Here is a 230,686-nt window from a genome sequence, read left to right as displayed (position 1 = left end):
ACCGCTATCACCTTCAGGGCGGGCTAGCGAGGGAGTGCCTTCGAAGGTGAAGATAATTCCGGCGTGCTCAAACGCTTGGCGCATGGCCGCGATGTTGGGGGGACGCGGCTTCCTAAAGCCGTTCTTAAAATCGCTGATCGTCATTTCGCTAAGATTGGCCTTTGCGGCAAGGCGCACTCGCGACCAGTTCAGTAGGGCGCGTGCTGCTCTTGATTGATCTGCTGAAAGTAGGTTTCGGCTGTCCATAAAATTTGAACATTCGATATGGCTAAAATGTTCCCTCGGCCTATCTGCGACGTGATCGACATGTCTGTTGACGCAAAACGGGCAACGGAAACCCGAGGCGTTCCAGGCCGAGACGTCGATGAGGAAATCGGCGGAATGTTTGAAGTCATCATGCAAGGGGTGCACTAACAGCCTTGCCATGCTTACTGGCGCGTCAAGACGCGAATTAAAGGCAATTCCCGATCCGACGCATGTCAGCACGTCCCATGTCGGACACCCCAGCTCTTGCCTTGGTGTCGTGATCGCGGCGACTTCAGAAATTGCTACCATTTAAAATCGAACGAATTGAATCGCGGTGAAAAAGGTCAATAGCCTTGCCCGGAGCTATCATCGATGGCGAGCGACACAGATCGCGTCACGCGGATCGACGCTATCTGCCAATCATCCCCGATGGAACATTAGGAGGTTCTAAGTGTTCATTACAGCGCGAGGGTTACCGGAAATTGCTCGGGCGACTCCTCGAAGCAGAAATGTGTTTGACCCGCAAATTCTGAGGAGATGGACCCATGAACAGCATTATATACATCGTCGGACTCGTCGTCGTCGTCCTTGCGGTCTTGAGCTTTTTCGGCCTCAGAAGATAGGCGATACGGCGCGCGGCGATAAACCAACCGACGGACCGTCCGGCATCGTGGAACCTTTCATCGGTCGGATTATTGGTGTCCATGTCGCTCACCGTCGAACCACCAATATTGCCAGCGGGTAATCCGGATCGAGAGGTCAATTGTGAGGTCGCCCTGGAAGCGGCTTTCGCGTCGCTGGTTACCACCTCGGTATCGCAGGGGTGGACCCCGCGGGAAACCGCAGCGACCCTCCTCAAATTAGCTACGGACCACGCCCTGCAGCTTGGAACCGAAGAGGGTAAGTTGCCTGAAGGCTAGTCAGCTGGCACGCGCCATTCAATAAGATCGTGGCCTCGCGGGCTCAAATGGTTCGCCCGACCAATCGTCGTGCAACATAGCTTTGATCTCGACGACCCTAGGGGCCGTTTCCAACCCTAACGAGGAGCACATTGAAGCACGACTTGACTTCAGTCTGGACGTTCAGTGGAGAAAGCTTCTGACGAAGAGGATGGTCTGTTTAATCGCGAGGGCGCTTTAGAGTGGCTCGCCGGAACCGGACAATAGCGGTAGGCGTCCATGGTCGACTAGTCACAAAGAGTCCTTTATCACCCGCTCCTTTCCTTTGCGCCGGCTTGTCGAGCCGATCCCCAATATGGATGTCGCCCTGGCATGGTCGCGTGACAGACCGATCGGCCCGGCGGCCGCCGCCTTCCGGGCCTTTATGTCCGTGGCCATGGGCGGCGGCTAACCGCCAGCCCACCATTGTCTGTGCTCGCAAATGCCCGTTCTTCCGCCTCCCGCCTGGTTTAGTTTGGGAGGCATGTTTTGTGTGAGTACAAAGCCCACTCGAGATCCTTAGATTCGTAAAGCGCCGTCAAGACTGACTATCCCGCCTTCGTGGCCAAAGGAGCCATCGCCGCGCGGATATGGTTGGCTGCCCCTTCAGGCCGCACGGCCGAAGCGATCGATCCTGAAATCGTCGAGCGGTGTTTCGCAGTGGTCGGTCGTGATGAGCTCGGCCATGGCGTCGCCGACACCCGGACCAAGCTGGTAGCCGTGTCCGCTGAAGCCGAAGGCGTGGAACAGGCCTGGCGTCGTTGCCGAGCGCCCCATGACCGGCAGCATGTCCCTGATATAGCCCTCGCAGCCGGACCATGTGCGGATCACCGCGACCCGCGCGATTGCCGGCAACAGCCGCGCGACGGCGCGCAGTTGCAACGGAAGGCGCATGGGATCGGCGGCCGCATGGCCGGGATCGAGGTCTACAGACACCCTTTCGGCCGCACCGCCGAAGACGATGTTGCCGCGTTCGACCTGACGCAGATAGGCGCCATGGTCCTTGTCACGCGTCCAGATGCCGACCACCGGCAGGATTCGATGCGGCAGCGGCTCGGTCACGCCCATCTGCGGGCCGCGGGCGTCGAGTGGTACCTCTTCGCCGAATTGCGCGGCGACGTGCGCGCCCCAAGCTCCTGCGGTGTTGAGCAGACTCTCGGCGGCGAATGGGCCTTTCGAAGTGGTGACAAGGAAACTGGAACCCGAGTGCCTGATCGTGTCGATTTCAGCGTCCTCGACGATTTCCGCGCCGAGCTTGCGGGCCGCTTCGGCAAAGGCGGGTGCGATCAGCCGCGGATTGCCGCTGCCGTCATGCGGAGAGAACGACGCGGCGACCGCGTCGGGGCCGAGGCCGGGAAAACGGGAACGGATCTCGCGCGGGCCGAGTTCTTCCAGCACTAGCCCCAACGGCCGCGCGGCTTGGGCATAGGCCCGCATGTCGGCAAGGCTTCCTTCATCGAAGATCAGCCGGATATGACCAGTAGCGCGGAATTCCACATCGCGGCCAAGCATCTTTTCAGCTTCGCCCCACAGCCGCAGCGAGCGGTCGGCCAGTGGAAGCTGGGACAGATGGCGCCCCGTGCGCCGTATGTTGCCGAAGGAGGCGACTGTCGCTCCGGTGCCGACCCGGTTGCGCTCGATCAGCGTCACGCGTGCGCCGCGACTGGCGAGGAAATAGGCCGAAGCCGTTCCCATCAGTCCGCCGCCCAGCACGATCACATCCATAGTCGTTCCCTAGCGCAGAGCGGCTGATCCTTGGATGCGCCCATCTTGTCGGCACCGCTTCATTGCGTCAAAGATGGGTTTGGACAACAGCCATAAGCTGAACCTATGGAGTGGCAATGCGGGCCCGTCAGCTCGAAGTGTTCATCGCCGTCATGCGCGCGGGCACCGTGACTGCCGCGGCGCGGATGCTGAACATTTCCCAGCCCGCACTCAGCCAGATCCTGCTCCACACTGAGGACGAACTCGGCTTCACGCTGTTCGAGCGCGTCAAGGGCCGGCTGCGGCCGACCCCGGAGGCGCTCGAGATTTTCGCCGATGCCGAGCGGCTGTCGGCGGGGCTGGAAGGCTTGCGCCGCAAGACCACCGACCTGCGTTTGGGCCGAACGGGGCTGGTGCGGGTCGCGGCCTCGCCGCCGCCGGCCATGGCCATCTTGCCGCGCGCCTTCACCAGCTTCCGGGCGCAGCATCCCGACATTTTGCTGCGCTCCCACATGGCGCCGATCGCCGCGATCGTCGACATGCTGCGCGCGGGCGATGCCAGCCTCGGCGTGGCCTTGGACGACCGCCTGCCACCCGACATCGAGGCAGAAGTGATCGGCAGCGTCGGTTTCTCATGCCTGCTGCCCGCCGGGCATGCGTTGGCCGGGAAGACCGAGTTGACGCTCGCCGATCTCGCCGGCGAAGAGTTGATATCCTATCGCGCAAACACCCGCCCCGCCGACGAACTGGCCCACGCTGCCCGCGCGCAGCGTGTGGCGCTTTCGCCGTCGCTCGAGATCGATGTCTCCATCTCGGCCGTCGGCTTCGTCCAGGCCGGTCTGGGTATCGCGCTCGTCGACGCGTTGCTGCCATGGCACCAGTTTGCCGGGCTCGCCGTCAGGCCGCTCGCAGCGGGGCCGGAATTTCCAATCGCGCTGTTGACCTCGCGCACACGGGCCCTCTCGCGGGCCGATGAGATGATGCGCGACCAGATCCGTACGGCCTGCTCCGCTGTGCTCGGCGGTGACAGAGCAAGGGCATAAGCAAGACTTATATTGTTCCTCGTCATCCGTCTTGGACCCTGGCCATCCTGTCGTGTCAGCTTTGGTTGGCAGACAGGAAGGGACGCATCATGGATGGTGCCATCGCGATGGACGAGGCGTGCAACGAAGCCGACTGGAAGGTCGGCGTCGATATCGGCGGCACATTCATCGATTTCTGTGCGCTGGAAGCAAATTCTGGTCGTGTCGCCTCGCTGAAAGTGCTGACGACGCCCGAAGATCCGGGCGCCGAGCTGATGACGGGTCTCGCCCTTTTGGCCGAACGCGAAGGCTTTGATCCCAAACGCATGACGCGCTTCGTGCACGGCACGACCATCGGCATCAACACCATCATCCAGCGCAAGGGCGCGCCGCTGGCGCTGTTCACCAATGCCGGCTTCGAGGACGTCATCGAACTGGCGCGGCTGCGCATGCCGGACATGTATTCGCTGTTCTGCTCGCGGCCGGACCCGCTGATCTCGCGCGACATGGTTTTCGGCATTCCGGCCCGCATGCGTGCCGATGGCAGCGAATCCCGGGCGCCGGATATGGCGGCGGTGGAAAGGGCGGTGGCAGTGGCGAAAGCCAACGGGGCGCAAGGCATCATCGTGTCCTTCCTGCATTCCTGGCGCAATGCCGCTCAGGAAGCTTCGGTGAAGGCGACGATCGGGCGTCTTGCGCCCGACCTGTTCGTCTTCTCCTCCGCCGAGGTCTGGCCGGTCATCCGCGAATATGAGCGCAGCTCGACCGCTATCCTCAACGGCTATGTCCATCCGCGTGTCTGCGGCTATCTGACGGCGTTGGAACAGCGGCTGAAGGACCACGGCGTGCCGGCCCGCCCCATGCTGACGAAGTCGAACGGTGGGCTGATGAACGCCGCCGAAGGCAAGCGCGCCTGCGTGAGCATGCTTTTGTCGGGAACGGCTTCCGGCGTCATCGGCGCCTCGTGGCTGGCGCGTCAGGCAGGCGAAGACAGGATCCTGACCCTCGACATTGGCGGGACCTCGGCCGATTTCGCGCTCATTATCGATGGCGAGGCGCAGTTCGGCACCGGCGAACTGATCGGCGAATTTCCGCTCCATATCCCCTCCGTGTCGGTAAGCTCGATCGGTGTCGGCGGCGGCTCGATCGCCAGCGTCGATGCGCAAGGTGTGCTGCGGGTCGGACCGGAGTCGGCCGGTTCTACGCCAGGGCCGGCATGCTACGGCCGTGGCGGCGAGAGGCCGACGGTGACGGACGCCATGGTGGTGTGCGGATGGCTCGGCCACAGCGAGATGGCCTATGGCCAGTTGCGGATCGATACCGGCCTGGCGCATCGCGCCGTCGGCGAGCTCGCCACCCGGCTCAACCGCCCGGTCGAGCAGACCGCCCAGGCGATCCTCGACATCGCGGTGTCGGAAATGTTCGTCGAGGTCGAGAAGCTGGCCTCGCGCGCCGGCGTCGACTTGCGCGATTTCACGCTGATGCCTTTCGGCGGCGGCGGGCCGATGCTCGGTGCCTTCCTTGCCCGCGAACTCGGCATCAAGCGTGTCATGGCGCCGCGCCGGCCCGGCGTGGTTTCGGCGCTGGGCGGGCTGGTGGCGGATCTGCGCGGCGACTTCATTCGTACCATCTTCAGCCCGCTGTCGGGCGTGTCGCTTGCCGGAATTCGCGAGGCCTTCGAGGCGCTGGCGCGTGAGGGCCGCGACTGGCTTACGGCGCAGGGGCACGATGCGGCGGCGGAGCTCAGTCTTACCTGCGACATGCGCTATGTCGGGCAGAGCTATGAAATCGAGGTCGTCCTTCTGCCGGAATGGCTGGTGGACGGCAATGTTGCGGCCATCGCGCAGGCCTTCCATCTCACCCATGAGCGGCTCTACGATTTCCACGATCCGGAAGGCGAGATCGAACTTGTGAATGTCCGGCTATCGGCCATCGGCGCAGGGCCGAAACTCTTCTTCCCGGAGATCGACGAGATCGATGCTCCGGCCATTCCGGCGCGCCGGCTCCCGGTCTACACCGGCGCGAGCGTCGAGACCGTCGACCTCCACGACCGGCAAGCCCTCGTGCCGGGCAGCACCTTCCACGGGCCTGCCGTGGTCGTTCAGGAAGACACCACCTTCGCCATTCCCGCCGGAGCGCAGGCACGGGTCGACCGCCATCTCAACCTTTTGCTGACCTTCGCGGAGTGACGCCATGTTTGACCGGACAAACCTTCAGGTTCTGGCAAACCATGCCCGCGCGGCCGCCGAGAACATGGCCCACACGCTGCACCGCACCGCGCATTCCGCCTTCGTCAAGGAGACGCAGGACTTTACCGTGATGCTGATGGACCGTTCAGGCGCCACCTTCGCCGTGCCGATGGAACTCGGCGCCACCTGGTATCCCGGGCTTTCGTATCGCCGCGCGATTGCAATGGTGGACGACTATCGGCCGGGGGATGTTGCCTTCACCAACGATCCCTATTCCGGCTATGTCGCCACCCACGCGCCGGACACGCATCTGTGGAAGCCGGTCTTCGTCGACGGCGAGATCGTCGCCTGGACCGGAGGGCACATCCACAACACCGACATGGGTGGCGCCGTGCCGGCTTCGCTCAGCCGGGCGCTGACCGAAATCCACCAGGAAGGCATCCGCTTTCCTCCAATGAAGCTGGTGAGAGAGGGCGTCTTCGACGAGATGATCCTGCGGATCATGAGCACGAATGTGCGCAAGCCCGACCTCAATATCGGTGACATCAAGGCATTGGTCGGCGCGCTCAACACCGGCGAGCGCAAGATCCAGGCAATGGTGAGGAAGTTCGGCAAGGCCGGCTTCATCGAAGGCGTTGCCGCGCTTCTCGACCAGGCGGAAGCGCAGGCACGCGACGTGCTGCACTCCATGCCCGACGGCACATGGGAATTCTGCGACTATGCCGACGAGGATTCAGTCGAGGCCAATCCGTGCCGGCTGAAGCTGACGCTGACGATCAAGGGCGACGAGGCGGTGCTCGACTTCACCGGCTCCGATCCGCAGCTCGGCTCCTCGCTCAACGTGCCTTCCGGCGGCGACCCGCGACACACCATGCTGCTGGTTGGCGTCTACTACGTGCTCTACACCCTCAACCCGAAAATCCTGCTCAACACCGGTCTGACCCGGCCGTTTACCTGCATCGCACCCACGGGGTCCGTGCTGAACCCGGTACACCCCGCCGCCGTGGGCATGCGCTCGCTCACCTGCGCCCGGCTACGGTCGGTCATCTTTGGCGCCTTCTCGCAAGCGGTGCCGGAGCGCCTGCCATCAGCTCCGGCCGGCAACAACTGCATCGTCAATGTCATGACCACGGACGAGCGGACCTACCGGACCGTCATCACGGCGGTGAATCCCGTGGTCGGCGGCGGCGGCGCGATGCCGCATCGCGACGGGACCAACGGGTCTGGCGCGGATGCCGCCTACCTCAAGAACACGCCGATCGAGATCACCGAGACCGAGACCCCAGTCGAATTCCTGAAATACGGGCTCGCCAGGGACAGCGGCGGGGCGGGCCGTTGGCGCGGCGGCTTGGCGACCGAAATGGCCTTCCGCGTCTTTGCCCCCGACTCCAGGATCACGGCCCGCAACCGCGACCGCAGCTTCTTCCGTCCCTGGGGCGTGCTGGGCGGCAAGGCGGCAGGCCTGTCGGACATGATCGTCAATCCGGCGACCGAGCACGAGCGGCGGCTGGGCAACATCGACACCACTGTGCTGCAGCCCGGCGACGTGCTCGAGATCCGGTCCGCCGGAGGCGGCGGGCGCGGCGATCCGCATCAACGCGAACCCTGGCGGGTCGCGCAGGATGTGCGGCGCGGCTATGTCTCGCCGGCTGCGGCCGAACGCGACTATGGCGTCGTCATCCGCGGCGGCGAGATCGACGAGCAGGCAACGGGGCAACTGCGTGCGCGACAGGAGGCGGCCGCCGGCCATTTCCATTTCGGTCCGGAGCGCGACGGCTACGAAGCGCAGTGGACGCCGGCCGCCTATGACCGGCTCACTGCCATACTGGGGGACTTGCCGATCCACTGGCGGTTCTTCACCAAGACGGAGATCTTCCGCCGCATGAAGGGGCGCTCGGGGCCGGAGGGCGTTCAGGCGGCCTTCGATGCGGTCTGCGAACGCTTTCCCGAACTGCCTCGCCCTGGCCTGGTGCGAGAGGCGGCGGAATGATCACAGCCGGCCGCATCGTCCGGCTGGCCGAGTTCGACCGGGCGCAGCTGCATTTCTCTCTCGACGGGCAGATGTGCAGTGCATTGGCGGGCGATACCGTGCTGACCGCCATGCTGGCTTCAGGGCACGCGCTGCGAAAATCCGAGTTCGGAGCGGAGTCGCGCGCCGGGTTCTGCCTGATGGGAGCCTGCCAGGATTGCTGGATATGGCAGGACGAGGGACCGCGCATCCGTGCGTGCTCGGTCCCGATCACCGATGGCATGCGGTTGCGCACAATGGAGCCGGAGAGCTGGCCGTGAGCGAGACCTTGCCGCGGATCGTGATCGTCGGCGCTGGCCCAGCCGGCATAAAGGCTGCGGCCATGCTGGTCGAGGCCGGGCTTCACCCGGTGGTGATCGACGAAGGCCATCAAGCAGGCGGGCAGATCTATCGCCGCCCGCCTGCAGGGTTCACCCGCACCGCGAAGCAGCTCTACGGCTCGGAGGCGGCGAAAGCGGGCGCACTGCATGCGCTCTTCGATCGGCTGGCCAAAGAGGCGCGGCTCACCCATTGCGCCGGAAGCTCGGTCATTGCCGTGCATGAAGGTCGGCTGCATGTGCTGGGGGAGGGTGGCGTGCAGTCAGTCGGCTATGACCGCCTGATCCTCGCCACAGGCGCATCCGACCGTGTCGCTCCGGTCCCGGGCTGGCAGAACGCCGGCGTCTACAGCCTTGGCGCGGCGCAGATCGCGCTGAAGGCGCAGGGCGTGGCGCTGGGGCAGCGGATCGTCCTGATCGGATCGGGGCCTTTGCTGACGCTGGTCGGCGCCCAACTCGTCAAGGCTGGAGCGGATGTGGCGGCGGTGCTGGATACCTCTTCCTGGCGCCGGCAAATGCGGGGGCTCTGGGACCTTGCCGCCCGGCCGTTGGTCGCGCTGCGCGGCCTGGTCCTGCGGGCGAGGCTCGGCGGCCGCTACCATGCGGGCGTGACGCTTGAGCGGATCGAGGCCGACGGGAAGGGTGTCACGGCGATGTGTTGGCGCGACGCCGGCGGAAGGCAGCGCCTCACCCCATGCGACACGATCGGCATGGGCTGGCACCTGCGGGCGGAGACACATCTGGCCGACCTGGCGGGATGCGCCTTCACCTACGATGAGCAGTGGCGGCAATGGCTGCCAAGGACCGACCGGATGGGTCGCGCCGGCAACGGGGTCTATCTTGCGGGCGATGGAGTTCGCCTTCTGGGAGCGGATGGCGCGGAGATCGCGGGGCGTCTTGCCGCGGCGGCGTGCCTTGCCGATCTCGGATTGCCGACGTCTTCCCTGAGTGCCGATCTGCGCAAGCTCGCTCGGCTCGAACGCTTTGCCCGCGGTCTGGCTTGCACCTTTCCCTGGCCGGCCGCGATGGTGCGGGCACTCCCAGACGATGCGGTCGTCTGCCGCTGCGAGAACGTGACCGCCGGAGCCGTACGGCAGGGTGTGGATGTCGGCGGCGGCGAAGCCAACAGGGTGAAAGCGCTGTCGCGCACCGGAATGGGCCGCTGCCAAGGGCGTTATTGCCTATTGGCTGCCGTCGAACTTGTGGCGGCACAGACCGGCTGCACCTCCGGCGCTGTCGGCCGGTTCCGTGGGCAGGCCCCTGTCCGCCCGGCGCCTATCAGTGCTTTTCTCCGGCAAGGTTGATGGCGTTCCGGAGACCATATCTAGATGTCGAAATGTATCGCGCCTTAGAAATCGGCGACCTTCCCCCAGGCTGAAGCGTCGAAGCGCCTGGGATCATAGGATTGCGGATCGACGATTGGTTGCGACCCGGTCATCAGATCGGCGATGAGATGCCCGGCGCCGGGTCCGATGCCGAAGCCATGCCCCGAAAACCCGGCAGCCAGGAAGAAACCAGGAACGGTATTGATCTCGCCGATGGCAGGCACGCCGTCCGGCGTGCTGTCGATGTAGCCGGCCCAGGCCGCGCTGATCCTGGTCTGGCCCAGTGCCGGCAGCAGCTCGAGCGCCCGGGCGTGGGTCAGCCGGATGGTTGCCTGGTCCGGAACCGGATCGAGGATGCGCATCCGCTCCATCGGTGTCGGCTGGTCGAGCCGCCAGTGTCGCAGCGTTTCGTGGCCCGAGCGCATGCCCTGCAGGCCGCCCGGCGCGAGGCTGCGCCACCGCTTCAGGAACATCGGCAGGAACTGCGAGGAGAAGCGCAACTGCTGCGGCGTCACGTCCACGCGCCCGCGTCCACTTATGGCGAGCGTGTAGCCGCCGTCGCCGCGACGCGTGACCGAGATCCCTTTCGTGTGCAGCGCATCCGGCAGACCTTCCGCGCCTGGCGAGACGGACAGAATGGAGGAGCGGATCGACGCCTGCGGAAAACGGAAACCGAACTGCCGGCAAAAGGAGGAGGCCCAGGCGCCGCCGGCCAGCACCGCCACCTTGGTCCGGATCGTTCCGCTTTCGGTGACCACACCGCTCAGGCGCCCGCCTTCGGTCTCGATACCGCGCGCGGCGCAATGCTGGTGCACGGAGCCGCCGAGCTTGAGGATGGCGCGGGCGACCGCGGGTGCTGCCCGCGAAGGATCGGCGGTGCCGTCGGTCGGCGAGAAGACGCCGCCCTTCCAGGTCCGCCCCGTGGCGCGGCCCCGCTCGCTGGCCTCGGCGCCGTCGAGCATATGCGTGGTGACGCCGGCCGTTTTGGCGAAGTCACGCCAGCGCACCCAGCCGGCCAGTTCCGCCTCGTCATTGCTGAGATAGAGCAGGCCGCAGCGGCGAAAGCCGGTGTCTTCGCCAGTCTCTGCTGCAAAGCTGCCCCACAGGTCGATGCTCTTCGTTGCCATCGGCAACTCGCGCGCGTCGCGGTTCTGCTGGCGGCACCACCCCCAGTTCCTCGAGGACTGCTCGGCGCCGACACGTCCTTTTTCGACAAGCGCGACCTTCAGGCCGCGTCGTGCCAGGTAGTAGGCCGCGAAGATCCCGACGATGCCGCCGCCAATCACCACTGCGTCCGCGGTCTGTGGCAGTTCGCCGGATGTCTCGATTTTCTGTAGGGGTGCGCGCATGGTCTCTCTGCCTTGAAGCGCCAATTTAACGCGTTGCGCAGGCAGCCGCTGCCGCAGTTGCGGCCGAAGCAGAATTTTATTCCGGCAGCCCGTTCAAAATCGGGAGCCACTGCGTTTCAAAGCGCTGTCCGCTTGGATGGACAGGCCAACAGGCTGTGGTAGTGTCAATGTCTATGAGCAAGGCAGCATTTTGTGCTGCAGCGTGTTCTGCGGAGACGACCGTGAAACTGGATCGGATCGATATCAAGATTCTGTACGAGTTGCAGAAGAACGGCCGCATCACCAATGTGGAACTGGCTGATCTGGTGCACCTGTCGCCAAGCCCGTGCCTGATGCGGGTCAAGAGACTGCAATCGGAGGGCTACATCGAGGGCTATTCCGCGCAGATCAATATCGGCAAGCTCGGACAGACGCTGACCGTGTTCACCGAAATCACCTTGAAGAACCATCGCCAAGTCGACTTCGCCCGCTTTCTCGCCGTCGTCGAGAAGATCGACCAGGTCATCGAATGCCACCTGGTCTCGGGTGGCTACGACTATTTGATGAAATTCGTGACCGCCGGCATAGCCGAGTACCAGACGATCATGGAACGGCTGACCGACATGGATATCGGCATCGACAAGTATTTCAGCTTCGTCGTGCTGAAGTCGCCCATCGTCAAGGCGCACATGCCGCTGCCCAGCCTGTTTCCGAGGTAGCCAGCGGTGTAATCAGCGGTGGCCGTACTTGCTGACGAGCTCGGGGTCGCGGACGAGGCCATCGAGCCATGTCGGATCGAGCTTCGGCACGGAAGAGAACAGAAGCTTCGAATAGGGGTGGGTCGGCGCCTGCAGCCTGTCGGGCGTGATCTGCTCCACCCGCTGCCCATTATACATGACCATGATTTCGTCGCAGATCGCTTCGACGACGGAGAGGTCGTGGCTGATGAAAATGTAGGAAAGGCCCAGCTCGCGCTGCAGCTCCTTGAGCAGTTCGATCACGGCGGCCGCCACCACCGTGTCGAGCGCCGAGGTGATTTCGTCGCAGATGATCAGTTTGGGATCGGCCGCCAGCGCGCGCGCGAAGTTCACGCGTTGCTTCTGTCCGCCCGAAAGCTCGGACGGGCGACGGTAGCGCAGCGTCCTGGGCAGGCGAACCATGTCGAGCAGTTCGTCGACGCGCTTCGAGCGCGCCTGCCTGTCGAGCCCGTGATAGAAGGCCAGCGGCCGGGCAATGATGTCCTCCACCGGCTTGGCCGGATTGAGCGCGGTATCGGCATATTGGAACACGATCTGCATCTCGCGCAGCTGGTCCTGGCTGCGTTTCCCTGCGCTGCGCTCCAACTCCCTGCCGTCGAAGACGATGTCGCCGGCCGCCGCCGGATGGATGCCGGCGATGACGCGCGCCAGCGTCGATTTTCCGCAGCCAGATTCGCCGATGACGCCGAGATTGCGTCCCTTCTCGACGACCAGGCTGACGGAATCGACGGCGCGGATAAGCGGCAGTCCGTCGGCCCGCACCGAGCCATAGCCGGCCGTCACATTGTCGATGCGCAGCAACGGCTTCGTGCCGGCCTCCGCGTCCTCATGCGCTTGCCGCGGTTTCGGCTCGAAGGCGGCCAGCAGTTCGCGCGTATAGGGGTGCTGGGCAGCCGAAAGAATCTGAGCCGTGGTGCCGGTCTCCTGCACTTCGCCGCCTTTCAGCACCACGATGCGATCGGCGATCTGGGCAACGACCGCGAGATCGTGGGAAACGTAGACACCCGCTATCCCGCCGGCCCGCATGACCGACTTGAATGCCTTCAGCACGTCGATCTGCGTCGTCACGTCGAGTGCCGTGGTCGGCTCGTCGAAGATCATCAGCTTGGGATCGCCGATCAGCGCCATCGCCGCCGACAGCCGCTGCAATTGCCCGCCTGACACCTGGTGCGGATAACGCGCGCCGATCTCTTCCGGGTCCGGTAGCGACAAGGCCCTGAACAGCTCGACCGCGCGCTTTCGCGCCTGCTCGGTTGGCATCAGACCGTGGATGCGGGTGACCTCGATCACCTGCTCCATGATGGTGGACGACGGGTTGAACGAGGCGGCGGCACTTTGCGGGACATAGGCAATGTCGGTGCCGCGCAATTTGGCGCGTTGCTTTTCGGACAATGCGGCCATGTTCTTGCCGTTGACATTAATCTCGCCGCCGGTGATCCGGCAGCCAGGCCGCGCATAGCCCATCAGGGAGAGCGCGATCGTCGTCTTGCCGGAGCCGCTCTCGCCGATCAGGGCTACGATCTCGCCGTCGGCGATGTCGAGGCTGACGCCCTTGATGATTTCGACGACACGACCGGCGTCGGTCGTCGCCTCGATCCTCAGGTTCCTGACCTCGACGAGATTGGTCATGCGTCCCTGTCCCTGATCTTCTGCGGCAGGTTGTCGATCAGCAGGTTGACGCTGATGGTGAGGCTGGCGATCGCCAGCGACGGAATGATGACGGCGGGCGCCGCGAAGGGCAGGCCGCCAATGTTCTCGCGCACCAGCGCGCCCCAGTCGGCGAGTGGCGGCTGCAGGCCGAGCCCAAGGAAGGACAGGCCGGAGAGCAAGAGCACGATGAAGACGAAGCGCAGGCCGAAGTCGGCCAGTACCGGGCGCATGATGTTGGGCAGGATCTCTGACCCGATGAGATAGGCAGTGCTTTCGCCGCGGACGCGAGCGACGGTCATGAAGTCCATGCTGTTGATGTTGACGGCGAGCGCCCGCGCGAAACGGTAGGCGCCCGGTATGTAGATGACGGCGAGCGTCAGGATCAGCGCCGGGATCGACGAGCCGACCGCGGCGACGACCACAAGGCCGAACAGCTTGCTGGGGATGGAGTTCATGGCGTCGAGGAAGCGGCTGAGGCAGCTGTCGAGCCAGCCGCCGGTGACGGCCGCGATCATCCCCAGCACAACGCCCGAGAAGCAGGCGATGACGACGGCAGCGAGCGATATGCCGACGGTGTAGCGCGCCCCCATCAGCACCCGCGAGAGCATGTCGCGCCCCAGATAGTCCGAGCCGAGCCACAGTCCCTGACGCATCGGGCCGAAATAATCGTCGTCGACGATATCGCCGATCGAATGGGGAATGATGTAAGGCGCGAAGATGGCGATCAGCGTCCACGCCAGGATGACCAGCGCGGCCACGACGCCCACGAGATTGTAGCTGTGACCCAGCAAGGACCGTCGGGAAGCTGCCACGCGCGCCATCGTCACCTGAGCCTCGGGTTGGACATGATGGCGATGATGTCGGCGACGGTGATGAGCAAGAGATAGCCGAGGCAGAAGATCATCGCGCAGCTCTGGATCAGCGGCAGGTCGCGGGTCGCGACCGCATCGACCATCAACTTGGCGATGCCGGGATAGTTGAAGATCGTCTCCACGATGATGACGCCGCCGACCAGATAGGACAGCGACAGCGCAACCGCGTTGACGATTGGCCCGAGCGCGTTGGGAAGTGCGTGCTTGAGCACCATGCGGCCGCGTGAGGCGCCTTTGAGAAGCGCCATCTCGACATAGGGCGTGGAGAGCGTTTCGATCACCGCAGCGCGGGTCATGCGGATCATCTGGGCGGAGATGACGAAGGTGAGCGTGATCACCGGCATTGCATAGATGCGCACGAGGTCGGTCAGCGTATGCGCCTCGTTGACCGAGGACAGCGCCGGCAGCCATTTGAGATAGACGGCGAAAAGCAGGACCGCCAGCGTCGCGACCATGAATTCCGGCACCGAGATGACGCCGATCGCAAGAATGGTGACGGTGCGGTCGTAGAGGGAACCGCGCAACATGGCGGCGGTGATGCCGAGCGTCAGCGCCAGGGGGACCGAGAGCAGCGTGGTTATGCCGGCGAGCTCCATGGTGTTCACGAAGCGCCCGCCGATCAGCGCCGCGACCGGCATCTGATTGGCATAGGAAGTGCCGAGATCGCCGTGGAGCAGGCCGAGAAGCCAGCGCAGGAAGCGCAGGATTGCCGGATCGTTGAGATGCATGGCCTCGCGCAGGCCGGCGACGGCTTCGGGTGTAGCCGCCTGGCCGAGCAGGATCGACGCGGTGTCGCCGGGCAGCATGCTGGTGGCGAAAAACACGGCGAACAGGACGATCAGAAGCGTGACGACCGCGATCGCCAGCCGCTTCAGCACGAGGTTTAGAACCCCAGACGTCATGGAAGCGCTCCTGCGGGTTGCGGTCGGCCAAGCCATGTTGCGCAATAGGTGCCAGGGACCGGCTGTCCGGTCCCTGGCAGGCGCCTCTCAAGCTTCGAGCCAGAGATATTCCGCCATTGCGTAGCCCATCATGCCACCGAGCGGGTTCGCCTCCAAACCCTTCACCTTGCTGGAGAGGGCATCCACGTTGGAAATGTAGGCCGGGATGATGGTGCCGGCCTCCTCGGAGACCATGGTCTGCATCTGGCCGTAGATCTCCTTGCGCTTGGCCTGGTCGAGCGAGCCGCGCGCCTCGATCATCAGCTTGTCGAACTTCTCCGACTTGTACTGGCTTTCGTTCCAGGGCGCGTTGGAGGCGTAGAGGAGCGAGAACAGGATGTCCGGCGTCGGGCGTGGATTGATGTTGCCGAAATGGATCGGGGCCTTGAGCCAGTAATTGTCCCAATAGCCGTCGGACGGTACGCGCTGGACATCGAGCTTCATGCCGATATCGGCACCGGCGGCCTGGATGATCACCGCCATGTCGATCGACGAGGTCGCGGCGTCGGAGGCGATCACCGGGATGGACTGGCCGAGCAGGCCCGACTTCTGGAAGTGGAACTTCGCCTTGTCCGGGTCGAAGGCCTTCGGCTTTAGGTCGGCATTGTGGAAGATGTTCGCCGGCGAGACGGGCTGGTCGTTGCCGACTTCGCCAAGGCCGCGCAATGCCGATTTGACGATCTGCTCGCGGTTGACGAGATATTTCATGCCGGTCACGAAGTCGGCCTTGTTGCCCGGATCCATGTCGAGCCGAATGTTGAGGTCGGTGTAGTTGCCCGAGGTCGTCTTCGACAATTCGAAGCCCTGCTGGCCGCCAATGAGCTTCATCGCGCGCGGATTGATCGAGGCGGCGAAGTTGATGTCACCGGAAAGCAGGGCGTTGACGCGGGCGCTGTCGTCGCTGATGGCGATGAATTCGAAGGAGTCGAGGTAGGGCTTGCCTGATTTCCAGTAGTTCTTGTTCTTGGTGACGACCGACCGCACGCCCGGTTCGAACGTCTGCAGCACGAAGGCGCCGGTGCCGTTGCCCTTGGAGAAGTCGGTGGTGCCGTCGGCCACGATCATGAAGTGGTGCAGCGCAAGGATGGTCGGCAGGTCCGCATTCGGATCGGCAAGCGTGATTTCGACGGTCGATTTGTCGACCGCCTTGAAGCCGGTCATCTGCGCGGCGATCTTGGCGACCTTGGAACCGACCGCCGGATCGAGATGGCGCTTCATCGAGAAGACGACGTCGTCGGCGGTGAAGGCCTTGCCGTCGTGGAAGGTGACGCCCTTGCGCAGCTTCACCGTCCAGGTCTTGGCGTCCTTGCTGTCGAAGCTTTCAGCCAGCTCCATCTGCGTGACGCCGTCCTTGTCGAGGAACGTCAGGCGGTTGTAGAGCGAGCAGCAGCGGACATAGTCGGTCGACAGCGACGCCTTTGCCGGATCGAGCGTGTCGGCGGTCGAGGACGACCAGCCTGCCGCCTTGAAGGTTCCGCCGGAAACCGGCGTGGCGGCGACGGCATTGGTGGCGCGGCCAAGCACCATGCTGCCCGCGGCAACCGCGGCGCCGCCGGCCAGCAGCATCTTGAGGAGTTCGCGGCGGCTCGCGCCCCGCCGAATGGCATTTTCGACCATGGCATTGTCTGCGCTGGTCCAGTTCGTGATCTTGTCGGTCATATCATTCCCCTTTCTGTTGGTTTTCCGGGTTGCTCGTCTTGACGCGGCTTTCCGGGCTTGGGCTCAGGTTCGTTCCTTCAGGCTTTCCCGCACGGCCGACGCCAACGCGGCCATTGAGGTGAAGTGGTAGTCCGGCACGGTGAAGCGCTCCGGCTCGATCGTGCCGCCATAGCCCTGCTGGGCATGCCGGCGCTCGATCCAGCAGTTGGTCAGGCCAAGCGCCCGGGATATGCCGATATCGTGATACTGGCTTTGCGCGACGTGCAGGATGTCATCCTTGCTGTCGCCCCTTGAGGCCACGAAATCGAAGACCTTCTGGAAAAAGGCCGGGTCCGGTTTTTCCGTTCCGGTATCGTCGGCCGTGAAGGTGGCGAAGAAGGGCGATCCGAGTTGCTTCTCGAAATGATCAAGCGCCCAGCTCCGGGCATTGGTCATGGCGATCAGCCTGTGCGATTTCGCAAGCTCGGCCAATGCCGCGGCGCTGTCAGGAAAGCCTTTCCAGAGGCTGGCCGAATGCCGCAGGCGCACGCCGTATTTCTCTTCGACCGGCAGGCCGAGCCGCGGCGCGATGACTGTGTAGACACGTACGAGATCGTCGGGGAACAGGCCTGCATCGGGCATGTATCGAGCTTGCCGGTAAAGGGCCAGCGCCTCCTCGCCATCGAGCGAAACGCCGGCCTCGGCGGCGATTCCCGCCAGGCAAGCCGTGATGCCGCCTTCGAAGTCGATCAGCGTGCCGACGACATCAAAGGTCATGTATTTGAATTCGCTAAAGCCCCTGGCCAAAATTTAGCTCTCCTCTGCGCAGGGCCGAATTACACCGTACTGAACAGAACAAAATTTCGTGCTGTCCGGGGCGCTGGCCTTTTTCAAAAACCCGGAAACTTGGGCTTTCTGGCCTTGTCTTATATGCAGTCTGGCACTTCCCCCGCGCTGGATTCGCCGAAAAGGCACGAGGGCGCGGCACAAAATTGCGAAATCGTCTGCCCCGGCGCTATTTCGAAACACAGGGTATTCGTCTGGTGTCATGCCAGAGCCTGGCGGACATCGGGATCGTCCAGTGTCTGGTCGAGCGTCCGCCGCGTGCGCTCGATGATCGCGTCGATGTCGCTGTCGGTGCAACAGAGCGGCGGTGCATAGCCGATAACCCCATGCGCAAAGGCACGGATGATCAGACCGTTGTCCCACGCCCTGTCGAAGACACGCCGCGCCGGCATGGCTGACGCTGGAAGCGGTGTTTTCTTCCGTTTGTCGACCACCAGTTCGATCGCGGCAAGCATGCCGCGGCCGCGCACGTCGCCGACCAGCGGGTGGTCCCTCAGGCCCTCCAAGCCCGCCATCAGGCGGGCGCCGGCCTTGATGCCGTTCTCCAGCAGACCGTCTTCGTAGAGCCTCAACACTTCGAGCGCGACGGCGGCGCTGACGGGATGGGCGGAATAGGTGTAGCCATGGCCGACCGCCGAAGCGCCCGCGCCATCGGCGATGACGTCGTAGACATGATCGGCCATGAACACGGCGCCCATGGGAACATAGCCCGAGGTCAGCCCCTTCGCGGTCGTCATGAAATCGGGAACGATGTCCTCGTCCGTGCAGGCGAACAAGGGTCCCGTGCGGCCGAAGCCGGTAATCACTTCGTCGGCGATGAACAGGATGCCGTACTCCCGGCAGAGCTCGCGCATCGCCTTGATCCAGCCCTTCGGCGGAACAATGACGCCGCCGGAGCCCTGGATCGGCTCGGCATAGAAGGCAGCGACCCGCTCCGGCCCGATCGCCTCGATCTTGGCCTTCAGCGCGGCGAGCGATGCGGCGATGATTGCGTTGCCGTCCTCGCCGACCGGGTTGCGATAGGGATAGGGCGAGGGGATCTTGTGCTGCCATTCGAAGGGAATGCCAAAACCGGCGTGAAAGGCGGGCAGGGCGGTCAGGCCCGCGCCGACCACCGACGACCCGTGATAGCCCTGCTCGATGGAAATGAATTGGTCGCGTTGCGGCTCGCCCCTGGCATTCCAGTAGTAGCGGACGAAACGGATTGTGCTGTCGACCGCGTCCGACCCGCCGAGCGTAAAATAGACGTGATTGAGATCCCCGGGCGCCCGCTCGGCCAGTTCCGAGGCGAGCCGGATGGCCGGCTCCGAGCCGAGGTCGAAATAGGCAGTGGCATAGGGAAGTTCGCGCATCTGCCTGGCCGCCGCCTCGACGATGCTGTCATGGCCGTAGCCGGCGTTGACGCACCATAGCCCGGCGAAACCATCGACGAGTTGCCGGCCGGACGCATCGGTCACGGTCGCGCCCTTCGCCGATTTCAAGACGCGCACGCCGAGCGCCTCGTGGCCGCGGTATGAAGAGACCGGGTGGATGAGATGGGCGCGATCGAGTTCTATCAGGGAATTGGCAAGCATTGTTGTCCTCCGGACTAGCCCAGCGCCTGGTTGGCGAGGGCGTAAACTTTCGGTCTGGCCTGTTCCATGCTCGTCTTGGGTGGACGGTCCATGGCCACGCCGCCGCCGACATGGGCGAGGCCGATGTCCTCGAGCCAGCCGGCGATGCCGCTCCCGCTGCCGGTATCGACGCGCAGGAAGGCGCCGGGACGCGGCGCGGCAAAGAAGCCGATCAGAGCCTTCGCCTCGTTGGCGCTTCCCGCGATGACCGGACCGATCACCTCGCCGCGCCCGAACGGGCGGATCGCGGCATAGGCCTCGATGGCGCCGTTGCGGCGGATGACCGCGAACTGGCCGCGCTCCGCCAGCGCATCGATCAGGGCTTCGCGGTCGGCGCCATAGGCGTCGCGGTCCAGCGCCTTGATTTCCAGGAGATCGGCGGTGCCCGCGGCGTCCACCCCGTCGGGCGCACCAAGCTTGGCGACGTTGCCCTGATGTTGCCGGATCGTTCCGGACGGCACGAAGCCGAGCTTTTCATAGAGAGGCATGCCGTCCGCCGTCGCGACGAGCCGCAGCGGACGGTTTCCGGCCAAGGCGAACGCCTGATCCATCAGCCGGCGCCCAAGCCCTTTGCCCCGCACGTTCCTGTCGACGATCACCATGTTGATCATGGCGCAATCCGCGCCGTAGGGCGTGACCAGGATGGTCCCGGTGACGCGGCCCTGGTCGTCGAGCGCGACCGCACCGTTCGAGAGCTGCAGCGCCATCTGCCAGTCCTGCGGGCGATGTGGCCAATTCTCCTGGCGAGACAGCGCCACCGCGCCCTCGATATGGTCCGGCCCGAAGGCCTGGAATTCGATCTCGCCCTGCTGCATGAGGCATCCTTCCGTCTAGTGCCCAAGTCTCGGCCATCGGCGCGCCGCAGATCATCTGAAGGCATTGGCTTCGGCGGTATCTTTCGCCGTAGCGCAAGCGGTGCGCCGCATCTTGTGCTGGCATCGTCCGCGGCGGATGCGTTTCACGCCGATAGCGGCGCCGCGATCGGCACATCGAATGCTACAGCGTGCCAAACCGGATGGCGGATACGGAACTTTCTGCTTTCAGGAAGGCGATTTCGGTCAGGTGGGTCGCTGCCTGCCGTCCTATGATGAAAAACATCCCACGCGGATGTGCTTTCCACCGGAGATCGACGGACATGGCTTCTTTCAGGCCCAAATACATCACCTTCGACTGCTACGGCACGTTGACCTTTTTTCAGATGGCGGAAGCTGCGCGCGATCTCTATGGCAGCCAGCTCGACGAGCCGCGCATGCAGGAGTTCATCAAGAACTTCGCGGCCTATCGACTTGACGAGATCATGGGCGACTGGAAGCCCTATGCCGACGTCGTCCACAATGCGCTCGAGCGCACCTGCAAGCGCAATGGTGTCGCCTTCAGCGCCGACGACGCCAGGATGGTCTACGAGCGTGTCCCGACCTGGGGTCCCCACGCCGACGTTCCGGCCGGCCTGGCGAAGGTCGCTAAGGAAATTCCGCTGGTCATCCTGTCCAACGCCATGAACGCGCAGATCATCTCCAATGTCGAGAAGCTCGGCGCGCCATTCCATGCCGTCTACACGGCTGAGCAGGCGCAGGCCTACAAGCCCCGTTTCAAGGCCTTCGAATACATGTTCGACAGGCTGGGCTGCGGCCCGGAGGACGTTCTTCACTGCTCGTCTTCTTTCCGCTACGACCTGATGTCGGCACATGATCTCGGCATCAAGAACAAGGTCTGGGTCAATCGCGGCCACGAACCGGCCAACCCGTACTACGGCTATGTCGAAATATCGGACATTTCGGGCCTTCCAGGCGTGGTCGGTCTTTAGAAATAGGCGGATTGCCAATGAAGTTCGTCTCCTACTGGCACGACACGGCCCCGGTCTTTTCCGGCGCGGCGCAAGGCCCGGTCGAGGGGCACTACGATGCCGCCGTCATCGGCGGCGGCTTCACGGGTCTCGCCGCCGCGCGCCAGCTGGCGAAGGCAGGTGCGAAAGTGGTCGTGCTGGAGGCGGAACGTGTGGGCTGGGGCGCATCCGGCCGCAATGGCGGGCACCTCAACAACGGCCTCGCCCACGGCTATCTCGCCGCCAAGGCGGAGCTCGGCAAGGACCGCGCCATCGCCCTCTACCGGGCGCTGGACGATTCCGTCGACACCATCGAGGCGCTGGTCGCGGAGGAAGGCATCGACTGCAACTTCCGCCGCGCCGGCAAGCTGAAGCTCGCCTCCAAGCCGCAGCATTTTGATGCGATCGCCCGCAACTTCGAAGCCCTCCATGCCGAGGTGGATCCGGACACGGCGCTGTTGTCGGCTTCCGATCTCAAATCCGAGATCGGCTCGCCCTTCCACGGCGCGATGCTGTCGAAGAAGAGCGCCATGATGCATATGGGCCGCTATGTGGCGGGTCTCGCCGCTGCAGCCGCCCGCCACGGCGCCGTCGTCCACGAGAACGCGGCGGTCACCGACCGCAAGCAGACCGGCGGCAGGCACGCGCTGACCACCTCGCGTGGCAGGATTAGCGCCGACAATGTGTTGGTGGCGACCGGCGCCTACACCACGCCCGACTTCGGCTACTTCCGCCGCCGGATCATCTCGGTCGGCAGCTTCATCATCGCCACGCGGCCTTTGAGCGACGCCGAAATCGCGGCGACCATGCCGGGCAACCGGACATGCGTGACCTCAATGAACATCGGCAACTACTTCCGGCTGTCGCCTGACAGGCGGCTGATCTTCGGCGGCCGCGCACGCTTTTCGGCGACATCGGACCAGCGCTCCGACGCCAGGAGCGGAGAGATATTGCGGGCAGGCCTTGCCGCGATCTTTCCGCAACTCGCCAAGGTCGAGATCGACTATTGCTGGGGCGGGCTGGTCGACATGACCAAGGACCGCTTCCCACGCGCCGGTTACCATGACGGTGTCTGGTTCGCGATGGGCTATTCCGGCCACGGCGCGCAGCTTTCCACCCATCTCGGCATGATCCTGGCCGATGCCATGCTCGGCCGCGAGGACCGCAATCCGCTGAAGGGGCTCGAGTGGCCGTCCATTCCCGGTTACTCCGGCAAGCCCTGGTTCCTGCCGATGGTCGGCCTCTACTACAAGGCGCTCGATCGGGTGAGGTAGGCAGTAGGGCGGTGTCTCCCAATTCCCTACTGCCTATTACCTACTGCCTATTCCCATGTGGAACGTTTTCATCTCGAGATATTCCTCTATGCCGGCCTGCGCGCCCTCTCGCCCGAGGCCGGACAGCTTGACGCCGCCGAAGGGGGCGACCTCGATCGAGACCGAGCCGGTGTTCAAGCCCACCATGCCGAACTCCAGCGCCTCGCCGACGCGCCAGGCGCGTCTCAGGTTTTCGGTGTAGAAGTAGGAAGCAAGCCCGTAAGGCGTGCCATTGGCCAGCGCGATCGCTTCCTCTTCCGTCTCGAAACGGAAAAGCGGCGCGACCGGGCCGAACGTTTCCTCATCGGCAAGCTGCATCTCTTTTGTAGCGCCGGTCAGCACCAGCGGCGCGACATACTGAGGACCGTCGGGCAAACCCGGCTTCTCGGTGATGATCGCGGCACCCTTGGCAAGCGCGTCCTCGACATGGCGGTTTATCTTTTCGACCGCCGCCATGTTGATCATCGGGCCGATGGCGACGCCGGGCTGTGTGCCGGGTCCCACCGTCATGGCGTTGACGCGGGCGGAAAGCTTCGCAGCGAAGGTTTCGTAGACACCGGCCTGGACGAGGATGCGATTGGCGCAGACGCAGGTCTGGCCGCCATTGCGGAACTTGGAGACCAGCGCACCCTCGATGGCGAGATCGAGATCGGCGTCGTCGAAGACGATGAAGGGGGCATTGCCGCCGAGTTCGAGGCTCAGCCGCTTCACGCTGTCGGCCGCGCCGCGCATTAGCAGCGAGCCGACCCGCGTCGAGCCGGTGAAGGAGATCTTGCGAACGGCCTCGTTCGCCATGATCTCGTTGCCGATCTCCGTGGGCATGCCGGTGACGATGTTGATGACGCCGGCGGGGATGCCGGCGCGTTCGGCAAGCACGCCCAGCGCCAGCGCCGAATAGGGCGTGAACTCGGATGGCTTGATCACAACCGTGCAGCCGGCGGCCAATGCCGGCGCGACCTTGCGGGTGATCATCGCGTTGGGGAAGTTCCACGGCGTGATGATGCCGCATACCCCGACCGGCTCCTTCAAAACGACAATACGGCGGTCAGGCGTGGGCGAGGGGATGGTGTGGCCGTTGATGCGGCGTGCCTCCTCGGCAAACCATTTGACGAAGGAAGCGCCGTAGCGAATTTCGCCCCTGGCCTCGTCCAGCGGCTTGCCCTGTTCGGTCGTCAGGATCAGCGCGAGATCGTCCAGATGCGCCAGCATCAGGCCATGCCATGCCTCTAGGAGGCCGGCGCGCTCGGCGTTGGTTTTCTTCTTCCAGTCGCCATAGGCGGACGCGGCGGCGTCTATGGCCGCACGGGTCTCCGAACCAGCCATGTCGGGCACCGAGCCGATGGCAGCCTGCGTCGCCGGATCGACGACGTCGACTGTCCTACCGGAGCCGGCGGCGACCCATTCACCGCCGATCAGGCCGGCTTCGCGGAAGAGTTTTTTGTCTTTCAGGTTTTTCATCGAAAACGACCTTGCAATCAGGTGAGCGCCGCAACGATTGCGGCGGTGATGGCCTCCGTCCGGTCCTTGCCGGCAATGGTGCCTATGCCGCTGGCGGTGGTGGCTTCGACCGCCTGCATAACGCGGTCGGCCGCAGCCTTTTCGCCGAGATGTTCGAGCATCATGGCGCCGGACCAGATGGCGGCGATTGGATTGGCGATGCCCAGATGCGCGATGTCGGGCGCCGAGCCGTGCACCGGCTCGAACATGGATGGCGCCGAGCGGCCGGGATTGATGTTGGCTGAGGCGGCGTAACCGAGACCACCCTGGATCGCCGCGCCGATGTCAGTGAGGATATCGCCGAACAGGTTGGAGGCGACGACCACGTCGAGGCTCTCGGGCGCCATGATCATGCGCGCCGCGAGTGCATCGACATGATAGCTGGTCACTTCAACGTCCGGATAATCCGCCGCCAGCTTTCGCGCGATCTCGTCCCAGAACACCATCGAGTATTTCTGCGCGTTGGACTTGGTGACGGAGGCGAGCTTACCGCGCCGCAACCGCGCCTGCTCGAAGCCGAAGCGCAGGATGCGCTCGACGCCGGCGCGGGTGAAGATCGAGGTCTCGACAGCGACCTCGTCCAGCGTGCCTTGATGCACGCGCCCGCCGGCGCCGGAATATTCGCCTTCGGTGTTCTCGCGGATGCACAATATGTCGAAACCTTCCGCCCGCAGCGGGCCTGTCACGCCCGGCAGCAGGCGGTGCGGCCGGATGTTGGCATATTGCACAAACGCCTTGCGGATCGGCAGCAGCAGCCCGTGCAGCGAAACGGAATCCGGCACCTCGGCCGGCCAGCCGACCGCGCCGAGAAGGATGGCATCGAAGTCGCGCAAGGTCTCGATGCCGTCCTCGGGCATCATACGACCGGTATCCTTGTAGAATTTGCAGGACCAGGGGAACTGGGTTCCGGTCAAGGCAAAGCCGGCATGTTTGGCTGCGGTCTCCAGCACCGTCCAGGCGGCGGCGGTCACATCGCTGCCGATGCCGTCACCTGGGATCAGGGCGATCGAATAGGATTTCATCGGCATCTCTCTAGAGGCTGATCAGGACGCTCTTGGTCCTGCGGTTGGCGAGATAGGCCTCGCGGCCGAGATCCTTGCCGATGCCGGAGCGCTTGTAGCCGCCGGTCGGCAGGATATGGTCGCGCGAGCGGCTGTAGCGGTTGACCCAGACAGTGCCCGCTTCGAGCTTGCGCGCGAAGCGTATGGTGCGGGACAGGTCGGTGGTGAACAGGCCGGACGCCAGCCCGTAGGTTGGATGGGTGGACAGCGCCAGCGCCTCTTCCTCTGTCTCGAAGGTCTGGACGGTCAGGACCGGGCCGAAGATTTCCTCGACGATCGCCGGATTGGCCTGGTCGACATCGGCGATCAGCGTCGGCTCGTAGAAATAGCCGGGGCTGTCCATGACGCCGCCGCCAGTCAGGCATTTGCCGCCGGCGTCGATCGCGGCCCGCACGATGCTGTCGACACGCGCCCGCTGCCGCTCTGAGATGATTGGCGAATATTGCGTCGCCTCGTCCCAGGTCGGGCCCGGCCGCACCATCTTCATTCGTTGCAGGATAGCGGCCGTCAGCCTGTCGGCCACGCTCTTTTCGACGATCAGGCGCGTGCCTGCGACGCAAGCCTGGCCGGCATTGAAGGTGACGCTGCCAGCGATTGCGGTCGCCGCCTTGTCCAGATCGGCATCAGCAAAGACGATCTGCGGGCTCTTGCCGCCAAGTTCCAGCGTCATCGGCTTGACGCCGGTGCGGGCGATATTCTCCATGATGGCCGAACCGGCGCGGGTTGAGCCGGTGAAGCTGACCTTGGCGATCTCGGGGTGGCCGGTCAGTGCCGGGCCAGTCGTCGGACCGTCTCCCAGCACCACGTTTATGAGCCCTGCCGGCAGGCCCGCTTTGACGGCGAGTTGCGCCATATAGACTGCCGAAAAGGGCGTCATTTCCGACGGCTTCAGCACCACCGCATTGCCAGCGGCCAATGCCGGGCCGAGCTTCCATCCGGCCATCGAGATCGGAAAATTCCAGGGCGTGATCGCGCCGGCCACACCGTAGGGCTCGCTCATGATCATGCCGAGAGTGGCGTCGTCGGTCGGCACGAGCTCGCTGCCTTCCTTGTCGGCGAATTCGGCAAAGAAGCGGATCTGCTCGGCGGTGACGGCGATGTCGCCGGCAACGAGCTGGCCGACTGGCCGGGTGGAGGACAGCGCCTCGATCCTGGCCAGCGTTTCGGCCCCCGCTTCGATCAGGTCGGCCCAGGCCTGGAGTGCCCTTGTGCGCTCGCGCGGCCGAACACCGCCCCAGTTGCTGGCCTTCAGCGCCGCCTTGGCGCTTTCCACGGCACGGTCGACCATATCGACACCAGCCACGGGGCAGGCGGCATATGCCTTGCCGTCCGACGGTCGGCGCATCTCGATCGCACCCTCGGCCGCGATCAGCTCCCCGCCGATGAAGTGGCCGACGGGAACGGAGACGGTATCGGGGTCGAAGCTCAGGCCCATGGCACCCACTCTTGAATATTCTGCAGGAGCCTAGCGCGGGCTTTGGCGCAGCATGCACCGTTCGACGATCGGTCGCGGATGATTGTTGTGTGCCGGCGATGACAGACGGCAAAATCTGTTGCAGAGGCCGGCGCCTCCGCGCTCCCGTCACCCTACGGTTACGTAGATCTTGCGGACCGTTTCGATGGTTTTCCAAATCCCGGTGAAGCCAGGTTTCATCACGAAGCTGTCGCCGGCGCGGTAGGTCACCGGCTCGCCGCCGTCGGGCGTGATTTCGATCACGCCCGAGAGGATGTGGCAGAACTCGAACGTCTCGCCCTTGATCGAGCGCGTTTCCCCAGGTGTCGCCTCCCAGACGCCGGTATGGACGAGGTCGTCCTTAGCGACATCCTGCGCCCAGGTCTTGAAGGCGGGGTTGCCGGAAATCAGCCGTTCGGGCAGCGCCCCGGATTCGCGCGGCTGGAAGGCGGGGCTGGTATCGACGGTTTTGAGCAGGGACAAGGGATGGCCTTTCATGTTGGACTTCAATAGCCGCGCGACCGGTCGACGAGCCCGATGGGATCAAGACCGGCGCGGTGGCGTCGGATGTTTTCGACAACGGCCTGCGCGGCGCTGGCGGGCTGGGTGACGCTGGCGACATGCGGGGTCAGAATGATCTTTTGATGCGACCAGAACGGATGGTCCGCTGGCAGTGGTTCGGGATCGGTGACGTCGATCATCGCCGCAGAAAGATGGCCGCTGTCGAGCGCGGCGACAAGCGCTTCGTGGTCAAGCTGCGGCCCCCGGCCAGTGTGGACGAGCGCCGCGCCCTTGGGCAGCTTCGCAAAAAGATCGGCATCGAGGAACCCGCGCGTCTCCTCGGTTAGCGGCAGCAGGCAGATCAGTATGTCGCTGGCCGCGAGCATCTCGTTCAGCCCGGGCTCGCCATGATGACAGGTCACGCCCTCGATCTGCCGCGGCGAGCGGCTCCATCCTGCAAGCGGGAAGCCGAAAGGCTTCAGGCGGTCGAGGACGGCTTGGCCAAGCTGTCCGAGGCCAAGCACGCCGAGCCGGCGCGACCCGGCCTGCGGCTGCTCGATATCGGCCCATTCGCCGGCGCGCTGCTGCGCCAGATATCCAGGCAGGTTGCGGTGGAGAGCGAGCACGGCAAGCGTCACATATTCCTGCATCATGCGCACGATACCGCCCTCGATCATGCGCACGATCTTCACGTTCGCAGGCACCGCATCGAGGCGAAACTGGTCAACGCCGGCGCCGATGGAAAACAGGATTTCCAGGTTCCTGTAGCGGCCGAGGTTATCCGGCACGGTCCAGCTGATCAGGTAACGCACAGCGTCGGGATCGACCGTTGCGGTATCCATCGTAAAGGGGACGTCCGGCAGTTCTCTCGCGAAGGCATCGGCGAAGACCGCCCCGCGCCGCGCATCGGAATTGAACAGGAATGTCATCCCGGTTTCCTTCAAGCCGCGCAGCGCGCGCCCAGCGCCTCGATCATTCGCTGGCAGGCGGCGAGTTCGCTGGTGAGAATGTACTCATCCGGCTTGTGGGCCCGATCGATGTCGCCAGGGCCGCAGATGATCGCATCGAACCCGGCGGCCTGGTAAAGCCCGGCCTCCGTACCGTAGCTGACGGCGGCAAGCGGCGCTTCGCCAGTCAAGGCGTGCAGCAGTCCCGCAAGCGGCGCGTCCGGCGGCAGCGACATCGCCGGATAGGCGCTCATCGGCCTCCACTCGATGCGAAATCCATCGGCCGCAAGGGCCTCTGCCCGCGCCCTTACAGGCGCCAGCAGGCTCGCCGGGTCGACGCCAGGTATGGCGCGCGCCTCCAGGTCCAGCGTGCAGGTGTCGGGGATGATGTTGACCTGATGTCCGCCCGCCACCACGCCCGCCTGCAGCGAGGAGTAGGGCGGCTCGAAGGCAGGGTCGAACGGACCGTGCGTCAGCCGTTCGGCCTCGTCGACGGCCGCGCTCAGCGCAGCGGCCATGGCGTGGATGGCGTTGAGGCCGAGATCGGGCCGCGAGGAATGGCCGGAGCGCCCGTTGACAATCACGCGGGCGGCCGCCTTGCCCTTGTGGCCGCGCACGGCGCGCATGCCGCTCGGCTCGCCGACGATGACGCCGAGCGGCTTGGCGCAAAGTTCGGGAAGGCGGGCGATCAAATGCGGCACGCCGCGGCATCCCACCTCCTCGTCATAGGAGAAGGCGAAGTGGATTGGCCTGGCGAGGTGCAGTCCCGCCAGTGTGGGCACGGCCGCGAGCGCCGCCGCCAGAAACCCCTTCATGTCCGTGGTGCCACGTCCGTAGAGCCGTTCGCCCTCCTTGCGCAGCGCAAAAGGGCTCGAACGCCATTGCGGCTCGCTGGCGGGAACAACGTCCATATGGCCGGACAGGATGTAGCCCGGGACATTGGCGGGGCCGATCGTGGCGAACAGATTGGAACGATCGCCTTCCGGCCCTGGAAGAACGGTGACCCGGGTTCCGTGTTCCGCGAGATAGGCCTCGATCCAGCCGGCGATATCGCCGTTCGGCTTGCCTGCGACCGACGGAAAGGCGACGAGACGGTCGAGGATGTCGAAGACGTCCATTCCAGCCCTCAAAGCGTTTCGGGTTCGCCGGAATCGGTGCCGGACCATATGCTCCCAGATTTCCAAAGAGGATGTGCGCGTTCTTTCGCGATTGCATGCCGAAAGCTGAAATGTTTCAGTTGAATCTTGCGTTGCTGCGCGGCTTTCGAGCAAATCGTATCGGTCTGCTCGTTTAGCGTTGGCGGGCAGCGGGTGGCCATCAGTGGTGGCGCTCTGATGCGAAAATCTTGCAGGGGCATGGAATTGAAGCCGTCCGGAAGCTTGAAAATCGATACCTTCTCGATGCGCATTGGCGACATCGAAGACGTCGAACTCGACCGTTTGCACGCGCTTTCGCTCTCGGTGGGATGGCCGCATCGCGCCGAGGATTGGCAATTCGTGCGCCAATCGGGACAGGGGTTGGTGGCGCTCGATGAGATCGGCCGGGTTCTCGGTTCGGCCATGTGGTTCGCGCATGGTACTGATTTCGCAACCGTGGGCATGGTCATCACCTCGCCAAGGTTGCAGACGCTGGGGGCGGGGCAATGGTTGATGAAGCGGGTTTTCGACAAGGTCGTCGGCCGCGATCTGCGCCTCAACGCAACGCGCGCGGCAAGGCGGCTCTACCTCTCGCTCGACTTCCAGCCGGAGAAGACGGTTTATCAATGCCAGGGCATCGCCCGTGCGCAGACGATCGCTGGGCCGGCAAATAACAGGGGCGATGTCCGGCGTTTGGTCGAAAATGATATTCCCGCCGTGATCGCGCTCGACGCGGCAGGATTTGGCGTGAGGCGGGCGGCGCTCATCGAGAAGCTGTTCGCACACTCGGCCGGCTATGGGCTTTTCAAGGGCGATACGCTGAGCGCGTTCGCGCTCTGCCGGCCGTTCGGGCGGGGCCATGTCGTTGGGCCGGTCGTGGCGGAAAGCGACGCGGACGCGGTGGCGGTGGTCCAACCACACGTGATGCACCATTCCGGGTCTTTTCTGCGGATCGACACCCACATGGACAATGGTGAGTTCGCCACCTTTCTGTCGCACAGCGGAATGCCGGTTTTCGACACGGTGCTCACCATGTCGATGGGCAAACGCCTCTCCGATTTTGCAGTCGGCGCCGCAGTTGCACCGGTGACCTATGCACTCGCCAGTCAAACTCTCGGATAGTGCATTCCAGGACGCGGGCGTTGCGGCTGTCCACGCAACGAAAAAATGCGCTAATTGGAGCGGTGACGGTCCTTTTCGAGATGGCTTGGGCGCGCCGTCGAACGCCGCATCCTCCGAACCCACCAATTTCACATGTGTTAAAGCGCTTTCAGCCGAGCGCATGGAGTGGCTAGCAGGACGCCGGCCCGCATGGACGATTACAGTCCGGAAAAACAGGTCTGGATTAGTGGGGCTATCGCGCGGGTCGAGGCAGCGCCTTCGTTGTCTGGGGGACGTTGTTGGCCAGCGATCGATCGAGGAAATTGATGCCACGCGTGCTCATTGAGCCTAAAGCTCGATCCAGAACTTAGGTTCCGGCAGGTCGCTTCCATCCCATCGTTGACGGATTTGCTGGTTCCAGGAATGGGCATGCCTTCGAATCCTTGCAGCCAAACTTCGGCATGCTCCAGCCAATACTGGGGCATCGCGCGCTCCTTTACGTCCTCGGTAAAATGCGCTCCTGGGATAACCTGGCGGACGCTCTCGCTGCCACTGGTCGCCTTCCAGGTCAAATCATCCTGACCTTACAGCGTGCTATCCTTCGGTGGCGATTCACGATCAGATCACGCTGACGCAGCAATTGTGTCCGCACGGCAAGGGATTGTCGGAGAGCGCCTCGCGCCGGATCACATTCGTAAGATGTAGCGGATTCGCTTTCGGATCGTTGACTTGCCGCAACCCAATATGGAGCGGAAAAATGTCGGTATGTGAAACAGAACACTGGGTTCTCGACTGCGGCGCGGGTGGTTGCGCATTGTGGGAGGACGGCGATGGCCAAGTCTTATTCTGGAAATGCTATCCTCAGGTCGTGTCTGCGGACCGGGGTATTTCGGCGCGGAGGAAATCTCCTGGCCACGAGCGGCTATCAATGGACGCCTCTGAAAAGACAACCCTGTGCTACCAGCACCTCGACAGGACCCAGATCGCCGAGGTCGTTCGTGAAGTCACCGGCCGATCTGTCGCCCTGACCCGGGTCGCGGATGAGGGCAAGAAAACGCTTTGCCAGACCGGTACCTTCGATGAATTGCTTCAGGCATGCGGCCTCCGGCTCCAGGACTGAGCATGCTATTTTAGGCGCGTCGCATCTTCATTTCGCGAAAATCCTGCAGCGAAGCATGATGTAGATACTCCTCACCTCGGAGGTGCTTCACGCGGCCGATGATGCCTGGCTTCACCCACTGCGTCGCCGGCCGCTTCATGCCCCTTTGGCGGCGCGCCCGGCGTGCTCCTGTCCGGCGTGCTCCTGGACACGCTTCCAAAGCCGTTCGCGGATCGACATCAAGAAACTCGGCCGCTTCAGCCAATTCGGCCATCGCATCACCGGCGATCCGCAAAAAGGCAAGTCGCGTGGCGCCGGCTGGGAGTTCGTCCATGTCTGCATCGACGACGCCTCCCGCATCGCCTTCTCGCAGATCCTGCCTGACGAGAAGAAAGAAAGCGCCGTCGCCTTCCTCAAGGCGGCGGTTGCCTATTACGCCAGCCTCGGCGTCGCGATAGCCCGCGTCATGACCGACAACGTCCTGCTACAGATCGAATGCCTTCGCCTGCCGCGATCTCGGCCTCAAGCACGTCACGACAAGGCCCTATACGCCCAAGACCAATGGCAAGGCCGAGCGCTTCATTCAGACAGCACTGCGCGAATGGGCCTATGCCATCGCCTATCCGCCTTCAGACCACCGTGCCGCCGAACTGCCTGTCTGGCTGCACAGATACAATTGGCATCGCCCTCACGGCAGCCTAAAGTCCAAAACACCTATCAGTCGCCTCGATCTAACCGACGACAACCTGTTGAGGCTCCACACCTAGTACGGTCATGCCCTCGGCGCCGCGCCGCGCCGCTCGAGCGCGGTCTTGCGGATGACTTCCGCGATCTCCGGGCTGCTGCTGCACAGCATCTGGAAATCCGCCGCGTGCAGCGACAGGAGTGAGACCTCGGTTACGGCGCTGACGGTCGCCGAACGCCGTTCCCCGGTGATCAGCGCCATCTCGCCGAAGAAGGCGCCAGGGCCAAGCTCCACGGGGCTCGGCGTCGCGACGCTGACGCGCCCCTCGACGACGAAGAACATCCGATCCCCGGGCTCGCCACTGCGGCAGATCACGGCGCCCGCAGGCAGCGTGCGAGCTCTCAAGGCGCGCACGATCTCTACCAGCACGGCCGGGCCGAGCTTCTGAAACAACGGTACGGTGGCGACCAATTGCCAATTGCGGACGAAATCCTCGCGACGGACTTCTTGATAGAAGCCCGTGGCAAGAATGCCGGCCCAGAGCCCGAAGATGCCGATGCCGCTCATCATGACCGCCCCGGCAAGGACGCGGCCGGCGAAGCTTTGCGGGATAGTGTCGCCATAACCGGTCGTGGAAAGCGTGACCACCGCCCACCACATTGCCTGGGGGATGCTGCCGAACTTTTCCGGTTGGATGTCGCGCTCGATGACATAGGCCGCGAGCGCGACAGCGAACAGAACGACGCCGAAAAGCGTGGTGACGCCGATCAGATTGCGCGCTTCGTTGGCCAGGACCCTGCCCAGCACCGGGAAGAAAGTCGAGTCGCGCAGCGGTTTCAGCAGCCAGACAGCACAGTAGAGGCCCCGGTCGGGCGTGCCGACGAGCAGAAATGCGGCGAGTGGAACCAGGACCGCGAGCACATCGATGGCGATTTTGGGCGTCCTGTCCCGAAGGTCGCCCGCCCGGCGCTTGAGCAGCGTTGCGGCCAGTTGCAGGAGATAGGCGCCCCAGATGACAGCGATCAGGGCAGCCAGAGCCAGTCTGCTTCGTCCGGACAGGTCCGGTATCGTGAGCGCAGCCACCGCCAGCAACCCAGGCGCAGCCAGCACCGCGTTGAGCGGCGCGTAAATTCTTAAGAAAGGCAGTACCGACATTCTATGCCCACGCTACGCCCACCAGCGGCTATACCCTCCAAAATAGGATGCCTTCAAGGCAACCGTAAAGGTGCTTACTGTCGCTGCGATGTGCATCACCAACGGTGAACTCGGATGTCGGGGATTGCTTCGTCGTCGGACGTGAACGGACAGGCCACAAACCGACGAGAATCAGCCGATCCGGACGGGAGTCAGTCATATGCTCAAACTGAACGGGCCGACCTGTCTTTTGCTGCACAACCAACCATTGCACGCGTGCGGATCTCGGGACCGACGACCAAAGGCCGCGTACGATTTCGAGCAGCTCTTGCTCTGACCCCTGATAACGGACAGAAAACGCATACCGACGACAGTTTGTCGGTCCCTGGCGTTCGTGTTTCGCAGGGGGCACCAAGATGTTCGCAGTAGTCCATCGCCCGATCAGGGAACGCACCATCATTGGGCGTTTCCCCACGATCTCACTCCTGAGGCGCGGACAGAGGCAAAGCGCATCTTGGCCGAAGCGACACTCGGCAAGCACCGACCAAAGACCGTCAACTTCCGGGATGAGGTCGACAACACCGGGCCAATTCTACCAATTCTAATAGATTCTAATAGGTTGTGTTGCCAGCAATGCGCCAGCGAGAGCGGGTTTTGCCGCACGGGCGTCAGCCGTGCAGTCGCCGGTCTCAGGTCGAAAAGCGCACGCCGGCGTGGCGTTTGCCCGCCGGCGCGCTACGCCTAGGCGGGCCATCTTGGTCGACAGTCCGGTCTCGTCGATGGAGACTAGGGCCGCTGGTAGGACCGGGTTCTAAAAGGAATGTTTGTAGCCGATCGCGAAGTTGAATTTGTCCGCGGCCAACTCATCATAGGGAGCCTTGGTCGTCTCGGCCTTCTTCCAGGAATATCCGAAGCTGGCATAGACCGCATTGTATGTGTCTATATTGTAGGTAATGCCCGTTGCCACCTTCGGTGTTTCCCAGGTGGCATTGAACGCATTGCGATAACGCAAATTGAAAGCGTTCCACGTCCACTGCTTGTTCAACTTCAGATCGCCGGCTAGGTACAGAGCGTAGTACGGAAGCTGGGCGTTTGTGTCCGACCCTTTAACGATGCCCGTGTCGTGCCAAGTGTAGCCGAGGCCCAAACTCGGAGTCAGGGTGAATGTATCGGTCAGCTTGATTTTGTATCCAAGCGTCGCTTCACCGTAGAACTGCGTCTTTCCGCCGGTCTTGAAGGTTGGCTGGAATGACACTCCGCCAACAAAGTTGTTTTCAAAGGTGTGCGAAACGCTGAATTTAAAGTAGGTGTCGGCCAGTGACCGGGCAGTATTGCTGCCGTTGTCGATCGCATAAAACTCTGGACTGCCTTCAATTCCTAATGTCCACGTGGGAGCCGCTGGCGGTGGCGCTTCGACCATATCCGCCGCGAGGGCCGGCATTGTCAGAAACAGGCATATGCCGAATGGCACGGCAGATTTGACGCTAAGCATGGTGTCCCCTTGAAAGGCTTGCATTTACGGCAGCTAGCTACCGTCGCCGTGCTACGGTTGTGTGACAGGCCGGACAGACAAATCGCCCAAAACGTCCGCCAAGCTCCAGGACAATTTGCGCCGGCGTTTGCCGATGCATGCATCCGGCTTCAACCGGCAAGTATGTGCTGTGTAGGGCGAGCCACTTACGGGTTTGATGAAGGGCTGGTCGTTATGTTTTTGACAACCAGCCCGCGGCAACTGGAGCGGATGCTTGACGTCACGATGAAAACGTCGAGTGGAACGCCTACACGCTCTTCAAGTGTTTGCCCCCGCAGGGACGGACTCCTCAAAATCCTGTATGTGGACTCTTTGCCGAACCGTGGATGCGTGCGGGCAAGAACAGCCTCGAACTGCACGCGTTATGATAGGACCGGAGGAAGGACTAAGAGCGCGAACGTGATGCTGCTCGCCAACCGCGGTTCTCTGGCCGTGCAGCACGGCGATATTATCCACGACAACGCGTGTCCCCCTTGACTGCACCAAATCTGCGTCGCTTTATTCCATTCGGGGTTTTTCGGGCGGTGAAAGGGCTGGTCGGTGCTGTCAGCACGTCGCGGTGTGGTTTTACATCAGGGCTCTGAAAGTCACTCAGTGCACGTTGAAGTGGATGGCGTATATGAACCTCCTCTTCCAGTTCCAGAACCGCGTTCTTTGCGCAGTCCGTCTAGAACACCCGGGAGTTTGCCGGGAGTGCACCTTCTTCTTGAGATGAACAACGCTCGTTTCCTGACGGACTCAAGGCGGATCATCAAGGCGCTCCGTCAGGCAAGCAAGGATGCCCACGCAAACTTGCTTGCAGTGCACCATCACATATTCACGCCTGACGGCGGTGTGACAGCTTTTGCCTTGCTCGCCGAAAGTCATATCTCCATCCACACCTGGCCTGAGAGCAGCTACGCGGCGTTGGACATCTTCATGTGTGGGGCTTGCGATCCGCTCGCCTGTCTCCCTGCCTTAACAAGCGCACTGCTTCCTTCACGTCTGGTCATTACGCGAGTAATGCGTGGTATTGCTTCCTGCGAGGCCCTTGCGCTCGCATCTGACTGATGACCGTTTCCCGCAATATGACCGAGGGCCAGGATGCAACAAGCCGACGACAAAAATTCGGCACTTCCTCCGAAGGAGCCACCGCTCCGGTCCTATCCGCTACCGCCTCTACCTCCCGGGCATTTCTATGTTGAGCCCGATGATCCGCGCCAAGTCGGCCCTGGAGGGGCCTTCGTTGTTGAAGACGCGGACCCGTTCGACAACTATCACTATCGTGTCAAAGCGATCTTGCATGCTAGCCGCAGTCCGTTCCAGGACATTGTGATCGCTGATACCTACAACTTCGGCCGCGCTCTTTTTCTCGACGGTGCCATTCAAAGTTCCGCGGAGGACGAGGCGCTGTATCATGAGATGCTGACGCAACCGGCACTCTTGATGCACCAGTCGCCCCGAGATGTGCTCATAGTCGGAGGCGGAGAAGGTGCAACCTTGCGTGAAGTTCTTGCACACCGGTCAGTCCACAGAGCGGTTATGATTGATCTTGACAGGGATGTGGTCGAGATTTGCCGCGAGATGCTGCCAACATGGCATTGCGGTGCTTTCGCCGATCCCCGCGCCGAATTGCTCTACATGGACGGGCGCGCTTTCCTAGAATCATCCGAGGATTTCTTCGACGTCATCATCGTTGACGTTGTCGACATGCTCGAAGATGGTCCAGCACAACGCCTTTACACTCGGCAGTTTTATGAGCTGGCTCGTGCTCGCCTTCGGCCGGGCGGGATCATCGTCGTTCAAGGCTTGGAGTTTTCGTTCGTCGACTACAAGGCCCACACGGCCCTGGCACGCACGCTGCGCACGGTCTTTGCGGAGGTCCACAGCTATCAAGTCTGCGTCCCCTCTTTTTTGGGAAATTGGGGGTTTCTCATCGCCTCCGATACCACTGCGCCCAGCGACATCAGCGCCGAATCACTCGACCGAGAAATAATGAAGCGACTTGGGCCAAATTGGCTCGAGCACGCCACGGGCTCGTTCATCCAGGCGTGTTTCTGTCATTGCAAAGAAACGCAGTTTTATCTCGACCTGCCCGGCCCGATACTTCAAGATGGGGAACCCTTCATAGAGCCGCCCGACATTGAGGAGGAAGAGCCGTTCGGTGAACAACTGCCGGCCTTGCGCGACTAATGTCGGACGCGCCCGATCAGCCTGCGGCAGTATGGATGATACGCCGCGGATCTCCGGAGGCAACCGATACTTGGTTCAGTTTTCAGCACCCGACAGTAACGGGCGTAGGCCGCCAGCAATTGCCTGGGCTTCCCGCTAATCCGACTATCTTAGACGACCGGGAAGCGCTGCTTGCGGTGCACGTGTTGCCCGGCGCTGCCACGCCCTATGATCTGCAAAAGCAGATAGAGAGCTGGGTGAGAGAGGCCGGTGGTGCCGACGACCTCTATCTGGAAGTGGTCAGTCGTAGCACTCGCGTTCTCTGGCGAGATGGCCGCTGTGTGGTTGTCGCACCCGCCGACCAAGCGGACGAAGGGTTCGCGGCTGCCGCGCTGTTCACCTTTGTGATCAGAGAATTTCATCACCAAGAAGCTGCGTTGGAAGCGTCGTGGTCCATCCTCGCCGGCGACGTCGACCTCACCCATGAGGTCCGTTCTGTCGATTTGGCAAGGCAAGCGCACGTCAACAAAATGACGGCGATGTTTCAGACTGCCCGGATATGGATCGCGCGCAGTGAAATCGCGCTTCAGCGCCCGGCCTCATTCCTCGGCCCCAACGGCCGCCGCCTGTTTTTGGAACTCGTCCTGCTGGCCGATCTTGAGGGCCGCCTCCGTCTCATCGACGATGCGACTGAGGTTGGTGAGGATCTTTACGAGCGGGCCAATGATCGCATGATCGAGAAGCGGAGCTTTATTGTGGAACTCCGCGTTGAAGTAGCAATCCTTGTAGCCATCCTTGCGGAGCTTGTCGTCCTTCTCTTGGAATATCTTCACTTCTGAAACGAAAAATTGTGGAATAATACGTGGAGATTTGGCGCTCTTTTATTTGATAATACCAAATTAAACGGCAATGGAGGTTAGAAAATGACCAGAGTTGTTTCTGTAACCATAGCGCTCTGTATCGTGTTTTGTTGCAACATAGCAATGGCGCAAGATTCGTCTGCAGTCAAAGAGAGGATAAAGGGCGCGACGATACGCGGATCGGAAGACGGAGTAGACTACGTGGAATTGCTTAAGGCGAATGGTAGCATTTTGGGGAAAGATGAAGACGGCAAATATACCGGAGAGTGGACGATAGACAGTAAAGGAGAGGTTTGTCTGTCATATGATGACGACGAAGAGGACGACGATTGCGGCTCTTTGTCTGCAGATGGAAAACAGCTGGTCTTTTTGAGTGACGGAAGTGCGGCGCGCGTGACACTTGCGAATCGTAAACCGTAGTGTTCGGCGCCTAGGGCGCTGGAGGCAAGCGGCCGATGTTTGGTCTTGCTTGAGTCAGATTGAGTCAGAAAGCCGTGCCTCCAGGAGATCCGCAGCAGCGTCGCGTTGCTACGGCACCGCTTCGAGCGAAGCGCATGGACGGTTCGACGGCGGCGAGTGAGGCCGCGGTTGCGCATGTCGAGGCTCCGGCGGAGGTGATCGGCGACGCCGACCGCCCGAGCCGCAGCAGGATCAAGCGTCGGGGGCGTAAAACGTCATTCTAGCCGAAGTCAGTAGGCAAGAGGCTCGAGGTCTGGCATCTCCCCTTGCATCGATGAGGTCGATGGCATACGTGCGATCAAAGTTTGATAGCGCGACGGTAGGTTCCCATAAACAGGGCATTGAGGAGAGGAGCCGCGAAGGACGGTGCAAGCGGCGGCCAGCCACCGCGTGGCGGTCTGGACGACGCGGTGCGTCAAGGCTTGACGTTGCACGAGGCCGGCCGGCGACAAGAAGCCGAGACAATCTATCGTCAGGTTCTGGCGCAGCGCGGTGACCATGCTCCGGCGCAACATTTTCTTGGGCTGCTGATGCACCAGACCGGACGCAGCGCCGAAGGGCTGACGCTCATGGAACGGTCGCTGAAAAGCGAGCCGAACAACGCGGATTTCCTGAACAATCTAGGCACGGTGCAGCGCGACCTGGGCGCCACACAGGCGGCGGCCGCCAGCTTCCGCAAGGCAGTCGCGGCTCGGCCGGACAGTCTCGCGATGCGCGACAATCTCGGCGCTACCGAGAAGCTGCTCGGCCGTTTCGAGGCGGCGGAGCATGCGTTCCGCGGCACTATCAGCCGCAGCCCGTTCCACATGCGCGCGCGCCTCGGCCTGGCTGACACGTTGCAGGAGGCCGGGCGCACGGATGAGGCGATCACGGCGCTGAGCGAGGCGCTGGCGATCCGGCCGAAGGACGCTGATCTGTTGCATTTGCTGGGCGTGGCTCTAATGGAAAAGGGTCGGATCGACGAGGCGGCGGAAAAATTCCGTGCGGCGCTTGTCGTCAATCCCGACCGCGCTGTCTCGTGGCAATTGCTGTCGCTGGTGAAGCTACAGAGACAGCCTGACGTCGAGTTGAAGGCGATGGAGGCGTTGCACGGTCGCGTGCCGGCGGGGAGCCTTGAGCGGATGCAACTCTCCTTCGGGCTCGGCAAGGCGCACGATGACCTGAAAGACTACAACCGCGCTTTCGACTTCTTCGCTGAGGGCAACCGCATTCGCCGTGCGGGCATCGCCTATGACGGGGAAAAGACTCGCGCCGACTTCGCCGCGATAAAGTCGGCCTTCTCGAAGGAGTTCGTCGAGAAGCATCGACTGAGCGGCATCGAGGACGACTCACCGGTCTTCATTGTTGGCATGCCGCGCTCGGGCACCACGCTGGTCGAGCAGATCCTTGCCAGCCACCCGCAGGTGTTTGGCGCCGGGGAGCTGACCATCCTGCGCACTGTCGTGGCAAAAGCCTTTCCGCTCAACGCAAAGGGCGGCTTTCCGCTCGGACTCGCGGGTGTGAAGGACAAGGCCTTCGCCGACGCCGGCCAAGACTATCTCGATATGCTGCGTGCCCGTTACCCGGGCCACAGGCACATCACCGATAAGATGCCGGGAAATTTCCTGTTGATTGGCTTCCTGCATTTGATGCTGCCCAAGGCGAAAATCGTGCATTGCGCGCGCGGCGCGGCTGCGACCTGCCTGTCTATCTACAAGACCCATTTCCGCGCCGACGGTCATCTTTACGGGTACGATCTGGAGGAACTGGCCGATTTTCACAACCTCTACTCGGACATGATGGCGCACTGGCGCGTGGTGTTACCAGGCGTGGTGCACGATGTGCGATACGAAGATTTCGTCGCCGACCAGGAAGGCCAGAGCCGCGCGCTCATCGATTGGCTCGGGCTGCCGTGGAACGACCAAGTGCTTGCCTTCCAGCACGCCGACCGGGGGGTGCGAACCGCTTCCGCCGCGCAGGTGCGCCAGCCGATGTATAAGGGCTCGGTCAATCTTTGGAGAGGCTATGGCGACCGGCTGAAGCCGCTGCTGGAGCGGCTCAAATAGCAACGCCGCTTGTTGGCGACCGGGCAGCCGGATAAATGAACCCTACCGGCGATTGAAGCGAATAAGCGAGGCCGAACTGGTTGTGAGCTTTCGGGAGGTTGTCCATTCGGACCGGACCGGAGAGACTGGCGTTACCAGGCTTCAGCACTCACCGGAGGGTCCGAATGAACATCCACAAGAATGCCCGCCTCACGCCTCGTTCTGGCACTTCTGACAAAGAACCAACTTTAAGGCGCGCCCGGTTGGCTGAGTCGCGCAAGACGGCAGTGCTCGGACACGGCCCGCTGCGCAAATCGCTAATGCTTTCTTAACCGCCCCATTCAATTCGTGTCTTTTCTGCAACATAGCTGCGACATCGCACCCTGACTGCCCCTTTTCCGTCACGATCCTTGTTGAACGCCGCGGCGGCATCGGTAATGTTGCTGATGAGGAAGGGGCGCGATGCGCATCTTTTTCACGAGTGGGGATGGGGCAGGGAACGCTCCTTCAGCAAAGAAACCCAGACCCTTTTTTTAAGTCTCTCTGACTGGAGGTCACAAGAAATGAACATCAAGAGCCTTCTCCTCGGCTCCGCTGCGGCTCTGATCGCAGTTTCCGGTGCGCGCGCCGCCGACGCCGTCGTCGTCGCCGAACCGGAACCCGCTGAATACGTCAAGATTTGCGACGTCTACGGCGCTGGCTACTTCTACATTCCCGGCACGGAGACGTGCTTGAAGATCGGCGGGTACGTCCGTTACACTGCAAGCGTCGGTAGCCAGTACAACGGCTATGACGGCAAGTGGAACATCGACAAGATGACCGGCAAGTGGCAGGGAACCTGGAATAAGCAGACCAAGGTCGAGCTGAATGTCGACACTGCCGCGGAAACCGAGCTTGGCACCCTGAAAAGCCACATCGGCATTGATGCGCAATCCGGCGTCACAACCGTTCCAGGCTCCGCGCTCAACGACGATTCGGGGCTTGTAACAGCCAAGACCAACAGCGCATCGCTGGGTTCGGGGTATATCACGCTTGGCGGCTTCATGATCGGCTACAACGATTCGATCTTTGCGAGCTGGACCAATTTTGCCGGCGCGGCGATCAACGATTCGTTCATTCAATACGGCGATGACGACAACACGAACCAGGTCAACTACACGTTTGATGCTGGAAACGGCTTCTCGGCGATCATCGGCGCTGAAGAAGGTCAACATGACAGCAACATGCTCGACAGCTATATGCCGCACGTCGTGGGTGGTGTGAAGTACACCCAGGGCTGGGGTACGCTCAGCGGCGTCGCTGCCTATAACGCCGTCTATGAAGAGTGGTCCGGCAAGCTTCGCGCCGACATCAAGTTCAACGATGCCTTCTCGGTCTTCATTATGGGCGGCTACGGCTCCGACAAGAACGTCCTCAGGAATGACTATAAGCCTTGGGGCGGTCACTGGGCTGTCTGGGGCGGCGGCACGTACAAGTTCAACGAGAAGACGGCGCTTTATGCCGAGGCCTCGTATGACCAGGATAAGGAAGCGGCTGCTTCTGTCGGCATCCAGTACACGATCGTTCCCGGCTTCTGGGTCAAGCCGGAGCTGAACTATACCCGCGCCGTGAATGCGGTGAATGTCGAAGACGGCACCTTCGTTGGTAAGAAGTCCGGTTGGGGCGGCGTTATCCGCTTCCAGCGCGACTTCTAATAGCTTAGAAGTTTAGAGCGAGAACGGCCGGCGAAAGTCGGCCGTTTTTTTTCGAACTGAAGGTGACTGATAGGGAGCTGACGGTTACACGTTCAAGCTCTTGCGAGTGCACTAGCCTCGTCGCCCTAAGCAGTGCGGGAGCGAAGGCAACCGTAGAAAAAAATCTTTAAAAGAAGCTGGATGGATTGTCCTTGCGTCGAAAGCAGCTTGATTGCCTTTCTGACAGAGGAGATGAACGTCTCCAACCGCGAAATCATCGCCGGGTTCGAGCACCGACCGCGGCTCTGTCGCAATTCCGGCATGTGGGCGGGAAGAGCATCGCCTCGGAGAATTGATCAGGCGGTGAGCATTTGGAATTGCTCGGCAATTGACGGACTAGAGCAATTCCAGGAAAAGTGTGAGCGGGTTTTCCGTCCGGAATTGCGGAAAAACAAAGAGTTAGAGCAGTACGCCGTTTTCGTGAAACGGTGAACTGCTCTAGGGTGGTAGGCGAACCTCACCTGTCGCTTCCGCATCATGTGGACCGCTCGATGCCCGATAGGGTGATCTGGGTATTCGCCATGGACTTGAAGCCGAGCGTGGATCGAACGCGGCGTTTGATGCGCCGGTGATCCTGTTCGATCCGATTGTTGAGGTAGTGGCTTTTGCGGACAAGGATCGATGGTCTGTGCGATCGCTCCCGCGGACGGCTCTCAGCATCGCAGGACATGACTGCCTCACGATTGGCCGACTGCCTTCGGCGACGATGCGACTAGGCCGTCCAGGGTGGGCAAGCGTCTTGCGCAGGAAGTGTCTGGCAGCCGGAACTCGATCCCTCCTGGATGTGTCGCCGGAAATACCGTCAGATCTTCCCGCTGCTGTTTTGCCGCCGGCAGCCAATCAGAACCTATCTCATGAAAATCAACAGCTTACCGACAACCGAGGTCCAATTGATGATGTGGCGTCGATAGTCAACAAGCCGCAGATAATCCTATGCCTTTCCACACTAAAATAGCCCTTTCGCCGAATTTCGCAGGTCTTTACCTTACTCCAGGCGCACCTTCGGAAACGAGGCGCTGTCACGCGGCGGCTCGAATAGCCCGACCCTTGAGGTGATTAATGAGCTTGGACGGCATTATAGAACGTCGTATAGCGGACGATCAGCTCGAAGGCACGATCAAGAGAGCGTCATCCTTGGACCCTCCTGGGTAATACAAATTGAAAATTGCGGTCTCATGCTTCAAAACAGGTCGCTAGGCCTGCGCGGGTTTCGAAACCTGGGAGGTCGCCCACGGTCCTCAAGGCGAGAATTCTAAAAGACGTTCAATAATGACCCAGCACGCACAAAATGCTCGAATTCTCATGTACAGCCACGACACGTTCGGGCTCGGCCACTTACAGCGCTGCCGGACGATCGCGCATTCGCTGGTCGAGGATTTCCGCGGACTTCAGGTGCTTATCATTTCGGGCGCGACCATCGCTGGCGCCTTCGACTACCGCGCCCGTGTCGACTTCGTGAAGATTCCCAGCGTCATCAAGTTGCGCAACGGCGAATACACCTCGCTGGAAAAGGATATCGATCTGCATGAGACGCTAAGGATGCGCCAGTCGATCATCCGCCACACAGCCGAGACCTTCCGGCCGGATATCTTCATCGTCGACAAGGAACCGCTCGGCCTGCGCGGGGAGATCGAGGACACGCTGTCCTACCTCAAGACGCGAGGAACGACGCTCGTGCTTGGCCTGCGCGAGGTTATGGACGCGCCGCATCTGCTCGAAGCTGAGTGGGCACGCAGGGATGTGATGCGCAAGATAGGCCTGTTCTATGACAAGGTCTGGGTCTATGGCCCACCGGATTTCTACGATCCGTTGACTGGCATGGATGTGCCGCCGGCTGTCAGGGCAAAGATGAGGTTCCTCGGCTTCCTGCAACGGAGCCTGCAGCGAAACGAGTTGCCCGGCCACCGGCCCGAGGGCGACTATATCCTCGTTACCACCGGTGGTGGCGGTGACGGCGCCGAACTTATCCACGACGTGATCGATGCCTATCAGCAGGATCCGCAATTGCAGCATAGGGCGCTGATCGTGCTTGGGCCTTATATGCCGGCGCGAAAGCGCAACAAGCTGCTCAAGAAGGGGGCCAAGATCCCCTACGTCAAGATCATTGAGTTCGACAACCGCATGGAAGACCTGATTGCCGGCGCCAAGGCGGTGGTGGCGATGGGCGGCTACAACACCTATTGTGAGATACTCTCTTTCGACAAGCCGGCGCTGATCGTGCCGCGCGTTACGCCCCGCGAGGAACAACTAATCCGGGCTCGGCGCGCGGCCGAACTCGGCCTTGTCGAGATGCTTTTGCCGGAAGAAGCCAAGGATTCCCAGCGGCTTTCCGATGCACTGAAGGTGCTGTCTGGCCGGCCCCGCCCATCGCAGAGCAATCCGCATCTGACGCTGGAAGGGCTGCCTCATATTTCCGAAATCGTCGCGGAACTGCTCGACCGGCGGGCCGGACACCACCTTTCGGTCATCGAAGGAATAAGCTGAGTTGCAGCGTCGCAAGATCGTCGTGGTGCTGAAGGGCTATCCGCGGCTGTCGGAAACCTTCATCGCGCAGGAACTGCTCGGTCTGGAGCGTGAGGGGTTCGACCTGATACTTGTTGCGCTCAGGCGGCCGACCGACGCAAAACGCCACCCCGTGCATGACGAGATCAAAGCGCCCGTCCATTATCTCCCCGAATATCTGCATCAAGAGCCGCTGCGCGTGGTTCGCTCGCTATTTGCTTGTCTGCCACGGCCGGGTTTCTGGCACGCGCTCGGATCGCTGGCCGTCGATATCCCCCGCGACTTTACGCGCAATCGGGTGCGCCGCTTCGGGCAAGCGCTGGTGCTGGCGGCCGAATGGCCGCAAGACGCGGGATGGCTGCATGCACATTTCGCGCACACACCGGCATCGGTGACACGCTATGCCAGCCAGCTTCGTGACCTGCCCTGGAGCTGCTCGGCCCATGCCAAGGACATCTGGACTTCGGCGGATTGGGATCTGGCTGACAAGCTTGCCTCGGCGCGCTGGACGGTCACTTGCACGAAAACCGGCTTTGACCGTCTGAAGGAACTCGCCAACGGCAACTCGTCTGTGCATCTGAGCTATCATGGGCTCGACCTTGATCGCTTCGGCAGTTTTAGCGAGGCGCGAAAACAGCATGACGGCTCGGTGCCGGGCGAACCGGTTGTCGTTCTGAGTGTCGGTCGCGCCGTTGCAAAGAAAGGCTACGATACCTTGCTGGAGGCCCTTGCCCTCTTGCCTGGTGATTTGGCGTGGCGTTTCGAGCATATCGGCGGCGGCGAGGAACTGGAACGGCTCAAGGCGCTGGCGCAAAAGCTCGGACTGGATGGTCGCGTCTCCTGGAAAGGCGCGCTGGCGCAAAAGGAGGTGCTTGAGCACTACCGAGGCGCCGACATTTTCGCCCTGGCCTGCAGGATCACCGCCAATGGCGACCGGGACGGCCTGCCGAATGTTCTGGTGGAGGCGGCCAGCCAGCGGCTTGCCTGCGTGTCGACCGACATCTCCGGCGTGCCGGAGCTTTTATCGCCGGAGGAAACCGGGCTGCTGGTTCCGACGGAAAACCCAATTGCCCTGGCACAGGCGCTGGAGCGCCTGATCCGCGATCCCATGCTGCGCGCCCTCCTGGGCGACGCCGCGGAGCGGCGCGTGCGAAGCAATTTCGATCACGTGGCAAGCATTGGACAGCTCAAGCAACTGTTCCAGCAGGAGTGGCGGGCCGCCCAATGAAGCGGCTGCGGGCTTTCTTCTATGTCCAGCACCTGCTCGGCGTCGGCCACCTCGCGCGCGCCAGCCGCATTGCGGCGGCTCTGGTCGATGACGGGTTTGACGTCACCGTCGTGACCGGCGGAGCGCCGATCGCGGGGTTTCCGGGACCGGGGGTAAAAACTGTAACCCTGCCGCCTGTCACCTCCGGCGACGAAGGATTTTCCGGACTTGTCGACCTGCAGGGCAAACCCATCGACGATGATTTCAAGACATTGCGTTCAGGGATGCTGCTTCAGGCATTCCGGGATTGCAGGCCGGATATCGTCATTGTCGAGGCGTTTCCATTCGGACGCCGGCAGATGCGTTTCGAACTCTTGCCGCTGATCGAGGCCATCGATGCGACGTCGCCCCGACCGCTGCTGGCGACGTCCGTCCGCGATATCCTTCAGCAGCGCGTCAAGCCGGGCCGAAACGAGGAAACGGTCGATCTCATCAACAGGCATTTCGACCTTGTCATGGTCCACGGCGATCCGGCTTTCGCGACCATCGACAAGACATTTCCACTGGCTGCGGCGATCAGGGCCGAGGTCGCGTACTCAGGGCTCGTTGCCGCACCGCCGTCGCCCGCGGCCTCCGAGCGCTTCGACGTCCTGGTGTCGGTTGGCGGCGGGGCTGCCGGAAAGAGCCTTGTCAGCGCCACCATCGCAGCGGCGCGGAATGCCAACAACGGTTGGAAATGGTGTCTGATCACCGGCCCAAACCTGCCGAAAGACGAGTTTAACGCGATCGCGCGGGATGCTACGCCGGGCCTGTCTATCTTCCGGTTCCGCGAGGATTTCGCCAGCCTGCTGGCAGGCGCCCGCCTGTCAGTCTCGCAGGCGGGTTACAACACGGTCTGCGATGTCCTGCGCGCGGGTTGTCGCTCCCTGCTCGTTCCATTTGCAGCCGGCGGGGAAACCGAACAGACGGCTCGCGCCCTGATGCTCGAAGAACTCGATCTTGCAACGGTGCTGACCGAAAACGACCTGACGCCTGAAGGCTTGGCGCAAGCGATCGAACAGGCGCTTGTGGGGCCGCCGCCGTCCTCGCATCGTCTCGATCTGGAAGGCGCACGTCGCTCGGCGCAAATCCTGCGCGAGCGGTATCGAACATGGTCCCTAAGACTGGGGGCCGGTTTCGGAAAGGCACATGATCAAACAGACGATGGATCCTAAGCGGTTCATCGGCTTAACGCGCATTGTGTCTGCCGAGTGCGGCGCGCTTCAATCCCTTGCTTATGTCGTTGTCCCAAAACCGCTGCGCACTTTTGGGCGAAATGCATCAAACAGTCCCGATCAGCATGAAGCGTGTATAGTTTTTTGTCGGCAGTTCGCCGGAGAACCTGATCTCCCGCAGCGCCGCCATGGCCTCGAAGGCTGCAAGTGAAGCCACGCAGTTGATGTGCGTCGGCTCGCTGAAATAATCGTTCGATTGCAGCAGCACATTCGTGCCTCGCGGAAGCAGGGCAAGCCAGGCGCTGAGATCGGCTATGTGTTCGCAGCTCGTATTGACCACCAGGTCGGGCCGCCCGGCCGCATAGTCTAGTGCGTACATATCTTCCGTCAGCGCCCGGAAGCGGTCGCCGGCTTCCCGGTTGAGGGTCCGTGCGATCGGCCCGACTTCGGGATCGATGTCGATGCTGTCGATCGCCGCGATGTCGAAACGGGCGTCGTTGAAAAGCATTGCCGGCAATACGCCGTACCAGCCACCCAGAACCCATATGCGCCCGAACCGGCCGCCGCGGCTTTCGAACAGCCTGTCCAGCGCCCACATCTTGCAGGCGACCTGCTTGTGGTTGAAGGCATTGGCGACATCGGCCTTTGGATGCTTGGCGATGACGCGCGCCAGCGCTGCCACGAGGGGGTGGTTGACATAGGCAGCAATTCCCCGTGTGAGGTCCAGGGCTTGCTCGTGCCCGTCCATGCCGGCATTGCGTGGTTGCGTGACATCCATCATATTCGTCTTGTATGGTGGGATTTCGGGCGACACAACGCAATCTTGCCCCCCGCAAGGCTGTTTGATCCGCGGACATGATTATGCTGTTAGTCGCTTTGCCATTGCCCGGCGCCGGAGAGAGCCGGTTGCTTCTGTCCGGATCGTCGGCGCCCTGCGTGCACTGCAGATTCGGGCTTGTGGTTGGCGACGAAGACATTGCCGACACGCCACGCGCCGGCAGGTGCTTTTTCATCCTGAATCCGTCTACCTGAAAGACCACAGTCGCATATGGAACCCAGCCTAGCCCGCTATATCTGGACGCACACCAGGAAGCAGCAGCTCTGGATATTGATGATCGTCGTGCTTTCGATGATCCCGTATTTCATGTCCTTCGACCTGCCGAAGCTGATCGTCAACGGCCCGATCCAAGGCAAGGGCTTCGAGCAACCGGGCGCGACCCAGCCATTCATGAGGCTACACTATGACTTGCCGTTCATTGGCGACGTCCTGTTCTTCTCCGGTTTTCAGCTCGGCCGCAAAGCGACGCTGCTCGCCCTGAGCCTTGTGTTCCTGTTGCTCGTCGTCATCAACGGCCTGTTCAAACTCTATATCAACACCTACAAGGGCCGCCTCGGCGAACGCATGCTACGGCGCATCCGCTTCGAACTGGTCGATCGTGTGCTGCGGTTTCCGCCGGTTTACTTCAAGCGTGTGAAATCCGCCGAAGTGGCGACCATGGTGAAGGACGAGGTGGAGCCGCTAGGCGGCTTCATCGGCGATGCCTTCCTACAGCCAGTGCTGCTCGGCGGCCAGGCGCTGACGGCCATGCTGTTCATCTTGGTCCAGAATCTCTGGCTCGGAATGATAGCGTTCGTGATCGTGGTTATCCAGATCGTGCTCATCCCGCGAATGCGGCGGCGGCTGATCGTGCTCGGGCGCCAACGGCAATTGACGGCGCGCGCGCTTTCGGGCCGGGTTGGCGAAATCGTCGACGGCATTGGCGCGGTTCACGTCCACGATACATCAAACTACGAGCGTGCCGACATAGCAGCCCGGCTCGGACTGATCTTCAAGATCCGCTTCGATCTTTACCAATGGAAATTCATGGTAAAGTTCCTGAATAATTTTCTCGCGCAGATCACGCCCTTCCTGTTCTACATGATCGGCGGGTACCTGGCCATCGCCGGGCGGCTGAACGTCGGCCAGCTCGTGGCCGTGATCGGCGCCTACAAGGACCTGCCAGGACCAATGAAGGAACTGATCGACTGGGATCAGGATCGGCAGGATGTCCAGGTCAAATATCAGCAGGTCGTTGAACAGTTCACCGTCGAGGATCTCATCGCGCCGAGAATCGGGGCATTGACGGTCGATGATCCCGGTCCGATGACCAACCCCTTGTCGGCGGTCAGTTTGTCCATAGCAGACGATGGCGGCGCAATGCTCCTCGACCGCATCTCCCTGCAGGTCAAGCCGGGTGAGACGGTGGCGCTGGTCAGTACCGCTACCGGTGGCGCGGAGGCGCTTGCGGAAGCCTTCGCGCGGCTGAACTGGCCGGACAGCGGAAGGGTCGTTTCGGGCGCCGATAACCTGCTTGAACTTCCCGAAGCCGTGACAGGCCGGCGCATGTCCTATGCCTCGTCGGATGTTTTCCTGTTCCACGCAAGCCTCCGCGACAACCTGCTCTACGGCTTGAAGCATGCGCCGCTGACATCGGTGCCTTATGAGGGCGCCGCGGCAGACCAGCAGCGCTGGAACACCGCCGAGGCGCATCGGTCGGGCAATCCGGATCTCGATGTCCACAGCGACTGGATCGACTATGCTTCTGCTGGCGCCACCGGCCCGCACGACCTCTTTGAGGCCGTGCGCCGGGTGCTCGACGCGGTTGTTCTGTCACGCGACATTCTGGATCTTGGCTTGCGCTCTTTGGCCGACCTCAAGCGCCACACGGAGCTTGCCAAGCGGATTGTCGAACTGCGTGCGGCGCTGCGAAGCCGGCTGGAACAAGAGGGGCTGAGTGGATTGGTGGTTCCTTTCGAACCGGGCGCCTACAACAAGGAAGCAACGATCGGCCAAAACCTGCTCTTCGGCGCTGCCTCCGGCGTTGCACTGGCCGACAAGGCTCTGGCGGCCAATCCCTATTTTGCCTCCGTGCTGAAGCAAGCCGGCCTCGACGGCATACTCTACGGCATGGGCATGGAGATCGCCGAACAGACGATCGAGCTGTTTGCCGACCTGCCGCCCGACCACCAGTTCTTCCAGCAGCTCGCCTTCATGAGCGCCGAGGAGATACCCGCCTACGAGACCTTGCTGCAGCGGCTCAAGAACCGTCCCTACGAGGCGGTTTCGGAGGCCGATCGCGCCATGATCATCACCTTGAGCTTTGCCTATATCGAGCCCCTGCACCGCTTCGGCCTGCTCAGCGACGAGCTGATGAACAAGATCGTCGCCGCACGCAACCAGTTCTATGAAAACCTGCCGCCCGAGCTACAAGATGCGGTCGAACGGTATGACCCTGCCAAATACATCTCCGCGGCCACCGTCATCGACAATGTCCTGTTTGGGCGTGTGGGCAACAACCATCCCGACGCGCCGGACCGCATACGCGCCATTGTCTATGACATTCTTGACGAACTCGGGCTTTATGCCGAACTTCTGGATGTCGGCCTGGACTTCGACGTCGGCGCCGGCGGCAGGCGGCTCACCGGTGGACAGCGACAGAAGCTCGATGTTGCCCGGGCCCTGCTCAAGCGTCCCGATTTTCTCATTCTCAACCGGCCGCTGTCGGCGCTCGACCAGCGCATGCAGGACAAGGTGCTGCGAAACGTGCTCGAGGAAGCCAGACGCGACGACCATTCGCCGGCAATTATGTGGGTCGTGACCAATCCGGCAATGGCGATGATGTTTGATCGGGTTATCGTCTTCGACTCGGGTCAGTTGGTGGAAGACGGAACACACGAGACACTTTTGGCAGAGAACGGTATCTTCAAGGAACTTCTGTCATAGTCTGGCAAACGCGAATTGTGGGAAGGTTTGCGACAATGCTGCTCAAGGATGAAGTTGGAATGCTGCAACGCGTTCCCCTGTTCTCCGGCGTCGAGCCGGCAAAGCTCAAGCTGCTCGCGTTCACATCCGATCGTGTGAACTACAGCGCCGGTCAGATCCTCTTCCGGCAAGGCGACGAGGGCGACGCCGCCTATGTCATCCTTTCAGGCAAGGCGGATATTCTGGTGGATTCCGACAGCGGGCCGATAAAAGTTGCCGAACTGCTCCCGAATTCGATTGTTGGCGAAATCGCCATATTGTGCAACAGCTCCCGCACGGCCACCGTCAGAGCAACAACTCAGCTGGAAGCCCTGAGAATCCGCAAGGATCATTTTCTGAGGCTAATGAAGGAGTTTCCGGAAATGACCATCGAGATGGTGCGGGTTCTTGCCGATCGCCTAAGCCATACGACCGCGGATCTGATCGACGCGCGGAGCGCCAAGTAACGAGTGATGTGCGCTTAAGCCTCGCCGTCGTGATGGCACTGCCTATCATGGCGACGGGACTGCGAAGGGGTTGCAGCATGGACGACAACGTTTTCCTGGTCAGATTTTGGGGCGTGCGCGGCAGCATTTCGGTATCGGGGCCAGAATTCTCTCGCTATGGCGGCAACACAAGCTGCATTGAGATGCGATGTGGCAAGCATACGCTTCTGTTTGACGCGGGATCCGGCCTGCGGCCTGCCGGCGGGGCGCTTCGGGCGTCAGGCGTGACCGATTTCGACCTGTTTTTCACTCATTGCCATTACGATCACATCATCGGGCTGCCGTTTTTCAAGCCGATCTATGACCGGAGCGTCAAGGTTACGCTTTGGTCGGGGCATCTTGCAGGACGCATGACGACCCGGCAGATGATCGATGAGTTCATACGGCCGCCGTGGTTTCCGGTGAAACTGGACGTCTGCAAGGCAAGCCTCGACTGTCGCGATTTCGTGTCCGGAGACGTGCTTCGGCCGCGCGAGGGGGTGGTGGTGCGAACCGGCAGTCTTGTCCATCCGGGCGGCTGCATAGGCTACCGGGTGGAATGGGCCGGCCGCGTCGTGGCGGTGATCACAGACACCGAGCACGAGCCGGACAAGCTCGATCAGGCGGTGCTCGGCCTGATCGAAAATGCCGACCTCGTCATTTACGACTGTACCTACACTGAAGAGGAAATGGGACGCCGCCACGGTAACGGGCACTCAACATGGCAACAGGGCGTCAAGCTCTGTGAGGCGGCCGGTGCGCGGGGGCTAGCGCTGTTTCACCACGATCCGTTACGCACCGACGAGGAACTGGAGGAGATCGAAAAGCTAGCCAAAGACAGGTTTGCCGGCGCTTTTGCCGCGCGGGACGGCCAGACGCTCGAATTTCCAGTCGCATTGCACAAAGGGCGCTGAGTTATTTTGCTTCATATCTCTATTGACGCGATTCCCAAGGGAAAGGCCTATGCGCTTTTCCCGGCAAAACCGCTCACACTTTTCTTGGAATTGCTCTGGCGGCGCTGCGCCCGATCAATGTCCGGATCGGAAGCCATGCGCAGGCTTCAGACTGTGCGGTGACTGCGAACAGCCGTTCGAGGAAAAGCCAGGCCGATTCATCATGTACGAGATGGTGGGTGAGAACGCCGACCGGTTCGCCACCGTCGTCTGCATGCTGTAATTGCGCGATGATAGCCTGAACCAACAGGCCATGATCGCGGCAACCGCGCGTGCCATGCCAATCCATGATGTCGACATTGCTGTTGATGACCGCCAGCGAAGCCGGCTTCGGCGGCCCATAGACCGACAATGCTGCAAATCCTATCGATCCAAGGTCGGGGACCAGGCCGGCGTCGATCCTGTTCCAGGGTGGCACCAGCATCGGAACCGCACATGCGCCGTGCAGGCCGGTCACGTGCGACAGCCCGCGAGCCAGATCATCGAGCACCGCCTCGCGTGGCCGATGCGCGCCGAGCTCCTGCTTTTTCTGGTTCTCGGGCGCATGATTTCGGTGCGCCCAGCCATGGATGGCGACTGTCGCATGCGGCGCCTCGTCAAGCCGCACGACAAGCTTCCCGTCGGTCTGCGCCGGAATGACGGCCAGAGTGACCGGAACTGCGAATTCACCAGTGAGGTCGAGCAGCCGATCAAGCGCAGGCGTCGGATCCACGGCGTCGTCGTCGCGCAGCCAGAACTCCGCCTTACGGCCCGCCAATTGCCGGCGCGCCAGTTCTTCCACCAAGGGCTGCCAGATCTGATCGGATGTCATGAAACGGGGATCTTCGCCAGAAGTTCGGCCAGACGCGCCGCTGCAACACCGAGGGAACGTTCTTCGAGGATGAAACGTCTGGCTTCTGCGGCGATGATGGTTCTTTCGTCGTTACGGGCCAGAAGCCTTTCAATGGCAGAAGCGAACGCCGCCACATCGCCCGGCGGGGTGAGAAACCCGGTCTGGCCATCCCGCACGACCTCCGGCACGCCGGCGATGTCCTGAGCCACCACCGGAAGGCCGGCGGCCTGTGCTTCAAGATAGGCAACGCCATAGGCCTCGCCGTAACCCGGCCAAACGTAAATTCCCCCACTGTAGAGGACATCCGGCACGGCGGCGGGCTCAATCGCGCCAAGCCATTCGATACGGTCGGCGGGCAAGCCGGCGAATTGCGCTTTGACCTCGTCACGGGCAGGCCCGTCCCCGACGATAGACATGGTCCAGGGCAGGTGGCCGATCGAACCGAGCGCTTGCGCCAGCATGCGGTAGCTTTCGACTTTGTCGCCTGGGCGCATCATGGCGACGGTAACGAGGCGCCTCGGACAACCCCGTGCCGGCGTTTCCCGGAATGCCGATGTGTCGATGAAGGGCGAAAGCATGCCGAGAGCGGCGTCGGGTACCGCATCCGCCAGTCCCCGACGATCCCTTTGCGTGAAGCAGATGTTCAGCGCCGCCTGTTCGACGGCTCGCGCCACCAACGCTTGCGAATCCGCCCACAAGCCGGCGTTGCGCCGCCTCGAATAGGAGGCTTCCGCCGTGACATAGGGGACGGCAAAGGCCGACGCCAGCTCGGGCCCGATCAGGTCGGGCGCCTTGTAATAGGGATGATAGGCGAACCAAAGATCGGGCTTGCCGTCACGATCCCAAAGCCTGGTCAGTCGCGCGGCCTCTTCTAGGGCCTCGATCTTGAGCGCTTCGAAACTTTTCAATTCCGGTTCGCGTAGATAGAAGCGTAATTCGGATGCCAGTTCGACGCTGTGCCCTCCGTTCTCCAGCGCCTTGATCAGCATCCGCGCCATCTGGCGGTCGCCGGAGGCAACGGGATGGTTGGGCGACTTCAGCGCCGCGTAGAAGGCAATTCGCATCGCCGGACCTATCCCCGGAAGCCTGCGCAAGTCAATTTCAAAGCATGATCGACTTCACCTTCAAGCAGTGGAATGTGCTATCTGATACTCATGGAAACAGCTGACGCGTCCGACCCGTTTGTCGCTTCTTTGCCGGTCTTCGCAAAGTTCGAAAGCGTTGCCAATATCGATAACTATCGGCCTCTCCCCGATGGATGGGCGCTGGCCACCGCCGACATCGTCGGCTCGACCAAGGCGATCGAGGCTGGGCGCTATAAAACCGTCAATATGGCCGGTGCCAGCGTCATCTCGGCGCTGCTCAATGCGCTGGGCCGGCAAGATCTTCCCTTCGTCTTCGGCGGCGACGGCGCGCTCGTGGCGGTTCCCGGCTCGGCGCTGGATGTCACCCGCAACGCGCTGGCGGCTGTCCAGAGATGGGTAGCGGACGAACTGGACCTGACCTTGCGTGCCGCAATCGTGCCTATAAAGGATATAAGAGCACAAGGCCTCGACGTTCGCGTGGCGAGGTTCCAGGCCTCCGAAGCGGTCTTCTATGCCATGTTCGCCGGCGGTGGCGGTAGTTGGGCGGAAGCCGAGATGAAAGCGGGGCGCTACCGCGTCGATCCCGCGCCGGCAGGCGCGCGGCCGGATCTGACCGGCCTCTCCTGCCGCTGGAACCCTATAGAAGCCCGGCATGGCGAAATCGTCTCGATCATAGCCATACCGGGGGCGTCGCGCGACTTGCGCGGTTTTCAGTTTCTGGCTTCCGACATTATCGCCCTTGCCGGCAGGCAGGAGCGCGATGGCCACCCGGTGCCGGTGAACGGGCCAGGCTATAGTCTGATGCCCGCTGGCCTCGATGTCGAGGCGCGGGCCACGGCGCCGCCGGGGCGTCGGTGGCTGGCGAAGCTGTGGGTGATGTTCCTGATGACGCTTACGGCGGTCGCCGATAGATTTGGCTGGACCATCGGTCGTTTCGATCCGAAGGTCTACAAACGCGAGGTGGCCAGCAATTCGGATTTCCGGAAGTTCGACGACGGCTTGAAGATGACCATCGACGTTGACGCGGATGTGTTGCAACGGATCGAGAGCCGGCTGAAACAGGCGGAAGAGGCGGGCATCTGCAGCTACGGCCTGCACCGCCAGAAATCGGCCTTGATGACATGCCTCGTCGCCTCGCCGCTGCAGCGCGATCACGTTCATTTCGTCGATGGTGCCGCCGGCGGCTATGCGATGGCTGCCGCAAGCCTGAAGGCGAAGGCGCCGGTTTGATGACGGCTTGCGGAAACCGATCTTCCGCAATATGCCTCGGCCATGGTTCTGGACCAGGTGAGCCTCGCCATGGCAACGGACAGCCTGTCCGAATTGACGGGAAAGCAGATTTTTGGACACCTCACGATCGATATATGACCGTCTTCTGAACCGGATTTCGACGCGCGCCGCGCAGGTCGGCGTGATCGGACTGGGCTATGTCGGGTTGCCGCTGGCGGTTGCGATCGCACGCGCCGGGTTCCCGGTTTCCGGCTTCGACATCGAAGCCCGGAAGGTAGAGAGCCTGAACAACGGGCAATCCTACATCGAGGCGGTGACGTCGACAGCCCTTGCCGGCCAGGTGGCAAGCGGACGGTTCCGCGCCACTGCGGATTTTGCCGAACTGGCCGTCTGCGACGTCATCATCATCTGTGTTCCGACACCGCTGACGAAACACCGTGAGCCGGATCTCTCTTTTGTCACGAACACGGCTGGCACCATCGCAAAACATCTACGTCTCGGCCAGCTCATCGTGCTGGAATCGACCACCTATCCCGGCACCACCGACGACGTGATCAAGCCCATACTGGAAGCAACCGGCTTGCAGTCGAAGATCGACTTCTTCCTCGGCTTCTCGCCCGAACGCGAGGATCCCGGCAACCGTAGCTTTGAAGTCGCGACGATCCCCAAGGTCGTGGCAGGCGACGGCACTGAAGCGGCGACGCTCGTGCAGGCTTTCTACCAGGGCGTGGTCAAGACCGTCGTTCCGGTTTCAACCACGGCGACCGCCGAGGCGGTCAAGCTGACGGAAAACATCTTCCGCTCGGTCAACATAGCCCTCGTCAACGAGTTGAAGGTCGTGTTCGGCGCGATGGGAATCGACATCTGGGAGGTGATCGAGGCGGCAAAGAGCAAGCCCTTCGGCTACATGCCTTTCTATCCTGGCCCCGGACTTGGCGGGCACTGCGTTCCGATCGATCCCTTCTATCTGACGTGGAAGGCGCGTGAGTACGAACTGCCGACCCGCTTCATCGAGCTGGCGGCGGAGATCAACACGGCCATGCCGCGTCGTGTGGTCGATGAACTGGCGAAGGCGCTGGACCGGCGCTGCGGCAAGGCGCTCAGCCGCTCGCGCATTCTCATAATCGGGCTCGCCTATAAGAAGAATGTGCCCGACATCCGCGAAAGTCCCTCATTGCGGCTTATCGAACTCATCGAGGAAGGGGGCGGCAAGGCGGAATTCCACGATCCGCATGTCACCGAGATCCCCACCACACGCGAGCATATGTCGATCAAAGGGCGTCGCTCTGTCGAATTGACCGAGGCGGCCTTGAAGGATTTCGATGCTGTCGTCGTTGCAACCGACCACGACGCGATCGACTATCAGACGATCGCTGATCACGCCCTTCTGATCGTCGACACGCGCAATGTTTTTGGCCGCCTCGGGCTGGCCCGAGAGACGGTGGTGAAGGCCTGACGGCGTCTGAGCCGGGAATCTTTTGCCCGATGTCAGGATCGGGATTGCACTCCGCCGGCAGCCTCGCCACATACCGGCTCTAAGAGATAGATGCAGTTGCGCCTGCTCCCTTGCCTGCAAGGTCAGTCATTCGGAAATTCTTCGCCGGCCTTGCCGCCGAAGCCGGTTTCATTGACCTCGAGGGTGTGGCGGATCAAAGGAGATGGCTCGTCTTCGACGGGTCCGAGATAGCATGAGCACAGCGAAAGCAGAAATTTCCAGCATTCTCATGGATAAGGTTGCCGATTGGCTGAACCAATCCGCGCTGGCGGGCAGCGACCTGGAAACATTGGTAAAGGGCTTCTGCGAACGGCTGGCTGCTGCCGGCCTGCCGCTGAAGCGAGTGCATTTGAGCTTTTCGATGCTGCATCCGCTTTACGACGCGCTTGGCTTCACCTGGTTTCGTGGCCAGGGCATAGAAGTGGAAGGCTTCCGCGCCGAGCCTGGCGGACCGTCCGACAGATTCCTGACCAGCCCATACTACCATCTGCTCAGCAACAAGCTCGACCATCTGCGGCGCCGGCTTGACCCGTCGGTGCGGTCAGAGTTTCCTGTTTTCGATGACCTCAGTCGTATGGGCGTGACCGATTACATGGCTTTCGTCCATCCCTTCAACGGCGATACCAGTCAGGGCATGATGGGGTCCTGGTCCACCGACAGTGCTACAGGCTTCAGCGACAGCATGATTTCGGCGCTGCTGCGCATCCAGAGCCATCTCGCTATCGCAACCAAGATGGCGGTGCTCACCAAGCTCGCCGACAACATGATGACCACTTATCTCGGCGGCGACGCCGGCAGGCGCGTGCTGGACGGCCAGATCAAGCGCGGCGAGGGCGATACAATCCGGGCCGCGCTGGTCATGGGCGATATGCGCGGATCGTCAAGGCTAGCCGAAACCTCCGGCCGCGAAATCTATATCGATACGCTGAACCAGTTTTTCGACGCCGTTGCCGCACCTTTCAATCGCAAAGGCGGGCAGATCATGAGTTTCATAGGGGACGGCTTCATTGCCGTCTATCCTTGCGAAAGGCACCGCTCGCAGTCCGAAATCGCCTGCCAGGCTGCTCTTGCGGCCGCGAACAAGGCCACCTCGCGCATGATGGATCTCAATCTGCGCAGAAAGGAGCAGGGGCTGGGCGACATACAATTTGGTATCGGCCTGCACGTCGGTAATGTGATGTTCGGCAATGTCGGGCTTACCGACCGGCTCACATTCTCTGTCTTCGGCTCGGCTGTAAACGAGGTCCAGCGCCTCCAGACCCTGACCAAGAAATATCCGCACAGCGTTCTCGCCAGCGAAGACTTCGCCAGTTACTGCGGCGCCAACAACTGGCTGACGCTCGGCAAGGAGGAACTGCGGGGCATCAAGCAGAAGCTGACGGTGCTTGCACCCGATCTGTCGGGTGCTCTCGCACTTGATGAAGACGGCGCGCTGGAGCCGGCTCACGACCGAAGATCGGACGCCGAGCAGGTCATGCTGCTTCATCGCGACGCCGCGCGGATATCGGCGGGCGGCCCGAGGAAGCTCCAGTAACCGCCACGATCCGGTTCGAACGCCTTGGTACTCAGTCCGATCGCCGGCTCCGCCGGCGAACTCGTTTCGAATCCAAGTTGCTCTAGGCGGGCAATGCGCTAGTCTCGCTTTCTGGGCCTGCCGACTGGCAGGCCTCCAGAGTGGGGCTGCTGTGAGAATGAATGCAGGCGTTGATTTGCTGCGGATCGAGGATGTTGGCATCTCTTTTGCCATTATCGGGGGGCCGTTGCACGCCGTCAGGCGTGCAAATCTTCGCGTGCTGCCCGGCAAGGTTACCGCGCTTGTGGGCGAGTCCGGTTCCGGCAAATCGGTTCTCAGCCAAGCCGTGATGGGCATTTTGCCGAAGACAGCTCATGTTCGCGGCCGTATCCTGTTTTCCGATCCTGAAAAGCCCGGCACGACCCAGGATATCCTGCAGATGCCACGTGACGGACCTGAAATCCGGGCGTTGAGAGGCAGCCGCATCGGCAAGATCTTTCAGGAGCCGATGACATCGCTGTCGCCGCTGCACACGATCGGCAACCAGGTCAGCGAATCCCTGCAGATTCATACGCCCATGGCTCGGGCAGAGCGCAAGGCACACACCGAGGAAATGCTCAGCCTTGTCGGCTTTCCCAATCCCAAGCGCGCCTACGACATGTATCCGTTTGAACTTTCGGGAGGATTGCGTCAGCGCGCCATGATCGCCATGGCGCTTATCTGCCGGCCCGCTTTGTTGATCGCCGACGAGCCGACGACGGCGTTGGACGTCACCATCCAGGCGCAAATCCTGCAATTGCTGCGCGGGCTTCAGACCAAGCTGAACATGGCTATGCTACTGATCACGCACGACCTCGGCGTTGTCGCCAATGTCGCCGACGAGGTGGTGGTCATGTACCATGGCGAGATCATGGAAGCGGGACCTGTGGAGGCGATATTCCGCCGGCCAGGCCACCCTTACCTGAAGGGCCTGATGGCAGCCGTTCCGCATTTCGACCTGAAGCCTGGTGAAAGGCTGAAGGCGCTCCGCGAGGTGCCCGTGAATGTCGAGAACCTGCTCGGCAAGCAAACGGCGCCGGCATCGAAGGGGCCGGACGACATACTGCTGTCGGTCAGGGACCTGACAAAGACCTTCACCATCCGCAAGTCCGGGTGGTTCGGCGGAGATCATCAAACCCCTGTTCGCGCCGTGGACGGCGTGAGCTTCGATATCCGGCGGGGTGAGTGCCTGGGTCTGGTCGGCGAAAGCGGCTCCGGCAAAACCACCGTCAGCAAGATCCTGATGCGGGCTGTCACCCCTAGCGGCGGTTCTGTGACCTTCAACGGCCGCGATGGACCGATCAACGTCTTGGAGGCCGAGGGAAGCGCCTTGCGCATGCTGCGCACGAAAATCCAGATGGTCTTCCAGGATCCGGTTTCGTCGCTTTCACCTCGCATGACGGTGGAAAACATCTTGAGCGAGCCGTTGGAAATCCATGGACGTGGCAATGCCGCGTCCCGACTCGCCACGGTCAAGAGCCTGATGCAGGCAATCGGGCTCGATCCGCGCTTCATCAAGCGTTATCCGCACAGTTTCTCCGGCGGGCAGCGTCAGCGCATCGGCATCGCGCGCGCGCTGGCATTAGGGCCTGAACTGCTGATCTGCGACGAGCCGGTTTCGGCGCTCGATGTCTCCGTCCAGGCGCAGATCCTGAACCTTCTGAAAGACCTGCAGAAGGAACTGGGCCTGACCTACCTGTTCATATCCCACAATTTGGCGGTGGTGGACTACATGGCGGATCGCATCGCGGTGATGTGCGGCGGGCGTATCGTCGAGCTCGCGCCGCGCGAAATTCTGCTTAGGAGACCGGTCCACCCCTACACGCGCTCACTGGTCGCCGCAGTACCTTTCCCAGATCTCGACAGGCCGATGGATTTCAAGACGCTGAAGCTCAGCGGCACTTCCGACACTAGCGCATGGGGACCGCAATTCCGCGACGAGGGCAACGAGGATATGCTGTCGCCGCTCGACCTTGGCGGCGGCCACCTCGTGCTGGCCCGACGTTCGGCCGATGTTGGAGACCTACGCCATTGATCAGCCGCCGCACCGTCCTTGGGCTCATGGCTGCGACATTTCTGCCGGGTACGGTGCGCGCTGGCGATCTGGAGCCGGAATTTCTTCAGCCTCGGTTGAAGGCCAGGGCGCTGCCGGTACTCACTGAGCGCCTGCCCAAGAGCCCGCGCGCGTTGAATCTCGCTGCGATGGGCCGGCAGCCCGGCCAGTATGGCGGCACGCTGCGCACGATCATCGGCAGCCAGAAAGATATCCGGATGATGACCATCTACGGGTATGCTCGGCTGGTCGGCTATGACGAAAAGCTCAACTTGCAACCCGACATTCTCGAAAGTTTCGATGTAGCGAATGATCGCGTCTTCACTTTCAAGATACGGGAAGGGCATAAATGGTCCGACGGTAGCCTGCTGACGCCGGAGGATTTTCGCTATTGTTGGGAAGATGTCTGGCTCAACGATGAGCTTTCGCAAGGCGGGGTCGCCCCGGCCCTGCTGGCGGACGGCAAGCCGCCTCGCTTCGAGATCGTCGATCCGCTGACGGTCCGCTATAGTTGGGATGCGCCCAATCCCGACTTCCTGCCAAAGCTCGCCGCTGCTTCGCCGCTACCGCTTGTTCTGCCGGCCGCCTATCTCAAGCAGTTCCACAAGAAATACCAGGATCCATTCCGGCTCGCCGGCCTGATGAAGGAGTACCGGGCCAAGAAATGGACGCTCTTGCATATCCGCATGTCGCGGCAGTATCGCCCGGAGAACCCGGAGCTGCCGACGCTGGATCCCTGGCAGAACCGGACCAAGCCGCCAGCTGAGCAGTTCGTCTTCGAGCGCAACCCATTCTTTCATCGAGTAGACGAAAATGGCCGGCAACTGCCCTATGTTGACCGGATTGTCATGAATGTCAGCTCGTCGGCGATCATTTCCGCCAAGACCGGTGCGGGCGAGAGCGACCTGCAATGCATGGGAATTGACTTCGACGATTACTCCTTCCTGAAGGACGCGGAAAAGCGCTACCCAGTGAAGATGCATCTGTGGAAACGCACACAGGGCTCGCGGCTGGCGCTGCTGCCCAATCTGAATTGCGCCGACCAGGTGTGGCGTGCGCTTTTTCGTGACGTGCGCGTGCGCCGGGCACTTTCGCTCGCTGTGGACAGGCGCGAGATCAACATGGCCGTGTTCTACGGATTGGCGCAGGAAAGTGCCGATACGGTCCTGCCTGAGAGCCCGCTCTACCGGCCGGAATTCGCGAAAGCCTGGGTCGCCCATGATCCCGACAAGGCCAATGCGCTGCTCGACGAAGTCGGGCTTCAGACGCGTGACGGTGACGGCTTGCGGATACTTTCGGACGGACGCCCGGCGCAGGTCATCGTGGAAACGGCCGGCGAAAGCACCCTGGAAACCGACGCGCTCGAACTCATCACCGATCACTGGCGCAAGATCGGCATTGCCCTGTTCATCCGGACGTCGCAGCGAGACATCTTCCGCAGCCGCGCGCTTGGCGGCGAGATCATGATGTCGATGTGGTCTGGCATCGACAACGGCGTGCCGACCGCCGACATGAACCCCTACCAGTTGGCCCCCACTATCGACGACCAGCTGCAATGGCCGCTCTGGGGGGCTCACTATTTGTCTCATGGCACGATGGGGGAGGCTCCCGATCTCCCTGAAGTGGTCGAGTTGATGGCTTTGCTCAAGCGCTGGAACGCGTCGACCGAAGCCGCGGAGCGCGCCGAAATCTGGAATTCAATGCTATCGATCTACACCGATCAGGTGTTTTCGATTGGCACGGTGAACGCAACGTATCAGCCGGTTCTGGTGTCCTCGCGGCTGCGCAACCTGCCTGACAAGGCGCTCTTCGGCTACGACCCGACTGCCTATTTCGGTGTCTACATGCCGGATACATTTTGGCTTGGAGAGACCTGAGCGTGCTTCGATACATTGTCTGGCGCATCGCCGTGATGGTTCCAACGCTGCTGGTGATATCGGCGCTGGTGTTCACGATCATTGAACTTCCACCTGGCGACTATTTCGACAGCTATGTTGCCGAGCTTCGAGCCCAGGGCGAAGCGGTGGATTCCGACCGCATCCAGATGATGCGCAAGGAATATGGTTTCGACCAGCCGCCGGTCATTCGCTACTTCTACTGGGTCGGCGGGATGCTGCACGGCGATTTCGGCTATTCCTTCGAGTATGAGCTGCCGGTTCGCGACGTCGTCGGCGACCGAATGTGGCTGACCGTGCTGGTTTCCTTCGTTACGATCATCTTCACCTGGCTCATCGCCTTTCCGATCGGCATGTACTCCGCCACGCACCAATACAGCTGGGGCGACTACGGCTTGACGTTCTTGGGCCTTCTCGGCCTTGCCATTCCGAACTTCATGCTGGCCCTGATCCTGATGTATTTCGCCAACATCTGGTTCGGCACGTCCATCGGCCATCTCATGGACCAGCAATATCTCGGCGAGCCTATGAGCTGGGACAAGGCGAAGTCGATCCTCGCCCATCTCTGGATCCCGGTCTTGATCATCGGCACCGGGGGCACGGCAAGCATGATCCGGCGGCTGCGCGCCAATCTGCTCGACGAGTTGCACAAGCAGTACGTCGTGACCGCGCGCGCCAAAGGCCTTCATCCCTTCAAGGCGCTGGTCAAATATCCGCTGCGCATGGCGCTCAATTTCTTCATCTCCGACATCGGCTCTATCCTGCCGGCCATCATCTCCGGCGCCGAAATCACCGCAATCGTGCTGTCTTTGGAAACGACCGGGCCGATGCTGATCAGGGCGCTGCAAAGCCAGGACATGTATCTGGCGGGGTCGTTCCTGATGTTCCTTGCCTTCCTGACGGTCATCGGTGTGCTGATTTCCGACCTGGCGCTGGCGCTGCTTGATCCACGAATTCGTTTGCAGGGCGGCAGCACCAAATGAGCACGCCTTCGCCGCTGCCCGCTCCGGGTGCTCCACTGCAACACTACATTTCCACCGCGCCCTTTGACCTTCAGTCAGTCGAGGCGATGACGCCGGAGCAATCGAAGGTCTATCAGGCGTCGCAACTGCGGCTGATGTGGTGGAAATTCCGAAAGCACCGGCTTGCCGTCGTATCCGGCATATTCCTGGCAGCGCTTTATTTCGGGATACTGATCTGCGAGTTCCTGGCGCCCTACAACCTGCACACGCGCAACATGGACTACATCTATTCGCCGCCGCAGCGTGTGCACCTGTTCCACAACGGCCAGCTTGTCGGGCCGTTCGTCTATGGCCGCCAGATGACGCTGGATATGGACACACTCAAGCGGAACTACGTCGAGAAACAGGATGATGTTCAGCGAATCCGTTTCTTCTGCAAGGGCGACAGTTACCGGTTCTGGGGACTGATCGAAGGTGACAGGCATCTTGTCTGCCCTGCCGAAAACGGGCAGCTTTTTCTGGCCGGCACTGACAGGCTGGGGCGCGATGTGCTCTCGCGCATCATCTATGGAGCACGCATCTCACTGACAATCGGCCTCGTCGGCATCAGTTTCAGCTTCCTGCTCGGCATCGTCATCGGCGGACTGGCGGGCTATCACGGCGGTATCTTCGACCTGATCGTTCAACGGATAATCGAAATTCTGCAATCGATCCCCAGCATTCCGCTGTGGCTGGCTCTGGCGGCGATCATGCCGATAACCTGGAGCCCGATCCTGATCTATTTCGGCATCACCGTCATTCTCGGGCTGATCCACTGGACCGGACTGGCGCGGGCCGTGCGTTCAAAGCTTCTGGCCTTGCGCGAGGAGGATTACGTTTTGGCCGCGCAATTGATGGGCGCCAGCAGCAGCCGCATCATCGGGCGTCACCTCATTCCCGGCTTCATGTCGCATCTGATCGCTACCGCGACGATCTCCATCCCCGGCATGATCCTGGGCGAGACGGCGCTGAGCTTCCTCGGGCTCGGCCTGAGGGCGCCGACAACCAGCTGGGGCATCCTGCTCACCGAGGCACGCAGCGTCAGCGTGATCGCGTTCTATCCATGGCTGCTTTTGCCGATGCTCCCGGTCATTCTCGTCATCATGGCGTTCAACTTCCTCGGAGACGGCTTGCGGGACGCCGCTGACCCCTACAAGTGATATCGCTATTCCACCGCGCGGCGTGCCGCCGACTCCACCCCGGTATGATCCTTGTCGGCAGCCTGTTCGGTTATTGCAGTGTTCATCGTTCGCCTCTATATGCGGCGAGACTCAATCAGAGTTTAACACGTCGCCCTCGGGCTTCATCAGCGACCCGCTTGGTCGCGGCGTTGCCGATCTATTGAGCTGGTTCAGGACGCGCAGACGCATATGAGTCGGCTTGAGAGTTTCATCCGCAGGATGACCGCACAGCGCGACATTCTCGATCAGGTCTGCGCGGAGGTGGCGAAGATTGAGGGGCCGGTGCTCGAGTTCGGCCTCGGCAATGGCCGGACGTTCCATCATTTGCGAGAGCGCCTGCCCGGACGCCGGATCGTGGCGTTCGACCGCATACTTGCCGCACACTCCGGCTCAATTCCCGAAGCTGAAAACCTCGTGCTCGGCGAAATACGGGAGACGGCGAGCAGGTTCATTGGCATCGACGCCGCTCTTGTTCATGCCGACATCGGCACCGGCTATGAAGATCGCGATGCAGTGACCTCTACCTGGCTTCCCGATCTGACCGCGCGCCTGCTTCGCGTCGGCGGCATCGCGGTCAGCGGCACGCCGCTCGACCACCCGCAGTTGCAACGCCTCCCGCCGCCGCCTTGGGTATCAGCCGATCGTTATTTTATCTGCCGGCGCGTGTAAGGCCTAAAGCCTCGGTACTCAGGGGATCGTATAGACAGCTATCTCCCGCTCAATGCCGCGCAGCGAGACCTCGTGGGGCACGGGCGTCAGTTCTTTCCTGCGCAACAGATCGGCGGTGAGATTGTCGTCGACGACCGCACGAGTGGCGAAGATCGCCTGTGCGTTGGCTAGGTTCTGGACTCGCGAAGCAATGTTGACCGTCTGGCCGAAATAGTCCTGTCGCTCGTTCATGGACACAGCAATGCAGGGGCCGGCATGGACTCCGATCTTGAGCAGCAAATCCTCGCGCCCGCTCTTGTCGTTTAGCGCGCGCATGGCATCGCGCATCCTGAGGGCCGCGGCAATCGCGCGATCAGGCGTCGCGAAGGTCGCCATCACCGCATCACCGATCGTCTTCACCACCGCGCCTGCCTCCGCCGCGACGATCTCGTGCAGAACCTGGAAATGCGCGCGTACGAGATCGAAGGCCGAAAGGTCGCCCACCCGCTCGTAAAGCGCGGTCGATCCGCGCAGGTCGGTGAACAGGAAGGTCAGGCTGGTGATCTTCAGGCGCTGGTTGATGTCGAGCGTATCCGTGCGATAGAGATCGCGGAACGTCTGGTTGGTGAGCAAGCGCTTGGCAGTGAGGAAGGGCCGGCGTTTGCCGAGGAGATCATGCAAGTCCTGGCCGGCGATGAAGACCGTCGGCAGCACGCGCGTGTCGGTCCTGTTTTCGAGCGAAATGCGCAACGGGCCGGGTTGCATCTCCAGCGTCTGGTTCTGGACATGGTCGCGGTCGAAGACCAAAGAGAGGCTTCTCCGCTCCTTTGTTGGTTCGCCCTTCACGTCGATGAACTGCGCTGAATGGGTGACCGGCTCGAACACGATGATAAACTCGGACGGAAGCTGTATGAGCAGAACCGCCTTTTCACCAGGCGCAAGCTCGATGTCCTCCAGCGAGAACGCTTCAATCTTTTTCGCGAGATCCTCATCCGGCAGATCGACGCCGGACGCCCAATAGATCTGGCGGAAATATTCCACCAACGGCAGTTCGTGTGGATTGTGGGCAGCAATCCTGCGCACGCGGGGACTGACCGTGAATGTCACCTCGACCATCTCGTCTAGGGTCGGCGAATAGCCCTCGGCGCACAGCGCGCAGGTGTATTCGTCCTTCTGCATGGTTTTCAGCGTGGCGTTGGTGTCGAGCACGCCACCACAGCCGGGACACAGAACATTCCAGGAAATGTCGAAGATGCCCACCCGCGCCGCATGGAGAAACGCGCCTATGGTGCGTTCCTCGTCGAGGCCATGCTTGCTGGCGAAGGCTGGCACATTGATGCGGCAAAGTTCGCGGTCCATGCCCTCCGCGATGGTTCGCCTGATCGCGTCGATTGCCCGTGGATCGACATCGGTCGATTGCCGCAGAAGCGAGAACAGATCCTGAGCTTCGTTCATCGTGCAGGCTCCGGAAAATGCGCCTCCCGAGGCGTGTTGATCGGACCGCTCCTTGGTCCGAGTGATTCATTTTACGTCGAAACGGATCGTACGGCCATTCGAATAGACAAGCCTGCTGACAGCTCGATTTCCATACGGCCGCAAGCGGCACTATGATGCTCCACGGGTAATCACCTTTTGGGGCCCTTTCCATGCAGACGTCCGACAACCCGCCATTTCCAGCAGCCCTGCGCATTTTCTCCGCCGGGGTCATCATCGTCCTGATCGTAGGCGCCGGCCTGTTTTTCGCGCCGGCGCTGGTCAAGCCGCGCTGGCCCTGGCCCGTCACGCCATTCAGTGCCCGTTTCCTCGGCGGCTTCTACACCGCCGAAATGGCGGTGATGGCAGCCCTCTTGTTCTGGAACCGCTGGTCGCCCGGCAGGCTGGTGCTTGTCATGGCCTTCATCTTCACCGTTATCGTGTCGGCGGTCTCGTTGATCAATCTCGGCTACTTCAACTTCGAACGAAAAGCGACCTGGCTCTGGTTCCTGGTCTATCTAGCCTCGGCCGCGGTATCCGGGCTGTTCCTGTGGTGGGGCAGGGCCCGTCCTTCGGTAAAAGGCGTGCCCCTAAACCCCGCATGGCGCGGCTACATGTTGGCGGAAACAGCGATCCTTGGGCTCTACGGCGTCGGCATGTTGCTGTTTCCCCTGGTGGTTACCAGCAGCTGGCCATGGCCGGTCGATCCCTTCCACGGCCAGGTCTACAGCGCCATCTTCCTCGCCGGCGCCGGCGGCACGTACCTCGTCTGGAGAAGCGCGCCCCGCGAGGAGCTGCTGGTGCTCGGCCTGGCGCAATTTCTGGTCGGCCTGCTTGCCATCCTTGGCCTGGTCATCACCGACGCCGCAGTGCACCGGATCGACTGGACTGCGACTAAGACATTGTGCTGGCTCGCCCTTTTCGGCTGGATCGCCGTCAGCGGCATCTTCAAACTCTACGCCGCTTCCCATCATTTCAGCTCGAAAACGGCATAATAAGGTGCAGAGACGGCTGGATTTTCAGGTGACGTCCGGTGCATCGTGCCGGGCCGATTGCCTTCGCCGGGAACGCCATGACCAGCACGACCTCCTCCGAGAAAATCCAGCCGCGGCTCCGCGCCGTACGGCCGAGCGATGCGGAGGCGCTTTGCACTATCTTCAACATGCCGGGCTTCCGCTGGGGCACGCTCAGGATGCCCTTCGAGATGGTGGAGCAGGTGGAGCGGCGCATCGCCAAGTCCGGCCAGGAAACCACCTGGATCGTCGCCGAGTTGGACGGCAAGGTAGTTGGCCATGGCAACCTTGTCGTGCAGGGTTCGCCGCGCCGTTCACATATCGGCGAGATCAATATCGGCCTTGACGATGCCTTTGTCGGCAAGGGCATCGGCTCTGCCATACTTGGCGCGCTGCTTGACGTGGCCGACAACTGGCGCGCCCTGAAGCGGGTCGAATTGACCGTCTATGCCGACAACGAACCGGCAGTCCGTCTCTACTCAAGCTACGGCTTCGAGGTCGAGGGCCGGCACGTGAAGGCCGGTTTCACCGACGGGCAGTACCACGATCTCCTGAGCATGGCCCGGCTGCGGTTCTGAGATCCACTGTCTCCCTTGGCGTTTGCACCGCAAGCGGCTAGACGGGACCAATGACCGCCGTCTTTGACCCAACCCCTACGCCTCCGGCAGAAATTCTGGCTGTGCTGTCGCGGCTCTGCCCGGAAGTCGTGCGTGACATCGAGCAGAACTGGAATGCACCGGTTTCCGATTACGCCCGCCATCTGTGGCGGCCGGTGGCAACGCCTGCATCGGGCCCGGCAATCGCTGCCCGCTCGATCCTGCGCGAAGTCCTGCAGCAGCGCCTCGGTATGATCATGCTGGCTGAGGAGATCGGCAAGGCGCTCGACGAGTTCGAGCACAGACCGGTGATTCAGTCCGGCCTGCACTGCCTGCTTCTTATGGACCGGATCACCTTCGATGCCCTCCTGCTTGCCTGGCTCGGCGCGGTCGAAAACGGGCTGTCGGCCTTCTTTTGCTTCATGGGAACGACGATGACCATGGAGACCATCGGCCGGGAGGGGCCGGGATGGCTCGATGTCGGCGACGACAAGGTCAATCTGTTTGGCATGGGCCGCCACAAACTGTGCCGCAAAAGCGCCTGTGCGGCCGGTCCCGTCTCCCTTAACAAGCGCGCACTCGAAGCGGTGGGCGATGAAACGGATGCCAGCCGCTGGCTGGACACGTTGCTCGCCAGCCAGGACAAAGTGTTTGGAACCGCCGCCGATGCGCTGACAGCCCTCAACGGGGATCTGGTCGCCAGCTGGGATCTTTCCGGCATGGCCCTGCCGGTTTTCATCGACGATCGGCTCGCCGCTTCTGCCATGGCGCGGCATCTAGAAGATGACGGCAGCCTTCTTTCCAGGCTGCTCTTTGAGCCTGCAAGGCGCCAGCGTCTCGAACGTGCCTTGGAAGAGGTCGCATCGGGCCCTTTCGGCAGATTCCTGCCCAATGCCACGGACTATTTCTGGGGCATCCGCGAGCAGCGCGTGCGCAAGCTCGTCCTCGAGAACGGACACCTGATCGAGCCTGACAGGCCGGATGGCCTTTCCATCCCGTTCGAACGGCAGCATCTCAAGCAGGCGCTGCTGGACGGCCTGCTGCTGCCGAACCTGTTCTTGACGTTCCTCGTCCTAGCCATATTGCCGCGGGTGCGGGTTGTGGGCGGCCTGAGACAGATTGGCTATGTCGTGCTTTTCCATCAGACCCTGCTGGCCGCGCTAGACGAAAACGTGCCGGAAGAGCGCGATTTGGCCGCGGAGCTGCAGGTTCGGGAAAGCGCCTGGGGCATGCGGGTCATCGATGAAAAGATCTCCGTCCGCGAGCAGCTTGCCGGCCTGCCGGAAGGGGCGCTCTTCCCCGACCTGCTGCGGCAATACCGTTTGCGGACTTTTGCAGAGACGACCGACGACCTGAAACTGGTTCGCGAAAACGCCCGATGGCGCAAGATCGGCCAGGCAGGGATCAAGGCGACCTGAACCACGCGTCAGGCCCCGTTTCAGGTTGATTTTCTGGTGCGCAGCCGCGTGGCCTCATTTGTCATTGCACCACACCGGCCTTGCGGAGCCCTTCGACCATGAGTTCGAAATCGGCCGGGTTCTTGTGAGGCAGGAGTTTGCGACGATATTCCAGCGAATAATCGGGATTGACGCGAAGCACCTCCTGCCATGCCGCGCGCGCCTCCGCGAAACGGCTGAGATGGCCGTAGCTGGCGGCCAGAAGCGCGCGCGAGACGTCGGTGACAGCGTTGCGAGCCAGCCGTTGCAGCAAGAGGTCAACGGCCTCGTCGAACCTTCCCAGTTGAAACAACGCCAAAGCCTGGAAGTGCAGAAGCACATCTGGAAAATATGGGTTCAACGTCTTTGCCCGGGCGAAACTCTCGAGGGCCTCCTCAGGTCTGCCTGAATAGTACAGCGTTTCGCCGCGGCAGACATGCGCTTCGGCGAAGTTCGGATTGAGGACCAGTGCGCGCTCGACCTCGTCGATGGCCTCATCGTGCCGTCGTGTGTAGAGCTTGGCTATCGCCAACGCCCAGTGCGCCCAGGGATCGTTGTCATCGAGCGTTACCGCTCGCGTTGCGGCCTCTTCGGCTTGCGCCATCGATTCCGGCGGTGACGCACCCCACCTGTTCAGGTAATCGATGCCGTGCGTGAGGGCAAGAAAAGCGTAGGCAGAGGCAAAGTTCGGGTCCAACTCGGTGGCACGTTGCAAGAGCTCGCGGGCCGCGACGTTCGTGTCCTTCGTCAGCCGGTGCCACAGCTCCCGGCCCCGCAGGAAACAGTCATACGCCTCCGTGTTGCGCGGGTGCTCCGGCGCCAGCCGCAGACGGGCGCCATCAGTCAGATTGAGCGCCAGCGCACCGACGATCTGCTGCGTCACGTCGTCCTGCACCGCGAATATGTCGGTCAGGTCGCGATCGAACCGCTCCGCCCAAAGATGGCCGCCCGTGGTTGCATCGATGAGCTGCGCGGTGATGCGCACCCTGTTCCCCGACTTGCGTACACTGCCCTCGAGCACATGCCGCACGCCGAGCTTCGTGCCCACGTCCTGCACATGGACGTTCTGGCCTTTGAAGGTGAACGACGAATTGCGTGCGATGACGAAGAGCTGCGACAGTTTGGACAGCGCCGTGATGATGTCTTCGGAGATGCCGTCGGCGAAGTAGTCCTGCTCGGCGTCACCGCTCATGTTGGCGAACGGCAGGACGGCGATCGACAGCTTCGGCGGCGCTGCCGCAGCCGGTCGGCCGCCTGCGGTTTCCGAGGTCGCGGCCGCCTTGGTCCCGGCACCGACTTGCAGCGAATAGACCCGGATCGGCTCGGCGATGTTCTTGAGCTGTGTGCTGCCGAGATCGCTGACCAAGAGGTCGAGCCTCGCCTTGACCTGGCGATAGGCGTCCTCGGACAGGCAGATGGTACCGGGCGCCGCGACGCCCTCCAGACGCGAGGCGATGTTGACGCCGTCGCCCATCAGGTCGCCGTCGCTTTCTTCGACCACATCCCCCAGATGGATGCCGATCCTGAACTCGATACGCCGGTCCCGCGGCACGCCGGCGTTGCGCTCAACCATGCCATTCTGAATCTCAACGGCACAGCGCACTGCATCCACCACACTGCGGAACTCAACCAGCGCCCCATCGCCGGTGCGCTTGATCACACGCCCGTTGTGCACTGCAATGATTGGATCGATCAGGTCGCTGCGCAGTGCCCGCAACCTCGCCAAAGTACGGTCTTCGTCCTCGCTGGCGAGCCGGCTGTATCCGACCACATCTGCAGCCAGGATCGCGGCTAGCTTACGATTCTCGCTCATGGGTCCGTCTCCTCATCTCCAAGATAGCAGCAAGACGCAGGGTAAGAGGGAACTTTCGCAAACGACGGCTATGCAGCCGCCCGAATCGGCAGCGCCTTGCCATAGGACCCGCACTGATCGCTCGACGCCCATTTGCGCTGCCGCTTGCCGGTCGACGGCTATCGGTTCATCCTGTGGATACCCTGGCCGTGAAGTGCGTAAAAGGATCACGCCGTCACGGCCCCTAGAGCCGGATGATTTCAGGTCGAATCGATCTGAGGTCTGAATCCGTCTCTAAGTCAAAGAGATAGAGCATGATGTCGTCCGAAAACCGGTTCACACTTTTCGACATCATGCTCTGGTGAGGTCTGTCCGATGGACTGCTCGGGCTGCGGTTTCGAGGTTGAGGGCGGTTACGCTTTCTGTCCGAAGTGTGGCAGGCGCCAGCCGATGCCATGCGCCAGTTGCGGCTACCTCTGCGCACCGGATTTCGAGTTCTGCCCGAAATGTGGGGCAAGCGTCGGTGCGCTCGCAAAGGCCGTCGAACGGCCTGCTCCGACACCAAGCCGGACCATTGTGCCGCCTTCTCGAACGCCGTCGCTGCTTGCGAACAGCGAAAGCGAAGATGGGCTGCATCCCGTCTCTGACGCCGATCGCCGGACGATAACGGTCCTGTTTGCCGACCTCTGCGGCTTCACGACACTCAGCGAGCAACTCGACCCCGAGGTCATGCAAGCGCTGCAGAACCAACTGTTCAAGGAATTGACGGCGGCCGTGCGAAACTTTGGTGGTTTCGTCGACAAATTCATCGGCGATGCACTGCTCGCTTTGTTCGGCGCGCCGGTCGCGCATGAGGACGATCCGGAACGTGCGCTTCGCGCTGCCCTCGACATGATCGCCCGGACGGCGCGGCTCGGCGAAAGCGCACCCCACTCCGGCACGCCTCTGTTACTCCACATCGGCATAAACACTGGTCCGGTCGTCACTGGCGGATTGGGCATCGGCACCGCCAAATCCTACTCAGTGACCGGCGACACCGTGAATACGGCGCAACGTCTGCAATCGCTGGCCGCGCCGGGTGAGGTGCTGGTAGGCGAGCTCACGCATAGGTTGACCCGGCATGCCTTCTCTTACGAGCCGCTGGGTGATGTCGTGCTTCGCGGCAAGGCTGGCAGTGTGCTCGTCCATCGGCTGGATGCACCGCTTGCGGCGCCGCGTGCAGCGCGTGGGCTCGAGGCGCTCGGCCTCAGTGCGCCAATAATAGGCCGTGGTGCGGAGCTTCACAGAATGCTGGCGAGCCTTGACCAGGCGTGCGGCGGCTCGGCCCAGCTTGTCCGCCTCGTCGGAGAAGCTGGTATCGGGAAATCGCGGCTGGTGAAGGAGTTCGTCGCCCGCATCGGCGACGAGGATCGTTTTCGCAACGTCGCGGTGCGGCAGGCCACGTGCTCACCGCTGGGCGAACAATCATTCGGCGCCTTGGGGGCAGTGGTGCGCAGCGCCGCCGGGATGATGCAAAACGACAACGGGGATGAAATGCGGGGGAAGCTCGCAGGCTTGCTTACCGATCTCGGCCTGCAGAGCGAGGAGGCGAAGCGGCTGATGCCTTTGCTCTACCATGTGCTTGGCCTTGGCGACCCCGATGCCGCCTTGCAGCATGTCGAGCCCGAGCAGTTGCGGCGGCAAATTCTCTACGCAGTCCGCACGATCATCGAACGGCGGCTTGCGCTGTCGCCGCTGTTGATTGTCGTCGAAGACCTGCATTGGGCCGACGCCGTGTCGCTCGAGGCACTCCGTTTCGTGATGGACAGATTGGAGCGCACGCGGCTGATGTTGCTGGTCACGCATCGTCCGGGGCCGGACAACGGCCAGCTCGACTCAAGTCGGGTCAGTCACACGGCGCTCAGGCTTTCGCCGCTCAACAGCGATGACGGACACAACCTGCTGGCGGCGCTTCTCGGCGCCAGCTGGGTAAACTCCGCAGGAGGGCTTCTCGATCAGATCCTCGAGCGCGCGGGCGGCAACCCGCTTTTTGTAGAGGAGATCGTTCGTGGCCTTATCGATCGCGGTATACTGCTGCGCGAGGGGGAGCGATGGCGGACCGTGGCGGGCGAAGTCGCGACCGGCATTCCCGCCACCATCCAGGCAATGTTGCTTGCTCGTGCCGACCGGCTGCCCCAAGAGGTGCGCCGATTGGCCCAGGAAGCCGCGGTCATCGGTCCGCGCTTCGATGCCACACTTCTGAAAGCCGTGACGGCCGACCCCGGCCGGCTGGAAGCCGGCTGCGAACTGCTTTGCGATGCGGAGATCATCGAGGAAGTTGCCGGATCAGGCTCCGTCTCGTCGCAAAGCTACCGCTTTACGCAAACATTGCTGCAGGACGTGATCTACCAGAATCTGCTCCTGCAACGCCGGACCGAGATCCACGGGCGGGTCGGTGCTGCCTTGGAGCAACTGCTTGGCGACAAGCCGGAACGGCTCGAGGATTTGACCGTGCTCGGTCATCATTTCGCACAGAGCGCCGAGCGGGAGCGGGGCGCGCATTACCTGCAGGCGGCAGGCGATCGCGCTCGCATGATATACGCCAACGACGACGCCCTTCGTTTCTACGAGCGAGCACTGACCGCGTTGGACGCGACCAGGCAAACACCGCTCAAACTGGCAATTGCAGAGCTCATTGCCGATTTGAGCGGCCCGGCAGGCCGCCGCGAGATCGCGCACCAGCACTACGAGACGGTGCTGCAGGCATATCGCGAGTCAGACAATCGCGTCGCGTCGGCGCGCGTTTTGCGCAAGATCGGTCGACTGCTCTGGGACGTCGGCAAGCGGGACAGCGCAGAATCCCTCTATGCCGAAGCGGCAGCGCTCCTCGATGGAGCGGATGCCCCGGTCGAGCAGGCGCATCTCTGGCAAGAACGTGGCCGACAGGCGTTCCGTAGCGGAGATCACGCTCTCGCAGCAAAATGGGCAGACGCGGCGCTGGATTGCGTAGCCACTCTGACAAGGGAACATGTCTCGGAGGTAGGGCGTGATGCCACTCTTGTGACCGCCGAGGCACTCAATACCAAGGCTGTCGCGCTGGCTCGCCTGGGGCGGAATCGTGAAGCCGTGCGTCAGGTTGAGCGTAGTATTGAATTGGCCGAAGCCGCCGGTCTACTGGGCGCGGCCTGCCGCGGCTACACCAATCTCGGTGTGCTTTACACGACCATCGATCCGGCACAGGCGATGGAGGTCTGTCGGCGCGGTCTTGAAGTGGCGCGCCGTATTGGTGATTTGGGTTTCCAGGCGCGCCTCCTCGCCAATCTGGCGGTCGCTTGTTGTACTTTCACGGATCGCTGTCCGACGGAGGGCGTGCCTGCTGCCGAGAAGGCCATCGAGATCGACCGGGCGCTCGACCAGCGCGAGCACCTGCCGGTTCCGTTGATCGTGCTTGGGCAGATCCACCAGTGCAATGGCCGCCCGGAACTGGCGGTTGACTTGTTCCACGAAGCACTGGACGTAGCCCGCGAAACGGGCGAGCCCCAATTGCTGTTTCCGTGCTATGATGGTCTCGCAACGCTTAACCTCGACCTCGACAATCTGGCCGAGGCCGAGCGCTACTTTTCCTTGGCGCAGGATATATGCGCCCAGCACGGGCTCGACCCGGAAGCGCTTGTGGTGCTGCCTTTTCTCGACTAGCCGGGCAGGAGGCTGGACATGTCTGCGCCTAGTGACTTGGTACCGCTTCAACCGGGCGACCGTGCGCCGAACGTGATACTCGACGCCATTACCCAAGAAGGCAAGATCGCGCTTGACGACTTTCGCGGACAAAAACCGGTTCTGGTCGGCCTATTTCGAGGCCTTCATTGTGCATTTTGCCGGCGCCATATCGCCGCGCAGGCGCGGCTTGATCCGGAGCTGCGCGAAAAGGGCGTGGGGAGCCTGACGGTGGTCAACACGCCAATCGAACGGGCGCGTCTCTATTTCCGCTACCACCCGATGCCGAATCTGCTTGCGGCCTCCGACCCTGAACGTGCCTCACATCGCGCTTTTGGACTGCCCAATCTCGAATTCACCGAAAGCGAGACGAACTGGCCCTACAAGGTCGCGATGGCAGCGGCGAAGGATATGCGGGTCGACATGCCAGGCGAGCTGCCCGGTCCAATGGATCCGATGGCGGCCGGCGAGATCCTCGACAGGAAGGACCATTACGAACTGACAGAAGCCGACAAGCAGATGATGGCAACGGGATACGGGCAATTGGTCGGTCAGTTCCTGCTGGACCGGCAGGGGATCGTGCGCTGGAGCTTCACGGAGGTTCCGGAGGGTGGGCGATACATGTTTGGGGCGCCAAACCCACGGGAGTTGATGTCGGCCGTGTCGCAAGTCGCCCAATAGACAAGTTCACCGCTCCTTGAGCACGGCCTCGACAATGGCCACAAAGTGATCGAGCGAGCGATCCCCGCGAATCTCAATGCGTGGAAGGTCGATGGGATCGCAATCGAGGTCCGCCGGCCCATGTCTGCCGCCGAAGCCGATCCGATAGCCGCACTCCCTGGCCAGCCGGCCAAGCCGTCGGTCGGTGACGGAGAAGGGTGCCGTGAACGACATGGTCGGCCGACCGGTCCACCGTTCGATGAACATGCGAGAGCGCAGGAGTTCGGCGGCCAGGTCGGAACTCGACAGACCGTCGATCGCGCGATGCGTCGCCATGTGGCTTCCGAAGAACGCACCTTCGGCAGCGAGGCGTCGCACCGTTCCCGCGCCCAAAAGCTGCGTCGGCGGACCGCTGTGGGCGTCCCACCGTGCACTTTCACCCACCAGGTCCGTCACCAGGAACACTTCTGCGGTCAGGTCGTTCGCACGCAAGGTCGGCCACGCATGGTCGGCAAAGTTCTGGAAGCCGTCATCGAAGGTGATGAGCACTGGGCGGCCGACGAAAGGTTGACGGTTGGCGATGCACCCTTCCAGCTGCTCTGAATTAATCGCATGAAAGCCATTGGCGCGCAGCCATGCCATCTGGCTGGCGAATGCGGCTGGCGTAAGCCGAAAACGGTCGAGCGCGGCCGGACCATGATCGGAGACGCTGTGATACATGAGGACGGGGATACGCTGCCGCCGCTCGTTACGCGCGACGTCGCGGCGCAAGGCCCGCGCCCCGCCCCAGATGATATTTCGCGCGACCCCGATTTCGATAGGCGCGCGAATTGGCACATGATCGATCACCGGTTCCGCCGCCAAATCGTCCGGCGACAGGCGGCGGAAGCGGTCTATGCGGTAGAGCTCGGTCTGGATCGATTGCTCGAGCACGAGGCCTGCGGTCGCCGCAAGCGTCTCCGAGATCGCTTGTGCACCGAATGTGTTCCAGTCGAAGCCCGTCCTTTCAACATTGTCACGCAGCACGAATGCGTGTGCGCTGATGAAACTGCCGCCAGGCGCCAACGCCTCGGCGAGTTTTTTGGTGATGCGCCGCAACTCGGCGAGATCATCCAGATAGTAGAGCACTTCCGAACAAAAGATCAGATCCATCTCACCCGGCAGCGTGTCCGCAGCGAAATCCAGCACGCCGAACTCAATGTTAGGCTGATCGCTGCATCGCGCACGGGCCCGCTCGATGGCTATGGCGGAGATGTCGGTTGCGGTCAAATGGCTCACACGCGACGCCAGCTGCCGCGTGAAATGGCCCTCCGCGCAGGCGAGCTCAAGCGCCCGTCCGATGGGACCGGCAGGCAGGATTTCGAGCTGCCGCTCATATTTTTCCTGCTCATAGAACGAACCGTAGTTCCACGGATCCTCGGTCGCGAAATAGCTATTCCAGAACGCCGTGCGATCATTCCTGTCCGTGGCCCGTGCTCGGCGCGGCGCGGCAGGAGGCTGTGCTGGTTCGGCGTTCGACCGGACCAGTTCCCGCGCTTCAGCGGCCAATTGGGCGAGCTTGCCGAAGTGACTGTCCGGATCGGACCGGCGTTCGGCTGTGGACGACAATGCCTCGGCTGCAAGCGTGTTTGACGTGTCGGCACCGGCGCCCTGCGGCACAGCTGATCGTCCAGCAAGCCTTGCCGTACTGTCTGCAAGCCGCTCAGCGGGCACTGTATCCCGGATCAACTCAATCCAATGATCCCTTGTCACTGCCCCAAGCACGCCAAACTGCAAGACAGCCTCGATCTGGCCGTCCATCATCAGATAGGCATGAACTCGATCGATGCCTTCCGGCAGTTCAATCGCGGTCGGATTGCGAGCGTCGACACGGATTCCAAGTGTCCGCGCCAGCCTGCGCGGCGCGGCAAGATCGTCGGCATCGAGAAGCATTTGCTCAAGCTGATACTGGACGCGGCGACCCGCTGCGGGATTGTCCCAGACCTTGCCGAGTTCCATGATCAACTCGGTGAGGGAGCTGCCGAACCTGCCCCACCTGGCAGCCAATTGCGCCGGCACCGACAGGCTTCCGGCCATAAGGCCGTCGAAGATCACCTTGGCGATCTCATGTGTCCACTTACGTCCTGCCGGGAGCGCGCGCAGGGACTGCGCATCGATCGAGAGCGAGGCGCGGCCGCAATCCGACGCGGCGTTCCGCAACGCGGTCCACGCAAGGGCTTCGGAAGCGGTACCGCCGTTCGCATTATCCTTGGCCATCGAGCTTTCGTTTTCTTCGGCAAGAGTCGGCGAATGTCAAAGACGGATGACGGCATCGGATGGCAGCACTGCTCTGTCAAGGTCGGGGCGAATTAGAGGCAGGCAAAAAGGCTTGGTGACAGGCTGAATGGCAAGCGCTCACGGTCTCGTAGTATGGGCCTGGTCCTGGTGCCGGCGTTCTGCCCGAAACACCGATGCCCAGCTCACGGAACGCCCGGAGGCCGGGGGCTAGGTCGAAATACCCTACCCCAGCGGCTAGTAGACATCGCCAAGCACCCGGCGCAACGGTGTAGCCCGGACCGATGACGCCTTGCACCACAACATCGGCTTGTACAAGGTAGGAGCAACGACGGGCATAGATGTCGTTGCTTGCGGATTTGGCCGGAAGGTTACAGCACGATGTCACTCATGATTCGACGATTGAGAGCCAGGAACCTGGCACGCCGGGCACGACGTCTCGGATATCTGACGGCGATGTTTGTCCTGATTGCCGGGCCGCTCAGCTGTGGGATCGCCCTCATGCTGGCTGGTCCGGCACAGGCGCAAGCGGCGGCGAGCGTCCCGCCTGAAAGGGTCAAACAGCTGTTCGAGCTTCTCGACGATCCGTCAGTGAAGGCCTGGGTGGCCGAACAACGAAAACAGGACGCCGGGTCAACGGGAACGCCTGCCGAGGCAGGCGCTTCGCCGGCCGACGCATCGTCCGGCGCCGTGGCCGCACCGGCCCAGATGAATACGATGGCATCCTCGACGCTCGATCGGATCAAGCATCATATCGAACGGATCGCGCGAACCTTGCCCTCGCTGCCAGGCCAGTTCGCGCGCGTTCGGGAAGCGACCATGGAGGATATGTCCAGCAGGGGGCCCGCCGGCATATTTTTGCTGATTGCGATTTTCATCGCCGCCGGCCTGGCGCTGACCTGGGCCACGTACAAACGCACCCGTCCATTTCGTCTTTGGATTATCGCGCAATCGAAGAATACGCCCACTGGGCGGGCCAAGAAGATTGGTGGTCGGCTGCTTTATTCCAGCCTGCTGATTGTCTCGTTCGCGGTGGGCAGCGCCGGCGCGTTCATGTTGTTCGACTGGCCAGTGCTCATCCGTGAGATTGTGCTGACATTTCTGATGGCGGCAGTCGTTACATGGGGTGTGCGCACGTATGTCATAGCCCTGCTCGTCCCTTCCTTCATGCATGTCGAGAACGCCGTCGAGGTTCGTGCCTTGCCGATCACCAATGAGACGGCCGACCATTGGTCCTATTGGCTATCGCGGATCGTTGGCGTCTTCGCCTTCTTCGCAGCCGCTTTTATCCTCCTGCCCGGTCTCGGCATCGATCGGGACGGAATGATGGTCCTGTCTCTGGGCGCCGATTTCGTGCTGCTGTTTCTGTGGCTGCTTGCCGTTTGGCGACGACCAAGAAGGGCGGCAGACGGCGCGCACGGTAGCGGTCATGCGAGCGTGACCTGGTTATTGACTGCTTACTTCGTCGTTCTGTTCCTGGAACGCATCGCCGGCCTATATACATGGTTCTGGTTTACCTTGGCCGCATTCGTCCTGCCTTTGGCAATCGTGCTGACGCAGCGCGGGGTCAATTTCGTCCTGCGGCCGGGTTCGGAAGATGTCGGCCGGCCTACGATCCCGGCGGTCACGATCGCTGTCATCGATCGCGGTATCCGGATGATTTTGATCCTTGCGGCCGCTTACTTTCTCGCGCGTGTCTGGGGTCTGGACATGCAATCCATGCGCGATAGCGATACGACGACCATGCTCATATTGAGCGGCTTGATCAATGTCGTGGTCATTGCGCTTGCAGCCGATTTCGGCTGGTCGATCATCAAGGCTTTGATCGAAAGAAAGCTGGGCATCCACACACCGCATGCGGTGATCGGCGATGAGGACATCCTGACCCTCGATCCGCATCAGGCGCGGCTACACACGCTGTTGCCGATCATCCAGAATATTCTGCTCGCAGTGATCATCGTGATGGCGGTGCTGATGATGCTCGCCTCAATTGGAATCCAGATCGGCCCGCTGATCGCCGGCGCTGGCGTCGTCGGCGTCGCTGTGGGTTTTGGCGCACAAACCATCGTCAAGGACGTGATCTCAGGCGTTTTCTATCTGCTCGACGATGCTTTTCGTGTCGGCGAATACATTTCATCGGGCAGCTACAGGGGTACGGTGGAGAGCTTTTCGCTGCGCTCGGTGAAGCTGCGCCACCATCGTGGCCCGCTGTTCACAATACCTTTCGGGGAACTCGGGGCCGTTCAGAACCAGAGCCGCGACTGGGTCACCGACAAATTCAACATCACCGTTGGCTATGACACCGATATCGACTTCGCTCGCAAGCTGATCAAGCGAATTGGCCTCGAACTGGCGGAAGATCCCGAATTCAAACACTGGGTGATCGAACCGATCAAGATGCAGGGCGTACAGGAATTCGGCGAGTACGGCATCGTCTTGAGGCTCAAGGTCACAACCAGACCGGGAGGTGCCTTCAGTATGAAAGGCAAATTCTTTTTACGCCTCCGCCAAGCCTTCAAGGAGCAAGGCATCGAACTCCCATTTCCGACCGTCCACGTCCAGGGACTACAGAGCCCACATGGGGCAGAGGACGCGTCGCTGGAGATCACCCCCGAGTTAAAAATGGCCGTCGCGCAGGCGCACACCAATCGGCGCAGAAAGAAAGCCAGCACAACCGAGTAGGAAAGCTGTGACGCCTGCCGGTAGCAGCGCCGCCTTCGGCGCATCGGCCGTGGCAAGGATACTCTTTGTCTTCAACGGTTTAAGACGGAAAAGTACTGGTACGAGGCCCTGTCGAGGGCAAAGGGTAAGCCATAATGTTCTCTGATTGTTCCGCAACTTGGCCAAAATCATAGCTCGGGCCGATTAAGCCAATATGGTCAAACGCCTACTCTTCGCAATGCGTCACGGAGAAACCCAGTGGAATGCCGAAGGGCGCTTTCAGGGCCGCAGCGACCATTCCTTGGCGGTTGCCGGGCGGCGGCAGGCCACGGAAAACGGCGGCAGGCTGAAGGCTCATTTCGAACGTCTCGGCGTGAAACCTGCCCGGATCGCGGCCTATACGTCGCCGCTCAAGCGCGCGCGCGAGACGATTGCCATGGCGGCTTTGGAAGTGGGGATTGCCGAAAGCCAGGTCAACATCGACGTCCGTCTCGCGGAAGCATCTTTCGGCCGCTGGGAGGGGATGACCACGCTGGAGGTAAAGGCGCGTTTTCCCACCGAGCGCCGCCAACGCAAGGCGGACCGCTGGAATTTCGACTCCCATGATGGTAACAGCTACGCCGATCTGGCGCGTTTAATGGAAAGCTTCCTGGCCGATCTCGATCCGGAGCAGCCGGTGCTCGTCGTGTCGCACACCGGGAACATAAGGGTAATGGCCTTCATGCTCGCCGGCCTGACACGGGACGAGGCGATGGCGCTTGCCGTCCCCCATGACGCGGTGCTTCACTGGGACGGGCGCCAATTCACATGGATTTGAATTTGCGAATTCGTTTGCCCTGAAGCTCAATCGTCAGGATCGTTGAGGCCACAAAACCCGCCACCTGTATCATGCGCGTCAAAAACCTATTCACAAATCTTGGCCGTTGGTCGGTGCGTGCCCCAGACGCCGGGGGCGCGCATCTGCGCGGCCTACTTCTTGGGAAGCGCGACCGCAACGGAATGCGGAAGCTCAATCCTGCGCGGTAGGTCGGATGACTATGCTGCCCACGTCTACGTCATCAGGCTGATCGATGGCGAAGGCGATGCCTCGGGCAATGGCTGCAGGCGGGATGGCTATCTCCCCAATCCGAACCGCCATTGCATCCCTGACGGCTGTGTCGGTAAACGAGTCGGTGAGATTGGTTGAAATCATGCCCGGTGACACCTCAGTGACCCGCAGATGCGGGCCTGCTTCCTGCCGCAGGGTCTCGCTGATCGTCCGTACGGCATTCTTGGTCGCGGCATAGACGCCCATCGTCGGCACAATCTTAATGCCGGCCGTTGATACCACATTGACGACATGCCCACGGCGCTGGCGTGCGAAGACAGGCAACGCGGCGGCGATACCGTACAGCGTGCCGCGTAGATTCACGTCGATCATCGCGTCCCAGTCTTCGACCTGCAAGGCATCGAAGCGCGAAATTGGGCTTATGCCGGCATTGTTGACAATGACATCCAGTCTGCCCCAGCGCTCCACCGCCAGTGCCACGAGGCCCTCAAGATCGCCACGGACGCGCACATCAGTCATCTTGTAAGCGACTGTGCCGCCCATACCAGTGATGTCCCGGGCGACCTCCGCCAGAACATCTTCTCGCCGCGCACCGAGCACCACCGTTGCCCCTGCTTCCGCCAAAAGAATTGCGGTCGCGCGGCCAATGCCGCTGCTGGCGCCGGTGATCACCACTATTTTGCCTGCTATAGCCATTCTCAAGTCTCCTTCAAAACGAATATAGAAAACATGTGCGAGACGCGCTATGCCTGAAAAGCCATGATTCTATCGCAATCGTCTCAAGCCTCTGATCCTCTCTCAGATGTCCTTACCGTGCTAAATGCCCGGGCAACCCGGCCAACTCGCTTGGAGGGCTCGGGTGATTGGGCGTTGGCATTCCCCGCGCTTGATCGTCTGAAATTCGTCGCGGTGCTGCGTGGGGCAGGCTGGCTCCTGCTGCCCGATACCGCTCCGCAGCGCATCGAAACAGGCGACTGTTGTTTGATCGGCCGCACGGCCTATGTGATTGCGAGCGATCCCACGCTCGTCCCAATTGACGGCATGCCCCTCTACGCCGATGGGAATGACCTTGTGCGCCTGCGGGGTGATGACACGGTGACGCTCGGTGGCGGCATCTCGTTTACACCCGGGACTGCAGCCTTCCTCCTCGATATGCTACCGGCGTTCATGCATGTCTCCGGCAGGTCACCGGCAGCAGCAGCGATTGCGGCGGTTCTGGGTCTGTTGGATGGGGAGTCAGAGCAGTCCGCTATCGGGCACATGGTTGTAACAGCCAGGTTGGCGGAGGTTCTCATGATCCATGCTATCCGCACCTTCGCGTCGGCTTCCGATACGACCAGCGGATGGCTTGGCGCTCTGGCGGATTCACGCATTGGACGTGCAATCCAACGCTTCCACAGCGATATCGCACGCCCGTGGACCGTTGCCGATCTGGCCGCTGAGGCGGGCATGTCGCGGGCGTCCTTCTCATCCGCTTTTACCCGCGGAGTAGGACAGGCTCCATATACGTATATGCGCAACTGGCGGATGACGCGTGCCCGTGCTGCACTGTCCGAGCGTAATTCTAGCGTCGGCAACGTGGCGGCGAGTGTCGGCTACACATCTCAAAGTGCGTTTGGCCATGCTTATCGTCGAACCTTTGGTGAGCCACCACGACAGCACACCGTTTGAGCCCCAGCGGGACAGGGATCTTGTTCAGGGTTCAGGGACAAAAACTTTGGTCGGAAACGCCCTCTCCATCACATCCAGGAAAGCGCGAACCTTTGCACCGACAAGACGTCGCGAGCTTTGCAGCGCCCAGATTTCCACAGACGGACCGGCATGAGTTCCCCAGCAAACGAGCCGACCCGCCTCGATATCGCCTGCGACAAGAAGCTTCGGAAGCAACGCCGCGCCCGCACCTGCCAGAACGGCATCGCGCACCATCAGCAGAGAAGAGAAGCGCAGGATCGGCTCGGGCTTGAAAAGGACTTCGTCCTCAAGTTCGGATTTCATGTGCCAGACAACGTCCAGCGAAGTTGCGCTCAGCAAGACCGCCTTTACGGCACTCGCTCCGCCGCCCGGTGCCGGCTGAGGGCGCGGCATGGCCGGTGAGGCAACGATCAGGCGCTCGTCACTGAGAAAACGGCGACCGATGAGCCGTTCATCCGGTGAAGGATCGATACGGACAACAAGGTCGTAGCCATCCTCGACCGGATCGATCTTGCGATCTTCGGCAACAATCTCAAGCTTGACCTCCGGATAGGCGAGCGCGAACCGGGCGCCGATCCTGGGAAGCGCCACATGCGCGAAAACCATGGGAGCGCTCACCCGCAGCCTGCCTTTCGGGGTCGACGCACCCAAGACAATCGCTTCTCCCGCCTCCGCGATTTCCGACAGCAATCCATCGGTGCGCTCGTGAAGCGCTCGCCCTTCGTCCGTCAGTCGCAGACTCTGGGACCCACGCTCGATCAGCCTCACACCAAGGCTATGTTCGAGTTCGCTCACATGGCGAGACAACGTCGCCTTGGATCGCCCGGAAACGCGACCGGCACGGCCGAAACCGCCATGGGCGGCAACGAGGTTGAAGTCTGCCAAAGCCTCGAGATTCATCGTGATGTTCCAATATTGAGACGACCTATCTCGATCATGCCATCTCCCGCTCACTGTTGAAACGCCTATCTTCCTCAGGGACAGAACCGAAATCACAAGGAGTTTTCGCAATGGCAATTTTGGTAACCGGCAGCACCGGGACCATCGGGTCCCAAGTCCTGGCTCACCTGCAGGGACGGAACGTAGAGGTCCGCGCCCTGACGCGCTCACCTGAGACGGCGCAGCTTCCCGCTGGCGTAAAGGCCGTCCGCGGCGATCTAGCCGACCCGGGTTCGCTACGATCCGCACTGGAAGGCGTCAGCACACTTTTCCTGCTCGCCCCGAACGTAGCGGACGAATTGACACAGGCCATGCTTGCGCTGACGGTGGCTCGCGAGGCTGGCGTCAAGGGCATCGTCTATCTCTCGGTATTCGGTGGCGATGCCTACGCCGACGTGCCGCATTTTGCGGGCAAGTACACGGTCGAGCGCATGATCGAGGCGCTCGACCTGCCCGCGACGATCCTGCGCCCCGCCTACTTCATCCAGAACGATCTTCGTCAAAAGGACGTCCTGCTGAATGCAGGCGTCTATGGCGCGCCGATAGGCACTAAGGGTATTTCAATGGTCGATATCCGCGACATCGGCGAGGCCGCCGCGATCGAGCTCGTTCGCCGTGAGCAGGCCGCGACGCCGCTCGGCCGCGAGACCTACGCCTTGGTTGGTCCAGACAGCCTGACCGGCGAAGGGATAGCCACCATCTGGAGCGAGGCGCTCGGCCGCGCGATCCGCCATGGCGGCGACGATCTCGTCGTCATGGAGCAGCGCACGACGACCATGCTGCCGGCCTGGCATGCACTCGACCTGCGCCTGATGTTCAGCCGCTATCAGACGGAAGGAGCGGTAGCGACCGCTGACGACATCGAGCGCTTGACCAAACTGCTCGGCCACGCGCCGCGCTCCTATGCCGCTTTTGCCAGGGATGCCGCCGCCCAGTGGGCGAACGGCTGAGCCCGCACTTACCTCCAACCAAGGAGACCTACCATGATGACGATCCATCCTCTCTCGCCTGAAGATGCTCCCGCGGTAGCGGCGATGCGGCAGGCCGCCTCGGCCCATAAGGGTGAGAAACTCGGGCCCGAGGCGCGGCCGATGTTCGACGCCATGTTTGCCGCAACAGCCGCCGCGGCGGATGTCCGGGTCGAGGCCGCGACGGTCGGCGGCATTGCGGGCTTCTGGCTTCGAGTGCCGACCGCACGGCCGGGGGCGCGCATTCTCTATATTCACGGTGGCGGGTATGTGCTCGGATCAGCCGAGGCGCTTACCCACTTTGCGGGCCAGATCGCCGCACGCGTCGGCGCCGATACCTTTGTCCCCGATTACCGGCTTGCGCCAGAGCAACCTTTCCCCGCTGCGATCGACGATGTCGTCGCCGCCTATCGCGGTGTCGTTGCGGAGGGTCCCGATCGGATCGTGGTCGTTGGCGATTCGGCGGGCGGCGGTCTGACCCTGGCGCTGCTGTCGATCGTCGCTGCCGACAAGGCGAACGGCTTGATGCAACCGGTCGGGGCGGCGGCTATGTCGCCTTGGACCGACCTGGCGCTCACCGGCGACAGCTTCGAGACAAGGGCAGAGGCGGATCCGATCTTCACGCGCGGTGTACTCCAGGGCTTCGCGGACATGTATCTTCAAGGCCAGGATGCCACGAACCCCAAAGCCTCGCCGCTCTACGCGCAACTCCGCGAACTGCCGCCGATCCGGGTCGATGTCGGAGATGACGAATTGCTGCTCGCGGACTCTATCCGCTTCGCCGACCGGGCGAAGGCGGCGGGCGTGGAGGTTACGCTGTCGGTGTGGGAGGGTATGCCACATGTCTTCCAGTCATCTCTCGGCCGCTTTCTCGCGGCAGAGCGGTCGGTGGACGCCATCGGTGATTTCCTCCGGCAGCGGCTCACCGATACCCGCATCGGCCGCCTACCGCTGGATAGGGACTTCAGTCTTAGTTGAGCAATAGCTAATATGCCTTTAGCTTGGGCAGTGCGGGGGACGATCCCAACCAAACGCCCAATCCCGCGATGGCCGGTGTTGCCCGCTTCCAACCCAAGCATCCCGGCACCGGCCATTTCTCTTGCGGCCCGATCCGCTTGAAATCGTTGCCGCACTACGCGATTGTCACTGCTTGGGGAAGATAGGTGGAATTCACACTACAAGGCTCTGCCTTTTTGAATTTGCGTTTCGGGAAAAGCGGCGATCTCGGCCAAGCGGCAATTGCGGCGGCGTTCGGCAACACGGGCGGCCATATCGTTTTCGGGCTAAACACCGGCTTGCTCGACAGTACTTTTGAGCTAGATTGCTTTGTGTTGTTGGGCGGGCGCGACACGAAAAAATCGCCCGATTGATCCCGATAGCCGGCTTTGGGGGCGGCAAGAAAAATACCAGCTAGATCAATAATCTATCTGGTATAAAGAACAATCGAGTAGGAATAGCGTAGTCTGTAGTGCTCCGGCGCAGTTTTTCGCAGACCGACATTTGACGGTTCTTTCAGAAACGCACTCTACATGGCCGGGCTGTCCGAAAGTCGATAAAACAAAAATCTTGCTGCCTTCGCAACATTGCTGGGCAAAGCAGGCAAACCCAAAAAGTCATCCTCTTCCTGTCATGCGATAGCTCGTCATCACGGCATCGCTCACGATCGCGCCGCTCCTTCGATATATTTGGTTTCGAAACCCGCGAATTTCGTCATGCTCGGTAGATCGAGCACCCGAACACGGCCTTGCCGGAATTCGAGAAGCTTACGCTCCCGAAGTTCGCGCAACATCCGATTGACATGAATCGGAGTAAGACCGAGGGCATCCGCGAGATCGTACTGGGTCAAGGGACACTCAAAGCTATTGCGGGTGACAGAGCCTATTAGTTCCAGACGCGCCCTCAATTCGAGGAACAGATGCGCCGTTCGCGCCAAGGCGCTCCTTCGGCCTACGTTGGTGAGATGTTGAGCCATGACCGCTCCATTGCGCCCAAGAGCCTCCACTATCAGCGAGAAAATATGGGGTGATTTCGTGGCAGCGAGGGTAAATGTTTTGGTTGAGGCTACCAACGCGCACAGTTCGGTTTGAGCAACAAACGTTTCAAGAGCGCAACCCGCGTAGGACCGAGACAGGACGATATCGCCTCTCAGCGTAAAATCCACAATCTGTCGCTGCCCCCCCTCAAGTTGATGGGAAATGCAACCCCAGCCCGACTCGACTATGAAAGCGCGATCGTTGTCTTCACCCTGACTGAAGATGACCGTCTCAGGTGGGTAGCGCTTCGGTGTGAACCCGAGCGTCTTTATGAGCGCCGCATCGTCGTCGTTGAGCCCGATGTACGATGGCCGATTTTCGTTTCCACGCAAAGAATGTGAAACAAACGACATTTACAACCCCGCCCAAGGTCTTCATTCCTAGTCCCCTCAGATCGAATGTACATTAAATTTGGTGTGATGAGTATCTGTTCTGCAGTTGCCGTCAGGATGGCGTAGCGATGCAAATTTTCAGCGAAAATGCAGACGCCTGCAGACCCAGCAAAGAGTTGAAATCGCGGCAGAAAACGTCGGTCAGGTTTTATTCCTTGTAAAATTTTCCCGCATCGACTCGACTATTTCGCTGGCGATGAAGCAGCTGCGGTTGTCCACTTGGCCGGCGGCATTCCGCAAGGTCGTTGATGCATCCTTGAGCAGGCCTCTTATTTGTCCCGCGGACAATAACTCCGATGCCTCGAGTTCAAGCAGCACGGATTCACTCACGTGCAGCGCAGCAAGCGCAACCGCTCGAGGCCTGGTGGCAAGCAGTTTCAGGAGATCGCTGCTAGGCCTGGTCCGGGACTTTTTTTTTGCCATGGGTACTTCTCAACTGTCCGTACAAGAAGGGCGTGTCGGCTCAAAATTACGTCGCTTCGAGGCCTTAATCGCAGCCCGAGATCGGAACAAGATTGGAGGGGGTCAATGACGCTTCTCTTTAGACGTGTCTTATGAACATGCTATCCCGGTTTGTGGCGACGACACAGAGGCGCAAGATACCGAATTAGCCGTAGCCGGCACTTCCACCTTGGGACATCACAATAACGTAGATCGTTCGGCTTAGCCGTAAGCTTTCTCCACGGCGGTTTTGCTCACATCCAAAGCTGGCAGGGGGAAAGGTTCGATTTGGCCTTCGGTCTTGTCCAAATACTGCATCAACGCCGTCACCAAGTGGTAGAAGATGCTCGCGGGAACCTCCGTCGCAACTGACCTTCCGCGCTCATCGATTCTGTCGATCCACAAGCCGAGCGGTGCAGGATCGATATGCCATCTGAAGAGGCGGGCGACACGCGCTTCGATCTCGGGTTTCAGGTCGGGCCCACCAATGCTGTCAAGCGCGACGGCTGCCTTGACGGCCTCGCATTGCGGCCAACTGCGGGAGAGCCGGTCGAGGGGCAATCCCTGCCGCGACACTGCCGCATAAGCCAGGCCCGTCGCCCGGTTCAATCCGCTGGCGACCGCGGACGAATAGAGTTTCCTTGCGTAGGGTGCCAAGTCCTTCTGCCCGCTCGCTCGCGCGAAATCGACAAGTAGCGAGGCCCATTCGAAATGGTGCCCCGGTTCGGTCCACTGTCCCTGGTCACCCGGCAACGGCAGCCAATCAACGTCGAAACGTTCCCCAAGAGTCCAGCTTTCCTGGTCGAAGAAGTGGCACCGGAAGAGATCGATGACGCGTGCCGCTCGACGCAGGTATGCACGGTCGCCGGTGACGCTATGCCAGGCAAGAAAGGATTCCAGCATGTGCATGTGCGGGTTCGAGAACCGCACCCCTTTCCAACCTGGGGTCTCGAGGAAGCCGTTCAGGCTGTCGTCCTCGAGATGGGCGTCGATGAAGTGGAATGTCTCTTGTGCAAGTCGCAGGGCATCCTGATGGCCGCATCGGTGAGCATGGGCAAGCGCCAGGAGCACGCAGGAATGGTCGTAAGCGTCCTCCGCCGGGTCCGCCACGCTGCCGTTTGCATTTAGGGTGCGCACCCAGCCGCCGCGGTCGGTCCGGCCATGTTCCGCGATGAAGTCGATGCCGTGTTCGATGAGCCTGTCGGCCGGTCCAGTCCAGCCGCGTTCCTTGGCCACCGCGAAGGCATAAATCTGGCGAGCCATTGTCCGTATGCGCTTGGGCTTGCCCAACGGCCTTGCATCGAAGCCAAGGGCTTCGTGAAAGCCACCGTATACATCGTCGACACCTGCAGTGGACCACAGCGGCAGGGTTTCCTCGAAAAGCCAGTGCTCGACGCGCTTGCGCCACGATCCGCTGACGATGACCCGGTCTTCCGATGCCGTGAACTTCGTCTCGAGGCGTCCGCTCTTCTCCAACTGTTCGACGACTTTCTTCACGTTCTGGCTGTGGCTGACGGGGGCTACGAATACCGCGTCAGGTGTCGCCACCACCGCCACATCCTTCATTCCAATGACGGTCAGCAGCCTGCCCTGACTTCTGAGGTAGGAGCTGCCGCAATCCATGGCGACGACGTCGCCCATTACGACATTGCCGTCGCGGTCTGTCGGGCTAGCTTCGAGCAGCGATTGCCAGGATCCTAGGTCGTTCCAGCGAAAGGAAGCCGTAACCATCGCAATATCGCGCGTATGCTCCATGACCGCATAGTCGATCGACGTGGAGGGGACGGCCGAGTAGAAGCCTTGGGGAAGATAGATACCCGAAACGTCGGCCCGTGCTGTCTTGTGGGCCCGTTCCGCAGTTTCCCAGATTTCCGGCTGGAAATCGAGAAATGCCCGTCGCATCGTGTCGGCACGAAACAGGAAAATACCCGCATTCCAGTAGAACCTTCCCGACGACACGTATTTGCTCGCCGTCTCGGCATTTGGCTTTTCGACGAAGCGCGAAACTGCGGCCACTCCATCATCATTTGCTGCAACCTCGATGTAGCCGTATCCAGTTTCGGGATGCGTTGGTTTGATGCCGAAGACGATAATGCTTCCTGAATCGGCGGCAGGAATGCCCGACTCGACGGTCTCCCAGAATTGCGCTTCGGTCGATATCTCATGGTCGGAGGGGACCACGAGCACAAAAGCATCGCTGCCATGTTCCGAGATCGTCTGCAGGGTGGCTATGGCGACCGCCGCGGCGGTATTGCGGCCGACGGGCTCGAAGATTGGTCTGCCGCCGTTCAGGCCGAGCGAAGCAATGTCTGAGATAACGCGATCAGCATGTCGTTCGGAAGCTACCAGATAGATCGGCGTCTGATTGTCCGGCCGAGCCTTGAGGCGTCGGACAGTCTTCGCAAGCATCGAGCCGTCGCCCGAAAGGTCGTGGAATTGCTTGGGATTGTCTTCGCGCGAGAGCGGCCACAGCCGTGAGCCCACGCCCCCACTCATGACAAAACTTACTAACTTGTATGCCATGCTCCAGCCCCTTCTCGCAATACCTGGTTATAAGCTCCGACCACTGGATTTCGGCGCAGCAGCTGGGTGAGCGCGGTCATCAGGCCATGTTTCTCTCTTCTGAGAGTGGACCCCGCAACCACCAGCAAGCGTACTCCAGCGAGCCGGTGGCCTTTATGAGAGCACTGGTTTCGAAGGCGAATGTATTCGGCCTGACTTTGGCCGACTTTGTTCAGGGGCACGTCACGCTCTCCGAATTTGCGCTCCGAAACCAAGCAAGTCTTAGCACGCTGTCCGGCACTGGCCTCGTCATGAATTCGGGTAGCCCCGACGCTGAGGTACGCACCCCTCATCCAATAGGTGATGCCAGTCGACGGCCGAAAGGATGTCTCGTCCAGGCGAGGACGTTTTGTATTCTGGAACGCGCGTCCTATTCGGGCGCTGATGTCCAAGAATGGGCTGCAAGATGCCGTTCATTGCATTCAGGTTTTCATCCCGCGAAGCTGTCGATGAAAGGCGTTTCCGACGCCTGGCTCGGCTCCTTCAAGGCATTCAAGTGGAAATCGAGAGGGAATCGACGCAACTTCATCCATTCGGGACAGCGATGACGGACTGCGCGGCGTTCTCTCTCCAGGCGATGGAGAACGGCGAGAACCCCGAAAGCATGTCAGCGAAGATCGACATCCTCGCACGCAGCTTGATGTTCAACCGCAGACGGCAGGTCTCGCTGGAAGAGCAGCTGTCATTTCTCAATAGGACGCGAGCGGAACTGCAGCGCATTCTTCCTTCCCATAGGGCGTAGCCCCATACGCCGATTGGCGGCGTTTACCTTCCGTGCCGCCGAGGTAGTCTCAACAATCTGGGATCGCGGGGCCTCAGCTTTCAATGCAGAGATCGGTCGGACACCATGCACCGCCTGCGTCAGGATGGCGCGTGCGTTGGAATTTCCCGCGCGCCTGCAGGAGACGTTGAATGGACCGTATGTTACCCCACCAATGGCCTTCGACGACGAACCAGCAGGTTTCCGTCAGCCAGGAGTTTATCGGCCTCTCCGACATAACCGGATTTTTTAGGCGTTACATCGGAACGATCATCGCCTGCCTTGGCGCCGCACTTTTAGTAGCATGGTTCTACAATTCGACCACCGACCCGGCTTTCACTGCCAGCGCGCAGATCCTGATCGAGCCGAAATTGCCGCAACATCTGCAGGAGGGCGGAGAAGTAAATCTGTCGTTGGACACCGCTCAGGTGGAAAGCCAGATCGCAGTGATGCAATCGGAAAAGATCGCTGCGATGGTCCTCGACCAGTTGAAGCTCGTTGAAGACCCCAACTTCAACCGCCCACAGGCTCCGATCTTGCCGGAGCGATTCAGAAAGATGAAAACACTCCTGATTGACGCTTTCGGTGCCAAGCAAATGGCCCGGTTCACCTCGCTCTGGGAGTATTTCGGCTTAGGCTTGCCCGAACCCACTGCGCCGCTGACCGATTACCAAAAGTTCCGGCGCACAATGTTGACTTTCCGCAATGGCCTCGACGTCCGCAGGGTCGGCGTTTCATACGCTATAGATATATCCTTCACGTCGGTTGACCCCGAGGGCGCAGCTAATATTGCGAACGCCACAGCCAATGCTTTCGTGCGTGAGCAGATCGAAACCAAGGCCGACGCGGCAAAGGAAGGCGGCGCATGGCTCGAGAAGCGTCTTCAGCAGCTTCGTGCCGAGATGAACGCGGCCATGGCTAAGGCTCAGGAATTCCGTTCTCGGCACGACTACAGCGTCGGCAACGAGGTCAAAAAGGAAGACGGGGATTCCATGGACGGGGTCAACGCTGTGCCGACACTTGAAGAACTTGAGGTGACCGCCGAAACCTATCAGAAGATGTATGAAAGCTTCCTCCAGGCCTACACCAATTCGGTAAGCCAGCAATCCTATCCGGTGGCTGACGCCAGGGTGATCACGGCCGCGACAGCGCCGCTCTATCCGAGCGCTCCAAAGCCGAAACTCATGCTCGCCTTCGCCGCGATTGCCGGGATCATTCTCGGCATTGGGGTTGCGCTTGTAAGGCAGACGCTCGACTGGACCATCAGGTCGCCACGGCACATCAGGGACAACCTGGGTATCGAATGTGTCGGAGAGTTGCCATTGACGAACAAGCGAAGGGATTCGGGCTACGTCGACGAAGTAAAAAGACACCCCTACTCACGATACAGCCAGAGCCTCAGGAGAGCACGGACCGAAATCAGCCTTGCGGAAACTAACCATCAGGTCAAATTCCTTGGGTTGACCGCCATATCCGACAACAGCTCCAAGAGTTCCGTCGCCAGCAATCTCGCCACGCTTTACTCGATGTCCGGTCTGAAGACGTTGGTGATCGACGCCGATATTCGCCGATCGGCAACGACAATGCGACTGCTCGGCCGTGCGGTTGCCTACGACAAACAGTGCCAGGACCCAGCCCGACTCAACATCATCCGCGCTCCGGGCCGGCCGTTCGACATGCTTCCAAGTTCAGTGGTGGACGGCAGAAACCTGTTGGCGCCACGCAATATGGAGGCGTTCCTCGAGGAGGTCACCGCTTTTGATCTCGCCGACTTCGAACTTGCCGCCTACGACGTTGTCATCATCGATCTGCCGACACTGGCCTCGGGAGCCGACGAACTGATTGTCGGGTCCGTTCTGGATGGTGTCGTCATCGTTGCCGAATGGGGCAAGACACACGCAGAAACTCTGCGGGAACTTGTCAGGACGTTGCAGGCCAGCAGGACGCATGTGCTTGGTGTGCTTCTGGCGAATGCTCGGGCAATGACATCCAAACACCGCAAGGCATGAAAAAGGGGGTGACATGCGTCTCCTTGGAAAGTCGGCAATGCGTGGAGGATCATTCCTTGGGATTAGGGGTAGTGTCAGGGGTGTAGCGCTACGTCCTTTGCCTTTCTTGCCGACAGCCCCCGACATCGGAAAAGTGTCACTGTCGAACAGTTCGAAACAATAATCATCATGACAAACGCCTTCGAGAAGCAGTCACATCATACGCCCCCGATTTGGCGCCAGCCACCTGTACCGGTGGCGGTCGACAGCCGAACGGTCCTGCATGTTGTTTCTGCTTCCGACCATGACAGTGGCGGGGCGGTGTTGGCAGACCTGTCGCCCGCCATCAGGGCAGGCTCGACGAATCCTCCCGTAGGAGGTCTTCTGAAGCGAATCCTGGATTTGATCATAGCGACCACGGCGCTCGTGATGGCCGCGCCAGTAATGATCATCGTTGCGCTGCTAATCAAGATGACAGCAGGAGGCCCTGCGGTGTTCTCGCACAGCCGGGTCGGCTTCGGCGGAAAGCCGTTCAATTGCTATAAGTTCCGCTCGATGGTCGCCAATTCGGAGGACGTTCTGAAAGCCTATCTCGAGGTCAATCCGCATATCAGAACGGAGTGGGAGGAGACCCACAAGATCAGGAACGACCCCCGCGTCACATTCCTCGGGCGCATGCTCCGAAAATCGAGCCTCGATGAGCTACCCCAACTCTACAACATCATTCGCGGCGACATGAGTTGTGTAGGGCCAAGGCCCATCGTCAAGGAAGAACTTTTGCGTTACGGCGACCACGTAGGGGAATACCTTCGCACGAGGCCAGGACTGACCGGTCTCTGGCAGGTGAGCGGAAGAAGCAGCATGGACTATGCCAACCGCGTCGCGCTGGACAGCCAGTATGTTCGGAACTGGTCGGTCTGGTTCGACATCGCGATCCTGTTCAGGACTGTCTTCGCGGTGATGCGCTTCGACAGAGCCTCCTGAAGACCTGATGTGTCACCCTGCGTTTCGCTTCCAGCGGACGGACAAGGACAGGCCGACGATATACGCACAAGCCAATATGAACGCCAGGATCAGGAATTTGACGACGGTCACATGGCCCGGCAATCCAATGCCATTCCAGGCAAAGCTTCCAACCACAAGCAGGGCGGTCGCCGCGATAAGGGCGGGAGCCTTGAACCGCAGCCCGATCAGAACGCCTGCAGCCGACACGGCGATTATAGTCATGAGCACCGACATCTCCAGTGGCACCCGCAGGATGGATCCTCACTGCGGCAGGAAGGCTCTGTCCGAGTCTGAGGACCCAGGGTGCTCACTGATATGCGGCCTCAAAGGGCAAGGCAAGTGCCCGAGGCGCTGCGTGGATGGTCCGCTTAACCCGTCGCGCTTTGCCTCGACGTTCCTGGTGTTCTTCGCCCTTCCTGGGGCCTTCGGTGGCGACGATTTTCAGCGCCCAAAGCCAATGCCGATCATGCGTCCGCGGTCGAGAGCCGGCGAGTACTTTGATTTTCGATGCGCGATCGATCGGCGAACTGGCTGAGCGTCCCGGAGCAATCCCGAAGTATACACCTGCTAATTGGTACCCTGAATTGGGATCGTTTCGGCCTGAAGGCTACCGCTTGCCGGCAGGGTAACCAAACCTACCTCCGGTGGCGGGATCTCGACCTTCACTGTATCGCCGGGTTCGACAGGCGTCGTCTCCTCGGCCGTGAGTTCCGTCGAACCACTATCTGTCGTCCTAACGATCTTAAAGATTGGCTTGGCGCTTTCGGCGCGTTGCCTGAGAGCGAGCAGGGCAGGGGCTGTTACCTCGGTTTCGTGGAGTAGCTGCACCGCGGTATCGGTTTTGCTGGTAACTTCATTGAGCTGCAGCTGGGTTTCCCGCAAACTTTCTGCGATTTCACTGGCGCGACGGTTGCTGAGGTCGAGAATCTCGATGTCGGTCTTGCTGATCTCCTGCCTCACCCGCAAGAGTGAGGTCTCGGCAGCCAACCTCTCTCCCTGCATCTGGGCGACTGTCCCCTCCAGAGAAAGTTCACGCGGCGCAACTGCCAGTCCCTTCTGGACAAGGGTCGAAACACCCTCCAACTCCTTCTGTATGAGTTCGATCTGTTTGTCGTGGAACGTCAGCTGCTGCCCGAGCGAGTCCAGTTCCTTTTCCAGGAATTCCTTGAGTTCGTGGAGCGAGCGGAGTTGTGTCGCCAGCGCGTCCTTGCGGATGGCAAAGATCTTGCGCTCCTGGTCCATCGCCAACGCGATTGTTTGGTTCGAAGCCCTATCCTTTAATTCCGCAGGGTAAGAGATATCATCGCTGCCGGCCAGTTCGGCTTCCAGGCGCGCCTTGCGGGCAAGAAGGCCGACATTGCTCAGCGCCAGTAGTCCCACGTCGCCCTGGCCCGAGATGACTTCCCGCCCGAGCCTCGATATGTCGTCCTGGCGAATCGGCAAGCCACCCGCGATCCCCACCGCCTGCAGCACGGTCAGTGCGGGCCGATAAGGAAACTCGCCGGGCTGCTTGACGTTGCCGACGATGTAAAACGGTCTGTACTGTACGATCTCGACAGCGACATCCGGCTGGCGGCCGAGACCCATGTTCTGCATCAAGCGGTCGCCAATCGCGCGGGCGAGATCGCCGGGAGCGGTGCCCTGCGCGCGTATCTGACCGACAAACGGAAGGAAGAGCGTGCCGTCGGCACCAACAACGAAAGCGTCGTTGAGAGCCGTCCATTCGAAAATCACATCACGTGATGCGCGCCATTCATAGACCTTGAGCCTGACCTTATCCTGAGGTCCGAGGAGGTACTCTCCGGCCACTGAAGACAAAGGGCATGCGACCGCAGCCGCGAGTGAGGCAGACGCCATCGTCAAAAGCCATTTGCGCATTGTCTTCCCCGTCGTCAGATTTTCAAGATGTACTCGGGTTCGATTCGTCCCATGGCGACGTGCAGGATCGCGCGCAGGTTGCCCCTGAGCCTGCCTCGTCGGTCGACATACGGCTCGGGCCACAAGCTCTTCGCCAGGTTAGCCGCGATATTCCTGAGCATGAGGGGAAGCGCGAAAGAGGCCGGCACGGAACCCTTCCTGACCAGATAAATGGCATTCGCGACCTGGGAGTAGCCGAACCGTTCTCCGCTGACGCGCCCCGTCTTGATGCCGAGATGGACTCCCGTGATCGATGTCACGCAGACCACGCGACCTTTGGATCTCATTTGGCTGGTGAAATCGATGTCTTCCTGCCAGCCATACAGGACAAGGCGCTCGTCGAAGCGCAAATCGCCCACAAGCGAGGAACGGAGGGACATATTGCATCCGTATGCACCGACATGGTCGACCACTGATGGTCCATCACTCCTTTTGTCCTCGGCTTCCCGCAGGGCGGCTTCGGCATCTTCCCAAGTGAGACCAGCATTGGTGGCCCCGTCCCTGACGACCCTGCCCATCACCACCGCCCATTTGTCATTTGCGATGAATGCTTCTTCGACCTGCTTGAGGTATTCGGACGATGGGACGAAATCGTCATCGAAGAACGTGATGATGTCGAAGCGCCCCAGGGAAGGGATTAGAGCCGTGTTCCGCTGGGCAGCCAGTCCCTTCGGGCCGAAAACGAGTGACACGGGGAAAGGACAGCTCTCCGGCAGTTCGACATGTGTGACGTCGGGCGCCGACAATATGACCTCGTTCGGAAGTCTCGTCTGGCCACCCAAGTACCGAAGCAGGCGCGCGACCTGTTCGCTGCGGCCAAGGGTCGGGATGATCACTGCGAGTTTCATGCCAGGTCCATGCTTTACTACCAGCCGACCCTAGAACGGCGGGCAGAGCAGGACAGCCTGTATAAAAGGGTAGTGAGAGGCCTGGTCTACCTCGGAACACAGGCTTTTGGAGTATTCGGGGAAAAGTCCCACAACCATAAGTATTAGGCCGGCCCGCGCCTGGAGCGATCTGTAACCGATCGGACAACTTGCAGGAGCCGTGACATGGAAAGAAGACTGCCGGAAATGGGGATTGCTGGCCTGCGGGCAAGGGGGGAACCATGCTCCACGAACGCTCTTCCGACCTGGCAATCGCAGCCAAGGTCAACGTGCCAATCGAGACGTTGCCGGTCGCGTCGGGGGTTGGTGTCGACAAATACGCAAGAATAGCGGTCGTTCACGACTGGTGCCCGAATTTCCGGGGAGGTGAGCGCGTTCTGGCGCAGATCTGCAAGCAATTTCCGAATTCCGAAGTCTTCACGCTTTTCGATTTCCTGCCGGCGGAGATCAAGGGGCAATATTTCCGCGACGTGGAATTCCACACGTCGGCGGCCAACCGGATCCCTATGGTGCGGAAATTCTACCGGTCTCTCTTCTTCTTTTGTCCCTTCCTGATCGAGCAGTTCGATGTGACGGGTTACGACGCGGTGATCTCGTCTTCGGCCGCGTTTTCGCGGGGTGTGATCACCAGGCCGGATCAACCGCATTTATGTTATGTGCACAGCCCCGTCCGCTATGCCTGGGATGAGCAGTTCTCCTATCTTCAGCAGGGAAAGCTGGGCTTTGGTCCGAAGGGAATGCTTTATCGGTATATGCTGCACCGGCTGAGGACGTGGGATACCAGGACCGCGCATGGTCCGGATCTGATGCTGGCGAATTCGAACTATGTCCGCTCACGTATCCAGCACATTTACGGGCGCGAGGCGCGCGTCGTCTTCCCGCCGGTTGCTCTCGCAGAACTGCCCTGTGTGGAGGACAAGGATGACTACTACGTCTCTGCATCCTTCCTGGCGCCGTATAAGCGCACCGACCTCGTCATCCGCGCCTTCAACGAGATGCCATCCCGGCGACTGGTCATCGTTGGCGAAGGGCAGCAATCAGCCAGCCTGCGGGCGCTTGCCGGCCCGAATGTCACCTTCTCGGGCTATCTGCCTCGGCAAGACTACGTGGACACCCTGGCACGGGCAAAGGCGATGGTCTTTGCGGGCTGCGAGGATTTTGGCATAGCGCTGGCGGAGGCGCAGGCCTGCGGAACGCCGCTGATCGCTTTCGGCCGCGGTGGGGCGGTCGACATTGTGCGCCGCCTTGGGTCATCACCCGAGCCGACAGGGGTGTTGTTCAAGGCTCAAACCGTCGATCACCTCAAGAATGCAGTCGATCAGTTCGAAGAAAACAGCCATGCCATCGCGCCGCGCGCCTGCGCCAGGAATGCGGGGCGCTTTTCCGAAGAAAACTTCGACCGCGCTATCCTCGAATCGCTCGGGGCGGTCCAGGCTCTTCACGAGATCATGTGAGTTCGCGAGCCCTGACGACCTTGGTTTCGGTATCGACGCCGTCTGCCTCGGCCATCGCCTCGAGGTAGCGCAAGGCTGTCGCCTTCCAACTATATGCCGAGGCTCTCGCCCGTCCCTTGGCTATCAACTGCAGCCGCAGCGCCTCAGAATTGCGAAGTTTCATGAAACGGTCGAACCACGCCTCCGGGTCGTCTGGAGGCGCAAACAGCGCAGCGTTTCCGCAGACTTCAGGAAGGCTGGCGCGGTCGGAAACCACGACCGGGCAGCCGACCGCCATCGCCTCGAGGGCGGGGAGGCCGAAGCCCTCTGTGAGGGAGGGGAAAGCCAGGCATAGCGAGTCCCCGAGGAGAGCAGCCAACTCGCTATCGGAAATACGGCCGAGCCAGTGGATGTTCTGAGCTTCGGCCCTGGTTGCCCCCGACCTGTAAATGTGCGCGTCCGACATGCCCACAATCGCGATCCTGAGCCCGGCTTCGGCAAGGCGTTCAGCCATGTTGAGGACGAGTCCCACATTCTTGTGGGGTGCGGCACTGCCGATCATGACGATGGTTGCCCGCGAGGCCGACAATCGCGTCTTGGCCGAGTGTTCAGGCGCCCATCGCAAGGCATGCTCATGACCGTTAGGAGCTATGAAAGCCCGCAGCTGGGGGATGACGCCGCGGCCGACCAGTTCGCCCAGCGAGAAATCGGAAACGGTCGAAATACGCCATGCTGTCTTGCCCAGGCATGGCAACAACGTTCTGTAGAAGCCCTTGAAAGCACGGGAATAGCTCTGCGGCGCATTCCAGACGTTCGCATCGTGGATGCAAACGATGTGCTTTCGGGAAAGCAGCGGTCCTGTGTTGCAGAGGCTGAGCAGTCCGCTTCCATCGAGCGACAGCGGGAGCTGCGTCTGTTCCCAGACATGGCCGCTCGTGCCACTCATCTCGCACTGTTCGACGAAAGCGAGTGGCATCTGATCGGATCCGGCTGGGCAGTGGAGTTTGACTTCGAGGCCGCGAACGAGAGGCCCCTGTTCAGCGATCAAGGCATCTAGCGATCGAACGACCTCGCGCGCATAGCGCTGGACGCCTGTTGTCGGCTGGGAAAGAAAACGCCCGTTGATTGTCCAACGCCGTGCCATGTCGGCCCCCTTTGAGGTGTTCAGTGTGGAGCCGCCAAGACGCGGGGTCACCATGGCCATCGGGTCGTCCGGCAAGCGGCAGTCATCCGGATAGGCGAGGCATGCCTACCTCAAACGTTTGAGGACCTGAGTGCTCCCGGCAATGCTACTCTCGCTAAGGGTGCCGAAAGCGCCGGGGAAGATGGACATGGGCAAGCTAGAGTTCAATGCGACGGAGTCGCCACCACCAGGACTGGCCAGACAGTTGAATGGTCACCGAGCCGAAACATCACGCGCGGGATCGTCTGCCCATGGCGCCGAAATCCCAATTGGATATTTCGCTCTCCCATGGGCGGACCATGAAACGCCGAGACGACGCTGGACGATAAACGGGGATTTCACGACGCTTCGGCCGACCGGAGTAGCCCGTTATGCCAGCGAGGTGACCCTGGCCCTCGACGCGCTCATTTCGGAAGGGCATCCGCTTGGCCGCGACCTCGAGATCGATCTCGTGGTGCCGCGTCCGCTCTCCGAAGCTTTCCGCCTCAATGCTATCCCTGTCCGTGTCGTTCCTGAATTCAACAGGCCGCGACTTCCCCAATTCTGGGTGCAAGCGCAGTTGCCCTGGCATGTGCCCGGAGGATTGCTGAGCTTCTGTAACCTCGCTCCTGTCGTCCTGAAGCACCAGATCGCGTGCATCCACGACATGCACACCAGGCTCATGCCGTCGAGCTACGCACGCGGGTTCCGGTGGGCGCACCGCCTGATCCTGCCGGCACTAGGCAGGCGGGCCGCCCGCATCACCACGGTCTCGCAACTGTCGCGCAGCCATCTGGTCGAGTTCGGGATCGCGCCGGAAGAGAACATCGTCGTCACCTACAACGGCAGCGACCATGCGAAGAGATGGGACGCAGCGAGGTCGTCGCTGGCCGTCGACCGCGGCAGGCCGTATGTCCTGTGCCTCGGAAGGCGGGATCAGGAATACAAGAACATGGGCCTGCTCGCCAGGTTGGCGCCACTCCTCGACGAGATGGGCCTCGACCTGTGGATGCCGGGCGATGTCGACGAGACCACGGTTCGGCGCTACGTCCCGGAAATGCCGGGCAACATCGTCCTCCTTGGCCGTATAGGGGATGACGACTTCAAGAAGGCGCTCGAAGGCGCCTTGTGCTTCCTGTTTCCGTCACGCATCGAGGGCTTCGGGCTGCCTGCCGTCGAGGCGATGGCTTCGGGCTGCCCGGTCGTGGCCTCAACATCGCCGTGTCTTCCTGAAGTCTGCGGGGATTCGGCTCTCTATGCCGATCCCGACGACGTCCAGTCGTGGGTCGAAGCTATCCGCCTGCTGATGCTCACCCCAGACCTGAGGCAGCGGTTGGTCACCAAGGGGCACGCGAGGGCGAGCAGTTATTCCTGGCGCTGGATCGCGTGGAAATACCTAGAACTCATGATTCAGGTCGACGCCGATTTCGGGGAGTTCGGCAGTTGATCGGCTGCCTTTCTGCGACAGGAAGCCCTATGAAGGGACCTTGCAGAATGCTCCACCCGCGGCTCCGAAGCCGGGGGCTTGCGTCTTCGCCGGTTGCTCAATCGAGCCCGACGGCGCAACAGAAACGGTCGAGCTGATCAAAGCTCATATGCCTCAAATTGAGTAGCAATCCGCCATTTGGGTCAGTTCTCCGGTCGACTCCCCTCGGGTAAACTCAAATCCTGGGGGAGACAGGCAATTGTATCGGCTACCTTGGGTGGGGCGATGGTCTTCTCAACGATCGGCACGGTCAGCTTTGCATCCAGGGTGAACGCGGAATACGATCCGGCCGCAGCCCGGACTGCTCAGGCAAAGAGGTTCTGGTACAACCCTCAGCTTTTGAGGCTGATATCTGCCTACGCCATCGCCTACATCCATATGGCCGGGGTGGTGAGCGCCGCCCACGTTGATCCGGCCGTCCTGTCCATTTTCCGTTTCGGAACGGATCTGTTCGTGGTTATGGCGGGTTTTCTTACCGCGCACGTGCTCGGCAACAATGGCAAGTCGGCTGGCACTTATTTGCGAACGAGGCTCATTCGAATCGTGCCCTTGTATTGGGGCTTCACGGTTCTCGCATTCCTTGTCGAAAACTACGCGATGAAAAGCCATCCGAAGCCATTGTCCGAGCTTTTCATGTCGCTCGCCTTCGTTCCCTACGGACCCTATCCAATCTTGTATCCCACTTGGACCTTGCTGGTAATTGTCGAATTCAGCCTGATAATAGCGGCTTTCCAACTCGTCAGCGTGAAATACGGCATCTTCTATTCCGCCACCTTCGCGGTCTTTCTTGCGGCCGCCGGTCATACATCGGGGATTGAGAATCCCATTTTTGTATTTTACACCAATCCCATCCTGATCGATTTCGCCCTCGGCATCATCATCTTCAAGCTTGCCAACTCCGGGCCGTTCCCTTTTAAACTGCCGTGGCATGGGGCCGTTGCCGTCGCAGCGGCAGCAGTCGCCTTCGGAGCCGTAGCCGCGGTCTTGCGTCCGTTCTTTTGGCCGGCTCTGCCCCGTGTCCTCGCGCTGGGCTTGCCGATGTCGCTCCTGTTGCTTGGGACTGTCGCTCTGGAACAGCTCGGCGTCTACAGCGACTCCAAGCTCGTGAACTTTCTCGCCAAATGCACCTATTCGATCTACTTAACCCACTGGTTCGTTGATGTCGTGTCCGAGAAGCTCGTTGCCGAAAGTGGAGGTTCGGCAAGGCTCGCCACGGTGCTGTTGTTCGTGGCGCCCGTTGCCGTCACCTGCGTTTCAGTATTGGTCTATCTTTATGGGGAGGTTCCGCTGACCCGATATCTCTCCGATCGCTTCCCCGGGCCAGAGCGGAAGCCTGCCTGAAGCTCGCTGCCCGCCTGCCGCGTCTGGCACGGAGCCCCCCGTTGATCGTGCGGCGGCTAGCCACATGCCCCCGCTCACCCCGGAAAGCAATCCGAGGTTCTCGCGGTCGCCATGGGTTTGGAACAGCCTACCCGGATGATGAAAGGCGTAGCGTCTACCTCCAACGTGCGAAGCGCGCAGCGAGGCCTTGCGTGCTACCTTTGAGGGAGCGAGGTGGGAGTGAAAATGATACAAAATAAATATAGTGGACAGGCTGTGCAAGAGATTGCGGTATGAAATACCGCGCTGCCTCGGCTCGGCCCCTCGTTGCTGTGGTGACTCCTGTATACAATGGAGGCGCCTATCTGGAAGCTGCAATGCATTCCGTTCAACAGCAAACCTACGACAGACTTATACATGTTGTTGTTGACAACTGTAGCGACGACAATACGTCGGGAGTCATTGATCGGTTTCGCTCCCAACGCGTCGAGTTGATCACCTCTCGCAACAACAACGTACTTCCAGTGCGGGAAAATTGGACCGAAGCTCTGTGCGCTGTTCCAGCCGAGACATCTTATGTGAAATTTCTCTGCGCTGATGACCTGATGCGTAGTGATTGTATCTCCCGCTTCGTAGAGGTCGCTGAATCCGACGAAAAGATTGGGGTCGTTCTTTGCGATGATATCTTCATAGACAAGGTGCACCGCGCGAATTTGCCCCCTGATCAGACCGTTTTTGATGGGATTGAGATTGTGGGCAAGATGCTAGACGAAAGCATCAATTGGTTACCCTATCACCATCTGTTTGTTCGCTTCCATGGGGGCACTCAAAGCGCGAAATTTTTTGACGATGCCCCACTTCATTTTGACTTTGCCGCGGTCGTGCGTAGCTCATTAGGTAGCAAGATCGCATATCTACATACCCCCTTTGTCTACACGCGCTGGCACTCGAATTCGCTTACCAGCCAGCAACTCGGTGCGAACCAATTAAGAACCTTGCTCGAGCGTTTTGACATTCTATGTAATTTCGGTGACCGATGCTGGGACGAGTCTACCTTTCGAAATAAGAAAGAATATATGCGCGCCAGAATGATACGATTGGCTATAAAATGGACAGTGATGGGCAGGTGGGACGCGGCGCAAGAGCTCTTGAGGGGTCTGAAAGAGCGGCAAGTCGCTCCGAATGCTGCGGATTGGGGTCGATCGATAGTTGACTGGATACCCCATGCGAAGTGGAAACGAGGGTGGCATCTTCCGACCGGCCCTAAAATTGATGAAGCCATGTTCAGATCGGAGGAGTTCTAGTCCAAATAGCCGAAAGTTAAAGGATATTGTACATTAATTCCTGTTCGTGTCGTTTTATACGGAAATATATGGCATCAAGATTCTGCCGAATTATCGCCTGATAATGATCTTTTCTTTTTAGTAATTCGGTGAGGTGTGTCTCTAACAGTTCGAGGTCAAGCTTTTCTACGGATTGACAGAATTCGCCAAGGCCAAAGTCGGTCATCACCGCATCGTTCTTTGACTCGTACCCAATGGAGATCGTCGGTCGAGCGAGTTTTAATGCGCATACGACGTTGTGAAAGCGTGTGGCGACTACGATGTCGGTGTCGTCGATTTGCCGCATGACGTCATGCAGAGAGTTGATTGGCTCCGTAATAAGCTGTTGGGCTTTTCGAGAGGGTGCGATGCCGTCAATTAGCTCATATCCGCTCGCCTTTGCAATTCGACCGATATCTTTCACTGCCCGCGCATCAACGGTTTCACCAGTAATAAGGCGAACTCTGCAGCCGCGAATAAGTAAAGAGGTGATAAAATGTCCCATTTTTTCAATGTACGCTTGATAGATAGTCGTATCCGAACCTGGATGTGCGCCTAATCGCCATCCGTTATAATTCATAAGCCCAACGCCAATAGTTATCAATTTTTCTTGAGTGGGGCGCTGTCTCGGCAACGGTGTTGGCAATTTGAATACGAGATCAGGGTAGATGTGGTCACTACTGGTATTGATGCCAAGAGATGTCAAGAAATCCTTGGAAACCTGGTCACGGAACGAACGGAAGTATGCCCAGGCCGCTGCAGATCTTAACATCCAGCGACTAACAGGATGAAGGATTGGACCTGCACCAGTTCCGACAAAGCAGAACTTCACCCCGCATAGCCTCGCGGCTGCAGCCCAACGGAACAGGCCGTAGGATGTTCCAAATGGACCAGAGCCGTAGTCGTTTAAGGTGGATGTTCCCGGCACGATCACGATGTCGAATTGCCGGACATGTTTGATTGCGCGGCGCCAGTTCGCCAGCCTTCCGATCATTCTCAAGCTGACTTTATTGCAGGACCTCAGGAAGGCATTAGAAAACTCAGGGGCGCTGATTGGTGTTGTTGCAATTTGATGCGCCTGTCCTATTGCAACTGGATCAACACAAACGCAGGAGATATCCGCATCGGGCCTCGCTTCCCGCAAAAAAAGTAAAAACGATTCTAGCGACGCGTCATTGCCGAAATTACCTCCGCCAAACATCCCGAAAAGGCATATTTTCTGCGGCCTTACGCGGCCGCTTGGCCAGTTGTCACCGAGGGTTCTTGGAGTTGATGAGGTGTGAGGCCTCGTGGCCAAGCTCTGCATTGCAAAGCCTCTTGGTTCCGAAGAAGTTTTTGACAAATGGATATTCCTTCGCGCTTTGCCTCATTCGCCCGGATGGAGCTTGGCCCACCGGGATACCGGGATGATCTTCATGATCTCGTCAAAAAGGGGATGTCGCGTGAGAATCAAGGCTGTGCCCCATCCCCCCAAAGCCAACAATCCAGCTACGAATGCCTGCCCGAACGAAAGGGCGAAGTCGAACCCTGACAAGGCGATCACGAGCAACGGAGCAGCCGCGCTCACCATGGCGACGACAGCGCTTCTCCATAGCGCTGCGGCGAGGTCCCTGTGTGTCAGTCCCAACCTGCGGCGAACGAAGCCCAGGGCAACGTATGCCTGGAAAGGAATAGTCACGAGCATACACCAGGCTGCCGCGTACATTCCGCCGAAGACGACGGCGGCGGAGAGGAGAATGCCGGAGAACGGAAAGACGATTAGGGCGCGGATGAACAGGTCGCGGATTCCCCCCATCGCAACCATTACGGGGTAATTGAGTTCGAAACTGAAGGAGAAAAGGAGAGCGACTGCAACGATTTGCACGAGCGGCGCAGCTTCGGTCCACTGGTGACCGAGCGCGATGTTCACGATGGGGTATGCCAGAACCGACAGCACGAGGAGGGCGGGCCAGTGGAGCGCGGTAACGAGGGAAAGGGCGGCCAGATAGGGCCGTTTCAAATCCCGGCCTTGTCTGACCTCGGCCGAGAAGGCGGGTAGTACGACCGCTATGGCACCGCCGATGACCAGTTTGTCGGGTATCTGGCCGATCCACAGCGTCCTGCTGAACAAGGCAGCTGCATTGGGCGAAGCGACGCGACCCAACAGGAGAAGCGGCAGGGCGTCAAAGATGCGGAAAAGTATGGCGATGGCGCCGTTGTATCCACCGAACGAGATCATTCCGCGCCAGTTTGCCAGGGACGGCTTGAACATCCAGAAATGGGGGCACAGGGCGAGGGCGAGCCCCGCGGCGATACCGCTGCCGATCAACCAGCCCCAGGCGAAGCTCATGTAGCTGAAGCCCGCCAATGCCAGCACCATCGTTGCCGCGGAATTTGTCACCGCTCCCATTATGTCGATGGCTGCTACTTTGCCGAAGGACATGTCTCTCCGCAGGAGAGCACTTATCAGGGTGGACGAGGCGTCGAGGAAGAGGCAGACCGAGACGACCCTGAAATAGCGAACGAGGTTCGGCTCGCCGTAGAACAAGGCCAGGAAAGGGGAAGCTATGACGAGAGCGGCAGCGACAGCCCCTGTGAGGATGAACGTCACCGTAAAGGCGCCGCTGATATCCTCGCGGCTGAGCTCCTTGCGCTGGATTAGGAAGCTCGAACTGGAGAATTCCCTTAGGGACAGGGCTATCGCCATGATGGCCATGCCGATCACCGACACCCCGATCTCCTCGGGTGTCAATATACGGGAGACCAAGGCTGCAGTGGCAAAATTCGTGATCATCAGGATGTAGCGTTCGCCCACGCTCATCAGCAGTGCGCGTTTTACCGAAAGCATGGGTGCCCTTTCCCGGCAGCGCGGCCGCCTGCGCTTGGATAGATAGTCCGACAAACCGGGGTGAAGGTCAGGACGTCTAATAGGTTAGGGAATGACCACCGACTAAAGCGGTAGCGGGGGCGGCGCCGAAATGGTCGGACCTGCTTCCTGATCAGCTGTGGATTGATCGGACTCGAATAAAATAAGGCCCAAAGAGCCTTAGCCCAATCCACCAGAGGTGGCATAGCATTGCTGAAAATGGCATTTAGGATGGCGCCCTCCTTCTCTACCGAGAAGCGAGATGAATCGGCAAAATCGCGACCTGTATGGACTTCAATACTTCGCGGGATCGCCGCTTTGGTGTCAAAGTTTACCACCTTCGACATGTCGAATGGATAGGAAGCTGGGCGGTTCAGTCCTGACTGGATGGCAATATCTGGCGCCGCAGGGTGGGTAGATCCGGGGAGCGGCCGAAAGGATCGGTCCGGCGTCGTCCCCCTCGACAACGCAATGATGCGTGCTTCCGGGGTTGGCAGGGCAGACGCCAACTAAAAATGACGTGATTTCCGATGGTAGGTAGCGACCTCCGAAAGGGGTAGCGCGAGCACTCCGCTCACCCCTATGGGCAGATTGCATCTAGCGACTGCTGTCCCGACTATCCAGCTTGAATTGAGGCCCGACAGGGAGGCGCGTCCATGTCCTTTCGTTTCACAGCCATCGCGGTATGCTTACTGGCAACAGTTGTGCCTGCTTCCGCCGCCGATCTGCTCTGGGGCGTCAACGGCCATCCGATAACTGCCTATCCGGGCATACCGTTTGAAAGGCAACTGGATTTCATCAAGGACCTGGGCCTGAAATCATACAGGGTCAACGTTACGGGCGAGGACAATACAGATGTGCTTGCCAACCTTGTCGATGCCGGAAAGGCGAGGGGGATCGAGATTCTGCCGGTCCTCACGCCGGTCGTGGACCTGGACAAGGAAAGCCCGGACGAGATCTTTGCTAAGACCCGAAAACTGGCGGTCACCCTTGGCACCAGGTTCAAGAACGATATCCGCGTTTGGGAACTCGGCAACGAGATGGAGACCTATGCCATCATCAAGCCGTGCGAGAAACGCGACGACGGCTCGCAATATCCGTGTGGATGGGGACCGGCAGGAGGAACGGGAACACTCGATTACTACGGTCCGCGCTGGGTGAAGGTGAGTGCCGTCCTCAAGGGCCTGTCCGAAGGCATCACAGAGGTCGATCCCGGCATTAGGAAGGCGATCGGCACCGCCGGATGGGGCCATACCGGCGCGTTCGCACGGATGAAGCAGGACGGGATCGCCTGGGACATCTCGGTCTGGCACATGTACGGCGAAGATCCGGAATGGGCTTTCCGTGAAATCGCGGGCTACGGCAAGCCGATCTGGGTCACCGAATTCAACAATCCCTACGGCAGCCAGCGCAGCGAACGGCAGCAGGCCGACGGCATGAAGCAGACAATGACACGGCTTCGCGAACTCAACGAGAAGTACAACGTCCAGGCCGCGCACATCTATGAACTGCTCGATGAGACCTATTGGGCCCCCGGCTTCGAAGCCAATATGGGATTGGTGCGGCTCACCGCCACCTCCGATGGCAAATGGAGGGTCGGCGAGCCGAAGCCCGCCTACAAGACGGTGCGTGACTTCACTCGCGGCCCGCAGCCGTTACCCAAGCCAAATCGGAAGTGCGATCCCGAGACCACAGCAGCGAACAAGCCGAAATATTTCAGGCAGGCAAGCTTCGCCTACTGCCTCGTGCTTGGTCACGAGGGTGACACCGCCACCTTGGATCGCTGGTCGGCAGCACTTGAAGGCGGCGACAGCAAATTCGCCGGCACGATCATGGAAATGATGCGCACTGATGATTTCGAAACCAGCTATGCCACGATCGGGTTGACGGACCGCGCCTATATCAATCTTATCTATCTGCTGCTTCTAGACCGTCCCGCGGACGGTTACGGGGTGGAAACCTATTCCCGGCTGCTGCGCGCGGGGACCATGACACGCGAGGATGTGGCCTTCGGCATCATCAGTTCAAGCGAATTCAATTCCAAATACGCTGCCATCCTTGACGTATCTGCGGTACCGGACCCCGGGTGAACCAGAGGAATGTCATGGCAGTGCGCATCGCCTCTGTTTTCATGGCCGGCGCCCTTCTCGCAGTGGTGACGACGGGGAGCCTGGCCTGCGAAAGTAACGGCGGAACGAAGTTTCCGCTGCGGATCGAAGCCGGAAAGAATTTTCCGACCGACAAGGAAGGCCGTCCTTTCTTCATGCAAGGCGACTCACCATGGTCGCTGATCGGCGACCTGACCGATGAAGACGCATACCTCTACCTTGAGGACCGCAAGGCTCGCGGCTTCAACACCGTGCTCATCAACCTTCTCGAACACCGGTTCTCCCAAAACGCGCCCGCAAACGCATACGGCGACAAGCCATTCGCCGACAACGGCAATTTCGTTGTTGCGAACGAGGCGTATTTTGCCCATGCCGACCGCGTTCTGCAGAAGGCATGCGACCTTGGTTTCCTGGTGCTGCTCGCTCCGGCATATCTTGGATATGGCGGTGGCCCTGACGGTTGGTATCAGGAAATGTCCGCGGCAGGGGTAACCAAGCTCAACGCCTACGGCCACTTCGTCGGACATCGCTACCGGCGCTTCGACAACATCATCTGGGTCAACGGCGGCGATTACAGTCCTGTGGACAAGGATCTGGTCAGGGCCGTCGCCAAGGGTATTATGGAAGAGGATCCCGACGCTCTCAGCACTGTCCACGGCTCTCCCGAAACGCCACCGCTGGAATTCTGGGATCACGACCCCTGGCTCAAGGTGAATAATGTCTACACATACGGCCCTGTCTATGCGGCAGCGCTCAGGCAGCACGATGTCGGCGGCGGCATGCCCTTCTTCCTTATGGAGAGCGCCTATGAGTTCGAAAATGGTGCCGACGAGTACCGGATCCGAATTCAGGCCTACCAGGCGATCTTCTCGGGTGCGTTCGGGCACCTTTACGGCAACAACCCGATATGGCATTTCGACGGGCCTGGCCTGTTTCGGCCGACTATGGGGTGGAAGGAGGCTCTCGACAGTCCCGGCGCGAAGAGCATGCAGGTGCTTTTCGCTTTCATCTCGTCAATAAAGTGGTGGCTGCTCGAACCCGATAGCAAGAACAGATTGCTGGTCGACGGCATGGGCAACGACATGGGTAGGGCGGTCGCCGCGATGGCCAGGGACGGCTCCTATGCCGTCGTCTATATGCCCAACAATGACCGCGTCACCATCGACCTTGCGCAGTTGTCGACGAATTCTATCCGTGCCCTCTGGCGCGATCCAACGAGCGGGGAAGTGACCGATGTCGTAGGTTCGCCCTTCAAGGCGGAGCGAACAGGGTTCAAGCCGCAAGAACTCAACAGTCGCGGATACAGGGACTGGATTCTGGAACTCATACCTCAAGACCCCGTGGCGCAAAGCCAATGAACGCGGCACTGCTTGCGGCAACGGAAGGCTAGGCGTGCGCGCCAACTGGTCCGAAAGGATTAGACAGCACCGCTCCAAAAGAAGTAGCCGGCGACTACGCTTCGTCCAACAGGGCATCCTGGTCGCCCATTGGCGTTCTCCTCCATTCCTTTGGGTCCAAGTAGCCTCTGCGTGATCAATATCCACTTGAGAAGAGGTGTACGATGAAAGTCATGGTAACCGGCCATCAAGGCTATATCGGCTCGGTGATGGTGCCGATGCTGCTCCGTGCAGGGCATTCGGTGACGGGCTATGACAGCGATCTGTACCGGCGCTGCACGTTTGCTTCGGGAGGAGAGCGGGCTTCCGTTCCCTCCATCCAAAAGGACGTCCGGGACGTGCGTGCGCACGACCTCGAAGGATTTGATGCCGTCATTCATCTGGCAGCCCTTTCCAACGATCCGCTTTCCAATCTCGATCCGGACATCACCTACGAGATCAACCATAAGGGAAGCGTCCGTTTCGCGACGGCGGCCAAGGAGGCCGGCGTGTCGCGCTTCCTTTTCGCGTCGTCGTGCAGCAACTACGGACAGGCTGGCGACGGGATGGTCGACGAAACAGGCAACCTGAACCCGGTTACGCCCTATGGCTGGTCCAAGGTGCTTTCGGAACGGGATATATCCGAACTGGCCGACAGAAGCTTCTCTCCCGTCTATTTTAGGCCCGCCACGGCCTATGGGCTGTCGCCCCGGCTCCGATTCGATATCGTGCTGAACAATCTCGTTGCCTGGGCCGTTACCAAGGGCGTCATCCTCCTGAAGTCCGATGGAACGCCGTGGCGGCCGATCGTCCACATCGAGGATATTTCCAGGGCGTTCATTGCCGGGCTGGAAGCGCCGCGCGAGACCGTCCACAACGAAGCCTTCAATGTGGGACGGACGGACCACAACTATAGGATTCGAGACATAGCCGAAATCGTTGCCGAGGTCGTGCCGGACTGCCGGCTTGAATTCGCGTCCGATGCCGGACCCGACAAACGCTCCTACCGCGTCAACTTCGACAAGATCGCGCTTGCCCTTCCTGCCTTCAAACCGCAATGGGATGCGCGCAAGGGTGCCGAGCAACTTTACCAAGCCTATCGGAAGTCGAATGTCACTCTTGAGGAATTCGAGGGCCCGCGCTTCCAGCGCATAGGTCACATCAGGCACCTTCTCGCGAGCGGACTTCTGGACGAGCGGATGCGGGTCGCCGAAGCCTCAAGAACACTGGAGGCTGTGGCGGGATAGCCGGGATGGAACACGTGAACCCCGACGGGCTCGGCTCGCCACCTGCTTCTATGAGTGTCGGCCAGGACATCTACGCCCTGGCCAAACAGCTCTTTCCGATCTGCAGGAGCATTACCGGACACGGCGTGCGACAAACTCTGGATATCCTGTCGGCGCACGTCAATCTGGAGCGGCATGAGGTGCCCACCGGGACGCAGGTGTTCGACTGGACCGTTCCGAAGGAATGGAACATCCACTCGGCCAGCATCAGAGGCCCAGACGGGCAGACGGTCGTGGATTTTGTCGATTCCAACTTGCACGTCGTCAACTACAGCCCTCCCTTCAAGGGAACACTGACGCTCGAAGAATTGAAACCGCACATCCATACGCTGCCTGATCAGCCCCAACGCATCCCCTACCGTACGTGCTACTACGCCCCGACCTGGGGTTTCTGCATGGCTCACGACCATTTGACGAAGCTGCCTGACGGTCTTTATCGGGTGGATATCGATACTGAATTGAGGGACGGCAGTCTGACTTATGGCGAATATCTGCACCGCGGGCAGACGGACCGGGAATTCCTTCTTTCCGCGCATATCTGCCATCCCTCCTTGGCCAACGACAATTGTTCAGGACTGGCCTTGCTGGCGCTCCTTGCAAGAAGTTTGAAGGCAAGGCACACGCGATACAGCTACCGCTTCCTGTTCGCTCCTGGCACGATCGGCTCGATCGCGTGGCTGTCTCGCAATGAAGACCGGACACATCTCATCGACCACGGCCTGGTCCTTTCGTGTGTTGGGGACGCCGCAAGCCCGACCTACAAGCGCAGCCGCCGTGGCGACGCCTTCATCGACCGCGCGATGGCGCACGTCCTCGGGCGTGAAGCCGGAGCGAAGCTGATGGATTTCTCCCCCTACGGCTATGATGAGAGGCAATACTGTTCGCCGGGCTTCAATCTTCCGGTCGGTATGTTCCAGCGGAGCGTTCACGGGACCTTCCCCGAATACCACACGTCGGCCGACAACCTCGACTTCATCAGCCCGGAACATCTCGAGGATTCTTTTCGCATCTTGACGGACGTGATCGACATTGTTGAAGAGGACTGGACGCCGTTGAACCTCTTGCCCAAGTGCGAACCACAACTCGGCAAGCGCGGCCTCTATGCAGCCTTGGGAGGGCAGAAATCGTCAGGCGTAACGTCGATGGCCCTGCTTTGGGTGCTCAACCTCGCCGACGGCCAGCATTCGCTTCTGTCCATGGCGGAGCGTTCGAACCTGCCGTTCAAGGAACTGGCCGCCGCGGCGATGCTTCTGTCGGAATACAGTCTCCTGACAGCAGCTTTATGAGATCGCTGCGGCGACGGTCCGCTGTCTAATAAGGGGCCACATTTTGTCCCGTTCCGACATTGCTGTCGGCATCAGTGGCCAGCCAATCGAAAAGGCAGGGTCGTTGTAGAGGACGCCTGTCGATGCGTTGGGCGTATAGAACTGCGATATGAGATACGAGACCTCGGTGTCGTCCGTAAGGGTCTGGAGCCCGTGAGCGAACCCGGCAGGGATATAGACCTGCTTCATGTTTTGCGGCGTCAGCTCGAAACCAAGCCAGTTGTAGCGTGTCGGCGAATTCGGGCGCAGGTCCACGACGACATCAAAAATCGCGCCGCGGACACAGGAGACCAGCTTGATCTCCGCATAAGGTTCCTCTTGGTAGTGCAGTCCCCTGAGAGTTCCCTTTTTGATCGAATGTGCCCGGCTGTGCTGGACAAAGCGCGTCGCCAGACCGCAGTCCGCCATCTCCCTTTCACAGAAGAAACGAGTGAAAGAACCACGGTCGTCAACCATGGAAGTAGGCTCGATCAGCCAAACGCCTTGAAGCTCCGTTTCGGTAAACTGCATGTCGCCCTGGATTCCCCGGTGCCGAGCGAGACCGGCCCGTCAAGTGTCAGCGCCGTCAGCCCAAGCTGGAAGGGCTACCTAAGCCTTAGGTGGCCACTCCTATAGCGGTAGATCCGGAGGATGGCTTTAGCCGTTCGGCGGGCTTGGCGGCGGCATTGCCGCGGCCGGTTCCCTATAAGGATTAAGACACCAGACGGATTGGCAAATCGAACCAAGGGGGGGCGGGTCCTAACCTGCCGCCATCTGCCTACGGAGGCGCCGGCGGCAAGCATAGGTACTTCGTAGCCCACAGCGTCTCCGTTTTTCAAAACCAGCCGTGCAGGAGTAGGGAATGAACATTCAGGCTGTCGAAATCGTTCGCGATCATGGTGCGGCACGGCGGAATGTTGGTTGCAGGCTTTGCGGGTCGCTCCTGCGCAATACCCTGGTCGATCTTGGCATGTCGCCGCCTTGCGAGAGTTTCCTGCAGGCCGACCAGCTTGACCAGATGGAACCCTACTATCCGCTTAACGTGCTTGTCTGCGACACTTGCTATCTGGTGCAGCTCAAGGAGTACATGAGCCCTGAGACCATCTTCAGCGAATACGCCTACTTCTCCTCGTTCTCGACAAGCTGGGTGGCTCATTCGAAAGTCTATTGCGAGGCGATCACAAAACGCCTTGGGCTTGGCTCCGACAGCCTTGCAGTGGAGCTCGCAAGCAACGATGGTTACCTGCTGCAGCACTTTCTACCGCTCGGCGTTCCTGTGCTCGGCGTCGAGCCCGCCGCCAATGTTGCGCGCGCCGCCGTCGAGAAGGGCGTGCCCACCCGGGTCGACTTCTTCGGGGTTCGGCTGGCAAATCAAATGGTGGCCGAAGGACTTCGCGCGAACCTCATCATCGGCAACAACGTCTTGGCGCAGGTGCCAGACCTCAATGACTTCGTCGCTGGGATGAAAATCCTGCTCAAACCAGAGGGCGTGGTCACTCTTGAGTTTCCACATATCGAGCGACTGATGGCGGAGAACCAGTTCGACACGATTTACCACGAGCATTTTTCATATTTCTCGCTGCTGACGATCGACCTGATGGCTGCTCGCCACGGATTGCGGCTGGTCGACGTCGAGGAGTTGCCCACCCATGGCGGCTCACTACGCGTCTATCTCGCCAATGAGGGCAGTAGCTGGGGCGTGAATGATCGGGTTGCCAAACTTCTCCAGCGCGAAGAGCGGCACGGGCTGAAGGAGATGCTTACCTATACCTCGTTCGGCCACAAGGCACAGCGTGCGAAGCGCGACCTCCTGGCTTTTCTTATCTCGGCCAAAAGCGAGGGTAAGAAGATTTGTGGCTACGGTGCGCCCGGAAAGGGCAACACGCTGCTCAATTACTGCGCGATCGGCACCGACTTCCTTGACTTCACCGTCGACCGCAATCCTTACAAACATGGCCGCTTCACACCGGGAATGCACATCCCAATCAAATCCGTCGAGGCGATCGACGAGGCCCGGCCAGATTACATCCTGATCCTTCCATGGAACCTGAAGGACGAGATCATGGAGCAGATGCGCCATGTCGCTGCTTGGGGTGCAAGGTTTGTGGTGCCAATTCCTTTCGTGACAGTGATTGATCCATCGGAGTTACGGAGATGAAAGTTGTCCTTTTTTGCGGCGGTCGCGGAACCCGGATCCGCGACTATTCCGACAGTATACCGAAGCCGATGATTCCGCTCGGCCACCAGCCCATTCTGCGCCACGTAATGCAGTGGTACAGCGATTATGGACATGACGAATTCGTCTTGTGCCTGGGCTACAAAGCCAACGTTATCAAGGATTTCTTCCTCAACACACGGCCGCAGACTTTTTCCGATTGCGTGGTGACGCAGGGAGGCCAGGATGTGAAACTGCTCGGTGACAAGGTCAAGGACTGGAGCATTACCCTGCTTGATACGGGAGTCTGGCGCAATATTGGCGAACGCCTCTGGGCGGCAAGGGACCAAGTCAAGAACGAGAAGATGTTCATGGCCAACTATTCCGATGGTCTGACCAATGTCGATCTCGACGATGTGATTGCGAAATTCGAGGCCAGCGGCAAAATCGGCTGCTTTCTCGCGGTGCGCGCGCCGCTCACATACCATTTGGCCGACATCGCGGAAGACGGTCGTGTGCGCGAGTTCCGCACCACGGATACGTCGGAGATCTGGATCAATGGCGGCTATTTCGTGTTTCGCCCCGAAATCTTCGACTATATGCGCGACGGCGAAGAACTCGTTCTCGAACCCTTCAGACGGTTGATCGATGACAACATGCTTATGGCGTACAAGCACCACGGCTTCTGGCGTTCGATGGATACGCTGCGCGATTGGCAATCGCTCGAAGACATGGTCGAAAGAGGCGACATGCCTTGGAACAGGAAGGTCACCGCCGAAAAAATCAAGCGCAGCGCGGTGATGGCCGTATCATGAGGGGACTTGGCCTCGCACGTCGCGGGGAGGAACTTTCAATCCTCTGCCTTGGTGCCCATTCCGACGACATCGAGATCGGAGCCGGCGGCACTATTCTCGGGCTGATCGAATCTGGGGTCAAACTAGACGTACACTGGTGTGTACTGAGCGCCGGCGGCCAGCGGTCGGCCGAGGCCAGCGCTTCGGCCGAAGCGTTCCTTGAAGGATCGAAGTCGTCGATAATCGATATCGCGGATTTCGAAGACAGCTACTTCCCGGCCCACAGCCGAGCGATAAAGCAGTGGCTGATAGATTTAAGATCCCGCGTACATGCCGACGTCGTGTTGACCCACGCAAGGTTCGATGCGCATCAGGACCACCGGGAGGTCAACCAACTGACCTGGAATGTCTTCCGCGATCATCTCGTGATCGAATACGAGATTCCCAAATGGGATGGCGATCTTTGCCAACCAAATGCCTATGTGCCGCTCACGGCCGCCGTGCTGGAACGCAAGATCGAACTTCTACACCAACATTTCGGGACGCAGCGCTCCAAGGACTGGTTCGACCGTGAGACATTCGCCGGGCTGGCAAGATTGCGCGGGATGGAGTGCCGGGCGCCGGAACATTTTGCCGAGGCATTTACGCTCAGAAAGGCTAGGCTTCTTTAGCAGGTGGCCACATTATCTCGCGAAGAAACTATGGTGATGCGCGAACTCTGACAAGGCGGCCCATCAACCCTACGAACATTTCCCTGCCCCGCCGCTATCCCTCAGCCGAAATGCGATGCCAGCGCTGACGCCTTGTCTACAGAACCTCCTGGAGGATATCGTCGCTTGATCCAAGAGCATGAGAAAAGCAACGCCCTCCCAATGTCATGACGTTGCAACGAGCCGGTGAGCTTCTGACTGCCGGCCGGTCGCGCTGCTTGCTACGTGAGGGTTCTCGGAAACCACGGGTACCCTTGCCTGTTCATCGCCATTGTTAAAGCGGCGGAATACGGGTTGCGAGGGGCGGCCGACCAAAAAGTGGCTTGCTCCCGATTCCAAGGCCTGCGCGTACACTGCCAGTGCCCCGTCAACGGCTTCGATCGTCTTCATGACGGCGGCGTCGTCGTGAGTGTAGCTGACTACGAGAGATGGCATGAGCACACCACGCTTGATCGTCTCCTGCAGGAACAGGGAACGGTATGTCTGCGAGGGCTTGCCGCTTGGATCGAGCGTGGCGTACGCCAGACAGCTGGGACGGCCGACAACCTTGAAATGCCTATCAACTCCATGGCGTCTGGCAACCTCTGCGATCCCGTCCCTTAATTTCGTTCCCTGACGGTGCAGGTGTTCGATGACGGGCTCGTCCCGATAAGTGCGCATGGTCGCGATCGCCGCGGCAAGCGCGTGGGTTTCCGCCCCGTGCGTGGTCGACAGCAGAAACACCCTGGGGCGATCCGTATGCTCGAGCCCACCGAGCCGCATGTATTCGCGTTTGCCTGCCAGGGCTGAGACCGAAAATCCATTGCCAAGGGCCTTGCCGAACGTCGACAAGTCCGGTTCGATGCCGTAGAGCCTCTGTGCGCCAGCTGCATGCCACCTGAACCCGGTGATCATCTCGTCGAGAATAAGCAGTGCGCCCTTTTCCCTGCAGAGACGCTGGACTTCATGCAGGAACCCGTCCGCCGGATCGTCGCCACGGGAGGGCTCGAGGATCAGGGCGGCCACCTTCCCTGGGTGCCTGTCGAACAAATCCTTTACACTGGCGATATCGTTGTACCGGAAAGAGACGGTCAGGTTCCGGACCGCTTCCGGAATTCCCGCATTCATCGGTGTGGTCCCAATGAACCAATCGTCTGTTGAAAAGAAGGGGTGGTCGGCGCAGCATGCGACGAGATCGCGACCCGTGTATGCGCGGGCAAGGCGGACAGCCCCTGAAGTCGCGTCCGATCCGTCCTTGCAGAACTTTACCATCTGGGCGCCAATGAGTTCCAGGAATGTTTCGGCGCAGTCGACCTCGATCCTGGCGGGCCGTGTGAAGTTTGAGCCACCGCTGAGCGCCGTCTCCACCGCTCTGAGCACGGTTGGGTAGGCATGCCCCAGCCCGACGGAACGATTGCCCATGCCGAATTCGACGTATTTGTTCCCATCGACATCCCAGACGTGGCACCCCAGACCACGTTCGATGAAGCCAGGCGCGAGAATGGGATACTGATCCTCGCCTTTCGCGTAGGTGTGGCTACCGCCCGGGATCAGTTCGCGTCCACGTTCTTGAAGGCGTCCGGATTTGCGAAAACAGAGATTTTGCTCAGACATGCGGACCACTCCATTTTGATAGAAAGTCTACATGTTCGGCCCTGGATTTTCGCGTTCTCCATAAGGTCACCGGTTAGCACTTATGGTGGATGGAAGGTGCCGATCCGCCCTTGGCTCCGCATGATGAGACGATCTTTTGGAATTCTAGAACAGCCGAATCCGGGCGCTTTTGGAACGCCCATGAAAAATCGCCTACGGCATCGTTTTGCGCTCTGGGCAGCGAGCCGCGCCTAAGCGCGCCCATTGTCCCGGATCAAAATCCTCAGCTTACGCGAGCGACCCGATTTTGAAGCAGAGCAGTATAAGCACGGCCCTCCGATTCAAGGAGGGCCGCCTGTTACTGCGATCAGTCTTCAGCCGGGGTTCCTTCCGCGAAGAGATCATTGACCTTGTAGGCGACTTCCGTGCGGTTGGTCGCCTTAAGCTTCTTCATGATGTTGCGGATGTGTACCTTCACGGTGCTTTCTCGCAGATTCAGCTCATAGGCGATGATCTTGTTCGCCTTGCCGCGTCGGAGCGCCTGCGCGACCTCAGCCTGCCTAAGCGTGAACATGCCGGTTAAAGGCCTCGTGTCACGGCTGCCTGAATCTATCAGGTGCCGCATGGATAGGACGCTGCTTGCCGGAACAAATATGCCGCCCGCCGCCGCGAGATTGATTGCCTCGACACAGACGTCGATCCCTACAGAGGTTGGAATATAGCCACGTGCGCCGCATTCGAGGGCCGTCAATATCTGTGCAAGGTCGTCTGTGTCGGCCAAAATCACCACAGGGACCGACTCGAATTCGCTCGAAATGCGCCTGATCTGATCCACGATGCCAGGATCGGTGACCTTCCGGCCTCCAAGGTTGAAGAGAATGGCTGCAAGGGGAGGGGGCGTTCCCTTTTTTGCGCGCCATTCGTCTATTGAACCCATGGCCTGGACCGCCATGCCGAGTTCGTGGTCTTCAAGGGCCGATGCGAGACATTCGCGGTCTAGGGCCCTTCCGTCTAAGATGAGGAGGCATTCCCTGCCTACTTCTTCGTTGACTATTCCCGTTCCGTCCGGCGGAATTTCTTTGTGATTTGCCAAAGTGTACTTATGCAGTCCTGCTGCGGAACTCATATTCCTACCCACCCTTTTTTCCACAAAATCCGCCCTGCGGCGGCCGATTAGCCCCTCATTCTTCAGATACTTCAGAATTTCGAAAGTTTGATACCCAGCCCGTTTTGAGAGCTTTAGCCGGGATTTCCCAACTTGGCGCCCTCCGCTGTTCCTTTTTGCCCAATCAGAACAACCTGAACAGCTTATGGGCTATTCGCAAGCAGTCGCTAACATAGGTTAATTTTTAGTAAATAATTAAGTCGGCGACAGCAGCCGAGGTCGAGCCACGCCATAGGCGCTGCAATCTGGCTTAAGGCGGAAGAGGTAACTGGTCCCCACAACAGCCAGTCGATTGTCCGCCCGCGGAGGGTATGAATATCGCGACCTCTTCCTTAATCCATCGGGTAACGCGCATCTCTGCCGGCCCTCATCCGATGGGCGGAAGTGGCGGCTTCTTGCATCCCCTGACAAAGTTTCAAAGGCCTCGTTGACGAATTTATGCTGCTGGCAATGAGCATCTAAGCGCCAACGTCTGGGTAACGCTTAGGCGGCCTGTCCGCGGCGAAAGGCAAAGACAGGTAGGGGGGGCGCCGCCCGCTCGGCGGCTCCCCCTGCCACTCCATGGCGAATACGCTGTTGGGCAAATTGCCAGGACAATTTATTTGGAAGGGCAAGTCAAATTCGCCTGCCGGCCCGGCAGGACGCCAAGCCGTACAGATGAGCCGCATTTACCCCCAGACAGAGGTACGAGTCATGAAGGCCCGGCCTCAGGCGGTTCCCTGAGGATCAGCCTCGGTCAGCCAATTCACATCCAGAACGGTTCCGTCATTCTGGATCACAGCTTCGAAAGCGTCGATCAGCCTTTTGGCGGCTTTGCTCGCAATATGGCTCTCGGGGTACTTGGCCTTTACCGCCCGTGCACACTCGTAAACCTCCTTGAGTTGCCTGACCTGCTTGGGCCCGAATGCGCGATATACAACCTGGGTGGTCATATCGCCTGTCCTCCTTGTGCTGGAACTTAGACAACCCGCCCATTGCCCAGCCTCCCATTCCGTCATCATTGACGCAGGTTTTGCGACAGAAAGCAAAAGCTGCTTACGACTTTGGTAAGGTCACAGACTTCCCTAGTCGAGGCGTTCTTTAGGCGGCGTACCGGGATTGAGGGTTAGCCATTTGCAGGAGGGTACAGGATTAAGAATACGAAAGGTCGCCATCACTAGACATCTCAATTGATCCCACGGCCGCGACTCGCTTTCCGCTCCTTTGGGGGCCATTTGTTCCCCGTCATGACCACGTGCTTTTTCATTTCGACGGTAATAGCGGGTACATTCAGCCTCAGAGCGCATGGTGAACTGACCGCTCCTTCCGTTATCAACGGTTAGGGAGGTGGGAATGCATTTGGGCGTTCCACCTTCGCAGGTGAGGCTACCCCCTTTGACTCTCTTGCCCGAGATATCCACCTGCCGAAAGATCAGCCGTCGGACAGCTTGCTGTATCCGCAGCACTGGAGCCAAACCAAGCGGGAAGCTCGATCGGCATGCAGGTGTCTCTGCCGGGACTGCTAATATGCGCGGCTATTTTGGTCGTTGCTTACCATTCAAGGGGAATGCTGATCATCGGCTTGATCGCTTCCCAGGCCTTCGGTGCGACGGCCATCATGACCCTTACCTTTCTGGGTGGGTCATCCCCGTTGATCTACACCATATTCGCGCTCCTGCTCGTCACGGCCGTCGCGGCGAGACGCCGTATCTGGTTTGACCTTGGAATCGTATTCGGAAGCATCCGGCCGGTCTGGATTCTTACAAGCCTCATGGTTTACGCAATCATCGGATCATGGCTGTTTCCTCGGTTCTTTGCAGGACAGACAGCGGTCTTCGTGCAGTCCAAGACCCGGGGCACAGTCGTAGAAGATTCCTTGGCGCCGGTTTCAGGCAACATTTCTCAGACGGGTTATTTCATTCTTGGTGGACTCGCCGCGATAGCGCTTTGCACCCTGCTGCTGCACTCCAACCGGATCGACCAAGTCCGCCGCGGCTTCTTCCTGTGGTGTGGCCTGCACACGGGAATGGGGTTGATCGATTTTATCGGCAAGAACGTGGGAGCGGGAGACTTGCTGGCCCCGATCAGAACCGCGAACTACGCGATCATAACGGACGCGATGGAGGCAGGATTCGTACGGATCACGGGGCCTTTTTCGGAGGCCTCTTCGTTCGCCAGCGTTTCCCTCGCCTGCCTGGCATTCTGCTACAGCTACTGGAGAAAGACGAAATCACCTCTTGCGAAATGGCTGTCGGGCATCCTGCTCTTCCTGTCCATTCTGTCGACTTCATCGACCGCCTATGTCGGGCTGACGCTGCTATGCATTCCTGTTGCTTTTTCCATGCTGGCTTCGGTCCTCAAGGGAAAAGTTGAGCGCGAAGAGATGCTGATAATCGCTCTCATGGTGCTGGGCGGGACCGCCATATTGGGCATCAGTCTTTACAAAGCCGAGGCCTTGGACCCTTTCGTCAGGCTGATCAACAGCACTATCATTAACAAAGCTGATTCCGGGTCGGGCCATGAGCGCACCTATTGGAATTTGAAGAGTCTACAGTCCTTTCTCGATACCAGTGGACTGGGCGTTGGTTTCGGCAGTTCAAGGGCATCGAGCTGGCCGATCGCTGTCCTTTCCCAGCTGGGCTTATTCGGTTCGCTGATGATGGCTGTCCTGCTCTGCATCCTGGCCAGGGGGCTGGGCGCGGTTCGGGAAGGGGTGGATCCAGAGACCGATGCAGTCGTGGCGAGCGTCAGGAATGCTGCCCTTGCAAGCATAATTGCCATGTCGGTGTCGGGTGGCAGCGCCGATCCAGGCATCCTCTTCTTCATCGCACTCGCAGTCGTTTCCGCCACGAGGGCCCGTGCTCTGCGCGGTATGAACGCATTAAGACGCGCCCCGGCGTCGGGCCATGGCACGGTCAACGTGGTGTCAGGCGGTTCCGCCGGATTGGCTTTGCGGCGGCAAAGGTTCTCGGCGATGTGCCAGGGCCCCGTCCTGTTCAATACCGACAGTGATGCCCAATAACGGACGGCCACGGGCTGCCGAGTATGGGAGATGTCGCGCTCAATCTGCGAGTTATCAACACTCGCAACTTCCAAATCGCGTATGTCTCAAGCACCAGAAGCACATCTACGGCTACGAAGTAGAAGCCAACGTCTTCAAATTCTTTAGAAATACCTTCGTCAAGTTTGACGACTGACCGCACACGAAGCTGGAGCGGTTCAAAAAACCTTTATGGTGCAATCGATGTTTGCTTCCATAACGGGTCGACGGCTTTCGTCAGACACCGTGACTGAGAGTTTGCTCTGCAATTCGCCCCGATCTTCGTCCTGCGCCATAGCGACCAGCATTCTAACTGCGTCTACCCGGGCCTCAAGCGCACCTACGTAATGGGTGCCCTCTGTGTCAGGAGAATGGGATTTGCCGTCTTGGATGTCGAAAAAAAATAGCGGCATTTTGAATCCGTGTTCAACAGCAATGCGCTCTTCAAAGCAAAACATTTTGTATGTTTGCTCACGGCTGCATAAGGCATTTTCTCGGAGGATTCCAGCAACTGCAGATAGGGCAACTGGCTGCGGCTGTGGACAACTCGAATCATCTCGATCACAAGACATTAATAAGAGTTACGGACCCGTTACCCGCTGAAAAGCACGACCTTTCAAGCCGCGACAAATGCCGCTGTAGAGGGCAGCCATCTGGTCTTTGTTGGAACGCAAAATAGACCCAAATCAGATCGCAAAAGGCATCGCGAAATCCAACGCCAATGTCTGCATCTCGTTGACGATACCAAGCCTGCGGGCATTGCAAAAAACGGCCAGGCAAAAAAACCTCATCCCGCATCCGCCCATCCTATCGTGGAAGCCTGGTCAACCAAATTGATAGATAGGGCTTAAGAATGGTTCTGGTAACCTGTCGCCTCGACAACACGGCATTTTTGCTGTTCGGAGTTTCCAGTCTTGTCGCTGAATTTCGTTGACGAAGCCCGGCCCAACACGTTCGAGTTTGAAACCTCGGCGCTGATCAAAGCGTCGGGGTTTAGGGAGTATGATGCGCGCTGGTGGTTTGGCCAGGTGGCACCCGAACTGAACCTGATCGGCGTCCAGGCGCTCGGTATGGGGCTTGGCACGCTGATCCGCCGTCTCGGCGCTGGACCCGATATCGTCACCGGGCATGATTTCCGCTCCTATTCGCTTTCTATCAAGCTGGCGCTGGTCTCCGGGTTGATGGCCGCTGGCGCGAAGGTCAAGGATATCGGTCTGGCCTTGTCGCCGATGGCCTATTTCGCCCAGTTCGCGCTCGATACGCCGTCGGTCGCCATGGTCACCGCCTCGCACAACCAAAACGGTTGGACTGGCGTCAAGATGGGTGCAGCACGGCCACTGACCTTCGGTCCCGAAGAGATGAACGCCCTGAAGACAATTGTGCTGGCCCGCGACTTCGATCTTGTTGGCGGCGGCTCTTATGATTTCATTTCCGGCTTTCGAGAAACATATCTGGACGATCTGACCCAGGACAAGCGCATCTCGAAAAAGCTCAAGGTCGTGGTCGCTTGCGGCAATGGTACTGCCGGCGCCTTTGCGCCTGAAGCGCTGGAACGGATCGGCTGCGAAGTGATCCCGCTCGATATCGAGCTCGATCATACATTTCCGAACTACAATCCAAACCCCGAGGACATGCAGATGCTGCATGCCATCAGGGACAAGGTGCTGAAAACCCGGGCAGATGTCGGGTTGGGTTTCGACGGCGATGGCGACCGCTGCGGCGTCGTCGACAATGAGGGCAACGAAATCTTCGCCGACAAGGTCGGTGTGATGCTGGCACGGGATATTTCGCTTCTCTATCCCGGCTCGACCTTCGTCGTCGACGTCAAGTCGACCGGGCTGTTTCACACAGATAGCGTGCTGCAGGCGAACGGCGCGGTCACCGACTATTGGAAAACCGGCCACTCCCACATCAAGCGTCGCGTCGCCGAACTCGGCGCCGTCGCCGGCTTCGAAAAATCTGGTCATTTTTTCTTCAACCCGCCGATCGGTCGCGGTTACGACGATGGGTTGATCACCGCCATCGCCATTTGCCAGATGCTGGATCGCAGTCCCGGCAGTTCGATGGCCGACCTATATCGCGCGCTACCACTGACCTTCGGCACACCGACCATGTCGCCTCACTGCGCGGACGACGTGAAGTATGGTGTCGTCGAGCGGGTGGTTGCCGACTTTCAGGCTATGAAGCGGAATGGTGCTGCCTTCGCCGGTCAGAAGATTGCTGATCTGATCACCGTCAACGGCGTGCGCGTCGTCGCCGAGGACGGCACCTGGGGGTTGGTGCGCGCCTCGTCGAACAAGCCGGAGCTTGTCGTCGTTGTTGAGAGCCCCGTATCGTCGTTGCGCCGCCGGGAGATGTTCGAGGCCGTCGACGTCGTGCTGCGCCGCAGTTCGCAAGTGGGCGCTTACAACCAGACTTTCTGAGCGCCCTTTCCTCGACTGGTCAAGTGATCCCCAACAGCTGGCGCAGGCGGACTGGCAGTCGGGGCGAGGCTTGCAGTTCGCCACAACTTGTCTCCCATTGCTGCAGATACTCGTTGATCGGGAGACCGGTACGGCCGGGCCAGCGATTGAGTGCGCCCAGCGCCTCGACGCAGTCCGGCTCGCGGTCGTATTCGGCCAGGATAGTCACCGACATCGCCTGGGCGAACGGATTGAGGGCAAGCTTCTCGACCTCGTCGCGGTAGTCGGCGAACCACGCTACGGCGTTGCGGGTGAGTCCCTGGCTTTCAGCGAGAGCCGCATAGTGGTCGATGATGTCCTGGCGATACCGGGCGATGGCATCGCCGAAGGCGTTATCGCCGGCGAAGGGCGGGGCCTCCTTCCAGCTTTTTGCCAGGCGCCCGAGCCCGCGCAGCGAGTGTGCCTCCACGATGGCTTCCTCGAGCCATTGGCAGGGCGGCGCCGGTTTGGCGTCCGGCTGCCAGCTGTTGCAAAGGACATGGCCGAGCTCGTGGCCGAACTGATAGGCAAGCTTCGACCAGTCCCGCTCACCGATGTCGACGATGATCCACGCCATGCTGCTGCCATCAGGGTGCAGCCACACGGCCGGCGAGCCGGAAGTGTGCTCGTCGACGCGCAGCCGCGTCGGCTGGCGGTCGGAGAGCAGCCGGACGCCATCGAGGCAGGCATGCCGCATCCGCTCAACGACCTGATCAGCCGCGCCCTCAAGCATGCGGCCCCAGTCGCCGGCAAGCTCGATGGGCGCGGTGAGGAGGGTTGGCGATTGGCGGACCGAAGGAGATTTGGGAGACATGGCTGCGTAGGTTTTCCGCGAGTGACTCCACAGCATAGCTGGCGCGAAGCTGGCAGCCAATGAGACGGAAGCAAGTATGCTGAACTTTCGTCTGTTCGTCAGCTGATGCTCCTCTGTCCAAACATCTCTCGAGATATAGCCGGAGGTCATCGGGAACGCAGCAACTGATGAACCGCGGGCTTGCTAGCGAAGCAGTCTAAGAAACAAGCTCCTTTGGGATGCCGCACGCATCGAAGAACAGCGAAATATTTCCTGATAAGAGAAAGGGAAGGGTCTCACGGATTCGTTCTTCCTCCCAATCCCACCAGCGAATCTTGAGTAGAGTTGCGACCTCCCTCTCGGAAAAACGAAGTCGCACAGTCTCCGCGGGATTTCCCGCAACGAGTGCGTATGGCGGAACATCACGCCGGACTACGCTGCCTGCCCCTATGACGGCTCCGTCCCCGATCCTTACACCGGAATGGATCATGGCATGGCTCGCGATCCAAACGTCATTTCCGATAATGACATCGCCCCTGGTCGATGGGTGTCCGGATATATTTTCGGCCTCGGGCCAGTGGGCGATGGCGGAAAAAGGATAAGTTGTTATCCAATCTGAGCGGTGGTTCCCTCCAAGAAATATTTCAACGCCGTCTGAGATAGAACAAAATCTTCCGATCTTCAACGATGCTCTTTCACCCCACCATCTGACGGTAGGAACTCCATAGCTATATTCTCCAATGTCAAAACCTCTGCCTTCCAACGCAGATCGAGTGAAGATTGGAATGACCTGAGGCATCTATTTCGACTCCTGGAACGCGGACCGAGGGCTGCTCCCGGGTCGAACTGGATCAAATCCAAAACTTCGTCGCAAAATGCTGAGCTGTGGAGAATTCTCTGCTCTTCTCAATAGATAGAGTCGTCCAGTAGTTGTCGTAAGCCTCTCGATCGATATCTTTTGAGGAAAAGCGATCAACAATCTCGACATATGCACTGTCAAGCGCTTGGCTAGCCGGGTCGAGATTAGTGATGGAAACGAGCCCTGTCGGCGGGCAGTCGAACATCGTTATGGACAGATCGGGGCGGTAACTCCGAAGGACGGGAATGACCTTCCATACATCTCCTGTCCACCATCGTGCAAAGCGCGATTTGGCCCACGTAGGGTCAGAGCGATCTCTAACGGTCATAAAGAACCCCGGAGGAAGGCAATCGTGAAGAAGGATGATCGAATTCTTGCGGCAATGCTTTTCTGTGTTCATAAAATCGCGGAGCAGGAATTCGAAAAGATGCATTCCATCAAGGAACGCTAGATCGATTGGAGCGCCGAACAATTGAGAGGCGTTGTGGGTCGCGAAAAACTCGTCGCTAGATTGCTGAAATAGCATACAACTCGGTTTTACACCCATTATGTCGGCATCGATCTGGAATTGGGGGTCGACCGCTATGCTGGCGCCATTGGCCAATCGAAGTGTCCCGCCGCTAAGCGTGCCAATCTCGAAGTACGTCTTCGGTTTAAGGCATAGATGGAGAGTGTTGAGAAACGTGGAATAATTCTCACCGCAAATAGCGGCTGAATGATCAGCGTCGTCATTCGTACTTGAATTATCAATATCCAACCTAGGTTCTCATTTTCAATCTAAAAATGAACAGTCGACCGCGGTGTTAACTATGGTATCTTAACTGCAAACCGCCGGAGCGACAAGAGCCGGTGTCGACTGAAAGACAGTCGAGGCATCGATTGCAGAGACGGCGATGGGGGCCGCCGTTGACGCTTCGACCATCAAACCAGCCACGGCCACGTCCTCAGCCGAGTGCGCCGGTAATGGCCTCTGCGCAGAAATGGTAACCTAGATCCGAAATCGCTGGCCAATCCCACCAAGCATTCTCGTTTTAGCGCCATAAATCTCGCCTGACCAATCTATGGGAGCGCCTCCGTATAACGTGCCGGCCAAAAGCAGACTGGAAATGGTTCAGATATCGTCATCATGGCCTGGCCACCCTCGCCTTCAGTGCCATGCCTGAGCGAGAAAACCTACATGGCACTAACTCAACAACATCTTAGTAGATGTCCGATTAGCAAATGTCCGTCGCCGCTCGTGAACCATCAGTATTATAACATCGGCTCCGGGCGCGAAGCCTCCGATTTTTCTGACTGAGTAAGATTAGGCCTTTGTCTAAGAATCCGAGACCACCTCACTATGCTCGGAAAAAGTACGTATGATAAACAAATTGCATCGGTCTGACAACATATGGATTTGTATCAATTATAGTAAGAATAGTCTTCATATCATTACTTGGATTAACGCCAATACCTTTAAGATAGTCGTAAAACGGTCCTGAATCCGGTTTGCATTCGTTCGCATGTCGGATGAGGAAATTGTCAACGATGCCTGCGCGCCAACGCTCTTTCAGGTGGTGACCCCAATATATATCGAGTCCCCATCCCGAAATTGACAAATCAAACGAATGGAGCATCTCCCGCAGAAAGTCACGTCTGAAGAATGGGGCCATCACCTCGACCCAATTTGTCGTCCGTAATATTAGACCGGGGTGATGACGCGTAAGCGGGATGACACAGAAACTGTCAGAGGTAAGAGACGGTTGTGCGATATCCAGTGAATATTCTTCGCAAAGTTTGAAAAAATCATCGGGATCGAATAGAACTTCAATGTCATCGTCCAGAAAAAAAACTCCTTCATAGATATTGTGCAATCCCGTCGCCTCGAATAGCCGTTTGGCGCCATGCATCTTTGAAAGACCGCCGCCAAAAATGAGCTCGGCTCCGGTGCGAAAAGCGTCATCTGGGTGCGGGTCTGCATAGTAGTTTATCCCCACATCGTACTCCCGGCGCTCACTCAGAGGCTCAGAAAACAAGGAGGGACGGCGCTTGGAGCCGGCGCGTATCAGAATCAAGTACCGCCTTGGTTCACGCGGGACAGTTAGTATCTGAATGTCGTCCGAGTTCTTAAACATTGACGATTCTCCGATATCACGGCGGCGGTCTTCGGCCTCGATTTTTGCCGATGAAGGGACGTGGCGCCGGCGGTCCCGTGACGAGGCGCCCGAAGGCTTCGCGGGAATCATCGGGCGTCCTTTGCGTCATCGAATGCACCTCATGTTACTCGTCGCGTCGACATTGGCGCTCGAGAGCATCAAGACTCCAACGCCCGTAGGCGGCTTTGCCAGTATCTTCATCTTCCCTCGCATGCGCGCGTCGAGCCATGGCGGCCTGTTGTGCTTCCATGACAAACTAGCTCGGCTCTCGGTGATCCGCGTCTGTCCGGTCTGACGGTAGTTCGGTATCGTGAATGACGAGTGGTGGCATGCAAAGGAAAGCTTGCATTGAGCCATATGCCGCACACATCGCGCAATCGATACCCGTGTCATCGAGGATGACAGCAGTGCCGGGAAAGGGGATCAGTCTGCTTCGTAGCGGCAGACATTTTTCCAGAAGTATTCGCGCGCCTCTTGGTGTGACTGTGTAAGCCTGAGTCCCAAATGAGTGCTCTACCTTGATGAGGGATCGAGAAAATTTCTCGGCCTGAAACAATGTAGATTTATTCATATACCGACGATCGTAAAACTCCAGCTTGGCTTTGGAGAAGCCAAAATCCAACCAGAGAAATAATGGGTCAAATATATATCCCCACTGTATCAAGTCCCAGTCCGCAGGTGCTTGAGAGACAATATTGGCGGATTCCTCTGTAAATCGAAACGATGTTCGAACGTCGTCTTCAAAAATAGTTATCGCCTTGTTCTCTGACGCCGACAGCTTCCACAAGTTGATATGCGATAGAGCGCATCCCAACGTACCCGGGGGATACGGACAATCACTGGTAATCAGCCCTTCCTTGATGAGCGCCTCCCTGTCGAGAGAAGTGCCGTCAACGGCCGATACACGAACCGTATTGTGCATTAGATGCCAGTTATTGCTTTGATACATGCTCCAGCGCTCTACACTGCGGTCGAGGTTTATCAGGTGTATTTTCGGCGAATCCTTCGGCTCGACAGGTCGATCTGACATCGGTAGGGAGCCCGGGGGCGTGGCGACAGTGAATACCGGGGTATCGCCCGCGCCACGCAACAGCGCTCGGGCGCGCTCGATCCCATCACTCACATAATATTGGCCATCGCCAAAGGTGATGTAGCCATATACTTGTCGGTTATCCATATACTGGACGACGCCGGCCTTGCGGGCGCTATCGGCAAAAACAACGTACTCATACCGCGATGTGGCGTCCTCGTATGTCAGTTCGGTCAGCACGTCGGCGCGGACGAGATAGGTGCAGTGTACGAGCGGCATCTCGATAATACCGCGCACATGGCGGTTGAGCACCCAGCCATATTGATCGCATTGTTGATAATATCCGTTCGCATCGACCTCGGCGTGGTAGTTCGAATAGTATTGACCGGGCGAGATGGAGCGAAGCAGGGGAGCGACGATCGGCACGTCGAGCGCGACGAGTTCCCGCAGCGTGGCCGGTCGCACGAAATTGTCGACGTCGACAACGAAATAGAAATCGCAGCTGTGTTGGAGAGTTTTCCGCAAACTTATGTTGCGGATTCGGCCAAGCACCCTGAAGCGCGTCTCGTTCCATTCGTGCTCGCCAAATCGCTCGACCCTATCAGCCACGTCGGAACCATCGAACTCAACCGCGGCATAGAGGTGACCAACGCGCTCCACCCATTCGCGCAATATGTGCTCGGTCCTGTCGGTGTTGTTGTTTGTCCGGATATACAGGACGATCGACGCCTTCGGGTAGTCGAGCGCCTCGATACACTCAAGGTAAAGCGGCAGTGCCGGCTCTTTCTGCTTGGCCAGGATTGCCACCAGGATGCGCGGCGTGCCCTCCATACGCGACCGCAAGGAACGCTGCCGGACAAGCTTGTGCTGGTCGATCAAGCTCTCTGTCCCGAACGATCCAAGTTTCGGAGACTCATTGACCGGGAGCTTATCGGTGGCGAAGCGCGCGTTGGCCACCACACGCTTCGCCATGTCCGCCGGCAATTTGTCGTTGGCGAGCAGTTTCAGGCAGGCGTCAAGCGATTCCCTGTAAGCGCCGGTCCAGTACGCATTGACCGCAAACTCATCGAGCAGTCCGTAGTCATAGACCCAGGGCTGAATGAAAAGTCCGGCGGGTTGAACAAGGTCGAGCCCTCGACGCGCAAATTCCGTTCCTTCCGCATTCCGGCCCTGATTGCGGCAATAGAGACTTGCGGCGTGAAGAGCCTCCGCGCGGCCGGGAACGACCTGCACCGCGCGCTCAAAGACGGCAACGACCTGGTCGAATGGCCGTCCCAGCGCTGCCATCAGGTTGCCCGCCTCGAGAAGGCTGACATAGACCTCCTCCTCCCAAAAACCCAGCTCGGCGCGCTTCAGATAGTTCGCCAGCGATTTTTCACGCTCGCCGGAATCTTTGTAGCTTTGCGCCAAATAGAAGGTGTATCGCGAAAGTAAGAAGGGGTCGGTCTCCGTGGCAAGCTCGTTTTCTAGCACGGCGGCGTCGTCTTGGTACTTTCGCGGGTTTTGACTGCGTGCTCCGCCACGCCCCGTCGCCACGCGAAAACCCTTGGCGGTCTCCCGCGTGAGATGGCCAGGAGGGGCCTCGAGATATTCGTGCAGAACGCCCTTGAAGGCGAACGGCAGCCGGTTGCGGCAGATCTGTGGGCGATAAAACGAAATGCCACCATGTAACACCTCGATGTCGTACAAATCGTGTTCCATCTGCGACTTGAACCCGATCGGATCGAAGTCAACGTCCCGGATCAGAACATCGTCCGCATCGATAATCATTGCATAGTCGACAGTCTCGACCTCACGCAATCTTTCAAGGGCGAAGGTACGGTTGTACGCGAAGTCCCGCCACGGCTCGTCGATGACAGCGCCTTGGACATTGTGATCGGCGAGGAATCCGCGGATTAGGTCTTGCGTGCCGTCCTCGGAACCCGTGTCGACTACGAGCACGTAGTCGACGAGGGGAAGTGCGCTGGCGAGGCATTGCAGGATAACCTTCGCCTCGTTCTTGACGATCATGCATAGGCCGATGGTGCTCATGCTATTCCTTCAACTGAGCGGCGCTGCGTTGCGCGCCTGCTCGAAATCGTCGAATGAGAATTCGTGCAATCCGTCCGGCCGAGCGGATTTGCCAGGCTTCGATCGCTCATGCATTTCCCCCGCAGTCGCCACCCTTTTGCCGGTCCGGCCGCCGTAACAGCTTAAATTCCTAAAGTCCGATTATTCCTTCTCACGTTCGTGCAGCGTCGTCCTCTGGAAACCGCGCTTAACCTTATCCATCGTGGTTAGAAGTCGCCAGTCGCGCCTACGCTAGAGGCAACGATTACCGCGAAGGTTCTCGCCGAACTGCAACTGCCTGCACTCACTCCTTCGTCCAGCCCAACCGGCCTACGCCGTATACTTCATACTTCGCCGCCATTTGCCAGCTGCCGTCAAGGTTTGGACAGCCACATCCGCGGACGTGGCGTCCCGGCCTGGCTGGCATCCCTGCAAGCATCAGTGCTTGCAAGCCAGCATGGACGACGAACACCTTCAACTACAGCATGAAGCTGACAGCATTTGAATTAATGTCGTTAAGCTACGGATTTTCAGACCTATTTTTCCCATCTTGCCCGCTGGTCTCGCTTGCGCGTCGATACCCTGTTGGTCGCTAATTTAGAATATGCTTAATTAATAGTTTACAACTTGCTAATTTTATAATTTACTAAAATTCGGTGTTGAGGGGCGCCCGCGGATTGGACGGCCGCTCGCCTGAATTTCTGCGAAGGTCTCTCTCTCAGGGAGTTGGGTTAGCAGGGTCTGGGTTATCAAGGCCGTTCCACAGATTGTAAGGTGCGTCCACGGGCGCGCCCGCGATATGTCTTGTCCATGCCCCCTTGCGAGGCGGACGGCTTCCCATCCCCCGAGAGTTGCAGGCGAGGCGTTAGCGTCACGGTAACGGGAGTGGGTTGTGAATCGAGTAGTATCGCATGCGTATCGTAAGGATCGTGCAGACCCCGGTCTGGGTGGTCTCCCCGGAACATCGCGGCTAGGCGTCGTGATAACCGATCGGCCGAATTGGCTGACCGGCGGCCTCGGTCCCGCCTTCCGAACTCTATTTCACCGATCCTCGATATCCGATCTCGGCACGATCTTCCGAAACGGGAGGCCGGAGTCCGAGGCGATCATGCTCGATGCCACGCACTTCGAACACCGGATGCGCTGACCAGTCGGGCGGCGGACATTCCGCGGCAAATGGAAATTGACGGCGCGGCACAGTGACCGCGGACCAAGGAGGATAAGATGAGCTACATAACAGGGTTTGCGGTCATGGAAGTTGCCGTTAGAGGCGTCTTGCCCGTCGGCGACACGACCGAAAATGTGCCTTATTTTATCCTGGACACGGCCAAGAGCGCCATCGTCGGTCAGGTCATTCTTCCCAAGGCCGTCAAGCGAAGCCTCGCCGTCGCTGTCACCGTCAAGGTTCCCGCCGCGGCAGGTTCATTTGCGATTGGCACGTTTGACGATGGCGGGACTTTCCAGGCCTGCAGCTTCCTCCGCGTCGAGAGCCCCGCCGTAGAACGTCCCGACGGTGCTGTCGGGCCGGCCGGAAGATGACGCCTCTCAAGCCTTTGTCCCCAGCGCTCACCGGCCGGTGGGCGGATTCCGCTTGAACTGAATTCGAAGCCAACAGGAGCCAGTCATGGCCCGTGCCTCTGAAGTTCTTTTTGTCGACCCTTCAGTCTCCGACCTCCAGACGGTCCTCGGCAACCTGAGGTCAGAAGTTCGGACTGTCATACTCGACGGCCGCCGGCCGGTGGCGCAGCAGATCGCCGCCGCATTGTCGGGGCACGAAGGGCTCGACGCGGTGCACGTCATCGCGCATGGCGCGCCTGGCCGGGTTAGCTTCACTGCGGGAGAATGGTCGGCCGCCACACTGAAGGAACAGGCTGAGGATCTTGCCGCAATCGGCAAGGCGCTTTCCGCGGACGGCGAACTGCGGCTGTGGAGCTGCGAAACGGCATCGGGGAACGCCGGCGAGACATTCGTGGCGGCGCTAGAGCGGACCGTTGGCGCGGACGTCTGCGCATCGAGGTCGCTGGTTGGCGCGGCCAAGCTTGGTGGCACCTGGCAAATATCCGCACGCGCGAGCGCTCCCACGCCGCTGCCGCCGCTGACCTCAGATGGAATGGCAAGTTACGCCGGAGTGTTTGCATCGGGTGATCTGACACTCCACGGCACAATACAGGGAAACGGCAACGCAAGTTCCGTCAACACCTACTTTCTGGTGGATACAACCGGAGGTTTTAACGTAGTAGTTGGCAGCTTTCAGCTTCCAAACGCTACTAATGCCGGCCTAGCTCTTGCGTTTTCTGTGACTATAACAATTCCAGATACGACACATAGTTATACTATTTACAACGATAATTTCAATGTATTTGGTACACTTACGCCCCTCGTCTCTGGTGTTAGTTATACCTTCGCGGCCGGTGCTGCTAACGGCACGCACAACAATACATTTACGCCGGCGACTCTCAACCTCACGCAGTCAGGCGCCACGGGCCCGGCTGGCGCCACAGGCGCGACAGGTTCCACAGGTGCGACCGGCGCAACTGGCTCCACGGGCGCCACGGGCGCTACTGGCGCCACCGGTGATACCGGCGCCACGGGTGCGACCGGTTCGACTGGTGGCACCGGCTCGACTGGCGCCACGGGCTCTACCGGCGCCACTGGCGATACTGGAGCAACTGGCTCCACCGGTGCGACAGGTTCGACTGGTGTCACCGGCTCGACAGGAGCCACAGGTGCGACCGGTGATACGGGCGCCACAGGTTCGACTGGCTCTACTGGTGCAACGGGCTCGACGGGAGCGACAGGCTCGACAGGCTCGACAGGTGCGACCGGCTCCACAGGTGCGACCGGCGATACCGGCGCCACAGGTTCGACTGGCGCCACCGGCGATACTGGTGCCACGGGTTCAACCGGAGCTACAGGCTCCACTGGTGCCACTGGCTCGACCGGCGCAACCGGTGCAACAGGTAATACCGGTGCAACCGGCTCTACTGGCGCAACGGGTTCCACGGGAGCAACGGGCTCAACTGGCGCCACCGGCTCTACTGGCGCGACCGGCTCGACGGGCGCCACGGGCTCGACCGGGGCGACAGGCTCGACAGGTGCCACGGGCTCAACCGGTTCGACCGGTGCGACGGGCTCTACTGGCGCAACGGGTGATACTGGTGCGACTGGCTCGACCGGAGCCACTGGCTCGACCGGGGCAACCGGCTCGACCGGAGCAACTGGTGCGACCGGCTCAACCGGAGCAACCGGCTCGACCGGCGCAACCGGCTCGACCGGCGCAACCGGCTCGACCGGAGCAACCGGCTCGACCGGAGCAACCGGCTCGACCGGAGCAACTGGGTCAACCGGTGCCACCGGCTCGACCGGAGCGACTGGCTCGACTGGTGCAACCGGCTCGACTGGTGCGACTGGTTCGACCGGAGCAACCGGTTCGACAGGAGCGACTGGCTCGACCGGAGCGACTGGCTCGACCGGAGCGACTGGCTCGACCGGAGCGACTGGCTCGACGGGTGCCACCGGAGCAACCGGCTCAACCGGAGCGACTGGCTCGACCGGTGCAACCGGCGCGACAGGGGCCACCGGCTCGACGGGCGCCACGGGCTCGACCGGGGCGACAGGCTCGACAGGTGCCACGGGCTCAACCGGAGCAACCGGTTCGACCGGAGCAACAGGCTCGACCGGAGCAACTGGTTCGACCGGAGCCACAGGCTCGACCGGAGCAACCGGCTCGACCGGAGCCACAGGCTCGACCGGAGCCACTGGTTCGACCGGAGCAACTGGCTCGACCGGAGCAACCGGCTCGACCGGCGCAACCGGCTCGACCGGAGCAACCGGCTCGACCGGAGCAACTGGGTCAACCGGTGCCACCGGCTCGACCGGAGCGACTGGCTCGACTGGTGCAACCGGCTCGACTGGTGCGACTGGTTCGACCGGAGCAACCGGTTCGACAGGAGCGACTGGCTCGACCGGAGCGACTGGCTCGACTGGTGCAACCGGCTCGACTGGTGCGACTGGTTCGACCGGAGCAACCGGTTCGACAGGAGCGACTGGCTCGACCGGAGCGACTGGCTCGACGGGTGCCACCGGCTCGACGGGAGCAACCGGCTCGACAGGGGCCACCGGCTCGACGGGCGCCACGGGCTCGACCGGGGCGACAGGCTCGACAGGTGCCACGGGCTCAACCGGAGCAACCGGTTCGACCGGAGCAACAGGCTCGACCGGAGCAACCGGTTCGACAGGAGCGACTGGCTCGACCGGAGCCACCGGCTCGACCGGAGCGACTGGCTCGACCGGAGCCACTGGTTCGACCGGAGCAACTGGCTCGACCGGCGCAACCGGCTCGACCGGAGCAACCGGCTCGACCGGAGCAACCGGCTCGACCGGAGCAACCGGCTCGACCGGAGCAACCGGCTCGACTGGAGCAACCGGCTCGACTGGTGCGACTGGTTCGACCGGAGCAACCGGTTCGACAGGAGCGACTGGCTCGACCGGAGCGACTGGCTCGACCGGAGCGACTGGCTCGACTGGTGCAACCGGCTCGACTGGTTCGACCGGAGCAACCGGTTCGACAGGAGCGACTGGCTCGACCGGAGCGACTGGCTCGACTGGTGCGACTGGCTCAACCGGAGCAACTGGGTCAACCGGTGCCACTGGCTCGACTGGTGCGACTGGCTCGACTGGTGCGACCGGCTCGACCGGAGCAACTGGTTCGACCGGTGCAACCGGAGCAACTGGCTCGACCGGAGCGACTGGCTCGACCGGAGCGACTGGCTCGACCGGAGCAACCGGCTCGACCGGAGCCACCGGCTCGACCGGAGCGACTGGCTCGACCGGAGCCACCGGCTCGACCGGAGCAACCGGAGCGACCGGTGCCACGGGCTCGACCGGAGCCACCGGCTCGACCGGAGCGACCGGCTCGACCGGAGCGACTGGCTCGACCGGAGCAACCGGCTCGACCGGAGCCACCGGAGCGACAGGAGCAACCGGCTCGACCGGAGCCACCGGCTCGACCGGGGCAACCGGCTCGACCGGGGCGACTGGGTCGACCGGAGCCACCGGCTCGACCGGGGCAACCGGCTCGACCGGAGCCACCGGCTCGACCGGAGCAACTGGTTCGACCGGTGCAACCGGAGCAACTGGCTCGACCGGAGCCACCGGCTCGACCGGAGCGACTGGCTCGACCGGAGCCACCGGCTCGACCGGAGCAACCGGCTCGACCGGAGCGACTGGCTCGACCGGAGCCACCGGCTCGACCGGAGCAACCGGAGCGACCGGTGCCACCGGCTCGACCGGTGCCACGGGCTCGACCGGAGCCACCGGCTCGACCGGAGCAACCGGCTCGACCGGTGCGACTGGCTCGACCGGAGCCACAGGCTCGACCGGGGCAACCGGCCCGACCGGAGCAACTGGTTCAACCGGTGCCACGGGCTCGACCGGAGCGACTGGCTCGACCGGAGCCACGGGCTCGACCGGAGCAACCGGCTCGACCGGAGCAACCGGATCGACCGGATCGACTGGCTCGACCGGTGCCACCGGCTCGACTGGTGCCACAGGCTCGACCGGAGCAACTGGCTCGACCGGAGCGACTGGCTCGACCGGAGCAACCGGATCGACCGGATCGACTGGCTCGACCGGCGCCACCGGCTCGACCGGTTCCACTGGCGCGTCTGGCGCTACGGGCTCGACTGGAGCAACAGGCTCGCCTGGTCCGACCGGGTCGACTGGAGCGACCGGCCCAGGCGGTCAGACCGGTGATCATGGTCACGACAACAACGGCCACGGCAATGGACAGCAGGATGCGCCTGGCAATTCCGGGGACCATAACAATGCCGACAACAGCAGCCATCAGGGACAGGGTAACTCCGGCGGTGGCAACGGCGGGCACAACGCCAACGTCACGGCCAGCACGCTCGGGCTCAAGGACACGACGCAATTCCTGCAGTCCGGCTCGACTGACGGCAGCGGCGGTTCCGGCGGCAATGCGTCGCTCGGCCAACTGATCGGCCTTGCGTCGACTTCGTTGACCAAAGACCTGCTGAATGTCCTCAAGACAATCAGCGGATTCGGCAACAACCAGAACAAGCCGTCCGGGGCGAGCACGGATCTCACGTCGGACCAGACCAAGCCCGGCGCCGGCTACGCCAGCAACGACCACACCGTCAAGACCTCCATGAAGGATCTCTTGAAGCCGCACGAGTGAGCGGCGAGTGGACCTGGACGGTGACCTGTCCAGGTTGAAAACGGGCGCGCGGGCTTCGCTGGAGGGCGGAACCCGCGCGCTGATCATTCTTCCTTGTTGGCTCGGGCAGCCGTCCCACGGCGCCGCCGACATGGTCGGCCGTCAAATGGCGTTTCAGCAGCTCCGCGGCTGGCGCGGCCGTGGCGACCATCCGCAGGATTGACAGCAACCGAAAGGAAGCCGCCAAGTCTTCGATTTTCAAAAACAATTTGCGCGAGTCCGGCGCCTCAATATTGACCGAGGTCTGCTGTCTCGTTCTTGTCAATTTACCAATTCCCTACTTAATAGTTTACAAATCGCTAATTTTCGAATTTACTAATATGTGGGTATGGAGGGTGCCCGCGGATCGTACGGTCGGTGGCCGTAAGGTCTGTGCAGGCGAGTTGGGCTGGGATCTGGGTAGCAAGGCAATTTCGCGGATGAAGAAGGTGCGTCTATAAGGCGCGCCGTGAGGCGCTGCGTCTGTGTCTGTCCTTCGGCGGAAGGCAGACTTTCCCATTTCGGAGTTCACTCGCGAGTTTGCCGTCGAGACGTCGGTGGCACGGGTGATGGGAGTGGGTGGCTTTGGATCAAGTGTTGTCGCGTGTGCCCCGTGGGGGCGTTGTGCCCCGGTTCGATAGGCGCCAAATTCATTCGCTGCCGAACGCTGCAATTGATCGCCCGAATGCGCGGATCGGTGCGCCCCGGCTACACACTTCCGAACTCCTTTTCGTCGATCCCTCGGTATCCGATCTCGGCACGATCCTGCGAAACCTGAGACCGCAGGTCGAGGCGATCGTGCTCGACGCCGAACGCCCGGCCGCGCGCCAGATGGCGCTGGCGCTCGAAGGCCGCGACGGCCTCGACGCGGTGCACGTCATCGCCCACGGCGCGCCCGGCCGGGTGTGCTTCGCGGCCGGCGAATGGTCGGCGCGGACGCTGCAGTACGATGAGGCCGATCTGGCCACGATCGGCCAGGCGCTGGGCCAGGACGGCGAGTTCAGAGTGTGGAGCTGTTATGCAGGCCAGGGCCGGGCCGGCCGGGCCTTCGTCGAAGGGCTCGCCCACGCTGTGGGCGTGGGCGTCCGGGCACCCACGAAACCCGTCGGCTCGGCGGCCCTTGGCGGAAGCTGGGTGTTCGCTGGTCGGGCGCGGAGGGTGCCACCGCAACCGCCGCTGACTGGCCGAGGCTTGGAGGTTTATGCCGGGCTGTTAGCAGACGTTTATCGAATCGTTTCTGGTGATGTGCCTCACGATCCCGCAGAAAACGTCACCTATGTCGTCGTCAATTCAAGAGATAAGAGAGTTGTAGCTACCTTTTCGTTGCCCGGGCACGCGAACATCCCAAGGTTTTCGCTCAAAGTCGCCGTACCTAGCGAGAGTGAAACCTACGAGGCCGGGAGACTAGACGAGCTCGGCAAATTTATCCCTGCCGACTTCATGATCTCACAGACTTCTCAACTCGGGGCGGGCCGTACGAACGCCTGGGAGTCTCCTCATGGCGTATAAGTCCGAAGTCCTCTTCATTGATCCTGCCGTAAGCGACATCGAGACTATCGTCGCGGAGCTGCGGCCCGGCGTCGATGCGGTGTTGCTCGAGCACGGCCGTCCGGCGGCGCAGCAGATGGCCGAGGCGCTAGCTTGCAGAAGCGGCCTGGCGGCAGTGCACGTCATCGCGCACGGCGCGCCAGGACAGGTAAGTTTTAGCGACGGACCCTGGTCCGTCGCCACGCTCGCGCACGACAGCGGCGACCTTGCCGCCATTGGCCGCGCCCTTTCTGCGGACGGCGAGCTACGCTTATGGTGCTGCGACACTGCTCAGGGACATGCTGGCGAAGCCTTTCTCGAGCAGCTTTCTGACGCAACTGGCGTAGACGTCTGTGGTGCCACAAGGCGCGTCGGGGCGGCCGAACTCGGCGGCGCTTGGGATTTGTCAGTGCGAGCAAGCGGGCCCACCCCTGAGCCGCCGCTGACGCCGACGGGAGTAAAGGCGTACGCGGGGGCGCTGGCACTTGTTCTGACCGCTGAGACAAATGTCTCGCTCACCGGGACCCTTGACGTTGCTAATACTATTGCCAACCAAATATATTACATTGTAACGAAAGATAGCTCCGGTAATCTTACGATTATTGGAGAGACAGAGAGCTGGAACGTTATTAATGGCCCAAGTTTTAACGTTTCTGTAACGTTGCCATCTGGTACATACAACTTAAATACTACCAGCACCCCCCCCCTCTGGTCAGTTTGATATTTTCGTTGTCGATTCTGCTGGCGTCAACGGCGCTGGCAATACTGGAGCTAATCCATCTGGTGCTGGTCAGGGTTCCTCGAATATTGTCCTAGTAGCTACCCCAGCGTCCGGCGGAGTCGGTCCTACAGGCCCCACGGGCGCAACGGGCGCGACGGGCGCCACGGGCTCAACCGGAGCCACAGGTGCGACGGGCGCCACGGGTTCGACCGGCGCGACTGGCTCAACCGGGGCCACAGGTTCAACGGGCGCCACGGGTGCGACCGGCTCAACCGGAGCTACGGGTTCAACGGGCGCAACCGGAGCCACGGGCTCGACGGGTGCGACTGGCGCCACGGGTTCGACCGGCGCAACCGGAGCCACAGGCTCGACTGGAGCAACCGGAGCCACAGGTGCGACTGGCTCTACAGGCGCCACGGGCTCTACAGGCGCAACCGGTGCCACAGGCGCAACCGGTGATACGGGCGCCACGGGCTCAACTGGAGCTACCGGTGCCACGGGTGCGACCGGCGATACGGGTGCTACGGGCTCAACTGGAGCAACAGGTGCGACCGGCGCGACCGGTGCCACAGGTGCGACCGGCGATACCGGAGCAACCGGCTCTACCGGGGCCACTGGCTCTACAGGCGCCACGGGCTCGACCGGAGCAACCGGTGCCACAGGTGCAACCGGCGACACGGGTGCCACGGGCTCGACTGGAGCAACCGGCGCCACAGGTGCCACCGGCTCTACAGGCGCCACGGGCTCTACCGGTGCAACCGGAGCCACAGGTGCGACCGGCGATACAGGCGCCACGGGCTCAACCGGAGCAACCGGCTCAACCGGCGATACCGGAGCCACAGGCTCGACTGGAGCAACCGGAGCCACAGGTGCGACTGGCGATACAGGCGCCACGGGCTCTACCGGTGCAACCGGAGCCACAGGCGCGACCGGCGATACGGGTGCTACGGGCTCAACCGGTGCAACTGGTTCAACAGGCGCTACGGGTTCGACCGGAGCAACCGGAGCCACAGGCGCAACCGGCGATACGGGTGCCACGGGCTCGACTGGAGCAACCGGTGCCACAGGTGCCACTGGCTCGACCGGAGCTACCGGCGACACCGGAGCAACCGGCTCTACGGGCGCCACGGGCTCGACAGGAGCAACCGGTGCCACGGGTTCGACTGGTGCTACCGGTGCCACCGGCGCGACCGGCGATACAGGCGCCACCGGTTCGACCGGAGCAACCGGAGCCACTGGCGCGACCGGCGATACGGGCGCCACGGGCTCAACTGGAGCAACCGGAGCCACGGGCGCGACCGGTGATACCGGTGCAACGGGTTCGACTGGAGCAACCGGAGCCACAGGTGCGACCGGCGATACAGGCGCCACGGGTTCGACTGGAGCAACCGGTGCCACTGGCGCGACCGGCGATACGGGTGCAACAGGTTCGACTGGAGCAACCGGCGCCACGGGTGCAACCGGAGCCACGGGCGCGACCGGCGATACGGGCGCCACCGGCTCGACCGGAGCTACCGGTGCCACCGGTGCTACCGGCGATACAGGCGCCACCGGCTCGACCGGAGCAACCGGAGCCACAGGTGCGACCGGCGATACGGGTGCTACGGGCTCAACCGGTGCAACTGGCGCTACGGGTTCGACCGGAGCCACAGGCGCAACCGGCGATACGGGTGCCACGGGCTCGACTGGAGAAACCGGAGCCACGGGTGCAACCGGCGATACCGGAGCCACCGGCTCGACCGGAGCAACCGGTGCCACTGGTGCGACCGGCTCGACTGGAGCTACAGGTGCCACTGGTGCGACCGGCGATACCGGAGCAACCGGCTCGACCGGAGCAACCGGAGCAACCGGAGCCACAGGCGCAACCGGCGATACGGGTGCCACGGGCTCGACTGGAGCAACCGGAGCCACGGGTGCAACCGGCGATACCGGAGCCACCGGCTCGACCGGAGCAACCGGTGCCACTGGTGCGACCGGCTCGACTGGAGCTACAGGTGCGACCGGCGACACGGGTGCCACGGGCTCGACTGGAGCAACAGGTGCGACCGGCGACACCGGAGCAACCGGCTCTACCGGGGCCACTGGCTCTACAGGCGCCACGGGCTCGACTGGAGCAACCGGCGCCACAGGTGCCACCGGCTCTACAGGCGCCACGGGCTCGACTGGACCAACCGGTGCCACAGGTGCGACCGGCGATACGGGTGCTACCGGTTCAACCGGTGCAACTGGTTCAACAGGCGCTACGGGTTCGACCGGAGCGACCGGAGCCACAGGTGCCACCGGCTCTACAGGCGCCACGGGCTCGACTGGACCAACCGGTGCCACAGGTGCGACCGGCGATACGGGTGCTACCGGTTCAACCGGTGCAACTGGTTCAACAGGCGCTACGGGTTCGACCGGAGCGACCGGAGCCACAGGTGCGACCGGCGATACGGGCGCCACGGGTGCGACTGGCGCAACCGGCGATACCGGAGCAACGGGTTCAACTGGAGCTACAGGTTCAACTGGCGCCACCGGCTCGACCGGAGCTACCGGTGCCACGGGTGCTACCGGCGATACGGGCGCCACCGGCTCGATCGGAGCTACCGGTGCCACGGGTGCTACCGGCGATACAGGCGCCACCGGCTCGACCGGAGCAACCGGAGCCACAGGTGCGACCGGCGATACAGGTGCTACGGGCTCAACCGGTGCAACTGGCGCTACGGGTTCGACCGGAGCCACAGGTGCGACCGGCGATACAGGCGCCACGGGCTCAACCGGAGCAACCGGCGCAACCGGCGATACCGGAGCCACAGGCTCGACTGGAGCAACCGGAGCCACAGGTGCGACTGGCGATACAGGCGCCACGGGTTCGACTGGAGCAACCGGTGCCACAGGCGCAACCGGTGATACGGGCGCCACGGGCTCAACTGGAGCTACCGGCGCCACCGGTGCGACTGGTGATACCGGCGCCACGGGTTCGACTGGCGCAACCGGTGCCACAGGCGCGACCGGCGATACGGGTGCCACGGGTTCGACTGGAGCTACAGGTTCAACTGGCGCAACAGGCGATACCGGGGCGACAGGTTCGACTGGAGCAACTGGCGCCACAGGTGCGACCGGCGATACCGGAGCAACCGGCTCTACCGGAGCAACCGGTGCCACTGGTGCGACCGGCTCGACTGGAGCTACAGGTGCCACGGGTGCGACCGGCTTGACCGGTGCAACCGGAGCCACGGGTGCGACCGGCGATGAAGGCGCTACGGGTTCGACCGGAGCAACCGGAGCCACAGGCGCAACCGGCGATACCGGAGCAACCGGCTCGACCGGCGCGACCGGCGCCACAGGTGCCACTGGCTCGACCGGAGCTACCGGAGCCACAGGTGCGACCGGCGATACCGGAGCAACCGGGTCTACCGGGGCCACTGGCTCTACAGGCGCCACGGGCTCGACCGGTGCAACCGGTGCCACAGGCGCAACCGGTGATACGGGCGCCACGGGCTCAACTGGAGCTACGGGCTCGACCGGTGCAACTGGTTCAACAGGCGCCACGGGTTCGACCGGAGCAACCGGCTCTACCGGGGCCACGGGCTCTACAGGCGCCACTGGCTCGACCGGAGCAACCGGTGCCACGGGTGCAACCGGTGATACGGGTGCTACGGGCTCAACCGGTGCAACTGGTTCAACAGGTGCTACGGGTTCGACCGGAGCAACCGGAGCCACAGGCGCAACCGGCGATACGGGTGCCACCGGCTCGACCGGCGCGACCGGAGCCACAGGTGCGACCGGCGATACTGGAGCAACCGGCTCTACCGGGGCCACTGGCTCTACAGGCGCTACGGGCTCGACCGGAGCAACCGGTGCCACAGGTGCCACTGGCTCGACCGGAGCTACCGGAGCCACAGGTGCGACCGGCGATACCGGAGCAACCGGCTCTACAGGCGCCACGGGCTCGACCGGAGCAACCGGAGCCACGGGCGCAACCGGCGATACCGGAGCAACCGGGTCTACCGGGGCCACTGGCTCTACAGGCGCCACAGGTTCAACTGGCGCAACTGGCGATACGGGTTCGACCGGCGCTACAGGTTCGACTGGCGCCACGGGCTCGACCGGAGCAACCGGCGCCACGGGCTCAACCGGTGCAACTGGTTCAACAGGCGCTACGGGTTCGACCGGAGCAACCGGAGCCACAGGCGCAACCGGCGATACGGGTGCCACGGGCTCGACTGGAGCAACCGGAGCCACAGGTGCGACCGGCTCGACTGGAGCAACCGGCGATACCGGCGCTACGGGTTCAACCGGAGCCACCGGCTCAACCGGAGCAACGGGAGCCACAGGTGCGACTGGCGATACCGGAGCCACGGGCTCGACCGGAGCAACCGGTGCCACAGGTGCGACCGGCGATACAGGCGCCACGGGCTCGACCGGAGCTACAGGTGCCACAGGCGCGACCGGGGATACCGGCGCCACTGGTTCGACTGGAGCAACGGGCGCCACTGGTGCGACCGGTGATACAGGTGCCACCGGTTCGACTGGAGCAACCGGCGCCACCGGAGCGACGGGCTCGACCGGAGCCACGGGTGCAACAGGTGCCACAGGCGCGACCGGCGATACCGGAGCCACGGGCTCGACTGGAGCAACCGGAGCCACGGGTGCAACCGGTGATACGGGTGCTACGGGCTCGACTGGAGCAACCGGAGCCACAGGTGCGACCGGTGATACGGGTGCTACGGGCTCGACTGGAGCAACCGGTGCCACAGGTGCGACCGGCGATACGGGTGCTACGGGCTCAACCGGTGCAACTGGTTCAACAGGCGCTACGGGTTCGACCGGTGCAACCGGTGCCACTGGTGCGACCGGCGATACCGGAGCAACCGGCTCTACCGGGGCCACTGGCTCTACAGGCGCCACGGGCTCGACTGGAGCAACCGGAGCCACAGGTGCGACTGGCGATACCGGTGCCACGGGTTCGACTGGTGCAACCGGAGCCACCGGCGCGACTGGCGATACCGGCGCCACGGGATCTACTGGAGCAACCGGCGCCACAGGTGCGACCGGCGATACGGGCGCCACTGGTTCGACCGGAGCAACCGGTTCGACTGGAGCGACTGGCGATACCGGCGCCACGGGCTCAACTGGAGCTACCGGAGCTACGGGTGCCACCGGCGATACCGGAGCCACGGGTTCGACCGGAGCAACCGGAGCCACGGGTGCAACCGGCGATACGGGCGCCACTGGTTCGACCGGAGCAACCGGTTCGACTGGAGCGACTGGCGATACCGGCGCCACGGGTTCAACTGGAGCTACCGGAGCTACGGGTGCAACCGGCGATACCGGTGCAACGGGTTCGACTGGTGCAACCGGCGCCACCGGCGCGACTGGTGATACCGGCGCCACAGGCTCAACCGGAGCAACTGGTGCGACCGGCGATACCGGCGCCACAGGCTCAACCGGAGCAACCGGAGCCACAGGTGCGACTGGCGATACCGGCGCCACAGGCTCAACCGGAGCAACCGGTGCCACAGGCGCGACCGGCGATACGGGCGCTACGGGTTCAACTGGCACAACCGGCGACACCGGAGCCACAGGCTCGACTGGTGCCACCGGCGATACGGGTGCCACCGGCTCGACTGGAGCAACCGGAGCCACAGGTGCGACTGGCGATACCGGAGCCACGGGTTCGACCGGAGCAACCGGTGCCACAGGTGCAACCGGCGATACCGGTGCCACCGGCTCAACCGGAGCTACCGGTGCCACTGGTGCGACTGGCGATACCGGCGCTACAGGCTCGACCGGAGCAACCGGTGCAACCGGCGATACCGGAGCAACGGGCTCTACCGGGGCTACTGGCTCTACAGGCGCCACGGGCGCGACTGGAGCAACCGGAGCCACAGGTGCAACCGGCGCCACAGGTGCGACCGGCGACACGGGTGCTACGGGCTCAACCGGTGCAACTGGTTCAACAGGCGCAACCGGCGATACGGGTGCCACGGGCTCGACTGGAGCAACCGGTGCCACAGGTGCAACCGGTGATACGGGTGCTACGGGCTCAACCGGTGCGACTGGTTCAACAGGCGCTACGGGTTCGACCGGAGCAACCGGAGCCACAGGCGCAACCGGCGATACTGGTGCCACGGGCTCAACTGGAGCAACCGGAGCCACAGGCGCGACCGGCGATACGGGTGCCACAGGCTCGACTGGAGCAACCGGCGCCACAGGTTCAACTGGCGCAACTGGCGATACGGGTTCGACCGGCGCTACAGGTTCGACTGGCGCCACGGGCTCGACCGGAGCAACCGGAGCCACAGGCGCGACCGGCGATACGGGCTCGACTGGAGCTACCGGCGCCACAGGTGCGACCGGCGATACCGGAGCCACGGGTTCAACTGGCGCCACCGGCTCGACTGGAGCAACCGGTGCCACAGGCGCGACCGGCGATACCGGCGCCACGGGATCGACTGGAGCAACCGGCGCCACAGGTGCGACTGGCGATACGGGCTCGACTGGAGCTACCGGAGCCACAGGCGCGACCGGCGATACGGGTGCCACAGGCTCGACTGGAGCAACCGGCGCCACGGGCTCTACTGGTGCAACCGGCGCCACAGGTGCTACTGGCTCGACCGGAGCGACTGGCTCGACGGGTGCGACGGGTTCCACTGGTGCGACAGGTCATACCGGAGCGACTGGCTCGACGGGTGCGACGGGTTCCACTGGTGCGACAGGTCATACCGGAGCGACTGGGTCGACGGGTGCAACTGGCTCCACCGGTGCGACAGGTCATACCGGTGCAACCGGAGCGACTGGCTCGACCGGTGCCACGGGTTCCACTGGCGCGACTGGTCATACCGGTGCAACTGGTTCAACCGGCTCGACGGGTGCAACCGGTGCCACGGGTTCAACTGGCCATACCGGAGTGACTGGCTCGACTGGGGCAACCGGAGCAACTGGCTCGACCGGCGCTACGGGGTCCACGGGTGCGACTGGCCATACCGGAGCGACTGGCTCGACGGGTGCGACGGGCTCGACCGGTGCGACAGGTCATACCGGTGCGACAGGCTCGACCGGCGCTACGGGGTCAACTGGTGCGACGGGCCATACCGGAGCGACTGGCTCGACGGGTGCTACGGGCTCGACCGGTGCGACAGGTCATACCGGGGCGACAGGCTCGACCGGCGCTACGGGGTCAACTGGTGCGACGGGCCATACCGGAGCGACTGGCTCGACGGGTGCTACGGGCTCGACCGGTGCGACAGGTCATACCGGTGCGACTGGCTCGACCGGTGCCACGGGTTCCACAGGTGCGACAGGTCATACCGGAGCGACTGGCTCGACGGGTGCTACGGGTTCCACTGGTGCGACAGGTCATACCGGAGCGACTGGCTCGACCGGTGCCACGGGTTCAACTGGTGCGACTGGCCATACCGGTGGGACGGGCTCAACTGGGGCAACCGGAGCAACAGGCTCGACCGGTGCCACCGGAGCAACCGGCTCGACCGGAGCAACTGGAGCGACAGGTTCGACCGGAGCGACTGGCTCGACCGGGGCAACTGGCTCAACTGGGGCAACGGGTGCGACGGGTTCGACCGGAGCGACTGGCTCGACCGGAGCGACTGGCTCGACCGGAGCGACTGGCTCAACTGGGGCAACTGGCTCGACTGGAGCAACGGGCTCGACCGGAGCAACCGGCTCGACTGGCTCCACCGGCGCAACTGGCGCTACCGGCTCGCAAGGCCAGACAGGCCCGACCGGGGCAACCGGTTCAGATGGCGGTGACACTGGTAGTCATGGCAACAACGGCCACGGCAACGGAGAACAGGACGCGCCCGGCAACTCCGCGGGCCATAACAATGGCGACAACAGCGGGCATCAGGGACAGGGCAACTCCGCCGGTGGCCAAGGCAACGGAAACGGTGGCAACAAGGCCAACGTCACGGCCGGCACGCTCGGGCTCAAGGACACGACGCAATTCCTGCAGTCCGGCTCGACTGATGGCAGCGGCGGTTCCGGCGGCAATGCGTCGCTCGGCCAACTGATCGGCCTTGCGTCGACTTCGTTGACCAAAGACCTGCTGAATGTCCTCAAGACAATCAGCGGATTCGGCAACAACCAGAACAAGCCGTCCGGGGCGAGCACGGACCTTACCTCGGACCAGACCAAGCCCGGCGCCGGCTACGCCAGCAACGACCACACCGCCAAGACCTCCATGAAGGATCTCTTGAAGCCGCACGAATGAACAGGAATTTGACGAGAGACCGCCGATGGCAACGTACGCGCAGATTTTGCGGGAAAGCGGGATTCGCGCAGCCGATCAGTTCGGAGTACAATACTGCATGGGAAACGCCTCAGTCTGGCCATTGTTGACCCGTCGCCCTGCGTACCGGATGAGAAGTCGATGGTGAACGTCCCCGTAAACGCCGAAAGCCAGCCGGTCTCGATCCGCGCCGGCACCAAAGTCGAGGGCGCAACTGATCAGGCCGGCGGCCACGCGGCGGCGCGGGCCTCCGGCGGCCCCGTCGAGTTCGACCAGTTAGGGCCACGCCTCAAGGCGGTGGTGCGTGTCGCCCGCTACCATGGCGTCGAACTCGACCCCAACGAATTCAGGCCGTCAAGCGCAAGTCCGGTTCCAACCGCTTCCGACCTCGCCGAGTGGGCCCAGAACGGCGGCATGTGGTCGCGCGCCCTCCACATTCGCTGGTCCCACCTCTTGCGCTTTCAGGACACTGGACCGGTCGTCCTGCTGTTCAGCGATGGCGGTGCGGCTCTCCTGACCGGAGCGAGCGCCGAGCGGAACGTCATTTTCCTGAAAAGCGCCGACGCACCAGACGACGGTGAAGCCACGGCCATCGACGAGCTACGACTGTCGCAGGTGTGGACAGGCGATGCGGTCTTGTTGCGCTCGGCTCGATCCGAGGTCGCGGCGGATGCGCCGTTCAGCCTTCGCTGGCTCGTCGAACTGGTACGGGTCGAAGGGCGACCCCTGCGCGATGTCGCCATCGCCTCGTTCACGCTCAGCGTTCTTACCATTTTGCCGCCACTGATCGTCATGACGCTGGTCAACAAGGTGCTGCAGTTCAACAGCATCTCGACGCTGGTGCTGCTGTCGACAATCATCGCCGTCGTCTTCGCCTACGAGACGCTGCTCGGTCACGCCCGGCGAATGATCATCAACGTCGTCGGCGCCCGTCTGGACATCAAGCTGCAACTGCACGTGTTCAGTCGGCTGCTGCGCCTGCCGCTCGACTATTTCGAGCGCCATCCGGCCGGCGAGACGATGTATCATCTGGCCCAAGTCTATCGCATCCGCGAGTTCCTGACCGGAAAACTGCTGAGCACGTTCCTGGACCTGATCACGCTTTGCGTCCTGGTACCGGTGATGTTCTACATCAATGCCTCGCTGGCGTGGATCGTCATTGCCTGCGCGGTCGTCATCCTCCTGATCATCCTCGCCTTCCTCAAGCCGCTGCGTCGCAGGTATCAGCAGGTGGTCGACGCCGAGACCTGGAAGTCGGCCGCGCTCGGCGAAACCGTGGTCGGCATCAAGACGGTGAAGGCGCTCGGCCTCGAGCCGCAACGCAAGGCGCTTTGGGACGAGCGAGTGGCTGAAGCGGGCAGGGCGCGTCTCGCCTTCGGGCAACTCGCCAGCTGGCCGCAGACCCTGGTCACGCCGATCGAACGATTGATGGTGCTCGGCACCATGCTTATCGGCGCGTATCTCGCGATGAACGACAGCTCGGGCTATATGGTCGGTAGCCTGTTTGCCTTCATGATGATCTCCCAACGCGTCGCCCAGCCGCTGGTCGGGCTGGCGCGGCTGGTCGAAGATTATGAAGAGGTCGGTGCGGCGATCGGCGAGGCGGCGTCCGTCCTCAATCGGCCGCTCGAGAGTAGCTCGAATTCTATCGGCCTGAGGCCAAAGCTTGTTGGCGAGGTCAGCTTCAAGGATCTGACCTTCAGCTATATCGGCACCAAGACACCGGCCCTTGACCGGGTCAGCTTCGACATCCCGGCAGGGTCCATGTTTGGCATTGTGGGACGCAGCGGGTCGGGAAAATCGACCATCGCGCGCCTCCTGCAGGGTATCAACCGCGATTACAGTGGGTTCCTCAAGCTGGATGGCGTCGACCTCAAGGAGATCAACCTGCGCCACCTTCGCCAGGGACTCGGCGTGGTCCTGCAAGATAACTTCCTGTTCCGTGGGTCGATCCGTGACAACATCATCGCCGGGCGCGCAGGGTTGACCCTTTCCGACGCCATGCGTGCCGCTCACCTCGCTGGTGCTGAAGAATTCATCGAGCGGATGCCGAATGGCTATGACACCTACATCGAGGAAGGCTCGCCGAATTTGTCGGGCGGTCAGAAGCAGCGGCTGGCGATCGCACGCGCACTCATCCATGATCCGACCATCCTCATCCTCGATGAAGCGACCAGCGCACTCGATCCGGAGAGCGAAGCCGTGGTCAGTGCCAACCTTATGCGCATTGCCAGCGGGCGAACGATGATCATCGTTTCGCATCGGCTTTCCTCGCTGACCGAGTGCGACCAGATATTGGTCATGGAGCAGGGCAAGGTGCTCGACGTTGCGCCGCACCCTGTCCTGCTCGAACGATGCGCGCTCTATCGCCAGCTGTGGTCGCAGCAGAATAGGCACCTGGACGGCCGCAACGGGCGTCCGGCTGTCGTCCCCCCGAGGTTGGTTTAGTCATGATCGCTGCGGCAGCCCATGAGTAGCACCTCACTCACCATCCGTCCCGCCCGCTGGCGCCGGACGAAAACGAGCGATCCAACGTCTCCGGCCATTCTCGAATTCCAGTGGCCGTCGACGGCGATTGCGAACGCGCCGATCCCGCGCGCCGCGCGTGGAATCGTCTGGGTCATTTCCAGCCTGGTGGTCGTCCTGGTCGTCCTGGCGGGGCTGATACCGGTCGATCAGGTCGTGACGACCAGAGGGCTCGTGGTCTCACAATCGCCCAACATCGTCGTGCAGCCGCTGGAGACAGCGATCGTGCGCTCTATCGACGTTCGTGAAGGGCAGCATGTGCAGGCTGGACAGTTGCTTGCCCGGCTCGATGCGACATTTGCCTCAGCCGATCTCTCGGCCCTGGCGATGCAGGTTTCGACGCTTGAGGCCGAAGTCGCACGGTTGAAGGCGGAGGCCGACGGCCAGGCGTTCAACTATGACGGTCTTGACCCAAGCTGGACCTTGCAGGCGTCGATCTTCGAGCGGCGCAAGGCCGTCTATGATGCAAAGGTTGAGAATTTTGACCGCCAGCGCGACGAACTCTCGTCCGTGATCTCACGCTCGCAGTCGGATGCTGACGGCTACCGTCAGCGGCTCGCTGTTGCCGGTTCGATCGAAGACATGCGCAAGCAGCTCGAAAAAAGGCAGGTTGGCAGTCGCCTCAACACACTGCTTGCCGAAGACAATCGCGCGGAAATGTCCCGGGCGCTCGGCAATGCCCAGCAGACCGCCGAAGCCGCCAAGCTCCAGCAGGCGGCAGTGGCCGCCGAACGCGACGGCTACATTCAGAATTGGCGCGCGGAAGTCTCGCAGAGCCTGTCGGAGGCGAGTTCGCGGATGTCCGATGCGCGCGAACTCCTCAACAAAGCAAAACTGCGCAAGCAGTTGGTCGAGTTGAAAAGCGAAGCAGACGCCATCGTTCAATCGGTGGCCAAGGTCTCGGTTGGCTCGGTCCTGCAGTCCGGTGATCGGCTGATCACCCTCGTGCCTGCAAACGCGCAACTTGAGATCGAGACAAACATCGTCGGCCGGAGCAGCGGATTTGTGCATGTCGGTGACCCCGTGGTCATCAAGTTCGACACCTTCCCTTATTCGCAATACGGCCTCGCCCATGGCACGGTTCGCGCGGTTAGCCCGGATTCGTTCTCGGCGCGGGAACAAGCGCGCGACCCGAACAGCTCTTTGTCGATGCTGCCCGCCGATGCCGAACCGTTCTACCGCACGCAGATTTCCATCGACCAGGTCGCCCTGCACGGTGTTCCAGCGGGTTTCGCCGTCAGTCCCGGCATGCCGGTAACCGCCGACGTCAAGGTCGGTCGACGCACTGTGCTCAAATACCTTCTTGGGGCCATGCTGCCGATCGGCCAGGAAGCGATGCGAGAGCCTTAGGCTCGGCGCAACAGGCGATAAACGGAGTGATCTGGGGCTTGGATCGATGACAATTCTGGATCGGCTGACCGGTCTCGTCAACCCGACGGCAGCCCTGCGCCGGGCGATCCATCTTTACGACATCGGAAAGCACGCCGAGGCATTTCCGCTCATGGCCATCGCCGCGCGTGCCGGGATAGTCGACGCGGAATTTCGGGTCGCGCGTTGCTATCTGGAAGGTTCGGGCGTGCCGTCTAGCCGAATGGAGGGAGCGCGCTGGCTGCGGCGGGCAGCCGACCGCGGGAGTGCCGATGCGCAGGCGCTTCTCGCCGCACTCTACGTGACAGGGTTGGTGCCTGCGGACGCTGATGGCAAAGGCCTTGGGTCGGAGCGCTTGTTCGATCGAGATTCCTCGGGCGAGGCGGACTTCGCGGCAGCGCGCGACTTTGCAAAAAAAGCCGCCGAGGCCGGTTCGGCAACCGGCCAGGCAATCCTCGGCTACATCCTAACAAGCGGTCCCAAACCGATGCGCGACGCGGATGCAGCGCACCACTGGTATGAGCAGTCCGCCGCAGCCGGTTGTGCTGAAGGATCCCTCGGACTTGCCCTTTCGCTGGCTCGGCGTGGCGGGACCGCCGAGCGGGGCAGGATTGCCAACGAGATCCGACGCGCCGCCGACGCAGGCCTGCCGACCGCTATCTATCTTCTCGCCGTCATAACCGAGCATGGGCTGGGTATGTCGAAAGACCCTGCGGCCGCCGCAAGACTGTATCAGACCGCTGCGGAAAAAGGTCTTCCCTCGGCCCAGTTCCGGCTTGGTTTGGCACTCATCGACGGTGCACTCGGCGACCGTGACGCGGCAGCCGGGGAAGCTTGGATGCGGCGCGCCGCTTTGGCGGGTAACAGCGAAGCGGCCTATCTCCTCGGCGATCATTATGTGAAGGACCGGCCTCCAAACTACGCAGAGGCCGCAAACTGGTACCTGCGGGCGGCAGAGGCAGGTCACCAGGCCGCCGCTCGCGCAATTGCCTCTCTCTACCTGACGGGAAACGGCGTTGCCAAGGATGACAAAGAAGGGAGGCGCTGGTTGCGCGCTTCCGCAGACAGCGGCAACCAGGAAGCGCGGATCGACCTAGCCAATCTCCTCCTCGGAGGGACCGGCGAGCTTGACGACACCACAGGCGTTGCCGAGTGGTTCGAGGCGGCCGCGTCGTCGGGCGACCTTATCGCGGCGTTCAATCTCGGGCTGTGCTTCGCCAAGGGCGTTGGTGTCAGGCAGGATGAAGGGCAAGCCGCACACTGGCTGAGGCGTGCCGCCGAAGGGGTGCCGGAGGCACAATATATGTATGCGCGGATGCTTCAGGATGGGCGCGGCGTAGAGGCCGACCTCCAGCAGGCGCGCGTCTGGTTTGCCGGTGCAGCCGATGCTGGCATGCTCGACGCGCGGGTGGCTCTTGCCGAGATGCTGCTCAACGGGCGCGGAGGTGCGAGTTCGCCGGCTGCTGCGGTGCGACTGTTCGAGCAGGCGGCCGGCGAAGGTCACGCCGGTGCGATGTTTGCGCTTGGAGCGCTGTGCGAAGCCGGCCAGGGCCTTCCGTTCGACCAGAAGGTGGCGCAGAAATGGTTCGCCGCCGCAGCTGAGCTTGGGCATGGCCAAGCCCAACTCATGCTTGGCCGATATCTCTCCAGAGGTCTCGCCGGGGAGCACAACCCCGTGGCCGGTCGCCGTTGGCTCGAACAAGCGGCTGCGTACGGTATTCAAGAGGCCACTGACGAACTGGCCGAGTTTGCTTCGGATTAAGCTTGGATGGAGGTTCAGTAGCCGCTAAGTTCGCCTGGTTGCCTACCTCGGAACTATATGGAGAGGTTCTGATTTTGGCTCACGAGAAATCCAATCAAATCAGAGGTTAGAACATGCCTTCCGGACCCACTGTGGCGATTGATTCTGGAACGAAAGAATACGCTACTTGGTGGAGCGATGACGGTATTTTTCAAGGCGAAGCGGGCACGCTGTCGGTCCGAAATGGGCCGCGGCTTCGTCGATGTTCAACCGGTTCGAGGCAGCATCGTAGAACGCCAAACGGCGGGGGCGTCGCATGCGGCTTTTCATATTTGTGATCGTGGTTGGCCTGTTCATGGCGTCCGGCTTCTGGCTAGCGACGGAACTGGTTATCGCCGGAGGCTGAGGCCCGGATTGACAAAAGAACACCACAGGACCCGTTAGGCCGCCTACAGCCGGACGGCGGGTTCAATGGGATTCGACGATACACTTCAAATCCACGCGGCAGAAATCTCCTGTCCTCCTACCTAAAACTGATAGGGACCAAGGTCTCAGACTGCTTAGTGCAAAGGTCTGATCGGCCTTATTTGGTTCCGGCAATCTCCATGGATGTTCCGTATATTAGCGATTGCGCATAACTGTCATCGCCCCGGGAGGCCTGCAATCTACCTCATTTGACCATCTTGCATTCCGGATTCGGTTTGCACTCCATCGGCCGCGGCCCGCTTCAGGGAAAATGCTCAAAGAAGCCCATGGTTGACCGGGGAGGGGCGACCAGGATTGCTCAAGAAACAAGTGCGCTTTCGCCTTGAAGAGGCCCGCTACCGTTAGGCGGCGGGCTAAATACAAGAAGGAGATCGACTTGGACACCTTAATAGCGCTTGCAGCGCTGGCCATATCTCTGCTTGCTCTGGGTATGTCCTTCTACTTTTGGAAGCGTCAGTTTCGCCCGATCGTAACGGCTACAGTTAAAACTCATAGCGGCGGGAACAATGGGATCGCCTATAAGCTAGTGGTGCTGAATTCTGGATCCATTCCGGCGACAAATATCCGCCTGATCGTTTACGACCAAGCGGGGCTCAAAGCGGCTCTTGGAGCCGGTGCCAGTGAGGATAACCAAAATCGATGGCTGGCGTGTTTCCACCATTCGACGGAAATCCCGCTCCTCCAAAACGGCGACAGGACGTCATGCTCATTTGGGATGACGCACATGGATCCGCAGCAAAGCTTTTGGAAACCGCGGGCGACATTTGCGATTCGCATTGTGTATGATGACTGGTTCGGCGCCAAGTACGACTCGGACCCACTTAACATGTTGCAGATCGCCGACTCCGACCGCTTCACTGCTCCCAGCCGGTGAAAAGTTGCCAGCAAATCGCTGGCGATGGTCAAGGAAATCGGCCAAATGCCGGACGATAGAACGTCGAAAAACCGGCGTTCGGCAACGCATTGTAAGCAATTGCCGTAACCGTTGATTCAACCATTGCTGGTATCAGGAGGGTGTGAGGAGCGGCTCCGACACTCGGGCTTGGGTAAGGGGTTGCCGGAGCCGCCTGCGCAGCCCGGTTGGGGTTTGACCGCGCCGTCCTATTTTGGGACAGCGCGGTCAACGATTCGTTAAAATCTTCCGGAACTAATTCAGCTCATGCTAATTGAATCCTGGTTGCGGGTCTTGTGCATGCGTTTGAAGTTCATCCCTCCGTTGATGCCGACCCTGGTCGAGAAGCCACCCGAGGGCGACGACTGGATTCATGAGGTCAAGTTCGACGGCTACCGCACCCAAGTCATCATCGACTCCGAAGGCGTGCGGATATTCACCCGTCGCGGCCTCGACTGGACGTCGAAATACTGGGATCTCGCCAAGGCGGCCGGCGATCTAGACGTCGAAAGCGCCATCATCGACGGCGAGGTGATCGTCACGAATGAGGCTGGCCTGTCCGACTTCCATGCACTCCGCAAAGCAATCACCAGCCGGCAGCACGCTCTCTATTTCGTGGCCTTCGATCTGTTGCACCTCAACGGATACGATCTTCGCGATATGGCGCTCAAAGACCGCCGGGCCGGGCTCTATGCGATAATTCCGCCGGGCCTTCGCATCCAATTCAGCGACGCGCTGCCCGGCGATGCCAAGGCGATCTTCGAACTGGTCGAAAAGGCCGGGCTGGAGGGCATGGTCTCGAAGCGCAAAGACAGTAAGTACCGGAGCGGCAAATCGACGGCCTGGTTGAAGCTCAAGGCATATACCATCGACGAATATGAACTGCTCGGCGTCGAGCGTGAGCCGGGAAAGCCGGCCTTCGCGCTGATGGCCGAGCGTGGCACCGGGCGCTATGTCGGCAGCGCCTTCATCACCCTGAACCGGGAAATGCGCGAACGTCTCTGGAAACGCGTCCAGGACCACGCAGGAGCGGCGCCAAAGGGCATGAGGCGACCAGCGACACAATGGGTCAAGCCGGGGCTGATCGGCCGCGTGAAGCATCTCCGCGGCGAGGAAGACTTGCGGCATGCCTCGCTGCAGGATTTCCGGGAAGAATGAGCAAGCGCGGTAGTGATTTTCTCTACCATTGGATATCGGACCATTTGCCGGACGATCCGATCACTGACCCGGTGCTGCTTGTGATCGATATGGCTGTGGATGCGAAACAGGCGGCGGTAGCCCAAGGCATTGCCGGCCAAGAGATCGACGAAGAAATCGGCACGATCTACCAGTTCATCATGCAGGGGTTGCGCTAACTGCTTCTACGTCTGCCCCTTGCGCGTCAAAAAGCGTGGGCTTCCTGCTTATTGATGATGCTGCGTTTCGGCCGGCAGTTGTATACTCGTAAGGTTCGGGTGCCGCGCAGGAGGGTGCCATGCGAGAATTGCCATTCGACATCGATGCAGATGCCGTGATTGAAGTCGGCCGTTATCTGGATGATCACGCGAAGACCACCGCAGTTTCGATATCTGAAGCACTCCGAGTAATCAGGCGTCGCGTCAACAATTCGCGCGTCGGCGACATTGGTTTGGAGGAACTGATTGTAGAAAGTGCCGTAACCAGAAAACTTGCTATCTTGTTGGACAACCACAATTAAAAGCGCGGCATTAATCATGCGCGACGCCGGCAGGCGAAGCGGTGGAACGGAAACAGGCGCTCCGAGTTTCCTAGCTCACGCAAATGCATAATGGGTGTCGCATGTTCAGTGAGAAAGAGACTCGACTTTTAGAGGCAGGGCTCTTTGTCGCGGTGCCGCTCTCAATCTTGATCGCTGTGGTGATGGTCAGCCTGACGTTCGGCTGGTTCTTATGAGCACACGCGGAATCAACTTCCTGGATCAATGGCTGGCCAACAACGTCCCCGACACGACGAAGGCCGATGTCATCTCCGTTGACGAACTCACGCACAAACTGATCGCAGACGCCAAGGCGCTCGGCATCAAGCGGGGTGAAATTGATGAAGAGGTCGACAGCCTCTATCGAAAGATCCTCGACGCGATTGTACATTACGACCCTGGCCTGCCCGAATAACCCTTGCCATCGAGATCGAGGCGAGGAATATAATCCTCTGTTGCGGCGGCCGTTCAACGGAGTTCGCCATGCCCCAAAAGACCCTCGCCGACACCCTGGCCGCCCGCGAAACTATCTATGTTAATTGCGGGCACCCGATGTGCTGTAAGTCGACCAAGCTCGATACCCAGGCGCTCACAGACCGCCTTGGGCCGGATCACGGCTCAATGCATCAGGATCTCGTCGGCCTGTTCGGCTGCTCGCACTGCAAGGCCGCGGGTCGCGATCGGCGCCCGGTGTTCTTCACCTTCATTCCCGACTACGAGGGCCAGCAGCGGGAGCGCAACCGCGACTGGAAGCGACCTTCGGAAGCGCCAAGCCAGAGATTTAATGCAGCGGCCCAGCGGCTCGGTTGCCAGGGGGCTGGCGGACTTAACCACTGGGCCTAACCGGCGAGGCGGGTGCGGCGCCGGTCTGCCGATATATACGGTATTGCTAATATAACCTGAACACACCCCTATGAACGAAGGAAGGTAGCAAAAGGTGTAGCGGCGACCTCTCTCGAGAAGGGGCCATTTCTACAACTGCCGAAACTGCGCTCAGAAGGTCGATCAGTGGGACTTACGCCGAGTCGTCTGGCACCAACACGGGGCCGGGGCCGCCGGAACCCGACGCCACGGCTCTAGAATTTCTTTCAAGCATTTAAGAAGCCGCCCCATTCGCGGCAGCGGCGGGTCGATCTAGCCTTGCGCGCGCGAATGTAGAACGAGACGTGAGCGTTGCCGTCACCATCATGCGCTCGACCGCTAGGAGTTGCCTAAACACAGCCTTTTGGACGATGGCCTGCGTGGTTCCTCATTTAATTAGAGGATGCTAAAATATCTTTGATACCGGGAGGTGTCAGATTGGATGCTTCACGCATTAGCTTCGACGCCAGGCGACGGGCAGACTCGGTTGCCCCGCCGCCTAGATATGATCCTTTCCGGGCAAGTGTCACCGGGGCGGCTATAGCTGGCGGCGCGGCTGCTGTTGTTTGTTTGCTTGCCGACAGCCAGCACATAACGGGTGCGATCACCACAATCATGATACTGGCGTTTGCGCTGGTGTATTTCCATCTGCGGAGCAAGGAGCGGAAGAACGTAGAGGCCTTTGACGACTCATACATCGACCTCCTGGAACTCGAGAGGGCAAGAGAGAAATTGGACCTGGAGAGGGCAAGAGAGAAAAGCTTGCCTGCATCCAAACCAAAGTCGCTTTCTGTAACAAAAGCTCGCCTCACGATGAGGAGTCCCCGAGTGCCGGTACGAAGGGCCGAGCGATCTGGCAACTCGCCACCGTTTGGCCCGCGCTGTCTCCGCCAACAGAGATTGCGGGCTTTCAATCATCGAAGGAAGTGCTGACCGACAAGCCTCCCCCAATCTACATCGTGCGCGTGTTCGAGAAGCCGCATTGGCGGACCGTGCTGACCACCAAGGACAAGCAGAAGGCGTTCGATATGGCCAAGGAGATCGGCGACAAGGTGCGGGTCGAGGAGATCACGCCGAAGCCGAAGAAGCGCTAGCCGACAATCGCCGCGATGCAACAAATAGCATCGTCACTTGGTGCCAGGCGACTGGTGGCTATACGAGTTGCGATCTTTTGTTCCTCCGGCCTCCGGCCGGCTCACAAGTGCCTCGAGTTCATCAAGTGTGAACTCAATCTGGTATCTGTATCGCGAACCATCTGAATAGATACCGCCGGCATTTATCGAAAGGATGACCGCCCCATCCGTTTCGAATCTGACCTCGCCATCGCCCAACGGTCTATCGAAAATCGATCGAGAAACGCCTTCTCGTTTCGCAGGTCCTACCAGTATCCGCATTGCCTACCCCCTGTTGCCTCGCAAATAGGAAGTAGCGCCCTCACGCCACAACAGAGGGCTCGGAGCAAAGGCCGTGCCAAACCATACGCCTCAATATGGGACAGCACTGCTGCGGCTGTGGTGGCGCGAAGGCAAGCGGCTGGGGGTGATGCTCCCCCATGGCTGGCTGTTCCCGGGGCGCGGCTGCACGGCGCCGATCTCGTCGCGGCAACTGCATCGCGCGGTCCAGGAAGCAGCCGAAGTCGCCGGCATCCGCAAGCGCGTCAGTCCGCACACGCTGCGTCACAGCTTCGTCACCCACCTGCTTGAGCAGGATGTCGACATCCGTTTCATCCAGGTGCTGCTCGGGCACAGCAAGCTCGATACCATCGCGCTCTACACCAAGGTGCGGGTCGCACTCCTTGCTTCTAAGTGGCTCCCTGATGCAGCACGTAGGCGCGCATTCGCCCTTGATGAGGCCATCGCCTGAACGAACCGGCCCCCAAGCGCAAAAGGGTGACTCCTTGTCATTCCGGCGCTGGCCCGGCTTTGCGTAAGTGGCCTGCTGCCTGTTCCTGGCCTCCGGCGATGCCTCCTTCGTCACCGGCGCTGTGCTCGTCGCCGACGGCGGCGGCCGGGCGCCGACGCAGAACAGGGCGGTGTGACGATACGAAGTTATGAGACTACCTGACCCGCGGACGCCCTGCCGTCCAGCAACACCTGCCCTTTGTCGGGCCGGCGAAGCCCGGCCAGCAGGCGCACTCCCGGCCAACAGCCCCTATTGATTTTGCAGCAAAAATATGTCCCTGTTTGCAGACTGGTGACGGTACTTTTCGAGACTGCCGGCTCAGCTCGGTGAAAAACCGAAAAGTGCAAAAATCGTCCGATTGCTCTCGATAGTTGCTGAAACCTCAAAATATTTTTTGCAGCGATTTTCGCTTTAGAATCAACAGCGTAATTTTTTAACGGTTCTGGTGTCGGACTTTGCACATAGCTGAAAAATATTTGACAGTAATTTCAACGAGTTACATGCTGTTTGAACAATCGAGTGGGAATGATTCAGGCCCACCCAAACGCCGCCGAGAATACGCCAATCTGCGACGTAACATACTGAAAACAAAAATAAATCCTTTCAGAGACAATCAGCGACAATCGGCACGCAGAGATGGGCGTCGACAGACCGCTTGACGGACCTTCCGCATATTGGGCCCGCTTCAATTACTACTTTCGTGCCAAAGGACCGCTCGCTTTCGCCCTCAGAAATTCGCGTGATGCTGAAGCAGCTGGAGCACGTCGCCACAATTCCCACGATACGTTTGGGCATGCGACTTTATTTGCTGAGACCGGCAGCAGACCACCTCGGGGTACAATGGTGAACGAGTGCCACGGCCTTGGCCTGGGATTCAGTTTCTTCATTACTTCATGGGAAGACGTGGATTTTCTGGCGCGGCACCCAGCTCCGACCGGGCCAGGCGCTTTGGCCTGATCCATTCGCCGCGTGCTTTTTCCGATAGCACCAGCCCATGGCCCGGCCGATCGGGCGCATAGGCGTAACCGTCCCGGATGTCGATAGGCTGTTCCACCAGATGGTCAAAGTTCTGAAATGAATATTCCAGCCATTCGACCTCGGGAAGCGCGGCCGCCATGTGCACGCCAACCTCCAGGAAAGTGTTACCTAGGCTGACCGGAATCCCGAGTTCGGCAGCCAGCCATCCGATGCGCATGACATCCGTCACTTGGCCGTGGACATTCAGCATATCTGCCGCATGGGCTTCCAGAAGAAGCCGCTTGCCTTGCAGATCCAGATACTCGCCGCTGTTGATCTGGGTCCATGTGACGGCATGCCTGAGTGTTCTCAACCCTTCATGGTCGTGACGCAGGATCGGATCCTCGACCCAGAGAAGGTCGTGGCCGGCCTCGCGGATCGCCACCAGTTTCGTGATCGCCTCCTTCGAGGTCCAGGCCTCGTTCGGATCGATCATGACTTTGGAGCCGGCCGGGACACAGGCCTTCAACAGTTCCAGGCGCCGCAGATCGCGGTCGAAATCCCGATGGCCGACCTTGATCTTGAAAGCCGAGTAGCCAATCGACGCCGCGTGGGAGAACAGCGAGACGAAGGCATCGTCGTCGAGGTGAAAGTCGAGGCCGCTGGCATAGGCTTTCACCCGGTTGCGGCGACTGCCAAGCAAGACATGGAGGGGCATGCCGGCTTGCTTCGCCGCAAGATCCCAAAGCGCGACCTGAACCGCCTCGTGAAAGGGCAGGGAGTAAGCCCGCTGATTGCCACCGCGGGGGCGATGCACACGGTGAACCAGGGCGATCGCCCTGTTTCCCTTCAGGGCCGGCCAAACCTCATGCTCGAAAACAGCCTCGATCTCCTGCTGGTCAGGCAGCGGATTGAAGAGCGTCTGGATGAACCCCAGCCCCACCTCGCCACTTTCAGAAACGAGTTCCAGCGCAGCGGCGTTGACATCGTCCGCCCGAACCTGACTGTCCCCGATTACCCGGTCGCGGGCGAACTGAAATCGCGTTATACGAAAATGCGAAAGGTTCATCACAGGGGCTTTCTGATCGGTTACGATAGAAAACTGATCTATCAGATGGCATCTTACTACCGAACCAATGGAGGTGCCGCAAGTGGCGGGCAAAGCAAAAACCGACGTTTCTCCCCTCGTGGCGGCCGCCCGCATGAGCGATGTCGCCTATGAACGAATCCTGGAGGGCTTGTTCGACCGACGCGTTCCGGCTGGGGCATTCATCTCGCAAAACGAGTTGTCCGCGATCGTCGACGTGCCTGTTGCCCCGCTTCGCGACGCCTTGCGCGTCCTTGAAGCTGAAGGGATCCTGACCATCCACCCGCGCTCCGGCATCCAGTTCGTCAGGCCCGGCCTGGAGCTCACGCGTGCCACCTACCAATTCCGCTCCATCATTGAGCGCGCCGCGGTCCGTATCTTTGCGGAGCAAGGCGATGAATCCGTCATGAATGCCTTGGAAATCCGGCATTCCCGGCTGCTTCGGCGCGTGGAGCGCGATGGCCTCGGCAAGGAACAATTGGAGGAGATGGACGCGCTGGAGGGAGAGCTACACGGCGCGGTCATCGCTGCACTGCGCAATCCCCTGATCGACAGCACCTACCGGCGCATGCACAATTATCTGCGTCTGCTGCGGCTCGACAGGAAGATCACGACGCCCATCATGGTCCGGACGCTCAAGGAGCACCTCGACATCCTCGAGGCTTGCGGCACGAGGAATGCCGACGCCGCCGAAGCAAAGCTGCAGGCGCATTTCCAGGCAGCGATGCAGCGAAACCTGGGTCTTGTCTGACAGGTCAATGGTGATCCATCGCTTCGCCCAGTTGCGCGCCAGGCGTTGCATGACGTGGGAAAGGATGCTACCCAAACTTCAACTGATCGATCAGATTGACGATCTGATATCTTGGAGGAGATCGCATGCAGTTGAACAAGAGGCAGTTTCTCGTGGGTTCGGCGGCCTTGGCGATGGCAGGGCAGATCGGCGGCGCCCGTGCCGCGAGTGCCATCAGTTACTGGCACCATTTCACCAGCCAGTCGGAAATGGCCAGCCTGCTGAAGATTATCGCGTTGTTTCAGGCGGCGAATGCCGATGTGGCTGTGACGCAAGAGAATATTCCGAACTCCGAATATATGGCGAAGGTCTCTTCGTCCGTGCTGGCCGGTGGGCGCCCGGATACCGCCATGGTGATCGCCGAGCGTTTCGCTGATCTCACCGCGATGGAGGGGTTGATTGATCTTACCGAGCGGGTGAATGGGTGGAAGGGCAAGGCCAATTTCCCCGAAAGTCGCTGGACCGGGCTTTCCAGCAACGGCGCCATCTATGCGGTTCCCGCCTTCGCCTTCGTCGATTGGATGTATTACCGCGCAGACTATTTCGAGGAAGCCGGACTGGCGGGGCCACCTCGAACTTTCGACGAATTCCTGGCGGCCTGCCGCAAGCTCACCGATCCGTCAAAGGGTAGATACGCCTTCGGCATGCGCGCCGGCGCCGGCGGTTTCAAATATGTTATCGATGTCATGGAGGCGTTCGGCTCGCCGATAATCAAGGATGGACAGCCAGCCATCGACAGGGCCGCGGCGATCGAGGCGATAAGGTTCTATTCCGATCTCTTCCTGAAGGAAAAGGTCGTTCCGCCGAGCGCGCCGAACGACAGCTACCGCCAGATCATGGAGGGTTTCCGCACTGGGCAGACGGCAATGGTGTGGCACCACACCGGTTCGCTGAATGAAATCTCGGCCGCGATGAAGCAGGGCAAGCAATTCTCAACTGCACCCATGCCGGCCGGTCCGAAGGCGCACGTCGCTCGCGTTGCCTACGCCGGCAATGGTATCATGAAGCAAGACAATATAGAGGCTGCCTGGCGCTGGGTGAGTTTCTGGGGGGAGACCGATGCTGCTCTGACCTTGCTCGAGGGGACGGGCTATTTCCCGGCCTCCGCCGCCGCCTTGCAAGATCCGCGCATCACCGGCAATCCAATCTATCACGCGGCGGTCGAAACGCTCGAGTTCGGACGTCTGCCGAACAATTTCGTGGGCGCGGCGGGCTGGTCCGAGAATGTCGTCAATCCCGCTTTTCAATCGTTGCTCACGGGTCAGTCGACGCCGGAACAGGCTGTGGACCGCATGATCCAAGGCCTCGAGGCCGCCCTTCGCTGATACATCCCTGCACGGCCTGCCGCGACGTGCGGCCATGCTCTGAACGTAACGGGACGATGCTTCGCATCGCGGATACATGACATCAAGCTCGAGCGGATATCGGCCGGTGCAGGCTCTCGGCGAACTGTCCGAGACCCGGTACTGGATGTATTTGCTTCTTCTTCCCAGCCTCGTCATGATCCTTCTGGTGATCGCCTATCCGACGCTTTACGGCATGGCGATCAGCTTTCGCGAGATGCGCCTGACGCGTCCGGGGCTGGGTGGCTGGGTCGGCTTCAAACATTACGCGGCAATGTGGTCCGACGCTGTCTTCTGGATCGCCCTGAAGAATACAGTCGTTTGGGTCACCGCGGCCGTGGTGCTGGAATTGGCGCTCGGCCTTCTCGCCGCGACAGCCCTCAACAGGGATTTGCCGGGCACGAAGATCTTTGCCGTGCTCATCCTGCTTCCCTATTTCCTGCCCAACGTCGTGGCGGGCCATATGTGGGCTCTGCTGCTCGATCCGAGGCTTGGGGTCATCAACGATCTTCTTGTTCGCGTCGGCGTCCTGCACACCTACAAGGCATGGTTCGCGGATCCCAATACCGCGCTTGCGGCGACCGTCCTCGTCGAGGCGTGGCACGGATTTCCATTCTTCGCGCTGCTGTTGCTTGCGGGCCTGAAGAGCATTCCCGAAGACCTCTATAAGGCAGCCGCGGTGGACGGCGCGGGGGTCTCGGCGCAGCTCAGGCTGATCACCTTGCCGATGCTCAAGACCGTGATAGCGGCGGCGGTGATCCTACGCGTCATCGGTCTGGTCAATTCGCCCGATCTGCTCCTCATTCTCACCGGTGGCGGACCGGGAGATGCCACGCAGGTCCTGTCGCTATACGCCTTCCAGACCGCCTACAAGGAATTCAATTTCGGCTACGCATCCGCGCTGTCGGTGGTGATGTTCGTGATCCTGATGGTCTTCGCTGCGGCCTATATCCGCCTGTCCAGGATCACCAAGGGAGAGGGCGATGATTGAAAGCAAGCGCCGCCGGCGCGTGATCGGCAACATAGCCACCTACTTCGCGCTCGCCACCCTGTCGATGTTCTGCACCGGTCCGATGATCTGGATGTTTCTGACGTCGCTCAAATATGAGGCCGACATTGTCACCCAGACGATGCAGTACATACCGAGGCGCGTCACCTTCGACAATTATGTGGCGATCTGGACGCAGTCCGGCTTTCCGAGGCTGATAGCCAACAGTCTGGTCGTCACCTTCCTCACGGTGACGATCTGCGTCGCCACGGGTACGCTTGCAGCCTATGCATTTTCACGCTTCGCGTTTCGCGGTCGAACGCAGCTCATGCTCGGCTATCTCGTCGTGCGCATGTTCCCCGCGGTGATGATGATCATTCCCCTTTATGTCGTCATGCGTAGCGTTGGTCTCGTCGACAGCCGTTTCGGACTTGCGCTTGCCTATACGAGTTTCCTTTTGCCGCTGTTCGTGTGGATGCTCAAAGGTTTCTTTGATTCCGCACCCAAGGAGCTCGAGAGCGCGGCGCGCATCGACGGATCGACAAGGCTTGGCGCCATGGTCCGTATCGTCATGCCGCTCGCCCGCAACGGCCTTGTGGCAAGTTCGGTGTTCATTGCCATCGCTGCCTGGAACGAGTTCCTGTTCGCCCTGATGCTGACGACGGGACAGGGTTCGCGCACCTGGCCGGTGGGCCTGCAGTTGATGGTCGGCGAATTCCAGCTTCCATGGGGTGTCCTGGCAGCAGGCGGCATTCTCAGCATCCTGCCTGTCATCATCCTCTTCGCCATCGTCCAGCGAACCATGGTTCAGGGGCTGACTGCGGGCGCCATCAAAGGTTAGGAGTTTTCGCATGGCGACACTTTCCATCAAGGACGTGCGCAAGTCCTATGGCTCCGTACAAGTCCTTCACGGGGTCGATATCGAGCTCGAGGACGGAGGCTTTCTGGTTCTGCTCGGACCGTCGGGATGCGGCAAGTCGACCCTCCTCAACATGATTGCGGGCCTGGACGACACATCCGGCGGCGACATCCTGATCGGCGGACGCTCCGTTGTGGACCTCGCGCCCAAGGACCGCAATATCGCGATGGTGTTCCAGTCCTACGCACTTTACCCCACCATGTCTGTAGAGAGGAATATCGGCTTTGGATTGGAAATGCGTGGCGTCGGCGCCGACCAGCGCAGGCGCGCTGTCGACGACGCCGCGCGACTGCTGCAGATCTCGCATCTGCTAGACCGACGCCCCGCCAATCTCTCGGGAGGACAGCGGCAGCGCGTAGCAATGGGGCGCGCGATCGTGCGTGACCCGGAGCTGTTCCTTTTCGACGAGCCGCTTTCCAATCTCGATGCAAAGCTGCGCGTGGAAATGCGCACGGAGATCAAGCGCCTGCACGAGCGCCTCGGCACGAGCATCGTCTATGTGACTCATGATCAGATCGAGGCGATGACGCTCGCCACCAAGGTGGCGGTGATGAAGGGCGGCCACATCCAACAGTTTGCCGATCCTCGCACCATCTATGAACGGCCCGCCAACATCTTCGTGGCAAGTTTCATCGGCTCGCCGGCGATGAACTTCCTGCCCGGGCGCCTGGTCTCGGACGCGAACGGCGTGCATTTCGCGGCGAGCGGCGTGTCGGTCGCATTGCAGGCCGGCAAGCGGCCGGTTGATTCCGAGCGCCCGGTGATCCTGGGCATAAGGCCTGAAGAACTAAAGGCGGTCGGGCGCGATGAAGCTTCGGTCACGGGGTTGATCGACGTCGTGGAGCCTACCGGGCCTGAAACCATGGTGACGGTGCAGGTTGGTGAACAGTCGATCATCGCCCGCCTGCCTCCCAGGTTTGCAGGCCGGCGAAACGAGCCGATATTCCTTGCCGTCGATCCGGCGAGCGTCAGCCTGTTCGATCCCGCCAGCGAGCAGCGCATCGATCTTTAGGGCATGAGCGCAAGGGCGCTTCCAACCTCGACGCCTTTCCAAAGGGGGCGCCGGTCGATCGGTTATTTATCAACTCCAATCAGCGAACGCATCGAAGACCGCTACCGCTCGACCTTGCTCAGCCTCGGCACCAGGCGCAAAATACAGGATTTTTTCAAACAAACCGGCCCTCACTGACTGCCGATGCGTTTGCAGATCGAGGTACACACCAGAAGGATTTGACTGATTTCGGTTAGTTTCATGTCAGATCTGGCGTGGGGCGCATCTATTCCGCAGCCTGAACTCGATTGACCTGGATAATCGCCCTGATCTCGGCCCGGCAAGAGCCGCAATTGGTGCCGGCCTTCAGGGCGCCGCCGATGGCTTCGACTGTCGTGCAGCCGGCCGCCGCGGCGGTCACGATCTGGTTGGCCCCGATGCCAAAACAGGAGCAGACGATCGCACCGGCATCGGGCCGATCGGCACCGGCGCGGCCGGCGACGATGCGGAAGCGTTCGCGCTGGCTGGCGTGGACATCTTCGAGCTGTTCAACCGCCCAGCCGCGCGACACCGCGACCGGGCCGGGCGCGACGAACAAGGCGCCGGCAAGGTGCTCGCCGTCGAAAGCGGCGATGCGATGCTGGCCGGCGTCGCGGTCGTGATAGGCGAGCATTTCGGCTAAGGGGGCACCGAAGAGCGAGCCGGCGAAGGCTGTCCAGTCGGCAGCGTCGTCGGCAAAGGCAAGCTCGACCCGCCAGCCGCCCTTGCAGCGGGCCGCTGCCCAATAGTCGGCGTTGATCGCTTCGGGACGTTGCCGCGTCACGGCGAAACCAAAGACCTTGGCGGCAAATTTCTCGATGCGGGCCGCGACATGTTTCAGCGCCGGCTGGCCGGAGATTGGGTCAGTGAGCGGCGCGGTCAGCGCGTCGAGCCGTCCTTTTGCCGCGAACTGATCGGTCCAATGCATCGGCGCGAAGACGGTGCCCCGGCGCTGGCGGGACGTGATCAGGGCACGGACGAGCACGTCGCCGCGCGGGCTGGAGATACGCACGATATCGGCGTCGCCGATGCCGTGGTGTTGTGCATCCGCCGGATGGATTTCGACGAAGGGCTCGGCGATGTGCTGGGACAGAAGCGGGCTTTTGCCGGTTCGCGTCATGGTGTGCCAATGGTCGCGGATCCGGCCGGTGTTGAGGATGAGCGGGAAATCGGGGCTGGTGCGGCTTTCGGTGGTTGCGCGGATGGCTATGAAACGCGCCTTACGGTCCGGAGTGTAGAAATTGCCGTTGGCGAAGAAGCGGGTGGGTTGGTGCTCCGTCGCGCCTCCTCCTGGGCTCGGCGCTGGCCACTGGAATGGAACCAAGTCCTCGTAGGCTTCCGCATCCATCTCCACATAAGCACCAATATCCAAATCCCGCGCGCCGCCATTCTCGAAGCCCGACAGCGCGGCATGCTCGGCGAAGACTTGGCCCGGCGTCTCATGTGCAAACGCCTCGGCAAAACCCATCCGCTTGCCGACTTCGGCGATGATCCACCAGTCGGGCCGCGCTTCGCTGGGCAGGCCCAGGAACGCGCGCTGGCGCGAGATGCGGCGTTCGGAATTGGTTACGGTGCCGTCTTTCTCGCCCCAGGCGGCGGCAGGCAGCCGGACATGGGCGTGACGCACGGTGTCCGTGCTGGCCAGCACGTCCGACACCACGACGAAAGGGCAAGCCTTGATCGCTGCCTCGACGGCGTCGGCATCCGGCATCGAATCGACCGGGTTGGTGGCCATGATCCACAGCGCCTTGATGCGCCCGTCGGCCACGCCTCGAAACATCTCGACCGCTTTCAGGCCAGGCTTCTGCGCAACCGCCGGCGCGTTCCAGAAGCGCTGCACGCGGTCGCGATGTTCGGAGTTTTCGATCTCCATATGGGCGGCGAGCATGTTGGCCATGCCGCCGACCTCGCGGCCACCCATGGCGTTGGGTTGGCCGGTCACCGAGAACGGGCCGGCTCCCGGCTTGCCGATGCGGCCGGTGGCGAGATGACAGTTGATGATGGCGTTGACCTTGTCGGTGCCTGACGACGACTGGTTCACTCCTTGGCTGTAGACGGTCACTGTCTTTGCGGTGGCGGCGAACAGGCTGTAGAAACGGGTGAGTTCATCCTCACTGAGGCCCGTCGCGGCAGCTATTCCGGCAAGGTCGAGCGCCGAGGCGGCGAAAAGCGCCTGCCCGAAGCCGGTCGTGTGAGCGGTGATGTAGCCTCGGTCGAGCGCGTTGTGCTGGCCGAGCCAGCCGAGCAGCCCGGTGAACAAAGCGACGTCGCCATCCGGCGCGATCGCCAGATGCATGTCGGCGATATCAGCGGTCATGGTGCGGCGCGGGTCGATGAGCACGATCTTCATCTCCGGCCGCTTTTCCCGGGCCGCGGCGATGCGCTGGTAGAGCACGGGGTGGCACCAGGCGAGGTTGGAGCCGACCAGCACGATGAGATCGGCGAGTTCCAGATCCTCGTAAGTGCCCGGCACCGTGTCGGCGCCGAATGCGCGGCGGTGGCCGGCGACGGACGAAGCCATGCACAGGCGCGAATTGGTGTCGATGTTGGCCGAGCCGATGAAGCCCTTCATCAGCTTGTTGGCGAGGTAATAATCCTCAGTCAGCAACTGGCCCGAGACATAGAAAGCGACCGCATCCGGGCCGTGCTCGGCGATGGTTTGCGAGAAGGTCGATGCAACGAGGTCGAGCGCCTCGTTCCACCCTGTCCGGCGGCCGTGGATTTCGGGATGGATCAGCCTGCCCTCAAGGCCGATCGTCTCGGCCAGAGCGGAGCCCTTGGAGCAGAGCCGGCCGAAATTCGCGGGATGATCGGGGTCGCCGCGGACGGACACTTGCCCTTCCGCGGCGACCTTCGCCAGCACGCCGCAGCCCACCCCGCAATAGGGGCAGGTGGTCCTCACCTCGCGTGCCGCGTCGATCTCCATGTTCAGGCGGCGCGGCTGGCCAGCGCTTCCAGCGCCAGGAACAGGTGCTCGCCCTCGACCTTGACCGGGACGGTGCGCACCGCGCCCTCGTCGGCACCAAGCGCCTTGCCTGTCTCGAGCGAGATGACCCAATTGTGTAGGGGACAGGTCACCGCCGTACCGTGCACGATGCCCTGGCTGAGCGGGCCGCCCTTGTGCGGGCAGTGATCGTCGATGGCGTAGACCTGATCGTCCTGAGTGCGGAAGACCGCGACCTTGCCTTCCGGCGTGGCGACGCAGCGCGCGCCACGGCGCGGGATGTCAGACAGGGAGCCAATGGCGATCCAGTTCATGTGCTCCACCCTTCTTTGAGCGTGTTCTTGTCCGAAAACCGGCTTCCACTTTTCGGGAACACGCGACTACTCCGCCGCCTGCGCGAAGCCGACCGAAGCCATTGGCCGGAACTCGTGCTTGTCCTTGCCGGACACGCGTTCCGACCATGGGTCGACCTGGGCGAATTTCTGGCTGAAGACGAAGCGCTCGTAATAGGCCTTGCGCTTGGCATCGTCGTCCATGATCTGGCGCTTGATCTCCGGGATGCCGATGCGTTTGGCCCATTTGTAGATGCGCTCGAGATAGCGGCCCTGCTCGCGGTACATCTGCGTCAGCGCCACGATATGTTCGAGCGCATCGTCCTCGGTCTTGACCATGCCGAGCACTTCGGTGCCCTTGATGTCGAGGCCGGCGGCGCCGGCGAAGTGGATCTCGTAGCCACTGTCGACGCAGATGACACCGACATCCTTGCAGGTCGCTTCGGCGCAGTTGCGCGGGCAGCCCGACACCGCCATCTTGACCTTGGCCGGGGTCCACGAGCCCCACATGAATTTCTCGATGCGGATGCCGAGACCCGTCGAATCCTGCGTGCCGAAGCGGCACCAGTCGGAGCCGACGCAGGTCTTCACCGTGCGCAGGCCCTTGGCATAGGCATGGCCGGAGACAAAGCCGGCCTGGCCGAGATCGGCCCACACCGCCGGCAGGTCCTCCTTGCGGATGCCCAGCATATCGATGCGCTGGCCGCCGGTGACTTTCACCATCGGGATCTCGAACTTGTCGACGACATCGGCGATGGCGCGCAGTTCGGCGGCATTGGTCACCCCGCCCCACATGCGCGGCACCACCGAATAGGTGCCGTCCTTCTGGATGTTGGCGTGGACGCGCTCGTTGATGAAGCGCGACTGGTAGTCGTCGGCATAGTCGTCCGGCCAGTCGCAGACGAGGTAGTAGTTGAGCGCCGGCCGGCATTTGGCGCAGCCGCAGGAGGTCGTCCATTCCAGTTCCTGCATGACGGCGGGAATGGTCTTCAGACGCTTGGCGATGATCAGCCGGCGCACCTCGTCATGGCCGAGCGTGGTGCAGCCGCACATCGGTTGCACGGCGGCCGGGTTGTACTTGTCGCCGATGGTCAGCACCATAAGCTTCTCGACCAGCCCGGTGCAGGAGCCGCAGGAGGCCGACGCCTTGGTGTGCGCCCTGACATCGTCGAGCGAGGTCAGTCCCTTGCCCGTGATCGCACCTGTGATCTTGCCCTTGCAGACGCCGTTGCAGCCGCAGATTTCCGCATCATCCGGCAAGGCTGCAACGGCCGCCATAGGGTCCAGCGGGGCACCCCCCTGGTAGGACTGGCCGAAGATCAACGTATCGCGCATTTGCGAAATGTCGGTCTGCTTCTTCTTGAGATCGCTGAACCAGGCGCCGTCCGCCGTCTCGCCATAAAGCACGGTGCCGATGATGCGGTCGTCCTTGAGCACCAGGCGCTTGTAGACCCCGGCCGCGGCGTCGCGCAGCACGATCTCCTGGCGGTCCTCGCCCTCGGCGAAGTCGCCGAGCGAGAACAGGTCGATGCCGGTGACCTTGAGCTTGGTCGGCGTGTCCATGTGGACGAAGGCGGCCGTCTCGTTGCCGGCAAGCTGGTAGGCGACGACGCGGGCCATCTCGTAGAGCGGTGCCACCAGCCCATAGACCATGCCGTTGACCTCGGCGCATTCGCCGAGCGCGTAGATGTCGGGATCGTTGCTGCGCATGCCGGCATCGACGACGATGCCTCTGTTGACGGCGATGCCCGCTTCTTTGGCCAGCGCCGAATTCGGCCTGATGCCGACGGCCATGACCACCAGCGTCGCTGGAATGATGGTGCCGTCGGCAAGTTCCACCTGCTCGACCTTGCCGTTGCCCGTGATCGCCTGCGTGTTGGCCTTGGTGATGACCTTGATGCCGCGTTGTTCGACGGCGCGCTGCAGCAGATAGCCGGCGGCAGGATCGAGCTGGCGCTCCATCAGCGTAGGCATGACATGCAGTACGGTGACGTCCATGCCTTGCGCGTTGAGGCCGGCAGCCGCCTCCAGTCCCAGCAGGCCGCCGCCGATGACCACGGCCTTGGCCCTGGACTGGGCAGCCAGCATCATGGCCTGGACGTCGTCGAGATCGCGATAGGTGAGCACGCCCGGCAGATTGTGGCCAGGCACCGGGATGATAAACGGCACCGAGCCGGTGGCGATGACGAGCTTGTCGTAAGGCTCGATGACGCCGTGATCGGAGGTGACGGTCTTCGCCGCCCGGTCGATGGCTGTTATCTTGTGGCCCTTGTAGAGGGTGATGTTGTTGGCGATGTACCAGCCGTCGCCGTGGATGATGATTTCCTCATAGGCCTTTTCGCCCGACAGGACCGGCGACAGCATGATACGGTCGTAATTGACCCGCGGCTCGGCGTTGAAGATGGTGACGGCGTAGCGGCCCGGCGCCTGTTCCAGGAGGTGCTCCAGCATGCGCCCGGGGGCCATGCCGTTGCCGATGATGACGAGTTTTTCGGTCATTGGTCTACTCCGCGGCTTCGACGAAGCGGTGGCGTTCGTAGAGGAACTTCAGCACCGCCTCGCGGCAACGCAGGAAGGTGCGGTCGGAGGAGAGCTCGACGCGCCGGCGCGGCCGCGCCAGCGGCACGGCAAGCACTTCGCCGATGGTCGCCGCCGGACCGTTGGTCATCATGACGATGCGATCGGACAAAAGCACCGCCTCGTCGACATCATGGGTGATCATGATGGTCGTCGAGCCAAGCCTGGAATGGATGTCCATTACCGCGTCCTGCAGATGGGCGCGGGTCAGCGCATCGAGCGCGCCGAACGGCTCGTCGAGCAGCAGGATCTTCGGCTCCATGGCGAGCGCCCGGGCGATGCCGACGCGCTGCTTCATGCCGCCCGAAATCTCGGCTGGGCGCTTGTCCCTGGCATGCGCCATTTGCACAAGGTCGAGATTGCGCATGATCCAGTCATGCCGCTCGGCCCTGGTCTTGGAACGGCCGAAGACTTTCGACACCGCAAGGTTGATGTTTTCATAGACGGTCAGCCATGGCAGCAGCGAGTGGTTCTGGAACACCACGGCACGCTCGGGTCCGGGGCTGTCGACTTCCTTGTCCTCGAGCAGCACGGCGCCGGCGGACACATTGGTCAGGCCGGCGATCAGGTTGAGCAAGGTCGACTTGCCGCAGCCAGAGTGACCGATGATGGAGACGAATTCGCCCTTGTCGATGGTCAGCCTGATATCCCTCAGAACCTCACTGACCTGGCCGCCACGGGCGAAGGATTTGTCGATATGGTCGAGTTTCAGATAGGCCGTCATGGCGCTTTCCTCACTTTGCCGTTGTGCCGCGGGTGACGAAGACGCCGACCGCCGCGACCAGCCGGTCGAGGCAGAAGCCGGTGACGCCGATATAGGCGAGCGCGACGATGATGTCGGGCAGCCGCGACGAGTTCCACGCGTCCCAGATGAAGAAGCCGATGCCGACGCCGCCCGTCAGCATTTCGGCGGCGACGATGGCGAGCCAGGACAGGCCGATGCCGATGCGCAGGCCCGTGAAGATGTAGGGCGCTGCGGCCGGCACCATGATCTTGACGAAGAACTCGAACGGGTTGAGGCGCAGGATGCGGGCGACGTTGCGGTAATCCTGCGGGATGTTGCGCACGCCAACGGCGGTGTTGATGATGATCGGCCAGATCGAGGTTATGAAGATGACGAACAGCGCCGACGGGCTGGAATCGCGGAACGCCGCCAGCGACAACGGCAGCCAGGCGAGCGGCGGCACGGTGCGCAGGATCTGGAACACCGGATCGAGGCCGCGCATCGCCCAGATCGACTGGCCGACCAGTGCGCCGAGCGCCACGCCGACGATCGCCGCCAGGCCAAAGCCGATGGCGACGCGTTGCAGCGAGATCAGCACCCGCCAAGCCAGGCCGATATCCTGCGGGCCGTTGTTGAAGAACGGATGCGCGATCAGATCGTAGGCCTCGTTCCACACCTGGCTTGGCGGCGGCAGGCTCGATGTGGGCGACGAGCAGGCGACCTGCCAGACGACGAGCATGAGGGCGATGACGATGATCGGCGGCACCAGCGTGCTCGCCAGTTTGCCGGCGATTGCCATAGGCTCGAAGCGGCGCCGCGCCTTGGCGGTGAAGGCGATCACCTCGGCCGGTTTGGCGGGGAATGCCTTCACCTTGGTATCCTCGATAGCCTGGATCGACATGTCTGGGAAAAACTCCGTGGGGCACTGGTGAGAAGCGGCTGTGAAGCCGCTTGCGCCGGTTATGCCGATGCCTTGATCTTCAGGCTGTCGAGATAGGCGGACGGGTTGGCCGGATCGAAGACCTTGCCGTCGAAGAAGGTCTCGACGCCGCGCGACGATGATGCCGGAATGTCGGCGGCGGCCACGCCGAGATCCTTGGCCGCCTCGCGCCACAGATCCTCGCGGTTGACCTGATCGACCAGCGCTTTGATGTCGGTGGTCGGCGCGAATTTGCCCCAGCGGATGTTTTCAGCGAGGAACCAACTGTCGTGGCTCTTGAACGGGTAGGAGACGCCGCCCTTCCAGAACTTCATGTAGAGGTCGGTGCCAGAGGCGACGCGGCCGTTGCCATAATTGATGTCGCCCTTGAGGCGGCCGATGATGTCGGCGACGGGCACGTTCATCCATTGCCGCTTGCCGATGATGGCGGCCATCTCGTCCTTGTTCTCCTTGGCCTCGCACCATTGCTGGGCTTCCATGACGGCCATCAGGATCGCCTTGGTGGCGTTCGGGTTCTTCTCGATGAACTCGGCGCGCAGGCCGAGCGCCTTTTCCGGATGGCCCTTCCACAACTCGCCCGTGGTTGCGGCGGTGAAGCCGACGCCCTGGTGGACGAGCTGCTCGTTCCACGGCTCGCCGACGCAGAAGACGTCCATGTTGCCGACCTTCATGTTGGCCACCATCTGCGGCGGCGGCACGACGATGGTCGAGACGTCCTTGTCGGGATCGATGCCGCCGGCGGCCAGCCAGTAGCGCAGCCAGAGGTCGTGCGTGCCGCCCGGGAAGGTCATGGCGGCCTTGATTTCCTTGCCGGCCGCCTTCTTGGCGGCGAAGGCATCCTTCAGCTTCGAGGCATCAAGGCCGACACCGGTGCCGGCATATTCCTGCGCGACCGAAATGCCCTGGCAGTCGTAGTTGAGCCGCGCCACGATCGCCATCGGCATCGGCTGGTTGTTCTGCGTCACCTTGCCGGTGTGCATGAGGTAAGGCAGCGGCGTCAGGATATGGGCGCCGTCGATACCGTTGGCCGCACCGCCAAGCATCAGATTGTCGCGCGTCGCGCCCCAGGATGCCTGCTTGAGCACCTCGACATCGGGCATGCCGAATTTTGCGAACAGCCCTTTCTCCTTGGCAATCATAAGCGGGGCGGCATCGGTCAGCGCAATGAAGCCGAGCTTGGCGCCGGTGACTTCCGGAGCGGCGGTGGCGGCATAGGCGCCGGAGGGGAAAAGCTTGCGGGCCGCCACGAACAGGCCTGCCGTCATGGCGCTGCTGACCAGAAAATCGCGACGCGTCACATCCTTGAGGGATGTTCCCGTTCCGATCCAATTCTTCATCGTCTTCTTCATCGTCGTCTCCGGTTGAACGCGATTCCAAAACAAAAAAGCCGCCGGCCAGGTCTTCGCGCCCGAGAGACCGGGAGCGCGTCTTGACCTGAGCGGCAGCTTTGCCTGTGGCGCCCGTCATTGGACGCCTGTTCCGTGACCCGTGAAGGGCCTGATTATTTCGAAGCAGGAACCATGCCAGTTTGCTGAGAAGCGAAAAACATCAATGAAAGCAGCGATGTGTGTCTATCGACGACATGCCGGGCACTATAGTGAGCAGGCCAAAGATTGTTCACTAGAGCCGACGCACGCACAATTTTTGTGCAATGCACAAGAATGGCGCGGAAATGATCAGGCTTCCGCGTGGGCCGATTTCTGGCACGCGATGTAGGCGTCGATCTCGTCTGGATCGAAGATCTGGCCGTCGAAGAAACCGTCGGGACCAAGCACCAGGCCGGCCCCGGTCGCGCCGACCGCGGTGGCGATCTTGAGCGCGCCCTCAACCTTCGCATTGGCGCCGGGAAGCGCCACGCCGAGCGGCTTCAGCGCCGAGCGGTAGAGGTCAGGCCGATAGCATTCGCGCGCTATGGCGAGGTTCTCAGGCGTGTGCGCGACATGACCCCAGCGCACCATCTGCGTGTAGAACCACAGCGCATGGCTCTTCCACGGAAAATTCGCCGCCTTGTCGAAAGGTAGGAAGAAGTCGTCGATCTCCAGCTCCGCCCCGCCGCCCAATCGGAGATGGCCGGTCAGGATCGGCATCTGCACCGCGGGCGGCAAACCGAGGAAGCCGGGCTGCGCCATCACAACTGCCAATTCTGCGTGGTTGGCTGGATCCTGGCACCAGCGTGCCGAATGATGCAGCGCGCGCAGCAATGCCGCCAGAGCCTCGGGGTTCTCGTCCGCCCAGGCCTTGCGCACGCCGATCACCTTCTCCGGGCTGTTCTTCCACAACAGTGCCTTGACGGTGACGATATGGCCGGTGCCGGCGGCGACCGCAGCGCTGTTCCAGGGTTCACCAACGCAGTAGCCGTCGATGCGCCCAGTGGCCAGCGCGTCGGCCATGAAGGGCGGTGGCACGATGACGATCTCGATTTCGCGGTCGGGATCGATACCGCAGGCGGCGAGCCAGTAGCGCAGTTCGTAATTGTGCCCGGAATGCGGATGCACGACGGCAAAGCGAAGCGGCTCGCCACCGGTTGCAGCGCGCTCGCGAATGAGCGCATGAAGTGCTGCCCCGGCACGCGCCGGATCGAGATCGGCTTCACCGCCATGCGCCGCCATGCCGTCCCACACCGCGTTGGAGATGGTGACGCAATTGCCGCCGAGCCCGAGCGAGAACGGCACGATGGTTTCGGAAGCGAGCGGCGTCAGCCCGAGATTGCAGGCGAGCGGCATCGGTCCCAGCATATGCGCGAGATCGAAGTGGCCGATGGCGATGCGATCGCGGATGTTGGCCCAGGACGTCTCGCGGTGCAGCGTCAGCTCAATGCCTTCGCGTGCGGCGAAGCCCAACTCGCTTGCGGCCACCAGCACGGCGCTGTCGAAAAGCGGCATGAAGCCGGCGGTGATCTGGTGCTCGGCGCCCATGCTCATTCGTCCTCCGCCGGTCCGAGCAGCCCGGCGGCAGTCACCAGGCTCTGGGCGATATCGCTGATCTTGCGGTTCTGGTTCATCGCGGTCTTGCGCAGCAGCGTGTAGGCCGCCTCTTCGGAGAGGCCGCGCGACTTCATAAGAATGCCCTTGGCGCGATCGATCACCTTGCGGCTCTCGAGCTCGCTGCGCGCCTCTTCCAGTTCACGCGCCATGCGTGAGAAGGCATTGAAGCGGCTGACCGCCATGTCGAGGATCGGCTTGACGCGCTCTTGCCTGAGCCCGTCGACGACATAGGCGGACACGCCGGCATCGACCGCCGCCTCGATCGAGGCCTGGTCGGAGCGGTCGACGAACATGGCGATCGGACGCTTCACGGCGCGCGACAGCTGGAACATGTTTTCGAGCATGTCGCGGTTGGGATTTTCGAGATCGATGACGATGACGTCAGGCTCGATTTCGGCGATCCGTCGCGCAATGCCGGTCACGTCATGGATGACCGTGACCCGCTGATGGCCGGCCTCGCGCAGGCCGGCCTCGATGATCGAGGCGCGGATGCGATTTTCATCGATCACCAGGACGGCTAGGGAGGATCGGACCATGCCTGCATTGTGACCAAGCGAAGGAATTGTGCAATGCGGGATGATCAATTCGCCGGCGTCACAGCAGATTGCTTCCCTCGCTCGACACGAAGGTGCCCTATGGTCAGGTCTCGACAACACTGGCCCTTGACTAAATGTCGGCTCTTGAAGATCTGCCGCCGGAAGCTGCCAGTCCGCTCACCGCCTCACAGGTGCCTGTCGGCTATGCGCCTATGTCGGCCGTCCACACTGAAGTTGCCCTTTCTTGAAAGCGGACACTGCTGACGTTAACGCTTGACGCTGCCGCGCCGCAAAGCTGAACGCCCGGTGGTGAAACTCGACCCCACCTTCGGCGTTGACGCACACCGCCATAAGGTCTGCCGCCCGTCGCAGCTGACCTTGCGTTAGCTTGGGCGCTCCACGCGTCTCGCATTGCGCCATTCCTCGTATTCCCCGCGGGCGTCGTCATGCAGCGGATAGTAGCGTTGCAACGACGCGCCCTGCATAAGCTTCTCTCGCGAGAACTCTTCCCAATCGTGATGCATCTTCGCGTCTTCGATTACCTTCGAGGCCATTGCGACTGGAAGCACCACCACCCCGTCATCGTCGGCGATAATGATGTCGCCGGGGAGAACCGTGACGCCGCCGCAGGCAATCGGAACGTTGACGGCGTTAGGATAGATGCTGGTTTGCACATGGTAGTTGGGCGTCCAGCCGCGCAGCCATAGCGGTAGATCGAGCTTTTCGACATTGGGTCGGTCGCGCATGCACCCATCGATGACGATGCCCGCGCCGCCTCTGCCCTTGAAATAGGTCGACATCATATCGCCGAAGACGCCCGAGCTCATGTCGCCGCGCGCGTCCACCACGACCACGTCGCCCTCCTGGGCGTGGTAGAGCACGTGCCGATGCAGTTGCGTCTCCGGATCGGCATATTCTCCCTCGCTGAAGAGGTCCGGCCGCTGCGGCAGGAACTGCAGCGTCAGCGCCGGCCCGACGATCGACTTCCCGTGGTTCTGCGCCACCGGACCGACCATGTGCGGATTGCGGAAGCCCATGTGGCCGAGCGTGCCGGCTACCGTCGCGGCGCCGATCTCTCGTAATGCGTCGATCAGGTCCTTGGGCGGCCGCGTGATGTCGGGAGTATGTGTCATTGTCGACTCCGGTTGAAATTGAACTACCAGTTCGTGACAGAACCATCGCGGCGCTTGAGGTGAGGCGCTTCCCAGAAACGGAAGCTCTCCGCCTGGATCGCCTCCTCATTGACCTCGACGCCCAGGCCAGGCAGGTCGCTGACCGGATAATCGGGACCATCGAGCCGTGGTTGCACTGGGAAGAACTCGGAATTGTCGAAGCCCAACTTTCTTTCGGGAACCCTGGTCTCGAGCCACGCGAAGTTCGGCACCGCGGCGGCCAGATGAATGGTCGCGGCCGTGCACACTGGTCCCAGGGGATTGTGCGGCATCAGGTCCACATAGTGGGCCTCGCTCCAGCCAGCGACCTTCATCGCCTCGGTGAGCCCCCCGACATTGCAGACATCGAGCCGATTGAACTGATGGATGCCGCGCTCGATGTAGGGCAAGAACTGCCACTTGCTGGCAAATTCCTCGCCGATGGCAAAAGGAATCTCGGTCATCGTGCGCAGGGATTCGTAGGCCTCCGGTGTCTCGTCGCGTATCGGTTCCTCGAGGAAATCAAGCACGCCACGGCCGAGCTTGTTGCAGAAGCTCGCCGCCTCTGCCACCGACAGCCGATGGTGATAGTCGATGCCGAGGACGACGTCGTCGCCCAGCGCCTCGCGCGCCTTGTTCAGCATTCTCGCGGTCGCGCCTATCGACTCGCGCGGCTCGAAGATGTCCCTGCTGCTTTGCCCGACGGGGAAGAAGCGGATTGCCTGCCACCTCAGTGCGTGCAGTTCGCGGGCTCGTTCGATGGCAGCATCGCCTTCTGCCTCGTCTCCTGTCGAGGCGAAGGTGGGGATGCGGTCGCGCTGCTTGCCGCCCAGCAACTCGTAGACCGGCACTCCGAGCGCCTTGCCCTTGATGTCGTGAAGGGCGATGTCGATGGCCGAAATAGCCGCCAGCAGAACACGCCCGCCCTCGAAGTACTGGCTGCGATAGAGCTCCTGCCAGATTCGCCCGATCTGCATGGGGTTACGGCCAATCAGAAACTCGCGATAATGCTCGACCGCGCCGGCCACGGCCCTCTCGCGACCGCTCAAGCCGCTCTCTCCCCAGCCGAAGACGCCCTGGTCGGTCTCGACCTTGACGAGCATCTGATTGCGCGTTCCCACCCACGCAGGATAGGGATTGATCGCGGTGATTTTAAGCTTCGTAGTCATGCACGCCCACGTTCCACACGCTTCGGCTCTGTCTCAGTTGACCTTGAGAGCCATCTCTGTTTCGCCGTCGAACAGATGCATCCGCTCCTGGTCGAATTCGAGCCAGATCTGTTCGTCAGGTGCAACGGCGACGCTGGGGGGCACGCTGATGTTGACGACGGCGCCGGACAGCAACGCCTGCACGAAGGTGACGTCTCCGGTCGGCTCCACCGTGTAGGCCTTGGCAGGGACGCTGCCTGGCACCGCACTCTTGTGCAGCTTGATCGTCGAGTGACGCGCGCCGAGCACCACTTTCTTGGTCTTTGCCGTCGCGACCTTCTGGGCGTTGTGCGGCGAAAGCTCGAGGTGCCAGCCCTCCGCGCCGGTCAACATAGTGTTGCCGCTTGCCGTCGATGCCTGCAGAGGAACAAGGCTCATTGCAGGGCTGCCGACGAAGCTGGCGACGAACATGTTCACCGGATGGGCAAACACCTGCGCCGGTGAATCGTATTGCTGCAGATAGCCGCCGTTCATCACCGCCATCCTGTCGGCCATGGTCACGGCTTCGAGCTGGTCGTGTGTTACGTATATGATTGTCGCCTTCAGGTCCTGGTGGAATCGCTTGATCTCTGACCGCATCTGCACCCGCAGCTTTGCGTCGAGATTGGAGAGCGGCTCGTCCATCAGGAACACCGCTGGGTCTCGGACAAGGGCGCGCCCCAGGGCCACACGCTGCTGTTGTCCGCCTGAGAGTTCACGAGGCTTGCGCTCAAGGAGTTCGGTCATGTCGAGTACGCGTGCAGCGTCCCTAACCTTCTTGTCGATCTCTTCCCTGGGCAGTTTGCGCATCTGCAGTGGGAACGCCAGGTTATTGTAGACCGATTTCTGCGGATAGAGCGCGTAGTTCTGGAACACCATTGCGATGTCCCGGTCCTTGGGATCGAGGTCGTTGACCACCCGGTCGCCAATGACGATCTCGCCCGATGTAGTCGGGATCAGCCCGGCGACGAGATTGAGGGTCGTTGTCTTGCCGCAGCCGGAAGGTCCGACGAGTGCTACGAACTCGCCATCATTGACCGTCAGCGAAACTTCGTTGACGGCTTTGAAGCTGCCGTAGGTCTTGACGAGATCATTGAGGACCACGTGGGCCATCGGCAACTCCCTAGTGCTTGACCGCGCCTTCTGTAAGGGCGCGTACGAAGTATTGTTGCAGGACGAGGAACAGCACCACGACGGGGACGCTCATCATGAAGCTGGCCGCCATCAGGCCCGGAAAGTCCGTCGTATTTTCCGAAAAGAAACGTTGGATGCCGACCGGCAAGGTCAACTGTTCGTTCTTGGACAGGAAGGTGTAGGCGTAGATGTACTCGTTCCACGCGCCGATGAAGGAATAGATCGCGGTGGCGATGATCCCTGGCGTCGAAAGCGGCATCACGATCAGGAGGAAGGCCTGGAACCGCGTTGCGCCATCGATGCGCGCCGCCTGCTCGAGCTGCACCGGGATGTTGTCGTAGAAGCCCTTGAGCAGCCAGATCGCCAGCGGCAGGCCGAAGGTGAGGTAGGTGAGGATCAGCGAACCATGCGTGTTCACCAGCCCGATCGCCCGCATTAGGATGAACAGCGGCACGAGAAAGATCACCGCCGGGAACATATTGCGCAGCAGCACGGCGAAGAACAGGAAATTCCGGCCCGGGAAAGTGAAACGCGAAAACGCGTAGGCTGCAGGAACGGCCACGACCACCGAAAGGATTGTCGTGGCCGTCGCCACGAAAAGGCTGTTCCAGAAAAAGCGGAGGAAGTCCTGGCCTACGCTGTTCTGCGGGTCGAGCAGCTTCTGGTAGCTGGCGAGGGTCGGCTCGTCGGGCCACCATTGCGGCGGGAATTGCATCGCCGCGAACCCGGACTTGATCGAGGTGATCAGCATCCAGATCATCGGCAATGCGGTGTAGAGCAGCATGAACACGAGGAAGATGCGCCCGGCCCACCGCCATCCGTCGACGCGCATGCGGCTCCGGGTCTGACCTCGAGGGGCAGTCTCGACAATCATGCTCATGCGCGCCCCTCTTTCCGATCATTTCCGGCCAGCGCACGGACGTAGAAGTAGCCCAGCACCATCAGCATGAGAAACAGGAGCACCGAATAGGCCGACGCGACGCCCCAGCGCTGCCGGCCGAAGGCGAGCTCATAGATGTGCGTGATCCAGATATGCGACGCGTTCGACGGCCCGCCGCCGGTCATGATCCACGGGATGATGAAGGAATTGAAGTTGGCGACAGCGAGCAGCAGGATCGTCACCGTCGAGACGTTGCTCAAGTGCGGGAAGGTGACGTGCCAGAAGCGCTGCCATGCACTGGCCCCATCGACTTTTGCGGCGCTCAGCAACTGCTCGGGGACCGTCTGCAGGCCGGCCATCATCATGATCATGGCAAAGGGAAACTCGCGCCAGATATTGACGACGATCAGGGATGGCAGCACCGTAGAGACGTTGTCGATGAAATTCGGCGGCCGGTCGGCCAATCCGAGGCCGACCAGCACCGCCCCGATGATCCCAAAGTCGGAATGATAGATCCACTTCCAGATATAGGAGGCGGCAACCGCGCTGATGACCCAGGGAACGATCAGGATAGCGCGCAAGACACCGCGGCCGACAAAGTCGCGGTGGAGCGCCAACGCGGCACCAAACCCCAGTACAAAGGAAAAGAACGTGGATCCCAGTGTCCAGACAAGCGTGTTCCAGGTAACTTTCCAGAATACGTCGCTGGTGAGGATGGTCGTGTAGTTGTCGAAGCCGATGAAGGTCTTGTCGCGTAGCTGCAGGCCAGGCGGCGTCTTGAAGAACGACAGCTCCACCGTGTAGTAGATCGGATAGGCTATGACGATGAGCATCACGGCAATCGCGGGGAGCACGTACGCGTAGTCGGCGCGATGCTGCCAGACCTGCCGCAGCAAGCCGGACCTATCGGGTTGCAATCTTGGGCGAGCCTCTTTCTTGCCGGTCACGATCGTCACTGTGGCGTGCCCTTGTTCTTCGGAACGAACCGGCTGCACTTGCTATCAGGCGCAGCCGGCCAGGTCAGTCGCAGGTCGGCTCGGCCTAGAGCCCGCCCATCAGGTCCTTTACCTTCTTGGCGGCGTCGTCGGCGGCCTGATCGACCGTCATCGCTCCGGTCAGGGCGTTCTGCAGCATATCGGGGACAATGATGTTCATGATCTCGGGGGACTGCGGCAGCGCGGGGAACGGGATGCCGTATGGCAGCATCGAGGTTGTGACGTCGAGGAACTTGATGTTGTCCAGACGTTCCTTCATCCATTTGGTCTTGAAGCCGTTGAGATTGCCTGGGTTGGAGCCGGCGTAAGCCATCTTCAGCGACCATTCAGGGCTCGCCCACATGCAGGCGATAGCCTTCGCAGCCGGCTCGTCCACCTTGCCGCCCTCGACATATTCAGGCTTCAGGATGTGGATGTTCGAGCCGCCGAACACGACAGCGCGCTTGCCGTCGGGCCCAGTCGGAATCAAGCCGTAACGCATGTTGTCGATGACGGTCTGCGCCTTCTCCTTGTCGGCGCCCGTCGCCTTCTTCTGCAGGTCGAGCATGACGTTGTAGTCGGACGGGTGCGAGATCATCATGCCGAGCTGGCCGGCGACGAACAGAGGCTGGTTGTCGGCCTGCTGGTTGGTGAGCGCCGAAACCGGAACCGACTTGTCGCGGACATACATGTCGTAGGAGGCTTGCAGTGCCGCCTTGCTCTGCGGGCTGTCGAGTTTGACATCACTGTAGGTCGGGTTCGCAGTGGCTTCGTCGAAGACGCCGCCACCATAGGCCCATAGCTGCGGCATGAAGCGGTACGGCGTGTTGCCGGCATTCTTGCGAGCCACGAGGCCGTAACCGGCAATGCCGAGCTTGTCATGGATCTGCTTGGAATACTTGACGACGTCGTCCCAGGTAGCCGGAGCCTTGTCCGGATCGATGCCTGCACGCTTGAAGATGTCGGCGTTCCAGATGAACGCCATCGTCTCGTTGTTGGTGGGAATGCCGTAGGTCACCCCTTCCCAAGTTACGGCCTTCATGGCGCCGGGCCAGAAATCCTCGGTCGGATAGCCCACATCTTCCGGCTTGAGCGGCTGCAGATAGCCCTTCGAGGCAAACTCGGTACCACCCAGGATTTGCAGGCGGACCGCCATCGGCGCGGCATTGCCCAGCAGCGCGGTGCGGAACTTGTCGAGAAGGTCGTTATAGGTAAGCGCCTGATCGTCGAGCTGGATGTTCGGATAGGTCTTGCGGAAGGTCTCGAAGAAATCCTTGTAGTATTGGCGCAGGAGGTCGGGGTCGCCCTCGAACACGCCCTGATACCAGAATGTCAGTCGCCCCTTGTAGTCGAGCGGGGTGACCTTGGCGCAATCCGCCGCCGTATCAAAATCCTGTGTTCCCGCGATGGAGCGCACATAGTCCGGCGACCACTTGCTCAGGTCGACCGGCGGCGCACCAAGCGCCGAAGCAGACATCAGCGATACCATTAGTGCAGTGGAGACAGTGCCGCGCAGGACGGCACCGCCGAGTATAATCCTCGTCATAGGTATCCTCCAGGTTCTCTCCCATGCCGCTCAGCATCGAGGCAGGCGGTCATTGTTCGTTCGATCGCGGGACGTCCTCTCTCTATGTATCCTGTCGATCATTTCATACGTTTTCAGATCAGGGATTGGCTGTCAACGCGATAAATCGTACATTGTTTATGGAAACCGTGCGTGATATCGACCAAAGTGTGTATTGATTGGGGGAGCCGGCTTTGGCCGAAACAAGCGATTTCAAAGCTGAACCACCGGAGGGGATTGACCCCATAGGCGCCTCGAGCGAGGGCGCCTCGCTTTATCAACTGATCCGGGAAGACATCATCGAGGGACGGCTCGCAGCCAACGAACGGCTTGTGGTCACCGATCTCGCCCGGCGTCATGGCACCTCGACCAACCCGGTGCGCGAAGCGTTGCAGCTGTTGCGCGGGGAGGGCTTTGTCACTTTCGTGGCCAATCGCGGGGCGCGCGTGCGCCCCATAGATCAGGATTTTGTCCGCGACATCTACGAGATCGGTGTCCTGATCGAGCCGGCCCTGACGCGATGGTTCGTGAATATGGCGACCAGCGAGGACATCGCCGAACTCGAACGTATCCAGGGCCTGATCGAGGAGAACAACTTCGCCGACACAATCCGGCACAGTGAACTGGATACCGCCTTCCACACGGTGATGTACCAGCGCCACTATAATCGCCATGCAGCCGAGCTTTGGTGGAAGCATCGCGAAGTGCTGCGAGCCGTGAGCCGGCGTTTCAATTTTACGCTCGCGCGGCGGGCCGCCATCCTGCGTGAGCACCGCGAGCTCATAGCGCACATAAAAGCGGGAAATGCCGACGAGGCGGGCGAACTCATTTCCCGCCATGTCGAAGGTTCGGGCCGGCACGTTCTCGAACAGATGCGTGCGCGCAACGCCGCTCGAGCCGGATAGGAGATCCGGTCAGGACAAAGTCACCTGTTGATTTCAGACAAAGGTAGTCGAGATGAAAATCACAAGCGTTCGGCCGTGGCTGATCAACTCCGCTGCATCCTATTGGGGAGAATTCCTGTTCGTCGAAGTGACGACCGACGAAGGGCTGAGTGGCTGGGGAGAGATCACCACCACAACGAAGCTCGCCAATAGGGCCCTGTGCACGATCCTGCGGCAGATCGGTATCGCTTTGACCGGCGAGGATCCAGCTCGCATCGAGCATCTCTGGCACAAGATTTTCCGCAGCTTCACCTACATGGGCAGCCGCGGCGCCGCAGTCGAATGCGTGAGCGCCATCGACATCGCACTCTGGGACATCAGGGGCAAAGTTCTAGGCAAGCCGATTTACGAGCTGCTGGGCGGACCGGTGCGCGATGAGATCGCGCTCTACACCCATCCCAACCAGCGCAAGTTTACCAGCAAGGAGGCTGTGGTCCGCGAAATCCGAGACATTGTCGAGTCCGGCCATACTGGGCTCAAATTCGACCCTTTCCCTCACCAGGGCCGCGCCGCCGATGGCTTGTCCCGCGAACAGCGGGACGGCTACCTCGATGGCAGCATGACGCGCAAGGACGAGCGCGAGGCTGCCGAACTGACGGCGCTGATCCGCGAAACTGCAGGCCCCGATGTCGACATCCTCATCGATGCGCATGGCCGCTTCGACGTTCCCACCGCCATCCGCCTCTGTCGCAGCCTCGAGGAAGCCGGCCAGATCGATTGGTTCGAGGAGCCCTGTCCGCCCGAGAGCCTCAACGCCCTCAAGCAGGTGCGTGAGAAGGTCAGTGCCGCCATCTCGTGGGGCGAGCGCGGCCACACCAAGTGGGATTTCGTGCCGGTGCTGGAGAACAAGCTCGCCGACTACATCATGCCGGATGTCACCTGGACCGGCGGCATTACCGAGCTCAAGAAGATTTCCGCCCTGTGCGAAGCCTACTACATCCCGGTCTCGCCACATGATGCCGCTGGGCCGATCAACGTGGTTGCCGGCGCGCAGGTGATGATGACCGTTCCCAACTTCTACAAGCTCGAAACCTCGGAGTGGAACCTGGCAAAATACGATCACCTTATCGACACACCGCTCGACGTTTCGAACGGCAGCCTCAAGCTGACGTCGAAGCCTGGTCTCGGTGTCGAGATGGACCGAGACTACCTGCAGGCCCACGAGATAGAACTGGTCTAGCATCGCTCCCTGCCGGCCCAGCGTGCGGGCGACAAGCCCCGCCGACCAGTACGAGTACGAGGACAGCATGCCAAAGACCATTGTAGCCCACGATGCCCTCAATCGGGTGAACACGAACTCCAGGCCGTCCGAACTGTGCATCACCGACATGCGGGTAGCCGAAATCGTCGGCGCGCCGTTTACCTCGGCGCTTGTCAAGATCTACACCAACCAGGGCATTGTCGGGCTTGGCGAAGTGCGCGACGGCGCCAGCGCCACTTATGCGCTGATGCTCAAGAGCCGGTTGCTGGGCGAGAATCCCTGCAACATCGACCGGCTGTTTCGCCGCATCAAGCAATTTGGTGGTCATGGGCGGCAGGGTGGCGGTGTCTCGGCAATCGAGATCGCCCTCTGGGATCTCGCCGGCAAGGCCTATGGCGTGCCGATCTACCAGATGCTCGGGGGACGGTTCCGCGACAAGGTGCGTGTCTATTGCGACACCGACGCCGACAAGCCCAGCGGCACTGAGACCGGCAAGCGGCTCAAGGCGCGGATGGATCTCGGTTTCACGTTCCTCAAGATGGATCTCGGGCTGGCGCAGATATCGCACATCCCGGGCGCGGTGGTCGCGCCCGCTGGTGTGCTCGATGGTTTCCGCATCAGTGCCAGCCGTTGCCCGGCGCGCACACTGGACGAGCGTCGGGCGCGCAACGCCGCCTATGACGCGCAGAACGTGCCGCATCCCTTCACCGGCCTCCATTTCACCGAAAAGGGCCTCGACCTGCTCGATGAATATATCCACGAGGTCCGGGAGGTGATCGGTTACGAGATCCCGCTCGCCATCGATCATGTCGGCCACATCTCGCTGCAGGATGGCATCCGTCTCGCCCGGCGGATAGAGAAATACGCACCAGCCTGGCTCGAGGATGTCATTCCCTGGCAGTACACCGAGCAGTATCGCCAGCTGCAGCAGGCGACCTCCGTGCCGATCTGCACCGGTGAGGACATCTACCTCAAGGAAGGCTTCGAGCCGCTACTCAAGGCCGGCATCTCGGTCATCCATCCGGACTTGCTCACCTCCGGTGGCATCCTCGAGACCAAGAAGATCGGCGACGCGGCGCAGGACCATGGCGTTGCCATGGCCATTCACATGGCGGAAAGCCCGATCGCGGCAATGGCCGCCGCGCATGTCGCGGTGGCCACGGAAAACTTCATGGCACTCGAATATCACAGCGTCGAAGTGGACTGGTGGGACGATATCGTCACGGGCTTGCCCAAGCCGCTGGTCAAGGATGGCTTCATCGCCGTGTCGGACAAGCCGGGCCTCGGCATCGACGACGTGGTCGACGAAGTCATCAGCCAGCACCTGCAACCCGGTGTCACCGGCGTGTGGCAGCCGACCGATCATTGGGATGACGAATATTCCTGGGATCGGATATGGAGTTGAGTTTCGTGCCCAAAAACCCCCACTCTCATGGCCTCCACAAAAGGGTGAGGAACGACTGATCCAATCCCCGCTGTATCACCCGTCGTCTCGCTCCACTCAGTGGGAAAGGATCATAAGCGGGGTGAGGCCAAGCACACACAATGGGGGACGAGCCCCCTCAACCGGCGCGACGCGCCTGCCCCTCTGCAGGGGAGAGGCGACAAGGAGAAGACATGATCTACGAACTGAGAGTCTACGAGTGCCTGCCTGGGCGGCTACCGGCGCTGTTCAAGCGCTTTAACGACCACACCCTGGCTCTGTGGGACAAGCACGGCATTCGCCAGGCCGGGTTCTTCACCACGATGGTGGGCGAAAGCAGCAATCGCCTCACCTACTTCATCGCCTGGGAATCGCTGGCTGAGCGCGAAGTGAAGTGGAAGGCCTTTGTCACTGATCCAGCCTGGCTCAAAGTGCGCGACGAGTCTGAAAGCGATGGGCCAATCCTTGCCAATATCACCAACCAATTGTTGGCTCCGACCGCCTTCTCATCGGTGAAATAGGTAATCCCATGAAAATCACCGATCTCCGCTGTGCCGTTATCGGCAAGCACCCCATAGTTCGAGTCGTCACCGACGAGGGCCTGCACGGCCTGGGCGAAGTCGAATACACCAAGCCCTACCTCAAACCCTGGGTGCTGCATTTTCGCGACGCCCTGATCGGCGAGGACCCGACTGACGTCGAGCGCGTGATGCTGAAGATCCGCCAGCGCGGCTCTTTCAAGCCCAATGGCGCGGCGGTAAGCGCCATCGAGCACGCCTTGTGGGATATCGCCGGGAAAGCAGCGGGCGTTCCGGTCTACAAATTGCTCGGCGGCAAGGTGCGCGACAAGGTGCGCGTCTACAACGGCTCGATCCGCCGGAAACGCACGGGCGACCGGCCGGAGGATTACGCCGCTGATGTCAAATGGATGATGGAGCGGCCAGAAGGCTTCTTCATGGTCAAACAAGGCATCTCATTCCATTCCAACATGAAGGACACCGTCGAGGGCTTTCACTACGGCGTGACACAGAACAAGGCCGGGTATCACGGTGCCATGGACCAGGGCGTGATCAGCGAGCGCGGTTTCAATCACATGCTCGACTGCGTGATCGCCATGAAGGAAGTCCTGGGCGACAAGGTCAGCCTGGCGCTCGACTGCGGCCCGGGCTGGATGCTGCCCGATGCGATCAAATTCGCACGCGCGGTCGAGAAGTACAATTTGATGTGGCTCGAGGACATGCTGACCGGCGACTATGTGCCGTGGGTCAATCCCCAGGCCTATCGGGAGCTGACCACCTCCACCTCGACGCCAATCCATACCGGCGAGCAGATCTACCTGCGGCACAATTTCAAGGAACTGATCGAGACGCAGGCGGTGCGCGTCATCGGCCCCGATCCTGCCGATGTCGGTGGCATTGCCGAGCTCAAATGGATCACCGAGCACGCCTATATGCACTCGATCCTGATGGCGCCGCACGGCACCGCCAACGGCCTGCTCGGCCTCGGCGCGCTGATCAATGTCTGTGCCACCTTGCCCGCCAATTACATCGCCTTCGAATACCCGAGCGCCTCCGATCCATGGTGGAAGGATCTCGTAGTCGGCCTACCCAAGCAGATTGTGAAGGACAGCATGGTGGACCTGCTGGAAGCGCCGGGGCTGGGTCTCGATATCGATGCTGAAGCAGCCAGGAAATATCTCAGGGAAGAGGATGCGGGCTTCTTCGATTGAAACTTCCTCCACCCTGTTTGACGCGGACCGTTGTTCAAATTGGTGCCGGAATGACACGCTTCGGGTCATGCATGAGGCAGCGGTGCGTCTCAACGTCCACTTCGGATCATTTGTATCTTAAAGCTGTCGGCCCCCAAGCTGCCGGGCTGCAAGGCGCCTCGTGGAGGCGATTCCCGCACCACCGTCCGGCTTCTTGAAGCGGACATCGCTGGCGCCGACGCTCATGTCGACTTCGCGCCCCAAGCGGCCATGCATCGATGCCTGCAATCGCCGCACAATGTATTCAACGAATGCGTAGACGGCTGGATTATACCCGACAAATCTTGATAGGCTGCCGGTCTGGAGATCGCACCATGAAGGAGGTTGAAAAGCTCGCAGTCGAGGTTGTCGCGACTGGCCTCGGCTGGCCCGAGGGTCCGACTATGCTCTCTGATGGGCGCGTTGTCATCGTCGAAAGCTATCGCAGCCAGCTGACCGCCATCGATCGTGAAGGAACTGCTCGGCAGTTCGCGTATGTTGCGGGAGCGCCGAATGCATGCGTTCTCGGTTCGGATGGCCTGCTCTATGTCTGTCAGAATGGTGGCACGACCGGACCTTGGCGGGCCGCGGAGATGACAACGCCATCGATCCAGCGAGTTGCCGAAGGCGGAAAGCCGGAAGTCCTGCTGACCGAAGTTGCGGGCATTCGGCTCAATGGTCCAAACGATCTCGTATTTGCTGCTGATGGCCGGCTTATCTTCAGTGATCCCGGCACATACAACCCGGGGAACCCGGACCCCAGCTACATCTTTGCCGTCAAACCCGATGGCAGTGCGTACCTTGCTCTTGGCTTCGACGAGCCGACCTTCCCGAATGGAGTAGCGATCGAGGCCGACGGCTCGATCGTTTGGGGCGAGTCCTATACAGGCCGCGTCAAGCGGCAGCGCCCGGATGGCAGCGTCGAAGACCTTGGCCGCTTGCCTGGGGCCAATCCGATCCCGGACGGGCTGAAGGTCGGAGCCGATGGCCGCCTTTATGTCACAGATATTGCCGCCAACGGCATTCATGTGCTGAAGCCCGACGGCACAGCGGAAGGTTTCTTCGTCTGCGGCAAGGCAACGACCAACTGCGTCTTCTCGGGCGAGATGCTTTGGGTGACAAATGCCGGCGCGTTGGCGACGGGCAGCGCTCCCTCCTTCGAGGGCACGCTCTGCTGTGTGCGTGTTCCGGGGGGCGGAGGACCGACGCACCACGGTCGCATCTGCGGTAAGAAACCGTGAGTAGCTCCTCGACTGTCTCGAACGCAGACCCTTTGGTCAACGGCCGTGCCGGCGTCGCGGTATCGCCTGCTTCAACGGCAGCGCTGAAGCGCCTGTACAGCGTGGCAGCGGTCCGCGACGCCGCGCGTCGGACCTTGCCGCGCCCGGTGTTCGACTTCGCCGATGGCGGCGCCGAGGATGAGCGAACGCTGCGCCGTAACGAGCAGGCCTTCAACGAGGTTGCTATTCTGCCGCGACCCCTCAACGGCGCAGCGACACGAGATCTCTCCCTTGATCTCTTCGGCGCGAAGCTTGCTATCCCGCTCGGCATCGCGCCAACCGGCCTGGCCGGTCTATTCTGGCCCGACGGCGAGTGCGCGGCAGCCCGTGCAGCGACAGCCGCCGGCACCTTCTACTGCGCGAGCCACGGCTCGGTGTGCAAACTGGAGGACATAGCGGCCACCGGAACCGGCCCGCAGTGGATGCAGGTATTCGTCTATACCGATCGCGGCTTCACCCGAGAACTGGTGGATCGGGCGAGTGCCTCAGGATACGGCGCGCTGGTGCTCACCATCGACAACCAGATGCTCGGAAACCGGGAACGCGACATCCGCAACGGTTTTGCTATTCCGCCGCGCTTCGGGGTGGCAGGGACACTGGCGGCCGCCACCAAGGCGGCGTGGCTGCTGCGTATGCGCACCCGGCTCCCGAAACTGACGTTCGGCAACTACGCGCGTCCGGGTGAGACCGCGACGGTCGGCGCGCTGGCGGGCCGCATGGCGTCACTGCTCGACCCCGGGCTCTCTTGGGCCGACGTCGACTGGCTGCGCACAGTTTGGTCCGGACCGTTGTTGCTGAAGGGCATCCTGCATCCCGGCGAAGCCACGGAGGCCGTGGCGCGCGGAATCGACGGCGTCATCGTGTCCAATCACGGCGGACGCCAGCTCGACGGCGCCGCCGCGTCGCTGGACGCGCTGCCGGCAGTCGTCGCGGCTGTGGACGGTCGCATTCCGGTGCTGATTGACGGCGGCATCAGGCGAGGCTCCGACGTCGTCAAGGCGTTGGCGCTCGGCGCCTCCTGCTGTCTGATCGGCCGGCCGCAGCTATGGGGACTCGCGGTCGCCGGCGAAGAGGGGGTGCGACACGTGATTGAACTCTACCGTAAGGAGATCGACCGGGTCATGGGACTGATGGGCGCGCGGAGCCTGGGCGACCTCGGGCCAGACTGTCTTTCGTTCGTTCAGGGTACGAGGCCGCCACATGATTGAAGACCCGCCGCTGCTCACCATCAAGCGCCGTTTCGAACGGCCTGCAGCAGAAATCATCCGTGCCTTTTCGGGCGTATCCGTTAGCCAAGTCGTCGACGCCATGGGCGGGCGAGGGGCGTTGCACCATGCGATCAAGCCGCTATCGCCAGGTGCGGTTACGCTCGTCGGCGTCGCCGTGACCTGTTACTGCGGCCCTTCCGACAATCTCGCGCTGTTTGGGGCGTTGGATGTCGCTGCAAGTGGAGACATCATCGTCGCGGCCACCGACAGCTTTGCCGGTGCGGCGGTGACTGGGGATCTCGTTCTCGGCATGGCGCGAAACAAGGGGGTTGCCGGCTTCATCACCGATGGCCTCGTGCGCGATGTTGTCGGGATCGAAGCGGTCGGGTTGCCGGTCTACTGTGCCGGGGCCAGCGCAAACTCGCCGGCGCGCAATGGTCCAGGCACAGTCGGATTTCCGGTGGTGCTGGGAGGTGTGACTATCTCGCCGGGAGACATACTGGTCGGCGACCGCGATGGCGTCGCCGTGGTGCCCCGCCTGGATGCCAGGACCGTGCTGGCGCGGCTCGCCGCCATCAAGGCGGCCGAGCAGGATCTTGATGCCAAGGTGCGCCAAGGTCTGGAAATGCCCGAGTTCGCCAACGTCGTCCTCAAGTCTGACAGGACGCGCTTCGTTGACTGAAACGGGGTTGCCGAATTCCAAAAGAGATTTGAGGACAACGTCACAGCCGATGAGGTGACGCCGACTGCCAGCGCGCGGAGGGCTCAGCCCAACAAGACGTAGTCTACGCGGCGCGCCGTTGGGGCAAATGGAGACCCGAGCGGGCTCGACGAGGGTCGACGGCAGTCACGATGCTGTGGTGGTGATCGCAGTAGACGCGATCAGGCGAAGTTGGCCCGGCACAAAAACGGTAGCCGCCAGGTACTGACGGGTCTTCGCTCACCGGAAAGCGGCACTGATATACGCCGAGCTGAATGAGGGGGACGTCTCTCGACGTTAGTCTGATATTTTTAGGCATGATGTTTTCCAGGTTCCTTTAGTTCATAGCCATCGCAGGCTGACGACCGCAGTGCGACGTCGGGCGAGCTTCTCTCGTTTTGGAGGGCTTTGGATCACCATATGGTGCTTGTCGCGCCGTCAATGAAGCCCGACGCCCCGCTTCTGAGGCCAATAGTTTGCGACTTAAGGCCACACCTGCGAGGCTAAGAAAACACAGGCAAAGTGCCATCGTAGGGCGCCTCGGCCGGGGTTTGTCCTTGGCGGAGGTGTAGTGACTTTGTAAGCGCGCGCCGCCGTTCAGCGGTGGCAAGTTTTGGGCGAGAGCGGCGGCAATCGGGGTCCTGAACGTTTTTCAGCGCACGCCCACGCCACCATTCGTTCCGCTGTCCGGCCCGCAGACATGGCTAATAGAACCTTTAAGGCGCGGGCGTACGAGGGGGATTGCCGAGACCCGCACGGCAATCCCACGGTGGCTCAGGAGCTGCTGTTCATCCGCTCGAACAAGGCTTCGCCCAGCTGGCGCGTTTGGGCGGAGGTACCGACAAGCACCTCGTCCTTGTCCGTTTCGAGTTGCGCAAGCGCTTCCGTGGCGAATTCGTCCGGGCTGACCATCATGCGGTTGGCTGTCCCCGCACTGCGCGTATTGCCACCGAGACCCGTATCGACAATCGGTGGAGCCATCTCGACCACCCGGATTCCGGTCGACCTCAACTGATGGCGCAGACTGAGCGTAAAGGAGTGAATGGCAGCCTTGGTGGCGCAATAGACGGGGACGTCCGCCATCGGCGAGAAGGCCAGTCCCGAGCTGACATTGATGATGCATGCATGCTCGTGCTGCCTGAGGGTCGACAGCAGCTCGGCGATCAGATGGATCGGCGCCGTGAGGTTGATCGCCACTTCCTGATCGAGAGTGTCGACCTCCGGATCCCTGTTGAAGTCGCGCCGACGCTGAACGCCGGCATTGTTGATAACCACATTGAGGGCCGGATGGTTCGCTTTCAGCCAATCGACCATCGCCCGGCGACTTTTGGTATCGGCGACATCGCAGATGCGGGTGATTAACGCCGGCACTTCTTTCTGCGCCTTATCAAGAACGGCTTCGTTCCTGCCGCAGATGATGACCTGGTTGCCTTTTTCTGAAAGGCGTCGGGCAAGCGCAAAACCGATGCCGGTCGCGCCGCCTGTGATGAGGATTGTGTTTTCTGTGAGCTTCAAGATCGTGCGTCCTTCTGATGAATCGAAAGGTGCGCCGACCAAGCCTTAGGCTTTTCGATGTGCACACCTCTATGATCGGCAAACCGGTCAGGCTACGCGCCGGACAGGATCGCGCCAGGTTCCGAGCCCGGATTCCTGGTCAAACGCTCCCAGTTTTCGTGGGCAAGCTTCGCCTTATCGGTGCTGTCGAGCGTCAGATCTTCTACGAAACGCCGCGCGTCGCCTCCCGGGCGATACTGGTAGGGATAGTCCGTCGAAAACAGGATGCGGGCGGGACCGACGGCGGTGACCGCCTGCTGCAGATAGGCCGGACTGAACATGCCGCTGGCGGTCAGATAGAGATTGTTGCGGACATACTCGACAAACGGCCTCTGCAACCCCGACACCCGATCGAGCATTGCAAGCCGCTCAAGATAGAAGATTACCATTTCGCCCCAGTGGCCAAGAATCATCTGAAGGTTGGGATATCGGTCGAACACCCCGGCCATGACGACGCGGACGAACTGGATGCCGGCCTCGAAATGCCATCCAAGACCAAAGGTCGACAGGGCAAGGTCAATCGGTGCGCTGAACCCCGCGTAATAGGCGTTGCGAACGCTCATCTGCGGAATCTGGGGATGGATCAGCAGCGGGACACCCAGCCTCGCCGCACACACGAATGTCGGTTCGAAGATCGCATGGTCCAGATTTTTCTCACCGACGCGGCCGTAGAGAATGGCGCCCTTGCAGCCGAGCTCCATGACGCAGCGCTCGAGTTCCTGCGCGGCTGTGTCTGGGCTCGCGGATGGAAGCACTGCCAGTGCCTGGAAGCGTGATGGCTTCGAGGCCACGGTTTCAGCCAGGAGATCGTTGACCCGGCGGGCCAGATCGACGGCGTGATCCCCAAGGTTGTTGAGGCCGGGCGTCGTCAGGGACAGGACCTGCACGTCGACACCTGTTTCGTCCATCAACGCCAGGCGCTGCTCGCCAAGATCAGCGAGACGGTTGCCGAGGATTCCGGGATTGAGCCCGAGTGTTCCGTCATCAGCGCCGGGAATGGTGTTCCACGCATGTTGCACGTCATCGGGAAGGACGTGCTCTTCGATCGCGATGATCTTCATTTCTGCTCCTCCTAACACTTGCGGCCATTCTCGTTGGCTTGACAGCGGCCCGCCCTGCCGAGGCAGAGCCGCCTTGCGTCCAAATGGCCCGGACAGTGGCGCTCAGGACTTTGCGGTGAGCTGATCGACGACGGCTTGGCCGACGCCGTGCGCGGACGCTGGGTTCTGGCCGGTGATCAGGCGACCGTCGACAACCACCTTCTCCGTCCAGTTCGGCGCCGGCTGATGCAGCGCGCCCCGCTCCTTGAGAGTGGTCGCGAGCAGATAAGGCACGACTTTCGTGTACTTGACTTCCGCCTCCTCCTCGTCGGTAAAGGTGGCGACCTTCTTGGCGGCGACGAGATAGCTGCCGTCCGAAAGCCTCGCGTTCACCAGCGCGGCCGGGCCATGGCAGACGGCGGACACGATGCCGCCTGCTTCGTAGATATCGCGGATGACGCGCTGGACAGCCACGTTGTCAGCAAAGTCCCACATCGTGCCGTGACCGCCGGCGAAGAAAACCGCCGAATAGCTTGACGGGTCGAGTTCGCCTAGGATCAGCGAGTGGGCGAGCGCGTCGCGGAATTCCTGGTCGTGCCAGAAGCGGTCGTTGATCGGATCCTTGAGGTCGAAGAAATCGATCGGCGGATGTCCGCCGCGGATCGAGGCGATCTCGGCCGGAATGCCGGCCTCGCGGAACACGGCAAGCGGATGCGTGAGCTCGACCATGGCAAAGCCCGTCGGCTCGCCGCTGTCGCCGCGGATCGGGTGGCTGGTGACGACACAAAGAATGGGCTTGATATTGTCTGGCACTGTCATGTTCCTCGTGATTTGAGTGAGGCCATGTCGATGACGAAGCGATACTTCACGTCGCTCTTCAACATGCGCTCATAGGCTTCATTGATCTGGTGGATCGGAATGATCTCGACATCCGAGACGATGCCGTGCTGACCGCAGAAATCGAGCATCTGCTGGGTCTCGGCGATGCCGCCTATGAATGATCCCGAGATCGCCCTACGGCCGCGCACAACGCCCCCGGCGTTCACGGGCGTGCCAAGCGGCCCCATATAGCCAATCAGGACAAACACGCCTTCCAGCGCAAGCGTCTGCATGTACGGGTTGACGTCATGGTCGTAGGGGACTGTGTCGATGATCACGTCGAACTGGCCGGCAACGGCCGCCAGTTGCGCTTGATCGCTCGACAGCACCACATGATCGGCGCCGAGGCGGAAGGCGTCTTCATCCTTGCCGGTTGACCGTGTGAACAGCGTGACGTCGGCGCCGAGCGCCTTGGCGAGCCTCAGCGCCATGTGGCCGAGGCCGCCAAGACCGATCACGGCGACCTTGCTGCCTTCATGGACATTCCAGCGGTGGAGCGGCGACCAGGTGGTGATGCCGGCGCATAGGAGCGGCGCGGCCCCGGCCGGGTCGAGTCCATCGGGCAAGGCGAGGACAAACTTATCCGACACCAAGATCATGTCGGAATAGCCGCCATAGGTCGGGCTGCCATCATGCCTGTCGATGCTGGCATAGGTAAAGGTCGCGCCTTCGGCGCAGTCCTGCTCCCATCCCTTGAGGCAGGGTTGGCAATGCTGGCATGAGTCGACCATGCAGCCGACGCCGACCATGTCACCCGCCTTGAAGCGGCTGACTTTCTCGCCGACCTGTCGAACTCTTCCGATGATCTCGTGGCCGGGAACGATGGGATAGGTCGTGAAGCCAAAGTGATTGCGGGCCATGTGCAAGTCCGTATGGCAGACGCCGCAATAGAGGATGTCGATCATGACATCATCGGGCCGCGCCACGCGCCGCTCGAAGGCAAAAGGCTCAAGAGCCCCGGTGGCCGATGGTGCGGAATAGCCCAGCACTTTCATTGTCCGTATTCCTTGTCGATCCAGGCGCGGTCGAAGCGCGTGACGAAACCTGCTGTGGCCCCCCCACCCGGCGGGCCACGAAGCGCTACCTGACTTCACGAAGTCTCAGGCGTTTCCGGACGCGAACAGCGTTTCCCAATTGAGGAAAGGGCCAAGCGGGATAACATCCCAGTCAATGAGCCCGGCCTTGGCCAGCGGGAACTCGCTCAGAGCCTCTTTGGCGGCTTCGATCGAGTCGCATTCGGCGATGATGGCCACGCCCGGACGGTCCTGGCGGAAATAGATGTCGCGCACGATGCCGCTCTTGTAGGCCTGCCAAGTGTGGCGGACTTCGTCTGTCATGTGCGGTTGATACCGCTCCATGGTGGCGCCGGGCTGGGGGACGTCGAGGCAAAGCAGTTTCATGCTAGGGCTCCTGGGTTGGGGAAATGCCGATCAAGCGGGTTCAAGTCGGCTCACGGTCTGGGCAATGCGCCGACGCATATAGGCAGCGGTCTCCAGATCGCTGTTGCCGGCCGCAACAATGCCGTGCATGGCCGCGACCATCCAAAATCGTTGGCGTGTTTTTGTTCTTAGCGTAGAATGAGCATTAGCAGTGGCGACAGTTCTTCCCGTTTTTGGTTCCCACCGTTCTACAATGTTCATGCCCTTGCTGGGATCAGCCGCTAGATGCGCAATCGATTTGACGGCGTGCCGGTATTCGTTGAGGTGGTTGAAGCGGGTGGGTTTGCCAAGGCTGCCGAACGGCTTGCGCTCACTCGCTCAGCCGTCGGAAAGTCCATCGCACGGCTGGAAGAACGGCTCGGTGTTCGCCTTTTTCACCGGACGACCCGCACGCAAAATCTGACGGAGGACGGCCAGCAATATTACGAGCGGTGCCTGCGCGCGATGGAGGAACTGCGGGCTGGTGAGTCCCTTCTCGAATCGGGAAGACGCGACGTCGTGGGAAGGCTGCGTGTTTCCATGCCGGTGCTGTTTGGTCGCTATTGCGTAGCGCCTGTTCTTCTCGCTTTTGCTCGCGAGCACCCCCAACTCGAACTCGATCTGAGCTTCAGCGACAGGCAGGTCGATCTGATTGCCGATGGCGTGGACCTCGCGGTTCGCAACGGTGTCTTGGGCAACGGTGCTGGATTGCAAGCGCGGCGCATCACCAGCCAACGCAAGGTCCTCTGTGCCGCGCCCGCATATCTGGCCGCCAAGGGCGCTCCCGATGAAATTGCGGATCTGGCAGCCCATGACACGTTGCTCTATTGGCGCGCCGATCATGGACAAGCCTGGCAACTCCCAGACGCAAGCGGCAAGCTCATCGACGTCTCGGTGACGTCGCGGCTTCGGTTCGATGACCTCGAGGCCATCGCTAACGCCGCCGTCGACGGTATGGGTCTGGCCTGGGTTCCCCACTGGCTCATCCGCGATGAATTGCTCGCCGGCTCTCTCGTTGCATTGTGGGCCAATCGTCCAAGCGCATCGATGGAGTGCTACGCTGTCTGGCCGGCCACTCAATATTTGCCGCTGCGGTCACGACTGGCAATCGATGCCCTCGTCTCCGAGTTGCCGAAACGCGTGGAGGCTTGAGGCCGTAGCTTTGCCGTCTGTCCGATCACGCTCTGTGGCAGAGCTACGAGAGCGGCATCGCGGTCGCCGCCGCGATGCTCTGCGCGAACCTGCCCGACATTCCCTCGTAGGCGGTGTTCGTCATCGAGATGATGCTTCTCCTCCTGGCAAAATCGATACCCCACCAATTGCCATATGTTCCGCCCCAGGAAACCGATCCTTTGCCCCAGTTGCTGCCGGTGGAAGCGGGGTCGATCAGGGCAGCGCCCAGCCAGGAAAACCCCCACCCCGGACCCATCGCCTGAGCCTCCGCGCCGACTCTGGGCATCCTCGCCGCTTCACGCAGATCCTCGCCCAGGAAAGCGCCGGTGCGGTACGCTTCAAGCAGGGTCAGCACGTCGCGCGCGCGGCCGGCCATGCCCGCTCCGCCCGAGGGCCAAGCGGTCGCATCCCGAATGCGCTCCGGATCGAAGCGAACGCCGGGGCCCTCAATGTAGCGCTGCGGCACCTCGACACCGACGGTCATCCGCACGGGCGCCGGTGAGCCATCGTGGTAAGGCACGGCAATGTCCCCTTCGGGCCAATGAAACGCCGCACCCAATTGTAGCGGCTCTGTGACCAGAGTGCTGATCGCGCCGTCAAGGGTCGTGCCGGTGACTGCCTCAATCACGCCGCCCAGAACGTCCGTCGCAATGGAGTACCGCCAGCCCTCGCCGGGAATGCGATCCAACGGCACGTTAGCGATACGGGCGAGATTTGCTTCCAGTGAGCCCCGGCTCTCATCAAGACCGTCCGACACCCCGGCACGGGCATAGGGTCCATCGGCAGCTTGCTGGTTGCGGTAGTCCAACCCGGCCGTATGCGCCATCAACTGACCGATTCTGATATCGGCGATCAGGCCATCGGCGAGACGAGGCGTAAACCCCGGCAGATACTTCGTCACCCTGTCTTCGGGCGACAGACGTCCGGCCTCCATCAATTTCAACGCGGCCATGGTTGTGAAGGCTTTCGTCACGGAAGCGAAGCGGAAGGGCGTCTCGACCTGCATCTGCCTGCCTGTCTCACGGTCAGCAAGGCCCGCCGCCCGCTCGTAAACGATCTCGCCATCTTGGGCGACGAGCACGACGCTACCAACGATGCGGCCCTCTGCCAGGGCGTCCTCGATCGCAACATCGATCGCGTTTGTCAGGCCGTTCGGCCGTGCCTTTAGGGCAAAATCATCGGTCATATTTTTAGCTCCAAGTTTGAAAGATGCTCTCTAAATGCTCCTGCTTGATCGTGAATTCGAGTTGGGGCATGCTTCAAGAGCCTTGAAGCAGGACTTAACGATGGCACCTGATCTTTTCTCGCTGCTGCCGACCTTCCGCATGGTTGCCACGACCAATGGCTTCACCGCCGCCTCCGGCCCGTTGGGGATAACGCCGTCTGCGGTGTCGCAGAAGATTCGGCAGATCGAATCCCTTGTCGGGGTCCGGCTTTTCGAGCGCACAAGCCGTAGTGTCCGGCTGACCGAGGCGGGCCGCCTCCTGCTTGAAAACACGGACCGAGCGTTCAGTGACATCGCGGACGCACTCGATCGGGTTCGGACGGTTGGGAAGCGGCCGGCGGGAAATCTGCGGATCAACCTGTCGCGGCTGGCGGCTCAGGTCTGCATCTTGCCGCGATTGGCCGCCTTCGTCCGGCACTACCCGGACATCACAATTGAACTCACAACAGACGATCGATTGTCCGATATCGTAGCTGGTGGCTTCGACGCCGGCATCCGTTTTCAAGATACGCTGGAGATGGATATGATCGCTCGCTCCATCGGTCCACCTCTTCGCCGCTCAGTGCTGGCCTCGCGCTCCTACCTGGAAGCTTTTGACACCCCTCAGCATCCAAATGATCTGGGGAACCACCAGGTTATCCGTTACAGGTTTCCGGGGAGCCAGCGATTGGAGCCGTTGACCTTCAACGTCGACGATCAGGTTTTTCGTCTCGATCCGCCGCCGCGACTGGTGTTCGACGACAATCACCATTTCGGCTTTGCGGTTTGCTCGGGCCTTGGTATCGCGCAACTCTTCAGAGCGACGGAGATACCCGCCATCGAGGCAGGTGAACTGGTTGAGCTTTTGACAAGATTCGAGCCGAGTCCTGTCCAGTTCAAGCTGTACTATCCCACACGCAATCAGCCGCCAAAACTCCGAGCATTCATCGATTGGTTTTGCGGTTGAGTCCATTCATTGCACAAGCCGCCGCTGCGGTCACGACGGGCAATCGATGCTCTGGTCTCCGAGTTGCCGAAACGCGTTGAGGCTTAAGGTCGTAAACCTTATGATCGCGATGATCACGCGCCCGGCTTTGCGACGCTGGCCGGTCGGCGCCGTCACACAAGGAAGGAATGGAATCATGAAGGGCACACGAGGCGCTCCACCCCCGCCCCGTGAAGGACAGGCGGGGGAAGATGCAAGATCTTTATGTGCAGATAGCGGAGCTCGAAATCGATCCCGCCCAGTTCGAGGACTATAAAGTTGCAGTCGAGGAGCAGATTGCGACGGCTGTGAGCGAAGAAACCGGAGTCTTTGTGTTGTATGCCGTGGCTGAAAGGGAAAATCCCTCCCATGTGAGAGTTTTCGAGATCTATCGCGATACAGATGCATACCGCTCGCATTTGGAATCCGCTCATTTCAAGAAGTACAAGACCGCGACGGTGAGGATGGTCAAGTCGCTCAAACTCATCCAAGCAACTCCTGTCGCACTTGGTGCAAAAGATTTGAACGCGCTCGACAGGGAGCGGCCGCTGGCGGATTAGCTGGTCGATTGCGCCACGGTCGCAGCGCCGAGCGCGGACGTCCACAACTGTCGTGAGAGAAGGGCAGGGAGATAGCCGAAATCTTGTACGCGGTCGCGGAACCATACGGAAAGATACGATGTGCTCCGGCCATCATGACCATTGATTTTGGCGCTCATCGATCGTGGCGGCCGATGCCGGGTCTGGCTGCTTGCACGGCTACAGTGCGGCGGTCCTCGCGCATCTCGAACCACATGGCGTTGAGGATGGCGAAGGAGCAGGCGAGACCGACCCCGAGGATCCAGGAAAAATACCACATGATTTTCAAATCCTTCAGTAGGCGTTCGGGTTGCGGCCAATCGAGGTGGCCGTGACGGTGCCGCGCATGACGCGGTAGACCCATGCGGTGTAGGCGATGATCAGCGGCAGGAAGACGATGGTCGCCAGCAACATGACGAACAGGGTCAGGTGGCTGGAGGACGCATCCCAGACTGTCAGGCTTGCATTGGGATTGAGCGAGCTCGGCAGCAGGAAGGGAAACAGCGACAGGCCGGCCGTGGAGATGATGCCGACGATGGCCAGGGTGCTGCCGAGTAGCGACGTTTTCCAGGCGTCGCCCTTCAAACCGGCATAGGCGACGAGCGGACCAAGCAGCCCGAGGGCAGGCGCAATCATCATCCACGGATGGGCACCATAGTTGGCGAGCCATGCGCCGGTGCCCGTCGTCACCATTTTGCCCAGCGGATTCGACGGGCCAAAATGATCCTGCGCGCTGGTGACCACATAGCCATCCATCAAGAACGACACCCATAGTCCGGCAAGAGCGAACAGGACGACGCTGGCGACAGCGGCATAGCGGCCATAGACCCTTGCTCGCAGAGCGACCATGCCTTCGGTCCGTGCCGCGATGATAACGGCGCCGTGCGTGACCAGCATGGCGACGCTGAGCAGACCCGACACCAACGCGAAGGGCCGCAACAGGCCGAAGAAATTGCCGGCGTAAGAGGGCCTGAGCGTGGCATCGAGGTTGAAGGGGACGCCAAGCAGGACATTGCCGACCGCGACACCGAAGATCAGCGCCGGCACGAAGCCGCCGATGAACAGTGCCCAGTCCCAGGTAGCACGCCAGCGCGGATCCTTGATCTTGCCGCGGAACTTGAATGCGACCGGTCGCAATATCAGCGCCAGCAGCACTGTGATCATCGCCAGGTAGAAGCCGGAGAAGGATGCGGCATAGAGTGCCGGCCAGGCTGCGAAGATGGCGCCGCCACCCAGGAGGAGCCAGACCTGGTTGCCTTCCCAGGTCGGGCCAAGCAGGTTGATCAGGACACGCCTTTCATCATCGGAACGGGCGACGAACGGCAGAAGCGCGCCGACGCCAAGATCGTAACCGTCCATGACGGCAAAGCCGATCAGGAGGACGCCAAGCAGAAGCCACCAGATCAGCCTGAGGGTTTCGTAATCAAGGGGGATCGTGTTCATGGTTGCGGGCTCCTCGCTCAGCGATCGGGATGGGCGAATGCGCCCTGGGGGATTTGGACCGCGCCACCCACGCCATCGGCGGGGACATCTTGCGGGCCGGGGCCTGCCTTGATGGTCTTGACCATCAAGATGACCATGACGATCAGAAGGCTGGTGTAGAGCGTCAGGAAGAAACCCAGGCTGATTGCGAGGTCCGTCAGGGTCAGCCCCGACGCAGCGTAGAAGGTGGGAAGCACGCCTTCGATTGCCCAGGGCTGCCGGCCATATTCCGCCACCAGCCAGCCCGACTCGATCGCGATCCAGGGGACTGGCAGGCTGAATAGCGCAATCCTGAGCAGGATGCGGTTCTCGCCGAGCTTGTTGCGGGCGCTCAGCAGGAAGGCGGTGGCGAAGAACAGGATCATGTAGAACCCAAGCCCGACCATGATCCGGAAGCTCCAGAACAGGGTGGCGACGTCGGGAATTGTATCGAGCGCGGCCTTGTGAATGTCCTCGGGCGTTGCAGCCTGGACGTCGTCACGATAGCGCTTGAGCAGAAGCGCATAGCCGAGGTCGCGCCAATTCTGTGCGAAGTCCGCGCGTGCCACCTTGTCGGTTGGGTTCTTGCGGATCGCGTCGAGATCGGCCGATGCGATGATGCCGTTGCGGATGCGTTGTTCGGCGTGATCGACCAGCTGATGGATGCCGGGGAGTTCGGTGTTTAGGCTGCGCGTGGTGACCAGGCCCAGAACCCAGGGGATCTTGACCTCGAACCTGTTGCCGGCCTTGCCGGGAATGGCAAAGAGCGTGAGGCTGGCGGGCGCGGGTTCCGTATCCCACATGCCTTCCAGCGCGGCGATTTTCATCTTTTGCTGTTCGGTCGCGACATAGCCACTCTCGTCGCCAAGCACGACAACCGATAGCGCCGAGGCGAGGCCGAAGCTTGCCGCGACCACCATCGACCGCTTGGCGAGTTCGATGTGCTTTCCACGCAGAAGGAAGAAGGCGCTGATGGCCATCATGAACATGGCGCCTGTCGTGTAGCCGGCACTTACCGTGTGGACGAATTTGGCTTGCGCCACCGGATTGAAGATCACGGCCATGAAGTCGGTGACCTCCATCCGCATCGTGTCGGGATTGAAGACGGAGCCGACGGGGTTCTGCATCCAGCCATTGGCGATCAGAATCCACAGGGCCGAGAAATTGGCCCCGAGCGCGACCAGCCAGGTGACGGCGAGGTGGCCGACCCTCGGCAGTCTGTCCCATCCGAAGAAGAACAGGCCGATGAACGTCGCCTCGAGGAAGAAGGCCATCAGCCCCTCGATGGCGAGCGGGGCGCCGAAAACGTCGCCAACGTAATGGCTGTAGTAGCTCCAGTTCATGCCGAACTGGAATTCCATGACGATGCCCGTCGCGACGCCCATGGCGAAATTGATGCCGAACAGCGTGCCCCAGAACAGCGTCATGCGCCGCCAGATATCGCGGCCGGTCATGACATAGACGCTCTCCATGATGGCCATCAGGAAGGACAGGCCGAGCGTCAGCGGCACGAACAGAAAATGGTACATCGCCGTGGCCGCGAACTGCAGCCGCGAAAGGTCGACAACGGTGAAATCGATCATGCCTGCCTGCCTCGATTGATGCCGGTCGTTTGCCGGGCGTCTCCTCGGCTACGCCGTGGCGATGCGCACGGCATTGATGTCGATCAAAGCGATCCGCCGCGCCTGCGGGCAAAAGAGCTAACGACATGCGTAGCGACATCAGGGCAATCGGAATGCAGCAGACAGATTCAAAGCAAGTCGACGCCATCCGCGACCAGGGGCGCTGGATGATGCGTCTGTGGCGGCGCGCGCGCGCGCCGATGGCAGTCGCGATTACACTGCCTCTGATTTCCGGGCTGCTGCTTATCGGGCAAGCCTATCTGCTTGCCTCGGTTGTTCATCGCGCGATCGTTGAAGGCGCTTCGCCGCATGCTCTGCTGACGCCCGTCCTTGGCATTGCCAGCCTCTTCGCCGTTCGTATCGGGCTTGCGATTGTCGGGGAAAGCTGCGGCATCGTGGCCGCTGAGCGCATCAAGTTCTTTCTGCGATCGGCGTTTCACGCAACCTTGCTGGATCACAGGCCCGACTGGACGGCCGCCCGGTCATCGGGCGCGCTGAGTTCGGCGATCATCGACCAGATCGAATCCCTGGACAGTTTCCTTGTCCGCTTCCTGCCGGCGATGGCGCAGGCGGCGATCCTGCCGCTCGCCTTCGCCGTCATTGTTCTGCCCTTCGACTGGGTCGTGGGCCTGCTCTTTCTTGTCACCGCACCGATGGTTCCGCTTTTCATGGCGCTGGTCGGCTGGGGCGCCGAAGCCGCCAGCCGGGCGCAAGCCGAAGCGTTTACGCGCCTGTCCGGGCTGTTCGCCGATCGCTTGCGCGCCATTGTGACGCTCAAGCTTCTTGGCCGGGCCGAGAGCGAGACCCGCTCGGTGATGCTGGCGAGCGAGGATCTGCGCCTGCGCACCCTGGCTGTCCTCAAGATCGCCTTTCTGTCGTCCGCCGTCCTGGAGTTCTTCGCGGCGCTCGGAGTGGCCGGCGTGGCGTTGTATGTCGGTCTGACTTTCCTCGGTTTTGTCGATCTTCGCCCTTCGGCGCTGACACTCCAGGCCGGGCTGTTCTGCCTTCTGATGGCGCCGGAAGTCTATCAGCCATTGCGGTTGCTGGCGGCGCATTATCATGACCGTGCCGCCGCCAAAGCGGCCGTGGCCGAACTGGCCAGGCAGTTCGGCGGCCTGCCGGAATTCGACGTGCCGAACGCAGTCGTCCAGCCGACCTCAGACACCCATTTTGCCGCGCCAATCACCGTGGATATGAACAGCATTACCTTGCGCACCCCTGACTCTCGCCGTCTTGTCATCGACAAAACGTCGCTCCTGATCCCCGCAGGGCGGCATGTGGCGCTGGCCGGCGAGAGCGGCATCGGCAAGTCGACGCTGCTCGAGGCCATTGCCCGCATGCGGGAGTTCGACGGCATGATCCGGCTGGACGGTCGGGACTTGATGGCTGCTGCCGAGTCTGACTTGCGGGCGGGTGTCGCCTTTCTTGGCCAAAGACCCCGCCTGTTACATGGCACCATTGCCGAAAACATCAGGCTGGGTCGTCGCTCAGCCAGCGATGCCGAAGTGCACGACGCCGCCGAGCGCGCCGCGGTCCTGCCTTTCGCAACACAGTTGCCGGATCGCCTCGATACGCTGATCGGGGAGGGCGGGGTCGGGCTTTCGGGTGGCGAGGCGCATCGCGTGGCGCTCGCCCGGATTTTCCTGCGCAATCCCGGGCTCATCCTCCTGGATGAGCCCACAGCGCATCTCGATGCCGAGACCGAGTCTCAGGTGCTCGATGCCTTGATGGCCTTCGCCGCCGGCCGGACGATGATCGTTGCAACCCATTCGGCGGCTGTCGCCGACCGCATGGACAGCGTTTACAGGATTGTTGGCGCTAAAGTCCTGCCGGGGCCGCATGTGCGTGCCGCGCGGCCAGCAGTGGCGTTGAGGAGCGTGGCATGACGGCATTCTGGTTCTTCCGCCCCCTGTTCCAGCGCCATGCCGCACGACTGGCGTGGACGCTGCTGCTGTCCGTCATCACGCTCGCCGCCGGCATCGCGCTTCTTTCTGTCTCCGGCTGGTTCCTGACGGCCGCGGCGCTGACGACGGCGGCCGCGAGTTTCAACCTGTTTGGTCCATCCTCGCTGATACGCGGGCTGTCCTTCATTCGCATCCTGTCGCGCTATGGCGAGAAGGTCTTCGGGCACGATACGACCTTGCGCCTTCTTGCCGATCTGCGGGGATGGCTGTTTGCCAGCCTGTTTCCGCGCGTGCCGCTGGCCGACCGCGGCCTTCGCCACGGCGATCTCGTCAGCCGCCTGACCGCCGACGTCGATGCGCTGGATACTGTATTTCTCGTCGCCATCGGCCCCATGCTCGCCGCGCTCTTGCTCGGGTCGGCCATGGCGACCGCGCTCTGGGTTTTCATCCCGGCGGCGGGCGTTTCCTATGCCATATTGGTTGGCTTCGCGGTGTTGGGCGTGCCGGCTGTGCTGATCCTCGCATCCCGTCGCATGGGGACGGAGCTGGTCGAGGCGTCCGCTGCCGCACGCATCGCCGTGCTGGATGGCATTGACGGTCATGCCGACTTGATCGCCTTTGGCGAAACCGCGACCGCGAGGGCATCCTTCGCTGGCTCGGCGGCACGGCTCGCCGCATCGCGGCGGCGACTGGGGATGGCCGGCTCGCTGGCGGCAGCAGTCACCCAGGCGCTTGCCGGTGCTGCGATGATCAGCGTGCTCTGGTTCGGCATTGTAGCCGTTCACGCCGGAACGATCGGCGGGCCGTTGCTCGCCGGTCTGCTGCTGGGCACTATTGCCAGCTTCGAGGCAACCGGCGCGGTCGTCCGCGGCGTGGCCAGATTGGGCGTATCCGCAGCTGCCGCCGCAAGGCTCAAGGCCATCTCGACAGCCAGGCCGATGGTCAATGACCCCGCCCGTCCAGATCCCTTGCCCAGCGGCGACGTGCGCTTTGAAAGCGTTGTCTTCGGCCATGACCGTCGACGCCCTGTGCTGCGTGGCCTCGATCTGTCCGTGAAGCAAGGCAGCCGCGTCGCAATCATCGGCCCGAGCGGTTCGGGAAAATCGACCGTTCTTGCTCTGCTGTTGCGCCTGTACGACCCACAGGCCGGCACGATCTCCATCGGCGGCGTGGACATTCGCACCGTCGCCCAGAGGGATCTGCACGAGAAGGTTTCGTTGTTGAGCCAGGACTCGCCCGTTGTGCTGGGGACCATCCGCGAAAATCTCTTGATTGGCCGTGCCGATGCAAACGACGCCGCACTCTGGCATGCGTTGGCCAGTGCCAGACTTGCAGATTTCGTGCGTGGGCTGCCCGAAGGACTCGGCGCATTTGTCGGCGAGACGGGGCGAACCCTCTCCGTCGGCCAGGCACGTCGTCTTTGCCTGGCGCGGACGTTGCTGTCGCAAGCGGATATCCTCGCCTTTGATGAGCCGACATCGGGTCTCGACCGGGAAGCAGAGCTGGCATTCCTGGCCGATGTCAACGCGGCAACGGCCGGCCGCACCGTCATTCTTGCCACGCACGCCGCACTGCCGCTGGGTGCGGCTGATCACATACTTCGTATGGTGGATGGACGGTTGGAGACCGCTTGAGCAACGGTGCCGACGGCAGAGCGACTATTCGCCCATGCCATGCAAGGCATCCCATTTCGCGATTTCAACGGTGCGCAAGGACGGAAGCCTGATGATGCCTGTCTCCTTGAGCTTCGAAAAGATGCGCGACACTGTCTCGATGGTCAGGCCTAGATAGTCGCCGATGTCGGTGCGGGACATGGGAAGCTCGACGTGGCTGAGTCCGCCCTGGCGTTCCGCCATATCGACAAGGAATGCCGCGACGCGCTCGATGGCATTTTGCCGACCGAGCACCAGGAGATGCTCCTGAGCCCTGATCAAGCCACGCAGTGCGAGAGGCAGAAGCTCGCGGGACATGTCGACGCCGGTCGCGAGGCGGATTGAACGAATGCCTGTGCCGCAGATCGCCTCGGCGAAGAAGTGGTGCGTGGCATCCGCCTCGAAGCCGAATATTTCTCCCGACAGATGGAAAGCGCTGATCTGCCTGCGGCCGTCGGCCAGCAGGCGATAGACGCGAACGGCGCCGAACTCGACCTGATAGAGACTGCCGGCGTTTTCCCCTTGGGCGTAAATCTCCGCCCCGGCGGGAAAGAAGCTGCAGGGTTGCGGTTGCGTTGGTGCGAACGAAAGTGAAAGGGCGGGATGGAGGGGATCCGAAGGCTGCAGTGGAACCGCGGTCCTGGACGTGGTGTAGGCGAGCATCGCTGTCTCCCGTTCAATTCAATGAACCAGCAATGGGCGCAATCCGCACTTCGCGAAATTCGGTTATGCCCCTAAGGGAAATTACTTAGAGTGCCGAGATGCCGCTCGCGATAACAGGAAGCGGCCTTTCAATTGCCGCCGAGCAAAAACAGCTAATCCTTGGCCTCTCGGCCGGAGACGGCCACAATTAGCATCCGGAAGAACACATGCGGTGCGCTGTCCGCCACCGGAGGCACGACCGGCTTAAGCGCGCCCGGCTCCCACCAGTCGGAGTGCTTGCTGAGCAGCGACCATGCATGGTCGCGTTCCAGCCTGTGGCCGACGCGGTCCGGCAGTTCTTCGTAGCGGCCATCGACAACCACGCTTTGCCAACCCCGCCCTTCGCCTTCGCGCATGCCAGGCGACCAACATGATTGGCCGTCAGCAATTTCGCACATTCCAAGGCGGTAAGCGTGCGGATCTGCATTGGTGCGATCTCCTGGTTTTCGAGCATCCCTTGTGTTTTCGAACGGAGCGACTTCAGTCAGGCCGCATCGTCTCCAGCGTCGCCAGGACTGAACCGGGTTCGATAATATCGTTCACCACAGCGATAATCGTCGCACGCCCATCCGCCGGGGCGACAATGTCGTGCAGCGCGTCTTCTATGCGAATTTCGGCAATCCGCTCGCCAGCCCTGATCGTCGCACCATTGACGATGAACCATCGCTCGACGATTCCCTCAGGCATCATGGCAGACGCCCACGCCATCGGTCTTGATATATTGCATCGCGGTTCTCGTTTGGACGAGAATCTTAAGGTCGATCACCCGCAGTAGGCATTGATCGCGATCAAAGAAGAGGGACGGTCAAACACACCGTGACGAAAGCGCATCTTTTTGACCGGCATCAAAGCGTTGGCGGTTACCATGTGCTTTTCATAACGCACATCTGAGGGCGTCACCGGACAGAGACGCCGTTGGGCAACCAAATCGTCTACCAGCCGTTGCTGATGGCAAGTTCGCGCTGCGCGAGCAGAACAGTGATCAGACCCTGCCATGACCGATCCTGTTCTGCTGACATTCAATCCCGGATCCTCGACGATCAAGCTCGGCCTGTTCGCGATCAGGGCGGATGTGCCGGATCGCCTTGGAAAAGGTGTCATCGACCTACGCCATCAGCCGCTGGCGCTTCAGATCACGGAGGGTCGGACGGTCGCCAATATTCCGCTCAAGGCGGCCGTTTCCGACGATCTGCACGACGTCATCGAAGAAACCCTCGGTTGGTTGTCGCAGCACTTTTCGGTAAGGGCGCTGGCTGCTGTTGGACACCGCGTCGTTCATGGCGGCGACCGGTTCGCGGGTCCCGAGGCGATAACCGACGAGACGCTCGCCGCGATCGAGGCGCTGGTGCCCCTGGCGCCGCTGCACCAGCCGCAGAGCGTTCGCTTGATAAAGGCGATCCGGCATCTGCGGCCCGGCCTGCCGCAGGTCGCATCCTTCGATACCGCCTTCCACCGCAGCCAGACCGATCTCGTGCGCCGCTTCGCGCTGCCGCGTTCGCTCTTTGACGAGGGCATCAAGCGCTATGGCTTTCACGGCCTCTCGTACAAATACATTGCCGCGCAACTGGGGCAGGTCGCGCCGAACATCGCCAGCCGCCGCATCGTCGTGGCGCATCTGGGCAGCGGCGCAAGCCTGTGCGGACTTGAGGGCGGCGTCAGCCGCGACACCAGCATGGGGTTCTCGACGCTGGACGGCATTCCGATGGCAACACGTTGCGGAGATCTCGATCCGGGCGTGCTCATCCATCTTGTGAAGCAACGCGGCCTGTCGATCGAGGCGGTTGAGGACATGCTCTACCACCGCTCCGGGCTGCTCGGCGTTTCCGGCATCAGCGCCGACAGCCGCGATCTGATCGGCAACGACGCACCGGCTGCCCGCGAGGCACTGGATATGTTTGCCTTCCGCATCGCCCGCGAGACGGCGGCAATCGCCAACACGCTGGGCGGGCTCGACGGCATCGTCTTCACCGCCGGTATCGGTGAGCATCAGTCCCAGATTCGAGCAGCCGTCTGCGACCATCTTTCCTGGCTCGGTGTTGCCATCGATCCCGTGGCGAATGCCGCGAATGCGACGCGGATCGAGGCGCCGGACGCCAGGGTCGCCGTCCTCGTCATTCCAACCGACGAAGAACAAGTCATAGCCGAGGAAACCTGTTCCGTTTTCCAGGCAGCAAAGGCGCGTTGATGATCTCGGCAGCCAATCTCGCGAACAAGCCTGTCCCGGAAACACGCTCCGATCTCGCTGCGTTCTGGACGCGCACGCCGGATTTTCTTTCCACGGCTCTCATTGCGGCGGCGATGGCCTGGGCTCGGCGGATGGCGAAGCCAGGCTTGCCCAATATGCTCGGAGCATCCTCACTCGTGGCACTGGTCGTTGCCATGGCGCTGCCGTTTACGCCGCTGGGGCGTGGATTTGGCTTCGAAGCGCCTTTCGTGCCGATGCTGGCAGGCATCGGCGTCATTCTCATCCCTTACCTCGTGTCGACGGAACTGTTGAGACCTCTGGCCGTCGGCCCGGCATCGCGCGCGGACCAGACCCACGCGCGACCCATTCATTCTTGACGACATCAGGAGCATCGCAATGGCAGCACATAAACTTCAGGGTTGGGCGACAGAACCGACTGTTCTGGAGCCGAATACGCTCAGGCTCATGCACGCCTGGTGGCGCGCGGCGAATTACCTGTCGGTGGGACAGGTCTATCTCCTCGACAATCCGCTCCTGCGCGAACCTCTCAAACTCGAGCACGTCAAGCCGCGCCTGCTCGGCCATTGGGGGACGACGCCCGGCCTGAACTTCATCTATGTCCATCTGAACCGGGTCATCAAGGCGAGGGATCTCGACGTCCTGTTCATCGCCGGTCCGGGCCACGGCGCGCCAGGTATCGTCGCAAACACCTATCTTGAGGGCACCTACAGCGAGCTCTATCCCGACATCTCCCGGGACGAGGACGGATTGCGCCGCTTTGTGCGGCAATTCTCGTTTCCGGGCGGCATTCCAAGCCATGCCGCGCCCGAAACTCCCGGGTCGATTCATGAAGGCGGCGAACTCGGCTATTCGCTTGCGCATGCCCACGGCGCCGTCCTCGACAATCCGGATCTGATCGTTGCCTGTGTTGTTGGTGACGGCGAAGCCGAAACCGGCCCGCTGGCGGCATCATGGCATGCCAACAAGTTCCTCAATCCGGCGGCCGACGGAGCGGTTTTGCCGATCCTGCACCTGAACGGCTTCAAGATCGCCAACCCGACGGTGCTGGCTCGCATTTCCCCAGAGGAACTGGAGGCTCTCTTTCGCGGCTACGGCTACGACCCGCTGTTCGTCGAAGGCGAGGACCCGGAGATCATGCACCAGAAGATGGCGGCGGCCATGGAAGAAGCCTTCCAACGGATAAAACAGATCCAGGATGACGCACGCAAAGCCGGCGTCTCCGCGCGCCCGCGCTGGCCGATGATCGTCCTGCGCAGTCCCAAAGGCTGGACCGGGCCGAAGACAGTCGATGGCCTCAAGACCGAGGGCTCCTGGCGTTCGCACCAGGTGCCGTTCAGCGACATGACCAAGCCGGGGCATCTCAAACTGCTGGAAGACTGGTTGCACAGCTACCGGCCGCAGGAATTGTTCAACGAGACTGGACGGTTGCAGGCCGAGATCGCGGCACTGGCACCTGCCGGCAACAGGCGCATGAGCGCCAATCCACATGCCAATGGCGGCGCCCTGAAGCGCCCGCTGCGGCTACCCGATTATACCACCTATGCGGTTGCCGTGGCGTCTCCAGGCGAGGTTCAGGCCGAGGCGACGCGAGTGATGGGCACATTCCTGCGCGATGTGATGAAGGCCAATGATGCGACGCGCAACTTCAGGGTTTTCGGGCCCGACGAGACGGCCTCCAACCGCCTCCAGGCACTTTTTGAAGTCACCGACCGCGCCTGGGATGCCAGCGCCACATCGGAGGACGATCATCTGGCGCCATCGGGACGCGTCATGGAAGTACTCAGCGAACATCTCTGCCAGGGTTGGCTCGAAGGCTATCTGCTGACCGGACGCCATGGCTTGTTTTCCTGCTACGAGGCCTTCATCCACATCATCGATTCGATGTTCAATCAGCATGCGAAATGGCTGAAGACCTCGCGCGACGTGCCATGGCGGCAGCCGATCGCGTCCTTGAACTACCTGCTCACATCCCATGTCTGGCAACAGGACCACAACGGCTTCAGCCATCAGGACCCGGGCTTCATCGACCACGTCGTCAACAAGAAGGCCGATACCGTCCGCGTCTATCTGCCGCCGGACGCCAACACGCTGCTCTATGTCACCGACCACTGCCTTCGCAGCTGGGATCGGATCAACGTCATCGTCGCGGGCAAGGCGCCGGCGCCGCAGTGGCTCGACATGGATGCGGCAATCAAGCACTGCACGCAAGGCATCGGCATATGGGAATGGGCAAGCAACGACCGCGGCGGCGAACCGGACGTGGTGATGGCCTGCGCCGGCGATGTGCCCACCGTCGAGACGCTTGCCGCCGTCGACCTGCTTCGGGGTTACATTCCGGATCTGAAAGTGCGGGTCGTCAACGTCGTCGACTTAATGACCCTGCAGCCGAAGTCCCAGCATCCGCATGGTCTTACGGACAGCGATTTCGACGCATTGTTCACCAAGGACAAGCCGGTGATCTTCGCCTATCACGGCTATCCCTGGCTCATTCATCGTCTGGCATACAAGCGCACCAATCACGACAACATGCACGTTCGTGGCTACGAGGAAGAGGGCTCGACGACGACCACCTTCGACATGGTCGTCCGCAACAGGCTCGACCGCTTTCATCTTGTCGCCGACGTCATCGACCGGGTGCCCAGGCTTGGCGCGGCGGCCGTCTACGCCAAACAAGCGATCCGCGACAAGCTGGTCGAGCACGATCGCTACATTCGAAAGCACGGCGTCGACATGCCGGAGATCCGGGACTGGCGATGGTCCGCCAATTCCTCAAGCACAGTCGATTTTGCGAAATGAACAGGCGGCAATATCTGGCTGGCGGGGGCGCCCTGATGGTTGCAGGCGTCGGAGCAACCTGTTTGGGGCTCCGAAACATGGGGTCGATGGCGGAATACAACGCCTCCGTGGCCGCGACCCGCTCAGCTTTGGAACAAGCGCCGGGGATGAGCGACCTGATCCGCTACGCGACGCTTGCGGCGAACAGCCACAACACCCAACCGTGGCAATTCAAGATCAGTGATGTCGGGATAGAAATCCTGCCCGACATGGCGCGACAGATCGCGATCGTCGACCCGGACAATCATCATCTTTTAGCCAGCCTCGGTTGCGCGGCGGAAAACCTTGCAATCGCCGGCGGCGCGTGCGGAAAGCCCGGCGAACTCAGTTTCAGTCTGGCGAATGACGGTGCCGTGACGTTCACGTTCGGCAGCGGGTCGCCTGTCGAGGCCGCAATGTTCGATGCGATTCCGAAGCGGCAATCGACACGTGGCGACTATGACGGCAAAGCCGTCAGTAGCGGCCATTTGCAGGCGCTTTCCGCTGCGGCGGCCGTGCCCGGCGTCGATCTCGTTCTAATGACGGATCGGCCACGGATCGATCGCGTGCGCGACCTGGTCGTCGCGGGCAACAATGCGCAGGTCGCCAACGCCGCCTTCGTGCGGGAACTGAAGACCTGGCTGCGCTTCAGCCCCCGGCAGGCGATGGTGACTGGCGACGGCCTCTTCAGCGCATCAACCGGCAATCCCGCTCTTCCGGAATGGCTTGGTCGGGTCATGTTCGATCTCGTCTTCAAAGCCAAGGCCGAGAACGAAAAATGCGCTCGACAGCTCGCCTCTTCGGCCGGCGTCGCCGTCTTCGTCGCCCAAAAGGAAGATCCCGAGCATTGGGTCCTGGCAGGCCGCGCATGCCAGCGCTTCGCATTGCAGGCAACCGCGCTCGGCCTCAAGCACGCTTTCATCAATCAGCCCGTCGAAGTCGCTGGCCTGCGGCCGGAGCTGGCGACGCTTGTCGGCTTGCCCGGGCGACGTCCCGACCTCGTCATGCGCTTCGGCTACGGAGCAGCACTCCCCTTCTCGGCGCGCCGGCCAGCGGAAAGTGTAATCATATCTTGAACGCACCCGTTCAGAGCCCGCCCTCATCGGCGGCACGGCTGGTGACAATCAAAGCCATTCACACTGTCGTCTGGGCTTTTTTCGTTGGGTGTATCCTTGCAATCTGGGTGTTTGCCTTGCGGGGCGACTTTTTCCACGCGGCGCTGTCGATCGGCGTCGTCCTGGTGGAGGTGCTCGTGCTGGTCCTGAACGGATGGCAGTGCCCCCTCACATCCCTCGCTGCGGGCTACACCGGCGATCGACGCGATAACTTCGACATCTATCTTCCGGAATGGCTTGCGCGTCACAACAAGCTGATCTTCGGGATCCTCTATGTGGCCGGGATAGCGGCCACGCTCGCGAGGTGGAGCCATGCGTCAACATAGAGGAAGGCCGCATGATGGCTGAGGATGATCTTCTGATCAGGAAGCGGTTGCCGGCCGCTGTCTTTGACATGGCCTTGCGGCTCGGCGCCAATCCCGAGATGAGCCGAACGACGGTCAAGCTCATGCAAACCGGACGGATGAAACAGCGGCTTGGCGCTACGTCCTGGATATCATTTTCCGCAACACAAACAGTCTCCACGTCCGCATGTGCCTTCGACTGGCGGGCACGGTTTGGTCCCTTCGGTATGATCTCGGTGCGCGATGCGTTGAAGGGCGGCCAGGGGCGGTTGGATGTCATGGCGCTCGGCATCGTTCCGCTGGCCCGGGCCGAGCACTCGTCGGCGCTGATGCGCGGCGAGCTGATGCGATACCTTGCAGAACTTGCCTGGGCGCCCGACGCTATTCTCTTCAATACCGCCCTGCGCTGGCGTGACGACGGGCCCGACAGGCTGGCCGTGAGCGCCGGCGTGGGAGAGACAGCGGCCGAAGTCACGCTCAGCCTCGACAGTGACGGGAGGATTGCCGGTGCCTTTGCGCCCGATAGGCCGCGTTCGGCCACGGCACCAATCCTGCCAACTCCATGGCGCGGCCGTTTCTCCGACTATCGTCATCACGGCAATATGTGGCTTCCGTTTGCCGGAGAGGTCGCCTGGGAAATCGACGGGAAGGAAACCGTCTATTGGCAAGGTCGGATAGAACGTTGGGACGCGTCCAGCGATGGTGCCTGATCTTGCGCCAGGATCACGGGTGTTGGACCTCTGCGTCGCACGCACTACGAAGCGATACAACTTATGGGCGAGGCTTTTTCATTCTTAATTATACCCTTAACTATACATTCTATACTGCTGTCGAGCTCGGAACCGGGGCCGTCCACTAGGGGAGTGAGGACAACATGAAGGGTATGGTGTTCACCGAGCTGCTGGGCTTCGTGGAACAGACCTATGGAGCGGATGCGGTAGATGACCTCATCGAGGCTTCCGATCTGCCGAGCGGCGGCGCCTACACCGCCGTGGGTACTTATGACCACAAGGAGATGCAATCTCTCGTCACCACATTGGCCGCGCAAAGCCACACGCCGGCAAACGAGTTGCTGGGTTTATTCGGCCAGCATTTGATCGGGCGCTTCAAGTCTTTGTTCTCCGACTTCTTCATGACGGCAGCCACCCTCTTTGATTTCCTCGAAAGCATCGACACGCACATCCATGTGGAGGTGCGTAAGCTCTACCCAGATGCCGAGCTGCCCGAATTTCGGGCCGAGCGCGTCGGTCAGCAGGCAATGAACCTTGACTATCGCAGCAGCCGCCCCTTCGAGGCGCTTGCCTCAGGCCTCATTCTTGGAGCGGCTCATATCTACGGTGAGACTGTGCGGGTAGAGCGAAGCTCCCATGAAATCGGTGGCGAGAAATTCGTTCGTTTTTCGATCCGGAAGACCGGTGCGTTAGCTTAAATGCTCTCGGAAACGGATCATTCCGAGGACCGCGTTACGCGTCTCGAACGGCGTCTCCAACGCGAACGGCGAGCACGCGAAGAGGCCGAATGGCTGCTCGAGGCGAAATCGCTTGAGCTCTACAACGCCAACAACCACCTGACTGTGCTGGCCAACGATCTCGAAATGCGCGTCCTCGATCGCACGCACGAACTGGAGGCCTCGCGCCAGCAGGCCATGTTCCTCGCGGAGCGCGATCCTCTGACCACGCTCGCCAACCGGTTCAGTTTCGCTCGCGACCTGGACGCGGCTATCCGTGCGGCCCAGCTTCAGGGCGGGTCGGTACAACTTTTGTTTGTAGACCTCGATCGGTTCAAGGAGATCAACGACAATTACGGTCACGCCGTGGGAGACGCAGTGCTGCTGGGCGTTGCGGACCGGTTGCGGGCAATCTGCAAGGAACAGGAGGTGGCCGGCCGGCTGGGTGGCGATGAGTTCGGTGTCATCTGCGTGACGCCAGTTCATAGCGAACGTGCCCGCGAGATGGCCGCGAAGGTCATGGAGGCCATGAGCAAGCCTATCGATTGTGGCCGCCTGCAGTTGATCGTCAGTTGCTCGGTCGGTTTTGCAAGCTTCCCCCGCAATGCCGCGGATTCGCCAACGCTGCAGCGCTTCGCCGATATAGCTCTGTATCGTTCCAAGTCGGCGGGGCGCTCGACATGGACGGAATTCGACGAAACGATGGCGGCCGAGCTCGAGCACCGCCAAGGCCTGGAGGCAGAACTGCGCAGCGCCGTGGCGGCGCGAGAGATCGAGGCCTGGTATCAGCCGATCATCTCCACCCAGAGCAACAGGATCATCGGGGTGGAGGCGCTTGCACGATGGCAGCATGCCCAGCGCGGGCTCATTCTTCCCGGGCTGTTCATCCCGCTGGCCGAGGAAAGTTCGTTGATCGTCGAACTCGGTCAGGCGATGATCGACCGCTGCTGCGAGGAGATGTATCCGCTCATCCGTGAAGGGTGTCTCGACTATGTGTCGATCAATCTATCGACACGCCACTTGCGTTCCCCCTCGGTGGTTGAGCAGATCGCCGCGACGTTGGCTCGTCATCGCTTTCCGCCCTCGGCGCTTCAGCTTGAAATCACGGAAAGCCTGCTGCTCATTGATTTCGAGCAGGCCGAGGAGCGGCTTTCACACTTTCGTGCGCTCGGCATCCGAATTGCCCTCGACGATTTCGGAGCGGGCTATTCAAGCCTTTCATACATCAGGCGATTGCCATTGGACGTCATCAAGATCGATCGCTCCTTTGCCAGGGACATCAGTTCCGACAGGCAGGCCGAAGCCGTCGTCAAAGCGATCGTTCAACTTGCACAGGCCCTGGACCTGGATATCATCGCAGAAGGCATTGAAACCGAAAGCCAGGCGCTCAGGTTGACCAGCTGCGGGTGTTTCGTCCAGCAGGGATACTTGTTTGGCAGGCCGATGCCCTTGAGTGAAATCACGCAATATCTTGAGGCTGGTGCGAATCCGTTGCAGGGCTACCAAAGCAAGCCCGCCTCCCAGGCGTGAATATCGCGCATGTGGACGAGGATGATTTGTCCCGGCGATCGATGGCTCAGTGCGCAGGACGGTTCGCCAAGCAGCAGTTTGCACGTTACCTACCGTATGGTCATCTTGATTGAGGTGTGGCCGAGCCGCTCCTGAACTGCCTTCGGCAGCAAGCCCATGCGCCATCTCTCCGGCCGCGGCGACCGGAATGGTCTGCCTGTCTTGCCGCAATGGGTGCTTTTACCGGCCGTTGCCTGATGTAGACGGACGTTGCAAGGGAGCAATCGGACGTTGGCGGAATTCGACTTCATCATTGTTGGCGCCGGCACCGCCGGTTGCCTGCTCGCCGACCGTCTGACGAAATCCGGAAAGCATCGCGTGCTTTTGGTGGAGGCCGGCGGCAGCGACCGCCGTTTTATGGTCCGCATGCCGATCGGCTACGGCCACAGCTTCTACAACCCGCGCGTCAACTGGATGTTCTGGTCGGGCGCGCAGGAGGCACTGGCCGGCCGCAGCATCTACTTTCCGCGCGGCAAGCTGCTGGGCGGTTCGAGTTCGATCAACGCCATGGTTTTCGTGCGCGGACAGCATCGTGATTTCGATGACTGGCGCGATGCCGGGAACCCCGGTTGGGGATGGGAAGATGTTCTGCCCCACTTCAAATCGTTCGAAAGATTTCATGGCAAGGGGGGCGTCGAGCGCGGCACCGACGGGCCGCTTGACGTGATCGACATGGCCGGCGGCGTGCACCCCATGTGCAACGGCTTTCTTACTGCGGCCGAGCAGGCGGGCTTTGCAGCGACACCGGACTACAACGGGCCTCGGCAGGAAGGTATCGCCACCTACCAGGTCACGACGCGCAATGGCATGCGGGCGTCCGCGGCGACCGCATTCCTTCACCCGGCATTGAAGCGCGATAATCTCCGGCTCGTGACGGGTGCAGTCGTCACCAACCTTGTTTTCGACGGTCGCAAGGTCGTCGGCGTCGACTATTCCGCGGGCGCCACAAGACACACGGCCACGGCATGTCGCGAGGTGATCCTTTCGGCAGGGGCGGTCGGTTCGCCGACCCTGATGCAGCGCTCAGGGCTTGGCGCCGGCGAGATGCTTCGAAGGCTGGGCATCCCTGTCGTCCACGACCTGCCGGCGGTCGGCGAGCATCTGCAGGACCACCTCGGTGTCGACTATCTTTTTCGCTCGCGCAAACCGACATTGAACGGTCAATTGCGGTCGTGGACCGGTCGCCTGATGCTGGGCCTGCGTTATCTTGCGTTCCGCGACGGGCCGCTGTCGCTCAGCGTCAACCAGGCCGGCGGCTTCGTCCGCTCCGATCCCGCGCGCGACTATGTCGACACCCAGCTCTACTTCTCCCCGGTCAGCTACAGCAAACCGACACCGGGCGTCCGGCGCCTGACCCTGCCGGACCCGTTCCCGGGCTTTTTCATCGGCATCTCGCATTGCCGGCCAAGGAGCCGGGGCAGCATTCGCATCGCCTCGGCCGACCCGGACGCCGCCCCGGTCATCGACCCCAACTATCTGTCCCATCCAACGGATATGGCGGAAATGCTGGCGGGTGTGCGGCTGATACGCAAGATCGCGGCGCAGCCGGCGATGGCGGAGCTGATCGAGGAAGAGCTCAAGCCCGGCGTTGCGGTGACGACCGACGAGGCGCTGTCGGATGACATCCGCCGCCGGTCGGGCAGCATTTTCCACGCATCCTGCACCTGCCGCATGGGTCCGGATCCGCGGTCGTCGGTCGTCGACCATCGCCTCAAGGTCCACGGCCTGTCGGGACTGCGGGTGATCGACGCTTCGGTGTTCCCCCAGGTGACATCGGGCAACACCAACGCGCCGACGTTCATGGTGGCGGAGAAGGGCGCCGCGATGGTGCTTGAAGACCACGCCTGACCGATAACTGTTCCAGCACGCCGGCCAGCAGCTCGACCCCCTTGCGGATGCTGCGCGGGTCGATGGCGCTGACGCCGAGCACGAGACCCCGATCGGCGACGGGGTCGATGCAAAATCGTCCGATCGTGGAGACGAAGACGCCGGCGGCTTCCGCCGCCGCCTGCACCGCATCTTCCTGGTGCCCCGACTGGGCAAACCGTGCAACGACGTGAAACCCGGCGTGGGACCGCGCCGTGTCGAGCAGGCCGCCGAGCAGCCGGTCGGCCGCGTCGTGGAAAACTTCATGTCTTTCGCGATAGATATCGCGCATGCGGCGAAGATGAGTCGAGAAATGGCCCTCGTTGATGAAGGCCGCCATCACCGCCTGGACGCTTGACGGGACTCCCTGGAGGAAGGCGCCGGAAACCCTCTGAAATACCGCGACCAGCGGTTGCGGGGCGACATAGAAGCCGAGCCGCAGCGACGGGAACATCGACTTGGAGAATGTGCCGACATAGATCACGCGTTCGGCATGGTCGGCGCTCTTCAGCGTCGGCAACGGCCGGCCATCGTAACGGAATTCGCCATCATAGTCGTCCTCGATGATCCAGGCATCGCGGTCGTTGACGACGCGCAACAGGTGCGCCCGGCGCTGCAGGCTCATCTCCACGCCCAAAGGGTGCTGGTGCGACGGGGTCACGAACGCCAATCGGAATTCCGGCGCCATGCTCAGTCCCGCGTCCACGCACAGACCTTCGGCATCGACGGGAACCGGGACCATCGTGGCGCCGCAGGCGATCAACGAGTTGCGCGCACCGATCGCACCGGGGTTCTCGAACCACACCGCATCACCGCGGTTGAGCAGCACGCGGCCGATTAGGTCGAATGCCTGCTGGGCGCCGTTGACGATGAAGATCTGCTCGGCCTCGCAGACCACGCCGCGGCTGGCGCGCAGATGCTCGGCGATCGCCTGCCGAAGCAGCGGCGAGCCATTCGGGTCGGAATAGCCCATGATCAGGTCGCGCGGCTCGCGCCAGTGCTTGGCCGACAGCCGCGACCAGATGGAAAGCGGAAACGCGTCGAGCGCCGGCATTCCGGTGACGAAGGCGCGTGGCTTCTGCGGGTGCGACAGCCGCTGGAAGAAGCGCGGCGAAGCTTCGGCGATAAGATCCGCCAGCTTTGTCGTGGCCGCGCGTTCGTTGCCCACCGTCACCGTGGCGCGGGGCCGCTGAGCCTCGGCGACATCGGACACGAACGAGCCCGAGCCGGTGCGCGACACGATCAGGCCTTCCGCCGCCAGCCGTTCGAACACGGCGATCGCCGTCGTGCGCGACACGTCGAGTTCCCTGGCAAAGGTGCGGCTGGATGGCAGACGCTTGCCGACCGCCAGATCGCCCGACACGATCATCTGCTTCACAGCGCTGTAAACCTGCGCGGTGATTGACCGTGTCGAGCCGCGATCGATGGCGATCGCAAACAGCAATTCGCCCCCCGACCGTTTGACCATTTCGCTCGCTCCATCGATGGCGAGCCATATCGGCTCGCGGATTTTTCGATAATGGACCTTATACGCGCGGTCCGTCAGGTTGATAGACCTAGGCATCGAGATCGACCGGGCTGGCACATGCGTATCGACTGCATCGAGACTTTCACGACCCGCGACATCGGTTTCGTTCGCATCACCACCGATGACGGCGGTCAAGGCATCGGCCAGCTATCGACCTACAACGCCGACATAAGCTCGGCGGTGCTGCACCGCCAGGTGGCGCCATGGGTGCTCGGCGTCGAGTTCGACGACGTCGATGCGCTCACCGACAAGGTGATCGAGCGCGAACACAAATTCCCCGGCTCGTACATGAAGCGCGCGCTGGGCGGGCTCGACACGGCGATCTGGGATTGCCGCGGCAAGCAGGCCGGCAAGCCGGTGGTCGAGCTTCTCGGCGGCACGCCGGGCAAGCTGCGTGCCTATGCCTCCTCGATGAAGCGCGATATCACGCCGGACGCCGAAGCCCAACGGTTCAAGCGACTGCAGGGCGAGTTCGGTTTCGACGCCTTCAAGTTTCGCGTCGCGGCCGAGTACGGCCACGATGTCGACGAATGGCCCGGCCGCACGGAGGAGATCGTGCCGACGATCCGCAAGGCGCTTGGCTCGTCGGTGTCGCTTCTGGTCGACGCCAACAGCGGCTTTTCGCCGGCGCGGGCGATCGAGGTCGGCGCCATCCTTGCCGACAACGGTATCGAGCATTTCGAGGAGCCGTGCCTCTACTGGGAGCTCGAGCAGACCAAAGAGGTGGCGGACGCATTGGACGTCGCCGTCACCGGCGGCGAGCAGGACTGCGAGATCGCTACCTGGCGGCGCATGATCGAGATGCGCGCCGTCGATATCGTCCAGCCGGATATCCTCTATCTGGGGGGGATGAGCCGTACCATGCGGGTGTGCAGGATGGCGAAGGCTGCCGGACTGCCGGTCACGCCGCACTCGGCCAATCTCGGGCTGGTCACATTGTTCACGATGCACTTGCTGCGCGCCATCGATGGCGCCGGCAAATATCTCGAATTCTCGATAGAGGGGCCGGATTACTATCCCTGGCAGGAAGGCCTGTTCGTGAAATCGCCCTACGGCGTCGAGGATGGGCAGGTCGTCGTCTCCGACGAACCCGGATGGGGCGTCGAGATCTGCCCGGAGTGGCTGGCCAGATCCGCCTATCAGAAGAGCGAAATGAACTGATGGATATGCTTGGCGCGACGCGATCTTCGGGTCGGCTCGCTGGCTTGCCCGACAGCCATTTCATCGATGGGGGCTGGGCGGCCGCCGCCGCTGGCGCCATGATGGAGACCTGCGATCCTGGCAGCGCCAGCCCGCACGCCCGGTTTGCCGCCGGCGATGCCGAGGATGTCGCGCGTGCCGTGGACAGCGCGGCCCGCGCCTTTCCGGTCTGGAGCCGTGCGCTGCCGAGGGAACGCGGCAAGGTCTTGTCGCGGGCGGCCGAGCTGGTCCGCCAGGACGCCGAGCGGCTGGCCATCGCCGAGGTTCTGGACAGCGGCAAGACGCTCGCCGAAGCGCGCGGCGATGTTGCCGGCGCCGCGCGAACCTTCGACTACTATGCCGGTGCCGCGGACAAGAACGAAGGGCGCAGCTTCCCGCTGGGGGAGAACTACACGTCCTTCTCGGTCAACGAACCGGTCGGCGTGAGCGCGCACATCATTCCCTGGAATTATCCGCTTTCGCCGGCGGCGCGCAGCATCGCGCCGGCGCTGGCGGCAGGATGCACGGTCGTGGCCAAGCCGGCGGAGCAGACTCCGATGACGGCGCTCATCCTGGCGGAGCTGTTGCATCGCGCCGGACTTCCAGCTGGTGCCTGCAATGTCGTAACGGGGACTGGCGCCGCCGTCGGCGCGCCGCTGGCAGCCGACAGACGCGTGCGCCACATCACCTTCACCGGCTCGACCGCGACGGGCATTGGCGTCATGGCGGCCGCGGCGCGCAACGTGGCATCCGTGACGCTGGAACTCGGCGGCAAGTCGCCGAACATCGTGCTTGCCGACTGCGACATCGGCCTTGCTGTCGAGAATGTGGCCGGAGCGATCTTCGAGAATGCCGGCCAGATCTGCTCGGCCGGCTCGCGCCTTGTGATCGAACGCGCGCTGCATACCGAATTCATCGAGCGGCTGCGCAAGCGGGTGAGGGCACTGCGCCTCGGTCACGGACTTGCGGACGGCATCGACTTCGGCGCCATCAGTTCCGCCGAGCACCTGAAGAAAATTGCCGGTTATGTCGAAGGCGCGAAGGCGCGGGGCGTCGAAATCGTGACCGGCGGCAACGCGACGGTCGATCCCGCTACCGGCCGCGGCTGGTTCTTCGAGCCGACGATTCTCGATGGCATGGCATGGGACGATCCGGTGGTGCAGGAAGAGATATTTGGACCGGTTCTCGTCGTGCAGCCCGTCGACGATGTCGACGAGGCGATCGCGGCGGCGAACTGCACGGACCTCGCGCTGGTCGCCGGCGTCTTCACCCGCGACATTTCAAAGGCGTTGCGCGCCGCGCGCGAAGTCGACGCGGGCCAGGTCTACGTCAACGAGTATTTTGCCGGCGGGATAGAAACGCCGTTCGGCGGCAATCGACGCTCCGGCATCGGCCGGGAGAAGGGGCTGATCGCCTTGGCCAGCTACTCCAAGACCAAATCGGTCACGATCCGCATATGACGGCCTTGGCCGCCGCGCGCGGATTTCGGTCGCCGACACTTCAGCGACTCGACGGATGGCCAATGGTCTGCCATTTTGTTGAGAATGGCAGTGTCCCGGGTCAATGCAGGCCCTAACACTGTCGGATGGCAAGCTGCGCCGGCTTGCAAGGAAGCCTCCCGGCATCATTTCGGTGTGCCGGTAAGACAAGAAAATTAGGGGAATATCCCGCTTCCGAAAACGCCGGCCGGCCGAAACGCGAACGATCAACGTTGGGAAAAATGGGAGAATTGACTTGAACAGGTTCACGACATCAGTGAGCCGCCGCACCTTGTTGAAGGTGACGGCGGTAGGCGCAGGCGCTCTCGCGGCTCCCGCCTTCATCTCGCGTGCGGCACTCGCCTCGTCCGGCGAGTTGAATTTCATGGGCTGGGCGGGCTATCCCGACCTTGCCGCCAAGGTCTTCCCGGCCTTCGAAAAGGCGACCGGGATCAAGGTCAACTTCAACGAGCAGCCCGACCAGGATGCAATGTTTGCCCAGGCCAAGCTGTCGCTGCAGACCGGTGCCATCGATGTCGCCGAGCCGACTGTCGACCGCATCGGCGGCTGGGCTTCGAACGGGCTCACCCAGGGCTGGGATGTCAGCAAGCTGAATATCGACAACTATCTGCCCGGCCTGGCCGACGGCAAGATGGGTGAGATGGCGACGGTCGGCGGCAAGCGCATGATCGTGCTCAGCGTCTGGGGCACCGAGGCGATCGTCTATTCCAAGGCCGATGCGCCGACCGAATACGGCAAGGCGAGCCTCGGCGATCTGTTCGATCCGAAGTTCGTGGGCAAGGTCTGCTTGCGCCCGCATTCGGCGTTGGCCGCGATGGGCCGCTACCTCGAAAGCGAAGGCAAGCTGCCGAAGCCATGGCTCGACGGCTACAAGGACGAAGCGACCATGAAGCAGCTTTGGGACATTGCGCTCGCCGAGGCGATCAAGACCAAGTCGAACGTCGTCCAGTTCTGGTCGGGCGAAAACGAAGCCCAGGCAGCCTACCGCACAAACGGCGCGGTGATCGGCCTCAACTGGGATTCCACTGGCTACAATCTGCGCGCCGACGGTTTCGGCTACATCGCGCCGAAGGAAGGCGCGTTCGCCTGGAACCAGGGTTTTGCCCTGCTGTCCAACGCCAAGAATGTCGAGCAGGCGCATGAATTCGCCAAATGGGTCGCCACGCCCGAAGGGTCGGCAGGCTGGGCTGCCGCATTCTCGGCCAACCCGGTCGCCAAGGGTGCGATCGATTTGGCCAGCGCCGAGGTGAAGGCGTTCTACACCTCAGCGCTTCCGAGCGACGCGACGCAGAAGCTGTGGTGGTGGCCGGAACAGCAGGCCTGGTTCATCAAGCTGCGCGGCGAGTACGCCGACAAGTACAAGGCGGCTTAGCCTACTCTCAAGAAGCCGCCGGATTCTGACGGGATCCGGCGGTTTTTTGTTGCACTGCGGCAATCTGGACTAGCATATTCCTCTTGAATTGGGGCAGACTACGCACAGCATGAGCGCGGGCGTCGATCTCGACAACGTATGTGCGGACTTCGGCTCCTTCCGGGCCGTCGACCGCGTTACCGTTCACATAAAGCCGGGCGAGTTCTTCTCGTTCCTGGGTCCGTCGGGCTGCGGCAAGACGACGATCCTTCGCATGGTCTCCGGGTTCATCCGGCCGAGCGAGGGGAAAATCACCATTGGCGGCCAGGATATGCGCGACATCCGCCCGAACCAGCGTCCGACCGCGCTGATCTTCCAGAACCTCGCGCTGTTTCCATTGATGCCGGTCTGGGAAAACATCGCCTTCGGGCTGGAAGTGCGCGGCGTCGACAAGAAGGCGCGGCGCGAGAGGGCCGAAGAGCTGCTGCGCCTCGTCGATCTGCCGGGCGCCGCGGACAAGACGATCAGCCAGCTCTCGGGTGGGCAGAAGCAGCGCGTCGCCATCGCGCGTGCTCTTGCCGTCGAGCCGAAGGTGATGCTGCTCGACGAGCCATTGTCGGCGCTCGACCTCAAGCTCAGGCAGCATATGCGCGCCGAGCTGCGCGCCATCCAGAAGCGCACCAACGTGACCTTCATCTACATCACCCACGACCAGGGCGAGGCACTGGCCATGTCCGACCGCGTCGGCGTGATGTCGCAGGGCCGGCTGCAGCAGGTGGCCGTGCCGCAGGACATCTACAACCAGCCGGTCAACGGCTTCGTTGCGTCCTTCGTCGGCGAAAACAACATCTTTGCCGGCAAGATCGGCAATATCTCCAGCAACATGGCGCAGTTCGAGACGAGCGTCGGCACGTTCAAGGCGACCGTCGGGCCGGATGCCGGAACTGCCCTCAATCCCAAGCTCTATGTCAGGCCCGAGCACGCCAGGCTCGTACCCAAGCCGGTCAATGGCGAGAACGCGATTGCCGTCGAGATCGCCGACGTCGCCTTCGAGGGCAATTTCATCAGCATCCAGGCCCGCGACGCGCATGGCGGCATTCTCGTGGCCGAAGCCCGCAACGACGGCCGGGGCTCGGTGCCGTCGCCGGGCGAGAAGCTTCACATGGTCTTCGACGCCGAGCGAGCCGTCATTCTCGCCGACGAGACGCCGGCCGCGAGCGCCCCATGACCGATCTCTTGCGCCGCTACGGACCAGTGCTTTCGGGCCTGTTCGCGGCGTTGACGGCCTTCTGGCTGCTGGCGCTGGTGGTGCTGCCGGATCTGTACCTGTTCGAGAATTCGTTTCGCCCCTATTTGCCGATTTCCGAAGTTGGCGGGCCGAAGGATTTCTACAGCTTCGACAACTACCTGACCTTTTTTCACAGCCCGATCCACATCCAGGTGTTCGTCTGGACGATCGTCTACAGTGCGATCGTCACTCTCCTCTGCTTCGTGATCGCCTACCCGCTCGCCTACTATCTGTCCAAGGTAGCGCGCAGCAATCTGCTGCCGACGCTGTTCCTGCTGATCCTCGTTCCGTTGTGGGTCAGCGAGGTGCTCCGGTCGTTTGCCTGGTTCATCATCCTGGCGCTCAAGGGGCCGCTCAATATTCTGCTGCTCGGCATAGGTGTCATCGACCAGCCGATCCGCTGGCTTACAGGCTTTCGCGGCGTCATCATCGGGCTGGTGTATACCTACGTGCTGTTCATGCTGTTTCCGCTCTACAACGCCATCCAGTCGCTCGACACCAACCAGATCGAGGCAGCAGAGGATCTGGGATCGCCGTGGTGGCGAACGCATTGGCGGGTGATCCTGCCGCACGCCAAGCCCGGCATCGCATCGGGATCGGTGATGGTGTTCATGCTGTCGGCCGGTTCGATCCTGGTGCCGACGCTGCTGGCGTCCACGTCGTCGCGGTGGTTCACGGAGATCATCCAGCAATGGATGTTCGAATCGCAGGACTGGAACACCGGCTCGGCCTATGCCTTCATGCTGCTGCTGCTGTGCACGATCTTCGTCTCGGTGGTGATGCGGCTGTTCCGCGTCAAGCTGTCGGACATCGCGAAATGAGACCGTCATGAGCCAAGCGCGCCGGTCGGATTGGCTGTTCCACGCCTACATGGTGGTGTTCCTGCTTTATATGCTGCTGCCGCTGATCGTGATGGGCGGTGCCGCCTTCAACGATTCCCGCTTCCCGTCGGTCTATCCGTGGGTCGGCTTCACCGACCGCTGGTTCGTCGACTTGTGGAACGACGGGCGCCTGTGGGGCGCGTTCCGCAACACGCTGTTCGTGGCGCTCGCCGTCGTCGGATTGTCCATTCCCATCGGAACCGCTGCCGCCATCCTCATCAACAGCCTATCGGGCGCGGCACGCTCGGTACTCTATGGCCTCATGGTCGCGCCGGTGCTGACGCCCGGCGCCGTGATCGGCATCTCGACCTTGCTGTTCTGGAATAAATTCTCGGTTCCGGCAGGACTGCATTTGTCGGTACTCGGCCAGGTTTCCTATATCGCCGCCTTTGTCATGCTTCTGGTGCTGGCCCGGCTGCAGAGTTTCGACCGGCAACTGGAGGAGGCGGCGCTCGACCTCGGGGCAAGCCACGCGCAGGTGCTGCGGCGCATCTTGCTACCGCATCTCTACCCGGCGATCGGCGCGGGTGCGGCGATCGCGTTCTTTCAGTCGATCGAGAATTTCAACACGACGCTGTTCACGCGCGGAACTTACGACACGCTGACCGTCTACGTGTTTTCCAAGGTGCGCAGCGGCATCACGCCGACCATCAACGCACTGGCGCTGATCCTGATCAGCGTGACGCTGGTTTGTGCCATCTGTTATGAAATTTCTCGCCGGCGTTCCGAGAAACGTGCGGCCATGGCAGCTGAATAGCGCAGAGTCGGGACAAAAGTTTGTTGACCTTCAGCGGAAACTTGACTGCTCCCCATACCGAGCCGCTTCGCATTCCCCTGACCTATTCACGATGAGGACTGTGACGTGACCGACGGGCTCCGCATCGCTGTCGAGGAAGACCTGCCTTTTGTTGAGGCGATCGTCGAGGCCGCCTACTCTCACTATATTCCCATCATTGGCCAAAAGCCGGGGCCAATGCTCGACGACTACGCCGCACTCATTGGCGATCGGCGGGTCCACGTGCTGCAAAGTGACGGGATCGTCAAAGGCGTCCTCGTGCTGATCCCCGAAGTGAACGCCATGCTCCTGGACAACATTGCCGTCGTTCCCGCCGCGAAGGGGTCAGGCTTGGGCCGCAAGATGTTGATGTTCGCCGAGCGGTCGGCTCGGGATGCCGGCTACAAATCGATCCGGCTCTACACGCACGAAAAGATGACGCAAAACATCGAACTTTATTCTCGCATTGGTTATGTCGAGACGCACCGAGGCGAGGAAAAGGGGCTGCGCCGGGTTTACATGACCAAAGCGCTCGATTGAAATTGGCCCACGATAAAGCCAATGAAATCAATCATGATGGCACACTCTCCCGGATTGCCAACACCATTGATTCTGCAACGAAGAAAGACCCTAGCTGCGCACACCTGGCCTTCACTCAGTCCAGAGACGATCGCGACGTATGTCCTGCCGGCAAGGCTGTCTTGTCATGGTCTGCACGCGGCGGTCTGGTCGACGCACGCGTGCCCGTCGAACACAAATCCATCGTCCTCGTCCGTAGCGGCTTGGTCGATGGCTCCGGCTAGGACAGGGTCTCCCGGATCCACCAGAAGGACGGCGATGACACGACGGTCGCCCGGAGCGGTTCGACACTCATTGCGGATGGTTCGGCTCTGAGGTAGTTTACACATTCGGATGAGGAAGGTGCCTGCTGCCAAGACGGATTTTCAATCTTGTTCCTGCTCTGTCTCGGTGGATTGTGAGTTCTTCAACAGACCTTGATGCCGTAATCTGGGGAGCTTGTGGTGTCGTATCGATACGGTAGTCCTGGGCAGGGGCGTTCCATGTACGAAGTCGTCGCATTCTGGTTGAAGACAGCGTCGAAAGACCTTCCAGTAAGAGCTCTTGGCCTGATCGTCGCGCTGTCCGGCCTTTTGTTGCTCGGACCGCAAGCCGCGAGCGCCGCGCCGAACTGGACGCTCGATCCCGCCGCTTCGGTGATCACCTACCAGTCGGTCAAGAAGAACACGATCGTCGAGACCAACAAGATCAGGAACATCACTGGCACGCTGAGC

At 61.3% G+C, this 230,686-nt stretch carries 189 protein-coding genes and 6 pseudogenes (2 of these 195 only partly in view); 114 read left to right on the top strand and 81 right to left on the bottom strand.

The genetic code is table 11. From position 1 onward, the window contains the following. A protein-coding gene (locus HGP13_RS38120; protein ID WP_246707165.1) for a helix-turn-helix transcriptional regulator crosses the window boundary here: on the bottom strand, positions 1-555 show its 5' portion. It extends 30 nt beyond the left edge of the window; the window shows 555 of its 585 coding nt (coding positions 1-555); the start codon lies at positions 553-555; the stop codon falls past the left edge of the window. Positions 556-1,790: 1,235 nt separating this feature from the next. Next, positions 1,791-2,909, bottom strand: a complete 1,119-nt coding sequence (locus HGP13_RS30375; RefSeq protein ID WP_172232797.1) for an FAD-binding oxidoreductase — start codon at positions 2,907-2,909, stop codon at positions 1,791-1,793. Between the two features lie 116 nt (positions 2,910-3,025). Here HGP13_RS30375 and HGP13_RS30370 point away from each other — a divergent pair, with 116 nt between their 5' ends. From HGP13_RS30370 to HGP13_RS30350, 5 genes are all read left to right on the top strand, one after another. After that, entirely contained in the window at positions 3,026-3,931 is a 906-nt protein-coding gene (locus HGP13_RS30370; RefSeq protein ID WP_172232794.1) for a LysR family transcriptional regulator, read from the top strand. Positions 3,932-4,020: 89 nt separating this feature from the next. After that, entirely contained in the window at positions 4,021-6,099 is a 2,079-nt protein-coding gene (locus HGP13_RS30365; protein ID WP_172232791.1) for a hydantoinase/oxoprolinase family protein, read from the top strand. Between the two features lie 4 nt (positions 6,100-6,103). Beyond that, a complete protein-coding gene (locus HGP13_RS30360; RefSeq protein ID WP_172232788.1) occupies positions 6,104-8,089 on the top strand; it encodes a hydantoinase B/oxoprolinase family protein in 1,986 nt (661 codons plus the stop codon). Then, positions 8,086-8,388 carry a (2Fe-2S)-binding protein gene (locus HGP13_RS30355; RefSeq protein WP_172232785.1) on the top strand — a complete coding sequence of 101 codons (303 nt, stop codon included), beginning with the start codon at positions 8,086-8,088 and terminating at the stop codon, positions 8,386-8,388. The genes HGP13_RS30360 and HGP13_RS30355 overlap by 4 nt, the downstream gene beginning before the upstream one ends. Then, positions 8,385-9,749, top strand: coding sequence for an FAD/NAD(P)-binding oxidoreductase (locus HGP13_RS30350; RefSeq protein ID WP_246707164.1), 1,365 nt, complete (start codon positions 8,385-8,387; stop codon positions 9,747-9,749). The genes HGP13_RS30355 and HGP13_RS30350 overlap by 4 nt, the downstream gene beginning before the upstream one ends. Before the next feature lie 44 nt (positions 9,750-9,793). Here the strand turns inward: HGP13_RS30350 and HGP13_RS30345 are convergent, their stop codons facing one another. Then, positions 9,794-11,119, bottom strand: coding sequence for an FAD-binding oxidoreductase (locus tag HGP13_RS30345; protein WP_172232779.1), 1,326 nt, complete (start codon positions 11,117-11,119; stop codon positions 9,794-9,796). A gap of 221 nt (positions 11,120-11,340) precedes the next feature. On the opposite strand from HGP13_RS30345, the gene HGP13_RS30340 reads away from it, so the two are divergent. Beyond that, complete coding sequence (locus HGP13_RS30340; RefSeq protein ID WP_127327820.1) at positions 11,341-11,817, top strand: Lrp/AsnC family transcriptional regulator; 477 nt, start codon at positions 11,341-11,343, stop codon at positions 11,815-11,817. A gap of 12 nt (positions 11,818-11,829) precedes the next feature. Here the strand turns inward: HGP13_RS30340 and HGP13_RS30335 are convergent, their stop codons facing one another. The 8 genes from HGP13_RS30335 to HGP13_RS30300 form a co-directional block, all read right to left on the bottom strand. Next, complete coding sequence (locus HGP13_RS30335) at positions 11,830-13,485, bottom strand: ABC transporter ATP-binding protein (RefSeq protein WP_172232776.1); 1,656 nt, start codon at positions 13,483-13,485, stop codon at positions 11,830-11,832. Further along, positions 13,482-14,327 (bottom strand): ABC transporter permease, encoded by an 846-nt coding sequence (locus tag HGP13_RS30330; RefSeq protein WP_172232773.1) that lies wholly within the window; start codon positions 14,325-14,327, stop codon positions 13,482-13,484. The genes HGP13_RS30335 and HGP13_RS30330 overlap by 4 nt, the downstream gene beginning before the upstream one ends. Before the next feature lie 2 nt (positions 14,328-14,329). Then, a complete protein-coding gene (locus tag HGP13_RS30325) occupies positions 14,330-15,280 on the bottom strand; it encodes an ABC transporter permease (protein ID WP_172232770.1) in 951 nt (316 codons plus the stop codon). 87 nt (positions 15,281-15,367) lie between these two features. Next, positions 15,368-16,978 carry an ABC transporter substrate-binding protein gene (locus HGP13_RS30320; RefSeq protein WP_172232767.1) on the bottom strand — a complete coding sequence of 537 codons (1,611 nt, stop codon included), beginning with the start codon at positions 16,976-16,978 and terminating at the stop codon, positions 15,368-15,370. 63 nt (positions 16,979-17,041) lie between these two features. Continuing rightward, the gene (locus tag HGP13_RS30315) at positions 17,042-17,764 is read right to left on the bottom strand and encodes an HAD-IA family hydrolase (protein ID WP_172232764.1); all 723 of its coding nucleotides are present in this window, start codon (positions 17,762-17,764) and stop codon (positions 17,042-17,044) included. Between the two features lie 239 nt (positions 17,765-18,003). Next, positions 18,004-19,377 (bottom strand): aspartate aminotransferase family protein, encoded by a 1,374-nt coding sequence (locus HGP13_RS30310; RefSeq protein ID WP_172232761.1) that lies wholly within the window; start codon positions 19,375-19,377, stop codon positions 18,004-18,006. Between the two features lie 14 nt (positions 19,378-19,391). Beyond that, positions 19,392-20,231, bottom strand: coding sequence for a GNAT family N-acetyltransferase (locus HGP13_RS30305; RefSeq protein WP_172232758.1), 840 nt, complete (start codon positions 20,229-20,231; stop codon positions 19,392-19,394). Between the two features lie 181 nt (positions 20,232-20,412). Beyond that, a complete protein-coding gene (locus HGP13_RS30300) occupies positions 20,413-20,553 on the bottom strand; it encodes a hypothetical protein (RefSeq protein WP_172219765.1) in 141 nt (46 codons plus the stop codon). On the opposite strand from HGP13_RS30300, the gene HGP13_RS30295 reads away from it, so the two are divergent. Beyond that, positions 20,552-21,220 carry a haloacid dehalogenase type II gene (locus HGP13_RS30295; protein ID WP_172232754.1) on the top strand — a complete coding sequence of 223 codons (669 nt, stop codon included), beginning with the start codon at positions 20,552-20,554 and terminating at the stop codon, positions 21,218-21,220. The two genes, HGP13_RS30300 and HGP13_RS30295, sit on opposite strands and share 2 nt — an antisense overlap. Positions 21,221-21,237: 17 nt before the next feature. Further along, on the top strand, positions 21,238-22,512 hold the full coding sequence (locus HGP13_RS30290; RefSeq protein WP_172232751.1) for an FAD-binding oxidoreductase: 1,275 nt from the start codon (positions 21,238-21,240) through the stop codon (positions 22,510-22,512). 36 nt (positions 22,513-22,548) lie between these two features. Here the strand turns inward: HGP13_RS30290 and HGP13_RS30285 are convergent, their stop codons facing one another. The 7 genes from HGP13_RS30285 to HGP13_RS30255 form a co-directional block, all read right to left on the bottom strand. Further along, positions 22,549-24,009 carry an NAD-dependent succinate-semialdehyde dehydrogenase gene (locus HGP13_RS30285; protein WP_172232749.1) on the bottom strand — a complete coding sequence of 487 codons (1,461 nt, stop codon included), beginning with the start codon at positions 24,007-24,009 and terminating at the stop codon, positions 22,549-22,551. 17 nt (positions 24,010-24,026) lie between these two features. Beyond that, positions 24,027-25,070: a tartrate dehydrogenase gene (locus tag HGP13_RS30280; protein WP_172232747.1), complete on the bottom strand. Its 1,044-nt coding sequence runs from the start codon at positions 25,068-25,070 to the stop codon at positions 24,027-24,029. 10 nt (positions 25,071-25,080) lie between these two features. After that, the gene (locus HGP13_RS30275) at positions 25,081-26,544 is read right to left on the bottom strand and encodes an aldehyde dehydrogenase family protein (RefSeq protein WP_172232745.1); all 1,464 of its coding nucleotides are present in this window, start codon (positions 26,542-26,544) and stop codon (positions 25,081-25,083) included. 147 nt (positions 26,545-26,691) lie between these two features. Beyond that, on the bottom strand, positions 26,692-27,045 hold the full coding sequence (locus tag HGP13_RS30270) for a cupin domain-containing protein (protein ID WP_172234906.1): 354 nt from the start codon (positions 27,043-27,045) through the stop codon (positions 26,692-26,694). A 23-nt stretch (positions 27,046-27,068) separates the two neighbouring features. Beyond that, complete coding sequence (locus tag HGP13_RS30265; RefSeq protein WP_172232743.1) at positions 27,069-27,992, bottom strand: glyoxylate/hydroxypyruvate reductase A; 924 nt, start codon at positions 27,990-27,992, stop codon at positions 27,069-27,071. A gap of 11 nt (positions 27,993-28,003) precedes the next feature. Continuing rightward, the gene (gene argE / locus HGP13_RS30260) at positions 28,004-29,128 is read right to left on the bottom strand and encodes an acetylornithine deacetylase (RefSeq protein ID WP_172232741.1); all 1,125 of its coding nucleotides are present in this window, start codon (positions 29,126-29,128) and stop codon (positions 28,004-28,006) included. A gap of 8 nt (positions 29,129-29,136) precedes the next feature. After that, the gene (locus HGP13_RS30255) at positions 29,137-29,418 is read right to left on the bottom strand and encodes a hypothetical protein (protein WP_172219762.1); all 282 of its coding nucleotides are present in this window, start codon (positions 29,416-29,418) and stop codon (positions 29,137-29,139) included. Between HGP13_RS30255 and HGP13_RS30250 the strand changes: the two genes are divergently transcribed. Both HGP13_RS30250 and HGP13_RS37630 read left to right on the top strand, forming a co-directional pair. Next, entirely contained in the window at positions 29,366-30,268 is a 903-nt protein-coding gene (locus HGP13_RS30250; protein ID WP_172234905.1) for a GNAT family N-acetyltransferase, read from the top strand. The genes HGP13_RS30255 and HGP13_RS30250 overlap by 53 nt on opposite strands. 736 nt (positions 30,269-31,004) lie before the next feature. Further along, positions 31,005-31,367, top strand: coding sequence for a hypothetical protein (locus tag HGP13_RS37630; RefSeq protein ID WP_210267815.1), 363 nt, complete (start codon positions 31,005-31,007; stop codon positions 31,365-31,367). Positions 31,368-31,377: 10 nt separating this feature from the next. On the opposite strand, the gene HGP13_RS30235 is transcribed toward HGP13_RS37630, so the two are convergent. Beyond that, the gene (locus HGP13_RS30235; RefSeq protein WP_246707497.1) at positions 31,378-31,620 is read right to left on the bottom strand and encodes a hypothetical protein; all 243 of its coding nucleotides are present in this window, start codon (positions 31,618-31,620) and stop codon (positions 31,378-31,380) included. Between HGP13_RS30235 and HGP13_RS30230 the strand changes: the two are divergent. Beyond that, positions 31,579-32,113 (top strand): annotated as a pseudogene (locus HGP13_RS30230) (integrase core domain-containing protein); the annotation flags it as partial. The gene HGP13_RS30235 and the pseudogene HGP13_RS30230 sit on opposite strands and share 42 nt — an antisense overlap. Before the next feature lie 5 nt (positions 32,114-32,118). Here the strand turns inward: HGP13_RS30230 and HGP13_RS30225 are convergent. Continuing rightward, positions 32,119-33,186 (bottom strand): cyclic nucleotide-gated potassium channel, encoded by a 1,068-nt coding sequence (locus HGP13_RS30225; protein WP_172232735.1) that lies wholly within the window; start codon positions 33,184-33,186, stop codon positions 32,119-32,121. Positions 33,187-33,976: 790 nt separating this feature from the next. Then, positions 33,977-34,657, bottom strand: a complete 681-nt coding sequence (locus HGP13_RS30220; protein WP_172232733.1) for a hypothetical protein — start codon at positions 34,655-34,657, stop codon at positions 33,977-33,979. 732 nt (positions 34,658-35,389) lie between these two features. On the opposite strand from HGP13_RS30220, the gene speD reads away from it, so the two are divergent. From speD to HGP13_RS30185, 7 genes are all read left to right on the top strand, one after another. Further along, positions 35,390-35,746, top strand: a complete 357-nt coding sequence (gene speD, locus HGP13_RS30215; protein WP_246707163.1) for an adenosylmethionine decarboxylase — start codon at positions 35,390-35,392, stop codon at positions 35,744-35,746. A gap of 33 nt (positions 35,747-35,779) precedes the next feature. Continuing rightward, positions 35,780-36,868, top strand: a complete 1,089-nt coding sequence (locus HGP13_RS30210) for a fused MFS/spermidine synthase (RefSeq protein WP_172232732.1) — start codon at positions 35,780-35,782, stop codon at positions 36,866-36,868. Continuing rightward, complete coding sequence (locus HGP13_RS30205; RefSeq protein ID WP_172232730.1) at positions 36,868-37,686, top strand: hypothetical protein; 819 nt, start codon at positions 36,868-36,870, stop codon at positions 37,684-37,686. The genes HGP13_RS30210 and HGP13_RS30205 overlap by 1 nt, the downstream gene beginning before the upstream one ends. A gap of 84 nt (positions 37,687-37,770) precedes the next feature. Further along, positions 37,771-38,127 (top strand): hypothetical protein, encoded by a 357-nt coding sequence (locus HGP13_RS30200; RefSeq protein ID WP_172232728.1) that lies wholly within the window; start codon positions 37,771-37,773, stop codon positions 38,125-38,127. A gap of 449 nt (positions 38,128-38,576) precedes the next feature. Then, entirely contained in the window at positions 38,577-40,211 is a 1,635-nt protein-coding gene (locus tag HGP13_RS30195; protein ID WP_172232726.1) for a sulfotransferase, read from the top strand. Between the two features lie 542 nt (positions 40,212-40,753). After that, entirely contained in the window at positions 40,754-41,884 is a 1,131-nt protein-coding gene (locus HGP13_RS30190) for a porin (protein ID WP_172232724.1), read from the top strand. 207 nt (positions 41,885-42,091) lie between these two features. Further along, positions 42,092-42,355 carry a hypothetical protein gene (locus HGP13_RS30185; protein WP_172232723.1) on the top strand — a complete coding sequence of 88 codons (264 nt, stop codon included), beginning with the start codon at positions 42,092-42,094 and terminating at the stop codon, positions 42,353-42,355. Between the two features lie 8 nt (positions 42,356-42,363). On the opposite strand, the pseudogene HGP13_RS38115 reads toward HGP13_RS30185, so the two are convergent. Beyond that, positions 42,364-42,700: pseudogene (locus tag HGP13_RS38115) on the bottom strand (DDE-type integrase/transposase/recombinase); the annotation flags it as partial. Between the two features lie 492 nt (positions 42,701-43,192). On the opposite strand from HGP13_RS38115, the gene HGP13_RS30175 reads away from it, so the two are divergent. Genes HGP13_RS30175 through HGP13_RS30165 form a run of 3 tightly spaced genes read left to right on the top strand, consistent with a single transcriptional unit; the run spans position 43,193 to position 46,846 of the window. Continuing rightward, positions 43,193-44,407, top strand: a complete 1,215-nt coding sequence (locus tag HGP13_RS30175; protein ID WP_172232719.1) for a glycosyltransferase family protein — start codon at positions 43,193-43,195, stop codon at positions 44,405-44,407. A gap of 1 nt (position 44,408) precedes the next feature. Next, positions 44,409-45,653: a glycosyltransferase gene (locus tag HGP13_RS30170; protein ID WP_172232717.1), complete on the top strand. Its 1,245-nt coding sequence runs from the start codon at positions 44,409-44,411 to the stop codon at positions 45,651-45,653. After that, positions 45,650-46,846 carry a glycosyltransferase family protein gene (locus tag HGP13_RS30165; RefSeq protein WP_172232715.1) on the top strand — a complete coding sequence of 399 codons (1,197 nt, stop codon included), beginning with the start codon at positions 45,650-45,652 and terminating at the stop codon, positions 46,844-46,846. The genes HGP13_RS30170 and HGP13_RS30165 overlap by 4 nt, the downstream gene beginning before the upstream one ends. Positions 46,847-46,952: 106 nt before the next feature. On the opposite strand, the gene HGP13_RS30160 is transcribed toward HGP13_RS30165, so the two are convergent. Then, positions 46,953-47,624 (bottom strand): class I SAM-dependent methyltransferase, encoded by a 672-nt coding sequence (locus HGP13_RS30160; protein WP_172234903.1) that lies wholly within the window; start codon positions 47,622-47,624, stop codon positions 46,953-46,955. A gap of 270 nt (positions 47,625-47,894) precedes the next feature. Between HGP13_RS30160 and HGP13_RS30155 the strand changes: the two genes are divergently transcribed. The 3 genes from HGP13_RS30155 to HGP13_RS30145 all read left to right on the top strand — a co-directional run bounded on the left by HGP13_RS30155 (position 47,895) and on the right by HGP13_RS30145 (position 52,026). Next, entirely contained in the window at positions 47,895-50,609 is a 2,715-nt protein-coding gene (locus HGP13_RS30155) for an ABC transporter ATP-binding protein (protein ID WP_172232713.1), read from the top strand. A 35-nt stretch (positions 50,610-50,644) separates the two neighbouring features. Continuing rightward, on the top strand, positions 50,645-51,094 hold the full coding sequence (locus tag HGP13_RS30150) for a cyclic nucleotide-binding domain-containing protein (RefSeq protein ID WP_172232710.1): 450 nt from the start codon (positions 50,645-50,647) through the stop codon (positions 51,092-51,094). Between the two features lie 77 nt (positions 51,095-51,171). After that, positions 51,172-52,026 (top strand): MBL fold metallo-hydrolase, encoded by an 855-nt coding sequence (locus HGP13_RS30145; protein ID WP_172232707.1) that lies wholly within the window; start codon positions 51,172-51,174, stop codon positions 52,024-52,026. A gap of 73 nt (positions 52,027-52,099) precedes the next feature. Here the strand turns inward: HGP13_RS30145 and HGP13_RS30140 are convergent, their stop codons facing one another. Next, a complete protein-coding gene (locus HGP13_RS30140) occupies positions 52,100-52,876 on the bottom strand; it encodes a polysaccharide deacetylase family protein (protein WP_172232704.1) in 777 nt (258 codons plus the stop codon). Next, positions 52,873-53,961 carry a glycosyltransferase family 4 protein gene (locus tag HGP13_RS30135; protein WP_172232701.1) on the bottom strand — a complete coding sequence of 363 codons (1,089 nt, stop codon included), beginning with the start codon at positions 53,959-53,961 and terminating at the stop codon, positions 52,873-52,875. Before HGP13_RS30135 ends, HGP13_RS30140 begins: the two co-directional genes overlap by 4 nt. A 72-nt stretch (positions 53,962-54,033) precedes the next feature. Here HGP13_RS30135 and HGP13_RS30130 point away from each other — a divergent pair, with 72 nt between their 5' ends. From HGP13_RS30130 to HGP13_RS30095, 8 genes are all read left to right on the top strand, one after another. Continuing rightward, entirely contained in the window at positions 54,034-55,212 is a 1,179-nt protein-coding gene (locus HGP13_RS30130; protein ID WP_172232698.1) for a DUF3095 domain-containing protein, read from the top strand. Between the two features lie 112 nt (positions 55,213-55,324). Continuing rightward, the gene (locus HGP13_RS30125) at positions 55,325-56,668 is read left to right on the top strand and encodes a nucleotide sugar dehydrogenase (protein ID WP_172232695.1); all 1,344 of its coding nucleotides are present in this window, start codon (positions 55,325-55,327) and stop codon (positions 56,666-56,668) included. 232 nt (positions 56,669-56,900) lie between these two features. Next, positions 56,901-58,241, top strand: a complete 1,341-nt coding sequence (locus HGP13_RS30120) for an adenylate/guanylate cyclase domain-containing protein (RefSeq protein WP_172232692.1) — start codon at positions 56,901-56,903, stop codon at positions 58,239-58,241. Between the two features lie 157 nt (positions 58,242-58,398). Continuing rightward, positions 58,399-60,294 carry an ABC transporter ATP-binding protein gene (locus HGP13_RS30115; RefSeq protein WP_172232689.1) on the top strand — a complete coding sequence of 632 codons (1,896 nt, stop codon included), beginning with the start codon at positions 58,399-58,401 and terminating at the stop codon, positions 60,292-60,294. Then, complete coding sequence (locus tag HGP13_RS30110) at positions 60,291-62,189, top strand: ABC transporter substrate-binding protein (RefSeq protein ID WP_172232686.1); 1,899 nt, start codon at positions 60,291-60,293, stop codon at positions 62,187-62,189. Before HGP13_RS30115 ends, HGP13_RS30110 begins: the two co-directional genes overlap by 4 nt. A 2-nt stretch (positions 62,190-62,191) precedes the next feature. Then, complete coding sequence (locus tag HGP13_RS30105; protein WP_172232683.1) at positions 62,192-63,190, top strand: ABC transporter permease; 999 nt, start codon at positions 62,192-62,194, stop codon at positions 63,188-63,190. Further along, positions 63,187-64,368, top strand: coding sequence for an ABC transporter permease (locus tag HGP13_RS30100; protein ID WP_172232680.1), 1,182 nt, complete (start codon positions 63,187-63,189; stop codon positions 64,366-64,368). Before HGP13_RS30105 ends, HGP13_RS30100 begins: the two co-directional genes overlap by 4 nt. 210 nt (positions 64,369-64,578) lie before the next feature. Beyond that, positions 64,579-65,058 (top strand): class I SAM-dependent methyltransferase, encoded by a 480-nt coding sequence (locus tag HGP13_RS30095; protein ID WP_172232677.1) that lies wholly within the window; start codon positions 64,579-64,581, stop codon positions 65,056-65,058. 18 nt (positions 65,059-65,076) lie between these two features. On the opposite strand, the gene HGP13_RS30090 is transcribed toward HGP13_RS30095, so the two are convergent. Then, on the bottom strand, positions 65,077-66,492 hold the full coding sequence (locus HGP13_RS30090; protein ID WP_172232674.1) for an adenylate/guanylate cyclase domain-containing protein: 1,416 nt from the start codon (positions 66,490-66,492) through the stop codon (positions 65,077-65,079). Positions 66,493-66,683: 191 nt separating this feature from the next. Here HGP13_RS30090 and HGP13_RS30085 point away from each other — a divergent pair, with 191 nt between their 5' ends. From HGP13_RS30085 to HGP13_RS30075, 3 genes are all read left to right on the top strand, one after another. Then, positions 66,684-67,505, top strand: a complete 822-nt coding sequence (locus HGP13_RS30085; protein WP_172232671.1) for a hypothetical protein — start codon at positions 66,684-66,686, stop codon at positions 67,503-67,505. 77 nt (positions 67,506-67,582) lie between these two features. Next, complete coding sequence (locus tag HGP13_RS30080; protein WP_172232668.1) at positions 67,583-68,101, top strand: GNAT family N-acetyltransferase; 519 nt, start codon at positions 67,583-67,585, stop codon at positions 68,099-68,101. Positions 68,102-68,151: 50 nt separating this feature from the next. Continuing rightward, the gene (locus HGP13_RS30075; RefSeq protein ID WP_172232665.1) at positions 68,152-69,537 is read left to right on the top strand and encodes a hypothetical protein; all 1,386 of its coding nucleotides are present in this window, start codon (positions 68,152-68,154) and stop codon (positions 69,535-69,537) included. Between the two features lie 61 nt (positions 69,538-69,598). On the opposite strand, the gene HGP13_RS30070 is transcribed toward HGP13_RS30075, so the two are convergent. Continuing rightward, entirely contained in the window at positions 69,599-71,368 is a 1,770-nt protein-coding gene (locus tag HGP13_RS30070; RefSeq protein ID WP_172232662.1) for an adenylate/guanylate cyclase domain-containing protein, read from the bottom strand. 354 nt (positions 71,369-71,722) lie between these two features. Here HGP13_RS30070 and HGP13_RS30065 point away from each other — a divergent pair, with 354 nt between their 5' ends. Both HGP13_RS30065 and HGP13_RS30060 read left to right on the top strand, forming a co-directional pair. Further along, a complete protein-coding gene (locus HGP13_RS30065; protein WP_172232659.1) occupies positions 71,723-75,022 on the top strand; it encodes an adenylate/guanylate cyclase domain-containing protein in 3,300 nt (1,099 codons plus the stop codon). 18 nt (positions 75,023-75,040) lie between these two features. Next, positions 75,041-75,721, top strand: a complete 681-nt coding sequence (locus HGP13_RS30060) for a redoxin domain-containing protein (RefSeq protein WP_172232656.1) — start codon at positions 75,041-75,043, stop codon at positions 75,719-75,721. Positions 75,722-75,727: 6 nt separating this feature from the next. On the opposite strand, the gene HGP13_RS30055 is transcribed toward HGP13_RS30060, so the two are convergent. Further along, positions 75,728-77,503 (bottom strand): SAM-dependent methyltransferase, encoded by a 1,776-nt coding sequence (locus HGP13_RS30055; RefSeq protein ID WP_246707162.1) that lies wholly within the window; start codon positions 77,501-77,503, stop codon positions 75,728-75,730. A gap of 9 nt (positions 77,504-77,512) precedes the next feature. Between HGP13_RS30055 and HGP13_RS38110 the strand changes: the two genes are divergently transcribed. The 3 genes from HGP13_RS38110 (at position 77,513) to HGP13_RS30040 (ending at position 81,452) form a co-directional block, all read left to right on the top strand. Further along, positions 77,513-78,052 (top strand): hypothetical protein, encoded by a 540-nt coding sequence (locus tag HGP13_RS38110; protein ID WP_246707161.1) that lies wholly within the window; start codon positions 77,513-77,515, stop codon positions 78,050-78,052. A 378-nt stretch (positions 78,053-78,430) separates the two neighbouring features. After that, positions 78,431-80,656 (top strand): mechanosensitive ion channel family protein, encoded by a 2,226-nt coding sequence (locus HGP13_RS30045; RefSeq protein ID WP_172232652.1) that lies wholly within the window; start codon positions 78,431-78,433, stop codon positions 80,654-80,656. A gap of 193 nt (positions 80,657-80,849) precedes the next feature. After that, positions 80,850-81,452, top strand: coding sequence for a histidine phosphatase family protein (locus HGP13_RS30040; RefSeq protein ID WP_172232649.1), 603 nt, complete (start codon positions 80,850-80,852; stop codon positions 81,450-81,452). A gap of 192 nt (positions 81,453-81,644) precedes the next feature. Here the strand turns inward: HGP13_RS30040 and HGP13_RS30035 are convergent, their stop codons facing one another. Beyond that, a complete protein-coding gene (locus HGP13_RS30035; protein WP_172232646.1) occupies positions 81,645-82,379 on the bottom strand; it encodes an SDR family oxidoreductase in 735 nt (244 codons plus the stop codon). A gap of 63 nt (positions 82,380-82,442) precedes the next feature. On the opposite strand from HGP13_RS30035, the gene HGP13_RS30030 reads away from it, so the two are divergent. Further along, on the top strand, positions 82,443-83,354 hold the full coding sequence (locus HGP13_RS30030; RefSeq protein WP_172232643.1) for an AraC family transcriptional regulator: 912 nt from the start codon (positions 82,443-82,445) through the stop codon (positions 83,352-83,354). Between the two features lie 24 nt (positions 83,355-83,378). Here HGP13_RS30030 and HGP13_RS30025 read toward each other — a convergent pair whose 3' ends face one another. Further along, entirely contained in the window at positions 83,379-84,275 is an 897-nt protein-coding gene (locus HGP13_RS30025; protein WP_172232641.1) for a LysR family transcriptional regulator, read from the bottom strand. A 110-nt stretch (positions 84,276-84,385) separates the two neighbouring features. Between HGP13_RS30025 and HGP13_RS30020 the strand changes: the two genes are divergently transcribed. From HGP13_RS30020 to HGP13_RS30010, 3 genes are all read left to right on the top strand, one after another. Then, positions 84,386-85,264 carry an NmrA/HSCARG family protein gene (locus HGP13_RS30020; RefSeq protein WP_172232638.1) on the top strand — a complete coding sequence of 293 codons (879 nt, stop codon included), beginning with the start codon at positions 84,386-84,388 and terminating at the stop codon, positions 85,262-85,264. A gap of 33 nt (positions 85,265-85,297) precedes the next feature. Then, positions 85,298-86,260, top strand: coding sequence for an alpha/beta hydrolase (locus HGP13_RS30015; protein ID WP_172232635.1), 963 nt, complete (start codon positions 85,298-85,300; stop codon positions 86,258-86,260). Positions 86,261-86,445: 185 nt separating this feature from the next. Beyond that, positions 86,446-86,652 carry a hypothetical protein gene (locus HGP13_RS30010; RefSeq protein ID WP_172232632.1) on the top strand — a complete coding sequence of 69 codons (207 nt, stop codon included), beginning with the start codon at positions 86,446-86,448 and terminating at the stop codon, positions 86,650-86,652. Between the two features lie 287 nt (positions 86,653-86,939). On the opposite strand, the gene HGP13_RS30005 is transcribed toward HGP13_RS30010, so the two are convergent. The 3 genes from HGP13_RS30005 to HGP13_RS29995 all read right to left on the bottom strand — a co-directional run bounded on the left by HGP13_RS30005 (position 86,940) and on the right by HGP13_RS29995 (position 90,671). Then, positions 86,940-87,668, bottom strand: coding sequence for a Crp/Fnr family transcriptional regulator (locus tag HGP13_RS30005; RefSeq protein WP_172232629.1), 729 nt, complete (start codon positions 87,666-87,668; stop codon positions 86,940-86,942). 180 nt (positions 87,669-87,848) lie between these two features. Beyond that, positions 87,849-88,130 carry a hypothetical protein gene (locus HGP13_RS30000; RefSeq protein WP_172232626.1) on the bottom strand — a complete coding sequence of 94 codons (282 nt, stop codon included), beginning with the start codon at positions 88,128-88,130 and terminating at the stop codon, positions 87,849-87,851. Positions 88,131-88,370: 240 nt separating this feature from the next. Continuing rightward, positions 88,371-90,671, bottom strand: a complete 2,301-nt coding sequence (locus tag HGP13_RS29995) for a mannose-1-phosphate guanylyltransferase/mannose-6-phosphate isomerase (protein ID WP_172232623.1) — start codon at positions 90,669-90,671, stop codon at positions 88,371-88,373. 445 nt (positions 90,672-91,116) lie between these two features. On the opposite strand from HGP13_RS29995, the gene HGP13_RS29990 reads away from it, so the two are divergent. From HGP13_RS29990 to HGP13_RS29980, 3 genes are all read left to right on the top strand, one after another. Then, on the top strand, positions 91,117-91,452 hold the full coding sequence (locus tag HGP13_RS29990) for a hypothetical protein (protein WP_172232621.1): 336 nt from the start codon (positions 91,117-91,119) through the stop codon (positions 91,450-91,452). Positions 91,453-91,622: 170 nt separating this feature from the next. Next, positions 91,623-93,479, top strand: coding sequence for a GNVR domain-containing protein (locus HGP13_RS29985; RefSeq protein WP_172232619.1), 1,857 nt, complete (start codon positions 91,623-91,625; stop codon positions 93,477-93,479). A 168-nt stretch (positions 93,480-93,647) separates the two neighbouring features. After that, entirely contained in the window at positions 93,648-94,442 is a 795-nt protein-coding gene (locus HGP13_RS29980) for a sugar transferase (protein ID WP_172232617.1), read from the top strand. 12 nt (positions 94,443-94,454) lie between these two features. On the opposite strand, the gene HGP13_RS29975 is transcribed toward HGP13_RS29980, so the two are convergent. The 3 genes from HGP13_RS29975 to HGP13_RS29965 form a co-directional block, all read right to left on the bottom strand. Continuing rightward, positions 94,455-94,685, bottom strand: a complete 231-nt coding sequence (locus HGP13_RS29975; RefSeq protein ID WP_172232615.1) for a hypothetical protein — start codon at positions 94,683-94,685, stop codon at positions 94,455-94,457. Positions 94,686-95,030: 345 nt separating this feature from the next. Continuing rightward, a complete protein-coding gene (locus HGP13_RS29970; protein WP_172232613.1) occupies positions 95,031-96,341 on the bottom strand; it encodes a polysaccharide biosynthesis/export family protein in 1,311 nt (436 codons plus the stop codon). A gap of 14 nt (positions 96,342-96,355) precedes the next feature. Then, positions 96,356-97,228 carry a glycosyltransferase gene (locus tag HGP13_RS29965; RefSeq protein WP_172232611.1) on the bottom strand — a complete coding sequence of 291 codons (873 nt, stop codon included), beginning with the start codon at positions 97,226-97,228 and terminating at the stop codon, positions 96,356-96,358. A gap of 260 nt (positions 97,229-97,488) precedes the next feature. Between HGP13_RS29965 and HGP13_RS29960 the strand changes: the two genes are divergently transcribed. Continuing rightward, a complete protein-coding gene (locus tag HGP13_RS29960; RefSeq protein WP_172232609.1) occupies positions 97,489-98,721 on the top strand; it encodes a glycosyltransferase in 1,233 nt (410 codons plus the stop codon). Here the strand turns inward: HGP13_RS29960 and HGP13_RS29955 are convergent. Then, positions 98,714-99,904, bottom strand: a complete 1,191-nt coding sequence (locus tag HGP13_RS29955; RefSeq protein ID WP_348647102.1) for a glycosyltransferase family 1 protein — start codon at positions 99,902-99,904, stop codon at positions 98,714-98,716. The two genes, HGP13_RS29960 and HGP13_RS29955, sit on opposite strands and share 8 nt — an antisense overlap. Positions 99,905-100,025: 121 nt before the next feature. Here HGP13_RS29955 and HGP13_RS29950 point away from each other — a divergent pair, with 121 nt between their 5' ends. The 3 genes from HGP13_RS29950 (at position 100,026) to HGP13_RS29940 (ending at position 103,972) form a co-directional block, all read left to right on the top strand. Then, positions 100,026-101,309, top strand: a complete 1,284-nt coding sequence (locus HGP13_RS29950) for a glycosyltransferase family 1 protein (RefSeq protein ID WP_246707160.1) — start codon at positions 100,026-100,028, stop codon at positions 101,307-101,309. Between the two features lie 264 nt (positions 101,310-101,573). Further along, a complete protein-coding gene (locus HGP13_RS29945; RefSeq protein ID WP_172232607.1) occupies positions 101,574-102,689 on the top strand; it encodes an acyltransferase family protein in 1,116 nt (371 codons plus the stop codon). Positions 102,690-102,961: 272 nt separating this feature from the next. Further along, a complete protein-coding gene (locus HGP13_RS29940; RefSeq protein ID WP_172232605.1) occupies positions 102,962-103,972 on the top strand; it encodes a glycosyltransferase family A protein in 1,011 nt (336 codons plus the stop codon). Positions 103,973-103,988: 16 nt separating this feature from the next. Here HGP13_RS29940 and HGP13_RS29935 read toward each other — a convergent pair whose 3' ends face one another. Together HGP13_RS29935 and HGP13_RS29930 are read right to left on the bottom strand one after the other, a co-directional pair. Continuing rightward, positions 103,989-105,296 (bottom strand): polysaccharide pyruvyl transferase family protein, encoded by a 1,308-nt coding sequence (locus tag HGP13_RS29935; RefSeq protein ID WP_172232602.1) that lies wholly within the window; start codon positions 105,294-105,296, stop codon positions 103,989-103,991. 60 nt (positions 105,297-105,356) lie between these two features. Continuing rightward, the gene (locus HGP13_RS29930) at positions 105,357-106,817 is read right to left on the bottom strand and encodes an oligosaccharide flippase family protein (RefSeq protein ID WP_172232599.1); all 1,461 of its coding nucleotides are present in this window, start codon (positions 106,815-106,817) and stop codon (positions 105,357-105,359) included. A 674-nt stretch (positions 106,818-107,491) separates the two neighbouring features. Here HGP13_RS29930 and HGP13_RS29925 point away from each other — a divergent pair. From HGP13_RS29925 to HGP13_RS29910, 4 genes are all read left to right on the top strand, one after another. Beyond that, positions 107,492-108,925 carry a DUF4214 domain-containing protein gene (locus tag HGP13_RS29925; RefSeq protein WP_172232596.1) on the top strand — a complete coding sequence of 478 codons (1,434 nt, stop codon included), beginning with the start codon at positions 107,492-107,494 and terminating at the stop codon, positions 108,923-108,925. Between the two features lie 14 nt (positions 108,926-108,939). Further along, positions 108,940-110,301 (top strand): DUF4038 domain-containing protein, encoded by a 1,362-nt coding sequence (locus HGP13_RS29920; protein WP_172232593.1) that lies wholly within the window; start codon positions 108,940-108,942, stop codon positions 110,299-110,301. Positions 110,302-110,504: 203 nt separating this feature from the next. Next, on the top strand, positions 110,505-111,566 hold the full coding sequence (locus HGP13_RS29915; RefSeq protein ID WP_172232590.1) for an NAD(P)-dependent oxidoreductase: 1,062 nt from the start codon (positions 110,505-110,507) through the stop codon (positions 111,564-111,566). A 50-nt stretch (positions 111,567-111,616) separates the two neighbouring features. Next, the gene (locus HGP13_RS29910; protein ID WP_246707479.1) at positions 111,617-112,891 is read left to right on the top strand and encodes a DUF4910 domain-containing protein; all 1,275 of its coding nucleotides are present in this window, start codon (positions 111,617-111,619) and stop codon (positions 112,889-112,891) included. Here the strand turns inward: HGP13_RS29910 and rfbC are convergent. Beyond that, positions 112,886-113,440: a dTDP-4-dehydrorhamnose 3,5-epimerase gene (gene rfbC, locus HGP13_RS29905; protein WP_172232583.1), complete on the bottom strand. Its 555-nt coding sequence runs from the start codon at positions 113,438-113,440 to the stop codon at positions 112,886-112,888. The two genes, HGP13_RS29910 and rfbC, sit on opposite strands and share 6 nt — an antisense overlap. A gap of 331 nt (positions 113,441-113,771) precedes the next feature. On the opposite strand from rfbC, the gene HGP13_RS29900 reads away from it, so the two are divergent. From HGP13_RS29900 to HGP13_RS29890, 3 genes are read left to right on the top strand one after another with little or no spacing between them, the layout of a single operon-like run. Further along, positions 113,772-115,067 (top strand): class I SAM-dependent methyltransferase, encoded by a 1,296-nt coding sequence (locus HGP13_RS29900; RefSeq protein WP_172232580.1) that lies wholly within the window; start codon positions 113,772-113,774, stop codon positions 115,065-115,067. After that, positions 115,064-115,879 (top strand): sugar phosphate nucleotidyltransferase, encoded by an 816-nt coding sequence (locus HGP13_RS29895; RefSeq protein WP_172232577.1) that lies wholly within the window; start codon positions 115,064-115,066, stop codon positions 115,877-115,879. The genes HGP13_RS29900 and HGP13_RS29895 overlap by 4 nt, the downstream gene beginning before the upstream one ends. After that, positions 115,876-116,529: a PIG-L deacetylase family protein gene (locus HGP13_RS29890; RefSeq protein ID WP_172234900.1), complete on the top strand. Its 654-nt coding sequence runs from the start codon at positions 115,876-115,878 to the stop codon at positions 116,527-116,529. Before HGP13_RS29895 ends, HGP13_RS29890 begins: the two co-directional genes overlap by 4 nt. 204 nt (positions 116,530-116,733) lie before the next feature. Here HGP13_RS29890 and HGP13_RS29885 read toward each other — a convergent pair whose 3' ends face one another. From HGP13_RS29885 to HGP13_RS29875, 3 genes are all read right to left on the bottom strand, one after another. After that, on the bottom strand, positions 116,734-118,161 hold the full coding sequence (locus tag HGP13_RS29885; protein WP_172232574.1) for a glutamate-1-semialdehyde 2,1-aminomutase: 1,428 nt from the start codon (positions 118,159-118,161) through the stop codon (positions 116,734-116,736). Between the two features lie 346 nt (positions 118,162-118,507). Continuing rightward, the gene (locus HGP13_RS29880; protein WP_172232571.1) at positions 118,508-119,266 is read right to left on the bottom strand and encodes a response regulator transcription factor; all 759 of its coding nucleotides are present in this window, start codon (positions 119,264-119,266) and stop codon (positions 118,508-118,510) included. 746 nt (positions 119,267-120,012) lie between these two features. Then, positions 120,013-120,237: a hypothetical protein gene (locus HGP13_RS29875; RefSeq protein ID WP_172232568.1), complete on the bottom strand. Its 225-nt coding sequence runs from the start codon at positions 120,235-120,237 to the stop codon at positions 120,013-120,015. Positions 120,238-120,782: 545 nt separating this feature from the next. Between HGP13_RS29875 and HGP13_RS29870 the strand changes: the two genes are divergently transcribed. Then, entirely contained in the window at positions 120,783-122,306 is a 1,524-nt protein-coding gene (locus HGP13_RS29870; protein WP_210266330.1) for a hypothetical protein, read from the top strand. Positions 122,307-122,503: 197 nt separating this feature from the next. Here HGP13_RS29870 and HGP13_RS29865 read toward each other — a convergent pair whose 3' ends face one another. After that, the gene (locus tag HGP13_RS29865; RefSeq protein WP_172232565.1) at positions 122,504-122,782 is read right to left on the bottom strand and encodes a hypothetical protein; all 279 of its coding nucleotides are present in this window, start codon (positions 122,780-122,782) and stop codon (positions 122,504-122,506) included. Between the two features lie 456 nt (positions 122,783-123,238). On the opposite strand from HGP13_RS29865, the gene HGP13_RS29860 reads away from it, so the two are divergent. Continuing rightward, on the top strand, positions 123,239-124,747 hold the full coding sequence (locus tag HGP13_RS29860; RefSeq protein WP_172232562.1) for a phosphomannomutase/phosphoglucomutase: 1,509 nt from the start codon (positions 123,239-123,241) through the stop codon (positions 124,745-124,747). 19 nt (positions 124,748-124,766) lie between these two features. Here HGP13_RS29860 and HGP13_RS29855 read toward each other — a convergent pair whose 3' ends face one another. From HGP13_RS29855 to HGP13_RS29835, 5 genes are all read right to left on the bottom strand, one after another. Continuing rightward, the gene (locus HGP13_RS29855) at positions 124,767-125,729 is read right to left on the bottom strand and encodes a hypothetical protein (protein ID WP_246707159.1); all 963 of its coding nucleotides are present in this window, start codon (positions 125,727-125,729) and stop codon (positions 124,767-124,769) included. Positions 125,730-125,775: 46 nt separating this feature from the next. Then, positions 125,776-126,357, bottom strand: a complete 582-nt coding sequence (locus HGP13_RS38645) for a CatB-related O-acetyltransferase (protein ID WP_172232559.1) — start codon at positions 126,355-126,357, stop codon at positions 125,776-125,778. 52 nt (positions 126,358-126,409) lie between these two features. Beyond that, on the bottom strand, positions 126,410-127,174 hold the full coding sequence (locus HGP13_RS29845; RefSeq protein ID WP_172232556.1) for a class I SAM-dependent methyltransferase: 765 nt from the start codon (positions 127,172-127,174) through the stop codon (positions 126,410-126,412). A 580-nt stretch (positions 127,175-127,754) separates the two neighbouring features. After that, positions 127,755-128,531: a hypothetical protein gene (locus HGP13_RS29840; RefSeq protein WP_172232553.1), complete on the bottom strand. Its 777-nt coding sequence runs from the start codon at positions 128,529-128,531 to the stop codon at positions 127,755-127,757. A gap of 277 nt (positions 128,532-128,808) precedes the next feature. After that, positions 128,809-131,613 (bottom strand): glycosyltransferase family 25 protein, encoded by a 2,805-nt coding sequence (locus HGP13_RS29835; protein WP_172232550.1) that lies wholly within the window; start codon positions 131,611-131,613, stop codon positions 128,809-128,811. Positions 131,614-132,855: 1,242 nt separating this feature from the next. Here HGP13_RS29835 and HGP13_RS29830 point away from each other — a divergent pair. Both HGP13_RS29830 and HGP13_RS29825 read left to right on the top strand, forming a co-directional pair. After that, entirely contained in the window at positions 132,856-133,170 is a 315-nt protein-coding gene (locus tag HGP13_RS29830; RefSeq protein ID WP_172232547.1) for a hypothetical protein, read from the top strand. An 85-nt stretch (positions 133,171-133,255) separates the two neighbouring features. Further along, positions 133,256-133,702 (top strand): annotated as a pseudogene (locus HGP13_RS29825) (DUF4347 domain-containing protein); the annotation flags it as partial. A gap of 323 nt (positions 133,703-134,025) precedes the next feature. Here HGP13_RS29825 and HGP13_RS29820 read toward each other — a convergent pair. Then, the gene (locus HGP13_RS29820) at positions 134,026-137,289 is read right to left on the bottom strand and encodes a DUF4573 domain-containing protein (protein ID WP_210267813.1); all 3,264 of its coding nucleotides are present in this window, start codon (positions 137,287-137,289) and stop codon (positions 134,026-134,028) included. A 361-nt stretch (positions 137,290-137,650) separates the two neighbouring features. On the opposite strand from HGP13_RS29820, the gene HGP13_RS29815 reads away from it, so the two are divergent. From HGP13_RS29815 to HGP13_RS29800, 4 genes are all read left to right on the top strand, one after another. Continuing rightward, on the top strand, positions 137,651-137,830 hold the full coding sequence (locus HGP13_RS29815) for a hypothetical protein (RefSeq protein WP_172219759.1): 180 nt from the start codon (positions 137,651-137,653) through the stop codon (positions 137,828-137,830). Between the two features lie 7 nt (positions 137,831-137,837). Beyond that, positions 137,838-138,032 (top strand): hypothetical protein, encoded by a 195-nt coding sequence (locus tag HGP13_RS29810; protein ID WP_172232544.1) that lies wholly within the window; start codon positions 137,838-137,840, stop codon positions 138,030-138,032. 422 nt (positions 138,033-138,454) lie between these two features. Next, positions 138,455-139,357: a DUF4347 domain-containing protein gene (locus tag HGP13_RS29805; protein WP_246707477.1), complete on the top strand. Its 903-nt coding sequence runs from the start codon at positions 138,455-138,457 to the stop codon at positions 139,355-139,357. Then, on the top strand, positions 139,347-140,096 hold the full coding sequence (locus HGP13_RS29800) for a DUF4347 domain-containing protein (protein WP_172232538.1): 750 nt from the start codon (positions 139,347-139,349) through the stop codon (positions 140,094-140,096). The genes HGP13_RS29805 and HGP13_RS29800 overlap by 11 nt, the downstream gene beginning before the upstream one ends. Before the next feature lie 7,738 nt (positions 140,097-147,834). On the opposite strand, the gene HGP13_RS29785 is transcribed toward HGP13_RS29800, so the two are convergent. Beyond that, complete coding sequence (locus HGP13_RS29785; protein WP_172232535.1) at positions 147,835-148,104, bottom strand: hypothetical protein; 270 nt, start codon at positions 148,102-148,104, stop codon at positions 147,835-147,837. 24 nt (positions 148,105-148,128) lie between these two features. On the opposite strand from HGP13_RS29785, the gene HGP13_RS29780 reads away from it, so the two are divergent. The 7 genes from HGP13_RS29780 (at position 148,129) to HGP13_RS29750 (ending at position 156,694) form a co-directional block, all read left to right on the top strand. Next, positions 148,129-148,308, top strand: coding sequence for a hypothetical protein (locus tag HGP13_RS29780; protein ID WP_172232532.1), 180 nt, complete (start codon positions 148,129-148,131; stop codon positions 148,306-148,308). Positions 148,309-148,467: 159 nt separating this feature from the next. Beyond that, positions 148,468-150,774, top strand: coding sequence for a peptidase domain-containing ABC transporter (locus tag HGP13_RS29775; RefSeq protein WP_246707158.1), 2,307 nt, complete (start codon positions 148,468-148,470; stop codon positions 150,772-150,774). 21 nt (positions 150,775-150,795) lie between these two features. After that, a complete protein-coding gene (locus HGP13_RS29770) occupies positions 150,796-152,202 on the top strand; it encodes an HlyD family type I secretion periplasmic adaptor subunit (RefSeq protein ID WP_172232529.1) in 1,407 nt (468 codons plus the stop codon). Positions 152,203-152,248: 46 nt separating this feature from the next. Next, positions 152,249-153,982 (top strand): tetratricopeptide repeat protein, encoded by a 1,734-nt coding sequence (locus HGP13_RS29765; RefSeq protein ID WP_172232526.1) that lies wholly within the window; start codon positions 152,249-152,251, stop codon positions 153,980-153,982. Positions 153,983-154,823: 841 nt separating this feature from the next. Further along, positions 154,824-155,321 (top strand): hypothetical protein, encoded by a 498-nt coding sequence (locus HGP13_RS29760; protein WP_172232523.1) that lies wholly within the window; start codon positions 154,824-154,826, stop codon positions 155,319-155,321. Positions 155,322-155,639: 318 nt separating this feature from the next. Further along, entirely contained in the window at positions 155,640-156,497 is an 858-nt protein-coding gene (locus HGP13_RS29755) for an ATP-dependent DNA ligase (RefSeq protein WP_172232520.1), read from the top strand. Continuing rightward, positions 156,494-156,694 (top strand): DUF768 domain-containing protein, encoded by a 201-nt coding sequence (locus HGP13_RS29750; RefSeq protein WP_172232517.1) that lies wholly within the window; start codon positions 156,494-156,496, stop codon positions 156,692-156,694. The genes HGP13_RS29755 and HGP13_RS29750 overlap by 4 nt, the downstream gene beginning before the upstream one ends. A gap of 26 nt (positions 156,695-156,720) precedes the next feature. Here the strand turns inward: HGP13_RS29750 and HGP13_RS29745 are convergent, their stop codons facing one another. Beyond that, positions 156,721-157,053 (bottom strand): hypothetical protein, encoded by a 333-nt coding sequence (locus tag HGP13_RS29745; protein ID WP_172232514.1) that lies wholly within the window; start codon positions 157,051-157,053, stop codon positions 156,721-156,723. 193 nt (positions 157,054-157,246) lie between these two features. Between HGP13_RS29745 and HGP13_RS29740 the strand changes: the two genes are divergently transcribed. The 5 genes and pseudogenes from HGP13_RS29740 to HGP13_RS38090 all read left to right on the top strand — a co-directional run. Beyond that, positions 157,247-157,468 (top strand): DUF768 domain-containing protein, encoded by a 222-nt coding sequence (locus HGP13_RS29740; protein ID WP_172232511.1) that lies wholly within the window; start codon positions 157,247-157,249, stop codon positions 157,466-157,468. A gap of 68 nt (positions 157,469-157,536) precedes the next feature. Further along, entirely contained in the window at positions 157,537-157,896 is a 360-nt protein-coding gene (locus tag HGP13_RS29735) for a hypothetical protein (protein WP_172232508.1), read from the top strand. Positions 157,897-158,840: 944 nt separating this feature from the next. Next, the gene (locus HGP13_RS29730) at positions 158,841-159,008 is read left to right on the top strand and encodes a hypothetical protein (protein ID WP_172219756.1); all 168 of its coding nucleotides are present in this window, start codon (positions 158,841-158,843) and stop codon (positions 159,006-159,008) included. A 406-nt stretch (positions 159,009-159,414) separates the two neighbouring features. Further along, positions 159,415-159,777, top strand: a pseudogene (locus HGP13_RS29725) (tyrosine-type recombinase/integrase); the annotation flags it as partial. Between the two features lie 712 nt (positions 159,778-160,489). Beyond that, positions 160,490-160,627, top strand: a pseudogene (locus HGP13_RS38090) (integrase); the annotation flags it as partial. 75 nt (positions 160,628-160,702) lie between these two features. Here HGP13_RS38090 and HGP13_RS29715 read toward each other — a convergent pair. Further along, the gene (locus tag HGP13_RS29715) at positions 160,703-161,842 is read right to left on the bottom strand and encodes a mandelate racemase/muconate lactonizing enzyme family protein (protein ID WP_172232505.1); all 1,140 of its coding nucleotides are present in this window, start codon (positions 161,840-161,842) and stop codon (positions 160,703-160,705) included. 67 nt (positions 161,843-161,909) lie between these two features. Here HGP13_RS29715 and HGP13_RS29710 point away from each other — a divergent pair, with 67 nt between their 5' ends. The 5 genes from HGP13_RS29710 to ugpC all read left to right on the top strand — a co-directional run bounded on the left by HGP13_RS29710 (position 161,910) and on the right by ugpC (position 166,912). Next, positions 161,910-162,611: a GntR family transcriptional regulator gene (locus HGP13_RS29710; RefSeq protein ID WP_172232502.1), complete on the top strand. Its 702-nt coding sequence runs from the start codon at positions 161,910-161,912 to the stop codon at positions 162,609-162,611. A 125-nt stretch (positions 162,612-162,736) separates the two neighbouring features. Next, positions 162,737-163,975, top strand: a complete 1,239-nt coding sequence (locus HGP13_RS29705) for a sugar ABC transporter substrate-binding protein (protein WP_172232499.1) — start codon at positions 162,737-162,739, stop codon at positions 163,973-163,975. 106 nt (positions 163,976-164,081) lie between these two features. Then, positions 164,082-164,984 (top strand): sugar ABC transporter permease, encoded by a 903-nt coding sequence (locus HGP13_RS29700; protein ID WP_246707156.1) that lies wholly within the window; start codon positions 164,082-164,084, stop codon positions 164,982-164,984. After that, positions 164,977-165,822: a carbohydrate ABC transporter permease gene (locus HGP13_RS29695; protein WP_172232493.1), complete on the top strand. Its 846-nt coding sequence runs from the start codon at positions 164,977-164,979 to the stop codon at positions 165,820-165,822. The genes HGP13_RS29700 and HGP13_RS29695 overlap by 8 nt, the downstream gene beginning before the upstream one ends. Before the next feature lie 10 nt (positions 165,823-165,832). Continuing rightward, positions 165,833-166,912, top strand: a complete 1,080-nt coding sequence (gene ugpC, locus HGP13_RS29690; protein WP_172232490.1) for a sn-glycerol-3-phosphate ABC transporter ATP-binding protein UgpC — start codon at positions 165,833-165,835, stop codon at positions 166,910-166,912. A 265-nt stretch (positions 166,913-167,177) separates the two neighbouring features. Here ugpC and HGP13_RS29685 read toward each other — a convergent pair whose 3' ends face one another. From HGP13_RS29685 to HGP13_RS29620, 14 genes are all read right to left on the bottom strand, one after another. Next, the gene (locus HGP13_RS29685; RefSeq protein ID WP_172232487.1) at positions 167,178-169,856 is read right to left on the bottom strand and encodes a nitrate reductase; all 2,679 of its coding nucleotides are present in this window, start codon (positions 169,854-169,856) and stop codon (positions 167,178-167,180) included. 2 nt (positions 169,857-169,858) lie between these two features. After that, complete coding sequence (gene nirD / locus HGP13_RS29680; protein ID WP_172232484.1) at positions 169,859-170,188, bottom strand: nitrite reductase small subunit NirD; 330 nt, start codon at positions 170,186-170,188, stop codon at positions 169,859-169,861. Between the two features lie 66 nt (positions 170,189-170,254). After that, a complete protein-coding gene (gene nirB / locus HGP13_RS29675) occupies positions 170,255-172,705 on the bottom strand; it encodes a nitrite reductase large subunit NirB (RefSeq protein ID WP_172232481.1) in 2,451 nt (816 codons plus the stop codon). A 4-nt stretch (positions 172,706-172,709) separates the two neighbouring features. Continuing rightward, complete coding sequence (locus HGP13_RS29670) at positions 172,710-173,507, bottom strand: ABC transporter ATP-binding protein (RefSeq protein WP_172232479.1); 798 nt, start codon at positions 173,505-173,507, stop codon at positions 172,710-172,712. A gap of 10 nt (positions 173,508-173,517) precedes the next feature. Next, the gene (gene ntrB / locus HGP13_RS29665) at positions 173,518-174,408 is read right to left on the bottom strand and encodes a nitrate ABC transporter permease (protein WP_172232476.1); all 891 of its coding nucleotides are present in this window, start codon (positions 174,406-174,408) and stop codon (positions 173,518-173,520) included. 59 nt (positions 174,409-174,467) lie between these two features. Continuing rightward, the gene (locus HGP13_RS29660) at positions 174,468-175,796 is read right to left on the bottom strand and encodes a CmpA/NrtA family ABC transporter substrate-binding protein (protein ID WP_246707155.1); all 1,329 of its coding nucleotides are present in this window, start codon (positions 175,794-175,796) and stop codon (positions 174,468-174,470) included. A gap of 327 nt (positions 175,797-176,123) precedes the next feature. Continuing rightward, entirely contained in the window at positions 176,124-177,362 is a 1,239-nt protein-coding gene (locus HGP13_RS29655) for a CmpA/NrtA family ABC transporter substrate-binding protein (protein WP_172234896.1), read from the bottom strand. A 2-nt stretch (positions 177,363-177,364) separates the two neighbouring features. Further along, on the bottom strand, positions 177,365-177,967 hold the full coding sequence (locus tag HGP13_RS29650; protein ID WP_027045429.1) for an ANTAR domain-containing response regulator: 603 nt from the start codon (positions 177,965-177,967) through the stop codon (positions 177,365-177,367). A gap of 383 nt (positions 177,968-178,350) precedes the next feature. Further along, positions 178,351-179,100, bottom strand: a complete 750-nt coding sequence (locus tag HGP13_RS29645) for a ribonuclease activity regulator RraA (RefSeq protein ID WP_172232473.1) — start codon at positions 179,098-179,100, stop codon at positions 178,351-178,353. Between the two features lie 23 nt (positions 179,101-179,123). Continuing rightward, entirely contained in the window at positions 179,124-180,287 is a 1,164-nt protein-coding gene (locus tag HGP13_RS29640; protein WP_172232470.1) for a mandelate racemase/muconate lactonizing enzyme family protein, read from the bottom strand. 33 nt (positions 180,288-180,320) lie between these two features. Further along, positions 180,321-181,418 (bottom strand): ABC transporter ATP-binding protein, encoded by a 1,098-nt coding sequence (locus tag HGP13_RS29635; RefSeq protein ID WP_172232467.1) that lies wholly within the window; start codon positions 181,416-181,418, stop codon positions 180,321-180,323. Positions 181,419-181,428: 10 nt separating this feature from the next. Further along, complete coding sequence (locus tag HGP13_RS29630) at positions 181,429-182,319, bottom strand: carbohydrate ABC transporter permease (RefSeq protein WP_172232464.1); 891 nt, start codon at positions 182,317-182,319, stop codon at positions 181,429-181,431. Then, positions 182,316-183,275, bottom strand: coding sequence for a sugar ABC transporter permease (locus tag HGP13_RS29625; RefSeq protein WP_172232461.1), 960 nt, complete (start codon positions 183,273-183,275; stop codon positions 182,316-182,318). The genes HGP13_RS29630 and HGP13_RS29625 overlap by 4 nt, the downstream gene beginning before the upstream one ends. Positions 183,276-183,360: 85 nt before the next feature. Further along, entirely contained in the window at positions 183,361-184,839 is a 1,479-nt protein-coding gene (locus HGP13_RS29620) for a sugar ABC transporter substrate-binding protein (protein WP_172232458.1), read from the bottom strand. A 212-nt stretch (positions 184,840-185,051) separates the two neighbouring features. Between HGP13_RS29620 and HGP13_RS29615 the strand changes: the two genes are divergently transcribed. The 8 genes from HGP13_RS29615 (at position 185,052) to HGP13_RS29580 (ending at position 193,342) form a co-directional block, all read left to right on the top strand. After that, on the top strand, positions 185,052-185,762 hold the full coding sequence (locus tag HGP13_RS29615; RefSeq protein WP_172232455.1) for a GntR family transcriptional regulator: 711 nt from the start codon (positions 185,052-185,054) through the stop codon (positions 185,760-185,762). Positions 185,763-185,814: 52 nt separating this feature from the next. Beyond that, positions 185,815-186,981: a mandelate racemase/muconate lactonizing enzyme family protein gene (locus HGP13_RS29610; RefSeq protein WP_172232452.1), complete on the top strand. Its 1,167-nt coding sequence runs from the start codon at positions 185,815-185,817 to the stop codon at positions 186,979-186,981. Between the two features lie 67 nt (positions 186,982-187,048). Further along, positions 187,049-188,407, top strand: coding sequence for a mandelate racemase/muconate lactonizing enzyme family protein (locus HGP13_RS29605; protein WP_172232449.1), 1,359 nt, complete (start codon positions 187,049-187,051; stop codon positions 188,405-188,407). Positions 188,408-188,619: 212 nt separating this feature from the next. Beyond that, positions 188,620-188,946 carry an NIPSNAP family protein gene (locus tag HGP13_RS29600; protein WP_172232446.1) on the top strand — a complete coding sequence of 109 codons (327 nt, stop codon included), beginning with the start codon at positions 188,620-188,622 and terminating at the stop codon, positions 188,944-188,946. 8 nt (positions 188,947-188,954) lie between these two features. Continuing rightward, positions 188,955-190,154, top strand: a complete 1,200-nt coding sequence (locus HGP13_RS29595; RefSeq protein ID WP_172232443.1) for a mandelate racemase/muconate lactonizing enzyme family protein — start codon at positions 188,955-188,957, stop codon at positions 190,152-190,154. Positions 190,155-190,411: 257 nt separating this feature from the next. After that, the gene (locus HGP13_RS29590; RefSeq protein ID WP_172232440.1) at positions 190,412-191,413 is read left to right on the top strand and encodes an SMP-30/gluconolactonase/LRE family protein; all 1,002 of its coding nucleotides are present in this window, start codon (positions 190,412-190,414) and stop codon (positions 191,411-191,413) included. A gap of 32 nt (positions 191,414-191,445) precedes the next feature. Beyond that, on the top strand, positions 191,446-192,660 hold the full coding sequence (locus HGP13_RS29585; RefSeq protein WP_172232437.1) for an alpha-hydroxy acid oxidase: 1,215 nt from the start codon (positions 191,446-191,448) through the stop codon (positions 192,658-192,660). Continuing rightward, positions 192,653-193,342 carry an RraA family protein gene (locus HGP13_RS29580; RefSeq protein WP_172232434.1) on the top strand — a complete coding sequence of 230 codons (690 nt, stop codon included), beginning with the start codon at positions 192,653-192,655 and terminating at the stop codon, positions 193,340-193,342. Before HGP13_RS29585 ends, HGP13_RS29580 begins: the two co-directional genes overlap by 8 nt. Positions 193,343-194,134: 792 nt before the next feature. On the opposite strand, the gene HGP13_RS29570 is transcribed toward HGP13_RS29580, so the two are convergent. The 5 genes from HGP13_RS29570 to HGP13_RS29550 form a co-directional block, all read right to left on the bottom strand. Next, complete coding sequence (locus tag HGP13_RS29570) at positions 194,135-194,875, bottom strand: SDR family oxidoreductase (RefSeq protein WP_172232428.1); 741 nt, start codon at positions 194,873-194,875, stop codon at positions 194,135-194,137. Between the two features lie 92 nt (positions 194,876-194,967). Continuing rightward, entirely contained in the window at positions 194,968-195,975 is a 1,008-nt protein-coding gene (locus HGP13_RS29565) for an amidohydrolase family protein (RefSeq protein ID WP_172232425.1), read from the bottom strand. Positions 195,976-196,077: 102 nt separating this feature from the next. Further along, positions 196,078-196,773 (bottom strand): type 1 glutamine amidotransferase domain-containing protein, encoded by a 696-nt coding sequence (locus HGP13_RS29560; RefSeq protein ID WP_210266328.1) that lies wholly within the window; start codon positions 196,771-196,773, stop codon positions 196,078-196,080. After that, positions 196,770-197,828, bottom strand: coding sequence for an NAD(P)-dependent alcohol dehydrogenase (locus HGP13_RS29555; RefSeq protein WP_172232419.1), 1,059 nt, complete (start codon positions 197,826-197,828; stop codon positions 196,770-196,772). The genes HGP13_RS29560 and HGP13_RS29555 overlap by 4 nt, the downstream gene beginning before the upstream one ends. A 105-nt stretch (positions 197,829-197,933) precedes the next feature. After that, positions 197,934-198,233 (bottom strand): superoxide dismutase, encoded by a 300-nt coding sequence (locus HGP13_RS29550; RefSeq protein WP_172232416.1) that lies wholly within the window; start codon positions 198,231-198,233, stop codon positions 197,934-197,936. Between the two features lie 264 nt (positions 198,234-198,497). Between HGP13_RS29550 and HGP13_RS29545 the strand changes: the two genes are divergently transcribed. Beyond that, positions 198,498-199,403, top strand: a complete 906-nt coding sequence (locus tag HGP13_RS29545) for a LysR family transcriptional regulator (protein WP_172232413.1) — start codon at positions 198,498-198,500, stop codon at positions 199,401-199,403. A 43-nt stretch (positions 199,404-199,446) separates the two neighbouring features. On the opposite strand, the gene HGP13_RS29540 is transcribed toward HGP13_RS29545, so the two are convergent. Continuing rightward, positions 199,447-200,610 (bottom strand): serine hydrolase domain-containing protein, encoded by a 1,164-nt coding sequence (locus tag HGP13_RS29540; protein WP_172232410.1) that lies wholly within the window; start codon positions 200,608-200,610, stop codon positions 199,447-199,449. A 34-nt stretch (positions 200,611-200,644) separates the two neighbouring features. Between HGP13_RS29540 and HGP13_RS29535 the strand changes: the two genes are divergently transcribed. Together HGP13_RS29535 and HGP13_RS29530 are read left to right on the top strand one after the other, a co-directional pair. Next, positions 200,645-201,595, top strand: coding sequence for a LysR substrate-binding domain-containing protein (locus HGP13_RS29535; protein WP_172232407.1), 951 nt, complete (start codon positions 200,645-200,647; stop codon positions 201,593-201,595). Between the two features lie 230 nt (positions 201,596-201,825). Beyond that, a complete protein-coding gene (locus HGP13_RS29530) occupies positions 201,826-202,173 on the top strand; it encodes an antibiotic biosynthesis monooxygenase family protein (protein ID WP_172232404.1) in 348 nt (115 codons plus the stop codon). Between the two features lie 154 nt (positions 202,174-202,327). Here HGP13_RS29530 and cydX read toward each other — a convergent pair whose 3' ends face one another. From cydX to HGP13_RS29515, 3 genes are read right to left on the bottom strand one after another with little or no spacing between them, the layout of a single operon-like run. Continuing rightward, the gene (gene cydX / locus HGP13_RS29525) at positions 202,328-202,471 is read right to left on the bottom strand and encodes a cytochrome bd-I oxidase subunit CydX (RefSeq protein WP_172232401.1); all 144 of its coding nucleotides are present in this window, start codon (positions 202,469-202,471) and stop codon (positions 202,328-202,330) included. Between the two features lie 14 nt (positions 202,472-202,485). Then, the gene (gene cydB, locus HGP13_RS29520; RefSeq protein WP_172232398.1) at positions 202,486-203,634 is read right to left on the bottom strand and encodes a cytochrome d ubiquinol oxidase subunit II; all 1,149 of its coding nucleotides are present in this window, start codon (positions 203,632-203,634) and stop codon (positions 202,486-202,488) included. Between the two features lie 17 nt (positions 203,635-203,651). After that, positions 203,652-205,235, bottom strand: coding sequence for a cytochrome ubiquinol oxidase subunit I (locus HGP13_RS29515; RefSeq protein ID WP_172232395.1), 1,584 nt, complete (start codon positions 205,233-205,235; stop codon positions 203,652-203,654). Positions 205,236-205,387: 152 nt separating this feature from the next. Between HGP13_RS29515 and cydD the strand changes: the two genes are divergently transcribed. Together cydD and cydC are read left to right on the top strand one after the other, a co-directional pair. Next, positions 205,388-207,160 (top strand): thiol reductant ABC exporter subunit CydD, encoded by a 1,773-nt coding sequence (gene cydD / locus HGP13_RS29510; RefSeq protein ID WP_210266327.1) that lies wholly within the window; start codon positions 205,388-205,390, stop codon positions 207,158-207,160. Then, positions 207,157-208,812: a thiol reductant ABC exporter subunit CydC gene (gene cydC, locus HGP13_RS29505; protein ID WP_172232392.1), complete on the top strand. Its 1,656-nt coding sequence runs from the start codon at positions 207,157-207,159 to the stop codon at positions 208,810-208,812. Before cydD ends, cydC begins: the two co-directional genes overlap by 4 nt. Before the next feature lie 24 nt (positions 208,813-208,836). Here cydC and HGP13_RS29500 read toward each other — a convergent pair whose 3' ends face one another. From HGP13_RS29500 to HGP13_RS29485, 4 genes and pseudogenes are all read right to left on the bottom strand, one after another. Beyond that, on the bottom strand, positions 208,837-209,493 hold the full coding sequence (locus tag HGP13_RS29500; RefSeq protein ID WP_172232389.1) for a helix-turn-helix domain-containing protein: 657 nt from the start codon (positions 209,491-209,493) through the stop codon (positions 208,837-208,839). Between the two features lie 152 nt (positions 209,494-209,645). Further along, positions 209,646-209,959: pseudogene (locus tag HGP13_RS29495) on the bottom strand (pyridoxamine 5'-phosphate oxidase family protein). Positions 209,960-210,012: 53 nt separating this feature from the next. Then, positions 210,013-210,222, bottom strand: a complete 210-nt coding sequence (locus HGP13_RS29490) for a biotin/lipoyl-containing protein (RefSeq protein WP_246707154.1) — start codon at positions 210,220-210,222, stop codon at positions 210,013-210,015. A gap of 72 nt (positions 210,223-210,294) precedes the next feature. Next, positions 210,295-210,528 carry a hypothetical protein gene (locus HGP13_RS29485; RefSeq protein ID WP_172232382.1) on the bottom strand — a complete coding sequence of 78 codons (234 nt, stop codon included), beginning with the start codon at positions 210,526-210,528 and terminating at the stop codon, positions 210,295-210,297. Between HGP13_RS29485 and HGP13_RS29480 the strand changes: the two genes are divergently transcribed. From HGP13_RS29480 to HGP13_RS29440, 9 genes are all read left to right on the top strand, one after another. Next, positions 210,527-211,717, top strand: a complete 1,191-nt coding sequence (locus tag HGP13_RS29480) for an acetate/propionate family kinase (protein WP_172232379.1) — start codon at positions 210,527-210,529, stop codon at positions 211,715-211,717. The genes HGP13_RS29485 and HGP13_RS29480 overlap by 2 nt on opposite strands. Further along, positions 211,717-212,094 (top strand): hypothetical protein, encoded by a 378-nt coding sequence (locus HGP13_RS29475; protein WP_172232376.1) that lies wholly within the window; start codon positions 211,717-211,719, stop codon positions 212,092-212,094. Before HGP13_RS29480 ends, HGP13_RS29475 begins: the two co-directional genes overlap by 1 nt. Positions 212,095-212,182: 88 nt before the next feature. Further along, complete coding sequence (locus HGP13_RS29470) at positions 212,183-214,534, top strand: phosphoketolase family protein (protein ID WP_246707476.1); 2,352 nt, start codon at positions 212,183-212,185, stop codon at positions 214,532-214,534. Continuing rightward, positions 214,492-215,628 carry a nitroreductase family protein gene (locus tag HGP13_RS29465; protein ID WP_348648951.1) on the top strand — a complete coding sequence of 379 codons (1,137 nt, stop codon included), beginning with the start codon at positions 214,492-214,494 and terminating at the stop codon, positions 215,626-215,628. Before HGP13_RS29470 ends, HGP13_RS29465 begins: the two co-directional genes overlap by 43 nt. After that, the gene (locus HGP13_RS29460) at positions 215,625-215,993 is read left to right on the top strand and encodes a hypothetical protein (protein ID WP_348647100.1); all 369 of its coding nucleotides are present in this window, start codon (positions 215,625-215,627) and stop codon (positions 215,991-215,993) included. Before HGP13_RS29465 ends, HGP13_RS29460 begins: the two co-directional genes overlap by 4 nt. After that, positions 215,900-216,721: a DUF6544 family protein gene (locus HGP13_RS29455; protein WP_348648950.1), complete on the top strand. Its 822-nt coding sequence runs from the start codon at positions 215,900-215,902 to the stop codon at positions 216,719-216,721. Before HGP13_RS29460 ends, HGP13_RS29455 begins: the two co-directional genes overlap by 94 nt. Before the next feature lie 164 nt (positions 216,722-216,885). Then, positions 216,886-217,440: a heme NO-binding domain-containing protein gene (locus HGP13_RS29450; RefSeq protein ID WP_172232367.1), complete on the top strand. Its 555-nt coding sequence runs from the start codon at positions 216,886-216,888 to the stop codon at positions 217,438-217,440. Further along, positions 217,441-218,988, top strand: coding sequence for an EAL domain-containing protein (locus HGP13_RS29445; protein ID WP_172232364.1), 1,548 nt, complete (start codon positions 217,441-217,443; stop codon positions 218,986-218,988). A gap of 270 nt (positions 218,989-219,258) precedes the next feature. Then, complete coding sequence (locus HGP13_RS29440) at positions 219,259-220,875, top strand: GMC family oxidoreductase N-terminal domain-containing protein (RefSeq protein WP_172232361.1); 1,617 nt, start codon at positions 219,259-219,261, stop codon at positions 220,873-220,875. Here the strand turns inward: HGP13_RS29440 and HGP13_RS29435 are convergent. Continuing rightward, positions 220,826-222,361, bottom strand: coding sequence for a PLP-dependent aminotransferase family protein (locus tag HGP13_RS29435; RefSeq protein ID WP_172232358.1), 1,536 nt, complete (start codon positions 222,359-222,361; stop codon positions 220,826-220,828). The genes HGP13_RS29440 and HGP13_RS29435 overlap by 50 nt on opposite strands. Before the next feature lie 117 nt (positions 222,362-222,478). On the opposite strand from HGP13_RS29435, the gene HGP13_RS29430 reads away from it, so the two are divergent. From HGP13_RS29430 to HGP13_RS29390, 9 genes are all read left to right on the top strand, one after another. Then, positions 222,479-223,582 (top strand): mandelate racemase/muconate lactonizing enzyme family protein, encoded by a 1,104-nt coding sequence (locus HGP13_RS29430; RefSeq protein ID WP_172232355.1) that lies wholly within the window; start codon positions 222,479-222,481, stop codon positions 223,580-223,582. Then, a complete protein-coding gene (locus HGP13_RS29425; protein ID WP_172232352.1) occupies positions 223,582-225,060 on the top strand; it encodes an aldehyde dehydrogenase family protein in 1,479 nt (492 codons plus the stop codon). Before HGP13_RS29430 ends, HGP13_RS29425 begins: the two co-directional genes overlap by 1 nt. A gap of 274 nt (positions 225,061-225,334) precedes the next feature. Further along, complete coding sequence (locus tag HGP13_RS29420) at positions 225,335-226,471, top strand: extracellular solute-binding protein (protein ID WP_172232347.1); 1,137 nt, start codon at positions 225,335-225,337, stop codon at positions 226,469-226,471. Between the two features lie 109 nt (positions 226,472-226,580). Then, complete coding sequence (locus tag HGP13_RS29415) at positions 226,581-227,678, top strand: ABC transporter ATP-binding protein (RefSeq protein ID WP_172232344.1); 1,098 nt, start codon at positions 226,581-226,583, stop codon at positions 227,676-227,678. Beyond that, complete coding sequence (locus tag HGP13_RS29410) at positions 227,675-228,559, top strand: ABC transporter permease (RefSeq protein ID WP_172232340.1); 885 nt, start codon at positions 227,675-227,677, stop codon at positions 228,557-228,559. Before HGP13_RS29415 ends, HGP13_RS29410 begins: the two co-directional genes overlap by 4 nt. 7 nt (positions 228,560-228,566) lie before the next feature. Further along, positions 228,567-229,376 (top strand): ABC transporter permease, encoded by an 810-nt coding sequence (locus HGP13_RS29405; protein WP_172232337.1) that lies wholly within the window; start codon positions 228,567-228,569, stop codon positions 229,374-229,376. A 105-nt stretch (positions 229,377-229,481) separates the two neighbouring features. Further along, positions 229,482-229,934, top strand: coding sequence for a GNAT family N-acetyltransferase (locus HGP13_RS29400; protein WP_172232334.1), 453 nt, complete (start codon positions 229,482-229,484; stop codon positions 229,932-229,934). Between the two features lie 2 nt (positions 229,935-229,936). Continuing rightward, positions 229,937-230,197 carry a hypothetical protein gene (locus tag HGP13_RS29395; protein ID WP_172232331.1) on the top strand — a complete coding sequence of 87 codons (261 nt, stop codon included), beginning with the start codon at positions 229,937-229,939 and terminating at the stop codon, positions 230,195-230,197. A gap of 258 nt (positions 230,198-230,455) precedes the next feature. Continuing rightward, positions 230,456-230,686, top strand: partial view of an OmpA family protein gene (locus tag HGP13_RS29390; protein WP_172232328.1) — the beginning only. Its footprint extends 870 nt past the window's final position; the window shows 231 of its 1,101 coding nt (coding positions 1-231); it begins with the start codon at positions 230,456-230,458; its stop codon lies off the right edge, out of view.

The organism is Mesorhizobium sp. NZP2077 (assembly GCF_013170805.1).
In the GTDB taxonomy this organism is placed as follows: domain Bacteria; phylum Pseudomonadota; class Alphaproteobacteria; order Rhizobiales; family Rhizobiaceae; genus Mesorhizobium.
The sequence above is the reverse complement of the archived record's forward strand: the minus strand, read 5'-3'. Positions and strand labels throughout refer to the sequence as shown.

Coding starts and splice junctions, on each gene's coding strand:
- HGP13_RS30210 (WP_172232732.1), top strand. CDS start 35,780: ATGCAACAAGCCGACGACAAAAATTCGGCACTTCCTCCGAAGGAGCCA.
- HGP13_RS30100 (WP_172232680.1), top strand. CDS start 63,187: ATGAGCACGCCTTCGCCGCTGCCCGCTCCGGGTGCTCCACTGCAACAC.
- HGP13_RS30140 (WP_172232704.1), bottom strand. CDS start 52,876: ATGACATCCGATCAGATCTGGCAGCCCTTGGTGGAAGAACTGGCGCGC.
- HGP13_RS29925 (WP_172232596.1), top strand. CDS start 107,492: ATGTCCTTTCGTTTCACAGCCATCGCGGTATGCTTACTGGCAACAGTT.
- HGP13_RS29740 (WP_172232511.1), top strand. CDS start 157,247: ATGAGCACACGCGGAATCAACTTCCTGGATCAATGGCTGGCCAACAAC.
- nirD (WP_172232484.1), bottom strand. CDS start 170,188: ATGAACTGGATCGCCATTGGCTCCCTGTCTGACATCCCGCGCCGTGGC.
- HGP13_RS38110 (WP_246707161.1), top strand. CDS start 77,513: ATGAACTCGATCGATGCCTTCCGGCAGTTCAATCGCGGTCGGATTGCG.
- HGP13_RS30235 (WP_246707497.1), bottom strand. CDS start 31,620: ATGGCCGAATTGGCTGAAGCGGCCGAGTTTCTTGATGTCGATCCGCGA.
- HGP13_RS30175 (WP_172232719.1), top strand. CDS start 43,193: ATGACCCAGCACGCACAAAATGCTCGAATTCTCATGTACAGCCACGAC.
- HGP13_RS30310 (WP_172232761.1), bottom strand. CDS start 19,377: ATGCTTGCCAATTCCCTGATAGAACTCGATCGCGCCCATCTCATCCAC.
- HGP13_RS29715 (WP_172232505.1), bottom strand. CDS start 161,842: ATGAACCTTTCGCATTTTCGTATAACGCGATTTCAGTTCGCCCGCGAC.
- HGP13_RS29425 (WP_172232352.1), top strand. CDS start 223,582: ATGGATATGCTTGGCGCGACGCGATCTTCGGGTCGGCTCGCTGGCTTG.
- HGP13_RS30055 (WP_246707162.1), bottom strand. CDS start 77,503: ATGATGGACGGCCAGATCGAGGCTGTCTTGCAGTTTGGCGTGCTTGGG.
- HGP13_RS30360 (WP_172232788.1), top strand. CDS start 6,104: ATGTTTGACCGGACAAACCTTCAGGTTCTGGCAAACCATGCCCGCGCG.
- HGP13_RS30145 (WP_172232707.1), top strand. CDS start 51,172: ATGGACGACAACGTTTTCCTGGTCAGATTTTGGGGCGTGCGCGGCAGC.
- HGP13_RS29940 (WP_172232605.1), top strand. CDS start 102,962: ATGAAATACCGCGCTGCCTCGGCTCGGCCCCTCGTTGCTGTGGTGACT.
- HGP13_RS29955 (WP_348647102.1), bottom strand. CDS start 99,904: ATGGCCATGGTGACCCCGCGTCTTGGCGGCTCCACACTGAACACCTCA.
- ntrB (WP_172232476.1), bottom strand. CDS start 174,408: ATGTCGATCCAGGCTATCGAGGATACCAAGGTGAAGGCATTCCCCGCC.
- HGP13_RS29915 (WP_172232590.1), top strand. CDS start 110,505: ATGAAAGTCATGGTAACCGGCCATCAAGGCTATATCGGCTCGGTGATG.
- HGP13_RS30335 (WP_172232776.1), bottom strand. CDS start 13,485: ATGACCAATCTCGTCGAGGTCAGGAACCTGAGGATCGAGGCGACGACC.
- HGP13_RS29435 (WP_172232358.1), bottom strand. CDS start 222,361: ATGGTCAAACGGTCGGGGGGCGAATTGCTGTTTGCGATCGCCATCGAT.
- HGP13_RS30375 (WP_172232797.1), bottom strand. CDS start 2,909: ATGGATGTGATCGTGCTGGGCGGCGGACTGATGGGAACGGCTTCGGCC.
- HGP13_RS30040 (WP_172232649.1), top strand. CDS start 80,850: ATGGTCAAACGCCTACTCTTCGCAATGCGTCACGGAGAAACCCAGTGG.
- HGP13_RS29855 (WP_246707159.1), bottom strand. CDS start 125,729: ATGACCTCCGGCTATATCTCGAGAGATGTTTGGACAGAGGAGCATCAG.
- HGP13_RS29950 (WP_246707160.1), top strand. CDS start 100,026: ATGGACATGGGCAAGCTAGAGTTCAATGCGACGGAGTCGCCACCACCA.
- HGP13_RS30060 (WP_172232656.1), top strand. CDS start 75,041: ATGTCTGCGCCTAGTGACTTGGTACCGCTTCAACCGGGCGACCGTGCG.
- HGP13_RS30280 (WP_172232747.1), bottom strand. CDS start 25,070: ATGAAATCCTATTCGATCGCCCTGATCCCAGGTGACGGCATCGGCAGC.
- HGP13_RS29830 (WP_172232547.1), top strand. CDS start 132,856: ATGAGCTACATAACAGGGTTTGCGGTCATGGAAGTTGCCGTTAGAGGC.
- HGP13_RS29410 (WP_172232340.1), top strand. CDS start 227,675: ATGACCGATCTCTTGCGCCGCTACGGACCAGTGCTTTCGGGCCTGTTC.
- HGP13_RS30150 (WP_172232710.1), top strand. CDS start 50,645: ATGCTGCTCAAGGATGAAGTTGGAATGCTGCAACGCGTTCCCCTGTTC.
- HGP13_RS29900 (WP_172232580.1), top strand. CDS start 113,772: ATGAACATTCAGGCTGTCGAAATCGTTCGCGATCATGGTGCGGCACGG.
- HGP13_RS29470 (WP_246707476.1), top strand. CDS start 212,183: ATGCACGCCTGGTGGCGCGCGGCGAATTACCTGTCGGTGGGACAGGTC.
- ugpC (WP_172232490.1), top strand. CDS start 165,833: ATGGCGACACTTTCCATCAAGGACGTGCGCAAGTCCTATGGCTCCGTA.
- HGP13_RS29975 (WP_172232615.1), bottom strand. CDS start 94,685: ATGACTATAATCGCCGTGTCGGCTGCAGGCGTTCTGATCGGGCTGCGG.
- HGP13_RS30115 (WP_172232689.1), top strand. CDS start 58,399: ATGAATGCAGGCGTTGATTTGCTGCGGATCGAGGATGTTGGCATCTCT.
- HGP13_RS30345 (WP_172232779.1), bottom strand. CDS start 11,119: ATGCGCGCACCCCTACAGAAAATCGAGACATCCGGCGAACTGCCACAG.
- HGP13_RS29880 (WP_172232571.1), bottom strand. CDS start 119,266: ATGAGTTCCGCAGCAGGACTGCATAAGTACACTTTGGCAAATCACAAA.
- HGP13_RS29485 (WP_172232382.1), bottom strand. CDS start 210,528: ATGGCAGGGTCTGATCACTGTTCTGCTCGCGCAGCGCGAACTTGCCAT.
- HGP13_RS29670 (WP_172232479.1), bottom strand. CDS start 173,507: ATGACGGCCTATCTGAAACTCGACCATATCGACAAATCCTTCGCCCGT.
- HGP13_RS29450 (WP_172232367.1), top strand. CDS start 216,886: ATGAAGGGTATGGTGTTCACCGAGCTGCTGGGCTTCGTGGAACAGACC.
- HGP13_RS29935 (WP_172232602.1), bottom strand. CDS start 105,296: ATGCAGAGCTTGGCCACGAGGCCTCACACCTCATCAACTCCAAGAACC.
- HGP13_RS29650 (WP_027045429.1), bottom strand. CDS start 177,967: ATGGTCCGATCCTCCCTAGCCGTCCTGGTGATCGATGAAAATCGCATC.
- HGP13_RS29655 (WP_172234896.1), bottom strand. CDS start 177,362: ATGGGCGCCGAGCACCAGATCACCGCCGGCTTCATGCCGCTTTTCGAC.
- HGP13_RS29535 (WP_172232407.1), top strand. CDS start 200,645: ATGCTCCTGCTTGATCGTGAATTCGAGTTGGGGCATGCTTCAAGAGCC.
- HGP13_RS29745 (WP_172232514.1), bottom strand. CDS start 157,053: ATGATTAATGCCGCGCTTTTAATTGTGGTTGTCCAACAAGATAGCAAG.
- HGP13_RS29770 (WP_172232529.1), top strand. CDS start 150,796: ATGAGTAGCACCTCACTCACCATCCGTCCCGCCCGCTGGCGCCGGACG.
- cydC (WP_172232392.1), top strand. CDS start 207,157: ATGACGGCATTCTGGTTCTTCCGCCCCCTGTTCCAGCGCCATGCCGCA.
- HGP13_RS30030 (WP_172232643.1), top strand. CDS start 82,443: ATGATTCTATCGCAATCGTCTCAAGCCTCTGATCCTCTCTCAGATGTC.
- HGP13_RS29995 (WP_172232623.1), bottom strand. CDS start 90,671: ATGGCATACAAGTTAGTAAGTTTTGTCATGAGTGGGGGCGTGGGCTCA.
- HGP13_RS29640 (WP_172232470.1), bottom strand. CDS start 180,287: ATGACTACGAAGCTTAAAATCACCGCGATCAATCCCTATCCTGCGTGG.
- HGP13_RS29500 (WP_172232389.1), bottom strand. CDS start 209,493: ATGCTCGCCTACACCACGTCCAGGACCGCGGTTCCACTGCAGCCTTCG.
- HGP13_RS29775 (WP_246707158.1), top strand. CDS start 148,468: ATGGTGAACGTCCCCGTAAACGCCGAAAGCCAGCCGGTCTCGATCCGC.
- HGP13_RS29465 (WP_348648951.1), top strand. CDS start 214,492: ATGGTCCGCCAATTCCTCAAGCACAGTCGATTTTGCGAAATGAACAGG.
- HGP13_RS30080 (WP_172232668.1), top strand. CDS start 67,583: ATGACCAGCACGACCTCCTCCGAGAAAATCCAGCCGCGGCTCCGCGCC.
- HGP13_RS29970 (WP_172232613.1), bottom strand. CDS start 96,341: ATGCGCAAATGGCTTTTGACGATGGCGTCTGCCTCACTCGCGGCTGCG.
- HGP13_RS29710 (WP_172232502.1), top strand. CDS start 161,910: ATGGAGGTGCCGCAAGTGGCGGGCAAAGCAAAAACCGACGTTTCTCCC.
- HGP13_RS30025 (WP_172232641.1), bottom strand. CDS start 84,275: ATGAATCTCGAGGCTTTGGCAGACTTCAACCTCGTTGCCGCCCATGGC.
- HGP13_RS30225 (WP_172232735.1), bottom strand. CDS start 33,186: ATGTCGGTACTGCCTTTCTTAAGAATTTACGCGCCGCTCAACGCGGTG.
- HGP13_RS30285 (WP_172232749.1), bottom strand. CDS start 24,009: ATGAAAAACCTGAAAGACAAAAAACTCTTCCGCGAAGCCGGCCTGATC.
- HGP13_RS29565 (WP_172232425.1), bottom strand. CDS start 195,975: ATGAAGATCATCGCGATCGAAGAGCACGTCCTTCCCGATGACGTGCAA.
- HGP13_RS29595 (WP_172232443.1), top strand. CDS start 188,955: ATGAAAATCACCGATCTCCGCTGTGCCGTTATCGGCAAGCACCCCATA.
- HGP13_RS29865 (WP_172232565.1), bottom strand. CDS start 122,782: ATGTTTTGCTTTGAAGAGCGCATTGCTGTTGAACACGGATTCAAAATG.
- HGP13_RS30275 (WP_172232745.1), bottom strand. CDS start 26,544: ATGGGCCTGAGCTTCGACCCCGATACCGTCTCCGTTCCCGTCGGCCAC.
- rfbC (WP_172232583.1), bottom strand. CDS start 113,440: ATGCAGTTTACCGAAACGGAGCTTCAAGGCGTTTGGCTGATCGAGCCT.
- HGP13_RS30200 (WP_172232728.1), top strand. CDS start 37,771: ATGACCAGAGTTGTTTCTGTAACCATAGCGCTCTGTATCGTGTTTTGT.
- HGP13_RS30015 (WP_172232635.1), top strand. CDS start 85,298: ATGATGACGATCCATCCTCTCTCGCCTGAAGATGCTCCCGCGGTAGCG.
- HGP13_RS30035 (WP_172232646.1), bottom strand. CDS start 82,379: ATGGCTATAGCAGGCAAAATAGTGGTGATCACCGGCGCCAGCAGCGGC.
- HGP13_RS30120 (WP_172232692.1), top strand. CDS start 56,901: ATGAGCACAGCGAAAGCAGAAATTTCCAGCATTCTCATGGATAAGGTT.
- HGP13_RS29695 (WP_172232493.1), top strand. CDS start 164,977: ATGATTGAAAGCAAGCGCCGCCGGCGCGTGATCGGCAACATAGCCACC.
- HGP13_RS30295 (WP_172232754.1), top strand. CDS start 20,552: ATGGCTTCTTTCAGGCCCAAATACATCACCTTCGACTGCTACGGCACG.
- HGP13_RS29580 (WP_172232434.1), top strand. CDS start 192,653: ATGATTGAAGACCCGCCGCTGCTCACCATCAAGCGCCGTTTCGAACGG.
- HGP13_RS29415 (WP_172232344.1), top strand. CDS start 226,581: ATGAGCGCGGGCGTCGATCTCGACAACGTATGTGCGGACTTCGGCTCC.
- HGP13_RS29610 (WP_172232452.1), top strand. CDS start 185,815: ATGAAAATCACAAGCGTTCGGCCGTGGCTGATCAACTCCGCTGCATCC.
- HGP13_RS29985 (WP_172232619.1), top strand. CDS start 91,623: ATGGACCGTATGTTACCCCACCAATGGCCTTCGACGACGAACCAGCAG.
- HGP13_RS30305 (WP_172232758.1), bottom strand. CDS start 20,231: ATGCAGCAGGGCGAGATCGAATTCCAGGCCTTCGGGCCGGACCATATC.
- HGP13_RS30355 (WP_172232785.1), top strand. CDS start 8,086: ATGATCACAGCCGGCCGCATCGTCCGGCTGGCCGAGTTCGACCGGGCG.
- HGP13_RS29800 (WP_172232538.1), top strand. CDS start 139,347: ATGGCGTATAAGTCCGAAGTCCTCTTCATTGATCCTGCCGTAAGCGAC.
- HGP13_RS30065 (WP_172232659.1), top strand. CDS start 71,723: ATGGACTGCTCGGGCTGCGGTTTCGAGGTTGAGGGCGGTTACGCTTTC.
- cydB (WP_172232398.1), bottom strand. CDS start 203,634: ATGAACACGATCCCCCTTGATTACGAAACCCTCAGGCTGATCTGGTGG.
- HGP13_RS30165 (WP_172232715.1), top strand. CDS start 45,650: ATGAAGCGGCTGCGGGCTTTCTTCTATGTCCAGCACCTGCTCGGCGTC.
- HGP13_RS30190 (WP_172232724.1), top strand. CDS start 40,754: ATGAACATCAAGAGCCTTCTCCTCGGCTCCGCTGCGGCTCTGATCGCA.
- HGP13_RS29620 (WP_172232458.1), bottom strand. CDS start 184,839: ATGACGAGGATTATACTCGGCGGTGCCGTCCTGCGCGGCACTGTCTCC.
- HGP13_RS30090 (WP_172232674.1), bottom strand. CDS start 66,492: ATGAACGAAGCTCAGGATCTGTTCTCGCTTCTGCGGCAATCGACCGAT.
- cydD (WP_210266327.1), top strand. CDS start 205,388: ATGCAGCAGACAGATTCAAAGCAAGTCGACGCCATCCGCGACCAGGGG.
- HGP13_RS29550 (WP_172232416.1), bottom strand. CDS start 198,233: ATGAAACTGCTTTGCCTCGACGTCCCCCAGCCCGGCGCCACCATGGAG.
- HGP13_RS29835 (WP_172232550.1), bottom strand. CDS start 131,613: ATGAGCACCATCGGCCTATGCATGATCGTCAAGAACGAGGCGAAGGTT.
- HGP13_RS29545 (WP_172232413.1), top strand. CDS start 198,498: ATGCGCAATCGATTTGACGGCGTGCCGGTATTCGTTGAGGTGGTTGAA.
- HGP13_RS38645 (WP_172232559.1), bottom strand. CDS start 126,357: ATGCCTCAGGTCATTCCAATCTTCACTCGATCTGCGTTGGAAGGCAGA.
- HGP13_RS30045 (WP_172232652.1), top strand. CDS start 78,431: ATGTTTGTCCTGATTGCCGGGCCGCTCAGCTGTGGGATCGCCCTCATG.
- HGP13_RS29960 (WP_172232609.1), top strand. CDS start 97,489: ATGCTCCACGAACGCTCTTCCGACCTGGCAATCGCAGCCAAGGTCAAC.
- HGP13_RS29875 (WP_172232568.1), bottom strand. CDS start 120,237: ATGACCACCCAGGTTGTATATCGCGCATTCGGGCCCAAGCAGGTCAGG.
- cydX (WP_172232401.1), bottom strand. CDS start 202,471: ATGTGGTATTTTTCCTGGATCCTCGGGGTCGGTCTCGCCTGCTCCTTC.
- HGP13_RS30325 (WP_172232770.1), bottom strand. CDS start 15,280: ATGACGTCTGGGGTTCTAAACCTCGTGCTGAAGCGGCTGGCGATCGCG.
- HGP13_RS30075 (WP_172232665.1), top strand. CDS start 68,152: ATGACCGCCGTCTTTGACCCAACCCCTACGCCTCCGGCAGAAATTCTG.
- HGP13_RS29560 (WP_210266328.1), bottom strand. CDS start 196,773: ATGACAGTGCCAGACAATATCAAGCCCATTCTTTGTGTCGTCACCAGC.
- HGP13_RS30135 (WP_172232701.1), bottom strand. CDS start 53,961: ATGCGAATTGCCTTCTACGCGGCGCTGAAGTCGCCCAACCATCCCGTT.
- HGP13_RS30005 (WP_172232629.1), bottom strand. CDS start 87,668: ATGTCGTTTGTTTCACATTCTTTGCGTGGAAACGAAAATCGGCCATCG.
- HGP13_RS29965 (WP_172232611.1), bottom strand. CDS start 97,228: ATGAAACTCGCAGTGATCATCCCGACCCTTGGCCGCAGCGAACAGGTC.
- HGP13_RS30095 (WP_172232677.1), top strand. CDS start 64,579: ATGAGTCGGCTTGAGAGTTTCATCCGCAGGATGACCGCACAGCGCGAC.
- HGP13_RS30155 (WP_172232713.1), top strand. CDS start 47,895: ATGGAACCCAGCCTAGCCCGCTATATCTGGACGCACACCAGGAAGCAG.
- HGP13_RS29475 (WP_172232376.1), top strand. CDS start 211,717: ATGATCTCGGCAGCCAATCTCGCGAACAAGCCTGTCCCGGAAACACGC.
- HGP13_RS29755 (WP_172232520.1), top strand. CDS start 155,640: ATGCGTTTGAAGTTCATCCCTCCGTTGATGCCGACCCTGGTCGAGAAG.
- HGP13_RS29890 (WP_172234900.1), top strand. CDS start 115,876: ATGAGGGGACTTGGCCTCGCACGTCGCGGGGAGGAACTTTCAATCCTC.
- HGP13_RS29530 (WP_172232404.1), top strand. CDS start 201,826: ATGCAAGATCTTTATGTGCAGATAGCGGAGCTCGAAATCGATCCCGCC.
- HGP13_RS29705 (WP_172232499.1), top strand. CDS start 162,737: ATGCAGTTGAACAAGAGGCAGTTTCTCGTGGGTTCGGCGGCCTTGGCG.
- HGP13_RS29405 (WP_172232337.1), top strand. CDS start 228,567: ATGAGCCAAGCGCGCCGGTCGGATTGGCTGTTCCACGCCTACATGGTG.
- HGP13_RS30160 (WP_172234903.1), bottom strand. CDS start 47,624: ATGGATGTCACGCAACCACGCAATGCCGGCATGGACGGGCACGAGCAA.
- HGP13_RS29885 (WP_172232574.1), bottom strand. CDS start 118,161: ATGTCTGAGCAAAATCTCTGTTTTCGCAAATCCGGACGCCTTCAAGAA.
- argE (WP_172232741.1), bottom strand. CDS start 29,128: ATGGACGTCTTCGACATCCTCGACCGTCTCGTCGCCTTTCCGTCGGTC.
- HGP13_RS29660 (WP_246707155.1), bottom strand. CDS start 175,796: ATGAAGAAGACGATGAAGAATTGGATCGGAACGGGAACATCCCTCAAG.
- HGP13_RS29685 (WP_172232487.1), bottom strand. CDS start 169,856: ATGGAGATCGACGCGGCACGCGAGGTGAGGACCACCTGCCCCTATTGC.
- HGP13_RS29490 (WP_246707154.1), bottom strand. CDS start 210,222: ATGATGCCTGAGGGAATCGTCGAGCGATGGTTCATCGTCAATGGTGCG.
- HGP13_RS29430 (WP_172232355.1), top strand. CDS start 222,479: ATGCGTATCGACTGCATCGAGACTTTCACGACCCGCGACATCGGTTTC.
- HGP13_RS30205 (WP_172232730.1), top strand. CDS start 36,868: ATGTCGGACGCGCCCGATCAGCCTGCGGCAGTATGGATGATACGCCGC.
- HGP13_RS29455 (WP_348648950.1), top strand. CDS start 215,900: ATGGCTTGCGCGTCACAACAAGCTGATCTTCGGGATCCTCTATGTGGC.
- HGP13_RS30085 (WP_172232671.1), top strand. CDS start 66,684: ATGCAGACGTCCGACAACCCGCCATTTCCAGCAGCCCTGCGCATTTTC.
- HGP13_RS29445 (WP_172232364.1), top strand. CDS start 217,441: ATGCTCTCGGAAACGGATCATTCCGAGGACCGCGTTACGCGTCTCGAA.
- HGP13_RS29555 (WP_172232419.1), bottom strand. CDS start 197,828: ATGAAAGTGCTGGGCTATTCCGCACCATCGGCCACCGGGGCTCTTGAG.
- HGP13_RS30330 (WP_172232773.1), bottom strand. CDS start 14,327: ATGGCGCGCGTGGCAGCTTCCCGACGGTCCTTGCTGGGTCACAGCTAC.
- nirB (WP_172232481.1), bottom strand. CDS start 172,705: ATGACCGAAAAACTCGTCATCATCGGCAACGGCATGGCCCCCGGGCGC.
- HGP13_RS29635 (WP_172232467.1), bottom strand. CDS start 181,418: ATGGCCCACGTGGTCCTCAATGATCTCGTCAAGACCTACGGCAGCTTC.
- HGP13_RS29750 (WP_172232517.1), top strand. CDS start 156,494: ATGAGCAAGCGCGGTAGTGATTTTCTCTACCATTGGATATCGGACCAT.
- HGP13_RS30000 (WP_172232626.1), bottom strand. CDS start 88,130: ATGGCAAAAAAAAAGTCCCGGACCAGGCCTAGCAGCGATCTCCTGAAA.
- HGP13_RS37630 (WP_210267815.1), top strand. CDS start 31,005: ATGTCGGTATGTGAAACAGAACACTGGGTTCTCGACTGCGGCGCGGGT.
- HGP13_RS30220 (WP_172232733.1), bottom strand. CDS start 34,657: ATGCTTAGCGTCAAATCTGCCGTGCCATTCGGCATATGCCTGTTTCTG.
- HGP13_RS29540 (WP_172232410.1), bottom strand. CDS start 200,610: ATGACCGATGATTTTGCCCTAAAGGCACGGCCGAACGGCCTGACAAAC.
- HGP13_RS30250 (WP_172234905.1), top strand. CDS start 29,366: ATGGAATTGAAGCCGTCCGGAAGCTTGAAAATCGATACCTTCTCGATG.
- HGP13_RS30070 (WP_172232662.1), bottom strand. CDS start 71,368: ATGAGCGAGAATCGTAAGCTAGCCGCGATCCTGGCTGCAGATGTGGTC.
- HGP13_RS29605 (WP_172232449.1), top strand. CDS start 187,049: ATGCCAAAGACCATTGTAGCCCACGATGCCCTCAATCGGGTGAACACG.
- HGP13_RS30370 (WP_172232794.1), top strand. CDS start 3,026: ATGCGGGCCCGTCAGCTCGAAGTGTTCATCGCCGTCATGCGCGCGGGC.
- HGP13_RS29630 (WP_172232464.1), bottom strand. CDS start 182,319: ATGAGCATGATTGTCGAGACTGCCCCTCGAGGTCAGACCCGGAGCCGC.
- HGP13_RS30255 (WP_172219762.1), bottom strand. CDS start 29,418: ATGCGCATCGAGAAGGTATCGATTTTCAAGCTTCCGGACGGCTTCAAT.
- HGP13_RS29990 (WP_172232621.1), top strand. CDS start 91,117: ATGCCGTTCATTGCATTCAGGTTTTCATCCCGCGAAGCTGTCGATGAA.
- HGP13_RS30300 (WP_172219765.1), bottom strand. CDS start 20,553: ATGTCCGTCGATCTCCGGTGGAAAGCACATCCGCGTGGGATGTTTTTC.
- HGP13_RS29590 (WP_172232440.1), top strand. CDS start 190,412: ATGCCTGCAATCGCCGCACAATGTATTCAACGAATGCGTAGACGGCTG.
- HGP13_RS29920 (WP_172232593.1), top strand. CDS start 108,940: ATGGCAGTGCGCATCGCCTCTGTTTTCATGGCCGGCGCCCTTCTCGCA.
- HGP13_RS29910 (WP_246707479.1), top strand. CDS start 111,617: ATGAGTGTCGGCCAGGACATCTACGCCCTGGCCAAACAGCTCTTTCCG.
- HGP13_RS29895 (WP_172232577.1), top strand. CDS start 115,064: ATGAAAGTTGTCCTTTTTTGCGGCGGTCGCGGAACCCGGATCCGCGAC.
- HGP13_RS30365 (WP_172232791.1), top strand. CDS start 4,021: ATGGATGGTGCCATCGCGATGGACGAGGCGTGCAACGAAGCCGACTGG.
- HGP13_RS29645 (WP_172232473.1), bottom strand. CDS start 179,100: ATGACACATACTCCCGACATCACGCGGCCGCCCAAGGACCTGATCGAC.
- HGP13_RS29840 (WP_172232553.1), bottom strand. CDS start 128,531: ATGTTTAAGAACTCGGACGACATTCAGATACTAACTGTCCCGCGTGAA.
- HGP13_RS29870 (WP_210266330.1), top strand. CDS start 120,783: ATGCAGGTGTCTCTGCCGGGACTGCTAATATGCGCGGCTATTTTGGTC.
- HGP13_RS30290 (WP_172232751.1), top strand. CDS start 21,238: ATGAAGTTCGTCTCCTACTGGCACGACACGGCCCCGGTCTTTTCCGGC.
- HGP13_RS29945 (WP_172232607.1), top strand. CDS start 101,574: ATGGTCTTCTCAACGATCGGCACGGTCAGCTTTGCATCCAGGGTGAAC.
- HGP13_RS29735 (WP_172232508.1), top strand. CDS start 157,537: ATGCCCCAAAAGACCCTCGCCGACACCCTGGCCGCCCGCGAAACTATC.
- HGP13_RS30130 (WP_172232698.1), top strand. CDS start 54,034: ATGTGCTATCTGATACTCATGGAAACAGCTGACGCGTCCGACCCGTTT.
- HGP13_RS29600 (WP_172232446.1), top strand. CDS start 188,620: ATGATCTACGAACTGAGAGTCTACGAGTGCCTGCCTGGGCGGCTACCG.
- HGP13_RS29765 (WP_172232526.1), top strand. CDS start 152,249: ATGACAATTCTGGATCGGCTGACCGGTCTCGTCAACCCGACGGCAGCC.
- HGP13_RS29515 (WP_172232395.1), bottom strand. CDS start 205,235: ATGATCGATTTCACCGTTGTCGACCTTTCGCGGCTGCAGTTCGCGGCC.
- HGP13_RS29980 (WP_172232617.1), top strand. CDS start 93,648: ATGACAAACGCCTTCGAGAAGCAGTCACATCATACGCCCCCGATTTGG.
- HGP13_RS30265 (WP_172232743.1), bottom strand. CDS start 27,992: ATGACATTCCTGTTCAATTCCGATGCGCGGCGCGGGGCGGTCTTCGCC.
- HGP13_RS29480 (WP_172232379.1), top strand. CDS start 210,527: ATGACCGATCCTGTTCTGCTGACATTCAATCCCGGATCCTCGACGATC.
- HGP13_RS30320 (WP_172232767.1), bottom strand. CDS start 16,978: ATGACCGACAAGATCACGAACTGGACCAGCGCAGACAATGCCATGGTC.
- HGP13_RS30020 (WP_172232638.1), top strand. CDS start 84,386: ATGGCAATTTTGGTAACCGGCAGCACCGGGACCATCGGGTCCCAAGTC.
- HGP13_RS29930 (WP_172232599.1), bottom strand. CDS start 106,817: ATGCTTTCGGTAAAACGCGCACTGCTGATGAGCGTGGGCGAACGCTAC.